We start from the raw sequence: 225846 nt of genomic DNA, 5'->3' as shown, positions 1-225846 counted from the left end.
CGGCCTCCCCGAATACCGGAGCCAGCGCCTGGGCCAGCCGTACCAGGTTCCAGTACGCGACCTGCACCTGGGCGCCGAAGCGGTAGCGGCGGTCCTGGGCATCGGTGGTGTTGGGCGTCCAGTCCGGATCGTAGTCCTCCACCCAGCCGTACGGGCCGTAGTCGAGGGTCAGGCCCAGGATGGACATGTTGTCGGTGTTCATCACCCCGTGCACGAAGCCGACCCGCATCCACTGCGCGACCATCGTCGCGGTGCGCGTGCAGACCTCGGCGAACCAGTCGGCCCGGCGCGATGGGCCCGCCGCCAGGTGCGGGAAGTCGCGGTCGATGCAGACGTCCACCAGGCGCTGCAGCAGGGCCTGCTCGCCACGCGCGGCCGGCAGTTCGAAGCTGCCGAAACGCAGGAACGACGGCGCCACCCGGCACACCACCGCGCCCGGTTCGGCCTGCGGCCGGCCGTCGTAGAACATGTCGCGCACCACGCGCTCGCCGGTCGCGACCAGGCACAGGGCGCGGGTGCTGGGCACGCCCAGATGGTGCATGGCTTCGGAACACAGGAATTCGCGGATCGACGACCGCAGCACCGCCCGGCCGTCGGCGCCACGCGAATAGGGCGTCGGGCCGGCGCCCTTGAGCTGCAGCTCCCAGCGCCGGCCATCGGCCAGCAGCTCGCCCAGCGAGATCGCCCGGCCGTCGCCCAGCTGCCCGGCCCAGTGTCCGAACTGGTGCCCGCCATAGTTGGCCGCCCACGGCTGCATGCCCGGGTACAACGCATTGCCGCCGAACACCTCGGCGAATGCCGGTGCGTGCAGGCGCTGCGCGGAAATGCCCAGCAGCGCCGCCACCTCCGGCGAGTGCGCCAGCAGCCGCGGCGCGGCGACCGGCGTCGGCGTCACCGGCGACCAGGCTGCGCCACGCACCTGGCGCCGTCGCGCTCCCTGCTCCGGGTCGCCGGGCAGCTCGCGCAGGAAACGGTTGTCGAAAACGAGTGCTGTCATCGGCCAAGCATAGGGGCTGGGATGGAAAACGGCCTGCGCCTCCGGGCGCCCTGCCGCGCCACGGGCCGGGGGCAGGCATAAAAAAACGCCGGAAGCAGAAGCTTCCGGCGTTCTGGACAACAGATGGCGGACGGATTAAACCGGCTGCACCTGGTCGGCCTGCATGCCCTTCTGGCCCTGGACGGCCACGAAGGTGACCTTCTGGCCTTCCTGCAGCGACTTGAAGCCGGTGCCCTGGATGGCGCGGAAGTGCACGAAGAGGTCGGGGCCGCTTTCCGGGGTGATGAAACCGAAACCCTTGGCATCGTTGAACCACTTCACCGTACCGGTCTGACGTTCAGACATTACTAACTCCTGGAACTATTGAATAGGAAATCGCAGCCACCGGGATCGGGGCCGAGACTGAGTTGCAGGCGTTGGTAAAACGGAACGATGCGCGGATCAGTCAGATCAGCTGCATCAGGCCACGATTCACGGTGACCCTTGCAAGCACAGTGGGGCGAAAGATACGCGGCTTTCCGCCAAAAAGCGACAAATACCGTACGTATTTTTGAAGCAGGCCTCCGTTGGCGGCAACATTCCCGGTGAATTCATCGACTTGCCGGGATTCGCCGGTCGCGGCGCAGAGCGTTTTCCGGGCCCGTGACGATAGACTGCGCGGCATGGACGCCTCTTCCGCCCCCCCGGCCCCGCGCATCTGGGTCGATGCCGACGCCTGCCCCGCGGTGATCCGCGACATCCTGTACCGCGCCGCCGAGCGCACCGCGACCGAACTGGTCCTGGTCGCCAACCGCTGGCTGCAGACCCCGCCCTCGCGTTTCATCCGGGCGCTCCAGGTCGCCGGCACGCCCGATGCGGCCGATGACGCGATCGCCGAACGGGCCGCCGCCGGCGACCTGGTGATCACCCAGGACATTCCGCTGGCGGCGCGCGTGCTGGACAAGGGCGCGGCGGCCCTGGCCCCCCGCGGCGAGCCGTTCAGCGCCGACAGCATCGCCGAGCGCCTGTCGGTGCGCGACTTCATGGCCGAGCTGCGGGGTGCCGGCGTGGCGACCGGCGGCCCGCCCAGCCTGCATGCCCGGGATCGCCAGGCGTTCGCCGCGCGCCTGGACCAGTGGCTGGCCCGGCGACGCTGAAGCGCGCCGCCCGTGCCCGGCCCCGCACAGTAGAATGGCGGTCTTTGTCCGGGGATCCCGATGGCCCTTACCGCCACCATCCGCAAGGCCGAACTGCAGATCAGCGACATGGACCGCGGTTACTACGCGAACCACCACCTGACCCTGGCCCAGCACCCCTCCGAGACCGACGAGCGCCTGATGGTGCGCCTGCTCGCGTTCGCGCTGAATGCCGACGAGCGCCTGGAGTTCGGCCGCGGCCTGAGCACCGACGACGAACCGGACCTGTGGCAGCACGACTACACCGGCGACATCCTGCAGTGGATCGACCTGGGCCACCCGGATGAATCGCGCGTGCGCAAGGCCAGCAACCGCAGCCGCCGGGTGCAGCTGGTCAACCACGGCGGCAACGCCTCGGACCTCTGGTGGCAGAAGCAGGGCAAGGGCCTGGCCCGCTTCGGCAACCTGTCGGTGCTCGACCTGGACGCCGGTTTCGTCGAGCGCTGGGGCCAGCAGATCCAGCGCGCCATGCGCTGGAGCGTGCTGATCCAGGATGGCGAAGTACAGATCCTCAACGACCAGGTGCAACTGGACGTGGTCCCGGTCTGGCGCAAGCGCGCGGCGGACTAGGCGCATGGCGACTCCCCCGGGCATGGCTCCCCGGCACTGCGACGTGCTGGTGATCGGTGCCGGCGCTGCCGGGCTGATGTGTGCGCTCACCGCCGGCCAACGTGGTCGTGCCGTACAGGTGGTCGACCATGCCAACCGGGCCGGCAAGAAGATCCTGATGTCCGGCGGCGGCCGCTGCAACTTCACCAATACCGGCACCAGCGCCGGCAACTTCCTTTCGGCCAACCCGCATTTCTGCAAGTCGGCGCTGGCGCGCTATACGCCGGCCGACTTCATCGACATGGTCGAGCGGCACCGCATCGCCTGGCACGAGAAGGAGCTGGGCCAGCTGTTCTGCGACGAGTCCTCCAAGCAGATCGTGCGCATGCTGCTGGAGGAGTGCCAGCAGGCCGGCGCCCAGGTCCGCACCGGCTGTACGGTGGAGAGTGTCGAGCGCGGGACCGACGGTTTCCGCGTGCGCACCTCGCAGGGCCTGTTCCAGAGCGCCTCGCTGGTGGTCGCCAGTGGCGGCCTGTCCATTCCCAGCATGGGCGCCAGCGGCTTCGGCTACGAGCTCGCCCGGCAGTTCGGCCATGCGCTGCTGCCCACCCGTGCCGGGCTGGTGCCGTTGACCCTGAGCGGCAAACACCAGGAACGCTTCGCCGACCTCAGCGGCGTGGCACTGCCGGTGGAGGCGCACTGCAACGGCCAGCACTTCCGCAACTTCATGCTGCTCACCCATCGCGGCATCAGCGGCCCGGCGATCCTGCAGATCTCCTCGTACTGGCAGCCCGGCGACGACCTGCGCCTGGACCTGCTGCCGGGGCGGGACGCCGCGGACTGGCTGCAGCGGATGAAGCGCGAGCGCGGCGCCTCGGCGCTGCGCACGGTGCTGGCCGACGTCCTGCCCAAGCGCCTGGCGCAGCGGCTGTGCGAACACTGGCTGCCGGACCGGGCGCTGCGCCAGCTCGACGAGCCGGCACTGGCGCAGGCGGCCGCCCTGCTCTCGCGCTTCCCGCTGGTGGCCAGCGGCACCGAGGGCTACCGCACCGCCGAGGTCACCCTGGGGGGCGTGGATACCGCACAGGTGTCCTCGTCGACCCTGGAGTCGCGCCGGGTGCCGGGGCTGTATTTCGTCGGCGAGGTGCTGGACGTGACCGGTTGGCTGGGCGGCTACAACTTCCAGTGGGCCTGGGCATCCGGGCATGCCGCCGGCGGCGTCGCCTGAGTCCCTCCCGCGCGTTGGCGGACGCCCGCGGCGCAGGTCGGCGAGCACGTCACATCGCCGGGGTCCGATCATGGACGGCACCGTCCCCATGAGGTATTAAACCCCGTCGGAGGGGAGTCACGAATGCAGAAAGGTAAAGAAGCAACGCTGCGCCTGCTGATCGTCGACGACAGCGTCGACAGTGCCGAGGCGATCGTCAGCGCGCTGCGCAACAGCGGCATCGCCATCCGCCCGTTCCGGGCGCAGGGACCGGAGGAGCTGGCCGACATCGTGGCCAGGCAGGCCATCGACCTGGTCCTGTCCTCGCCCTCGCGGGTCATCCCGCAGGCACTGCTCAGCCAGCAGATCGCGGCCAGCGGCAAGGACATTCCGGTGATCCTGCTGGCCGACCGCGTGGACGAGCCGGTGCTGGTGGAATCCCGGGCGATCGGCATCCGCGCCATCGCCCTGCGCCACCGTCCCGAGCATCTGCTGGCGGTGGTGCGCAACGAGTGGACCGACCTGCAGGCGCGCCGTGGCCTGCGCCGGATCGAAGCGCAGATGCGCGAGACCGAGCGCCGCTGCGACGCGCTGATCGCGTCCTCGCGCGACCCCATCGCCTATGTCCACGAAGGCATGCACATCCGCGCCAACGACGCCTACCTGGAGATGTTCGGCTACGAGGCGTTCGAGGACGTGGAGGGCGTGTCGCTGCTGGACATGGTCGCGCCGCAGCACGTGGAGGACTTCAAGCAGCTGCTGCAGTCCCTGAGCAAGGGCGAGGCGCCGCCGCCGCAGTACGAGGTGCATGCCCGCAACCAGGACGGCAACACCTTCCCGGCGACCATGGAGTTCACCGCGGCCACCTACGAGGGCGAGTCCTGCTTTCAGGTGGTGTTTCGCCGCCGCGAGGAGTTCGACCCGGAGATGGCGCGCGAAGTCGAGGAGCTGCGCCAGCGCGACCAGGTCACCGGCCTGCTCAACCGTCCCACCTTCATGGTGCACCTGGAGAACGCGGTCGCCCAGGTCAGCCGCAGCGAAGGCCGTTACGGCTTCCTGCTGGTCGAGCCCGACCACTACGCCCGCCTGCTGCCGGACATCGGCCTGGATTCGGCCGACGCGCTGGTCGCGGCGCTGGGCCAGCACCTGGCCTCCACGCTCGGCGCGGCGCTGCCGGTGGCGCGCTTCGGCGAACACAGTTTCGCGATCCTCGCCGAGGGCGATTATCCGCACACCGCGCGGCTGGCCGAACGCGTCCGCGACGCCTTCGCCTCGCACGTCTTCAGCATCGGCGCACGCTCGGCGACGGTGACCGTCAGCATCGGCGGGGTGCAGGTCGGCGAGAAGATCGCCAGCGTCGGCCAGGTCCTGGCGCGCGCCAGCGACTGCGTGCATGCGGCCACCGAACTGGGCGGCAACACGGTCAAGGTGTTCGACCCCGGCGCCGCCGACCGGGTCGAGGAAGAGCGCATCCAGCGTTGGGTCGAGCGGATGCGCGAGGCGCTGGACAGCGATGGGTTCCAGCTGCGCTTCCGTCCGGTGATCAACCTGGTCGGCGCACCGATCCAGCTGTACGACGCCACGCTGCAGCTGCGCGGCAACGACGAGATGGTCGGGCCGGCCACCTTCCTGCCGATCGCCGAGGACCAGGGCCTGCTGGCGCCGATCAACCGCTGGCTGGTCGGCCAGGCGATCAAGGCGCTGGGCGAGCGCCGCCGTGCCGGCCACCGTACCCACCTGATGGTCCGCATCACGCCCGAATCGTTCTCCGACCCGCAGCTGCTGGCGGTGATCGGCAAGGGCCTGCAGGCCGAGGGCGTCGCCGGCGACCAGCTGTGGCTGCAGATCCCCGAGGCCAAGGTGTTCACCCACCTGCGCAACGCCCAGCAGTTCCTGGCCGACGTTTCCGCACTGGGCTGCAAGGTCGGCCTGGAACAGTTCGGCTCCGGGCTGGATTCCTTCCAGCTGCTGGCGCACTTCCAGCCGAGCTTCCTCAAGCTCGACAGCAGCTTCAGCGCCGACCCCGCACAGGCCCGCGAGCAGTTGCCCAAGACCCAGGAGATCACCGAGCGGGCGCAGTCCGAGGCGATCCTCACCATCGCCGAGTTCGTCTCCGACGCGGCCACCATGAGCCTGCTCTTCAGTGCCGGGGTGGATTACGTCCAGGGCGATTTCGTCAGCCCGGCCGGCCCGGAGATGAACTTCGAGTTCGGCTGAGCCGGGGCAGGCAGGCGGCCGTGCCCGGCGCGATGCCGGTACAGCCCCGAGCGGGGCGTGGCCCCGCTCTACCGGGAGCGGTCCGGGGGGAGCGGTAGCGCCGGGCAATGCCCGGCGGGAGGCGGCCCGGCAATGCTCCAGGCAGGCCATGGCCCGCTCCACGGGGAGCGGGCCGGGTCGGCTGCAAGGGCCGGCTTCCGCCGGCGCTTGCGCAGGTCAGGTCAGGTCGACCAGGTTGGCGATCCTCACGTCGGGGTTCACGTCGGCGTCGTAGTCGACGCCGTCGATGCCGAAGCCGAACAGGCGCAGGAAGTCGGCCTTGTAGCCGGCCAGGTCGCTGATCTCGTACAGGTTCTCGTTGGTCACCTGCGGCCACAGGTCCAGCACCCTGCCCTGCACTTCCGGCGCCATCTCCTTGTAGTCCGCGCGCAGGCGGCCTTCCTCGTCGATCAGCGCGACCGCGCGGCCCTGCCCGTCCTCCAGGCTCGGACGCAGGCGGTCGGCGGCATTGGCGCCCCCCTGCGCACCGTTGTAGAGGATGTCGTACAGGGTATCGAGCTGCTCGATGCAGCCTTCGTGGGTCCCCTGCTGCTTCATCACCTTGAACAGCAGCGACAGGTACAGCGGCATGGTGGGAATGGCCGAGCTGGCCTGGGTCACCACGGCCTTGAGCACCGACACGCGGGCGTCGCCGCCGATGTCCTGGAGCCGGCCGCGGATGGCCTTGACCTTGGTGTCGAGGTCCTTCTTGGCCGCGCCGATGGAGCCGTTCCAGTAGATCGCCTGGGTGATCTCCTCGCCGACGTAGGTGAACGCGGTGGTGGTCGCGCCCGGCGCCAGCACCCCGGCCTCCAGCAGCGCATCGATCCACATCTGCCAGTCCTCGCCGCCCATCACCTGCACGGTGCCGGCGATCTCCTCGGCGGTGGCCGGCTGCAGGGTGGTCTCGGTCAGCACTTCCTTGTCGGTATCCAGGCCGCGCAGGGTGATCGGCGCGCCGATCGGCTTGAGCGTGGAACTGATGACCTCGCCGGTCCTGGGGTGCTTGCGGCGCGGCGACGCCAGGCTGTACACGACCTGGTCGACCTGGCCGAGGTCGGCCTTGATGATCTCGATGACCTTGGCCTTGGCCTCGTCGGAGAACGCGTCGCCGTTGACGCTGCGCGCGTACAGCCCGGCTTCGTGCGCGTACTTCTCGAACGCCGCCGCGTTGTACCAGCCCGCGGTGCCCGGCTTGCTCTCGCTGCCCGGCCGCTCGAAGAACACGCCCAGGGTGGCGGCGTCGCTGCCGAAGGCGGCGGTGATCCGCGCCGCGAGGCCGTAGCCGGTGGAAGCGCCGATCACCAGGACCTTCTTCGGGCCATGGGCGAGCCGCGGCCGCGAGCGGATGTAGTCGATCTGTTCCTTGACCGCCGCATCGCAGCCGGTCGGATGGGTGGTGACGCAGATGAAGCCGCGCACACGCGGTTTGATGACCATGGAAACCTCGAATGGATGCGGAAAAACGGCGCCGCGATGCTCCGCACGCGGCGCCGAACCGGAAGGATCGTAAGGTGCGGCCGCGGTGAACACAACCGACGCCAGCGGATGGATCGCAGGTTCCGGAAGCCGCCGCGGGGGCCCCCGGCAGCGGCCGTGGCACGGGCCGCCGGGCAAAAGAAAAGCCGCGCGGTGCGCGGCTTTTCCGGGGCGCGGGAAGCCCGGCTCAGGGCCGGCGCGCCAGTTCCTCGACGTCCTTGGCCTTGGGCAGCAGGTCCTGCTTGGTGACCCGCAGCGGCCCGATGGTCAGCAGCGGGCAGGCGATGAAGATCGAGGACATCGTCGCCACCACCGCGCCGATCATCTGCGACAGGGCCAGCCCTTCCAGCGAACCGCCGCCGTAGATGTACAGCGCCAGCACCGACAGGAAGAACACCAGCGAGGTGATGATGGTGCGCGACAGGGTCTGGTTGATGGAGCGGTTCATCACTTCCAGCGGCTCCACCCGCAGGCCGCGGAAGTTCTCGCGCACGCGGTCGAACACCACGATGGTGTCGTTGATCGAGAAGCCCATCACCGACAGCAGGCCGGCGAGCACCGTCAGGTCGAACTCGCGTCCGCTCAGCGAGAAGTAGGCGGCCACGACCAGCACGTCGAACAGCGTGGTGATGGTGGCGCTGATGGCGAACTTGAGCTCGAAGCGCACGCCGATGTAGATCAGGAAGCCGATCATCACGAACAGCGCCGCATACACGCCGTTCATCGCCAGTTCCTTGCCCACCTGCGGGCCGACGAACTCGGTGCTCATCACCGTGGCGGCATTGCCGGGTACCGATATCGCCGCCAGCACCGCCTGCGCGGTGCGGTTGTTGGCCTCGCCGGCGCTGACGCCCTCGGGCACTTCCTGCGGCTGCAGGCGGATCAGCAGGTCGCTGCCGCTGCCGAAGTTCTGCACCTGGGCGCCGCTGTAGCCGGCCGTCTCCAGGTGCTCGCGCACCGCGTCGACGTCGGCCGGCTTCTCGAAGCGGACCTCCACCACGGTGCCGCCGGTGAAGTCCAGGGCGTAGTTGTAGCCCTTGAAGACGATCAGGCCGATCGAACCGAGCAGCAGCGCCGCGGCGATGAACAGCGACACCCAGCGGGTGCGCATGAAGTCGAACTGGGTGTCGTTCGGAATCAGATGCAACGGGAACAGTTTCATGATTTCGCTCGTCTTCCCGTCAGATGGCCAGGGTCTTGAGTTTCTTGCGGCGGCTGTAGACCAGCACCGCCAGGGCGCGCGACACGGTGATGGCCGTGAACATCGAGGCGATGATGCCGACGATCATGGTCACCGCGAAGCCCTTCAGCGGGCCGGTGCCGAACGCATAGAGCGCCACGCCGGCCAGGATGCCGGTGAGGTTGGCGTCGAGGATGGTGCCCGAGGCCTTTTCGTAGCCGGCGGTGATCGCCGCCTTGGCCGGAACGCCCAGCCGCAGCTCCTCGCGGATGCGCTCGTTGATCAGCACGTTGGCGTCCACCGACAGGCCGATCGACAACGCCAGGCCGGCGAAGCCCGGCAGGGTCATGGTCGCGCCGAACAGCGACATCACCGCGACCACGATCAACAGGTTGAACATCAGCGCCAGCGAGGTGATCACGCCGAACATGCGGTAGTAGATGGTGAAGAACACCAGGGTGAACAGGAACGCGTACAGCACCGCGGTGACGCCGCGCTCGACGTTCTCCGCACCGAGGCTGGGGCCGACGATCTTCTCTTCGACGAAGTCCATCGGCGCGGCCAGCGAACCGGCGCGCAGCAGCTTGGCGAGGTTGTCGGCCTCGGTCTTCTCCAGGCCGGTGGTGATGAAGTTCTTGCCCAGCGGGCTGTTGATGTTGGCCACGGAGATGACCTCCTCCTTGACCCGGAAGCTGCGCTGCTCCTTGCCGTCGACCACCGTCACCTGCGGGATGCGCTCGGTGTAGACCACCGCCATCGGCTTGTTCACGTTGACGCTGGTGACGTCGAACATGCGCTGGCCGCCGACGCTGTTGAGCGTGACCGCGACCGCGGGCAGGCCGTTCTGGTCGGTGGAGACCTCGGCCTTGACCATCTGGTCGCCGGTGACGATGGTGCGCTTGCTCAGCAGCACCGGGCGCCCGCCGCGGTCGCGGTACAGGCGCGCCTCCGGCGGGATGCGGCCGCTGGTCGCCGCGTCCTGGGCATCGCCGTCGATCACCAGGCGGTATTCCAGGGTCGCGGTCGCGCCGATCATGCGCTTGGCCTCGGCGGTGTCCTGCACGCCGGGCAGCTGCACCACCACGCGGCTGTCGCCCTGGCGCTGGATGATCGGGTCGGCCACGCCGAGCTGGTTCACGCGGTTGCGCAGCGTGGTGATGTTCTGCTCGATGGCGCCGCTGGCGATCTGGGCCAGCTCGCTGGCCGGGATGGTCACCGTGATGCGGTTGCCCGACAGGGCGTACTCCAGCGTCGGCTGCGCCTTGAACAGCACGTCGCGCGCGGCCGGGGCGCCGCCCGCGGCCGACTCCGACAGGCTCACCACGATGCTGTTGTCGCCGCGGCGTTCGACCGCCTGGTAGCCGACGCGGGCATCGCGCAGGCTGCTGCGGATGTCTTCCGCATAGGCTTCCACGCGCTTCTCCAGCGCCGCCTTCTGGTCCACCTCCAGCACGAAGTGCACGCCGCCCTGCAGGTCCAGGCCCAGCACCAGCGGCTTTCCGCCGAGGTTGTTGAGCCAGTCCGGCACGGTCGAGGCCAGGCTCAGGGCGACGACGTAGTCCTCGCCCAGGCTGTCGCGCAGCGTGTCGTTGGCCGTGGTCTGCGCCTGCAGGCTGGCCAGGCGCACCATCATGCTCTCGCCCTCGCGGGCGACCGAGGTCGCCGTCACGCCGGCGCTGGAAAGCTCGCTCTGGACCTTGTCGCGCAAGGCATCGTCGATCTGCGCGCCACGGTTGGCGGTGATCTGTACGGACGGATCCTTCTGGTAGATGTTGGGCAGCGCATACAGCGCGCTGAGCACCAGGATGGCGAGGATCAGGAAGTACTTCCAGCGTGGGAATTCAAGCATTGCGGATTCCTGCGTGAGGCCGGCGCGGCGTCACGACATGTCGGAGGGGCGGTCTCAGGCGGCGGACTTCAGCGTGCCCCGGGGCAGGATGTTGCCGATGGCACCCTTCTGCACGCGGATGCGGACATTGTCGGCCACCTCGACGGTGACGAAGTTGTCGCCGATGTCGGTGACCACGCCGGCGATGCCGCCGTTGGTCAGGACTTCGTCGCCCCTGGAGATCTTCTCCAGCATCGCCTTGTGTTCCTTCTGGCGCTTCATCTGCGGGCGGATCATCAGGAAATACATGACCGCGATCAGCGCGATCGGCAGCAGGAACGTGCCCATGCCCGGGGCGGCCGGGGCGGCCTGGGCGACGGGGAGCAGGATAGCCATCGGGTTCATCGTGTGTCCTTAACTGTCGGGCGGCGCCTGCCGGGGCCGGCGCCGCGAAACGGATTCAAGCGGGGAAGTATGCCATAGGGGCGGCCCCGGCCAATTGCAAGCCGCGGCGGCGCGGCGGGCGGTCCGCGCGTGCCCCGCGCCGACGCTCCCCGCCTCGCGGCCCTACAGGGCCGGCGGCCGGGCCCCGCGCGCTTCGTAGAAACCCTCGCGGAACGCCAGGAAGGTCCCCGCCTCGATGGCCTGGCGCATCTCGGCCATCAGCTTCTGGTAGTAGTACAGGTTGTGCAGGGTGCCCAGCATCGGCGCCAGCATTTCGTTGCAGCGGTCCAGGTGGCGCAGGTAGGCGCGGGTATAGCCGCCGCTGCAGGCCTGGCAACCGCAGCCGGGCTCGATCGGGTCCATGTCGCGCTCGTAGCGGGCATTGCGGATGCGCACCGTGCCGAACGAGGTGAAATAGTGGCCGTTGCGGGCGTTGCGGGTCGGCATCACGCAGTCGAACATGTCCACGCCACGGGCCACGCCCTCGACCAGGTCCTCCGGGCGCCCCACGCCCATCAGGTAGCGCGGGCGGTCGGCCGGCAGGACCGGGTGCAGGTGGTCCAGCATGGCGTTGCGCTCGTGCTCGGGCTCGCCCACCGCCAGCCCGCCGATGGCGTAGCCGTCGAAGCCGATCTGCTGCAGGCCGTCGGCCGAGCGGCTGCGCAGATCGACATGCACCCCGCCCTGGACGATGCCGAACAGCGCCGCGTCGTTGCCCAGTGCGTCGTGCGCGTCGCGCGAACGGCGGGCCCAGCGCAGGCTCAGCTCCATCGACCGGCGCGCCACGTCCTCGGTGGCCGGGTACGGCGTGCATTCGTCGAAGATCATCACGATGTCCGAATCCAGCACGCGCTGGATCTTCATGCTCTCTTCGGGGCCCAGGAACACCCGCGCGCCGTCGGTGGGCGAGGCGAAGGTCACGCCCTGCTCGCTGATCTTGCGGCGGTGGGCCAGCGAGAACACCTGGAATCCGCCGGAGTCGGTCAGGATCGGCCCGTTCCAGCGGCAGAAGCCGTGCAGCCCGCCGTGGTCGCCGATCACGTCCAGGCCGGGGCGCAGGTACAGGTGGAAGGTGTTGCCGAGGATGATCTCGGCACCGAGCGCCCGGACCTGGTCGGGCAGCACGCCCTTCACCGAACCATAGGTGCCCACCGGCATGAACGCCGGGGTCTGCACGGTGCCGCGCGGGAAGGACAGCTGGCCGCGGCGCGCGTTGCCGTCGGTGGTGTGGAGCGTGAACTGCAGTCTGGACATGGGTGTGTTTCGAGCGGGCTGCCGCCATTGTCGCGGATCGGCGGCGGCGGTGCAGGGAAAGCGGGCTCAGGCGCCGGGCTGCGGGAACAGCAGCATCGCATCGCCGTAGCTGAAGAAGCGGTAGCGCGCGGCGATGGCGTGGGCGTAGGCCTGGAAGACCCGCTCCTTGCCGGCGAAGGCCGAGATCATCATCAGCAGGGTGCTTTCCGGCAGGTGGAAGTTGGTGACCATCGCATCCACGCTGCGGATGCGGTAGCCCGGGGTGATGAAGATCTGGGTCTCGCCGGCGAACGGATGCAGTTCGCCCCCGGGCACCGCATCGCTCGTGCGCCAGGCGCTTTCCAGGGCGCGCACCACGGTGGTGCCGATCCCGATCACGCGGCCGCCGGCCGCCCGGGTGCGGCGCACCTGCTGCACCAGCTCGGCGCCGACATTGAGCCATTCGCGGTGCATCACGTGCCGGGACAGGTCGTCCACCCGCACCGGCTGGAAGGTGCCCGCCCCCACGTGCAGGGTGATGTGGCCGAACTGCACGCCACGCGCGCGCAGCCGCGCCAGCAGCGGGTCGTCGAAATGCAGGCCGGCGGTCGGAGCCGCGACCGCCCCGACCTCGCGGGCGAACACCGTCTGGTAGCGCTCGTGGTCGTCCAGGCCGGGCTCGCGGTGGATGTACGGCGGCAACGGCAGCCGGCCCTCATGGACCAGCCACGACTCCAGCGGCTCGGGGAGGTCGAAGCGCAGCACGTAGAACTCGCCGTCGCGGCCGAGCACCTCGGCCTCGCCGCCGGCGTCGAGCCGGATGCGGCTGCCGGGCCGGGGCGACTTGCTGGCACCGACCTGGGCGCGGGCCTGCTGGCCGCCGAGCAGGCGCTCGATCAGGATCTCGACCCGCCCGCCGGTGGCCTTCTGCCCGAACAGCCGCGCCGGGATCACCCGGGTGTCGTTGAACACCAGCAGGTCGCCGGGCTGCAGGAGTTCGGGCAGGTCGCGGACATGGTGGTCCGCGCAGGCCGCCGGCGCCGGCGGCACCACCAGCAGCCGGCTGGCCGAGCGCTCGGCCAGGGGCGCCTGGGCGATCAGCTCCTCGGGCAGGTCATAGTGGAAATCGGACTTCTTCAACGTCGCTGCATCCAACGGGCGAGCCGCCCATTGTAGGGCCGTGCACGCGCCGGCTGCGGGCGGCCGGCCGACAGGCCGGGGATACCCCGGCAGCGGTCATCCGCCGGTGCCGTGCAGGGCGCTGCCACGCCGCGCAGCGGCCGCCCTGCCTGCTCAGCGCTCGAACTTGGTCGACAGGATGATCGCGCTGGTGGTGCGCTCGACCCCGTCGATGGTGCCGATGGCGTCGGTGACCACGTCCATCTCCCCCACCCCGCCGACCACCACCATCGCGATCAGGTCGTGCGCGCCACTGACCGAATGCAGGGTGCGCACCTCCGGGAGGTCGCGCAGGGCCTTAACCACCACCGGCATCTTGCGCGGCAGCACGGTGATCGAGACATGCGCGCGCACCTGCCCCTGCTCGTAGTCCTCATGGGTGCGCACCGTGTAGCCGGCGATAACGCCCTGCTGCTCCAGCCGGTCGATGCGGCTCTGCACGGTGGTGCGCGACAGGCCCAGCCGGCGCGCGATCTGCGCGGTGGAAGCGCGCGCATCCTCGCGCAGCACGGAGAGCAGCCGCTCATCGGCCGGGGAAATCTTCACATCGGGCTCCGGTGTCGTCGATTCGACGAAATTACCCTGAATTTCGCCTGATTGGCAGCTGCAATATGCCAATAATCTCCAGATAATGTCAGGACGCTACTTTTTCCTGGAGATGAGCATGACTGTACTCGGCCCTCTTGCCGCGCTTCGCGCGCACGCCGGCACCCGCCTCACCACGGGGCTGGACGATGCCGTCGTCGAACGCCTGGCCGCCGCCCATCCCGACCTGTCCGCGGCCATCGCCGCCGCGGCCGGCGAATACGCCCGCATCAAGGACGAGGCCGCCGACCTGCTGGACCTGGACGAGAAGGACCAGATCGACGCGATGCAGGCCGGCTTCGTCAACTTCTATGCCGACGACGCGGTCGTTCCCTACATCGCCCTGGCCGCCAGCGGCCCGTGGGTGGTCTCGCTCAAGGGCGCGGTGCTGTACGACGCCGGCGGCTACGGCATGCTCGGCTTCGGCCACACCCCCGCCGACGTGCTGGCCGCGGCCGGCAAGCCGCAGGTGATGGCCAACATCATGACCCCGAGCCTGTCCCAGCGCCGCTTCGTGCGGGCGCTGCGCCAGGAGATCGGCCACACCCGCGGCGGCTGCCCGTTCTCGCACTTCATGTGCCTGAACTCCGGCTCGGAAGCGGTCGGCCTGGCCGCCCGCATCGCCGACATCAACGCCCGCCTGCAGACCGACCCGGGCGCACCGCATGCCGGAGCCACCGTCAAGCGCGTGGTCATCAAGGGCAGCTTCCACGGCCGCACCGACCGCCCGGCGCTGTATTCCGACTCCACCCGCAAGGCCTATGACCGCTACCTGGCCAGCTACCGCGGCGAGGACAGCGTCATCGCGATCCCGCCGTACGACGAGGATGCGCTGCGCAAGGTGTTCGACGACGCCAAGGCCAACAACTGGTTCATCGAGGCGGTGTTCCTGGAGCCGGTCATGGGCGAAGGCGACCCCGGCCGTGCGGTCCCGGCCAGCTTCTACAAGCTGGCGCGCGAGCTCACCCGCGCCCACGGCAGTCTGCTGCTGATCGACTCCATCCAGGCCGCGCTGCGTGCCCACGGCACCGTGTCGTTCGTCGACTACCCGGGTTACGAGACCCTGGACGCCCCGGACATGGAGACCTACTCCAAGGCCCTGAACGGCGCGCAGTTCCCGCTGTCGGTCCTGGCGGTCACCGAACACGCCGCCCAGCTCTACCGCAAGGGCGTGTACGGCAACACCATGACCACCAACCCGCGTGCCCTGGACGTGGCCAGCGCCACCCTCGCCCGGCTGACGCCGGCCGTGCGCGAGAACATCCGCGTGCGCGGCGAGCAGGCGGTGCAGAAGCTCGAAGCGCTCAAGGACAAGCTCGGCGGCCTGATCACCAAGGTCCAGGGAACCGGCCTGCTGTTCTCCTGCGAGCTTGCCCCGCAGTTCAAGTGCTACGGCAGCGACTCCACCGAGGAATGGCTGCGCATGCACGGCGTCAACGTCATCCATGGCGGCGAGAACTCGCTGCGCTTCACCCCGCACTTCGGCATGGACGAGGCCGAGCTGGACTTGCTGGTGGAGATGGTCGGCCGCGCCCTGCTCGAAGGCCCGCGCCGCACCCAGGCCGCTGCCAGCTGATCCCGCGCGTCCTGCGGGAACGGTGAATCGAAGAGGCGGCCGGATGGCCGCCTCTTCTCGTATCGGGCCCGTGCCAGCGGGGCACGGCCCCGCTCTACGGTGGTGCAGACCGTGACGGGGGTTGTAGCGCCGGGCCCCGCCCGGCGGGCCTTCCCGGACAGGTGCCAGCGGGGCGTGGCCCCGCTCTACCGTGGTGCCGGCCGCAGCGGGGGCGTAGCGCCGGGCCCTGCCCGGCGGGGCCTTCCCGGGCAGGTGGCAGCGGGGCGTGGCCCCGCTCTACCGTGGTGCAGGCCGCAGCAGGGGCGTAGCGCCGGGCCCCGCCCGGCGGGCCTTCCCGGGCAGGCGCCAGCGGGGCGTGGCCCCGCTCTACCGTGGTGCAGGCCGCGGCGGGGGGGGGGCGTAGCGCCGGGCCTCGCCCGGCGAGGCCTTGCCGGGCAGGTGCCAGCGGGACGTGGCCCCGCTCTACCGTGGTGCAGGCCGCGGTGGGGGCGTAGCGCCGGGCCCTGCCCGGCGGGCCTTCCCGGGCAGGCGCCAGCGGGGCGTGGCCCCGCTCTACCGTGGCACAGGCCGCGGCGGGGACGGTGTAGCGCCGGGCCCCGCCCGGCAGGGCCTTGCCGGGATGACGCCAGCGCGGTGCTCTACGGTTCAGGGGCATCGGCTGCCGCGACCGAGGGGGCCGCCGGCGCCTGTCCCCAGCCGCCCAGGGCCTTGTAGACGGCCACCACCGCGACATTGAGTTCGGCCTCGCCCAGCGCCAGTGCATCGTCGGCGGCCAGTTGGGTGCGCTGTGCGTCCAGCAGCGCCAGGAAATCCGATGCGCCTTCCCGATAGCGGATACCCGCGAGCGTTTCGGCGCGCTGCGCGGCCTGTGCCTGTCCGGCCAGTGCCAGCAGCCGAGCCTGCTGCCGGGCATAGCGCGCCAGGGCGTTCTCGGCGTCCTCCAGCGCCAGCAGCACGGTCTTTTCGTACTCGGCCGCCACGCCGTCGGCCTGTGCATGGCGGGCGCGTAGGCGCGCACGCACGCTGCCGTAATCGAATGCCGCCCAGCTCAGCGAGGGTGTCAACGCCCAGGCCTTGTTGCCGCCGTTGACCAGGCCGTTGGCGTCGCCGCCGAGAAAACCGACGAAGCCGGTCAAGGTCAGCCGCGGGAACAGTTCGGCCGTGGCCACGCCGACCCGCGCGGTGGCCGCGGCCAGGCGCCGCTCGGCCGCGCGCACGTCGGCACGGCGGCGCAGCAGGTCGCGGGTATCGCCGATCGGCAAGGCCTTGGCGAACGCGGCCAGCGGGCGCGGCTGCAGCAGTTCGTCCAGCGTGCCCGGGCGCTGTCCGAGCAGCACCGCCAGGCGGTGCCGGCTGGAGACCTGGGCCATGTCCAGCTGCGGGAGGTCGGCCTCGATCGCCTTCAGGCGCGCGCGGCTGCTCTGCACGTCCTGCTCGCTGCCGGCACCCAGCGTCCAGCGGGTCTCGGTCAGGCGCTGGGTGTCGCGCAGGTTGTGGAGGGTGCGCTCGGCGACCGCCAGGCGCTTCTGCGCGCCGCGCAGTTCGAAGTAGTTGCGCGCCACTTCGGCGGCCACCAGCACCTGCGCGTCGATCAGGCTGGCCCATTCGGCCTCCAGGTCGGCGTGTGCCGCTTCCGCGGCACGCCGCTGGCGGCCGAACAGGTCCAGCTCCCAGGCGGCGTCGAAGCCGAGCTGGTAGGTCTGGCGGGAGATGCGGGTGCCGTCCGGTACGGGCTCCGGGCCGGTGCGCCGTTCCCGGCTGCCGGCCGCGGTGACATGCGGGGCCTGGTCCAGGCGGCGCTCGACGAACACCGCCCGCGCCTCCCGCACGCGCGCCAGTGCGCTTTTCAGGTCGAGGTTGTCCGACAGCGCCGCGTGCACCAGTTGTTCGAGCACCGGATCATCGAACTGCGCCCACCAGCTGGCCACCGGCGATTGCGGGCTGTACACCGGAGCGGCCGCAGCCTGCAGCACCACCGGTGCCGGTGCCGGGGCCTGGTAGTCCGGCCCCACGGTGATGCAACCGGCCAGCAGCAGGCTGGCCGCGGCCGCGGCCAGCCCGCGCGCCGCCAGGGCGCGCTTGTCGTCAGTACGGGAATTCATGCGGCATGCCTCGCAGGTCAAGGATGAAGGGTCGGCTCGCCGTGTCGTACCAGCCGGCCGCCGCCGTTGCGGGCGACGAGGGTGCGCAGCGCGACATAGAACACCGGGGTCAGGAACAGCCCGAACAGGGTGACGCCCAGCATGCCGGCGAACACCGTGATGCCGGTGACCGAGCGCACTTCGGCGCCGGCGCCGTGCGACAGCACCAGCGGCACGGTGCCGGCGATGAAGGCGATGGAGGTCATCACGATCGGGCGCAGGCGCAGGCGGCAGGCTTCCAGGGCGGCATCGACGATGCCCATGCCGCCGATCTCCAGCTCGCGGGCGAACTCCACGATCAGGATCGCGTTCTTGCAGGCCAGGCCCATCAGCACCACCAGGCCGACCTGCACGAACACGTTGTTGTCGCCACCGGTCACCCACACCCCGAACAGCGCGGACAACAGGGTCATCGGCACGATCAGGATCACCGCCAGCGGCAGCGTCCAGCTTTCATACAGCGCCGCCAGCACCAGGAAGGCCAGCAGGATCGCCACCGGGAACACCACCAGGGCGGCCTTGCCCTGGGTGGCCTGCTGGTAGCTCAGGTCGGTCCATTCGGTGGCCATGCCCACCGGCAGCACCTTGTCCGCGATCTCGGTCAGCCGGGTCATCGCCTCGGCCGAGGACAGCACGCGCGGATCGGCCTCGCCGGCCAGGTCGGCCGCCGGATAGCCGTTGAAGCGCAGCACCGGGTCGGGGCCGTAGCTCTCCTTGAGGGTCACCATCGAGCCGATCGGCACCATCTCGCCGCGGTCGTTGCGGGTGCGCAGCCGGGCGATGTCCTCGACGTTGTCGCGGAACGGGCCGTCGGCCTGGGCGATCACCTGCCAGGTGCGCCCGAACTGGTTGAAGTCGTTGACGTAGGCCGAGCCCAGGTAGGTCTGCAGGGTGTCGAACAGCTCGGTCAGCTGCACGCCCTGCGCCTTGGCCTTGACCCGGTCCACCTCCGCGTCCAGCTGCGGCACGTTGGCCTGGTAGCTGCTGATCGGGAAGGCCATGCCCGGGGTCTGCGCGACCGTGCCCTGCATCGCCTGCACGGCCTCCTGCAGGGCGCCGTAGCCGAGGTTGCCGCGGTCCTCGATGAACAGCTGGTAGCCGTTGCCGTTGCCCAGCCCGAGGATCGGCGGCGGCATCATCGCGAACGCGAAACCTTCCTGCAGGCCGGCGATCTTCTGGTTGATCTCGGCATTGATCTGCGCCGCGCTGCGGCCATGGCGCTCGTTGAACGGCTTGAGCGGGATGAAGGCCACGCCGGTGTTGGGGGTGTTGGTGAACTGCAGGGCGTTCAATCCGGGGAACGAGATCGTATGCGCCACGCCGTCGGTCTCCCGGGCGATCTCGGCGACCTTGCGCAGCAGCGCGTCGGTACGGGCGATCGAGGCGCCTTCGGGCAGCTTCACGCCGGCGATCAGGTACAGCTTGTCCTGGGTCGGGATGAAGCCCGGCGGCACCAGCCGGAAGACCACGCCGGTCGCGACCAGCAGGACCGCGTACACCACGAACACCGCGCCGCGCCGGCCGAGGATGCGCGCCACGCTGCGTTCGTACGTCTCCGAACTGGACTTGAAGAAACGGTTGAACGGCCGGAACACCCAGCCGAACAGGCGCTCGATCAGGCGGCTCGGGGCGTCCTTCGGCGCGCCGTGGGCCTTGAGCAGGCGTGCGGCCAGGGCCGGCGACAGGGTCAGCGAATTGATCGCCGAGATCACCGTGGAAATGGCGATGGTGACCGCGAACTGCTTGTAGAACTGGCCGGTGACGCCGGACAGGAACGCCATCGGCACGAACACCGCGCACAGCACCAGCGCGATCGCCACGATCGGGCCGGACACCTCGCGCATGGCCTGGTGGGCCGCGGCGGTGGGCGACAGCCCGTCCTCGATGTTGCGCTCGACGTTTTCCACGACCACGATCGCATCGTCGACCACGATGCCGATCGACAGCACCAGGCCGAACAGGCTCAGCGTGTTGATCGAGAACCCGAGCAGGTACAGGGCGGCGAACGTGCCCACCACCGATACCGGCACCGCGATCAGCGGGATGATCGAGGCCCGCCAGGTCTGCAGGAACAGGATCACCACCAGCACCACCAGCGCGATGGCTTCCAGCAGGGTGGACACCACCGCCTTGATCGAGTCGCGCACGAAGATCGTGGTGTCGTACACCGCCTCGTATTTCACGTCCGGCGGGAACCCGGCCTGCATCCCGTCCAGGGTGCCGATCACGGCATCGCGGATCTCCAGCGCGTTCGCGCCCGGCGCCTGGAAGATGCCGATGCCGACCGCGTTCTTGCCGTCCAGCTGCGAACGCAGGGTGTAGTCGCCCGCGCCCAGCTCCAGGCGGGCGACGTCGGCCAGGCGCACGATCTCGCCGTCATCGCCGCTCTTGAGCACGATGTCGCCGAACTCCTGCTCGGTCTGCAGGCGTCCGCGGGCGTTGATCAGGGTCAGGAAGCGGCTGTCCGGGAGCGGCTCGGCACCGAGCTGGCCGGCCGACACCTGCACGTTCTGCTCGCGCATGGCGCGCACCACGTCACCGGCGGTCAGGCCGCGCGAAGCGACCTTGTCCGGGTCCAGCCAGGCGCGCATGGCGTAGTCGCCGCCACCGAAGACCTGCGCCTCGCCCACTCCGGGGATGCGCGCCAGCGCGTCCTTGACGTGCAGGCGGGCGTAGTTGCGCAGGTACAGGGTGTCGTAGCTGCCCTGCGGCGACGTCAGGTGCACCACCATCAGGAAGGTCGGCGACTGCTTCTGGGTGGTCACGCCCTGGCGGCGCACGTCCTCGGGCAGGCGCGCCTGCGCCTGCGCCACGCGGTTCTGCACCTTGACCGCGGCCGCATCCGGGTCGGTGCCGGGGCGGAAGGTCACGGTCATCTGCAGCACGCCGTCGGAACCGGCCACCGACTTGAGGTACATCATGCCCTCGACGCCGTTGATCGCCTCTTCCAGCGGCGTGGCGACGGTCTCGGCGATGACCTTGGGGTTGGCGCCCGGGTACACCGTGCGCACCACCACCGAGGGCGGCACGACGTCCGGGTATTCGCCGATCGGCAGGATCGGGATCGCGATCAGGCCGGCGGCGAAGATCACGATCGACAGCACCGCGGCGAAGATCGGCCGGTCGATGAAGAAACGGGAAAAATCCATGGAGGCATTCCTGGAAAAGGCGTCCGGCAGGCAACAGCCGGCCCGGCCCTCGCCGGACGGGCGAAGACGGGAGCGGCCGCCGGGACCGCCGGCAGCGGAAGGGAAACCTGGGTCGCCGGATCAGCGGGCCAGCGCGGCGGTCGCGGTGCGGCGCGGTGCCGGCGCGGCCGGCGGCTGCATCGCCACCGCCCTGGCCTGTACCGGCATGCCGGGCATGAACACCTTCTGCACCCCGTCGACGATCACCCGCTCGCCCGGGGCCAGCCCGGCCTCGACGATGCGCAGGCCCTCGGCGCTGCGGCCCAGCACGACATCCCGGCGCTGCGCGTTGCCATCCTTGTCGACCACGTACACGTACTTGCGGTCCTGGTCGGTCAGCACGGCCCGGTCGTCGATCAGCAGGGCCTGGAACTCCCCGCTGCCGAGCAGCCGCACGCGCGCGAACAGGCCCGGCGTGAACCGGCGGTCGCTGTTGTCCAGCAGGGCGCGCACGCGGATGGTGCCGGTACTGGAGGCCACCTGGTTGTCGAGGAAGTCGACCACGCCTTCGTGCGGAAAGTCCTCCTCGCCGCTCAGCGCCACCTTCACCGGCAGGGCCTGCTCGCGCTCGCTGGGGCGCTCGCCGCTGCGCGCCATCCGCGCATAGCGCAGGAAGGTGCCCTCGTCGGCATCGAAGTAGACGTGCACGGTGTCCAGCGAGACCAGCCGGGTCAGCACGCTGGCGCTGTCGCCGGCGGTGACCAGGTTGCCGGCGGTGACCATCGCATGGCCGGCGCGGCCGGCGATCGGGGCCCGCACCCGGGTGAACTCCAGCTCCAGCCGGGCCGCGTCCACCGCCGCCTGTGCCGCCAGCACCGCGGCCTCGGCCTGCTCGGCGGCGGCGCGGCGCTGTTCGGCGGTCTCGGCGGCGATGGCCTGCTGCTCGGCCAGGCGGAGCGCGCGCCCGGACTCATTGCGGGCCAGGGCGGCCTGGGTGCGGGCGCGCGCCAGCTCGGCCCGGGCGCGGTCGTACTCGGCCTGGTAGCGGCGGGCATCGATGGTGAACAGGACGTCGCCCTTCTTCACCTCCTGGCCCTCGATATAGTCCACCCGCTCGATGTAGCCGGACACGCGGGGCCGCAGCTCCACGCTCTGCACCGCCTCGACGCGGCCGCTGAATTCATCCCATTGGCTGACCGGCCGCACCAGCACCGGCGCCGCGCCGACATCCGGTGCCGGCGGCGCGCCCGCCTCCTGTGCCCGGCCGCCGCTGCAGGCGGTCAGGACGGCCAGGGCGAGCAGCGATGCGCCCGCCGGGAAAAGGCGCCGCAGCAGCGCAGGGAGGGGACCGGAGATACCGTTCATGTCATGCATCCTTGGGAGAGATCGGAGAGCGGAAAGCGGAGCGGGTCGTGGGTACGGCCGCGGGGCGGGCGAAGCAGTGTCGGCCCGGGCTGCTGACAGCCGCTGTCAGCAGGCGCACCCGGCCATCGGGCGGCGCACCGTGGCGGCCATCGCCCCCGGCGGCGGCCCGCGCGGCGCCGGGCACTGTCCCGTGCGTGGAAATTTTTCTCCCGCAGGCGGGACAAATCGGGCGGCCCGGCAGGCACCGGCACGGCGGACGCCCGCAGCGCATCGGCCGCGGGCAGCGAGTGGCCCCGTCCGCGCGGAGCCTTCCAGCACAGGCGCTTGCCCGCGCCGGGCCGGCGCACAGGCAGGCCCGGGAAGGCGGAGGACGCGGGGGTGGCAGCGGGCGGCAACGGCATGGCGACGATGGACGGGAAACGAGGGCCGTCACGTTACGCGCCGAATCCATACTTGATTAGTACGGATTGAAGGGAATAATCGTCCCGTCGCCGACACAATCCCGCCACCGAACGAGTCCCGCGCATGGCCAACGATCTCAATGACACCCTGATCTTCGTGAAAGTCGTCGAACAGGGCAGTTTCACCGCCGCGGCGCGGCTGCTCGGCCAGCCCAAGACCACGGTCAGCCGCAAGGTGCAGGAACTGGAAGCACGCCTGGGCGCGCGCCTGCTGCACCGGACCACCCGCCGCCTGGGGCTGACCGAGGCCGGCACGGTCTACTACGAGCATTGCAAGCGCATCGCCCGCGAGCTGGAGCAGGCCGAGAGCGCGGTCAACCAGTTGCAGTCCGGCCCCCGCGGCTGGCTGCGTTTCAGCGTGCCCTACTCCGTGGGCACGACCTGGATCGCACCGCTGCTGGGACGCTTCCAGGCGCAGTACCCGGACATCCGCGTGGACATGCACCTGGGCGATGAGACGCTGGACCTGATCTCCGGCGAGATCGACATGGCGCTGCGCATCGGCCCGCTGCCCGATTCCAACCTGATCGCGCGCAAGCTCGGGCGCCTGCGTACCCAGGTGTTCGCCAGCCCCGGCTACATACGCTGCTATGGCGAGCCCGCGCACCCGGACGAGCTGCGCCACCATCGCACGCTGGCGGTGCGCAACGCGCAGCAGAGCCAGGGCAACCGTTTCGCCTGGCCGCTGGCACAGGACGGCGGCGCGATGCAGGAATTCCCGGTCGAGCCGCTGCTGGTGGCCAACGATGCGTCGGCCCTGAACGCCATGCTGGTCGCCGGTGAAGGGCTGATGCTCAGCAGCGACGTGATGGCCAAGCCCTTCATCGAATCGGGCATGCTGCGCCGGGTGCTGGCCGGCTGGACCGGCCCGGACTACGACTTCAGCGCGGTGTTCGCCGGCGGCGGCATGGTCTCGCCCAAGGTCCGGGCGTTCGTCGACTTCCTGGTCGACAAACTCAACCTGGACGCCAACTACATGCTGCTGCAGTGCCCCAACGCCAAGCGCCCGCCGGGCGCGCAGCACAACTGCCAGCGCGGACTGGAGATCCCGGTGCTGCCGGTGCGCGAAGCGCTCAGCGCCTGACGCCGGCGGCGCCGCGGTCCTGCGCCGGCAACGGTGCCGGCGTCAGTAACCGCGCCCGTAGGGCCACAGCGGCACCACCTGCACTTCCTTGCAGCCGTCGTAGCGGCTGCAGCTGCCGAAGTAGCCGGGGCCGGAATAGCGCTGGCGGGCATCGCGGTTGTACGGGCTGTTGTAGAAGTCCGGGCGGTAGAGGTGGCCGGCACCGTGGTAGCGCATCGGCGTCTGCGGCGCCGAGAACGGCCGGGGAGCGAGCGCGGCCACCGGCGAGCCGGCGTCGGCCGCGGTGGTCACGTAGCCCTCCTGCGGGTCGTAGCGGACCATGCGGTAATAGACGGTCTGGCCGTCCTGTTGCCGGGTGCGCAGCGCCTGCATGCCGCCATCGGCATGGACGTAGGGCCGCCCCTCCTCGAAGACCACCTCGGACGGATGGACCTGCTCTTCCTCCAGCGGGGGCTGCGCCAGCGCGCTCCCTGCCAGCACGGCCAGCAACAGCGCCGCTCCTGCCGCGATCCGGTTCCTGCCTGCCTGCATGAGGTGTGTCTCCCTGGTGGTGGCCGCCCGCCGCATGGCGCGTGCGCCTGGAGCCCGCCGATGCCGCCGCGGTCTTCCCCCGGCGTGGCGGAGCCCCACGATTATAGGCGCCGCGGTTCCCGGCCGCATCCGCGGCGAGGTGCCTGCCCGCGTGCCGGAATGCCGCTTGCCGACGCCCAGGGACAGGCATGCCCTGCCCGCCGTGGGCCACGGCGCCGCGAGGCATTGCGGTCCCGGGGCGCTGCCGCGACCCGGGACAGGACGGCGCGGGCACGCTGCGGTACGGCCCGCGGCCGGGACCGGTCGCGGGCGTTCCCCTTTCGGCCGGGCGTTCGAGCGGCCGGCCGGTCAGGCCCGGCAACGGCGGTCGTCGCGCAATCCGACGTGCTCCCCCGGCACATGCCTGCCTCCCATCGCGGCCGTTGTCCGCGGGCGGGAGCCGCACCGGCACGTTCCCGCCGCGGCCATGGCTTTAGACTATCGGCCGTTTCCCTCTCCGAGCCGCGCCATGCCCGTCGTCGAAGTCCGCCATCCCCTCGTCCAGCACAAGATCGGCCTGATGCGGCAGGCCGCGCTCAGCACCAAGGACTTCCGCGAGCTGACCGACGAGCTGGGCACCCTGCTCGCCTACGAGGCCACCGCCGACCTGGAGACCGAATCCAGCACGGTGGCCGGCTGGGCCGGGCCGGTGGCGGTGCGGCGCATCGCCGGCGCCAAGATCACCGTGGTGCCGATCCTGCGCGCCGGCCTGGGCATGCTCAACGGCGTGCTGTCGCTGATCCCGGCCGCGCGGGTGAGCGTGGTCGGCCTGCAGCGCGACGAACAGACCCTGCAGCCGGTGCCCTACTTCGAGCGCCTGACCGGCCGCCTGGAAGAGCGCGATGCCCTGATCCTGGATCCGATGCTGGCCACCGGCGGCACCCTGATCGCGACCATCGACATGCTCAAGCGCGCCGGCGCACGGCGCATCAAGGGCATCTTCCTGGTGGCCGCGCCGGAGGGCCTGCGCGCGCTCGAGGCCGCGCATCCGGACGTACAGCTGTACACCGCGGCCATCGACGAGCGCCTCGACGACAAGGCCTACATCCTGCCGGGCCTGGGCGATGCCGGCGACCGCATCTTCGGGACCCGGATGCCGTAAGCCGCGGCAGGGACTCAACCGACCAGACGGCTGGCCTTGAGTTCGGGCAGTTCGCCGGCGGTGGCGAAGCGGCCCCTGGGGTCGCGCACCACCCGCGCCATCGCGCAGTCCGGGTCGTGGGTGAAGAACAGCTGCACGTCGCGTGCCAGCTTGTCCTCCAGGAAGGCGAGCTTCTCGTCGATCAGCAGTTCCGCGTTGCGGTCGTAGCCCATGGTGATCGGCACGTGCACCCACGAACGGCCGGGGATCAGGTCGGCGCAGAACACCACGCCGCCCCGCCGCGGGCCCTCGTCGCACTCGGGGCCGAGGATCTCGGCCAGCATCAGTCCCGGGGTATGCCCGTCGCTGAAGCTGAAGCGCACCGACTCCCCCAACACCTGCGAGTACGCCCCGGACACGACCTCCAGCCGGCCGCTGTCCTCCAGCAGGCCCGGCAGTTCGGCGATGAAGCTGGCCCGGTCGCGCGGGTGCGGATGGCGCGCGCGCTCCCAGTGCGTGGCGCCCACCACGAAGGTCGCGTTCGGGAACAGCAGCTCCGGCGGCCGGCCCTCCGAGAACGGCGCCAGCAGGCCGCCGGCATGGTCGAAGTGCAGGTGGCTGAGCACCACCACGTCGATGTCCTCGTGCTCGAAGCCGGCCTCGCGCAGGGAATCGATCAGCACATGCCGCGGTTCCTGCACGCCGTAGCGCTCGCGCAGCCGCGGCTCGAAGAAGGCGCCGATGCCGGTCTCGAACAGCACCGTCTTGCCGCCGAGCGGGCTGGCCAGCAGCGCCCGGCAGGCCAGTTCGATGCGGTTGGCCTCGTCGGCCGGCGCCCAGCGTTCCCATACGGCCTTGGGCGCATTGCCGAACATCGCGCCCCCGTCCAGCTTCTGGCTGTTGCCACGGATCGACCAAAGTTTCATGTGAAAAATTCTACCGCCGCCGCGTTAAATATTCGAAAGCCGGCACGGCATGCGGGGGCGCCGGCGGCCGCACGCACGCGGCGTTCCGGCCGCGGCGCCGACCGGGATCAGCGGTAGACCGGATGCCGCCGGCACAGCGCCACCACCTGCTCGCGGACCCGGGCTGCGACCGGCGCGTGGCGGCCCTCGCCCAGCGCGTCGAGCACGTCGCATACCCACCCGGCCAACTGCCCGCACTCGACCACGCCGAAACCGCGCGTAGTCACCGCCGGCGTGCCCAGGCGCACGCCCGAGGTCACGAACGGCGAACGCGGATCGCCGGGAACGCTGTTCTTGTTGGTGGTGATGCCGGCATCGCTCAAGGCGGCATCGGCGTCCTTGCCGGTATAGGCGCGGTCGGACAGGTCGATGAGCATGAGGTGGTTGTCGGTGCCGCCGGAGACGATCCGGTAGCCGCGCCGCTGGATCAGCGTGGCCATCGCCCGGGCATTGGCCAGCACCTGCCGCTGGTAGCTGCGGAAGTCCGGCTGCAGGGCCTCCTTGAAGGCCACCGCCTTGGCCGCGATCACGTGCATCAGCGGACCGCCCTGGACACCGGGGAACACCGCGGCATCGAGCCTGCGGCAGAACTCCGCACTCTGTCCCTTGGCCAGGATCAGGCCGCCGCGCGGGCCGCGCAGGGTCTTGTGGGTGGTGCTGGTGACCACATGCGCATGCGGCAGCGGATCGGGGTACTCGCCGGCGGCGACCAGCCCGGCCACGTGCGCCATGTCCACCCAGAACAGCGCGCCGGCCTTGTCGGCGATGGCGCGCATGCGTGCCCAGTCCTTGTGCCGCGAATAGGCCGAGAAGCCGCCGATCAGCAGCTTCGGGCGCGTCTCCAGCGCGATGCGCTCCATCGCCTCGTAGTCGATCAGGCCGGTCGCCGGATCCAGCCCGTAGGGCACGATGCGATAGTGGCGGCCGGAGAAGTTGGCCGGGTTGCCATGGGTGAGATGGCCGCCCTGGGCCAGGTTCATGCCCATCACCGTATCGCCGGGCTCGGCCAGGGCCAGGAACACCGCGGCGTTGGCCTGGGCGCCCGCATGCGGCTGGACATTGGCGTAGTCGCAACCGAACAGCTGCCGGGCGCGTTCGATCGCCAGCCGCTCGGCGACATCGACGTTGTCGCAGCCGCTGTAGTAGCGGCGGCCGGGATAGCCCTCGGCGTACTTGTTGGTGAACACCGACTCCTGCACCGCGCGCACCTGGCGGCTGGCGTAGTTCTCGGAGGCGATCAGTTCGACATGGTCTTCCTGGCGGTCTTCTTCGGCACGGATCGCAGCGGCCAGTTCGGGATCGAAGCCGGCAAGGGGCGGTGGGGCGTCATGCATGGAGAACAGTCCTGGTACGAGAGGGGAAACGGGGCGCCGCATGGCGCGTGGCGGGCGGCACGGCGCGCTCAGGGCGCGCCCATGCCGGGCCAGTAGTGGCTGTCGGGAAGGTCGCGGGCGCCGAAGATGGCCTGGCCGACGCGGACCACCGTGGCGCCCTCCTCGATGGCGATCTCGAAGTCGCCGGACATGCCCATCGACAGGTCCTCCAGGCCGATGCCGTCCGGCGCCTCCTGGCGTAGCCGGTCGCGCAGCCCGCGCAGGCGCACGAAGCAGGCGCGCACCCGCTCGGCGTCCTCGGAGAACAGCGCCAGCGTCATCAGCCCGCGCACGCGCAGCGCGCCGAAGCGCGGCAGCTCGCGCACGAAGGCCGGCACGTCGGCCGGCGCCAGGCCGTACTTGCTGTCTTCTTCGGAGGTGTTGACCTGCACGAACACGTCCAGGCTGCGCCCTTCCAGCTGCAGGCGGCGGTCCAGGGTCTCGGCCAGGCGCAGGCTGTCCAGCGCCTGGAACTCGCTGGCGAAGCGCGCCACCAGCTTGGCCTTGTTGGTCTGCAGGTGGCCGATCACCGACCACTGCAGGTCGTCCAGGTCCTGCATCGCTTCCCACTTGTGGTGCGCTTCCTGCACCTTGTTCTCGCCGAGCAGCCGGCAACCGGCGGCGTGCGCGAGGCGCAGGCTGGCCTCGGGCTTGGTCTTGCTCACCGGCAGCAGGCGCACGCCGGCCGGGTCGCGGCCGGCACGCCGGCAGGCGGCGGCGATGCGCGCGTGCACCGTGGCCAGGTTGTGGCGGAAATCCTCCACGCTGGCGGCCTGCGGATAACGGCCGTGGCGGTCGTGGGCGGTACGGGTGGTCGTGGTCATGGTGCCTCCGCCGGGGTCGCCGGCTTGCGTGCGGTGGGGGCCCGCCGTTTCACCCGGCCCGGCAGGCGGCCATTGAGCAGCGCATGCGCCAGCAGCCCGATCAGCAGCCCCCAGAAGGCGCCGCCGATACCGAGCAGGGTGATGTTGGCGGCAGCGGCCAGGAAGGTGATCAGCGCCACCTCGCGGCCCGCCGCGTCGGCGGTCGCCGCGGCCAGGCTGGCGCCGAGGGTGCCCAGCAGCGCCAGGCCGGCCAGGGTCGCGATGAAGCCCGCCGGCAAGGCCATGAACAGCGCGGCCAGGGTCACGCCGAACACACCGACGAGCAGATAGGCCACGCCGGCGGCGATGCCCGCGATCCAGCGCTTGCCGGGGTCCTCGTGCGCCTCGCGCCCGGTGCAGATCGCCGCGGTGATCGCGGCGAGGTTGAAGCCGTGCGCCCCGAACGGTGCCATCAGCAGCGAGCCGAGCCCGGTGGTGGCGACGATCGGATTGGCGCTGGTGCGGAAGCCGTCATTGCGCAGGACCAGCATGCCGGGCATGTACTGCCCGGTCAGGGTGATCAGGAACAGCGGCAGCGCCACGCCCAGCATCGCGTTCAGGCTGAATGCCGGCGCGGTGAACACCGGCGTGGCCAGGCGCGGCTCCAGCACGGACAGGTCCACCCGCCCCTGCAGCAACAGCAGCCCCAGGCCCACCGCCAGCAGGCCGACCACCGCGTAGCGCGCGGTGTAGCGCTTGAACACCAGGTAGCTCAGGATCAGCGTGGCCGCCAGCAGCGGGTCCAGCGCCAGCCCGGCGAAGGCCCGGATCCCGAACGGCAGCAGGATCCCGGCCAGCAGGCCGGCAGCCACCCCCGGCGGCACCCGCCGGACCAGCCGCTCGAAGCCGCCCGAAAGGCCGAGCAGCGCGAACCCGGCGGCCGACAGCAGGAATGCGCCCACCGCTTCGGGCCACGGCGTGGTCGCCAGCGCGGTGACGAGGAAGGCCGCGGCCGGCGTGGACCAGGCGGTGATGATCGGCTCGCGGAACCGCCAGCTCAGCAGCAGCCCGGTGATGCCCACCCCGACGGAGATCGACCACACCCACGACGCGGTCAGCTCCGGCCCCAGCCCGGCCACCTTCGCGGCCTGGAAGACCAGGATGAAGGTCCCGCCGTAGTTGACGAGGACCGAGACCAGCCCGGCGACGATCGGCGGCGGCAGGTCGCGCAGGCGGAGTGCGGCGGCGGGGGGCGGGGACAACATGGACGGACGCAGGCTCCTGGCGATTGACGGGGGCGATCGGAAGGCTGTTTTATAGCCGGCAAATGGACTGATTTACCCCTCCACTTGACGCAGGAAGACCCCTCCATTTGTTCCGTCATGCCCAACTCGAATCGGTAAAGGCCTGGATCGGCGACCCTGCGCGCGCCGCGCTGCCGCTGCACGCCCGCATCCAGCGCGCCCTCCGCCAGCTGATCCTCGACGGCGCGATCGCGGCCGGCCAGCCGCTGCCGGCCTCGCGTGCCCTCGCCCGCTCGCTGGCGGTGTCCCGCGACACCGTGGAGATGGCCTACGGCCAGCTGCATGCGGAAGGCTTCATCGAACGCCGCGTGGGCAGCGGCAGCTTCGTGTCCGGGCAGGTGCAGCCGCGCCGCGGAACGCGCCGGGCGGCGCCACGGAACGCGCCGGCCCTGAGCCGGCGTGGCAATGCCCTGTTCAACGCCGGCGGCGTGCGCGACTTCATCGCGCCGCGCGCCTTCGCTCCGGGGCTGCCGGAGACCCGCAACTTCCCGCTGCAGACCTGGGAACGGCTGCAGCGCCAGGTGCTCAAGGAGCATGGCAGCCGCGCCCTGCTGCACAGCCCGGCACAGGGCATGGCCGCCCTGCGCCAGGCCATCGCCGACTACGTCAACCTGGAACGCGGCGCCCACGCCACGCCCGAGCGCGTGCTGGTGCTCACCAGTTCACAACAGGCGCTGGCGCTGTGCGCCACCGTGCTGCTCGACCCGGGCGAACGGATCTTCATCGAAGACCCCGCCTACCACGGCGCACGCCGCGCCTTCGATGCCGCCGGACTGGAGAGCGTGCCCATCGCGGTGGACGCCGACGGCCTGCGCGTGGACCGGTTGCAGGCGGCCACGCCGGCGGCACGCGCGGTGTTCCTGACCCCCTCGCACCAGTTCCCGACCGGCGCGACGCTGTCGCTGGAACGCCGCCTGGCCATCGTCGAGTGGGCACGGCGCCACGACGCCTGGATCATCGAGGACGACTACGACAGCGAGTTCCATTACGCCGGCAAGCCCACCGCCTGCGTGCAGGGCCTGGACCCGCACGAGCGCACGATCTACATCGGCACCTTCACCAAGTCGCTGTTTCCCGGCCTGCGGATCGGCTACATGGTGCTGCCCCCGGCGCTGGTGGCGCCGATGACGATGGCCCGCACGCTGCTGGACGGGCACAGCGCGCCGATCCCGCAGCTGACGCTGGCGCGCTTCATCGAGGGCGGCCATTTCGGCGCCCATGTCCGCGCCATGCGCACGCTCTACGGCGAACGCCGCGACCTGCTGGCACGGCTCGTCGACGACCATCTCGGCGACTGCCTGCGCCCGCAGGTGCCCGCAGGGGGCATGCAGATGCCCTGCCTGCTGGTGGCCGACCTTCCCGAGGCGCGGGCCGTGGACGCGGCCCGGCGCGCCGGCATCGACCTGCTGGGCCTGGGCGACCTGCATGCCGGGCCCGCGCAGGCCCCCGGCTTCCTGATGGGGTTCGCGGCGCATGCCCCGGACGAGCTGGAACGTGCGGTCCACGGGCTGGCCGGGGTCCTGCGGGCACTGCGGCGCTGAACGCGTCGGGGCCCGGAACGACAGACCCCCGCCATGCCGGCGGGGGTCTGGAAGGTGCGGCCGTGGAAGGCGGGAGGTGCGCGCTCAGTCGCCCTTGCCCACCTTGCGCACCTCGGCACTGCCCTCCGGGTTGCGCGGGTCGGTACCGCCGCTGAGGGTGTTGCTGCGGCGGTTCCATTCCACCGTCTGCAGGTTGCCCCAGACGTGGCTGGAACCGCGCCCGCCCTCGGCACTGTCGCCGGGCAGGTCGACCTTGTGGCCCATCGCCTGCAGCTGACGCGCGACCTCCGGGGTGAACGCGCCGCTTTCGGCGGAGATCTCGTCCGGGAGCCACTGGTGGTGGTAGCGCGGCAGGGCCGCGACCTGCTGCGCGTCCAGGCCGGCGTCGTAGCCGAGGATGCCCAGCAGCACCATGGTGATGATGCGGCTGCCCCCCGGGGTACCGATCACCACGACCTGGTCGTCCTTCTCCATGAAGGTCGGGGTCATCGAGCTGAGCATGCGCTTGCCCGGCTTGGGCGCGTTGGCCTCGTAGCCCATCACGCCGAAGGCGTTCGGGGTGCCGGGCTTGAGCGCGAAGTCATCCATCTCGTTGTTGAGCAGCACGCCGGTGCCGGCCGGGATGAAGCCCGAGCCGTACAGCAGGTTCACCGTCTGCGTGCCACCGACGCGGTTGCCTTCGTTGTCGATGATCGAGAAGTGCGTGGTCTCGTCGTCCTCCAGCGGCGTCGGGTTGCCCGACAGCAGGTCGCTCGGGGTGGCCTTCTCCGGATGGATGGTCGAACGCAGGCCCTGGGCGTAGTCGCGGCTGGTCAGCACCCGCTGCGGGATCTGCACGAAGTCCGGATCGCCGAGGAAGAAGGTGCGGTCGCGGTAGGCGCGGCGCATCGCCTCGACCACCACGTGGGTGCGGTGGGCGTCGTCCAGCTCGGCCAGGTCCCAGCCTTCCAGCACCTGCAGCATCGCCGCCAGGGCGATGCCGCCGGAGGACGGCGGCGGCGCGGTGGTGATCTTCCAGCCCCGGTAGTCGAACACGATCGGCTCGCGGCTCTTGACGGTGTAGCCGGCCAGCTCGTCGGCGGTCCACCGGCCGCCCTCGCGCTTCACGCCGGCCAGCAGCTTCTTGGCGGTCTCGCCGCGGTAGAAGCCGTCGAAGCCCTTGTCGGCCAGCAGCTGCAGGGTGTGCGCCAGCTCGGGCTGCTTGAAGATGTCGCCTTCGGCGATCGGGCGGCCATTGCGCATGTACACCTCGCGGGTGCCGGGATAGCGCTCCATCACCTCGCGCCGCGAGGCGTAGCCGCGGGCCATGCGCGGATAGACCGGGAAACCGTCGGTGGCGATGCGGATCGCCGGTGCCAGCGATTCGGACAGCGGCAGGCGGCCGTGCTCGCCGGCGACCTGCACCAGCATCGCCGGCAGCCCCGGGATGCCCGCCGACCACGGGCCGTTGACCGAGCGGTCGCGGTCCAGTTCGCCGTCCTTGTCCAGGAAGCGCTCGGGCGTGGCCGAGGCCGGCGAGGTCTCGCGCGCGTCCAGCATCACGTCCTTGCCGGTCCGGGCGTCGTGCAGCAGGAACAGCCCGCCGCCGCCCAGGCCGGAGCTGATCGGCTCGACCACGGCCAGCGTGGAGGACACCGCCACCGCGGCATCGAACGCGTTGCCGCCCTTGTCCAGGATCTCCATGCCCGCCTTGGTCGCCAGATCATGGCCGCTGGCGATCGCCGCGCCGTCGGGGTGCGCGGCCAGCGCCTGCGGCGGATCGGCCGCCCACGCGGCCGGTGCCAGCACCAGCGCATACAGAAGGAGGGAACGCGCGAATTGTTTCATGCCGTGGGGGTCTCCGGTTCGTACAGTTCGGGGTGGTCGCGCTGCAGCGCGTGAAGCTTGGCCAGCAACTGGTCGTGGCTCTCGGGGATGTCCGGGTCCGGGTCGATGCATTCGACCGGGCACACCACCACGCATTGCGGCTCGTCGAAATGGCCGACGCATTCGGTACAGCGCGCCGGGTCGATCACGTAGATCGTCTCACCCATCGCGATCGCCTGGTTCGGGCAGGCCGGTTCGCAGACGTCGCAGTTGACGCAAAGTTCGTTGATCTTGAGGGACATGGGACGGCTCCATGCCCGCACCTGCCGGTGCGGGGCCGCGGGCGCGCTGCGCCGTTGGCCCCGGGCGGGCCCCTCAGCGGGGCCGGCAGTGCCGGAGCGCGCGTCCTGCGCGCTGCCCCGGCCAGGCACGGGTCACTTGGCTTCGACGAAGACGTAGTCCGCGCCGGTGGGCTGCACGATGCTCTGCACGCGCGCGTTGTCCCCGGCATCGCCGATGTAGACCACGCGCACGCCCTTCATCGAGTCGGCCTCCACGTTCTTGAAGGCGCCCTCGATCAGGTCGGCCATCCGGCCCGAGGCCGACGAGCCGAAGGCCAGCATGTTGCCCGGCGACACGCCGCGGCCGATGGCGCCGGTGGCGGCTTCGGCCTGGCGCTCGTACTTGGCGTCGAACTCTTCGTCCGACTCCGGCGGCAGGTAGTACAGGAACGGGTTGTTGCTGATGTTGCCCATGTTCTGCACGGCCACCGCCTGCAGGTACTTGCGCCAGCCGGCGTCGTCGTCCTTGGCCGGGGCGACCAGCGCCTGCTGCGCTTCGGCGACCGGAGCGGCCTCCTGCTTGTTGCAGGCGGTGAAGCCCAGCACCATCGAAGCGGCCAGCATCACGCGCATCGTGTTCTTCATGGATCGTCTCCCTCTATGGGTTCGTTGCAGCTGTTGGGATGGGTCAGGCGCCCGCGCGGGACTGGCGGGCCTTGCGCAGCGCTTCCAGCACCGTGGCCGGTACGAAACCGGACACGTCGCCCCCGAGCCGGGCGATTTCGCGCACCAGCGAGGAGGAAATGAAGCTGTGCTGTTCGGACGGGGTCAGGAACAGGGTCTCGACCTCCGGGATCAGGTGGCGGTTCATGCTCGCCATCTGGAATTCGTATTCGAAATCGGACACCGCGCGCAGGCCACGCAGCAGCACCCCGCCATGCACCGAGCGCACGAAGTGCGCCAGCAGCGTGTCGAAGCCGACGACCTCGACGTTGGCATGCCGGGCCAATGCCTCGCGCGCCAGTTCCACGCGCAGTTCCAGCGGCAGGGTCGGCCCCTTGGAGGGGCTCTGCGCCACGCCCACCACGATCTTCTCGAACAGCGGCGCGGCCCGGTGCACCAGGTCGATGTGACCGTTGGTGATCGGGTCGAACGTGCCCGGATAGACGGCGATGCGGGGGCTGGAGGAAGTCATGCGGACGGAGTCGCGTTCAGGTCGTTGCCGAGTGTAGCAGCGGCACGCCGGTACAGGGCATAGCCGACCTCGCGGGTGGTGCCCTGGCGGTGCGGGCTCCAGCCCGGGAGCGCGAACGGCAATCCGCCGGCCGCCACCTCCAGGTACAGCCAGGCGTCGTCGGCCAGGTGCCGCGGCAGGCGCTGCAGCGCCTGGGTCCACAGCCCCGCGGCGAACGGCGGGTCGATGAACACGATGTCGGCGCCGAACGCCGGCGCGCGTTCCAGCCAGTGCAGCGCGTCGTCCGCCGCGACCTGCACCTGCGCGCCGGCCTGGAGCCGCGCCACCACCTCGCCCAGCGCCGCGGCCCGTGCCGGATCGCGCTCGACCAGTTGGGCCGTGGACGCGCCGCGCGATACCGCCTCCAGCCCCAGCGCGCCGCTGCCGGCGAACAGGTCCAGCACCCGCGCGCCGGGCAGCACCGGCATCAGCCAGTTGAACAGGGTTTCGCGTACCCGGTCGCCGGTCGGGCGCAGGCCGTCCAGCCGCGGCACCGGCAGCCGGGTGTTGCGCCAGCGCCCGCCGATGATGCGCACCTGCCCGTCCCCGCCGGCGGTGGGACGGGTCGACGGCATGGGCGGTCGCGGGGGACGGGACATGGGGGAAACCGGGGACGAGGACCCCGCATGATAAGCCGCGCCCTCCGCCGCCGGGACCGCCATGGCCTTGAAATCCGCGTCCGGGCCCATACCCGTTGGGCCATCGGCCGCTTTGCGCGGCGCCGGCAACCACGGAGCGAACCAGACGATGACCGCCGACAGCCACAAGGAAACCCGCGGTTTCCAGACCGAGGTGAAGCAGCTGCTGCACCTGATGATCCACTCGCTGTACTCGAACAAGGAGATCTTCCTGCGCGAGCTGGTCTCCAATGCCGCCGACGCCGCCGACAAGCTGCGCTTCGAGGCCCTGACCCGCCCGGACCTGCTGGAAGGCGACGGCGCCCTGCGGATCCGCATCGAGGCCGACCCGGCCGCGCGCACGCTGACCATCGACGACAACGGCATCGGCCTGAGCCGCGACGAAGCCGTCGCCCACCTGGGCACCATCGCCAAGTCCGGCACCGCCGACTTCCTGAAGAACCTGTCCGGGGACCAGAAGAAGGACGCCAACCTGATCGGCCAGTTCGGCGTGGGGTTCTATTCGGCCTTCATCGTCGCCGACCAGGTCGACGTGTACAGCCGCCGCGCCGGCCTGCCGGCCAGCGAGGGCGTGCACTGGTCCTCGCGCGGCGAAGGCGAGTTCGAGGTCGCAACCCTCGACAAGCCCGAGCGAGGTACCCGCATCGTGCTGCACCTCAAGGAAGGCGAGGAAGGCTTCACCGACGGCTGGACCCTGCGCGGCCTGGTGAAGAAGTATTCCGACCACATCGGCCTGCCGATCGAGCTGAAGAAGCAAGAACAGGGCGAGGAGCAGCCCGGGGCGCCCGAGTGGGAGGCGGTCAACAAGGCCAGCGCGCTGTGGACCCGCGCCAAGTCGGAGGTCGGCGATGAGGAGTACCGCGAGTTCTACAAGCACATCGCCCACGACGTCGCCGACCCGCTGGCCTGGAGCCACAACCGGGTCGAAGGCAAGCTGGACTACACCTCGCTGCTGTACACCCCCGGCCGCGCGCCGTTCGACCTGTACCACCGCGACGCCGCCAAGGGCCTGAAGCTGTATGTGCAGCGCGTCTTCATCATGGACCAGGCCGAACAGTTCCTGCCGCTGTACCTGCGCTTCATCAAGGGCGTGGTCGATTCCAGCGACCTGCCGCTGAACGTCTCGCGCGAGATCCTGCAGTCCGGCCCGGTGATCGACTCGATGAAGTCGGCGCTGACCAAGCGGTCGCTGGACATGCTGGAAAAGCTGGCCAGGGACACGCCGGAGGACTACCAGCGCTTCTGGCAGGCGTTCGGCCAGGTGCTCAAGGAAGGCCCGGCCGAAGACTTCAACAACCGCGAGAAGATCGCCGGCCTGCTGCGCTTCGCCTCCACCCACGGCGGCGGCGGCGAGCAGGACGTGGCGCTGGCCGACTATGTCGGCCGCATGGTCGAGGGCCAGGACAAGATCTACTACCTCACCGGCGAGAGCCACCTGCAGGTCAAGGACAGCCCGCACCTGGAGGTGTTCCGCAAGAAGGGCATCGAAGTGCTGCTGATGACCGACCGCATCGACGAGTGGCTGATGAACTACCTGCACGAGTTCGACGGCAAGTCGTTCGTGGACGTGGCCCGTGGCGACCTGGACCTGGGCACGCTGGACTCGGAGGAAGAGAAGCAGGCGCAGGAAGAGACCGCCAAGGCCAAGGAAGGACTGGCCGCGCGCATCAAGACCGCGCTGGGCGAGGACGTCGACGAGGTGCGGGTCTCGCACCGCCTGACCGACTCGCCGGCGATCCTGGCCATCGGCGAGCAGGACCTGGGCCTGCAGATGCGCCAGATCCTGGAGGCCAGCGGCCAGAAGGTGCCCGAGGCCAAGCCGGTGTTCGAGTTCAACCCCGGCCACCCGCTGATCGAGAAGCTCGATGCCGAGCCCGACATGGACCGTTTCAACGACCTGGCCCGCGTGCTGTTCGACCAGGCCGCACTGGCGGCCGGCGACGGCCTGAAGGACCCGGCGGCCTACGTGCGGCGGCTCAACAAGCTGCTGCTGGAACTGTCCGCCTGAGCCGCGCCCGGACCCCGGGCGTGGTGGACCGCGTCCGGGGCCCCGGGGCCCGCCTTCCCTCGCAGGCCGCCCCCGGGCGCGCCGCGCGCCGGCCCGCCCTTGCACGGCGGGCGGCGACGGTGCCGGTGGTAGCATGTGCACCTGCCCCTGTTCACTGTCTCCATGCTCAGTTTTTTCCGCCGCAAGAAAGCCCCGGACACCGCAACGCCGGCCAAGCCGCCGCAGTTCAGCGCCGAAGAACTGACCTCGGCCGTGCCCCCGCCCGAGGTGCAGGCCCCGGAATACCCGACGCCGTCCGGCGACCTCGACGACGCCGCAGCGGCGGCAGCGACCGCCGCCGATGACGCGACGGCCGGCACCGTGGCACTCCCCGCCGAACCGGCGGACGCCGGCGCCGTGCCTGCGGCCGCCGACAGCGACGCCGTGCTGATTCCCGCCAATGCCGCACCGGCCGCCGCGGCCGGCAAGTCCGGCTGGCGCGACCGCCTGCGCAACAGCGCCTTCGCACGCAGTTTCGGCGGTCTGTTCTCGCGCAACCCGCGCCTGGACGACGACCTGCTCGACGAGATCGAGACCGCGCTGCTCACCGCCGACGTCGGCGTGCCCGCCACCACCGCCCTGGTCGAGGACCTGCGCAAGCGCATGAAGGCGCGCGAGTTCGCCGACGCCCGGGCACTGCTGGCGGCGCTGCGCGCCGACCTGGTCGCGCTGCTGCAGCCGGTCGCCCGGCCGCTGCTCATCGATGGCGACGCCAAGCCCTTCGTGATCCTCACCGTCGGCGTCAACGGCGTCGGCAAGACCACCACCATCGGCAAGCTGGCCAAGCGCTTCAAGGAACAGGGCCACAGCCTGATGCTGGCTGCCGGCGACACGTTCCGCGCCGCCGCGGTGGCGCAGCTGCAGGTCTGGGGCGAACGCAACGGCGTGACCGTGGTCGCCCAGGGGCAGAATGCCGATGCCGCCTCGGTCGCCTTCGACGCACTGCAGGCCGGCAAGGCCCGCGGCACCTCGGTCCTGATCGCCGACACCGCCGGGCGCCTGCATACCCAGGCCGGCCTGATGAACGAGCTCGGCAAGATCCGCCGCGTGCTCGGCAAGCTCGATCCGGCCGCACCGCACGAGGTGCTGATGGTGATCGACGGCACCACTGGACAGAACGCGCTGAGCCAGCTGCGCCAGTTCCACGCCACCGCCGGCGTCACCGGCCTAGTGGTGACCAAGCTCGACGGCACCGCCAAGGGCGGGGTCGTGTTCGCGCTGGCCCGCGAGTTCGGCATTCCGATCCGCTTCGCCGGGATCGGCGAACGCCCGGAGGACCTGCGCGTGTTCGATCCGGAGGCCTTCGTCGATGCCCTGCTGCCCGAAGCACTGGGCGGCTGACCGATGGGCGGCGCCACCGCCGTCCGCGAACGCACCGCCGACTGGCCGCGCGCCCCGCTGCGCGCCGTCGCCCGTCCGGCTCCTCCCCTGCTCCGGCGCACCGCGGAGGAGCGGCCTGCCGACGTCACCACAGCGCTCTCCCGGGCCCCGGGGTGACGCCCCCGCCCCACCGGGGCGCCCTCACCCCCGGTGAGAAGAGACCGCCAGCCGCCGCGCGCCATGTCCGACTTTCCCACCCAGCTGCTCGCCTGGTTCGACCGCCACGGCCGCCACGACTTGCCCTGGCAGCACCCGCGCTCGCCCTACCGGGTGTGGCTGTCGGAGATCATGCTGCAGCAGACCCAGGTCGCCACGGTCATTCCCTATTTCCAGCGGTTCACGCAGGCCTTCCCGACCCTGCCCGACCTGGCGGCGGCCGACAATGACACCCTGATGGCGCACTGGGCCGGCCTGGGTTACTACGCCCGCGCGCGCAACCTGCATGCCGCGGCCCGCCAGTGCGTCCAGCAGCATGGCGGCGAGCTGCCGTGCGACTTCGACGCACTGCTGGCGCTGCCGGGCATCGGCCGCAGCACCGCCGGCGCGATCCTCAGCCAGGCCTGGAACGCGTCCTTCCCGATCCTCGACGGCAACGTCAAGCGCGTGCTTGCGCGCTTCCACGGCATCGCCGGCTTCCCCGGCCTGCCGGTGGCCGAGAAGCGCATGTGGGCGCTGGCGGCCGCGCATGTCGCCGGAGTACCGCCCGCGCGCATGGCCGACTGGACCCAGGCGCAGATGGACTTCGGCGCCACCCTGTGCACCCGCGCCCGTCCCGCCTGCGACCAGTGCCCGGTACACGGGGACTGCGTCGCGCACGCGCAGGCGCGGGTCGACCAGCTGCCCACGCCCAAGCCGCGCAGGACGCTGCCGGAACGCGAAGCCAGTGCCCTGCTGCTGCAGGACCACGACGGCCGCATCCTGCTGCAGAAGCGCCCCCCGCGCGGCATCTGGGCATCGCTGTGGACCCTGCCGCAGGCCGACACCGATGCCGGCCTGCGCGCCTGGTTCGCCGACACCATCGAGGGCGACTACGAACGCGCCGAGGAACGGGCGGTGATCGTGCACACCTTCAGCCATTACCGCCTGCACCTGCGCCCGCTGCACCTGCGCAAGGTCGCCCTGCGGGCGGCGGTGGGCGACAATGGCGACCTGCGCTGGGTGGCTGCCGACGAACTGCCGGCCCTTGGCCTCCCCGCGCCCATCCGCAAATTTCTCGAGCGCCTCCCGGCGCCCTGATTGGACAGGATCCTGCCATGCCCCGCTCCGTCTTCTGCCAGTACGAACAACGCGACACCGAAGGCCTGGACTTCGTGCCCTACCCCGGCGACCTCGGCCAGCGCATCTTCGCCAACGTCGGCAAGCAGGCCTGGGCCGCATGGCTGGCGCACCAGACCATGCTGATCAACGAGAACCGGCTGTCACCGCGCGATCCGCAACACCGCGCGTTCCTCGAAGAGCAACTGGTCAAGTTCCTGTTCTCCGGCGATGCCGAGAAGCCGGCCGGCTACGTCGCCCCCGAGGCCTGAAACCCGGCCGCAGGCCCGCCAGCGCCGGGCCATGCCCGGCCCCGGGGTCTAGCCGAACGCGGCTCCGCGCTGCCCCCTGTAGAGCCGGGCCGTGCCCGGCCGGGCCTTGCCGGTACCGCCCAGCGGAGCATGGCTCCGCTCTACAACCGGTCGCGCTGGCCTTGCCCGGCTGGGCCTCCCCGATACCGCCCAGCGGAGCATGGCTCCGCTCTGCAAGCGGTCGTGCCGGACCATGCCCGGCCGGGTACCGCCCAGCGGCGCGCGGCTCCGCCCTGCCCCTCCTGTAGAGCCGGGCCGTGCCCGGCTGGGCCTTGCCGGTACCGTGCAGCGGAGCATGGCTCCGCTCTACAACCGGGCGTGCCGGGCCGGGCACGGCCTGGTACGCGGCTCCGGGGTACGTCTGCGGCGCCCGTTACGGTTCGTCGCCGGCCTGGTCGGCGGCACGCTCGGCAATCTTGGCCTCGCGCAGCTCCTTCTCCGATGCCCGCAGCGCCTTCACGTCAAGCGGCTGGATGCTGTCGATCCGGCAGGGTACCTGGCCGACGGGGCCGCCGCCGAGCACGATCACCCGGTCGAACCGGGCCGACACCCGGCCCATCATGTTGGTCACGCTGATCGCCGGTGCATAGGACAGGTCCATGCAGGGGCCGCTCAGGTTCAGCAGCCAGGCTTCGCTGGGCCGGGTCCAGACCGCCAGGGCGCTGTCGCCCAGTTCGGTCCAGCCATGCAGCGAACCGAAATACTGGAAGTCCTTGACCGGTTCGCCCGCATGCGCGCGGTACAGGGTCAAGCGTTCCCCGCTGCTCAGCTTGCCGGCGGTGGCGCAGCCTCCCAGCAACGCGGCGGCCATCAGTGCGAACAGTGTCTTCTTCATGGCACCCATCCTTTCCAGGGGAAAACCTCGGCGCCGCGGCGCCCCGGGGCCATCATCCGCCGGCCGCGCATGCCAGGGAAGCCGGGGGACGACGCCGTTCAGCCACGGTGCCGGAATCAGACGTCGGCGTGCGCCAGCGGGTGCAGGCGCGCTTCGCGCAGCTCCAGCACACGGTCCAGCCTGCGGGCCAGGCTGCGGTCGTGGGTCACCAGCACCAGGCTGGTCCGGTGCGCGCGGTTCAACTCCAGCATCAGCTCGAACACCGTCGCCGCGGTCTTGTCGTCCAGGTTGCCGGTGGGTTCGTCCCCGAGCACGCAGCCCGGCTGGTTCACCAGCGCCCGCGCCACCGCCGCACGCTGGCGCTCGCCACCGGACAGTTCGCTCGGCTTGTGTTCCAGCCGGTGCCCCAGCCCGACCGACTCGAGCAGGGCCCGGGCGCGTTCGGCCGCGGCGTCCACGCTGGCGCCGCCGAGCACCACCGGCATCAGCACGTTCTCCAGCGCGGTGAACTCCGGCAGCAGGTGATGGAACTGGTAGACGAAGCCCAGCGCCCGGTTGCGCAGGCGGCCGCGCTCGCCGTCGGACAGCGCCGACATGCGCCGGCCGGCCACGTAGACCTCTCCGGCGGTGGGCACGTCCAGCCCGCCCAGCAGGTGCAGCAGCGTGCTCTTGCCGGCACCGGAGGCACCGACGATGGCGACCGTCTCGCCCGCGGCCACGTCCAGTTCAAGGCCATCGAACACCGGCGTGCGCATGCGCCCTTCGGCATAGGTCTTGGCCAGGCCTTCGGCGCGGATCACCGAGTCCATGCGTGCGTCCTCACTCATAGCGCAGTGCCTCCGCCGGCTGCGTGCGCGCCGCGCGCCAGGCCGGGTACAGCGTTGCCAGGAAACTCATCAACAACGCCACCAGCACGGTCGCGGTCACGTCGCTGGCCTGCATGTCGGTGGGCAGCCCGGTGATGTAGTAGACGTCCGGCGGCAGCAGGGTGACGTTGAACAGCCGTTCGATGCCGTCCAGGATCCGCTCCAGGTTCCAGGTCAGGGTGACGCCGCTGACGAAGCCGAGCAGCGTGCCGATGATCCCGATCAGGGTGCCCTGCACCATGAACACCTGCATCACCCCGCCGGGCGTCAGCCCCAGGGTGCGCAGGATGGCGATGTCGGCCTGCTTGTCGGTGACCAGCATCACCTGCGAGTTCACCAGGGTGAAGGCGCCCATCAGGATGATCAGCGACAGCAGGATGCCCATCACCGTCTTCTCCATGCGCAGGGAGTGGTAGAGGTTGGCGTTGTCCTGGGTCCAGTCGCTGACCCGGTAGTAGCCGCCGTCCAGGTTCAGGGCCAGGTCGCGCGCCACGCCGTAGGCCTGGTCCATGTCGTGCAGCTTGAGCCGTACCCCGGTCACGCCGTCGACCCGCAGCACCCGTTCCAGGTCGCGCATGTTGACGAAGGCCACGCCGCGGTCGACCTCGTTGGAGCCCGCTTCGAAGATGCCGCTGACCTTGAAGCGCTTGGTGCGCGCCATCGCGCCGACCGGGGTGCCCTGGATCTCGGCCAGCGTGGCCACCACGCTGTCACCCACGTCCACGCCCAGCCACAGCGCCAGCTCCTTGCCGAGCAGGATGTTGAACTCCCCCGGTTGCAGGCTGTCCAGCGTACCCCGCTGCATCTTCTCGCCGAGCACCGACACCTTCGGCTCCAGCGCCGGATCGACGCCCTGCACGATCGCGCCCTGCACCCGCGGCCCGGCGAGCATGCCCTGGATCTCGATGTAGGGCGCGGCGCCTGCCACCCGCGGGTCGCGCATCGCCACGTCCACGGCATGCTGCCAGTCGGTCATCGGCGCGCCTTCGGCGCTGACCGTGGCATGCGCCGACATCTGCAGCAGCCGGTCGCGGATCTCCTTTTGGAAGCCGCTCATCACCGCCAGCGTGGTGATCAGCACCGTGACCCCGAGCGCGATGCCCAGGATCGAGGCCATGGAGATGAAGGAGATGAAGCCGTTGCGGCGCTTGGCCCGCAGGTAACGCAATCCGATGGCGACAGGTAAGGGTCTGAACATGCGCGTGTGCCGGTGAAGTCGCGCCATGGTGCCATCCCCGCGCGTCATGGGGAAACATGCCGGGCGCGCAGGGCCAGTCGCAGTTCACGTCGCCGGGCGCGCGGCAGCGTATCCGGCCAGAACAGCAGTTGCCCGCGGCGGCCGTCGCGGCGCCACCGCAGGACCACCAGCGGGCCGCGTTCCAGCAGCTGCAGCGCCCCCACCGCCATGCCGTCGACCTCGACCGGCGCCGGTGGCGCCGGCAGCAGCAGCGTGCGCGGCCGCCGCCGCCCCTCGCGCCGCGCCTGCACCAGGCCCCAGGCGGCCGCCAACGTGGCCGCGCCCCAAGCGCCGCGGCGATCCTCCAGCCCGCAGTTCAGCAGCGCCAGCGCGGCGAACGCACCCAGCAGCAGCAAGGCGGCGGCCAGCCAGCGCGAAGGACGCCACTCACAGCGGAAGGGTGCGGATGTACTCCAGCAGTGCGGCCTGCGGTGCATCCGGACAGGTCTCGTAGCCCATGGACCAGCGCCACAGCTTGTCGTCTTCGGTTTCAATCAGCTGCAGGAAAACCGCGCGCTCCGCCGTCGGCGCCTGCCGCCAGCGCTGGTCAAGGTAACGACCGAACAGCTGGTCCAGTTCGCGCATGCCGCGCCGGCAGCGCCAGCGCAGCTTCTTCAGCTCGATCTCGTCTTCAGGAGTCATCGCTCACCTGCCGGTGCCGCGGCCGATGCGCGGCGGAAACGGAGACGGCACCGACCCGAAGGACCGGTGCCGCCCTGACCGCGATGCCGGGGCATCGCGGGAAACCCGCGCCTCAGGCGCGGCGCGCCATCATCAGCTTCTTGATCTCGGCGATCGCCAGCGCCGGGTTCAGCCCCTTCGGGCAGGTCCGGGCGCAGTTCATGATGGTGTGGCAACGGTACAGCTTGAACGGATCTTCCAGGTCGTCCAGGCGCGCACCGGTGTCCTCGTCGCGCGAATCGATGATCCAGCGATAGGCCTGCAACAGGATCGCCGGGCCCAAGTAGCGCTCGCCGTTCCACCAGTAGCTCGGGCACGAGGTCGAGCAGCAGGCGCACAGGATGCACTCGTAGAGGCCGTCGAGCTTCTTGCGGTCTTCCGGCGACTGCAGGCGTTCGCGGTCCGACGGCGCCGGGGTCTGGGTGCGGATCCACGGCTTGATCGACGCGTACTGCGCGTAGAAGTGGGTCAGGTCCGGCACCAGGTCCTTGACCACCTCCATGTGCGGCAACGGGTAGATCGGCACCTCGGCCTTGGCGCAATCGCTGATCGCGCGGGTACAGGCCAGGGTGTTGGTGCCGTCGATGTTCATCGCGCACGAACCGCAGATGCCCTCGCGGCAGGAGCGGCGGAAGGTCAGCGTCGGGTCGACCTCGTTCTTGATCTTGATCAGCGCGTCCAGGACCATCGGGCCGCACGCGTCGAGGTCGACCTCGTAGGTGTCGGTCCGCGGGTTCTGGTCGTCGTCCGGACTCCAGCGGTAGATCTTGAACGTGCGCACGTTCTTGCCGCCGCCCTGGACGGGGAAGTGCTTGCCCTGGGTGATCCGGGAGTTCTTAGGAAGTGCAAATTCAGCCATGTTCGTAGGTTCCCCGGATCAGTAGACGCGCGGCTTGGGCGGCACGACGGCGACGTCGTCGGTGAGCGTGTACATGTGCACCGGACGGTAGTCGAAGCTGCACTTGCCCTTCTCGTCGACGGTGACCAGCGTGTGCTTCATCCAGTTCTCGTCGTCGCGGTCCGGATAGTCCTCGTGGGCGTGGGCGCCCCGGCTTTCCTTGCGCTGCTCGGCCGAGTTGATGGTGGCCACGGCGTTGAGCAGCAGGTTGTTCAGTTCGTAGGTTTCGATCAGGTCCGAGTTCCAGACCAGCGAACGGTCGGAGACCTTCACGTCCTGGAAAGAATCGAACACATCGGCCATCTTCTTGCAGCCCTCGGCCAGCGTCTGGCTGGTGCGGAACACCGCGGCGTCGGCCTGCATGGTGCGCTGCATGCGGTCGCGGATGACGGCGGTCGGCGTATCGCCATCGGCGTGGCGCAGCTTGTCCAGCAGGCCCAGCGCCTTGTCGCAGGCGTCCGACGGCAGCGCCTTGTGCGGCGCACCCGGCTTGATCGTCTCGGCACAGCGGTTGGCCACGGCGCGACCGAACACCACCAGGTCGAGCAGCGAGTTGGAGCCCAGGCGGTTGCCGCCGTGCACCGACACGCAACCGGCCTCGCCGATGGCGTACAGCCCCGGCACCACCGCATCGGGGTCGTCGCCGACCTTGCGCACCACTTCGCCGTGGTAGTTGGTCGGTACGCCGCCCATGTTGTAGTGCACGGTCGGGATCACCGGGATCGGCTGCTTGTGCACGTCGACGCCGGCGAAGATGCGGGCGCTCTCGGCAATGCCCGGCAGCTTGTCGTCGATCACGCCCGGGCCCAGGTGGGTCAGGTCGAGCAGGATGTGGTCCTTGTGCTCGCCGACGCCGCGGCCTTCGCGGATCTCGATGGTCATCGAGCGCGACACCACGTCGCGCGAGGCCAGGTCCTTGTAGTGCGGTGCGTAGCGCTCCATGAAGCGCTCGCCGCTGCTGTTGCGCAGGATGCCGCCTTCGCCGCGGACACCCTCGGTGATCAGGCAGCCGGCGCCGTAGATGCCGGTCGGGTGGAACTGCACGAACTCCATGTCCTGCAGCGGCAGGCCGGCACGGGCCACGAGGCCGCCGCCGTCGCCGGTGCAGGTGTGCGCCGAGGTGGCGCTGAAGTAGGCGCGGCCGTAGCCGCCGGTGGCCAGCACCACGCCGTGGGCGCGGAACAGGTGCAGGGTGCCCTCGGCCATGTCCAGCGCCAGCACGCCGCGGCAGACGCCCTCCTCGTCGAAGATCAGGTCCAGCGCGAAGTACTCGATCATGAACCGCGCGTCGTGCGCCAGCGACTGCTGGTACAGCGTGTGCAGCATGGCATGGCCGGTACGGTCGGCGGCGGCGCAGGTACGCTGCGCGGACGGGCCTTCACCGTACTTGGTGGTCATGCCGCCGAACGGGCGCTGGTAGATCTTGCCGTCCTCGGTGCGGCTGAACGGAACACCGTAGTGCTCCAGTTCGATCACCGCCGGGATGGCCTCGCGGCACATGTATTCGATGGCGTCCTGGTCGCCCAGCCAGTCGCCGCCCTTGATGGTGTCGTAGAAGTGGTAGCGCCAGTCGTCCTCGCCCATGTTGGCCAGCGCGGCGGCGATGCCGCCCTGTGCGGCCACGGTGTGCGAGCGGGTCGGGAACACCTTGGTGATGCAGACGGTCTGCAGGCCCTTCTGGGCCAGGCCGAAGGTCGCGCGCAGGCCCGCGCCACCGGCGCCGACGACCACCATGTCGACCTTGTGTTCAATGATGTTGTAAGCAGACATGTATCAGTTCCCAAGCGCGATGCGGGCGACCGCGAAGATGCTGACCAGCGCGCCGAGCACGGCGACGAACTTGACCGTGGTCTGCAGCGCCAGCGCCAGCAGCGAGTTGTGGATGTAGTCCTCCAGCACGACCTGCAGGCCGAGCTGCGCATGCCAGAACATGGCGACCAGGAAGCCGACCAGGGCGATCGCGTTCCAGGGCTTGGCCACGGCACCGACGGCGGTGACGTAGTCGGCGCCGAGCAGGCTGACCACGAAGCACAGGAACCAGAGCGTCAGCGCGACCAGCGCGGTGGCGGTCAGGCGCTGGTGGATGAAGTGCACGGTGCCGGACTTGGCGCTGCCGAGGCCGCGGACGTTCTTCAGGGGAGTGCGGAAGTTGCTCATGCGGCGCCTCCGACGCAGACGTAGATCCAGACCAGCGCGGTGATGACCAGCGAACCGATCACCGACATCCAGCTGCTGCGGATGAAGGCGGCCTTGCTGTAGCCGACGGCGAAGTCCTGCACGATGTGGCGGATGCCGTTGCACAGGTGGTAGGCGAAGCACCAGGTCCAGCCGAACAGGATCACCTTGCCGTACCAGGCGCCGGCGTGGTCGGTGAAGCAGTTCCAGGACTCGGGGCCCATCATCAGGGCGAGCAAACCGCCGGCGATGATCAAGGCTCCAACGGACAGAACGATGCCACTGGCCCGATGCAGGATCGAGGTGGCCATCTGAATCTGCCAGCGATACACCTGAAGGTGTGGAGAAAGGGGGCGGGGTCTGTTCGCCATTCGCTGACTCGTTATCTCGGCTGGGCGGCGGCTGCCGCGTTGGCTGACGCTGCTCAGAAATCGATGCAGCGACCGTTTTTCTCCCAATCGCCGTAACGCACCGGATCGAGTCCGCCGCGTCCGCCGATTTCCTGCGGCACTGTTCCGGTATCGGCAAGCGGCTGCTTTTCCGGTACCGGCACCGCTTCGGTTCCTTCCTGGGGAGTGGGGGTTGTTTGGCCTATCATGTTCGGTCTCGCAACGCACAAATTTTAGTCCCCGTTCACGTGTCTGACAACCTCACCCCTCTTTTCAAGGGCTTGCGCGCCCTCCAGCGGCCCCAAGTGCTGACCCTTTCCGGGCCGGACGCGGTGGCCTTCGCCCAGGCCCAGTTCGCCAACGATGTGCCGTCCCTGGCCGATGGCCACTGGCAATGGAGCGCCTGGCTGACCGCCAAGGGCCGGGTGCTCTCGGTCTTCCAGTTGCTGCGCGTGGATCCCCAGACTCTGCTGCTGGTCTGCCATGACGGCGGCGTGGAGGCCATGGCTGAACAGCTGCGGCGCTTCGTGTTCCGCCGCAAGGTGGTCATCGCCCCGGCCGCGGACCTGGAGGTCCAGGCCGCGTTCGCCGCCCCGGACCGGGCCCGCGGTGCGGCCCTGGCACGGTTGGAGGACGGAACGCTCGAACTGGATGCCGGCACGCCGGCGTTGCCGCGCACGCTGCGCCTGGCCGTCGCCGGGACCGTTCCGCACGAGGACGCCGCGGAGCTGGCTTGGCGCCAGTCGGACCTGCGCTATGGACTGCCGCGCCTGGAGGACTCCCAGCGCGAGCACTGGACGCCGCAGCAGCTGGGACTGGACCGCCTGTCCGCCTACAGTGTGAAGAAGGGCTGCTATCCGGGCCAGGAAATCGTCGCCCGCACGCACTTCCTGGGCAAGGCCAAGCGCTCGCTGGTCCTGCTGCGGACCGCGGCCCCCGGCTCGCCCGGCGAGGCCGTCACCGCGTCCGGCAGCAGCCTCGGCACCCTGGTCAGCTGCGCCGGCGACCTGGCACTGGCGGTGCTGCCGCTGGATCGGGACGGAACCGGGCTGGAAGTGGCCGGCGCACCCGCCGGCCTCGAACCCCTGCTCGACGGCCTGGCCCGCTGATTCAGGCCGGCGCCGGCTCCAGGCGCTGGCCGCTGGCGCTGTCGAAGAAGTGCAGCGCGGCGCCGTCCACCGCCACCGGCAGTGTGGCCCCGGGCGCCGGCAGGTCCCGCGGCGGCAACCGCATCACCAGGGGCCGGCTGCCCAGACGCAGGTTCACGAAGACTTCGTTGCCGACCGGCTCGACGCTTTCCAGCGTCGCGGCGAACGCCGCCTCGCCGGTGCCGGGCTGCAGGTGCTCCGGACGGACCCCCACCACCACGGCGCGTCCAGCGCTGCCTTCCGGCAGCCGCGGACGGCCCAGCGGCAGCCGCTCCGCGCCCATGTCCAGCACGGCCTGGCCATCGTCGCGCCGCTCCAGGCGCCCTTCGAGCATGTTCATGGCCGGGCTGCCGAGGAAGCCGGCGACGAAGCGGTTGGCCGGGCGCCGGTAGAGCGCCATCGGCGTATCGATCTGCTGCACCCGGCCCTCGTTCAGCACCACGATGCGCTGGCCGAGCGTCATCGCTTCGACCTGGTCGTGGGTGACGTAGATCATGGTCGTCCCCAGGGTTCGGTGCAGCTGTGCGATCTCGGTCCGCACCGAATGGCGCAGCTTGGCATCCAGGTTGGACAGCGGCTCGTCGAGCAGGAACACCGCCGGCTCGCGCACCAGCGCCCGGCCCAGCGCCACCCGCTGCCGCTGCCCGCCGGACATCGCCCGCGGCAGCGTGTCCAGCACGCCGGCCAGGCCCAGCATGTCGGCCGCCGTCCGCACCCGCCGCTGCACCTCGTCCCGGCCGTGGCCGCGCAGCTTCAGGCCGAAGGCCAGGTTCTCGGCCACGGTCATGTGCGGGTACAGCGCGTAGTTCTGGAACACCATCGCGATGTCGCGGTCCTTGGGCGCCACGTCGTTGACCACGCGCCCTCCGATGGACAGGGTGCCCGCGCTGATCGCCTCCAGGCCCGCGACCATGCGCAGCAGCGTGGACTTGCCACAGCCCGACGGCCCCACCAGCACCATCAGTTCGCCATCGGCGATGTCGAAACTGGCCCCGTGCACGGCCACCTGGCCGTTGTCGTAGACCTTGCGCACCGCCTCGAACCGAACGTCCGCCATCGCCTTCTCCCACTCACCTGGACCCTGCCGCCGCACGGACCGGGGTCGCGGATCCGCCCATCGGGCGGAAACATTCTGCCACGCGACGGTTTTCCCATGGCACCATCGGTACTGCGCCGGCCATGAGCGCGGGCGCACACCGCCCCCTGCCGCCAGGCCCGCCTCCGGCGGCGCTGTCCCCGCCCGCAGGCACGCCGCGGGACCGCTGCCGGAACGGCAGGCAGAATATAGAAAAAGGGTGATTGACAACGATGTCATCGGCAAACCACACTCGGGTCATGCACGACACTCTCCTCCTGTTCGGTGCCACAGGCGATCTGGCACAACGCTACCTGTTCCCGTCCCTGCTGCGGCTGCTCGGCGACGGCCTGCTGCCCGAGGATTTCCGCGTACGTGCAATGGCGCTGTCGCCGCACGACACCGGGAAGTTCCACGACCTCCTGCGCCCGCGCCTGGAGCAGGCCCTGCCCCAGGCCAGCCAGGACGACGTCAACAACCTGCTGCGGCGCATCGACTACCGCTCGGTGGACCTGCGCGCGCCGGACTCGATCGCCGACGCGGTGCGCGAGTTCAACGACCGCCGCTGCGTGAGCTACCTCTCCATTCCTCCCGGGCTGTACATCTCCACCTGCCAGGGGCTGGCCCTGGGCGGCGCGCTGGCGGCACCGCACCGGCTGATGCTGGAGAAGCCGATCGGCTCGGACAGCCGCAGCGCGGAGGAGATCCTGCAGTCGATCGGCGGGCTGATCGACGAAGACCGGGTCTTCCGCATCGACCACTACCTGGGCAAGGCCGCCGTGCAGAACCTCATGGCGCTGCGCTTCGGCAACACCCTGCTGGAAGCGGTGTGGAACCGCGACCATATCGAGTCGGTGCACATCATGGTGGCCGAGAGCGGCGGCGTGGACGGCCGCGACTCCTACTACTCGCGCGCCGGTGCCATGCGCGACATGGTGCAGAGCCATATCCTGCAGCTGCTGTGCCTGGTGGCGATGGAGCCGCCGGCGTCGCTGGAGGCCGACCGCATCCGCGACGAGAAGGTCAAGGTGCTGCGCGCACTGAGGCCGCTCGATGCCCGCCACGCGGCCCAGGACAGCGTGCGCGGCCGCTACACCGCCGGCAGCATCGACGGCCAGCCGGCGCAGGCCTACCAGCCCCCGGAGGGCAGCGAGGCCGAGACCTTCGTCGGCGTCACCGCGCACATCGACAACTGGCGCTGGGCCGGCGTGCCGTTCCACCTGGTCACCGGCAAGCGCCTGCCCGAGCGCACCACCCGTATCGAGGTCAACCTCAAGCCGGTCACGCACTGGCTGTTCGAACGCCCGGACCGGCACCACGCCCAGCCCAATCGGCTGACCTTCCAGTTGCAGCCGCAGGAGAACATCCAGCTGGGGCTGATGAGCTCGCTGGCCGGTCCGGAATGGGGCGCGCTGGAACTGCAGCCGCTGGAACTGGAGCTGTCGGTGCCGACCGGCCTGCACCGCCGCATCGCCTACGAGCGCCTGTTCCTGGATGCCTTCAACGGCAACCATGCGCTGTTCGTCCGCGACGACGAGGTGCGCGCGGCCTGGGCCTGGATCGACAGCGTCAGCGATGCCTGGAAAGTCGCCGACCTGCCGATGGAACCCTACCCGGCCGGCAGCTGGGGGCCGCCGCAGGCGCATGCGTTCCTGCCCGCGGCGATCGTCGCCGAACCGCACCCGGAAAGCGGACCGTGAGCGGAGCCGCCGAACCGGTGCTGGTCGCCGACATCGGCGGCACCACCGCGCGTTTCGCCCTGGCCCGCGCCGCCGCACCGGCGGCCCTGGACCTGGACCTGGACAGCATCGGCGAGTACCCGGTCGCGCGCTTCGCCTCGCTGGCCGAGGCCGCCGCCCACTACCTGGCCGAGCGTCGCGCCCGCGCCAGCCATGCGGTGTTCGCCGTGGCCGGGCGCGTGGCGGATGGGCGGGCGCACATCACCAACCATCCCTGGGTGATCGAGCATTCGCACACTGCCGCGCAGCTCGGCCTGGAGCGGCTGGAGCTGATCAACGACTTCGTCGCCCAGGCGATGTCCATCGCGCTGCTGCGCGGCGACGACGTGGTCGCGGTCGGTCCCGCCGGCTGGCAGCCGGCACCGGCCGCCGTCCCCCGCAACTACTGCGTGATCGGCCCTGGCACCGGACTCGGCGTGGCCGGCCTGGTGGTGCGCGACGGCCGCTACCACCCGCTGGCCACCGAAGGCGGCCATGCCAGCTTCGCGCCGACCACCTCCGAACAGGTCCGGCTGCTTGACGTCCTCGCCGCGCAGTTCGGCCGGGTCTCCAACGAACGGCTGGTCTGCGGCCCCGGCCTGGTCAACGTCTACCGGGCGCTGGGCACGCTCGCCGGGCACGACCCGGGACCCCTGCAACCGGCACAGGTGAGCGAACGCGCCGCCGCCGGCGAGGCCCTCGCCGTCCGTGCGCTCGCGGTATTCATGGAAGTCTTCGGCGCCGTCGCCGGGGACGCCGTGCTGGTCCAGGGCGCCTGGGACGGCGTATTCCTGACCGGCGGCCTGGTGCCGCGGCTGCTCGGGCCGCTGCAGCGCTCCGCCTTCCGCCGCTGTTTCGAGAACAAGGGCCGCTTCAGCGCGGCCCTGTCCACGGTGCCCTCGCTGGCCATCGTCCACCCCTGCCCCGGCCTGCTGGGTGCCGCCGCCCATGCGCTGCACCCGGCACCGCGGCCTACAGGAGCAACCGCATGAACGCCGCCGTTTCCGACCGCCTGACGCTGATCCGCCATTCCGACGAGGAGGCATGGACCGAGTCCGCGGCGCGCGAGATGGCCGCCGCGCTCGAGCATGAGATCGCCCAGCGCGGCCGCGCGCGCATGCTGCTGTCCGGCGGCACCACGCCGGCGCCGGTCTACGAGATGCTCGCCGAGCAGGCGCTGGAGTGGGTCCGCGTGGAAGTGGGCCTGGCCGACGAGCGCTGGCTGTCGCCACAGGACCGCGACAGCAATGCCTGGCTGGTGCGCCACAGCTTCCTCAACCAGGCCGAAGGCGCGCACTTCGATCCGCTGGTACGGGTGGGCAAGCCGCTGGCCGAGTGCGTGCACGACGCCAACCTCCAGGCCGAACACTCGCAGCCGCCGTGCCTGGTGGTGCTGGGCATGGGCAACGACGGCCACACCGCCTCGCTGTTCCCCGGCTCGCGCGATCTCGAACGCGCCCTGCAGTGCGACCGCCCCTATGCCGCGCTGGATGCCAGCGGCTGCCCGGTCGCCCGCGACTGGCACCTGCGCATCACCCTGACGCCACAGGGGCTGGCCCCCATCGGCACGCGCCTGCTGCTGCTGCGCGGCCAGCAGAAGCTCGACGTGCTCGAGGCCGCACTGGCTTCCGGCGACGTCCACCGCTATCCGGTGCTGGCCGCCATCGATGCCCCGGGGAGCGCACTGCGCGTGCACTGGTGCGCGTGAGCCGCACTGCGCCGACAACCGCACCCGCCCCGTTCCCGCCGCCGGTCCACCGGCGCGGCACTCCCGACACCGACGGCCCCGTCCGTCCCCTCATAGCCGGTAGCCAATGAGCCTGCACCCGAAAATCCACGCCATCACCGAACGCATCGTCCAGCGCAGCGCACCGTCGCGCGCGGCCTACCTGGCCGGCATCGAGGCCGCGCTGCGCGAGGGCCCGTTCCGCTCGCGCCTGAGCTGCGGCAACCTCGCCCACGCCTTCGCCGCCTGCGGTCCCACCGACAAGGGCCGCCTGCGCGGCGACGTGACCCCCAACCTGGGCATCGTCACCGCCTACAACGACATGCTCTCCGCGCACCAGCCGTTCGAGCACTACCCGCAGCTGATCCGCGACGCCGCCCGCGAGCTGGGCGCCACCGCCCAGGTGGCCGGCGGCGTGCCGGCGATGTGCGACGGCGTCACCCAGGGGCGCGGCGGCATGGAACTGTCGCTGTTCTCGCGCGACATCATCGCCCAGGCCACCGCCATCGGCCTGAGCCACGACATGTTCGACGCCACCCTGTATCTCGGGGTGTGCGACAAGATCGTGCCGGGGCTGCTGATCGGCGCGCTGGCCTTCGGCCACCTGCCGGCGGTGTTCGTGCCGGCCGGGCCGATGACCCCCGGCATTCCCAACAAGAAGAAGGCCGAGGTCCGCGAGCGCTATGCCGCCGGTGAGGCCAGCCGCGAGGAACTGCTGCAGGCCGAGGCCGATTCCTACCATGCGCCGGGCACCTGCACCTTCTACGGCACCGCCAACTCCAACCAGGTGTTGCTGGAGGCCATGGGCGTACAGCTGCCGGGCGCTTCGTTCGTCAACCCGGAGCTGCCGCTGCGCGACGTGCTGACCCGCGCCGCCACCGCGCGGGCGCTGGACATCTGCGCGCTCGGCGACGATTTCCGCCCGCTCGGCCGGCTGATCGACGAACGCGCCATCGTCAACGCCATCGTCGCGCTGATGGCCACCGGCGGTTCCACCAACCACACCATCCACTGGATCGCGGTGGCGCGCGCCGCCGGCATCGTGCTGACCTGGGACGACATGGACCAGATCTCCCAGACCGTGCCGCTGCTCACCCGGGTCTACCCCAACGGCGAAGCCGACGTGAACCGCTTCGCGGCCGCGGGCGGCCCCGGGTTCGTCTTCCGCGAGCTGATGGACGCCGGCCTGATGCACGACGACCTGGCGACCATCGCCGAGGGCGGCATGCGCGCCTTCGCCCAGGAACCGCGGCTGATCGACGGTGCCCTGCACTATGCGCCGGCGGCCACGCTGAGCGCCGACACCAGCGTGGTGCGCCCGGCAAGCGAGCCGTTCGAATCCCAGGGAGGGCTGCGCCTGCTCAAGGGCAACATCGGCAGCGCGCTGATCAAGCTGTCGGCGGTGAAGCCGCAGTACCGCAGCATCGAAGCGCCGGCGGTGGTGGTCGATGCACCGCAGGTGCTCAACAAGCTGCATGCCGCCGGTGCCCTGCCGCACGACTTCATCGCCGTGGTCCGCTACCAGGGCCCCCGCGCCAACGGCATGCCGGAGCTGCATTCGCTGGCACCGCTGCTGGGCCTGTTGCAGAACCAGGGGCGACGCGTGGCCCTGGTCACCGACGGCCGCCTGTCCGGCGCCTCCGGCAAGATTCCCGCCGCCATCCACGTCACCCCGGAAGCCGCGCGCGGGGGGCCGATCGCGCGCATCCGCGAGGGCGACATCCTCCGCCTGGACGGCGAGACCGGCACCCTGGAGGCGCTGGTGGACGCCCGCGAATGGGCGGCGCGCGGGGTCGCCGCGAATACCGCCCCGGCCGGCAACGACCTGGGCCGCAACCTGTTCGCGATGAACCGGCGGATCGTCGGCCCCGCCGACCAGGGCGCGGTCTCGATCGCCTGCGGCCCGGCCCGTGCCGACGGCGGTGTATGGGAATACGACGCCGAATACGAACTTGGCCACGATGCCGCGGCCGCCGCCGCGCCGCACGAAGCCAAGGACGCCTGACCCGCCGGCCCGACGCCGGCCCTGCCCTTTTCCGGAACCCCGACATGACCCTCGCCCAGCACCAGGACCGCGCCGAACAGCTGCTCACCGCCGCCGGCATCCTGCCCGTCGTCACCGTCCACACCCTCGACCAGGCCCGCGCGGTGAGCGCGGCGCTGCTGGAGGGCGGCCTGCCGGCCATCGAACTGACCCTGCGCACGCCGGTGGCGATGGAGGCCCTGGCCCTGCTCAAGCGCGAACTGCCCGACGTGGTGGTCGGCGCCGGCACCGTGCTGAGCGTGGAGCAGATGCAGCGGGCGATCGATGCCGGTGCCGACTTCCTGGTCACCCCGGGCACGCCCGCGCACATGGCCGACGCCCTGGTCGCCGCCCCGCTGCCGGTGGTGCCCGGCGCCGCGTCGCCGACCGAGCTGCTGGCCCTGCTCGCCCGCGGCTTCCGGATCTGCAAGCTGTTCCCGGCCACCGCCGTGGGGGGGCTGGCGATGATCAAGGGCGTGGCCGGCCCGATCCCCGAACTCAAGCTGTGCCCCACCGGCGGCATCACCGAAGCGACCGCCGCCGACTACCTCGGCCAGAAGAACGTGGTCTGCATCGGCGGCTCATGGATGGTGGCCGACGCCTGGATCCGCGCCGGGCAGTGGGACCGGGTACGCGACTCCGCCGCCGCCGCCGCCGCCATCGTGCGCACGGTGCGCGCCGCCTGATCCGATCGCGGCCGGCCGCACCCGCCCATGGCGCCGGGCGGCCACTGCGCTCAAGACCCGACACGGGGACCGCCCGCGGGCCGTGGCCATCCGCTCGGCCGCCGAGGCCTGGCGGCAGCGGGCCCTACCATCGGCAGCGCCCACCACGGGGCGCCCGCCCCCTCCCGCACCACGCATCCCGACCCGGCTGCCGGCTCGCTCCGGGGCTGCCTGCCGGAGGCCGTGCAGGGCCGCCACCGGCGCGCTGCCCGTGAGGCATCGGGCATGCCGGCGCACGGCGGTGCCTGTCCGTCGCCCCGGCAACCGGTCCAGGCCCTCATCGTCCGGTCGTTTCCGTCCCCACGGCCTCTCCGGCCTGCGGCGCCGTACGGCGGGTGGCCGCAGCCCACCGGCTACCCGCCGCCGGTCATTTCCGCCGACCCGGCTCAGCGCTTTGCGCGCTCGCCCCGCCGCACCGCGGCCGGAACCTCGATCTCCACCCTGGCGGGCACGGTCATGATCCGCAGCTCGCCGCCCGACCATGCCACCGGCTCGCCGTTGACCCGGGCGTCGCCCGGTGTCCCGGGATAGGGCCAGGGCAGCACCAGTCCGCCCTCGGGCACGACCAGGCCCTCGGCGATCTCCAGGGTCAGCTGCCGGTCGCTGCGCGCCAAGGCATAGCGCAGCCGGCCGTGCGGGGTGCGCAGCCCCTCCAGGGCGATGCCCTTGCCCGGCAACCATGCCACCGGCACGCCGGCGGCCAGCACCAGGGCGGCGTCGGCCTCGCGCTCGTAGGCGAACATGTCCAGCGCCGCGCGCACGAAGTCCGAGGCCACCCAGGCATGCGGCAGGTCGCCGAGGAAGAACGGCGTGCGCGGCGTCGAGGACACCACCTCGGCCCACTGGTTCCAGGCCCGCGGCGCGCGGTCGCCAAGGAAGAACGCACTCGCCTCCCAGGCGCGTTCGCGCCAGCCCAGGCGCACGAACGCGCCGACGTTGCGCCACTCGTACGGGGTGTAGTCCTTCCACTGCCGCTTGCCGTCGCGGCGTTCGACGAACTGCTGCCAGTAGCGCTCGAACGTGCTGTCCAGCGCCGGTTGCGGCAGGCGGCCCTGCTCGCCGCCCGGCGCCAGCGCGATGGTGGTCGAGGTCGGATCGAAATCGCCCAGCTCCACCGAGCCCGGCAGGTAGTCGATGCGGTGCGCGTCCATGGCCGCGCGCAGCGAGGCGTACAGGTCCTGGCGGAACTGGTCGCGCGATTCGGCCATCGCCTCGGCTTCGGTCTCCAGGCCGAGGGCCGTGGCCAGGTCGGCGGCGTCCTTGTAGCCGCGCAGTGCCCAGAACCCGTCCCAGTACGAATGCACCGGCTTGGCCGAATATCCTTCGTGGCTGATCGAGGCCGGCATCATGCCGTAGAACCCGGGGTGGCGCGCACGGTTGGCGTCGCTGCGCTCGCTCAACCGCAGGTCCTCCATGTAGCCCCAGGCCGCCAGCACGTGCGGCCACATGCGCTGCAGGAAATCCAGGTCGCCGGTATGCCGCCAGTACTCGGCGATCGCATGGATCAACTCGCCGTGGCTGTCGTTCTCGGGCACCGGATCGCTGCCGCGCGCATCCACGCAGCACGGCACCATGCCGCTGTCGAACTGGTACGGCGCGTACCAGTCCAGATACTGCCGTACCGCATCCCCGCGCCCGAGCCGCAGCAGCCCCTCGGAGATCATCGCGCCGTCGCGGATCCAGCTGCGCGCGTAGGACCGCGTGCCCGGCTGCAGGCGCGGGCCGTCGCGCGACATCAGCATGTGCGCCAGCGCGGTGCGCAGCGTGTCCGCCAACGGCTGGCCGGCCTCGGGAAGCCGCAGCCGTACCTGGTCCAGCTTGCCGCGCCACGAGGCGGCGACCTGCTGCTGCGCCGCCTCGGCGTCGAAGTCGGCCGGCATCGTCCAGCGGCCGGTCTGCGGGAGCACCAGCGCCACCTCGCGGCTCTGCCCCGGCGCCAGCGTCCAGGTGTAGAGCAGCGCGCCCGAGGCGAGCCCAGTCGGATCGCGGACCTCGTGCGTGCCCGGCAGGGTCTTGTCGGCCAGGTGGGTGACGGCGAGCTTGCTGTCGAACGCGCTGGCGAAGCCGGCATCGGGCACCGCCGAAGCGAACACCCGCGGCTGCCCGTCGATCGTCACCTGCCCGCCCTGCACCGCCAGCCGCTCGATCCGGCTCACCCCGCCGACGGTGTTGAGGAACTGCCCCGGCGAGTTGACCTGGAACGGCCGCACCGCCAGCGCCAGCCGGTAGTCGTGGGCCACCTTGTCCGGGTTGTGCAGGCGGTAGCGCGCCACCAGCTGCGCCTGGTCCGGGCGGCCCTGCACGAAACCGGTCACCTGCAGGCCGAATGCCGGGTGCGTCCATTCGACCGAGGGCACCGGCAGGTAGCCCTCCAGCAGTTGCTGGCTCGCGGCCACGTCGGCCCAGCCCAGCACCTTGCCGTCCAGCACCACGAACGGCTCGATGCTGAAGCCGGCGCGGGTCGCCTCCAGGCTGCCGTCCTCGCCCATCAGCGCCTGCTCACGGCCGCCGTCCAGGCCCATCAGCGTCCAGTACGGCTGCTCGCCGGAAAAGCCGCGCGGCAACGCACCGCGTGGCAGGTCGGCGCCCACCGAGCGCACGAACGCGTTCGGGGTCTCGGCGAACGCCAGCGGCTTGAGGCTGATGTCGCGGATGCCGTAGCGCCAGCTGGGGCCATCGATCAGGTCGAAGCGCAGGTAGCGGGCCTCGGTTTCCGGCAAGGCCAGCCAGTCGCGCCCTCCGCCCCCGGCGGTGACCTCGCGCAGGCTGTGCCAGTCGCGGCCATCGCTGGAGGCCTGCACCCGGTAGCGCGAGGCCTCCAGGCCCGGCACCCACTGGATCACCGCGCCACCGAATTCGCGGACCTTGCCCAGGTCCAGGCTGACCGTCTGCTGCTTGACCCCGCCGCTGATCCACACGGTGTTCGGCTTGCCGTCGGCGATGCGCTGCTGCAGCGCCGTGGCGGTGTCGGCGATGACCGTGGCGGTCAGCGCCGAATCGTCCTCCTTCGGCAGCGGCTGCAGGGTGAGCTGGTCGAAACACACCGTGCCCTTGCCGCCGACCTTGCTGTAGACGGTGAACTCCACCGCCGCGCTGCGGCGCAGGACCTTGTCCGGGTCCGGACCCCAGGCCTTCTCGACGTGGCGCCTGCGGTAGTCCACCCGGGTCCAGGCCTTCGGGAACACGTACGCGCTGCGGTTGACCCACCACACGTTGTCGCCGCTGGCGTCGATCAGCTTGAACTGCAGGTCGTTGGCCGGCGAGTCGCCGCGCAGCCGGAAGGACACCCGGTAGTTGTCCGGCCAGGTCACGTCCAGCGGCCGGCGGATGCCCACATGGCCGGAGACGTCGTGGAAATCGTAGTCCAGGCACAGGGCACGGCTGCCGTTGGCGTTCACCCGCCGCAGCGAGCCGCTCACCTGCGGCGAGGTCACCAGCTGCCAGGCGCCGAGGTCGTCGAACGTGGCCAGCACCCGCGCCGGCTCTTCCGCCGCCCGGCCGGGGCCGGCCAGGAGGGCGGTGGACATCAGCAACAGGACAAGGAGGCTTCTCATCGCGGACGGTCTCGGAACGGGGGACGGCGGCCAGGGGGGGATTTTCGCAGAACCGGAGCCCGCTGCGGATCGCCGCCGCCCAGCCGGGGGCGCCGGGGCCTGTTCCGGCCACGCACCGCGCGCCGGGTTGCACGGTTCACTCCTTCACGCTGCCCAGCAGCAGCCCCTGGATGTAGTAGCGCTGCAGCAGCAGGAACAGCAGCAGCACCGGCACCACGGTGACCACCGCGCCGGCCATCATCAATTCCACGTCCATGATGTGCTCGCGCGACAGCGACGCCAACGCCACCGGCAGGGTGTAGCGCTCCTGGTCGGCCAGCACGATCAACGGCCACATGAAGTCGTTCCAGGCCCCCATGAAGGTGAAGATCGCCAGGGTCACCAGCACCGGCTTGAGCATGGGCAGCACGATCTGGAAGAAGATGCGTGCCTCGCTGGCGCCGTCGATGCGCGCCGCCTCCAGCAGTTCGTCGGGGATCGAGCGCGCGTACTGGCGCACCAGGAAGATGCCGAACACGCTGGCCAGGCCCGGCACCACCACCCCGCCCCAGGTGTTGACCAGCCCCAGCTGCTTCATCAACAGGAACAGCGGCAGCATCGCCACCTGCGCCGGGACCACCAGCGCCGCCAGCAGCGCCTGGAACACCCGCTCGCGCCCGGCGAAGCGCAGCTTGGCGAAGGCATGCCCGGCCAGGGTGTTGAACAGCAGCGAGCCCACGGTGATGGCCAGGGCGATTCCCAGGCTGTTGGCGAAGTTGCCGGCCATGCCGGTGCGCGCGAACAGCGCGTGGTAGTTGCCGGTGGTGAAGCCGGTGGGCAGCAAGGGCGGCGGGAACTGCGAGGCCTGCCCGCCCGGCATGAACGAGACCGACACCATCCAGGCCAGCGGCGCCAGGCTGGCGAACGCCAGCACCAGCAGCGCACCGTTGATCCACCATCCCCAGGCCCGTGACTGGCCGATCTCGCGCCGCTCCGTGGCCGGGCGCCGGCGGACGCGCGCCATCACAGCAGCCCCCGCCGGCGGCCGACCCGCAGCATCAACGTGGTCGCGCCGAGGATGATCAGGAACAGCAGGAACGCCACGGCCGAGGCGCGGCCCAGGTTCCACCACTTGAAGCCTTCCTCGAACATGAAATACAGCACGCTCACCGTGCTCTGCAGGGGGTCGCCGCGGGTCATCACGTAGGGCTCGGCGAACAGCTGGAAGTAGCCGGACACGGTGATCACCCCCACCACCAGCAGCACCGGCCCGAGCATCGGCAGGGTGATGTGCAGGAACTGCTGCCAGCGCGAGGCGCCGTCGATGCGCGCGGCCTCGTACAGGTCGCGCGGGATCGCCTGCAGCCCGGCCAGGAAGATCACCATGTTGTAGCCGAAGTTCTTCCAGACCGCGAACAGGATCAGGGTCGGCATCGCCCAGTGCGGATCGCCCAGCCAGTCCACCGGATCGACGCCGATCCGCCCCAGCCCCCAGTTCACCAGCCCGTAGCGGGTATGGAACAGGTAGCGCCAGATCACCGCCACCGCCACCAGGGTGGTCACCACCGGCGCGAACAGCGCGGTGCGGAACAGCGCCCTGAAGCGCGCCGCCGGCGCGTTGAGCAGCAGCGCCGCGCCCAGCGACAGCGCGATGGACAGCGGCACGCCCAGCACCACGAAATACCCGGTGTTGCCCAGCGCCTTCCAGAACATCGGCGTGCGCAGCAGCTCCAGGTAGTTGTGCAGGCCGATGAAGCGCAGGTTGCGCGGATCGGCCAGCGCATACAGGTCGAAGTCGGTGAGGCTCAGCGCCAGCGCGGCCAGCACCGGCAGCACGAAGAACACCCCGATGACCGCCAGGGCCGGCGCGGCGAACACCCAGCCGGCGAGCGCGCGCCGCCTCATCGCGAGGCCTCCGCTGCGGGCGCGCCTTCCGGCGAGGGCGCGGCGAGCGCGCGCCGTTTGGCGAGGATCCCGTCCACGCGCGCGTCCAGGCGCTTCACCGCGGTGTCCTGGTCCAGCCCGCCACGCACCACCTGCTCGCTGACGAGGCGCATCTCCTGGGCGATGCGCTCCCACTCCAGCACCTTGGGCGTCGGCCTGACCCGCTCCAGCTGATCGCCGAACGCCGCGGCCAGGGGGTCCTCGGCGAGCGCCGCGCGGGCCCACACGCTGCGCCGCGGCGGCAGGTCGCCGATCAGCGCATGGAAGCGCTGCTGCACCGCCGGCCGCGACAGGAATTCGATCAGCGCCCAGGCCGCCTGCTTGTGCCGCGAGGACTGGAAGACCACCAGGCTGGTGCCGCCGGCGATGCCGGCGCCCGGCCCGTGCGGCCCCGGCAGCGGCGCGGTGCCCCACTCGCCCTCCAGCGAGGCCGGTTGGCGCTGGCGGAACTCGCGGATGTTCCAGGGCCCGGACAGGTAGAACACGGTGAAGCCGCGGAAGAACTCGTCCCAGACGTTGGAGATCTGGGTTTCGGACATCTTCGGCGCCCAGCCCTGCGCGAACAGGTTGGCGTAGAAGCCCAGGGCGCGGCGGAACCCCGGGCTCTGGAAATTGCCGCGGGTATCACCGTCGCGCAGCAGCGGGTCGTCCTGCTGCAGGGCCAGCGACAGCTGCGGTTCGAACTCGTTGAGCGGCATCAGCACCGGGTAGCGGTCCGGGCCCAGCGTGCGCTTCAGTGCCGCGTTCATCCGCTCCCACTCGGCCCAGTCGCGCGGAGGATGCGCGAAGCCGGCCTGGCGCAGCAGGTCCTTGCGGTAGAACAGCAGCCGGGTGTCCACGTACCAGGGGATGCCGACCAGCTGCCCCTGGACCACGTTGGTGTCCCAGATGCCCGGGAAGTAATCCTCCGGCACGACCGTGCGTGACCCGTCCACGTAGGGCTGCAGCGGCGTCAGCGCTCCCAGGGTGGCGAATTCGGGCACCCAGGTGTTGCCGAGCTGGCAGAGGTCCGGCAGGGCGTCGGCCGCATAGGCGGTCAGCAGCTTCTCGTGCGCGGCCGTCCAGGGGATGTTCTGCACCTGGACGCGGATGCCCGGGTGCTCGGCCTCGAACTCGCGCACCAGCTCGCCGACCACCTCGGCCTCGCGCCCCATCGCCCAGAAGGTCAGGGTGACGCCCGGCTGCGGGCGCAGGCAGCCGGCCAGCAGCACCAGCACGGCGAACAGCAGCGGCAGGCGCGCCGGCATGTCCCGTCCCTACCGCGGCCGCGCGCCGGGCTTGTCCGGCGCCTTCTGCTCCTGGGCCGCGGCCGCGCGCGACTCGGCGATGCCCACCGCGCGTGCGGCGGCCGCCTTTTCGTCCTTGCGCAGCGGCTGCCACTCCTCGCCCTCGGGCAGCAGCCAGCCGCCGCTGAAGCCGGCCCGCTCCAGGCCCTTGCGGATGTAGGGGTTCTTCTTCATCACGGTCCAGACGAACTCATCGCGGTAGTTGGCGATGCCGGCCAGGATCGGGCCCTGGTCGATGGCGATGTAGTCGCTGGCCACCCAGCCGCGCCCGGGGATCAGGCGCCCGGTCTTGAGCGGGATGTCGTACTCGAAACTCGGGTTGAACGAATCCAGGAAGCCGTAGCTGGAGTACAGGTAGTCGCCGTAGCGCTTGTGCATCTCCTGGGTCGCCGGGATCACCACTTCCGGCGCGAACGGCAGCGAGGAGATCGCCGCCGAGGGCACGATGGTGCCGTCGTCGAAATTCTCCCGCAGCCCGGCGCCGCGCGCGGAGTAGTGGCGGAACTGGCGCTGCTCGCCCTTGTACTCCTGGGTGGTGTTCTGCGGGCCGTCGCCGGCGGTCAGCCCCCACACGTTCGCGCCGTAGCCCTTCCACTGCATGGGATTGGCGATGGCGTACTCGCGCTGCGCCAGGGTCGCGCGGCGGCTGTTGAGGAAGTAGTCGATGCCGCGCTCGCGCATGTAGGCGTCCTGGAGGTCGCGGAAATCGATCCAGACATGGCTGTACTGGTGCCCGAACAACGGCCCGAACGACAGGTATTCCTGGCCCTGGAACACGCCCCAGTCGTTGTCGTAGGTGCGCGTCCACACCGTCCATGCGTCCGGCTGCACGGGATGGGTCGGCGACCCCAGCGCCAGCACGTAGAGCATCATCGCCTCGTTGTAGCCCATCCAGTCATGCTGGATGAAGCCGCTCTCCGGGAACCAGCCCATCGACACCAGCGGCGCGTTGCGCTGCAGCCAGGTCCAGTCCACGCGCCGGTACAGGGTGTCGGCGATCCTGCGGATCTCCTTCTCGCGCGGGTCCTCACCGTCGTAGTAGGACTGCGCGAACAGCACCCCCATCAGCATCAGCGCGGTATCCACGCTGGACAGCTCCACCCAGCTGTCGTAGCGGCGGCCATCACGCATGTCCAGGAAGTGGTAGAAGAACCCCTTGTAGCCGGCCTTGCCGGTGCGCTGCGGCCCGCTCGGCACGTCGCGCAGGAAACGCAGCGTCACCAGGGTCCGGTCCACCGCCTGGGTGCGGCTGACCCAGCCCTTCTCGATGCCGATCGGATAGGCGGTCAGGGCGAACCCGACCGAGGCGATGCTGGCGAACGGCCGCGACGGGTAGCGGTCCGGGGTCAGCCCGTTCTGCTCGTTGGTCGTGTCCCAGAAGAACTGGAAGGTGCGCCGCTCGATGTCGTCGAACAACGGCGGCAACTCGGGCTTCATCGGCCGCGGCGGCAGGTCCGCCTCGATCAGGATCACCTGGGGCGGCACCCGCGGCTCGGGCTCGGGTGCCTTGCCGCAGGCCGCCAGCAGCGCCAGCCCGAGGCCGGCGGTGGCAGCGTACAGCAGGGGTCTGAGGGTGCGAGGGAGCTTCAAGGCACGTTCTCTTGCAGGGCGGCGGCGCCCGCCGGCGCGCGGGCGCCGCCGTGGGCACCCGCGGCCAGCGTCTTACCAGTCCAGTCCGAAGGAAAGCTTGAACGTCCGCGTCGCATACTGGTCCCAACTGTTGATCGCACCGTCGGCCCAGTTGATGCCATACCCGCCCCAGTTGGTCCAGTCGAACACGTTGAGCACGTCCGCGCGCATCTTCAGTTTCAGGTCGCTGCCGGTGTCCCAGGTCTTGGTCAGCGACAGGTCGAACTGCTTGAAGCCCAGGGTGCCGTCCGGCTTCCAGGCGTGCGGCCGCTCGTACCCGCCGTAGGCCGCGGTGCCGTCGATGTCCCAGCGCTTGATCGTGCTGGCCAGGGTCAGCTTGCCGGCGACGCTCATGCCCCATGGCAGGTCGGTGAAGCCGCTGGCCACCAGCCGGTGCCGCGGTGCCCAGGCGCCGCCGTACCAGGTGCCCTGCTGGAAGTACCAGCCGTAGACCGGGTCCTTCTCGTGGATGTTCTGCTTGGCGTCGGTCAGCGTGTAGGCCAGGTTGAGGTTCCAGCGGCTGGACGCCGTATAGGGCTTGTCCAGGCTCAGCAGCAGCGCGGTGTTCCGGGATTCGAACCCGTTGCTGGCCACGATCAGCGCACCCAGCCCGGGCAGCCCCGGCGCGCTCCACGGACTGCCGTTGGGCGCGTAGGCGCCGCCGTCGCCGTAGCGGTTGCCGCGCGCGATCAGCAGGCCGTCCTTGTAGCGGGTGTGCTGGACCGTGGCCGAACCGTTCCAGTCCACCCCGCCCATGGCGAAGCTGTTGCGCAGGCCGAGGCTGAACTGGTCCGAATACGGCGTCTTCAGCCGGTTGTCGAACATCCACACTTCGCGTCCGGCCTCGCCCGAATCGATCAGCGACATCAGGTACGCGCGGTCGAGCAGGCGCGGATCCCAGTCCAGGCAGTCGCCACCGACCGCACAAGCATGGCCCGGGGCGTTGATGTGGAAGCGGCGGGTCGGGAACGAGGCCTTGCTGCGCTCCAGCTGCAGGTAGTCGAACAGGTTGCGGTCGTAGGAACGTCCGGCGCCGCCGAACAGCACCAGGCGCTCGTCGCCGCTCAGGTCGTAGGAGAAGCCCAGCCGGGGCTGGATCGCATCCTTGAACGGCTTGCGGTTGTGGCCGGTGCTGATGTAGCGCTCGATGTCGATGCCGCCGCGCGCCAGCGTCTGCGCGTAGGTCTGGCCCGGCGCGGCACCGGCATCCGTGTCCACGCTGGCCAATGCCGCGAGCACGTCCGGCGCAGTACGGTAATCGAGGTAGGACGGGGTCTTCTCGTAGTCCCAGCGCAGGCCGAGGTTGAGGGTCAGGCGCTCGTTCACCTCCCAGTCGTCCTGGAGGTAGAGGCCCAGCTGCCGGTTCCTGGAGGTGACCGCACCGCCATCGGTGCCGGCCGCGGCGCTGCCGAAGCGCACGAAGTACGGCACCGTGCCGCCCTGGTGGATGTCGTAGTAGAACTGCGGGTTGTAGGGCTGCTGCTCGATGGTGTCCAGGTCGACCTGCTTGTATTTCACCCCGAACTTGAGGGTGTGCCCTTCCCAGCCGAAGAAGGTGGTGTCGTTCTGGAACGACCAGCCTTTCTGGCCCTTGTCCTGCAGGCCGCCCTCGCCGGCGCCGATGCGGTAGATCTGCTTGCCTTCGTCGCCGCTGCCGTCGGTCAGTACCCGGCCGTTGCCGTAGTTGACCGGCGCCTTGGTCCAGAAGGCCTTCTCGTAGGTCAGGTGCGCGTCGTTGAGCCAGTTGCTGCTCGAGTACTGCCAGCGCAGGTCGTAGCGGTCCTCGGTCACCCCGGTGTCGGTGCCGTAGCTGCGCGCGCTCTGCCCGCCGACGTTGCCGATCTCGCTTTCCTCGCGGCGCTTGTAGGTCAGCTCCAGCAGGTTGGCCTCGTCCAGCGACCAGTCCAGCTTGCCGAAGTACAGGTCTTCCTTGAACGGCGTGGCGGTGGCGCCGAGCTGGTCGCGCCAGGGCGCCGGCAGGTCCTCGCCGTCGCGGCCTTCGCCGGGTTTCAGGTCCTGCGGCGCGTTGTACTCCTTGGCCTCGTAGGTGACGAAGAAGTGCGCCTTGTCCTTGACGATGGGGCCGCCGAACGCGGCACCGTACTGCTTCTCGCCGGAACGGGTCTTGCCGACCCCGTTCTTCTCGCTCTCGCGCGCCGTGCGCCAGTCCTGGTTGGTGTAGTCCCAGAAGAACGAGCCGGAGAAGTCGTTGCCGCCGGAGCGGGTGACCGCGGTCACCGCGGCCGAGCTGATCTGGTCGTATTCGGCCTTGTAGTTGGAGGTGATGACCTTGTACTCGCCGATGGCCAGCTGCGGGAACGGGTTGCCGCGGCTGGCGTCCTGGCCGGTGATGCCTCCCTGGGTGACATAGTTCTTCTGGCCCACGCCGTCGATGTAGACGTTGACGTTGTTGGCGCTCTGCACGCCACCGCGCAGCTTGGTGGACCCGTTGGCCGGGTTCTGCTCGAACACCATGCCCGGCACGGTGTCGGCGAAGGCCAGGAAGTTGCGGGTTCCCTGCGGCAGCGCCTGGATCTGCCGCGGCGTGATGTAGGTGGCGATCTCGGAGGTCTTGGTCTCGATCGGCGCCTGCGCGGTCACCTGCACCGTGTCCAGGGTGGTGTCGGCGGCCGTGGCGCTCCCGCCCACGCCGTCGACCCCCAGGTCGACGGTGGCCGCCTGGCCGACCTGCACGGTGATGTCGCGGCTGCTGCGCTGGCCGGCCGCGACCACGTCCACCCGGTAGGTGCCCGGTGGCAGCCCGGCCAGCGCGTAGGTGCCGCTGTCGCTGCTCTGCACGCTGCGGACCAGGCCGGTGGCCAGGTTGGTCGCGGTGATCCGGGCCTGTGCGGCCGGCGCCGAATCGGCCGTGACCTGGCCGCGGATGGTCGCGCCGGTGCTCTGGGCCAGGACCGGGACGCCGGCCACTGCCAGGCAACTGGCCAGCGCGCAGCTGAGCAGCCTGCGGGCCGGTGGCGACATGCGGATGACGGATGGGTTCATGGGACGGCTCTCCGGGTGCGGCAGCGCGGCTGCCATTCGGTTCGTTGCCGGGCGCGGTGGCCACGGGCGGGCAGCGCGCCGCGCCGGCTGCGTCGGCTCAAGGGCCTGCGGACCTCCGCGGCGGTGGCGGTGGCCGCCGTCCCGCGGCGTCGGCGCGGGCAGGCATGCACCGGGCACGGCCAGGCCATCCCGGATCGTGGGCAATGGCGGGTGAACGGCAGGTGGTCATGGCCCCCCGTCCGCGCCGCGCCGGGACACCGCCCGGCGCCCTGCCCTCGCGCTTTGCGAACGCGGGGCCGCAGGAGCGCGGGCGCCCGGCACGGAACCGGCGCGGTGTCATGTACTGGAGGGGAATTGCCGCGTTGGCCACGCGTATGCCTTCACCGACCGCAACGCCGCGAAGGTACGCGTTTCCGCGCCGGCCTGTAAACCGGTCGGCGGCGGACAGGACCGCCGGCCGCAGGCCGCCGCGGCTCAGCCCGCGCTGTCCTCGGCGGGCGTGCGCGCGTCGATCGACAGTGCGTGGATGTCGCTCTCCATCATGCCGCCCATCGCCGCATACACCGCCCGGTGCCGGGCCAGCTGGCCCTTGCCGACGAACGCCTCGCTGACGATCAGCACATTGAAGTGCCCGCGCCCGTCGCGGGCGCCCGGGTGGCCAGCATGGCGATGGCCGTCGTCCTCGACGTCCAACCGCTGCGGAGCCAGCGCCGCCTGCAGCGCCGCGCGGATGCGCTCCACCCGGCTCATGGCAGCACCTTGCGGAACGGCCGCACGTCCACCCGCGCATAGACCCCGGCGGCCACATAGGGGTCGGCGTCGGCCCACGCCCGCGCCGCCTCCAGGTCCGGGAAGTTGGCGATCACGACGCTGCCGCTGAAGCCCGCGGCCCCCGGATCCTCGGCGTCGATCGCCGGGCAGGGCCCGGCCAGCAGCAGCCGCCCCTGCTCAAGCAGGGCCTGCAGCCGTTCCAGGTGTGCCGCGCGCGCGGCCTGGCGGGCCGCCAGCACGCCCGCGCCATCGTAGCCTTCGATCACGTACCACACCGTTCCGTCTCTCCTCTGTGCATGCCGGATATCGTCCGCCCAGTGTAGGACCTGGACGGCGCTCCGGGGACGATCGCCACCGGCAACGCTGGACACCACGGCCCCCGGGCGATTACCCTTGGCGTCATTGCACGCAGCCGGCCCCTAACGGCGCGGTGCGGCGGCAGGCCAGGCCACCGCCGTCCGACCGATCCGCGATGCTCTTCCGGACTGTGTAGACGACCTCTTCGTGAACGACGTTGCCGCATGACAGCGCGGCCCGTCGCGTTGTTGATGTGTATGCACGCCGTACAGGCACGCATGGCTGGCCCCGGGAAGGCCCAGCGGCGCGTCCTGCCGCGGGCGCACTCCGGAACCCTTGTTAGGCTTGCAACACCCGATGTCGCCCTGATGACTTCAGACCCCGCGCTCGCCGCGCACCCGCCAGCGCCGCCGACCGTTCCGCAGCAGCAGGAGATGCCGCTGGCGGTGGTGCATGGCCAACCGGTGCTGCAGATCCCCCAGGATCTGTACATCCCGCCGGATGCCCTGGAAGTCATCCTCGATGCCTTCGAGGGTCCGCTGGACCTGCTGCTGTACCTGATCCGCCGGCAGAACCTGGACATCCTGGACATCCCGGTCGCCGAGATCACCCGCCAGTACGTCGAGTACATCAACGTCATGCAGGAGCTGCGCTTCGAGCTGGCGGCGGAGTACCTGGTGATGGCCGCGATGCTGGCCGAGATCAAGTCGCGGATGCTGCTGCCGCGGCCGCCCAGCGAGGAGGGCGAGGAAGCCGACCCGCGCGCCGAGCTGGTCCGCCGGCTGCAGGAGTACGAAAGGTTCAAGCAGGCCGCCGAGGACATCGACGCCCTGCCCCGCCAGGACCGCGACACCACCCCGGCGCATGCGTACGTCCCCGACCGGGTCGCGGTGAAGCTGCCGCCGCCGGTGGACCTGAAGGAGATGCTGCTGGCCCTGCACGACGTGCTCAAGCGCGCCGAGCTGTTCAGCGGACATGCCATCAAGCGCGAAGCCCTCAGCGTGCGCCAGCGCATGGGCGACGTGCTGGAACAGCTCGAGGACGGCCGCTTCCACCGCTTCGAGGCGCTGTTCACCGCCGAGGAAGGCAAGCTCGGCGTGCTGGTGACCTTCCTGGCGCTGCTGGAGCTGGCCAAGGAGCAGCTGCTGGACATCGTCCAGGAGCCCGCCCATGACCAGCCCCAGGGCGAACGTCCGTCGCTGGCGCCGATCTACGTCAAGTCGCTGGCCGCCGGCAACACCAATGCGCCGTTGCAGTTCTCGAGCGAATTCGACGACGCCGACACCCCCGATTCCGCCTGAGCCGTACCCAGAACCCATGGATCAACCGCTGATCAACCGCATCGTCGAAGGCGCGCTGCTGGCCGCCAGCCAGCCGCTGACCCTGGCGCAGCTGCAGGAACTGTTCCCCGAGGAACAGCCGGCGCCGCCCGGCAGCGTCGAGCGGGCGCTGGAGCTGCTGCGCGATGCCTGCCGGGACCGGGGCGTGGAACTGGTCGAGGTCGCCTCCGGCTTCCGCTACCAGATCACCGGCGAGGTCCACGCCTGGGTGTCGCGGCTGTGGACCGAACGCAAGACCCGCTATACCCGCGCCACCCTGGAGACCCTGGCGCTGATCGCCTACCGCCAGCCGATCACCCGGGGCGAGATCGAACAGGTGCGCGGCGTTTCGGTCAGCAGCAACATCATCCAGGCGCTGGAAGAACGCGAATGGATCCGCGTGGTGGGACACCGCGACGTACCCGGCAGGCCGGCGCTGTTCGGTACCACGCGCACGTTCCTGGACTACTTCGGCCTCAAGCGGCTGGACGAACTGCCGCCCTTGTCCGAACTGCGCGACATCGGCGAGCTGGAACCGCAGCTGCCGCTGGGCGGGGACGGCCAGCCCGCCGCCGCGCTGACCGCCACCGCGGCCACGCCCGACCCCGATGCCGCCGGCACCGCGACCTCCCCGGACGACCGGGCGGCCGCACCCGATACCGCCCTCATGGGCCAACCCGACGCCGCGCCGGGAGAGCGCGCGGCGGAAGTGGAAGACACCGGCAACAACGCCGTCGCGACAACGACCGCGGCTGTTGACGAAGCCGATCCCGAACAAGAGGCCGATGCGGAAGACGCCGGCCGGAGCCAAACACAATGAGTGACACCCCCCGCAAGCCGTCGTTGAACAAGCTCTCGCTCAAGCGCGAGGCGCCTGTCGACCAGCAACGGCTGGAAGAACGCCTGCACAAGGTCCTGGCCCAGGCCGGACTCGGTTCGCGCCGCGCGCTGGAACAGCGCATCGCCGACGGCCTGGTCAAGGTCAACGGCGAGACCGCGCAGACCGGCATGTCGGTCAGGAGCGGCGACAGGATCGACCTGGACGGCCGCAGCTTCGTGGCCAGCGCCCTGACCGACCCCTCGCGCGTGCTGGTCTACAACAAGCCCGAAGGTGAAGTGACCACCCGCGAGGATCCCGAAGGCCGCCCGACCGTGTTCGAGTCGCTGCCCGCGCTCAAGGGCGCGCGCTGGATCGCCATCGGCCGCCTGGACATCAACACCACCGGCCTGCTGCTGCTGACCACCGACGGCGAATTGGCCAACGCCATGATGCACCCGTCCTTCGAGGTCGAACGCGAGTACGTGGTGCGCGTGCGCGCCCCGGAAGGCCAGGAGCGGGTCCCCGACGCCATCGTCGACCGCCTCGCCCGCGGCGTCGCGCTGGAGGACGGCCCGGCCAAGTTCGACGAGATCGAACGCATCGGCGGCACCGATTCGCACGACTGGTTCCGCGTGGTGGTCAAGGAAGGCCGCAACCGCGAGGTGCGCCGCCTGTGGGAATCCCAGGGCTGCCAGGTCAGCCGCCTCAAGCGCAGCCGCTACGGCCGCATCGAGCTGCCGCGCGAACTGCTGCGCGGGCATTCGGTGGAGCTGCCGGACGGCCAGGTCGAGGCGCTGCGCGCCGAACTGAAGCTGGAAGCGGGCGCGCCCTCGGCGCTCACCCTGCAGCCGGTGATCGGCCAGCGCAAGGCGGCCAAGACCACCGTGCGCCTCGGCCATGAAGGCGGCCGCGGCAACGCCTACGTCAATGGCCACAACACCGCCGACGAAGGCCGCGAACTGCGCCGTTTCGACACCCTGCGCGAGGACCGCGGCCGCGGCCGCGGCGGCAAGGGCGGCTTCAAGGGCGGCCTGACGGTCAGCGGCGAAGCCGCGGCCAAGCAGTCGCAGAAGCCGTTCAAGCAGCGCAAGCCGAAGGGCGACCGCAGCCTGCCGGAAGGCAACCCGGCCGCGTTCCGCACCTGGTATGTCCCCGAGGGCGTGAGCACCGGCCCCAGCGGCCACCGCAACGCCGGCCCCGGCCCGCGCGGTCCCGGCCGCCCGGCCGGCGGCAAGGGCAAGCCCGCCGGTCCGGCCCGTGCCGGCGGTGCCGGTGCCCAGGGACAGCGCAAGCACCCGTATGGACACCCGGGCAATGCGCCGAGCTTCCCCTCCGACCACGCGACTCCGGGCGCCAGCCCCTACGGAGCCCGTCCCGGCGGCAACCGCCCCGGTGGCGGCAAGCGGGGTCCGGGCGGTCCGGGCGGCCGGCCCGGCAACCGCCCGGGGGGCAACCGCCCCGGCGGCGGTGGCAACCGTGGCCCGCGCAACGGCTGAAGACTGCCCGCACCCGCCTGCACGACGCCCCGGCCAGCCCGGGGCGTCGTCGTTTCCAGCCTCCGCGGTCACCCCGGTGGGCGGCGCCGGAACGCGGCCGGCGTCGTGCCGGTCATCCCCCTGAAGAAAGCGATGAACGGACTTTCCGCCGAGAACCCCAGTTCCTGCGCGACATGCCCCACCGCGTGTCCCAGCAACAGCAGCTCCATCGCGCGCATCAACCGCCACTGCTGCCGCCACGCCTGGTAGCCCATGCCGACGTCACGCTGCATGGCGCGGGCGATCGTGCGCGTGCTCAGGCCGCATCGGCGTGACAGTTCGTCCAGCGCCGGCGGCAGGCACTCCGCCGGCGGCAACTGTCCGGCGATGCGCGGATCCCGCGGCAGCGGCAGGTCCATCGGCTGTACCGGGGCGGCAGCGATCTCCAGCACGCACAGCGCCAGTTGATGGTGCGCCCGCGGCTGCGACCAGTCCTGCGTGAACGGCGCCTGCGCGATCGGCTCCAGCAGCGCCTCCAGCAACGGGCTGACAGCGATGACCACCGGGCGTGCCGGCAGCTGCCGGCATACGTCCGGGGTGAAGTACAGGGAGCGGTAATCGACCGCCTGGCGCATCTGCGCGCGGTGCACCAGTCCGCCGGGGATCCACGCCGCCCGCGAAGGCGGCAGCAGGCAGAGGCGGTCGCCGAAGGTCAGGCGGGTGCACCCCTGGCGGGCGTACAAAAGCTGTCCGCGGCGGTGGCCATGCCAGCCCGAGTCGTGATCGGCCAGGGTCGAGGCGATGCCGATCACCGGCGCCGCCCACGCATCGGCATCGAAACCCGCCTCCGGGGCCAGCCAGGCCATGTCCGATTTCCTCTATCCAGTGACTGGACATGCATGGTGCGACAGGCGGAGCGGCAGGACAATGCGCCCCCCTTTCCGCCGGAGCGCTCCCGTGTCCCGCCGTGCCCTCGCCCTCTGCATCGCCCTGCTGATGTTCCCGCAGCTGGCGCAGACCCTGTACAGCCCCGCCCTCGCCGACCTTTCGCTGCGCTTCGCGATCCCCGCGGCCGCGGCCAGCCAGGCGATGAGCGTCTACCTCGCCGGCTTCGCCGCGGGGGTGCTGCTCTGGGGCCGGGCGGCCGACCGGATCGGCCGGCGGCCGGCGCTGCTCGGCGGGCTGCTGCTGTTCTGCCTCGCCGCCGCGCTCGGCCTGGGGGCGCGCTCGTTCACGGTGGTGCTGGCGGCGCAGGCGCTGGCCGCCACCGGTGCCGCCGCCGGCTCGGTGGTGACCCAGACCCTGCTGCGCGACCACTACCAGGGGCCGGCGCTGGCGCGGGTGTTTTCCTGGATCGGCATGGCCCTGGCGTTCAGTCCGGCGCTCGGCCTGGCCAGCGGCAGCCTGCTGGTCGCCGCGGCGGGCTATGCCGGCGTGCAGGGCGCCCTGTTGCTGCTGGCGGCGCTGCTGGCCCTGGGCTGCCGGTGCTGGTTGCCGGCGGCCCCCGGCGCCCGCGGCGGTCCCGCGGCGGCGTCCTGGCCGCTGCTGCGGCGGCTGCTCGCGGACCGCTGGATCTGGTCGCAGGCGCTGCTGGTCACCGCCTTCAACGTGGCGATGTACGGCTACTACGCACTCGGCCCGTTCCTGTTCCAGCAGCTGCGGTTGCCTGCCGCGCTGTTCGCGGCCAGTGGTGCGCTGCTGGCCATCGGCACCGGCGTGGGCGCCTGGGCCAATGCGGGGTTTTTGGCGCGCGGCCTCGACGCCGGCGCCCGAATCCGCCGCGCCGCCTGGCTGCTGCTGGCCGGTGCCGGCCTGGCCCTGCTGCTGGGTCGGCGGCCGGCGGTGGTCCTGGCGATGCTGCCGGTGGTCGCCGGCTTCGGCCTGGCGATTCCCAACCTCCTCGGCCAGGCGCTGCGCGACTACCGGGACTGCCTGGGCACCGCCGGCGCCCTGTTCGGACTGCTGTACTACCTGCTCATCGGCGCGGCCATGGCGCTGGTCGGCGCCGGCCAGGCGCTGGCCCCGGCGCTGCTGGCGTGCGCGCTGCTCGCGCTGGGGCTGTCGGGGCGCGGCGGCGGCCGGCTCAGCGCCGGGTGATCACGAACTTGCCGAACCCCACACCCAGGCTCCAGCCCTGGCCGGTGCCGGCCAGGGCCAGGGAGACATCGCCCTTGGTCATGACCTGGGCACCGGAGGCCCTGGACGCACTCGCGTGCACTTCCGCCGCGGCATAGGTGCCCACCAGGTCGTCCAGTGAATAGGCGCCGGTGAAGCGTCCATGGCCGTCGTTGATGGTGGTGCGGCCGACCGTGAGCCCGCCCCCCTTGGCCCGGATGCTGACCGGGAACCGGGCCCCGTTGTCGCAGCTGACGGTACCGCTGCCGCTGGCGGTCTTGTAGAACGCCGACCAGCCCGAGAGGGTGTAGCGCAGCTCGCAGTCGATGTTGCCGGCCGCGCGCGCGCCCGGCGCCAAGCCGAGGGCCGCGAGCCCCAGCACAACCATCATCGTCCTCTTCATCGCACCCTCTCCTGTCGGGTTGGAACGCTGCGAGCCTAGCAGCCCGCCGGGCACCGGCCACCGCCGCCGGACGCCACGGACCGGGCGCCGTTCAGCACGGAGCGCCGGGCTCGTCCAGCACGAACCCATCGGCATCGAGCATGGCCGGGAAGCGCTCGCGGTGGGCCGCCAGCGCCGCGCCCGAAATCACCGTGGTGACCACCTGCTCGCGTTCGCGGATCTCCACCTGCGGCTGGCCCAGGAAGTCGTGGACCGCGCTGTCGCCCGCATAGTGCAGGCCATTGCCGTCGACCCCGATGCGGTTGACCACCGCCACGTAGCAGAGGTTCTCGATCGCCCGTGCCCGCGCCAGCGTCCGCCACGCATGGGCGCGCGAGGAGGGCCAGTTGGCGACGAAGATCTGCAGGTCGAAGTCCGGCTGTCCCGGCCGCTCGACGTCGTGGCGGTTGCGGCAGAACACCGGGAAGCGCAGGTCGTAGCAGACCTGCGGATTGATCCGCCAGCCTCGCCATTCCACGCACAGGCGCGCGCTGCCGGCGGCATAGCGCTCGTGTTCGCCGCCATAGCGGAACAGGTGGCGCTTGTCGTAGTGCTGCAGGCCGCCGTCGGGCGTGGCCCACAACAGGCGGTTGTAGACCCGGCCCGCGACCCGCAGCTGGACGCTACCGGTGACCGCCGCATCCAGCCTGCGCGCCTGCTCGAGCATCCAGGCGACGGTCGGCCCCTGCATGTCCTCGGCCTGGTCGATCGCCTCGTTGGAGAAGCCGCTGGTGAATGTCTCCGGCAGGATCACCAGGTCGGTCTGCCCAGCCAGCGGCGCCAGCAGCGCGGCGTAGTAGTCGCGGTTGCCGGCCGGATCGTGCCAGCGGGTGTCACCCTGGATCAGGGAGATGCGAAGGTCCTGCATGGTCGTCATTGTCCTGTAAACGAAGAAGCCAGAAGCGCACTGAGCGCCGCGCCCGCGCCCAGCAGCGGTACCAGCCACTGCAGGCGCGCCACCCAGCGGTTGCCGGGACGCCGCCGTTCACCGGCGTCCAGCAGCGCCAGGTAGGTACGGGTGTAGCGGCCGAACGTGCCGCGCAGCGCCAGCAGACCCTCGTCCACCATCACGCCACGCCTGCGCAACCCCTCCTGCACGACCGCCAGGAACAGCCAACCCTTGGCCACCACCGCGACCGCGAAGGCGGAGAACAGCGCGCCGAAGCAGAGCCCGCCCGCGTCCATCCCCCCTCCGTCAGAGCGCCTTAAGGCGCTCGATCGCCGCGTCCAGGGTCGCGTCGTTCTTGGCGAAGCACAGCCGCACCAGGCGCTGCCCGGCCGGCGGGGTTTCGTAGAACGGCGACAGCGGGATCGCGGTGACGCCCTTCTCGATGGTCAGCCACTTCACGAACTCGTGGTCCGGCAGGTCACTGACGGCCGAGTAGTCGACCAGCTGGAAGTAGCCGCCCGGCACCGGCAACGGCTCCAGGCGCGTGGCCAGCAGCTGCTCGCGGAAGCGGTCGCGCTTGGCCTGGTAGAACGCTCCCAGCTCCAGGTGGTGCTCGGGCTCGTCGCGGATCATCGCGGCAAAGCCGTACTGCGCGGGGCTGTAGGTGGTGAAGGTGTTGTACTGGTGCACCTTGCGGAACTCGGCGCTCAGCGCCGGCGGGGCGATCGCGTAGCCGATCTTCCAGCCGGTGCAGTGGTAGGTCTTGCCGAAGCTGGAAACGACGAAGGCGCGCTCGCGCAGTTCCGGGTAGCGCAGCGCCGATTCGTGGCGGGCGCCGTCATAGACGATGTGCTCGTAGACCTCGTCGGAGAGCAGGTAGATGCCGGTGCCGCGCAGCACCGCGATCAGCGCCTGCATGTCCTGCGCCGACAGCATCGCCCCGGACGGGTTGTGCGGGGTGTTGACCATCAGCATGCGGGTCCTGGGGGTGATCGCCGCGCGCACCTTGTCCCAGTCCACCGCGAAGGTCTGCGGATCCAGCGCAACGTGCACGGCACGCGCGCCGGCCAGGTCGATGGCCGGCTCGTAGCAGTCGTAGGCCGGGTCCAGCACGATCACCTCGTCGCCCGCCCGCACCACCGCATGGATGGCGTTGAAGATCGCCTCGGTGCCGCCGGAGGTGACGGTGATCTCGCTGTCCGGATCGACCTTCGCGCCATAGCAGTCCAGCGCCTTCTGCGCGATCGCCTGGCGCAGCGGCGCCACGCCGGTCATCGGCGCGTACTGGTTCAGCCCCTCGCGCATGGCCCGGGCGGTCTCATCGATCAACCGCTGCGGCGCGGAAAAATCCGGAAACCCCTGCCCCAGGTTGACCGCGCCGTGCTCGGCGGCCAGCTGCGACATCACGGTGAAAATGGTGGTGCCCACCTTGGGCAGCTTGGTCTGCGGTTGCATCGGCACATCGGCATCGCGGAAGGGAAGCGCGAGTGTACGCAAAGCGCGCCGACGGCGCCGGCCGCGTGCCTATAATGGCGCGCCCCGATGCGCTGGCCCGGCCCGCGCGCCCCACCAGGACGGAAGCGCCCGATCCGATGACCGACCCGCTGAACACCGTGCCGCTGCTCGATGCGCGCGGACTGCGCTTCACCCGCGACGACGACCCGGTGTTCGGACCGCTCGACCTGCACGTGGAGGCCGGCGAGGCGCTCCTGGTCCAGGGCGGCAACGGCGCCGGCAAGACCACCCTGCTGCGCGTGCTCGCCGGCCTGCTGCGTGCCGACGACGGCCGCATCGCGCTGGACGGACATCCGGCCACCGCCGCCCGCCGCGCCCGCAGCATCGCCTACCTGGGCCATCTGCCCGCACTCAAGCAGGATCTCGGAACGCTGGAGAACCTGCGCCTGCTGTGCGGCCTGCAGGGCCGGCGCCCACGCCAGATGCCGGGCAATGCACTGGCGGTCGTCGGCCTGGCCGGCCATGAGGACAGCCTGGTGCGGCAGCTCTCGGCCGGGCAGAAGAAACGCCTTTCGCTGGCCCGGATGTGGCTGTCGCCGGCGCCGGTCTGGCTGCTCGACGAGCCCTACGCCAACCTCGACCTGGAAGGCATCACCCTGGTCGACCGCATGGTCTCCGCGCACCTGCGCAGCGGTGGCGGCGCGCTGATCACCACCCATGGCGCGTATGCCGCGCCTCCGGTGCGCCACCGCACCTTCACCCTGGCTCCCGCCGCCGAGGCCGTGGCATGAGGCTGCCGGGCGCGCAACCGAGCCTGTGGGACGCGGCCCGGGCACTGCTGGTGCGCGACCTGAAGCTGCTGTGGCGGCGTCGCAGCGATGCCGCACAGCCGGCCTTGTTCGCACTGCTGGTGGTGGCGCTGTTCGCGCTGGCGCTGGGCGGCAACCCCCAGCTGCTGGCGCGCGTGGCCGGTGCGGTGCTGTGGCTGGCGGTGCTGCTGGCCGGGCTGCTGTCGCTGGACGGCCTGTTCCGCGGCGACGCCGAGGATGGCTCGCTGGAACAGTGGCTGCTGTCGCCGGTGCCGCTGGCCTGGCTGGTCGCGGTCAGGGTGTTTTCGCACTGGCTGACCACGGCATTCCCGCTGGTGCTGCTCAGTCCGCTGCTGGCCGAGCTGATGCAGCTGCCGCATGCGCAGCTGCCGGTGCTGGTCGCTTCGCTGGCCCTGGGCACGCCGCTGCTCAGCCTGCTGGGCGCGGTGGTCGCGGCGCTGACCGTGGGCATGCGCCGTGCCGGCATCCTGCTGGCCCTGCTGGTCCTGCCGTTGTACGTGCCGGTGCTGGTGTTCGGCGCCGGCGCCGTCGCCGCGGCGGCGCAGGGCCTGGACCCGCTCGGCGGCCTGCTGCTGCTCGGCGCCGGGCTGCTGGCCGGCCTGGTGCTGGCGCCGCTGACCGCGGCCGCGGCGATCCGCATCGCCAACGCCTGAGCGCACGCGGCGCTATCCTTGCCGTCCCTTCCCGCTCCTGCCCCCGCATGCGCAACCGGCAACCGCCCGCTCCTCCCGGCCCCCCGACGTTGCCACCGCGCCCCGCGGTGGAACTGCAGCGGCGCGGCGAACGGCGGGTGGAGCGGTTCCTGGACGTGGCCATCGAAGTCTTCAACGAGAAGGGCTACCAGGGCGCACGCCTGTCGGACATCGTCAAGCGCGCCGGTGGCTCGCTGTCCACCCTGTACCGGGCGTTCGGCGACAAGGAAGGGTTGGTGCACGCCCTCATGGAGCGCAGCATCCGCGACTTCGGCCAGGGGCTGGAGGAGCTGCTGCAGTCGCCCCTGCCCCCGGCCCAGGCACTGGAAGACGCGGCCTGCCGGATGGTCGAGGAGATCCTCACCCCGGCGCGCATCGTCAGCCATCGCATCTTCACCGCCGAAGGCATGAGCCAGCCGGCGCTGCGCGACTGGTTCCACGCCCACGGCATCCGCCCGGTGGAAATCCTGCTCAGCGACTACTTCGCCCGCGAGACCCGGGCCGGGCGCCTGGCCATCGACGATCCCGATGCCGCCGCCGACCAGTTCTACATGCTGGTGTTCGGCGGCCTGGTCATCCGCTCGATCAGCGGCCGGGTCGGCGGCGAGCACCTGCCGCAGGCCCAGGCACGGGCCCGTTCGGCCGTGCAGCTGTTCCTCAAGGGCGCGCTCCCCGGCCGCTGAACCGCGACCTGCTGCGTCGCAACTTGACATGAACGGAGGCTGTCGCAGAATCGCACCGTAATCACCATTACGCTGCTGTCGCCCACCCACCGGCAGGGACCGCAGCTGAGGAGAAGAACGTGCGGTTCTATCTCGCATCCGTGATGCTGCTCGCCGCCGCCGTGCTGGTCTATGCCGCCTGGCTGGCGCCGACCCCCGCCGACGCATCGGCGCAGGCGGTCAAGCTCCCCGAGACCCGTTTCGCCTCCTCCCTGTCCGGGCACGGCTTCGACGCGCCGCCGGGGTTCGCCGACGCACTGCCCGCGCGCAACCCCGCACACCCCGAGGCCAAGGCCGTCAGCGAACAGGTCTGCAGCGCCTGCCACACCCAGGAAAGCGACAACTTCGCGCATACCGTGCATGCGCTGGGCATGCAGGTGGCACTGGCCGCCAACCCCGCCACCGCGACCTGCGAGGCCTGCCACGGGCCGGGATCGGCGCATGCCGCCAACCCGACCGCGAAGGGATCGATCATCGCCTTCACCCATGACGGCGGCACGCCGGTCGCGGCCCAGACCGAGGGCTGCCTGGGCTGCCACTCCGGCGGACCGCGCGATGCCTGGCTCGGCTCGATCCACCAGCGCAACGACCTGTCGTGCAGCGACTGCCACAACCCGATGCAGGCCTTCTCGGCCGAGGGGTTGACCACCAAGCAGTCGGTCAGCGAAACCTGTGCCACCTGCCACAAGGACATCCGCCAGCAGTTCAACCGCCGCTCGCACATGCCGCTGCCGGAAGGCCAGATCAGCTGCGTGGACTGCCACAACCCGCACGGCACGCTCAACGCCACCCTGCTCAAGACCGATACGGTCAACGAGACCTGCTACCAGTGCCATGCGGAGAAGCGCGGCCCGTTCCTGTTCGAGCACGCCCCCGTGCGCGAAAGCTGCCTGAACTGCCACCAGGTGCACGGCTCCAACCAGCACGCGCTGCTGGTCGCGCCGATCCCGATGCTCTGCCAACAGTGCCACTCCCACACCCGCCATCCCAACGACCTGATGACCGAGCTGTCGCTCGGCACCGGCGGCGCGCCCGACGAGCGCCTGATGGGACGGGGCTGCGTCACCTGCCATGCCCAGGTCCACGGTTCCAACCACCCCTCCGGCCCACGCCTGCACAAGTAACGGGAGGACGCCATGCCCACATGGAAACGCCCGCACGCCTGCCGCTGTTCGGTGCTGTCGCTCGCGCTGCTGGCCGCCGCCGCCCACGCCCAGGACAGCGGTGCCGGCACCGACCTGCAGTTCGGCAACTGGCTGGACCCGTCCGGGCGCATCGGCTGGCGCGGCTGCGACCCGGACGGCGGCAGCTGGCTGACCGCCGAGCCCAAGCGCACGCCCACCGGCTTCCTGTATGGCTGCAGCCCCGAACGGCCGGCCTTGGCAGCGCTCGGCAGCCGCGGCTGGACGTGGTCCGGCGACGTCGGGCTGGGCTACCTGCATGTCGGCGGCGACACCGCCAACAGTGCCTGGCGACGCTTCCGCGCCCCCGGCAACGGCGCGGTCCTGCAGGCCGACTTCAGCCTGCGCCACGCCGCCGACGGCCGCTATGCCGACGTGCGCCTGAGCCGGCTGGACCGCGACAACCAGTACTACCGCGCCGTGTTCGGCCAGGCCGGACGCTACAAGGTGCAGGCATTCGCACGCAGCACGCCGAACGTGCTCAGCGGCAACGCACGCGCCATCTGGGACGGCGTCGGCAGCCGCCACCTGACCCTCAAGCCGGGCCTGTCCGCCGCCGCCAGCACCCCGGCGCAGGTCGCCGCCCTCTCCGCCGCGCAACCGCTGACCACGCTGTCGGTGGTGCGCGACAAGCAAGGCGTGAGCATCAACTACCTGCTCAACCCGCGCTGGACCACCTACGCCAGCCTCAGCCATGAGCAGCGCAAGGGCGCGCGGCCGTTCGGCGGCCCGTTCTTCTTCAACTACCCGTTCGCCGACAATGGCGGCATCTACGAGATCCCGCGGCCGATCGACGACAGCACGCTCAACTTCACCGGCGGCGCGCGTTTCGCCGGCAACCTGTGGCGCAGCGACGTCAGCTACACCGGCTCGTTCTTCCGCCACGCCAACCGCAGCTACCGCTATGACGTCCCGTTCGCGGTGAGCTCCGTGGCCGGCGCCCATTCGCCGCCGCTGTACCAGGGCTCGTTCGCCTACGAGCCGGACAACGACTACCACCGGGTCGGCGCCACCTTCAGCCGCAGGCTGCCGGGCTGGAAGGGCGACCTCACCCTGGCCGCGGCGCTGACCACCATGCGCCAGAACGATCGCCTGCTGCCGCCGATGGACTGCCAGGGGGCGTTCGGGCAGGACCTGGCGCCCCCGTTCATGGCCGACTGCGGCCACTGGAACACCACCGCCGCCCTGTCGCGCGACCGCGCCGACCTGGCGATCAACAACCAGAAGGTCGATGCCCGCCTGGTGCTGCAGCCGATGGACGGCGTGACCTGGCGCAGCACCGCACGCTACCTGCGCGAGGACTATGCCGGCACCTACTGGTCCCACAACCCGCTGACCGACCAGTGGGGCTACATCGCCGAGAACGGCGCGCAGGGCGCGGTGGTGCCCGGCGAGATGGGGCTGTGGGACCGCGGCGCCAACAGCTCGGTGCTCACCCGCATCCGCAACCTGCCGCTGGACAAGGAAACCCGCGAGGTCGCCACCGGCCTGGACTGGCGCCCGTCCACCCGCAACACCCTGGGCGCCACCTACAGCTTCACCTGGATCGAACGTGCCCACCGCGAAGTCGCCACCACCCGCGACAACACGCTGAAGCTGACCTGGAACAACCGCAGCACCGGCTGGCTCAACCTGCGCGCCAACTACACCTGGCTGGACCGCAGCGGCAGCCGCTACTACTACGACCCCTACGCGTTCACGTTCTCCAGCGCACTGCCGGACTTCGTCACCCCGGCCGGCGGCCTCGCGCCGCACACCGTCTCGGCGCTGCGCAAGTACGACATCGCCTCGCGCACCCAGCACAAGCTGGACCTGATGGCGACCTTCGTCCTGCCCCGCGACATGACCCTGTACGCCTCGTTCCGCGGCGACCGCAACCACTACGACGCGCAGATCGGCAGGCAGCGGCTGGACAGCTACGCCAGCAGCGTGCAGTGGGAGTGGCAGCCGCGCCCGGACACCACCGCCGGCGCCTGGTATGGCCACGACCGCTCCAAGCTGGTGTTCGCCAACGTCAACGACGCCGCCGGCAGCGACCCCGCGCTGGGCGGCACGGTATATCCCCTGGCCAACCGCTGGTGGATGGACGACGAGCAGCGCAACCACTATGCCGGACTCAGCCTCAACCAGCGCATGGGCCGGGCGACCCTGGACCTGGCCTGGAACTGGACCTACTCCCGGGGCCGCACCGGCTACCGCATGAGCTCGCCCGATGCCTTGACCACGCCGGCCGACGCGGCCCTGGCCAGCGGCCGCTATCCACTGATGGTCTATCGGATAAACTCGTTCACCGCAGGCCTGACCCTGCCACTGGGCACGCGCACGCGGCTGCGCCTGTTCGACACCTGGGAGCGCGGCGATCTTTCCGACTGGCATTACTTCGGCTTTGCCGACACCCTGGTCTACGACCACCGCGTCTACACCGACAGTGGACCGTCGCGCTACAACGCCAACCTGGTCGGCATGATGGTCGAGGTCGCGCTATGAAGACGATGCTGCTGCTGGCTCCGCTGCTGCTGGCCGGGACGCCCGCCGCCGACGCCGGCCCCGCGGCCGATCCACCCGGTGAGGTCGCCACCGCCACCCCGCCCGTCCGCTACGACCTGCGCCGCGCGCAGGCCGTGCCCGGCGATGCGCAGGCCGGGAAAGCCAAGGCCGAGGTCTGCGGCGCCTGCCACGGGGAGAACGGCATCGCGCCGGCGCCACTGTTCCCGAACCTGGCCGGGCAACCGGCCGCCTACCTCTACTGGAGCCTGCAGGCCTACCGCAGCGGACGCCTGCCCGAATCGCCGATGACCGCGCTGGCGGCCACGCTGCAGGAACAGGACATCCGCGACCTGGCCAGCTACTACGCCAGCCTGCCGGTCCCCCCGCCGGCACCGGAGACGGAGACCGCGACGGCCGGGACCGATGCGGCGCTGGCCGGACGCGGCCGCGCCCTCTACCTGGACGGCGACCCCTCCAGAGGGATCCCGCCCTGCCAGGGCTGCCACGGCGACGACGCGCGCGGCAACCCGCTGGCCGGATATCGCGACCGCAGCGGCCGCCTGCCCTATGCCGCCTACCCCGCCCTGCGCGGCCAGCAGCCGGACTACCTGCGTACCCGCCTGCAGCAGTTCCACGGCCAGGCGATCGACGCGTCCAGCAACAGCCGCATCATGGAAGGCGTCGGCCAGCGGCTGGATGCCGACAGCATCGAGGCCCTGTCCACCTGGCTGTCATCGCTGAACGAGTAATACCCGCTCCACGCGCCCCGTACCGGCGCCCCCATCCACGTGTTCGAGGAGTTGCACCATGAACCACCGTATCTTCCTGGCCCTGTTCGCCCTTGCCGGCGTGTCCTCCGCGCATGCCGCGGACACCTGTTCGGTGGACCTGGAGGGCAACGACGCCATGCGCTACAACCTGGCCAACATCGACGTGCCGAAGAGCTGCGGCAACTTCACCATCAACCTCAAGCACACCGGCAGGATGGCCGCCAACCTGATGGGACACAACGTGGTGGTGGCCAAGACCGCCGACATGGCCGGCATCGATGCCGACGGCATCCGCGCCGGGCTGGCCGCCGACTACATCAAGGCCGGCGATGCCCGTGTCATCGCCCACAGCAAGGTGGTGGGCGGCGGCGAGAGCACCACGCTCAGCGTCCCGGTGGCCCGCCTCACCGCCGCCGGGGCCCCGCTTTCGTTCTTCTGCAGCTTCCCGGGCCACTCCGCGCTGATGAAGGGCAGCCTCACCCTGAAGTGATCCGCCCCCGGCGCGTCCGCTGTGCCAAGCACAGCGTCTTGGGCTAATCTTTCCTGGCCGCGGGGCCACGGCCAGCGCTCCGCGGCCAGGGAATGACCCACCATCGTTTCTATCGACGAGCGAGCGGATGTTCAAAGGTTTTCCAGGTTGGTTCCATCGGCTGGGCTCCCCTGCCTATTTCGACGCATTCGCCGCCCGCTGGTCGCCCTGGTGCTATGCCGCCTCGCTGCCGCTGTTCGCCCTGGGCCTGTGGCAGGCGCTGGCGGTGGTGCCGGCGGACTACCAGCAGGGCGACAGTTTCCGCATCCTCTACATCCACGTGCCCTCGGCCTGGATGAGCCTGTTCGTGTTCGGCCTGATGGCGCTGTACGGCGCCATCGCCCTGGTCTGGCGCATCAAGCTGTGCGAGATCCTGGCCATGGCCTGCGCGCCGATCGGCGCCGCATTCACCCTGATCACCCTGCTCACCGGCAGCATCTGGGGCAAGCCGATGTGGGGCACCTGGTGGGACTGGGACCCGCGCCTGACCACCGAGCTGATCCTGCTGTTCCTGTACCTGGGCGTGATGGGCCTGTACGGCGCCATCGACGACCGCCGCGCCGCCGCCCGCGCCGCCGCGCTGCTGTCCATCGTCGGCGTGGTGCTGCTGCCGGTCATCCGCTATTCGGTGGTGTGGTGGAACTCCCTGCACCAGGGCCAGACCATCCGCATGTTCGGGGAGTCCAGCATGGACCCGAGCATGATCCTGCCGCTGTGGCTGATGGTGCTGGCCACCAAGTTCTGGTTCGCCGGGTCGCTGCTGGCCCGTGCCCGCGCCGATAACCTGCGCCGCGATGCCGGCAAGGCCTGGGTACGCGAGCGCCTGGAGGCACGGCCATGAGCTACGCCGGCTATGTCGCCCTGGCCTACGCGGTGTTCGTGCTGGTGCTGGCCTGGGATTTCCTCGCGCCGCGCGTACAGCTGCGCCGGCACCAGCGCGAGGCCCGCAACCGCCTGGCCCGCGCCCAGCGCACGCAGGCGCCGGCCGACGGCGAGGAGCTGAGCCGATGAGCCCCACCCAGCGACGGCGCCTGCTGTTCGTGCTGCTCGCGGTGGCCGCGGCGACCGCGGCCGCGGTGCTGGTGGCCGCGGCGCTGCAGCGCAATATCGCCTACCTGTACACGCCGCTCGAGGTGAAGGCCGGCAAGGTCGCCGACGATGCCCGCTTCCGCCTCGGCGGCATGGTCGCGCAGGGCTCGTTCCAGCGCGCCCCCGGCGCCCTGCAGGCGCGCTTCGAGGTCAGCGACGGCGATGCCCGCCTGCCGGTCAGCTACGACAAGATCCTGCCCGACCTGTTCCGCGAGGGGCAGGCGGTGGTCGCCACCGGGCGCATGGTCGACGGCGTGTTCGTCGCCGAGGAGGTCCTGGCCAAGCACGACGAGACCTACATGCCCAAGGAGCTGGCCGACAAGATGGGCCTGGCCCACGACAAGCACCAGGTCCCGGCGGCGACGGCGGCGACGGCGGAGCGGCGCTGAGTGCTCGCCGAGATCGGACAGGTCCTGCTGATCCTCGCACTGCTGGCGGCCCTGCTGCAGAGCGTGCTGCCGCTGGTCGGCGCGCAGCGCGGCGTGCCCGCGCTGGTGGCCACCGCCCGCCCGGCCGCACTGCTGCAGCTGACCATGGTGCTGGGCGCGTTCGTGGTGCTCACCCTGGCCTTCGTGCGCCAGGACTTCTCGCTGCGCTACGTGGCCGAGAACTCCAACACGCTGCTGCCCATGATCTACCGCTATTCCGCGGTCTGGGGCGCGCATGAAGGCTCGCTGCTGCTGTGGGCGCTGGTGCTGGCGCTGTGGACGGCGGCGGTGGCCGAATGCTCGCGGCGGCTGCCGCCGGTGGTGGTGGCCCGGGTGCTGGCGGTGATGGGCCTGATCAGCGTCGGCTTCCTCGCCTTCCTGCTGTTCACCTCCAACCCGTTCGCGCGCCTCCTGCCCGCCCCGGCCGAAGGCCACGACCTCAATCCGCTGCTGCAGGATCCCGGGCTGATCATCCACCCGCCGATGCTGTACCTGGGCTACGTCGGCTTCGCGGTACCGTTCGCCTTCGCCATCGCCGCGCTGCTCGAAGGGCGCATCGACGTGCGCTGGCTGCGCTGGACCCGCCCCTGGACGAATGTCGCCTGGGCCTTCCTCACCCTCGGCATCGCCCTGGGCAGCTGGTGGGCCTATTACGAGCTGGGCTGGGGCGGCTGGTGGTTCTGGGACCCGGTGGAGAACGCCAGCTTCATGCCCTGGCTGGCCGGCGCCGCGCTGCTGCATTCGCAGGCGGCCACCGAGAAGCGCGGCGTGTTCATCGGCTGGACCCTGCTGCTGGCGATCACCGCGTTCGCACTGTCGCTGCTGGGCACCTTCCTGGTGCGTTCCGGCGTGCTGACCAGCGTGCACTCGTTCGCCGCCGATCCCGCGCGCGGCATGTTCATCCTGGTCTTCCTGGCGCTGATGGTCGGCGGTTCGCTGCTGCTGTACGCGCTGCGCGCGCCGGGGCTGGCCGGCCCGCCCGACCCCCGCCGCGCCTATGCGCTCAATTCGCGCGAGGGCCTGCTGCTGGCCAACAACCTGCTGCTCAGCTGCGCCTGCGCGATGGTCCTGCTGGGAACGCTCTATCCGCTGCTCGCCGACGCCCTGGACCTGGGCAAGGTCTCGGTCGGTCCGCCCTACTTCGGCACCCTGTTCCTGGTGCTGATGGCGCCGCTGGTGGTGCTGCTGCCCTTCGGCCCGCTGACCCGCTGGCAGCGCGGCCAGGGCCTGCGGCCGCTGGCCCTGCTGGCGCCCTGGGCGGTGCTGGCCGTGGTGCTGGGCATCCTCGGCGGGCTGCTGGCCCCGCAGGGCCGCTTCAAGACCGTGGCCGGCATCACGGCGGCGGCCTGGGTCGCGGCCGGCACGCTGTACGTGCTGTGGCAGCGGCTGCGCGCAGGCGGCCGGCCCAATGCCGAGACCTGGGGCATGCTGCTGGCGCACGCGGGCATCGCCGTGTTCCTGGTCGGCGCGCTGCTGGTGGAGGCGCTCAGCGTCCAGCACGAGGTGGCGCTGGCGCCGGGCGGCTCGGTGGAGGCCTCCGGCTACCGGCTCACCTTCGAGGGAGTGGACGCCACCGACGGCCCCAACTACCACTCCGACCGCGGCCACGTGCGGGTCTTCCACGGCGGCCGCGAGATCGCCCTGCTGCATCCGGAAAAACGCATGTACGCCAGCGGCGGGATGCCGATGACCGAGGCCGGCATCCACCCGGCGCTGGGCGGCGACGTGTATGTTGCGCTTGGCGAGTCGCTGGGCGATGGTGCCTGGGCGGTCCGCGTGCAGATCAAGCCCTTCGTGCGCTGGATCTGGCTCGGCGCCCTGCTCATGGCCCTGGGCGGCTTCGTCACCGCCGTCGACCGCCGCTTCCGCCGGTTCCCCGAGAAATCCTGATGTCCGATACCCCGCCCCCCGCCACGCCGCCGCACCGTCTGCCACCGGTCGCGATCCTCCTCGGCGCCCTGTTCTTCGTCGGCCTGATCGGCCTGATGCTCTACGGCGTCGGCCGTTCCGGCCAGCCCGACCGCGACACGCTGCCCTCGGCGCTGATCGGCAAGCCCGCACCGGACTTCTCGCTGCCGGTGCTGCACGATCCCAGCGTCACGGTCAGTGGCCGGGACCTGCGCGGCGCGCCCTACCTGCTCAATGTCTGGGGCAGCTGGTGCCCGAGCTGCCGCGACGAGCACCCCATCCTCACCCGCTTCGCCGAGACCAAGCGGGTGCGCGTGATCGGCTACAACTGGAAGGACCCGCGCGAGGACGCCCTGCGCTGGCTGGAGCAGCTGGGCAACCCGTACATGGTCGTGGTCGCCGACGAGGACGGGCGCACCGCGCTGGACTGGGGCATCGCCGCCGCGCCGGAGACCTTCCTGGTGGACGGCAGCGGCGTCGTGCGCTGGAAGTACAGCGGCGCCCTCACCCAGGAAGTGCTGGACCAGCAGCTGCTGCCGGCGCTGGAAAAGGTCGAGGCCGCGGCCGCGGGGACCGCGCGCCGATGAGCCGGGCGGCCGCCCTGCTGCTGGCGCTGTGCCTGCCGCTGCTGGCGCGGGCGCAGCCCATGGGCGACCCGGCCCCGCTGCAGTACCGCGACCGCGCCGAGGAAGCGCGCTTCCACGCGCTGGCCGCCGAACTGCGCTGCGTGCAGTGCCAGAACCAGTCGCTGGCCGACTCCAACGCGCAGATCGCCCACGACCTGCGCCGCGAGGTCCTGAACCTCATGCGCGACGGCCGCAGCGATGCGCAGATCAAGCAGTTCCTGGTGGAACGCTACGGCGAGTTCGTGCTCTACCGCCCGCGCATGGGCGGCAGCAACCTGCTGCTGTGGCTGGGGCCGGGAGTCCTGCTGCTGGCCGGCGCGGTGGTGCTGGTCGCGCATGTGCGCCGGCGTGGACTCGCCCTGCCCGCGCCGGCGGCCGAGGACGCCAGCCAGGACGAACGCGAATGGTGAACGCGCTGTTCCTGTCGCTGGCCGGGCTGCTGGCCGCGGTCGCCACCGGCACCGCCCTGTGGCCGCTGCTGCGCGCCGGCAAGCGCTCGCTGTGGGGCTCCCTGGTGGCGACGATGGTGGCGGCCACCCTGGGCCTGTACCTGTGGCTGGGCACGCCGATGGCGCTGCAGCCGGCCGCCGCCGGGGCTCCACAGACCCTGGAACAGGCCGTCGAGCAGCTGCAGGCCGCGCTGGACGAACGCCCCGGGCGCACCGACGGCTGGGTGCTGCTGGCGCGCTCGCAGCTGGAGCTCGGCCGCACCGCCGAGGCTGCCGCCGCCTTCGAGCGCGCCGTGCAGCTGGAGCCGGACGAGCCCGAGCTGCTGCTCGAGGCCGCCCAGGCGCGTGCCCGCGCGCATCCGCAGATGCACTTCGACGACACCGCCCTGCAATGGCTGCAGCACGCCCGTACGCTGGCCCCGGACAGCGAGCGCGCGGCCTGGCTGATCGGCATCGTGCAGCGCCAGCGCGGCCAACCCGCCGACGCCGCACGCACCTGGGAGGCCCTGCTGCCGCGCCTGGAGGCCGGCGCCGCCACGGCGCTGCGCGAACAGATCGCCGCCGCCCGCGCCGATGCCGGCCTGCCGCCCATGGCCGGCGCGACGCCGCCGCCAACGGCGGATGCCGCCCGCACCCTCACCGTGCAGGTGACCCTGGCACCGGCGCTGCAGGCCCGGGTCGTCGCCGGCAAGGACACGTTGTTCGTCCTCGCCCGCATTCCCGGCGGCCCGCCGATGCCGGTCGCGGTGCAGCGGCACCCGGCCACGCCCGCGCCCCTCACCGTCACCCTCGGCGATGGCGACAGCCCGATGCCGACGCAGAAGCTCTCCGCACTGGACCAGGTGGAGGTGGTCGCGCGCCTGTCCGCCAGCGGCACCGCGATGCGCCAGGCCGGCGATGTCGAATCGGTCCCGGTGACCGTCGCCCTTCCCGCCGGCAAGCCGCTGCACATCACCCTCGGCCAGCCATGACGCCACGACCGGGGCGGATGCCATGAATCCGGATGAACTCACGTCGCTGTTCGACCGCCAGGCGGCCGGCTACGACGCGCAGTGGGCCAGGACCCGCCCGATCCGCGACTGCCTGCACCTGCTGCTGGATGCGGCTTTCGCCACGCTTCCGGAAAACGCGCACATCCTCTGCGTCGGCCTGGGCACCGGCGCGGAACTGCGCCACCTTGCCCGGAACCATCCCGGCTGGCGGTTCACCGCGGTGGAACCGTCCGGCGCGATGCTCGCCGTCTGCCGGCAGGCGGCCGAGGACGAGGGCATTGCGGCGCGCTGCCATTTCCATGAAGGCTACCTCGACACGCTCGCCGGCGACGACCGGTTCGACGCCGCCACCTGCTTCCTCGTCTCCCAGTTCATCCTCGAGCCGGTGGCCCGTTCCGGATTCTTCCGCGGGATCGCGCGCCGGCTCGTACCGGGCGGAATCCTCGCCAGCTCCGACCTGGCATCGGACGTGGCATCGCCCGGCTACGAAGCACTCCTGCGCGCCTGGATGGCCCTGATGGCGGCCGCGGACGTCCCGGCCGATGCACTGCAGCGCATGCGCGACGCCTACGCCCGGGACGTCGCGATGCTTCCGCCGGAGCAGATCGCCTCGATCATCGCCGCCGGCGGCTTCCAGCCGCCGGTGCCGTTCTTCCAGGCCGGCCTGATCCATGGCTGGCTGTCCCGGCGCGGCGACCCGGCCCGCTGAGCTCAATGCAGTACACGGCCGCGCCAGCGCCACCGGATGGCCCGCCGGCACGCTAACCCCGCCGCATGCCGTGATAACGCCGCGGCATGAAGCGGGGTCCACGTGCCGGCGCGTGGCCGGTAGAATCGGCCGATGACCGAGTTCATCCCTGAAGGCAGCCGTTTCCACGCACTTGCCTCACCGTTCCCGATGAAGCGCGGCGGCCACCTGCATGGCGCCCGCGTCGCCTATGAAACCTGGGGCACCCTGGCCGCCGACGCCGGCAATGCCATCCTGATCGTCACCGGCCTGTCGCCCGATGCCCATGCCGCCGGCCATGCCGGCAATCCCGCCACCGGCTGGTGGGAGCCCATGCTCGGCCCCGGCAAGCCGATCGACACCGACCGCTGGTTCGTGGTCTGCGTCAATTCACTGGGCAGCTGCAAGGGCTCCACCGGCCCGGCCTCCATCGATCCGGCCACCGGGCAGCCCTACCGGCTGTCGTTCCCCGAGCTGTCGGTGGAGGACATCGCCAACGCCGCCGCCGAGGTGGTGCGTGCGCTGGGCATCGGGCAGCTGGCCTGCCTGATCGGCAACTCGATGGGCGGCATGACCGCACTGGCGTTGCTGCTGCAGCACCCCGGCATCGCCCGGACCCACATCAACGTTTCCGGCAGCGCCCAGGCACTGCCGTTCTCCATCGCCATCCGTTCGCTGCAGCGCGAAGCCATCCGCCTGGACCCGGCCTGGAACGGCGGCGACTACGATGAAGCGCACTACCCCGAGTCGGGCATGCGCATGGCGCGCAAGCTGGGCGTCATCACCTACCGCTCGGCACTGGAATGGGATGGCCGCTTCGGTCGCGTGCGCCTGGATTCCGAACACGCCGACGAAGACCCCTTCAGCCTGGAGTTCCAGGTCGAGAGCTACCTGGAGGGCCATGCCCGCCGCTTCGTGCGCCGCTTCGACCCGAACTGCTACCTGTACCTGGGCCGCGCCATGGACTGGTTCGACCTCGCCGAGTACGGCAACGGCGACGTGATGGCCGGCCTGGCCCGGATCCGCGTGCAGCGTGCCCTGGCCATCGGTGCCAACACCGACATCCTGTTTCCGGTCGAGCAGCAGCAGCAGATCGCCGACGGCCTGGCCGCGGGCGGCGCCGACACGCGCTTCATCGGCATGGACTCGCCGCAGGGCCACGACGCCTTCCTGGTGGACTACGACCGCTACGGCCCGGCGATCGGTGGCTTCCTCGAGCGCCTGCCGCCAGCCTGAGCGGCCCCGCCCCGGGCCCGGCCCGAGGCACGAACACCGCGCGCGGGCTACGGCCCGGCACGGAGCGGACAGGTACGCGGCGACGCCCGGCCATGCCCGCGGGGGCGAGTCCCCGCCCCCCTGGTTCCGTCACGGTGCCCCGGTGGCGGCCGTTGGAACGGAGCGCCCGCCCGCGGCCCGCCTAGGCCCCGGCGTACAGCAGCGACCGCCCTCCACCGGCGGACCGGGCGCAGCGCCCCGTGCCGTCGACGATCCCGGCGGCGAGATCATTTCGCTGGCAGGTCGTCCGCGTCCCCGGCCAGCGGGCGCGCATAGCGCACCAGCGACAGCAGGGTCTTGCCCGGCTCTTCGTTCATGACCTCGTGCGCGGAATCCTCGAACCAGACCAGGCGTTTGGAAGGCGCCTGCAGCTGCTCGAACCACTCCGCGGCCAGGCTCGAAGAGACGTTGTAGTCGTGGCGCCCGAGGAACAGCAGCAGCGGGCAGTCCAGGCGCCGCACGCGTCCCATGTCCAGGGTCAGGACCTCGGACAGCAGGTGCTGGGTCGAGAAGTCGTTGCCGGCCCATATCCCGGCCACATCCGCATCGCTGTACTCCGGCGACAGCTGGACCGCGGCCGCCTCGGCGTCGCCGCCCCGCCGGTTGTGGACCATGCCGCCATAGTGGTTGAGCCAGCGGCGCTGCTTCATCAGGTCGGCCAGCGGCACCCGGCGGCTGCCCTCGGCATAGGGAGCCAGGGCTTCGAGCTGGGCCACCGCGGCGGCATTGCCATCGCGGCGCGCCTGTTCCAGGGTCCATGCCCAGCCCCGGCGCTCGCTTTCCGGGGCATTGGTGATCTGGCCGATGCCGATGTAGGCATGCAGCCACTGCGGCCGGCGCCGGGCCAGCTCCAGGCCGAGGTAGCTGCCCCAGGAATGGCCGAGGACGAAGATCCGCTCCTGGCCGAATTCCCGGCGCAGCCAGGCGACCATCTCTTCGGCGTCCTCCACCATGCGCTCGCGCGTCATGGTCGGCGCCAGCGCCTCCGGGCCGTTCTCGACGTAGGTCTTGCCGGCGCCGCGCTGGTCCCACTGCACGACGGTGAAGTACTCCTCCCAGCCACGCTGGAAGTACCAGCTGCTGGGCATCGCCACCCAGCCCGGCCCGCCATGCAGCATCAGCAGCACCGGGTTGCGGCGGTCGTTGCCGCGGATCGAGACCCATTGCTCGATGCCGCCGATGCGGACCTTCTCCAGCCGTTCGACGCCGTCGTCGCTGACGATGCGGCGCATGTCCGCCACGATCCGGGTGGCCTCGGCGCGGCTCGCCGGCGCCGCGACGGCGCTGCCGGCCGCGGCCAGGCACAGCACGACCGGCAGGCAGCGGTGCAGGATGGACAGCAGGCTCATGCGCGGCTCCAGGGTGATCGGGCGCGCATCATAACAACCTCCGCGGCACGCTCACCCCGGCCGCGGCGCGTCGGTTTCCAGCACCAGCCGTCCCTGCTGCAGCCGGTATTGGCGGTGGACCACCCCGGCCGGCAACTGCCCATGGGTGATCATCAGCAGGCTGCGCGGGCCCAGTGCGGCGGCCAGGTCGGCCAGCATGGCATCGGCGGTGTCCACGTCCAGGCCTTCGGTCGGCTCGTCGAGCACCATCAGCGGCGCATCGCGCAGCAGGGCCCGGGCCAGCGCCAGGCGACGCGCCTGCCCTGCGGACATGGTGGCGCCGTTCTCGCCGACCCATGCCTGCAATCCGCCCTGCTGCCGCGCCCAGCCGTCCAGGCGGACCTGCCCGAGCACCGCCCACAGGCGGGTCTCGTCGGCCTGCGGATCGCCGAGGCGGAGGTTGTCGGCGATGCTGCCGGCGAACACCGGCGCGCCCTGCGGCAACCAGGCCAGCTGCCGGTGCCAGGCCGCCTGGGCCATTCCGCGCAGGTCCACCCCGCCATAGCGCACCGCTCCGTGCTGCGGATCCCACAGGCGCAGCAGCAGCGCCGAGAGCGTGGTCTTGCCGCACCCGCTGTCGCCGCGGATGGCGATGCGCTCGCCCGGCTGCAGGCACAGGTCGACGCCATCCAGCAGGCGCCGCGTTTCGCCCGGCCAGCCGAACACCACCTGCTCGAACACCACCGCCGCGGGCACCGCCGGCACCGCTTGCGGCCGTGGCGGGTCGTCCACCGCCGGCGGCGGCTGCACGATGGCCTGCAGGCGCGCGGCCGAGACGCGCGCCGACTGCAGTGCCTGCCAGGCCGGGCCGCAACCTGCCGCCACCTCCAGCAGCGCCACCGTCAGGAAGACCAGCGCCGCGGCCATCGGCGCACTCAGCACGCCGTCCTGGAACGCCGACAGCGCCAGCCACAGCATCGCCAGCAGGCCCAGTCCCGCGCACAGCGCATGCAGCGTGTTGCCGGCGATCAGCCGGCCGCGGCGCCGCGCATCTTCCCCGGCCAGCCGGCGTGCGGCGGCATCCACCCCGGCGCGCCAGCGGTCGCCGGCCTCCAGTGCCCGCAGGTCCGCGGCTCCCTCCAGGCCTTCATAGGCCAGGGTCCGCAGTTCAGTGCGGCACCCCGCACGGCGCGCCTCGTCGCCCGCACGCCGGCGTACCGCCAGCACCGGCACGCCGATGCCCACCAGCAGGGCCAGCAGCAGCAACAGCAGCGCGGCCGGCCAATAGATCGCCGCCGCGGCGGCGATCGCCGCCAGCGCGAGGCCGGCCAGCGCCAGCAGCGGCCCCAGCGCCCGCACCATCAACCCGTCGACCTCGCCGATGTCCGACATCAGCCGTGCCAGCAGCTCGCCGGTGCGGTGGCTGCCCAGGCGCGCCGGCGCCAATGGCAGGGCGCGGCGGAAGAACCACACCCGCAGGTCGCGGGCGATGCGCAGGGTGACATCGTGGCCGACCAGCTTCTCGAAGTAGCGCGACACGATCCGCGCCATGGTCAACGCACGGATGCCGGCCGACGGCGAGAAGAAATTGAAGGTACCGCCGGCACCGAACGCGCCGGCCAGCGCCGCCGCGGTCAGGAAGCCGCCGGACAGCCCCAGCAGGCCGACCCCGGCCAGCATCGTGGTGAGCAACAGCAGCACCGCCAGCAGCAACCGCCAACGGTGGCGGCGGACGACGGCGCGCAGCGTATCGGCAGTGCTCATGCCCGCCCCTCCGTCGCCGGGGCCGCGGGCGCGCCGGGCAGCGTCGCCACCCGGTCGGCCCAGCGCAGCGCCGCCGGGCTGTGGGTGGCCATCACGATCGCGCGGCCCCCGGCGAAGCCGGCCAGTGCATGCAGCAGGTCGGCTTCGGTCTGGGGGTCGAGGAACGCGGTCGGCTCGTCCAGCAGCAGCAGGTCCGGATCGCGCAGCAGCAGCCGGGCCAGGCCGATGCGGCGTGCCTCGCCGCCGGAAAGCCCGAACCCGCGCTCGCCGATCACGGTATCCAGGCCGCGCGGCAGCGGTGCGGCGAAACGCATCACCTGCGCGGCCTCGGCCACGGCCTGCAAGCGTGCCGTGCTGGCACCGGGGTCGGCCAACCGCAGGTTGTCGGCGATCGAACCATGGAACAGGTACGGGCGCTGGCCGGCATACCCCACCCGCACTCCGTCGCGCAGCACGATGCGCCCGCCGCGCGGCGGCAACCAGCCGGCCAGCGCCTCCAGCAGGGTGCTCTTGCCACTGCCGCTGGGGCCGGCCAATGCGACCCGCTCGCCGGCGGCGACGGTCAGCGAGAAGCCGCTCAGTACGTCATGGCCGGCGCCCTGCGGCCGCAGTACCAGCGCCTCCACCCGCGCCAGCGGCGCGCTCCGTGGCGGCTCCGGCGCGGCCACCGCCGCGGCCGGCGCCTCTTCCGGCGGCGATGGCGCGGCGTCCGCGTCCTGCAGCAGGCGCTCCACCTCGGCCGCGGCCGCCAGCGCATTGGCACGGTCGTGGTAGTGGGCCGCCAACCGCCGCATCGGCGCGTAGAACTCCGGCGCCAGCAACAGGCAGAACATGCCCGTGGCCAGCGTCGGCACCGACGCATGCAGCGACATCAGCCCCAGGTAGCTCAGGCCGAGGTACAGGGCCACCATCGCCACGCTCACCGAGGCGAAGAATTCCAGCACGGTGGACGACAGGAACGCGATCCGCAGCACCTTCATGCTGCGTACGCGCACGCCCTCGGCGGCGGCGGCGATGCCCGCCAGCTCGGTCTCCCCGCGGCCGTATAGGCGCAGCAGGCCCAGGCCCTTGATGCGGTCGGCGAAATGCCCGCCCATGCGCGCCAGCTCCTGCAGCTGCTCGCGCCCGGCGGCCTCCGCGCCCCACCCCACCAGCATCATGAACACCGGCGCCAGCGGCGCGGTGAACAGCAGCAGCAGCGCCACCACCCAGTCGACCCAGGCCACCGCCAGCACGATCAGCACGGGCACCACGGCCACTTCGATGCGCACCGGCTGGAAACCGGCGTAGTACCCCTCGATCGCATCGCCATGGGCCAGCACCAGCTCGCCCAGTTCCCCGGTCCGCTGCCGGCGCAGCCACAGCGGTCCCTTGTCCAGCAGCCGGCGGTAGACCTGCTCGCGCAGCGCCAGCCGGGCGGCATCGGCCACCTCGCCGGCGGCCTTCTGCGCCAGGGCACCCAGGCCGCTGCGGGCCACCAGCACCAGCGCCAGCAGGAGGAAGACCGGCGCCAGTTCCGGCAGCCCCCGGCGCGCCACCAGCACCGCATGGATCAGCCAGGCGATCGCGCCGGCCTGCACGACCAGCAACGCACCGGACAGGCATACCGCCACTGCCGCCGTCCGCTGCGCGTTGCGGGCACCACCGGCCAGTTCCGCCAGCCATTGCTGCTGCCGGCGGCGCTGCCGGCGCGGGTCGGGTGCCGGTTGTGGGATATCGGTCAACGCTGCGGACCTGCTGAGATGGAACTATGCGATTGTAGGCATGCCGGGATGCCCCTGCCTGCCACCCTCATCGCTGCGACCCTTTGTCGCATTGATCCGGATCAATGCCAGGAGCCCCCGGAGGAGCCACCATCCGTTTCAACATGATCCCCCCTTTCCATCTGATTTACGGACCCTACGAGGTAGGCAGGCCATGATTGATTCGACAGTCGTAGAGCTGTCGCGGCTGCAGTTCGCGGCGACCGCGATGTACCACTTCCTTTTCGTCCCGCTCACGCTGGGGCTGTCCTTCATGATCGCCATCATGGAGAGCGTCTATGTGATGACCGGCAAGGACGTCTGGCGCCGCATGACGCTGTTCTGGGGCGTGCTGTTCGGCATCAACTTCGCCATGGGCGTGGGCACCGGCATCGTCATGGAGTTCCAGTTCGGCATGAACTGGTCCTACTACAGCCACTACGTCGGCGACATCTTCGGTGCGCCGCTGGCCATCGAGGGCCTGATGGCGTTCTTCCTGGAAGCGACCTTCATCGGCCTGTTCTTCTTCGGCTGGAACCGCCTGTCGCGGGTGCAGCACCTGACCGTGACCTGGCTGATGGCGCTGGGCACCAACCTGTCGGCGCTATGGATCCTGATCGCCAACGGCTGGATGCAGAACCCGGTCGGCGCGGTGTTCAACCCGGAAACCATGCGCATGGAAGTCGTGGACTTCATGGCCGTGCTGTTCAACCCGGTGGCGCAGGCCAAGTTCGTGCACACGGTCTCGGCCGGCTACGTGACCGGCGCGGTGTTCGTGATGTCCATCAGCGCGTTCTTCCTGCTGCGCAACCGCCACCATGACGTGGCCCGGCGCTCGTTCGCGGTGGCCGCGGCCTTCGGCCTGCTGTCCTCGCTGTCGGTGGTCGTGCTCGGCGACGAAAGCGGCTATGCCGCCAACGAGCACCAGAAGATGAAGCTGGCGGCGATCGAGGCGATGTGGGAGACCGAGCGTGCGCCGGCCGACTTCACCGCCTTCGGCATCCCCAACCAGAAGACCCACCAGAACGACTACGCGGTCAAGATCCCGTACCTGATGGGCCTGATCGCCACCCGTTCGCTGGACCAGCCCATCCCGGGCATCCTGGAACTGGTCGAGCGCGCCGAGCACCGCGTGCGTGGCGGCCAGCTCGCCTATGGCGCGCTGGAACGCATCCGCCAGGACAAGGGCGACACCGAGGCGCGCGAGATGTTCGACCGCCACTGGCAGGACCTGGGCCACGGCCTGCTGCTCAAGCGCTACCGCGACGACATCCTCAACGCCACGCCCGAGGAGATCGCGCAGGCGGCGGTGGACACAGTACCCACGGTGGCCCCGCTGTTCTGGACCTTCCGCATCATGGCCGGCCTGGGCTTCTACCTGATCGCCTTCTTCGCGGTCGCCTTCTACTACTCGTGCCGGCACAACTTCCAGGACAAGCGCGGCTTCCTGAAGGTCGCGCTGTGGACGCTGCCGGCGCCGTGGATCGCGATCGAGTGTGGCTGGTTCATCGCCGAGTACGGCCGCCAGCCGTGGGCGGTGGACGGCGTCCTGCCGACCTTCTACGCGGCCTCCGGGCTGGCGCTGCACGAGATCGTGCTGACCCTGTCCGGCTTCACCGCGCTGTACACGGTGCTGATGATCATCGAGATCAAGCTGATGCTGAAGGCCATCCGCAAGGGACCGGACGACATCCTGCCCTCGCTGCAGCCGTCCGCTCACCCCCACGCCGCCCCGGCCCCCGGCCAGGCCTAAGGCAGGAGAACCCTCATGGATTTCGTACTTCTGGACTACACGACGCTGCGCGTGATCTGGTGGCTGCTGCTGGGCGTGCTGCTGATCGGCTTCGCGGTGATGGATGGATTCGACCTCGGCGTCGGCGCACTGCTGCCGTTCGTGGCCAGGACCGATGAAGAACGCCGGCTGGTGATCAACACCGTCGGCCCGGTGTGGGAAGGCAACCAGGTGTGGCTGGTGCTGGGCGGCGGCGCGATCTTCGCCGCCTGGCCGCCGCTGTACGCGGTGAGCTTCTCCGGCTTCTACCTGGCCATGTTCGTCATCCTGTTCGCCCTGATCCTGCGCCCGGTGGGCTTCAAGTACCGCGGCAAGATGCCCAGCCAGCGCTGGCGCGACAGCTGGGACTGGGCGCTGTTCATCGGCGGCTTCGTGCCGGCGCTGATCATGGGCGTGGCGGTGGGCAACGTGCTGCTGGGCGTGCCGTTCCACTTCGACGACAGCCAGCGCGTGTTCTACACCGGCGGCTTCTTCGGCCTGCTGACCCCGTTCGCCCTGCTGGCCGGCCTGCTCAGCGTGGCGATGCTGGTCGCCCACGGTGCCTCCATGCTGGTGCTGAAGACCGACGGACCGGTCGCCGAGCGCGCCGCGCGCATGGGCAGCATCGCCGCCGTGCTCAGCTTCGTGCTGTTCGCCGTCGGCGGCCTGTGGGTCGCCCTGGGCCTGCCCGGCTACGCGATCACCTCGCAGGTCGTCAGCGACGGCGCCAGCAACCCGCTGCTGAAGACCGTGGAAACCACCGCTGCCGGTGGCTGGATGCACAACTACAGCACCATGCCGGCCACGATCCTGGCACCGGTGGTGGGCCTGCTCGGCGCGTTGGTCGCGGCCGTGCTGCTGCGCCGGAAGCGCGGCGGCCTGGCCTTCATCGCGACCGGGGCCTCGATCGCCGGCATCATCTTCACCGTCGGCTTCGCGATCTTCCCGTTCCTGCTGCCGTCCTCGAGCCAGCCCGGCTCCAGCCTGGTTGCCTGGGACGCTTCGTCCAGCCACCTGACGCTGTGGATCATGCTGCTGGCCACGGTGCTGCTGCTGCCCATCGTCATCGCCTACACCATCTGGGTATACCGCGTGCTCAAGGGCAAGACCACGCTGGCGGAGATGGGCGAGAACCCCAACGCCTACTGACCCCCTTCACGATCGTTCAAGGAGTATCGCCATGTGGTATTTCGCCTGGATCCTCGGCGTCGGACTCGCCTCCACCGCCGCCATCCTCAACGGCATGTGGTTCGAAGCGCGCGAACAGCGCAAGGCCGACTGACGTGACCACCCTCCGGCTATTGCAAGAGCAAGGGCCGGAGGGTATCTTTCCCGCCTCCTTCGCGGGGTGTAGCTCAGTCTGGTAGAGCGCTACGTTCGGGACGTAGAGGTCGCAGGTTCGAATCCTGTCTCCCCGACCAAGGTCGGAACACGCGAAACCCGGCAGACACCGTCTGCCGGGTTTTTCCGTTCCCAGGCGCCGGCTTCCGCAGGCCGCCGCCGGCGCAGCGCGGAAGCCCTCCGCGCCGGCACGTTTCCAGCGTCCCGGCTATTGCGCCCTTCACATGCGGCCGCTACAATAGGCGGCTCCTTCGGGGTGTAGCTCAGTCTGGTAGAGCGCTACGTTCGGGACGTAGAGGTCGCAGGTTCGAATCCTGTCTCCCCGACCAGTTTCGACAACAGCCGGCCTTGTGCCGGCTTTTGTCTTTGGCGGACCGCGCGGTTCCAGCGTAGCGCCCGCGCCGGAACCCACGCCATGTCCAGCCCCTCACCACACGCCGCACCGCTCCCCCTGCTCAAGGGGCGCGTGCTGGCGTTCGCCGCCATCCTCCTGGTCTCGGCCAACCTGCGCAGCGCGGTCACCTCGCTGACGCCGCTGCTGGACCGGCTCGGCCACGTCTTCGATTTCGGCAGCGGCATGACCGGCGTGCTCGGGATGATGCCCACCGCCGCCTTCGCGCTGTTCGGCCTGGCCACGCCCCGGCTGATCCGCCGCATCGGGCTGGAACGCGCCGCCGCCCTGACCATGCTGCTGGCCACGGTCGGCCTGCTGCTGCGCGCCAGTGCCGGCGGTGTCGGCATGCTGCTGTTCGGCTCGGCGGTCGCACTGGCCGGCATGGGCATCGGCAACGTGGTGGTACCGCCGCTGGTCAAGCGCTATTTCGCCGACCGTGTCGGCACCCTGAGCACGCTCTACATCACCGTGCTGCAGGCCGGCACCATGATCCCGGCGCTGCTCGCGGTGCCCATGGCCGACCGCTACGACTGGCGCATCTCGCTGGGCATGTGGTCCTTGCTGTCGCTGGCGGCGCTGCTGCCGTGGGTGCTGCTGGCCGCCCGCGCGCCGCGCGCCTCCAGCCCCGATGCGCCGGCCGCGGCGCAGGCGCCGGGGCGGGTGTGGATGACCCCGCTCGGCTGGGGCATGGCACTGATGTTCGGCATGACCTCGCTGTGCACCTATTCGATGTTCACCTGGCTGCCCAAGGTGATGGTCGAAGCCGGCGCCAGCGAGACCACCGGCGGCATCATGGTCGCCCTGTACTCCGCGGTCGGCCTGCTGCCCTCGCTGCTGGTGCCGGCGCTGGCGGTACGCATGCGCAACCCGTTCCCGATCGCGCTGCTGGCGTTCGTCCTCAATGCGGCGGCCTTCGCCGGCCTGCTGTGGGCGCCGATGCAGGCCCCTTGGCTGTGGGCGGTGATCGCCGGCCTGGGCCCGTCGACCTTCCCGCTGGGCCTGACCCTGATCAACCTGCGCACGCGCACCCCGGCCGGTTCGGCGGCGCTGTCCGGCTTCATGCAGGGCGTCGGCTACAGCCTGGCCAGCCTCGGCCCGCTGCTGTTCGGCGCGCTGCATGCGCACAGCGGCGGCTGGGGCGCCTCGTTCGGTTTCCTGATGACGTGCACCCTGGTCCTGCTGACCGCGGCCTGGTTCGCGTGCAAGCCGCAGCAGCTGGAAGACCACTGGCGCTGAGCACGCGTGGCCGGGAACCCCGGCCGCGGCGGCTTCAGCCGCGGACCTGGCCTTCGCCGCGGACCACGAAGCGCTCCACCGTGAGCGCCTCCAGGCCCATCGGGCCATAGGAATGCAGGCGGGTGGTGGAGATGCCGATCTCCGCGCCCAGCCCCAGCTCGCCGCCGTCGGAAAAACGCGAAGACGCATTGACCATCACCACCGCCGAACGCAGCGCCTGCACGAAAGCCTCGGCATGCGCGGGGTCGCCGGTGGCGATCACTTCGGTGTGGTCCGACGTGTGGCGCTGGACATGGGCGATGGCCGTTTCCAGCGAATCCACCACCCGCACCGCCAGGACCAGGTCCAGGTATTCGGCCGCGTAGTCGGCCTCCTCGGCCACGTCCACGCCCTCCACCAGTGCCCGGGTGGCCTCGTCGCCGCGCAGCGCCACGCCACGCGCGCGCAGCGCCGCCGCGGCCAGCGGCAGGAACCGCGGCGCGATGTCCGCATGCACCAGCAGGGTCTCCAGGGCGTTGCAGGCCGCCGGCCGCGAGACCTTGCCGTCGACCACCAGGTCCACTGCCCGCTGCAGCTCGGCGCTGTCGTCCACGTACAGGTGGCAGACGCCCTTGTAGTGCTTGATCACCGGCACCCGCGCATGCTCGGCGACGAACCGGATCAGGCCCTCGCCACCGCGCGGGATCGCCAGGTCGACGATGTCATTGAGCTGCAGCAGCTCCAGCATGGTCTCGCGGCGCAGGTCCTCGACCAGGGTCAATGCGGCGTCGCCGATTCCGGCCGCGCGCAGGGCGCGCTTGAGCGCGGCGGCGATCGCGGTGTTGGACTGCAGGGCTTCCGAACCGCCGCGCAGGATCACCCCGTTGCCAGCCTTGATGCACAGCGCCGCGGCGTCCGCGGTGACGTTCGGCCGCGCCTCGTAGATCATCGCGATCACTCCCAGTGGCACGCGGACCTTCTGCACCCGGATGCCGTTGGGGCGGACATAGTCGCGGGTGACCTCGCCGACCGGATCGGGCAGCGCGGCGACGTCGCGCAGTGCCGCGGCGACGCCCGCCAGGCGCCCGGGATCCAGTGCCAGACGGTCAAGCATCGCCGTGCCCACGCCCTTGTCGGCGGCGGCCCGCAGGTCGCGCGCGTTCGCGGCGAGGATGCCCTCGGCGTCCGCCTCCAGGGCGTCGGCCATCGACCGCAGCAGGTCACGGCGCTCGGCCGCGGAAAGCCGCGCCAATGCCTGCGAGGCGTCGCGGCACTGCAGGGCAAGGGTCTTGATGTCGCTCATGGTCTCTGCTCGCATGCAGGGCCCTGCCCTGCTCTGTCGGAAGCGCAGCCTGCTGCGCGTTGGAGTCTCCCTGCCGCTAGGGCAGCAGGACAAGGTCGTCGCGGTGCACCACGCTGCCGCCATAGTTGTAGCCGAGGGTCGCCTCGATCACCCGCGAATGGCAGCCGGCGATGCGCCGCACATCGACCGCCGAATACTGGCTGATGCCGCGCGCGATGCACTGCATGCCATCCCCGCCATGCATCCGCACCTCGACCATGTCGCCGCGGCGGAAATCGCCTTCGGCCGCGGTCACCCCGCCCGGCAGCAGCGACGCGCCGTTCTCGCGCAGCGCACGCGCCGCGCCGGCATCGACCACGATCGCGCCCGGCTCGACCGGGGCATGCCGCAGCCAGTACTTGCGCGCGGCGATCCGCGAGCGGCCGGCATGGACGCGGGTACCGTACAGCCGCCCCTGGGCCAGGGCGCGCACCACCTCGCCGCTGCGGCCGTTGAACAGGTAGGTGTCGATGCCCGCGGCGCCGGCCTTGGCGGCCGCCTGCAGCTTGGTGTGCATGCCGCCGGTGCCGACCGCGCTGCCGCTGCCGCCGGCCATGGCCATCACCGCCTCGCTCAGTTCCCGCACGTCCTCCACCGGCCGCGCCCGCGGGTCGCGGCGCGGATCGGCGGTATACAGGCCGTCGATGTCGGTGGCGATGAACAGCGCGTCGGCGTCGACCAGCGCGGCGACAATGGCCGCGAGGTTGTCGTTGTCGCCCAGCTTGAGCTCGTCCACCGACACGGTGTCGTTCTCGTTGACTACCGGCAAGGCGCCCAGCGCCAGCAGCTCCTTCAGCGTGGCCCGTGCATTGAGGTAGCGGCGGCGGTTGCGGAGATCGTCGTGGGTCAGCAGCACCTGCGCGACCGGACGCTCGAAGAAGCGCTGCCACAGCGTCGCAAGCTGGGCCTGGCCGAGCGCGGCCAGCGCCTGCCGCGCGGCGATCGCGGCGCCGGCCTCGGCCGCCCGCGGCACGATGGCGCGGCCGGCCGCGACCGCGCCGGAGGACACGATCACCACCTCCCGCCCGGCCAGCAGGTTGGCCGAGACGAACTGCGCCAGGCCCAGCGCGAAGCGCGGGGTCAGGCCGCCGCCATCGGCGGCCAGCAGGCTGCTGCCGACCTTCAGCACGGCACGTCGCCAGGGCGGCAGGATCTGTTCGGCGAAAGGCGAAGGCGCGGCGTCGTTCATGGGCTCAGCGGGTGTTCCATTCGTGGACGCTCAGTTCCGAGCAGTCCTGCAGGGCCAGCGGATCGGCGGCGACGATGGCGCGCGCCTGCTCCAGATCATCGACATCGCGCAGCACGTAGGCGCCGCCGCTGCCGTCGCTGAAGCCGCCGGTCAGGTGCAGCCGTCCCTGCGCGCGCAGCGCATCGAGGAACGCCTTGTGCGGCGCGATCACGCTCGCGTCGAACGCCGGCTTGCGCATCGCCATCACCAGGTACAGCTTCACGTTGTTCTCCATGGCACCGAATGCCGTTGTTGATGGTGCACTGCCGCGAGGCGGATGTGGGGGATGCTTTCGTTTCCAACTGTCCGTCGTGGCGCGCATCGCGCCAAGGCCCCGCCGGGCCCTGCCCGGCTCTGCAGGGCTAGGGATCGCCGCGCCGCTGCAGCGCCGGGCAATGCCCGGCGGGGCCTTGGCGGTGAAGCCCCAGCGGGGCCTTGCCCCGCTCTACAGAACCACGGATCACCGCGTCCCTGTAGCGCCGGGCAACGCCCGGCGGGGACTTGCCGGCGGTGCCCCAACGGGGCCTTGCCCCGCTCTACAGAACCACGGATCACCGCGTCCCTGTAGCGCCGGGCAACGCCCGGCGGGGCCTTGCCGGTGAAGCCCCGGCGGGGCCTTGCCCCGCTCTACAGAACCACGGATCGCCGCGCCGCTGCAGCGCCGGGCTTCGCCCGGCGGGGACTTGCCGGCGAAGGCGTCACAATGCCGCCCAGCGCGCCTGCAGTTCGTCCAGCCGCAGGTCGGCCGCCGCACCCGGCGACACGCGCGCGGCCAGGCTGCCTTCCGGCGTGCGTCCCTGCCCCGCGGTGTCCGCCGCCGCCGCGGCGGCCTTGTAGGCGTCACGGAACGGCACGCCGGACACCGCCGCTTCCACCGCCACGTCGGTGGCGTACATGCCCGAGTCGATCGCGGCATGGATGCGGTCCTGGCGCCAGTCGAGGTTCGACAGCAGCGCCGGCAGCAGCTCCAGCGCCGCCAGGCCGCGGCCGAAGCCGTGGAAGATCGCGCCCTTGGAGGCCTGCAGGTCGCGGTGGTAGCCGGACGGCAGCGACAGCAGCTGCTCGATCTCGGTGCGTGCGGCGGCCACGCTGGCATGGGTCGCGCGCATCAGTTCGATCACGTCCGGGTTGCGCTTGTTCGGCATGATCGAGCTGCCGGTGGTGTACTGCGCGGGCAGTGCGACGAACGCGAACTCGCCGGTGGTGAACAGCGACAGGTCCCAGGCGATGCGGCGCAGGTCCAGGGTCGCGCCGCCCAGCGCTTCCAGCGCGGCCAGCTCGAACTTGCCGCGCGACAACTGGGCGTAGATCGGGCTGACCTGCATGCGCGCGAAGCCCAGCGCCCGCGTGGTGTGGTCGCGGTCCAGCGGCAGGTTGACGCCGTAGCCGGCGGCGGTGCCGAGCGGGTTGCAGTCAAGCAGCCGACGGGTATCGAGTGCACGCGCGGCGTTGTCGATGAAGGCCTCGCCCCACCCCGCCCACCACATGCCGGCCGAGGACACCACCGCGCGCTGGATGTGGGTATAGCCCGGCAGCGGCTGCTGGTGCTCGGCGGCGGCGCGGTCCAGCGCCACCTTCGCCACCTCGCGGCTGATCTCCGCCACGCGTGCCAGCTTCTCCTTCAGCCACAGCCGCGTGGCCACCAGGATCTGGTCGTTGCGGCTGCGCCCGGTATGGATCTTGCGCCCGGCATCGCCGAGGCGTTCGGTCAGGCGCGCCTCGATGGCCGAGTGGCAATCCTCGTAGCGCTCGTCGAGCACGAAGGCGCCGCTGCGGAAGTCCTCGGCCAGCAGCGCCAGTTCGCGCTTGAGCGCGGCCAGTTCGTCGGCCGACAGGATGCCGATGTGCTGCAGGCCCTCGGCGTGCGCGATGCTGGCCTGGAGGTCGTGCAGGAAGAACTCGCGGTCCAGGATCACGTCGTCGCCGGCGAGGAACGCCTGGATCTTCGCGTCCACCGCGACCCCCGGTTTCTGCCACAACAGATCAGCCATTGTCGTTCTCCTCCAGCGGTACGGCGGTCAGCTCGGGCAGCCCGAGCGCGAGGTTGAGGTTCTGCAGCGCCTGCGTCGCCGCGCCCTTGAGCAGGTTGTCGATGGTCGCCACCACCACCACCCGCTTGTTGCCCGGCGCGGGGGTGAAGCCGCCGATCTGGACGCCATGGCGGCCGGCGATGCGGCTGACCCACGGCGCCTCGTCCACCACCTCCACCAGCGGCTCGCCGGCATAGCGCTGCCGGTACAGCGTCATCAGCTCCTCACGCGTGAGCGGCTGCTGCAGCCACAGGTTCACGGTCAGGGTGATGCCGCGGAAATGCGGCGCCACGTGCGGCATGAACTCCACCGGCACGCCGAGCCGCGTGGACACCTCGCGCTCGTGCACGTGGTTGGTCAGCGCGTACGGCATCAGGTTGTCGCGCAGCAGCTCGGTGTTGTTCTTGTCCGACGGGGTGGTGCCCGCGCCGGAATAGCCGGACACGCCGAAACAGGCCGGCGGCCCGGCCAGCTGCGACAGCAGCGGCGTGATCGCCAGCTGCATGCCGGTGGCATAGCAGCCCGGGTTGCTGATGCGCGTCTGCCCGGCATAGTCGCCGCGGGTCAGCTCGGGCAGGCCGTAATACCAGCCGGTGTCGAAACGGTAATCGGCCGAGAGGTCCACGATCACCGTGTCGGGCCTGGCCGCATCCAGCGCGGCGACGAAGGCCCCCGCCTTGCCGTTGGGCAGCGCCAGGATCACCGCGTCGGCCCCCTTGGCGGCCACCGCCTGCGGATCGAGGCTCTCGTAGCGCAGCTCGCCCTCGTAGGCGCGGTTGTGCTCGGCCACGCGCTGGCCGTCCAGTTCCCGCGAGGATACGAAGAGCAGTTCGATCCGCGGGTGCGCGGCGATCAGCCGGATCAGCTCGGCGCCGGTGTGGCCGCGGGCACCGACGATGCCCAGCGAGAATTTCCTGTCGGTCATGAATGCGAATCCAGTAGGGACTGCAGATGGCTGCGTACCGCCGGCCATTCGTTGTCGAGGAGGGAGAACACCACGGTGTCGCGGAGCGTGCCGTCGGCGTGCCGCTTGTGGTTGCGCAGCACGCCGTCCTGCTTCGCTCCGAGCCGGGCGATGGCGGCGCGCGAGGCATGGTTGAACCAGCTGGTCTCGAAGCCGACGGCACTACAGCCCATCGCCTCGAAGGCATGGCGCAGCAACAGCCACTTGGCCTCGGTATTCAGGCCCGTGCGCTGCACGCGGCGGTGGTACCAGGTGTAGCCGATGTTCAGGCGCGGAACGCCGGCGTCCAGTGCATAGAAACGGGTGCTGCCGACCACCTCCCCGGCCACGTCGCGGACCACGAACGGCAACGCGGTTCCCTGCGCGCGGGCATCCAGGGCGGCGGCGACATAGCCCTCGACCGCGTCCGGCGCGGGGACGTTGGCGTACCACAGCCGCGACAGCTCGCCCTCGCCCAGCGCCTGCCGCAGCGCCGCGGCGTGGCCGCTCTCCAGGGGCTCCAGCGCGACATGGCGGCCACGCAGCGCCGGCACCCGGGTCCAGGCCGCGTCGGGCGGCGATCCGTTCATGCGCTCAGCCCTCCAGGCTTGCCGCGCGCTGGCCGCAATGGGCGACGTAGGCGCGGATGTCGTCGAAACCGGTGGCGCCGTACCAGAACACCTTCCAGTGGTCCAGCTTGTGGCAGCCATCGGACTCGGCATAGTAGAAATGGTTGACCGGATTGCCGTTGCGCGAGCGCCAGAACAGCTGCGGCGTCTCCTCGCGCATGACGTTCCATACCGCGCGCCCCAGGCCTTCGCCCTGGGCATCGTCCAGCACCGCGAACTTGTCCAGGTACACGCCCTCGGCCTCCTCGGTGAGGATCACCGCGGTGCGGTAGTTCTCGCTGACGTAGGCGCGCAGCAGGCGGGTCTTCCGGAAGTAGTCCGGCACCAGGGTGCGGCCGAAGCTGGATTCGATCAGCGCCTGCAGCCGCCGGGTATCCAGCTGCTCCCACGAGGTGGCCCTGAGCACCTTCTCGCCGCGCCGGACCAGGGTGCCCGACCCCTTGTGGGTGAACAGTTCCTTGGCCAGGTCGGCCGGACGCGTGATCGACACCGAGGATTCGCCCGGCAGCTTGTCCAGCAGGTCCTTGATCTGCTCGATCTTGACCTTCATGCCGCCGTGCAGCCACGGCTGCTCGATCAGGTGCGCGTATTCGGTGGACAGGTTGATGGAGTCGATCACCCGACCCTCGGCATCGAGCAGGCCGCCGGTACCGGTGAGGAAGATGATCTTGTACGGCTGCAGCTCCTGCACCAGCTCGTTGGCGGCGAAGTCGGCGTTGATGTTGAGGATCTGCCCGCTGGGCGTCTCGCCCAGCGAGGTGATGACCGGGATCGAACCGGCGCGGAGGCTGGCCTCGATCGGCGCCAGGTTGACCCGCTTCACCTCGCCGACCAGCCCGTAGGTGGCCTGGTCCAGGTAGGCGGCCTCGAATACCCCGCCGGTGATCGAAGTCGCGCGCGCGCCGTTCTGCTGCAGCGCCTCGACCAGCTGCAGGTTGGACTGCTGGAACACCCGGCGCACGATCGCCAGCGATTCGGGCGTGGTCACGCGCAGGCCATCGACCACCTGCTTCTCGATGCCGGCCGCGGACAGCTGCGCGTCCAGCTGCGGGCCGGCGCCGTGCAGCACGATCGGGGTCAGCCCGACCTCCTGCAGGAACGACAGCGAGGAGGTCAGCGCGTCCAGGTCGTCGCGCAGCACCGCACCGCCGACCTTGACCACGGCGAAGCGCTTGGCGTCCAGCTGCGAGAAACGCTTGAGGTACTGGCTGATCTCCTTCGCGCTGGCCATGCTCGAAAGCAGGCGCACGATGGTCTGGCGGGTCTGGCGGTGGGGTTGCATGGCTGGGGACATTGCTTGCGTCTACGTGGCGACCCTCGGGTCGCGGGGAGAGAACCCGGCGGGACCGCCGGGGCGACTGCGGCTCAGGCGCCGCGCTGCAGGATGCCGTGCACCGAGGTCGCGTAGCGCCGCAGCTGCTCCAGCGTCACGAACTCGTCGGCGGTATGGGCCTGGGCGATGTCGCCGGGGCCGTAGACCATCGTGGTGTAGCCGGCGGCCGAGAACAGCGAGGCCTCGGTCCAGAAGTCGACCGCGTTGCCGATCGGCAGGCCCAGTTCGTCGGCGACGTCGCGCGCGGCCAGGCGCCGCTCCTCGGCGCGGGCGATGTCGCCGGCAGGCAGGCTCGGGCCACGGAAGGTCTCCTCGAAGTGCGCCGCCGCCGGGTCGGCGAATCCGGCGAAGGTCGCCAGCAGCTGGTCGATGTCCATCGACGGCAGCGGGCGGAAACCGAAGCGCAGCTCGGCCTCCGGCGCGATCATGTTGGCCTTGATGCCGCCGTCGACGCGGCCGATGTTGAAGCGCAGGCCGGTCAGGCCCCCGAACCGCGCATGCGCCAGCGAGGCGACATGGTCCAGCGCCCGCCCGCCCCAGCGCATCGCCTGGTGAAGGGCGCTGGCCGCCGCATCCTGCGGCCCGGAGGCATGCCCGGCACGGCCCTGGAAGCGCATCAGCACCGAGCTGATGCCACGGTGCGCCAGCACCGCTTCACCCAGGGTCGGCTCGGCAACCAGCACGGCCTCGTAGGGAAGCCCGCGCGCCAGGAACGCGGCGATGCAGCGGGGATCGTTGGCCTCCTCGTCGGAGGAGAACAGGAACGCGGCATCGCCATCGCAGGCATTGGCGGCCGCCACCAGCGCCGCCGCCGCGCCCTTGATGTCGCAGACGCCGAGCCCGACCACGCGGTCGTCCAGGCGCCGCATCGCGTGCGGGTCGGCGCTCCAGTGCGGCGAATCCGGCACCGTGTCCAGGTGCACGTTGAACAGGTACTTCGGCGTGCCGCGCACCGCGTACAGGCTGACCGCGCCGGCGCCGTGGTCGGTCACCTCGATGCTGAAGCCCGGCAGATGGGCGCGCAGGTAGTCGAAGATGCCGCCGGGGGTGATCGCGCGCGGCGGATTGCGGGTGTCGAAGGACACCAGCTTTTCCAGGTGCGCCAGGGTGGGTTCGAGCAGATCGGTCATGGTGTGCGGCAGCGGGGGTCGTCGTAACGGTGGGCGGTGGCGTCGCGGCCGCCGCACCGGGGCATGCGCCCGGATGCGGCCGGTCCGCGGCAGGGACCGGGAGGCGGCGCGGCGCTCCCTGCGGAGCGCGGCGCCGGCCGGTTCAGCGGTTGACCTGTGCGTACAGCGTGGAGCTCATGCCGAACAGCTTGATGAAGCCTTCGGCCTCCTCCACGCCCCAGTCGGCCGACTGCGCGTAGGTCGCGCCCTTGGCGTTGAGGATGTGCGCCGAACGCACCGCCACGGCATCGACGCGGCCGCCGCGGGTTTCCAGCACCACCTCGCCGTCCACCTGTGCCTGCGAGGAACGCAGGAACGCCTCAAGGTCGGTCTTCAGCGGGTCGTGGTAGAAGCCTTCATAGACCAGCTCCACCCACTTGCGCGCCACGTCGGGCTTGAAGCGGTTCTGCTGCTTGGTCAGCACCGCGTCCTCGAGCGCGCGGTGCGCGGCCAGCAGCGCGGTCAGCCCCGGCGCCTCGAACACGATGCGGCCCTTGAGGCCGATCACGGTGTCGCCGGTGTACACCCCGCGGCCGACCCCGTAGGACGCGAACAGCTTGTTGAGCCGGGCCAGGATCTGCTCGCCCGGCAGCGCCTTGCCGTCCAGCTCCACGGCTTCGCCGCCGGCGAACTTGAGGGTCACGGTCAGCGGCTCGATCGGCCAGGCGCTGCGCGGCGCGCACCAGCCGCGCGCGCCCTCGCCCGGGGTTTCCCAGCGGTCGATCTCGCCGCCGGACATGGTCACGCCCAGCAGGTTCTCGTTGATGGTGTAGGCCTTCTGCTTGGCGCGCACGCCGAACCCGCGCTCTTCCAGGTAGGCCTGCTCATAGGCGCGGGTCTGGGTGTGCTCCTTCTGGATCTCGCGGATCGGCGCCAGGATCCGGTAGTCGCCCTGCGCCTTGACCGCCAGGTCGAAGCGGACCTGGTCGTTGCCCATGCCGGTGCAGCCATGGGCGACAGCGTTGGTGCCGAGCTCGGCGGCGCGCTTGAGCGCGGCATCGACGATCAGGTAGCGGTCGGACACCAGCAGCGGGTACTGCCCCTGGTAACCCTCGCCCGCCCAGACGAACGGCTTCACGAAACCGTCCCAGATCGCCGGACCGCCATCGACGGTCAGGTGGCTGGCCACGCCGAGCTCGGCGGCGCGCTTCTCGATGAAGGCGCGCTCGTCGGCATCCACGCCGCCGGTATCGGCGAACACGGTGTGCACGGTCCAGCCGCGCTCCTGCAGGTAGGGCACGCAGAAACTGGTGTCCAGGCCGCCGGAAAAGGCCAGGACGATGTCGCGGGATTCGTTGGGGCTGCTCATGTGGGGGCTCTCGTTGGGCGGCGCGGACGGCGCCGCGGCGCTGCGGATGGGAAAGGGAGGAGGAACGGCGGGAGGGTCAGCGGACCAGGGCGGCCATGATCGCCTTCTGCACGTGCAGGCGGTTCTCGGCCTCGTCGATGGCGATGCACTGCGGCGAATCCATCACCCCGTCGGTGGCCTTGACGTTACGGCGCAGCGGCAGGCAGTGCGAGAACACGCCATTGTTGGTGAGCGCCATCTTGGCTTCGTCGACGATGAAGTGCCGGTACTGGTCGCGGATCGGCTTTTCCGGTGCCCAGTTGCCGAAATACGGTAGCGCTCCCCAGCTCTTGGCGTAGACCACGTCGGCACCGCGGTAGGCGCTCTCGATGTCGTGGCTGACGGCCAGCGAACCGCCGCTCTCGGCCACGTTCTGCTCGGCCCAGCCCATGTAGCGCTCATCGAGGAGGTACTGCTCGTTCGGGCACAGCAGGGTCACGTCCATGCCCAGCCGGGTGGCGATGGTCAACGCCGAGTTGGCCACCGCGGTGTTCAGCGGCTTGGGATGGTAGGTCCAGGTCAGCACGTACTTCTTGCCGCGCAGGTCGCGGGTACCGAAATGCTCCTGCAGCGCCAGCGCATGCGCCAGCTCCTGGCAGGGATGGGTGATGGTCTCCATGTTGATGACCGGCACCGGCGAGTACTTCGCGAACGCCTTGAGCACGGTGTCCTGGCGGTCGTGCTGCCAGTCCACGAACTTCGGGAAGGCGCGCACGCCGATCAGGTCCACGTAGCGGCCCAGCACCTTCGCCACCTCGGCGATGTGCTCCTCGGTGTCACCGTCCATCACCGTGCCCAGGTCGAACTCGATCGGCCACGCGTCCTTGCCCGGCTGCAGCACGATGGCATGGCCGCCGAGCTGGAACGCGCCGAGCTCGAAGCTGGTGCGGGTCCGCATGGACGGGTTGAAGAACACCAGCGCGATCGACCTGCCCTTGAGGTCGTCGCCCAGCTTGTTGCGCTTGAACTGCGCGGCCTGGGCCAGCAGCGCGTCGAGCTCGGCACGGCTCCAGTCCTGGGTGTTCAAGAAGTGCTTCACAGACATCGGTCCATCCTTTGCTGCAGGGAACCACCGTGGAGGGCGGCGGGATGCGCACATGCGCGACTCATTGCGGTTGAAACTTTCCAGGGAACGGAAACGAAAAAACCCAGCCTTGGCTGGGTTTTCCGAACAGACAGCACGACGCTCCGGTTTACCCAGCAACTATGTGGGGTTCCGGTCGACGGGCACGCGACGTCATGCCGGTCGCCATCCGGGCGGCGCTGGTTTCGTGCTGGAAGTCGTTCGCGTTCATCGGCGCGCATGGTCGCATGCGTCCCGGCGGCACGCAAGTGGCGCAACGCAGCATGCTCACTGGCCCGCCGGCTCGGGCTCACGGCCCAGCTCCGGGGTGATCGACACCCGCAGCTTCAGCCGGTTGCCGGGGTCCTCGGGCAGCCGCGAGCGGAACTTGACGCCCTTGTAGACGTAATCCACGTCGTAGGCGATGGGACGCCGGAATTCACGGCCGACCTCAACGATGCGGCACTCCGGGGTCAACAGCGCGGTATTGCCGCCGGCACCGGACGGACGCAGCGCCATGCCGCCCATGTCGTCGCCGTCGGCGCGGTCGAACAGGCCCTTGACCGAGTCCCAGAAACGGCGGAAGCCGCCCTTCTCCTGTTCGACCTTGACCTCCACCGGCGCCAGGGTGAGCGTGGAGACCGGCTCGCAGTGTTCCTCGGTGCGCGTCGCGCGCAGCGTCTGGAACACCGGCTCGACATTGAGCACCTGGGCATAGTCGTAGCGCACGTTCTCGACGATCGCCACGCGGTTGCGCAGCTCGTCGCCCTCCTGGGCGCCGGCCGGCATCGCGCTGGCCGCCAGCAGGCACGCCATGGCCAGGGCAGCGGGAGCTGGCGTCATCGACACGGAAGCGGAGAGGGGCGACGGATAAGCACCGATACAGTGTAGACAGCGCGAAGGGCGAAGGGCTGAACCTTACCCGTCCATCGGCCCGCTGCCCAGCCCGGGTGTGCCCGCGCCGCCGGGGGCCGCTAGAATTGCCGGTCCTCGCCCGTCCCCTGTCACGACACCTTCATGGCCCTGCACCTGTACAACACGCTGACGCGGCGGCTGGAGCCGTTCGTCCCGCTCGATCCCTTCGCCCCGACCCTGTATGTCTGCGGGCCGACCGTCTACAACTATGTCCATATCGGCAACGCCCGCGGGCCGGTGGTGTTCGGCGTGCTTGCCGACCTGCTGCGCAGGCGCCATGGCAACCTGCGTTACGCGCGCAACATCACCGACGTTGACGACAAGATCAACGCGGCAGCCAAGGAGCAGGGTGTGCCGATCTCGGCCATCACCGACCGCTTCGCGGCCGCCTACCGCGACGATATGGCCGCGCTGGGCGTGCAGCCGCCGGACATCGAGCCGGAGGCCACCGCGCATATCCCGCAGATCATCGCCATGATCGAGCGCCTGATCGAGGGCGGCCATGCCTATGCCGCCGAGGGCCACGTGCTGTTTGCGGTCGCCACCTTCGAACGCTACGGCCACCTGTCGCGGCGCGATCCGGAGGAACTGCTGGCCGGCGCCCGCGTCGACGTCGCGCCGTACAAGCGCGACGCCGGCGACTTCGTGCTCTGGAAGCCCTCCAGCAACGACCTGCCCGGTTGGGAGTCGCCCTGGGGCCGCGGCCGTCCGGGCTGGCACATCGAATGCTCGGCGATGGCCGCCGCCCACCTGGGCGACACCATCGACATCCATGCCGGCGGCGTGGACCTGCAGTTCCCGCACCACGAAAACGAGATCGCGCAGAGCGAATGCGCCCACGGCGGGCGTACCTTCGCCCGCGTCTGGCTGCACAACGGCATGCTCAACTTCGGCGGCGCCAAGATGAGCAAGTCGCTGGGCAACATCGAGCGCGTGCACGACCTGGTGCGCCAACACCCGCCGGAAGCACTGCGCTACGCGCTGATGTCCGCCCATTACCGGCAGCCGCTGGACTGGTCCGACGCCCTGATCGAACAGTCGGTGCGCACCCTGGACCGGCTCTACGCCACCCTGCGCGACCTGGGCGATGCCACCGCCGCGGCCGACATCCCGGCCGCGGTGGAAGCGGCGCTGGAGGACGACCTCAACACGCCGCTGGCGCTGGCCGAACTGGCGCGCATCGCCGGCGAGGCCCGCAAGGCACTCGACCCGCGGGACAAGGCCCGCCTGAAAGGCGAGCTGCTCGGTGCCGGTCGGGCCCTGGGGCTGCTGCAGCAGGCGCCGCAGGCCTGGTTCGGGCGCGGCGCCGATGCCGGCGACGACGCCCGCATCCAGGCCCTGGTGGACGAACGCATCGCCGCCAAGCAGGCCCGCGACTTCGCCCGCGCCGATGCCATCCGCGACCAGCTGGCCGCCGAGAACATCGTCCTGGAAGACACCCCGCAAGGCGTACGCTGGGTGCGCAGGCACAGCTGAGCCCCTGAGCCCCGTGGCGCCGGCCCTGCCGGCGCCCGATGCCGTTCCCGTTCCCGGGAACCCGGATGCGCCCCCCCACGGAACCCGACATGACCGATACCCCCTTCCCGCTCGAACCGACACCCGCCGACGCCCAGGCCGCGATCGCCGACGAATTCTCCTTCTTCGGCGACTGGTCCGAGCGCTACCAGTACCTGATCGACCTGGGGCGCAAGCTGCCGGACTTCCCGGACGCGTGGAAGACCGACACCCACCGCCTGCTCGGCTGCCAGTCGATGGTGTGGATCGTCGCCGAAGGCGATGCCGAGCGCCTGGACTTCCGCGCCGCCAGCGACTCGGCCATCGTGTCCGGGCTGATCTACCTGGCCCTGCGCGTGTATTCCGGGCGGCCGGCCCGCGAGATCCTGGCCACCGAACCGGACTACGTGGCCGCCATCGGCCTGTCCCGGCACCTGTCGCCGACCCGCAGCAACGGCCTGGCGGCGCTGCTGGCGTTCATCCGCGAGACCGCCCACGCCCACTGCCCGTGAGCGCGGCCCGGTGAACGCGCCCTCCGACCATCCCGGCACCGGCACGCTGCTGCGCCAGCCCGGCTTCGTGCAGCTGCTGCTGTACCGGGTGGCGTCGATGCTCTCCTACCAGATCGTCGCGGTGACGGTCGGCTGGCACATCTACGAGATCACTCGCAATCCCTTCTCGCTCGGGCTGATCGGCCTGGCCGAGGTGCTGCCGTTCTTCTGCACGGCGCCGTTCGCCGGCTACCTGGTCGACCACCTGCCACGGCGCCGGCTGGGCATGACCGCCAGCCTGGGGCTGATCGCCACCGCGGTGGTGCTGGCCCTGGTGGCGACCGGCGGACTGCCGGCCAGGGGCGTATGGCCCATCTACCTGGCCATCGCCCTGACCGGCATGGTCCGCGCGTTCCTGTCGCCGGTCTACAACGCGCTGTTCGCCCGGGTGCTGGCACGCGAACAATTCGCGCGCGGCGCCGGCGTCGGCAGCGTGGTGTTCCAGACCGGCATGGTGGTCGGCCCGGCGCTGGGCGGCGCCCTGGTCGCCTGGGGCGGCAAGGGCCTGTCCTACACCGTGGCCGCGGTCATGGCGATCCTGGCGCTGCTGGCGCTGGCCACCCTGCGGGTCAGCGAGCCGGCCCCGCCGCAGGTGCGGGCGCCGATCTTCGCCAGCATCGCCGAAGGGGCGCGCTTCGTACTGTCCAACCAGATCATGCTCGGCGCCATGGCGCTGGACATGTTCTCGGTGCTGCTCGGCGGCGTGGTGGCGATGCTGCCGGCATTCATCCACGACATCCTGCAGCACGGTCCCGAGGGACTGGGCATCCTGCGCGCGGCGCCGGCGCTGGGCTCGATCGCGGTCGGCCTGTGGCTGGCACGGCGCCCGCTGCAGCGCAATGCCGGACGCGTGCTGCTGTGCGCGGTGGCCGGCTTCGGGCTGTGCGTGATCGCCTTCGGCCTGTCGCGGAACTTCTGGCTGTCGGGCGCCATCCTGGTCTTCTACGGCGCCTGCGACGGCGTCTCGGTGGTGGTGCGCTCGACCATCCTGCAGCTGGCGACGCCGGACGCGATGCGCGGCCGGGTGGCGTCCATCAATGGCATCTTCATCAGCTCCTCCAACGAGCTCGGCGCGTTCTATGCCGGCAGCGCGGCCCGCCTGCTGGGCCTGGTGCCGGCGGTGGTGGTCGGCGGCTGCGCGGTGCTCGGCGTGGCCGCCACCATCGCCTGGAAGGCGCCGCGGCTGCGCCGGCTGGACCTGCGCGACCTGCAGTGACCCCGAGCCGGGCTCAGCCCGGTTCGACGCCGCCCCGCGCGCGCAGCGCCGCGCGGTAACGGCGACTGCACGGCAGCACGGTGGCATCGCGCAGGTGGACGCGGGCATCGCCGCTGTCCAGCGGCTCGATCGAGGCCACCTGCAGCAGGTTGACCAGGTAGCTGCGGTGGATGCGTACGAAGCGCTCCGGGTCCAGCTTCGCCTCGATCGCCGCCAGGGTGCTGCGCAGCGGATAGTCGTGGCCCCGTACCCGCAGGTTCACGTAGTTGCCGGACGCCTGGAGCCACTCGATGTCGGCCGCGGCGACCAGGAACTCGCGGCCGAGCTTGCGCACCAGGAAGCGCTCGGGGCGCTCCACCGGCTCCAGCGCCGGGCCCTCGTCCGGCTCGGACAGCAGGCTGGCCTCGCCCTGCCAGCGCCGCAGCAGCGCCCGGTAGGCCTCCATCGTCAGCACGATGTAGGCGAAGCTGCGCACGTCCTTCAGGTATTCGTAGAACAGCTCCCGCGGCCACGGGCCGAAGTCGTAGTCCATGCCCAGCCGGGCGTAGACCAGGGCACGCAGCGCGACCATCCCCGCCACGTGCACCAGGCATACCGCCACGCTGGCGCCCAGATAGCGCAGCAGCTGCCGGCCCCCGCGCCCCCACTGGAACGGATACCGGGCGGTGAACCAGGCCAGGCCCGGCAGGATCAGCAACAGCCACATCAGTGCACTGCTCGCCTCCCACAGCACCGGCTCCCACGCCGGGATGGCCGAGCCGCGGCGGCGCAGGTCCATCAGCGTGACGAGGCTGTTGGCAATGCAGTTGCCGCCGATCATCGCCAGCCAGAAGCCGTTCTCCACCCAGCGCTTCCACGGCAGGTAACGGTCGTAGGGCATCGGTTCGACATCGCGCATCCGGCGCATTCTAGCGGGCCGGCGGGGCCGTGGCCGTCCCGTCCTGCCCGCGCTTCGTCCCTGCCGGCGCCCCGCCCGTCCCTTCGCTCTGGCCCGCAACCGCCCGCACGGCAAGGCTTTCCGCCTTCCAACACAACCGGACGGAATCGCCATGCAACGCCGCCACGACCTGGACCGGGTCCGCCTGTTCGCCTTCGCACTGCTGGTGCTCTACCACGTGGGCATGTACTACGTGACCTGGGACTGGCACGTGAAAAGCCCGGTGGCGAGCCTGGCGCCCGAGCCGTTCATGCTGCTGGCCAGCCCCTGGCGGATGTCGCTGCTGTTCCTTATTTCCGGCGTCGCCACCGCCTACATGCTGGAGGGAACCGGCGCCGGCGTCCTCCGCCGCCGGTCGCGCCAGCTGCTGTTGCCGCTGCTGTTCGGCATGCTGGTGATCGTGCCGCCACAGGCCTACCTGCAGGTGGTCGAACAGCTGCCGGGCGGCTACGCCGGCGGCGGCCTCGACTTCTATGCCAAGTACCTGCGCGGCTACCACGGATTCTGCGACGCCGCGGGCGACTGCCTGGCCCTGCCGACCTGGAACCACCTGTGGTTCCTGCCCTACCTGTGGTGCTACACGCTGATGGCCTGGCTGCTGTGGCACGGCCTGCCGGCGCCGGCACTGGCCCGGCTGCGCGCCTGGAGCGGCCGCGCCCTGCAGGGCTGGGGAGCGCTGCTGGTACCGTTCCTGCTGCTGACGCTGGCCCGGCTGCTGCTGGTCGCGCGGTTCGAGCAGAGCCATGCACTGCTCGACGACTGGTACAACCATGCCCAGTACGCGAGCGTCTTCCTGATCGGCTTCCTGGCCGCCTTCAACGAGGGCTTCTGGCGCTCCCTGCAGCGCCTGCGCTGGCCGGCGCTGCTGCTGGCCGCCGCCAGCTACGCACTGCTGATCCATGCCTGGTACTTCTCCGGCCATGACGATGCGCACCCGGTGCCGGAGACCCTGCGCCTGTGGCTGCGCGGCGCCTGGGCGCTGGACCAGTGGTGCGCGATCGCCGCCCTGCTCGGCTTCGCCTACCGCTGGCGCGACGCCGACAGCCCGCTGCTGCGCTACCTGAGCCTGGCCGTGTTTCCGCTCTACATCCTCCACCAGACGGTGATCGTGGTACTGGCCCATGCCCTGAAGCCGCTGCACATCCCCGCCCCGGCCGAAGCCCTGCTGCTGGTGGCGGCGACGTTCGCCCTGTGCCTGGCGGCCCATGCGGTGATCCGCCGCATCGGCTGGCTGCGGCCGTTGTTCGGCCTCACGCGGCATGCGCCGGCATCCGCATCCCCGCCAGGCGGCACCGTCGACGCACCGCGCCGAGCGCCGCCATCGGGTACCGGCAAGGCGGCACGATCACCGGCCACGGCGGACAGCGCAGCCGACTAGGCCGGCCGGCAATGCTCCACGATCAGCTGGATCGCGCCGCCGCCCCGGTAGTCGTCGCTGACCAAGCGATAGGCCAGGTGCACCCGCTCGCCCGGCGCGTTGCCGGTCCAGCCGCCGAAATGGATGGCGTTCAGCGGCGCGGCCAGGCCCGGCAGGCGCAGCTCCAGCTTCAGGTGGCGCTCCTTCAGCACCCGCCACTTCAACACCTCGAAGTGGCCGTCGAACAGGGGCTCGGGAAAGCCCTGTCCCCAGGGCCCGGCCAGCCGCAGCGCCTCGGCATGCGGGAAGTCGAATTCGGCGGCGGACAGCTCGCCGTCGCTGAGCAGCTGTTGCTGCAGCAGCGCCGGGTCCAGTGAGGCCAGCACCTGCTGCTCGAACACGCCGCGGAACGCATCCAGCCGCTCCAGCGGAAGGCTCAGGCCCGCGGCCATGGCATGGCCGCCAAAGCGTTCGATCAGGCCCGGATGCCGCGCATCGACGGCCGCCAGCGCATCGCGGATGTGGAAGCCGGGAATCGAGCGCGCCGAACCGCGCAGCACCTGCGCGCCCGGCTCGGACGGGGCGAAGGCGATCACCGGACGGTGCAGGCGGTCCTTCATCTTCGAGGCCACCAGCCCGACCACGCCCGGATGCCACTGCGCATCGAACAGGCAGGCCGCGACCGGACGCTCGCCGCTGCCTTCCAGGAGCACCCGCGCCACCGCCTGCTCGGCGTCGTCGGTCATCGACTGCTGCACCGCGCGGCGCTCGGCATTGATCTCTTCCAGCAGCGCGGCGATCTCGCGTGCCTGCGCGGCATCCTCGGTGAGCAGCAGCTCGATGCCCAGCGCCATGTCCTCCAGCCGCCCGGCCGCGTTCAGCCGCGGCCCCAGCGCAAAACCGATATCGCTGGCGCTCAGCCGGCGCGGGTCGCGGCCGCTGGCGGCGATCAGCGCCTGCAGCCCGGTACAGCCCTTGCCGGCGCGCAGCCGGCGCAGCCCGGCCGCCACCAGCGCCCGGTTGTTGTCGTCCAGCGCCACCAGGTCGGCCACCGTGCCCACCGCCACCAGGTCCAGCAACGTCCCCAGGTCCGGCCCCTTGCCGTCGGCGAAGGCACCAACCTCGCGCAGGTGCCGCCGCAGGGCCATCAGCACGTAGAAGATTACCCCCACGCCGGCCAGCGCCTTGCTCGGGAAGGCATCGCCCTCCAGGTTCGGATCGACGATGGCATCGGCGGGCGGCAGGCGTTCACCGGGCAGATGGTGGTCGGTGACCAGCACCTGCCAGCCCAGTGCCTTGGCCGCCTCGACGCCGGCATGGCAGGCGATGCCGTGGTCCACGGTCACCAGCAGGTCCGGCTGCAGCGGCGCCAGCTCGGCCACCAGCGACGGCGACAGCCCGTAGCCGTGCAGCATGCGGTTGGGCACCGCATGGCGGACGTCGCGGGCACCGAGCAGGCGCAGGCCGCGCACGCCCACCGCGCAGGCGGTGGCGCCGTCGCAGTCGAAATCGCCCACGACCAGGATGCGCTTGCCGGCATCGATCGCCGCGGCCAGCAGGGCCACCGCCGCCGGCATGCCGCCCAGCAGCTCCGGTGCGTGCAGCTGGGCCAGCTTCGGCTGCGCCTGCTGCGTCGAATGCACGCCACGCGCGGCATAGAGGCGGCGCAGCAGCGGCAGGGTGTCCGGATCCCACTGCCCGCCCTCGACGGTCGCCCGGCGGACGATGCTCAGGGCCTCAGTCATCACGCAACGCCGCCACCGGCTTCTTCCAGAAACGCCAGCGCTGGCCACGCCGCAGGCGGTAGTCGCTGCCATCCTCGAAATCCAGCACCAGCTCGTGCAGCTCGCCCCGCGCCAGCGCATCGAGCAGCGGCGCGATGGCCTCGCCGGTGAGCTGCTCCAGCGAGCGCAGCTGGCGCAGGTCCACCAGTGCATCCACGGCCTGGTCGCCCTCGACCCGCACCCCGGCCATCATCGCCAACCCCTGCAGCAGCGCGTCGCGGCTGCGGACCTGCGCATGCGCGGTCCGTACCGTGCCGGGCAGCCGCCCCGCACCCCAGAACCACAGCGAGTTGACCGCGCGCAGGCCCTGCGCCGCGCGTTGCTGGTTCCAGGGGTGCTGGTGCAGCACCACCTGCGCCTCGGTCAGCAGCGCCCGCCAGCGGCGGCCGTGGTCGCCCTCGGGCAGGTGCGAGAACAGGTCGTCGCCCAGCGCCGCTTCGGGCGCGGCGAAGGCCGGCAACGGAGTATCGCCGGGCAGGCGCAGGTACCAGCGCGCCGCGACCGGCGCGTCCAGCTGGAACCCGAAGCCGGCGAACAGCGGCTGCAGCGCGGGCAGCAGCGCCGCGCTGTCGGCCGGCTCCAGCTGCAGGGCCTCGGCCGAGGCCATCAACCGTGCGCCGTGCATGTCCGGCACCACGTTGGCCGGGTCGGCACGCAGCCACAGGCCGTCGCCGGCATCGCCGGCATCGACCTGGCGGGTCAGTGCGGCCACCGCCAGCGCATCCGTCGGCAGGTCGAAGTGGCGGCGCAGCTGCGCCGCCTCCCCGGCCGCGCCGGTCCTGCGCTCGGCGCGGCCCAGGGCCGCCGCCACCCGTGCCGGCAGCGCGCCGGCCGGAAAGCGGTCGCGCGCCGGCAGCAGCAGCGTGGCCCTGGCCATCGTCAATCCAGGTATTCGACGCTGACGATCTCGTACTCGCGCTGGCCGGCGGGCGCGTCGATGGCGACCGCGTCGCCTTCGTTCTTGCCGATCAGCGCCCGCGCCACCGGCGAGGAGATGGCGATCAGGCCCAGCTTGATGTCCGCTTCCAGGTCGCCGACGATCTGGTAGCGCTTCTCCTCGTCGGTCTCCACGTCGGCCAGCACCACGGTGGCGCCGAACACCACCCGGCTGCCGACGTTGAGCTTGGCGATGTCGATGATCTCGGCATGCGACAGCTCGCCTTCCAGCTGCTTGATGCGGCCTTCGATGAACCCCTGCTCCTCGCGCGCGGCGTGGTACTCGGCGTTCTCCTTGAGGTCGCCGTGCTCGCGCGCCTCGGCGATCGCGGCGATCACCTTCGGACGCTTCTCGGTCTTCAGCTGGTCCAGTTCTTCGCGCAGGCGCTGCGCGCCCTTCAGGGTGATGGGGGCTCTCATGCGTTCAACTCCTCATGCAGTTCCTGCAGTGCCCAGACCGGGCCGGTGCCGCGGAACTCCAGCGAGTGCACCAGCGCCTTGGCGCCGGCCACCGTGGTCGAATAGGTCAGGCGCTGCTGCAGGGCTTCGCGGCGGATCGAGAACGAGTCGTTGATCGCCGCACGGCCTTCGGTCGTGTTGACGATGTAGACGATCTCGCCGTTCTTGATGCTGTCGACGATGTGCGGACGGCCTTCGACCACCTTGTTGACCACCTCGCAGGCCAGTCCCTGCTGCTGCAGCCAGGCGGCGGTGCCGCGCGTGGCCACCAGCGAGTAGCCGCGCTCGACCAGGCCCTGGACCGCCGACAGCACGCGCGGCTTGTCGGCATCGCGCACCGAGATGAAGGCCTTGCCCGGGGGCGGCGCCTTGATGCCGGCGGCCTCCTGGGCGCGCGCGAACGCGGCGCCGAAGCTGCGGCCCACGCCCATCACCTCGCCGGTGGAGCGCATTTCCGGCCCCAGGATCGGGTCCACGCCCTGGAACTTGGCGAACGGGAAGATGGCTTCCTTCACCGAGTAGTAGTCCGGCACGACCTCGCCGGTCGCGCCCTGCTCGGCCAGGGTCATGCCGGCCATGCAGCGCGCGGCGATCTTGGCCAGCGCCACGCCGGTGGCCTTGGACACGAACGGCACCGTGCGCGAGGCGCGCGGGTTGACTTCCAGCAGGTAGATCACGTCGTTGCCGTCGGCGTCGGTCTGGATCGCGAACTGGGTGTTCATCAACCCGACCACGTTCAGGGCCTTGGCCAGCTCGCCCACCTGGCGGCGCAGTTCGTCCTGGGTCGCCGGCGACAGTGAGTACGGCGGCAGCGAACACGAGGAATCGCCCGAGTGCACGCCGGCCTCCTCGATATGCTCCATCACCCCGCCGATCAGGACCTTGCCGTCCTTGTCGCAGATGATGTCGACGTCGGCCTCGACGGCGGCGTCGAGGAAGCGGTCCAGCAGTACCGGCGAATCGTTGGAGACCTTCACCGCGTCGCGCACGTAGCGGGCCAGGTCGGCCTCGCCGTAGACGATCTCCATGGCGCGGCCGCCGAGCACGTAGCTCGGGCGCACCACCAGCGGGTAGCCGATCTCGCGCGCCAGCAGCAGGGCTTCCTGGTCGTTGCGGGCGATGCGGTTCGGCGGCTGCTTCAGGCCCAGCGCGTCGACCAGCTGCTGGAAGCGCTCGCGGTCCTCGGCCAGGTCGATGGAGTCGGGCGAGGTGCCGATCACCGGCACGCCGTTGGCCTCCAGCGCACGGGCCAGCTTGAGCGGGGTCTGCCCGCCATACTGCACGATCACGCCCTTGGGCTGCTCCAGCTCGACGATCTCCAGCACGTCCTCCAGCGTCAGCGGCTCGAAGTACAGGCGGTCGGAGGTGTCGTAGTCGGTGGAGACGGTTTCCGGGTTGCAGTTGACCATGATGGTTTCATAGCCGTCCTCGCGCAGGGCGAGCGCGGCATGCACGCAGCAGTAGTCGAACTCGATGCCCTGGCCGATGCGGTTCGGCCCGCCGCCCAGGATCATGATCTTGTCGCGGTTGCTCGGCGCCGCCTCGCACTCGTCCTCGTAGGTCGAGTACAGGTAGGCGGTGCCGGTGGCGAACTCGGCCGCGCAGGAATCCACGCGCTTGTACACCGGACGCACCTTGTGCGCGCGGCGCAGGGCGCGCACGGCGCCTTCGTTGGTGCCGGTCAGCGATGCCAGGCGGGCATCGGAGAAGCCCGCACGCTTGAGCGCGCGCAGGCGCTCGCCGTCCAGCGCATCCAGGCCGGCGGCCTGCAGCTGCTGCTCGTCGGCGACGATCTCCTCGATCTGGTCCAGGAACCACGGGTCGATGTACGACAGGCCGTAGACCTCCTCCACGCCCATGCCGGCGCGGAAGGCGTCGCCGACGTAGAACAGGCGCTCCGCCCCCGGCGCCTGCAGTTCGCGCCTGAGGGTGGCCAGATCGTCCTCGTCGGCCAGGTCCAGGCCGGTGGGGTCGAGGCCGACCTTGCCGGTCTCCAGGCCGCGCAGGGCCTTCTGCAGCGACTCCTTGAAGGTGCGGCCCATGGCCATCACCTCGCCCACCGACTTCATCTGGGTGGTCAGGCGCGCGTCGGCCTGCGGGAACTTCTCGAAGGCGAAACGCGGGATCTTGGTGACGACGTAGTCGATGCTCGGCTCGAACGAGGCCGGGGTCAGGCCGCCGGTGATCTCGTTCTTCAACTCGTCCAGGGTGTAGCCGACCGCCAGCTTGGCGGCGATCTTGGCGATCGGGAAGCCGGTGGCCTTGGACGCCAGCGCCGACGAGCGCGACACCCGCGGGTTCATCTCGATGACCACCACCCGGCCGGTGTCCGGGTTGATGCCGAACTGCACGTTGGAGCCGCCGGTATCCACGCCGATCTTGCGCAGCACGGCGATGGAGGCATCGCGCAGGCGCTGGTATTCCTTGTCGGTCAGGGTCTGCGCCGGGGCCACGGTGATCGAGTCGCCGGTATGCACGCCCATCGGGTCGAGGTTCTCGATCGAGCAGACGATGATGCAGTTGTCCGCGGTATCGCGGACCACCTCCATCTCGAACTCCTTCCAGCCCAGCACCGACTCCTCGACCAGCACTTCGCTGGTCGGCGACAGCTCCAGGCCGCGGTTGACGATCTCCACCAGCTCTTCGCGGTTGTAGGCGATGCCGCCGCCGCTGCCGCCCAAGGTGAAGGACGGCCGGATGATGGTCGGGTAGCCGACCTGGGCCTGGATCTCCAGCGCCTCGTCCAGGGTATGGGCGACGGCGGCCTTCGGGCATTCCAGGCCGATCTCCTGCATCGCCACGCGGAACAGCTCGCGGTCCTCGGCCATGCGGATCGCGTCGCGCTTGGCGCCGATCAGTTCGACGCCGTACTTCTCCAACACGCCGTTGTCGGCCAGGTCCAGCGCGCAGTTCAGCGCGGTCTGCCCGCCCATGGTCGGCAGCAGCGCGTCCGGGCGCTCCTTGGCGATGATCTTCTCGACCGTCTGCCAGTTGATCGGCTCGATGTAGACCGCATCGGCCATCTCCGGGTCGGTCATGATCGTGGCCGGGTTCGAGTTGACCAGCACCACGCGGTAGCCCTCGTCGCGCAGCGCCTTGCAGGCCTGCGCGCCGGAATAGTCGAACTCGCAGGCCTGGCCGATGACGATCGGGCCGGCGCCGATGATGAGGATGGTCTTGAGGTCGGAGCGCTTGGGCATGTTCTTCTCTAAGTCTGTACAGCGTGACAAGTGGGGAGTGATCGCACGCTGTCGATCAGGCAGTCGGTCGGGCGCGGCGCCCGCGGCGCATCAGGCCTTGGCCTCGGCCATCGACGCGATGAAGCGGTCGAACAGCGACGCCACGTCGTGCGGGCCGGAAGAAGCCTCCGGATGGCCCTGGAAGGAAAAGGCCGGCGCATCGGCCAGCGCGATGCCCTGGATGGTCTGGTCGAACAGCGAGCGGTGGGTGACCCGCAGGTTGTCCGGCAGCCCGGCATCGTCGATCGCGAACCCGTGGTTCTGCGAGGTGATCATCACCCGCCCGCCGTCCAGCTCCTGCACCGGATGGTTGGCGCCGTGGTGGCCGTGGCCCATCTTCATCGTGCGCGCGCCCGCGGCCAGGCCGAGCAGCTGGTGGCCCAGGCAGATGCCGAAGGTCGGCACCTTCTTCGCCACGAATTCCCTGATCGCCGCGATGGCGTAGTCGCACGGCTCCGGGTCGCCGGGGCCGTTGGACAGGAACACGCCATCGGGTTGCATCGCCAGCACCTCGGCCGCCGGGGTCTGCGCCGGCACCACGGTCAGCGCGCAGCCGCGCTCGGCCAGCATGCGCAGGATGTTGACCTTCACCCCGAAGTCGTAGGCCACCACCTTGAAGCGCGGCTCGGCCCGGGCGAACTGCCCCTTGTCCAGGTCCAGCTGGCCTTCGTCCCAGGCATAGGCCTTGTCGGTGCTGACCACCTTGGCCAGGTCCATGCCCTTCAACCCGGGGAACTTCCGCGCCGCTTCCAGGGCCTTCTCGACATCGATGTCGCCGGCCATCAGCGCGCCGCTCTGGGCGCCGCGCTCGCGCAGGATGCGGGTCAGCTTGCGGGTGTCGATGCCGGCGATGGCCACCACCCCGCGCTGCTGCAGCCAGTCCGGCAGCGCGTGCTGGTTGCGCCAGCTGCTGGGACGGCGCGGCACGTCGCGCACGATCAGGCCCGCGGCCCACACCTGCGAGGCTTCGTCGTCCTGCGCGTTGGTGCCGGTGTTGCCGATGTGCGGATACGTCAGGGTGAGCATCTGCCGTGCGTAGGACGGATCGGTCAGCATTTCCTGGTAACCGGTCATGGCGGTGTTGAACACCACCTCACCCACGGACAGGCCGGGCGCGCCTACGGATTCGCCCTCGAATACGGTGCCGTCTTCGAGCACGAGGATTGCGGCTTGGGTCACAGGAATCTCACTTTGGCTACCGAGGGGGCTCCGAAGCCACGCCTGCGCCTACCGCAAAAACCGGTTGCAAAAAAGCGCGGACGGCGGTGTTAAACCGGTCCGGCTGACGTGATTCGGCGAGCGGGAATTGTACCGGCATGGATGCCGCCGACGCCAGCGCCACGTGCGCCGGCGGCGACGGCGGCCGGTGCGGGCTCAGCGGCCGGGTGTCCCCACCAGGTCGCGCACCCGGTAGTGCCCCGGCGGCCGGCCCGGCAGCTGCCGGGCCACGTGCAGCGCGCCGCGGGCGAAGATGTCGCGGTTGCCGGCGCGGTGGACCAGCTCCAGGCGCTCGCCCAGGCCGCTGAACTGGACCAGGTGCTCGCCGACGATGTCGCCGGCGCGGAGGCTGGCGTAGCGGGCCTCGGCACCGCCCTGGCGGGCCGCCTCGCCCAGGGTCAGCGCGGTCCCGGACGGCGCATCCTGCTTGTGCACGTGGTGCGACTCGACGATGTCGCAGTCCCAGCCCGGCAGGCTGGCCGCGGCGCGCTCGACCAGCTCGGCCAGCACCGCCACGCCGAGGCTGAAGTTGGTCGCCCAGGTCAGCGGGATCCGCTGCGCCGCAGCCGCCAGCGCCGCCTGCTGCGCGGCATCCAGGCCGGTGGTGCCGGAAACCAGGGCCGCGCCCCGTGCCAGGCACAGCGCCAGCACCGGGTCGAAGCCGTCGGGCAGGCTGAAGTCGATCGCGGCATCGAACGCCGGCACCCCGGACAGCTCGCTGGCGGCGAAGTGCGGCACGCCGTCGATCACCCGCTGCGCCGGCGCCCGGCGCACCACCGCGGCGACCACCTGCAGCGCCGGATCGTCCGCCGCCAGCCGCAGCAGGGCCTGGCCCATGCGGCCGGACGCACCATGGATCACTACTCGAACGGGGGCGGTATTCATGGCTGCACGCTACCGCGCCGGCGACCCGCGTTACAAGCGCCCGGCCGTCCCGCCCGCGCCGCGCCTGCGCCGGGCCCTTCCAGCGCAGGCCGGCTGCTACCCTGCCGGGCCCCTCCGCACTGACCCACGGCCCTGCCTCCATGAAGATTTCCGAACAGCTCGTCCTCGTCACCGGCGCCGGCCGCGGCCTTGGCGCCGCCCTGGCCCGTGCGTTCGCCCGCGAGGGCGCGCGCGTCCTCGTCAACTACCACCGCAGCCGCGACGCCGCCGAGGCCCTGGCCGGCGAGCTCGGCCAGGGGGCGCTGGCGCTGCAGGCCGACGTGCGCGACCGCGGCGCCGTCGCGGCGATGCTGGAGCAGGCGCAGCGGCATTTCGGCGCGCCGGTGGCCACCGTGGTCAACAACGCGCTGATGGACTTCTCCTTCAACGGCGACGCCCGCGCCAAGGCCGACAGCATCGACTGGCAGGACTTCAGCCGCCAGTTCGAGGGCAGCGTGCAGGGCGCCCTGAACACCGTGCAGGCCGCCCTGCCCGGCATGCGCACCCAAGGCTTCGGCCGGATCATCAACATCGGGACCAACCTGTTCCAGAACCCGGTGGTGCCCTACCACGACTACACCGCGGCCAAGGCGGCCCTGCTGTCGCTGACCCGGACCCTGGCCGGCGACCTCGGCCCGGACGGGATCACCGTCAACATGCTCTCCGGCGGCCTGCTGCGCACCACCGACGCCAGCGCCGCCACGCCCGAGGCGGTGTTCGACTACATCGCCGCCAACACGCCGCTGCGGCAGGTGACCACGCCGGCCGAGTTCGCCGACGCGGCACTGTTCTTCGCTTCGCCCTGGGCGCGCTCGGTCACCGGCCAGAACCTGGTGGTGGACGGCGGCCTGGTGCGCGACTGACCCCCGTACAGCACGACGCCGGGACAGGCCCGGCGTCGTGTTCCGACAACTCAGTGCTGGCGGGGCGGCGGCGGCCCGCAGCTGTCGCAGCCGCCGCAGGCGCCCCCGGTGGCCGCCGGCGGGGCCAGGCGGCGCCCCCAGGCCTGCAGCCGCGGCGGGTGCTGCGGGCGCAGCAGCCACAGCGCCAGCGCCCCGCGCACCCGGCGCACCGTGCCCGGGAACTGCTTCTTCAGCACCACCCAGGCACTGGCCAGCACCGCCAGGGCGATGAGCAGGTACTGCAGCAGCAGGCCGCGCTGCATCAGCCGCCCCCCAGCGCCACGGCCACCTGGTAGGTCACCAGCGCGGCCAGGTAGGCGGCCACGAACAGGTACACCGTCGCGAACGCCATCTGCTTCCAGGAGTTGGTCTCGCGCTTGATCGTGGCCAGCGTGGAGATGCACATCGGCGCATAGATGAACCACACCATCAGCGACAGCCCCGTGGCCAGGGTCCAGCCATCGCTGATCACCGGCGTCAGCGCCTGGATGGCGGCGTCGTCGTCGGCCGCGGACAGCGCGTAGATCGTCGCCAGCGACGAGACCGCCACTTCCCGGGCGCCCATGCCCGGGATCAGCGCGATGCAGATCTGCCAGTTGAAGCCCAGCGGCGCGAAGAACACCGCCATCGCGTGGCCCATGCGCCCGGCGAAGCTGTAGTCGATGGCCGGCAGGGCGGCGTCGGCCGGGGCCCCCGGGAACGACAGCAGGAACCACAGCAGGATGGTCAGGGCCAGGATGATGCCGCCGACCCGCTTGAGGAAGATCATGCCGCGCTCATACAGGCCCACGGCCAGGTCGCGCGGGTGCGGCAGGCGGTAGGACGGCAGCTCCAGCAGCAGCGGGTGCTCGCTCTTGTCGCGGCGGAAGCGCTTCATCGTCCAGGACATGACCAGCGCGCTGAGGATGCCCGCGGCATACAGCGCGAACAGCACCAGCCCCTGCTGGTTGAAGATCCCCCACACGGTCCTGGCCGGAATGAATGCCCCGATCAGCAGCGCATACACCGGCAGCCGCGCCGAGCAGGTCATCAACGGCGCGACCAGGATGGTCGCCAGGCGGTCGCGCGGGTCCTGGATGCTGCGGGTGGACATGATCCCCGGCACCGCGCAGGCGAAGCTGGACAGCAGCGGGATGAACGAACGCCCCGACAGCCCCGCCGCGGCCATCATCCGGTCCAGCAGGAACGCCGCGCGCGGCAGGTAGCCGGATTCCTCCAGCGCCAGGATGAAGAAGAACAGGATCAGGATCTGCGGCAGGAACACCACCACGCTGCCGATGCCGACGATGACGCCGTCCACCAGCAGGCTGCTCAACGGCCCCTCCGGCAGCAGCGCGGACGCGTTCTCGGCCAGCCAGGCAAAGCCCGCCTCGATGCCGTCCATCAGCGGCGTGGCCCAGGCGTAGACGGCCTGGAAGATCAGGAACATCACCACCGCCAGGGTCAGCAGGCCGAACAGCGGGTGCAGCAGCCAGCGGTCCAGCACATCGTCCACCCGCGCGGTGCGCGTCGGCATCCGCACCGCCGCGTCCAGGATCTGGCGGACATGGGCATGGTGGTCGGCTTCCACCACCGGCTCGGGCAGCGGCAGCGACGCCAGCTGCGGCACCAGCGCATCGATGCGCTCGACCAGTGCCCTGGCGCCGTTGCGCCTGACCGCCACCGTTTCCACCACCGGCACGCCCAGCGCCTGCTCCAGCGCCGGCACATCGATCTCGATGCCGCGCCGGCGCGCGGCGTCGACCATGTTCAGGGCGATGATCATCGGCTTGCCCAGCTCGCGCACTTCCAGCGCGAAGCGCAGGTGCAGCCGCAGGTTGGTCGCATCGACCACGCACACCAGCGCGTCCGGCGCGGCCTCGCCCGGGTAGAACCCCCGGCACAGGTCGCGGGTGATCGCCTCGTCCAGGCTGGCCGGCTGCAGGCTGTAGGCGCCGGGCAGGTCCAGCACCGCATACTCGCGGCCGGACGGGCCGCGCATGCGCCCTTCCTTGCGCTCCACCGTGACCCCGGTGTAGTTCGCCACCTTCTGGCGGCTGCCGGTGAGCTGGTTGAACAGCGCGGTCTTGCCGCAGTTCGGGTTGCCCACCAGGGCCAGCCGCGAGACGTCGCCGGGCGCGCTCATGCCGCCACCGCCCGTGCGATGCGCACGCGCGCGGCTTCGCTGCGGCGCAGCGCGAACCGGGTGAAACCGACCTGCACCAGCAGCGGCTCGCCTCCCAGCGGCCCCTGCGCCACGACGCACACGTCCTCGCCACTGACGAAGCCCAGCTCGCGCAGGCGGCGGGCGATCGCGTCGTTGGCATGCAGGTCCTGCACCCCCTCGACCTGGGCGGATGCGTGCAAGGGCAACTCTGACAATGTCACGGGACGGGCGCCTTCGGGTTATCGATAAGAATGGTTATCAATTCTAGCATCGGCATTCCGTGCCGGGACACGCCGGCGGCTGCCGTTATGATCTGCCGCACCCGCCTGCATGGAACTCCGATGAACGCTGCCCTGCTCGTGAACCGCCGTGGCGCCGTGGCGACGCTCCAGCTGAACCGCCCCGGGCTGCACAACGCCTTCGACGCGGCCCTGATCGACACGCTGACGCGGGCGCTGGAGGCCCTCGCCACCGATCCGGACGTGCGTGCCGTGGTCCTGGCCGGCGCCGGGCCGTCCTTCTCGGCCGGCGCCGACCTGCAGTGGATGCGTGCCATGGCCGGCGCCTCGCAGGAGGAGAACCGCCAGGATGCGCTGGCCCTGGCCCGGCTGATGCGCACCCTGGACGAGCTGCCCAAGCCCACCCTTGCCCGTGTGCACGGTGCCAGCTTCGGCGGCGGCGTCGGCCTGGTGGCCTGCTGCGACATCGCCATCGCCGCCGAGGGCGCGCGTTTCGGCCTGACCGAGAGCCGCTTGGGCCTGCTGCCGGCGGTGATCTCGCCCTATGTCGTCGCCGCCATCGGCCCGCGCCAGGCGCGGCGCTGGTTCGCCACCGGCGAGCATTTCGACGCCGCCACCGCGCTGCGCATCGGCCTGGTGCACCAGGTGGTCGCCGCCGACGCGCTCGACGCCGCGGTGCAGGCGCAGCTGGACCTGCTCGGCAAGGCCGGCCCGGTCGCCGCGGCCTCGGCCAAGGCGCTGGTGCGCGAGGTCCATGCCGGCGCCGGCGACCGCGACGCGCTCGACCGCGCCAATGCAGGGCTGATCGCCGCGCTGCGCGCCTCGGACGAGGGCCGCGAGGGCCTGTCCGCCTTCCTCGACAAGCGCCCGCCGCGCTGGACCAGCGGGGAAGCGCGATGAGCGACGTCGTCCGCATCGTCGAGGTCGGCCCGCGCGACGGCCTGCAGAACGAGAAGCGGCAGGTCGCCACCGCCGACAAGATCGCGTTGGTCGACCGGCTGTCGGCCACCGGCCTGCGCACCATCGAGGCCACCAGCTTCGTCAGCCCGAAGTGGGTGCCGCAGCTGGCCGACGCCGCCGAGGTCATGGCCGGCATCCAGCGCCGCCCCGGCATCGCCTACCCGGTGCTGGTGCCCAACGAACAGGGCTACGAACGCGCGCTGGCGGCCGGCGCCCGGGAAGTGGCGGTGTTCACCGCCGCCTCCGAGCAGTTCAACCGCACCAACACCAATGCCGGCATCGACGAATCGCTGCAGCGCTTCGCGCCGGTCCTGGCCCGGGCGGAAGCCGATGGCATCCCCGTGCGCGGCTACGTGTCCACCGTGCTCGGCTGCCCCTACCAGGGCGAGGTGCCGCTGGCCGACGTGGTACGCGTGGCCCGCGCACTGCACGGCATGGGCTGCCACGAGATCTCGCTGGGCGACACCATCGGCGTGGGCACGCCACGGAAGGCGCGCGCGATGCTGCGCGCGGTGGCCGCGGAGGTGCCGATGGCCGCGCTGGCGGTGCATTTCCACGACACCTATGGACAGGCGCTGGCCAACATCGCCGCCTGCCTGGAGGACGGCGTGCGCGTGGTCGATTCGGCCGTGGCCGGCACCGGCGGCTGCCCGTACGCGCGGGGCGCCAGCGGCAACGTCGCCAGCGAGGACGTGGTCTACCTGCTGCATGGCATGGGCCTGGACACCGGCATCGACCTGCCGGCCCTGGCCGACACCGGGCGCTGGCTGGCCGGCGTACTGGGCCGCGATACCGGCAGCAGGGTCGGCAAGGCGATGGCCCATGACTGAGATCCGGACAGCGGCCGCCCCATGATCCGCACCGTCCTTCTCGCCGCCGCCCTGCTCCCGGCCGGCGGGGCCCTCGCCGCCTCGGCGGTGGCCTTCTCCGCCGACGGCGCCTACGGGTTCGCCTACGACCATCCCTCCACCAGCCTTGCCCTGCAGACCGCCGTGGCCCATTGCGCGCGCCGTTCCGCCCACTGCAGCACCGTGGCCAGCACCTCGGCCGGCACCGGCTACTCGGCCATCGCCAGTGGCAGCGGCGCTTTCGGCCATGCGCTGGGCGAAGGCGACGAACGCACCGCCATCGACAAGGCCCTGGCCCGCTGCCGGCGCGCGGCGGACGACTGCCGGCTGGAATTCCTGTGGCGCGAGAAACCGGCGGCCGCGCCGGCGCACGGGCTTCCGCCGCTCCCGGCACCACCGCCCCCGACCTCGGCCGGTGCGGCCGCCCCCGCCTGTGCGGGCGACCGCATCGGCTAGAATCAGCGGCCAACTCCTTGCAGGTAGGGTCCCGATGCAGCTGTCCTCTGTCCGCGCCGTCGTTACCGGCGGTGTCTCCGGCCTCGGCCTGGCCGTGGCCGGGCACCTGGTCGCCAACGGCGGCAAGGTCGCCCTGTTCGACCTCAACGAGGAGAAAGGCGCCGCCGCGGTCGCCGGGCTGGGCACGGACAACGCCCGCTACTTCACCACCAACGTCACCGACGAGGCCGGCGTGGCCGCCAACCTGGCCGCCGCGCGCGAGTTCTTGGGCGGGCTGAACGTGGTGATGAACTGCGCCGGCATCCTCGGCGCCGGCCGCGTGCTCGGCCGCGAGGCGCCGATGCCGCTGGCCAACTTCCAGGCCACGGTGATGGTCAACCTGGTCGGCAGCTTCAACGTCGCCAAGGCCGCCGCCGACCTGATGCAGCACAACGAGGCCGGCAGCGACGGCGAGCGCGGGGTGATCATCAACACCGCCTCGGTCGCCGCCTACGAAGGCCAGATCGGCCAGGCCGCCTACTCCGCCTCCAAGGGCGGCGTGGTCGGCATGACCCTGCCGATGGCGCGCGAGCTGTCGCGCTTCGGCATCCGCGTGATGACCATCGCCCCCGGCGTGTTCTGGACGCCGATGGTGGACGGCATGCCGGCCAACGTACAGGAATCGCTGGCCGCCTCGATCCCGTTCCCTTCGCGCCTGGGCCAGCCGGACGACTTCGCCGCCCTGGTCGGCCACATCATCGGCAACCCCTACCTCAACGGCGAGACCATCCGCCTGGACGGCGCCGTGCGCCTGGCGCCCAAGTGATCCGCCCCGCGGGCGCCCGCCGGGCGCCCGTTTCGCATCCCCCCTTACCCCAACCGACTTTCCACGCATGAAAGCCAGCGATATCAAGAAAGGCAACGTCGTCGAGTACAACAACGGCGTCTATCAGGTCCGCGACATCGAGCGCAGCTCCCCGCAGGGCCGCGGCGGCAACGTCCGCTTCCGTTTCATCATGTACAGCGTGCCCGGCGGCAACAAGCTCGACGCCAGCTTCGACGCCGACGACAGCCTGTCCGAGGTGGAGCTGCTGCGCCGCCAGGCCAGCTACTCGTACATGGACGGCGACGCCTTCGTGTTCCTGGACGACGAGGACTACACCCCCTACACCCTGGACGCGGACGTGGTCGGCGACGACGCCGGCTACATCACCGAAGGCCTGGGCGGCATCTACGTGCAGGTGATCGACGAACAGCCGGTCGGCCTGCAGCTGCCGCAGCACGTGGCCCTGGAAGTGATCGAGACCCCGCCGGAGCTGAAGGGCGGCACCGCCACCAAGCGCCCGAAGCCGGCCAAGCTCTCCACCGGCCTGGAGATCATGGTCCCGGAGTACATCGCCAACGGCGAGCGCATCCTGGTCAACACCACCACCGGCGAATTCGGCGGCCGCGCCGACTGAGCGCGGCCAGCATGGCACTCAACCGGCGGCGGTACGCGCCGCCGGGAAGTACATCGATACGTCCGCACCGCCCAGCGCGGACGTGCCGATCTCGGCCATGCCGCCGGACTGCGCCGCGAACCCGTACACCTGGCTCAACCCGAGGCCGCTGCCCTCGCCCTCGGGCTTGGTGGTGAAGAACGGCTCGAACACGGTGTCGCGGATGTCCTGCCCGATCCCCGGGCCACTGTCGCCGACCGTGACCCGGACGAAGCGCGCATCCGCACCGCCCGGCGCCGGCGTGCGGGTTTCGGCACGGGTCCGCAGCACCACGGTGCCGGCCCCGCGCATCGCATCGCGGCTGTTGCCCAGCAGGTTCAGCAGCGCCGCCTCCAGCTGCCCCGCGTCCAGCTCCACCTCGGGCAGCTCCGCCCCGAGATCGAGCACCACCTCCACGGCATCGCCGCAGACCTGCCGGTACAGCCCCAGCGAGGCCTCCAGCAGGGTGTTGATCTGGCTCCGCTGCGGCACCAGCGCATGGCCGCGGCCGAACAGCAGCATCTGCCGGTTCAGCCGCGCGCCGCGTTCGACCGCGCTGTGCGCCAGCTCCAGGATGCGCCGCGTGCCCTCGTCGCCGGCGCGGCGGGCGGCCAGCATGTCCAGGCTGTTGACGATCACCGACAGCAGGTTGTTGAAGTCGTGCGCGAGATCGAAGGACAGCTTGCCGAACGCATCCATCCGCTGCGCGCGCATCGCGCTTTCCTGCGCCTGGCGCATGCGCTTCTGGTTCTGGAAGGTCTCGGTGGCATCGCGCACCACCATCAGCACGCGTTCACCGCCGGCCTCCGGCATCACCCGCTCCAGGGTCAGCGCCGCGCGGAAACGGGTGCCGTCCTTGCGCACCAGCGGACAGGCGGACTGCTCGACCCCCTGCTCGCGCACCCGCGCCAACAGCATCCCCGGCATGTTCCGCTCCTGGTCGGCGCGGCTGAACAGGCAGGAAAAGCTGCGTCCGCGCAGCTCCTCTCCGCTGTAGCCGTAGAGCGCGTCCACCCCGGCGATGCTGCCGTGGATCATCCCCTCGCCATCCATCTCCAGGATCGCGCAGGAGCGCAGCCGCCTCAGTCCTTCCAGCAGTGCGCTGTCGTCGTCGCGGTGCGGTTGGCAGTACGTCATGTAGTTCAAACCCGGTCTCCGCTGGCGGTCACGGCCGCGCCGGCACCTCCGTGCCCGCCGCGTCCGCGCCGCTACCGTACCGCAATCGCAGTTGCCGGCGCAGGCGCGCGATGTTCACTTCCACGTCCTGAAGCTCCAGGCGCCGTGCCTGCGGCAGCCTGTTCAGCAACTCCCCGCGCAGTGCCTGTCCGTCATCGCCGGCAGCCTGCGCGCGCGCGGCCACCTCGTCGCGCAGCCGCGCCCGCTCGGCCTCCGAAGGCAGGCCGTAGCCCTCGCCGGCCAGCATGCCCGGCGCCAGCAGCATCCCGGTCTGCTCCAGCAGGGCACGGACGCGCGCGCGTCCGCCGGCATCGCCCCGCGGCGACACCAGGCCGCGCTTCAGCCATTCGCGCACCTGGCGCTCCTCGCGCCGTGCCGCCGCCTGTTCAAGCACCAGCAACGCCGCCAGGACGCGCTCGTCGTCCACGTCCATCCAGCGCCGGCGCGCAGCGGCCGGCAGCGCCCACCACTGCGCCACCGTGGTCTGCGGCAGGCCCAGCGCCGTGCGCAGGTCGCCGAACAGCTGCCGGTAGTGCGGCGCGGCGGACTCGAAGTAGTAGCCCTCGCGGATCGCGGTGGCACGGTCGCCCGGATGCGCTCCTGTCGCGCCATCGCGCGCCAGCCGGCGCAGCAGGCCGAGCGGCGTGATCGACGGCCGCTGCCGGGCGTCCAGCCGTGGCACCGCCGCGTGCAGCAGTTTCCAGGTCTCCACCGCGCAGTTGTTGTTGATGAAGTAGTAGCGCCCGTCGTAGGTCCAGTGCACCCGCGCGGCCTGTTCCAGCAGTGCCGCGATCTCCCCGCGCTGCAGCTGCAAGGGCGTGGAGGCCAGGCTGCGCAACTCCACCCGGGTGTAGTCCTCCACCACCCGCTCCAGGGGCAGTACGAACAGGCGCGACGGGTAGTCCCCGGTCAGCCCGCGCCAGCTGGACAGCTGCACGTCGTCGACGAAGGCGCGGAAGGACAGCACCCGGTGGTGCTGCAGGTCCATCCGGCAGTCCGGGCCCGGTGCGCGCCCCGGCGCGCACACCACCAGCCGCAACATGCCGTGGCCCCAGCGGCTCATCGGCTGCGCATTGCCCTCGGCCAGCAGGTAGTCCACCGCGTAGACGCGCGCCGGGTCCAGCTCCAGCAGCGCCGCGCCTCCCTCGTGCTCGCCGGCGTCGACGAACGGCAGCGCCGGGCTGCATGCCGGCGCCGGCGCCGGTGCCGGGAGCGGCCCCAGCGTCGCGGCGAACCAGCGGTGCAGCGCCGGGCGCCGGCAGGCGTTGTCGGCGTCGAGCAGGTAGTGCTCCAGGTTGACGGCGAAGAACTCGGCCGGGCTGCGCAGCTCGTAGGCATCCGGACTGCGCAGCAGGAACCGGTTGCGGCCACGGCCGGGCAGCAACGGCCGCGCCTGCCAGCCGGCCAGGTCCAGGAACCGCGGCTGCCGCGACCAGCCGCCCGCCGCGGAGCGGTCCAGCGCGTGGGCCAGCTCATGGATCAAGGCCGCCTGCGCCGGCCGCCATGCGGATGGGTCGGGCTTGCCGCGCGTCCCGTCCAGCGCCGCCAGCAGCCTGCGGTCCAGGCCGAGGCCGGTGCCGCGCGCGCGGCCGACGACCTGCGCCGGCAGGTCGTCGCGCCAGCGCAGTTGCAGGACCCGCCCATCGCCATCGCCATCGCGCAGAGGCGCCGGCAGCCGCGCCAGCACCTGCGCGACCAGCGCGGCGCTGGCCTGCCGCTCCCCCGTGGACAGGCCTTCGGTGGCGACCTCGATCCGCAGTGCGGCCTGCGCGGGTGCGGCGACCAGCGCGCACAGCAGCGCCAGCCCGCCACGCCGGCGCCGGCCGGCGGTGGTCACAAGACCAGGATCTTCCGTGCCAGCGCCATGTCGCTGGCATCGCGCGCGGCGGCATCGCGTTCGCGCAGGTGCCGCAGGGCCGCTTCCAGCCAGGCACCGCGGATCGCGCCGGCGCTGGCGATGAAGGTGGCGGCATCCTCGCGCGCCTCCAGCACCACCTTGTCGTCGCCGGACGAACTGCTGCTGGCGTTCGACGATGCGCCCGCCGAGGTGCCCGCCGAGCTTCCGGCGAAACTCGAGCACAGGGCCGGGAGCGGGAGGAACGCCAGGGCGAGCAGCAGGAACGGGCGGATCATCGGCGGGCACGCATCAGGGACGGGCCGCCAGCATACCGGGACGGGCCCGCTCAGGGATCGAACAGCTTGCCCGGGTTCATCAGTCCGTGCGGATCGAAAGCGCGCTTGACGCCCCGCATCAGCGCGATCTCGGCCGCATCGCGGGTGCTCTCCAGGTAGGGCTTCTTGACCAGGCCGATGCCGTGCTCGGCGGAAATGCTGCCGTCGAAACGGTGCAGCACCTCGGCCAGCAGCGTGGTCACATGCTCGCACTGGGAGAGGAACTCGGCATCGCCGGTGTCGTCGGGCTTGAGCACGTTGATGTGCAGGTTGCCGTCGCCGATATGCCCGAACCAGACCACGTCGAACTGCGGGTAGGCGCCGTTGATCAGCGCCTGCGACTCGGCCAGGAACGCCGGCATCGCCGAGATCCGCACCGACACGTCGTTCTTGTACGGCTTGTAGCGCGCGACCGACTCGGTGATGCCCTCGCGCAGGCGCCACAACTGCTGGGCCTGGGTGTCGCTGGCACTGATGACGCCGTCCAGCACCCAGCCCTGCTCCATGCAGTGCTCGAAGGCGGCCATCGCCGCCGCTTCGCCGGCCTCATCGGCCGAGGCGTACTCGGTGACCACGTAGTACGGGTGGATCTCCGTGAACGGGTACGGTGCCCCGTGCGCGGTGACGTGCTGCACCGCGCGGTCGGTGAAGAACTCGAAGGCCTCCAGCTGCATGCGCTCGCGGAACGCCGAGAACACCTGCATCAGCACCTCGAACGACGGCAGCGCCAGCAGCATGACATTGGTCGCCGGCGGCGGATCGGCCAGCTTCACCGTGGCCTCGACCACGATGCCCAGGGTGCCCTCCGAGCCGACCAGCAACTGGCGGAAGTCGTAGCCGCTGGAGTTCTTGATCAGGCCCTTGTTGAATGCCAGCAACTCGCCGTTGCCGGCCACGACCTTCAGCCCGGCGATCCACTCGCGGGTGTTGCCGTAGCGGATCACCCGGATGCCGCCGGCATTGGTGGCGATGTTGCCGCCGATCGAGCAGGAGCCGCGCGCGGCGAAATCCACCGGGTACAGCAGGCCCTGCTCGCGGGCCAGGTTCTGCAGGACCTCCAGCGGCATGCCCGCCTGCACCGTCAGGGTGCGGTCCACCGCATTGAAATCCAGCGCCTTGTTCAGCCGTTCCAGGCTCAGCACCAGTTCGCCGTCGGCCGCCACCGCGCCGCCGGACAGGCCGGTACGGCCGCCGGACGGCACCACCGCGACCTTGTGCGCGTTGGCCCAGCGCACCACCGCCTGCACCTCCTCGACGCTGCCCGGCAGCGCGATGGCCAGCGGCGCCGGGGTCCAGCGCCGGGTCCAGTCGCGCCCGTAATGCTCCAGGTCGGCCGGGTCGGTCTTCAGGCGCAGCCCCGGGCAGGCATGCAGGAGAGAGTCCAGGCGCGGATCGGTCATGGCGTAACTTTCGGCGTGTGAAAACCGGGAAGCCTGCCAGCCCGGCGACGGCACGTCCAGTCGCGCCGGCAATCGCGTGCAATGGCGCGATGCATTCAATTGAAACCGTTGCCCGGCAAGGCGTTTCCCCATGGCGCAGCGCACCAAAACGCCCCCTGGTTCTGGCATAGTGAACGGCCATCCACCGCAGGCCAGCGCTCCTCCCATGTCGCCCAAGAAGACCTCGTTCCCGAAGCAGGACATCCGCGTTTTGTTGCTGGAGGGGGTCAGTCCGACCGCCGTGGAGACGTTCAAGGCGGCAGGCTATTCGCAGATCGAATACCACACCAAGTCGCTGCCCGAGGACGAGCTGAAGGCGCGCATCGCCGAAGCCCACATCGTCGGCATCCGCTCGCGCACCCACCTGGACGCGGACGTGCTCGCGCACGCCAAGCGGCTGATGGCGGTGGGCTGCTTCTGCATCGGCACCAACCAGGTGGACCTGGAGGCGGCCGAGCTGGCCGGCATCCCGGTGTTCAACGCGCCCTATTCCAACACCCGCTCGGTGGCCGAGCTGGTGATCGCCGAGGCGATCATGCTCACCCGCGGCGTGCCGCAGAAGAATGCCGAGTGCCACCGCGGCGGCTGGTCCAAGTCGGCCGAGGGCAGTCATGAAGTGCGCGGCAAGACCCTGGGCATCATCGGCTACGGCCACATCGGCACCCAGGTCGGGGTGCTCGCCGAAGCGCTGGGCATGCAGGTGATCTTCCACGACATCGAGACCAAGCTGTCGCTGGGCAACGCGCAGCCGGCGGCCGGCCTGGACGACCTGCTCGCCCGCGCCGACATCGTCACCCTGCACGTGCCCGAGACCGCGGCCACGCAATGGATGATCGGCGCCGCGCAGCTGGCGGCGATGAAGCCCGGCGCGCACCTGATCAATGCCGCGCGCGGCACCGTGGTGGACATCGCCGCACTCGATGCGGCGCTGCGCTCGGGCCATGTCGGCGGCGCGGCGGTGGACGTGTTCCCGGTCGAACCCAAGGGCAACGGCGACCGCTTCGAATCGCCGCTGACCGCACACGACAACGTGATCCTGACCCCGCACGTCGGCGGCAGCACCCTGGAAGCACAGGACAACATCGGCGTCGAAGTGGCGGCCAAGCTGGTGCGCTACAGCGACAACGGCAGCACCCTGTCGGCGGTCAACTTCCCCGAGGTGACCCTGCCCGAGCACGAGCACAGCCTGCGCCTGCTGCACATCCACCGCAACGTGCCCGGCGTGCTGTCGCGGCTCAACGAGGTGTTCTCGCGGCACAACCTCAACATCGACGGCCAGTTCCTGCGCACCAACCCGAAGCTGGGCTACGTGGTGATCGACATCGGCGCCACCGAGGAACAGGCCAATGCGATCCGCGGCGAACTGGCCGCGATCGACGGCACCCTGCGCACCCGCATCCTGTACTGAACCCCGCGGCACCACCCGGCCGACGGCGGCAGCCGTCGCCGGGCAGCGTCCCGGCCGGCTACAGCGCGTCCGGTAGCGGCGCCGTGGCCGGCGCCCGTGAGCGGCCCGGGCAGCGGGGCACCGCCGCAACAGGCGGCCGCGGCCGCCGCCGGTATCAGCCTGCCCCGGCCAGCCAGCGCCGCGCCATGCGCTGCAACGAGGCGTCCGCCTGCGGATCGGCGGCGATGGTGTCGACCGCGCGCCAGGCCAGGTCGAGCGATTCTTCGCTCACCACGAAGCCCTCCTCCGTGCCAGCGGCCACCACGTAGCGGACGTCGTAATGCCAATGCCCCGGCACCGTCCCGCGCGCCGGGATCCAATGCCGGTCCAGGTCGAAGATGCCGCCCGCCTGCAGCCGCAGTCCGGCCAGGCCCGACTCCTCCTCCGCCTCGCGCAGCGCCACCCGCGGCAGGTCGCGGTCGCCATCGGCATGGCCGCCCAGCTGCAGCCAGCGGCCGAGCTTGCGGTGGTGGGTCAGCAGCACCCGGGCGCCGTCCGCACTCACCAGCCAGGCGCTGGCGGTGAAGTGGCCGTCCAGCCGCGCGCGCGAGAACGGATCCTCGCCCGGCGCGTCCAGCAGCGCCAGGAACTCGTCGGCCAGCGGTGCGTGCGCCGGCATGCGCCGCGCGTAGTCCTCCAGCGCGGTGCGCAGGTCCCGATGCTCTCGCCCCATGACTGCCGGCACCTCCGCCACATTCGATCCGGTGTCCATTATCGCCTTCCCATGCTGCACATGCGCTTGTCGGTTTCCGCCACGTTTGGCAAGGTAGGCCGTTGCCAGCAGTTCAGCCAGCATCGTCCGTCCGCGCCCCCGCGGATGCGTGCAACATCCCCCCGGCCTGGAAAAAAACGCATGCTCAAAACACTGTTGAGGGTCAAACCGGTCGCTCCGGCCGCCCACGTGGACGCCGGCGAACCGGTGGAAGGCCGCCTGCAGGGCGAAGCCACGCTCAAGCGCACCCTCACAGCCAGGCACCTCATCCTGCTCGGCATCGGCGCGGTGATCGGCGCCGGCATCTTCGTGCTCACCGGCCAGGCCGCGGCCAATCATGCCGGCCCGGCGGTGATGCTGTCGTTCGTGTTCGCCGGCCTCGCCTGTGCGCTGGCCGGGCTGTGCTACGCCGAGTTCGCGGCGATGATGCCGGTCTCCGGCAGCGCCTATTCGTATTCCTACGCCACCCTCGGCGAGGGCATGGCCTGGTTCATCGGCTGGTGCCTGGTGCTGGAGTACCTGTTCGCCTCGGCATCGGTGGCGGTGGGCTGGTCGGCCTACCTGATCAGCTTCCTCACCACGACCCTGAACGTCCCGTTCCCGGATGCGCTGAGTGCCGCGCCGCTGGCCTGGACCGGCAGCGAGTTCGTCGCCTCCGGCAAGTTGTTCAACCTGCCCGCGGTACTGATCGTGGCGGCCATCAGCGGCCTGCTCTACATCGGCGTGACCCAGTCCACCTTCGTCAACGCGGTGATCGTCGCGATCAAGATCACCGTGATCTGCCTGTTCGTCGGCTTCGGCATCCACTACATCGACCCGGGCAACTGGCAACCGTTCATCCCGGAGAACACCGGCACCTTCGGCCAGTTCGGCTGGAGCGGGGTGTTCCGCGCCGCCACCATCGTGTTCTTCGCCTACATCGGCTTCGACGCGGTCTCCACCGCCGCCGGCGAAACCAAGGACCCGCAGAAGAACATGCCGATCGGCCTGCTCGGCTCGCTGGCGATCTGCACCCTCGTGTACATCGTGGTGTGCGCGGTGCTGACCGGGCTGATGCCCTACAACCTGCTGGGTACCGACAAGCCGGTCGCCACCGCCCTGGAACCGTATGCCAGCCTGTCCTGGCTGAAGACCGCGGTCGAGATCGGCGCCATCGCCGGCCTGTCCTCGGTGATCCTGGTGATGATGATGGGCCAGTCGCGCATCGCCTACACCATCTCCCGCGACGGGCTGCTGCCGAAGGTGTTCGGCAAGGTCCACCCGCGTTTCCGCACGCCCTACGTCAGCACCGTGATGGTCGGCGTGCTCGCCGCGGCGCTGGCCGGGCTGATCCCGCTCAACGTGCTGGGCGAGCTGGTGTCGATGGGCACCCTGCTGGCCTTCGCCACCGTCTGCATCGGCGTGCTGGTGCTGCGCCATACCCGGCCGCAGATGCCGCGCCCGTTCAAGGTCCCGCTGCCGTGGCTGCTCTGCCCGCTGGGCGCGCTGGCCTGCCTGGCGCTGTTCCTGCAGGCCTTCGTGGTGCACTGGCACCTGTTCGTCGGCTGGACCGTGCTCGGCCTGCTGATCTACCTGGGCTACGGCATCCGCCACAGCCACCTGAACCAGAACGTCTGATTCCCTCCGGCCGGCGCCCGCGCCGGCCGTTCCCCCCTGCACGTCCGACGAGCGAAAACGCAACATGTTCAAGCAACTGTGGGCCACCAAACATCCGCATGCCGCCCATGAAGAGGCCGACGGCCTGAGCCTGCGCCGCACCCTGGGGCCCTGGGGCCTGACCGCGCTGGGCATCGGCGCGGTCATCGGCGGCGGCATCTTCGTCATCACCGGCCAGGCCGCGGCGCACCACGCCGGCCCGGCGATCATCCTGTCCTTCGTCCTGGCCGCGGTGTGCTGCGCGTTCTGCGCCATGGCCTACGCCGAGTTCGCGGCGATGGTGCCGGTCTCCGGCAGCGCCTACACCTATACCTATGCCACCTTCGGCGAGCTGTCGGCCTGGTTCATCGGCTGGATGCTGGTGCTGGAGTACGGCGTCTCGGCCTCGGCGGTGGCGGTGAGCTGGACCGGCTACTTCCTGAGCCTGCTCAGCCATTTCGACATCCACCTGCCGGCCGCGCTGGTCAACGCGCCGCTGGACGAGAAGCTGCGCCCGACCGGCGCCATCGCCAACCTGCCGGCGGCCGGCCTGGTCCTGCTGCTGACCTGGCTGTGCTACGTGGGCATCCGCAAGTCCTCGGCGATGAACATGGCCATGGTCATCCTCAAGACCGGGCTGATCCTGCTGGTGATCTTCGCCGGCTGGAAGTACGTGGACCCGGCCAACTGGACCCCCTTCATCCCCGCCAACGAAGGCCCCGGCAAGTACGGCTTCGAGGGCGTGCTGCGCGGTGCGGCGATGGTGTTCTTCGCCTACATCGGCTTCGAGGCGGTCTCGGTGGCCGCGCAGGAGTCGCACAAGCCGCAGCGCGACATGCCCATCGGCATGCTGCTTTCGCTGGTGGTGTGCACCGTGCTGTACATCGCCATGGCGGCGGTGATGACCGGCCTGATTCCCTACCAGCTGCTGGGCACCGCCGAGCCGGTGGTGACCGCCGTGGCCGCGCACCCGCAGCTGGGCTGGCTGCGGGTGATCGTCGAGATCGGCGCGCTGATCGGCCTGTCCTCGGTGGTGCTGGTGATGATCATCGGCCAGCCGCGCATCTTCATGATCATGGGCCGCGACGGCCTGCTGCCGCCGGTGTTCACGCGCATTCATCCCAAGTACCGCACGCCGCACATCAACACCGTGATCACCGGCATCGGCATCGCCCTGCTGGCGGCGCTGTTCCCGCTGGACATCCTCGGCGAGCTGACCTCGATGGGCACGCTGATCGCCTTCGCCGCGGTCTGTGCCGGCGTGCTGGTGCTGCGCCGCACCCACCCGGAGCTGCCGCGGCCGTTCCGCATGCCGGCGGCCTGGCTGCTGTGCAGCCTCGGCGTGCTCAGCTGCGCCGCCCTGCTCACCGCGATGACCCTGCACAACTGGATGCTGATGGGCCTGTGGACGGTGACCGGCTTCATCATCTACTTCTGCTACGGCCACCGCCACAGCAAGCTGCGGTCGTCCAACAAGCAGGGCTGAGAACGTAGAATGGGGGCATGAACGCCCCCACTGCCCCCTACGATGCCCAGCAGCTGAGCGAACTGGCCCGGCTGCTGATCGAGAACGTCCGCGAACTGGCCCAGGCCGGCTGGACCCCGGCCACCAGCAGCAACTTCTCGCACCGCCTCGGCCGCGACCTGGCGGCGATCACCGTGTCCGGCAAGGACAAGGGGCGGCTGGTCGAGGACGACATCATGGTCGTGGACTTCCACGGCCAGGCCGTCGGACGGCCGCTGCGCCCCTCCGCCGAGACCCGGCTGCACACCCAGATCTACGCCCGCTTTCCCGAGATCGGCTGCGTCCTGCACACGCATTCGCCGGTGCAGACCATCGCCTCGCGCCTGTACGCCGGCGACGGCCGCATCCGCCTGGAAGGCTACGAGCTGCTCAAAGCCCTGCACGGCAACACCACCCACGACACCGCCGTGGACCTGGAGGTGTTCCCCAACACCCAGGACATGGGCGTGCTGTCCGCCCAGGTCGAGGCCGCGCTGGACAAGGCGCCGATGTGGGGCTACCTGATCGACGGCCATGGCCTGTATGCCTGGGGCCGCGACATGGCCGAAGCCCGCCGCCACCTGGAAGCCTTCGAGTTCCTGCTGCACTGCGAACTGGAGCTTCGGCGCCTGCGCGCCTGACCCCTCCGGCGCCGCCGGACGACGGCCGCCGCCCCCCTTCCCCAACGACACGTTCAAGCCGACGCCATGAGCCGACTGCGCATCTTCAACGACACCGATCCCGCCACGCCGCTGCTGGACAGCCGCGACGGCGGGGTCATCGCCGCCGAGCTGGAGAAGATCGGCGTCACCTTCGAACGCTGGCAGGCCCGCCACCCGGTCGCCCCCGGTGCCAGCCAGGAAGAAGTCTTCGCCGCCTACCGCGAGGACATCGACCGCCTGGTCGCCGCCCACGGCTTCAAGAGCGTGGACGTGGCCTCGATCGCCCCGGACAACCCGAACCGCGCCGAGATCCGCACCAAGTTCCTCGACGAGCACTACCACAAGGAAGACGAAGTGCGCTTCTTCGTCGCCGGGTCCGGCCTGTTCACGCTGCACGTGGACGGCAGGGTCTATGAGGTGGAGTGCGTGAAGGACGACCTGATCGCGGTGCCCGACGGCACCACCCACTGGTTCGACATGGGCGCCGAACCGAGCTTCGTCGCGATCCGCTTCTTCACCGAGCCGGACGGCTGGGTCGGCCATTTCACCGGCACCGACATCGCGCAGAAGTTTCCCCGCTACGACCCGGACGCACGCTGAGCCGCGGCCCGGAGCCGGGCCGCCGCCGGCCGGCGGCCCTGCAGCCGCAGCCGGCCCCCGCCCGCCTGACGGCGGAACGCAATGACCAAGGTACCGCCATGACCATCCGCGCCATCCTCACCGATATCGAGGGCACCACTTCCAGCATCTCCTTCGTCAAGCAGGTGCTGTTCCCCTACGCCCGCGCGGCGCTGCCCGCCTTCGTGCGTACGCAGGGCCAGGCACCGGAGGTACGCCGCTGGCTGGATGCGGTGGCCACCGAGATCGCGGCGGGCGCCTGCCAGGACGAGGTCATCGTCGAGACGCTGCAGGGCTGGATCGACCAGGACCGCAAGCACACCGCGCTCAAGGCGCTGCAGGGCATGCTCTGGGATGCCGGCTACCGCAACGGCGACTACACCGCGCACCTGTACCCGGAGGTGGCCGGCGTGCTGCAGGCCTGGCATGCCGCGGGCATCCCGCTGTACGTGTATTCCTCCGGCTCAGTAGCTGCGCAGAAGCTGTTCTTCGGTTTCAGCGACGCCGGCGACCTGAACGGACTGTTCGCCGGAAACTTCGATACCGAGATCGGCGGCAAGCGCGAGGCCGCCAGCTACGCGCGCATCGCCACGGCCATCGGCACCGCCGCGGAGGGCATCCTGTTCCTGTCCGACGTGGTCGAGGAACTGGATGCCGCGCGCGAGGCCGGCCTGCGCACCGTGCTGCTCGACCGCCGCGACGACTACCCCGTTCCGCGCACCGGCGAAGCCACGCACGATCATGCCCGCGTGGAGGATTTCACCCAGATCGTGCTCTGAAGGCCGCGCGCCGGTGCCGTGGACCGGGCTCCGGCATCGATGTGCAGGCCGAGACGGTGGTCCCGGCGGGCGGCCGCTCAGCGTCGCTGGCGCCGCGAGGGTGGCTGCGCGGACGGCCGCGCGCGGTCGTCGCGACGGAGCACCAGGACATCGATGCTCGCCGGAACGCCCAGGCGGGCGCTGAACCCGTCCCATTGCCCGGCCCCCGGGCTGACATACAGGGTCATCGCGCCGACCCGGTAGTCGCCGCGCACATAGCCGTCGTTGAACGGCGCCACCAGCCAGCGGTCCATGCCGAGGATGTGCCCGCCATGGGTATGCCCGGACACCTGCAGCGTGACCGCGCCGCTGGCCGCCGCCTCCCCGGCCAGCTTCGGCTGATGCGCCAGCAGCAGGTGGAAATCGCTGCCCCGTGCCTGCCGCGCCACCGCCGGGATGTCCGGCGCGATGCCGCCCCGGGCCAGGCCGCCGCGATGGAACGCCGGGTCGCCGACCCCGGACACCGCCAGCGTGCGGCCCTTGATGTCCAGCGTCGCCGTCTGGTTCTCCAGCACACCGAGCCCCATCTGCCGGAAGTGCGCCATCCACGCCGCGTAGTCGCTGTAGTACTCGTGGTTGCCCGGCGCGAGCCACACGCCGTGCGGCGCCTGCAGTGCGGCCAGGGCGGCGACATTGACGGCGTTGCCCGCCACCGGCCCATCCACCATGTCGCCCGGCAGCACGATCAGGTCGGGCTTCGCCGCAAGCACGTCATCGACGATGCGCTGCGTGCGCCATGCCCCCTTGACCGGGCTGGCATGGATATCGGCCAGCACCGCCACGCGCAGGCCGTCCAGTTCCGGCGGCAGGGTCTGCAGCGCCAATTCGCGCTCCCGCACCTGCGGCGGCTTCAGGCCGTTGGCCACGCCCACCGTGGCCAGCAGCACGCTCGCCATGGCAATGGCCCGCGCCAGCCCCATGCCATGCAGGAACGCGCGCCAACGCGCCCCGCTCCCCAGCAGGCGCAACGGCAGCCACAGTGCGTCGCGCAGCAGCACCATCGGCAGCATCAGCACGAACACCGCCAGCAGCCAGCCGAACAGCAGCTGCACCCAGGCGCCGGCCACATCGCCGAAGACATCCAGCCGCCACACCCCCCCCCAACAACGGCAGCACCAGGCCCGAGGCCAGGGTGATGCCGGCATGCCAGCGGCGCTGGCCGCGCGCGGAAGCGGTCGCCGGCCACCACAGCCAGAACGCGAGCAGCAGGGGAATCAGCAGTACCAGTACGATCATCGACATGCACCACGGCAGCGGCGAGCGCCCCGCCGGAAGAGAACGAACAGAGGGCCGCTACTCTCGCATGCCGCCCGTGTAGCGCCGGGCAACGCCTGGCCGAGAATGCCGATATGCGCCAGCGGGGCATGGCCCCGCACAGAGGCGGCGTTGTCTCCCTGCCGCCAGGCCGTGCCCGGCGGGCCTGACCGGTGACGCGCCAGCGGGGCGTGGCCCCGCTCTACAGAAGGAGCGTTGCCTCCTTGTAGCGCCGGGCCATGCCCGGCGGGGTCTGCCCGGCCGGCCCGGGAGGGGCAATGCTCGGCGTTACGGGGCCTTGCCGGTGATCCAGCCGTCGATCTTCCCGTCCAGCACGTCCAGCGGCACCGAGCCGTCCTTCAACACTTCGGCGTGGAACTCGCGGATGTCGAACCGGTCGCCCAGTTTCTGCTCGGCACGCCGGCGCAGTTCCTGGATCTTCAGTTCGCCGGTCTTGTACGCCAGTGCCTGGCCGGGCCAGGCGATGTAGCGCTCGGCCTCGGCGATGGCGTCCGGTTCGCTGACCGAGGAATTGGCGAACATGTAGTCCAGCACCTGCTGGCGGGTCCAGCCCTTGGCGTGCAGGCCGGTGTCCACCACCAGCCGCACCGCGCGCCACAGCTCGCCCTGCAGCCGGCCGAAGTAGCTGTAGGGGTCGGTATAGACGCCCAGCTCCTTGCCCAGGCTCTCCGCGTACAGGCCCCAGCCCTCGATGAAGGCGGTCTGCCCACCGAAACGGCGGAACGCCGGTACGCCCTGCAGTTCCTGCTGCAGCGCGATCTGGAAGTGGTGGCCCGGGATCGCCTCGTGCAGGAACAGGTCCTCGGCGTCCCAGGTCTTGCGGGTCGGCAGGTCGTAGGTGTTGACGTAGAAGATGCCCGGCCGGCTGCCGTCCTCGCTGGGCGACATGTATTCGCCGCCGGCCGCCGCCTGCGCGCGGAACGCCTCGATCGGGCGGATCTCGAATCCGGCCTTCGGGGTCAGCGAGAACAACTTCGGCACGTTGGCCTCGATCGTCGCTTCCAGCCCGCGGTAGTGCTCCAGCAGCGCCGGCTCGGAGGGGAACTCGAACTGCTTGTCGTCCTGCATGAAGGTGAAGAACGCCTGCAGCGAGCCCTTGAAGCCGACCTGCTCCATCACCGTGCGCATCTCGCCCTGGATGCGCGCCACTTCCTCCAGGCCGATCGCGTGGATCTGCTCGGGGGTCTGCGCGGTGGTGGTGCTCTCCCTGGCATTGAAGGCATACCAGGCCTTGCCGTCGGGCAGCGCATCCAGGCCGACGGTGTCGCGGGTCGCCGGCAGGTATTCGTTGGCGATGAAGTCACGCTGCTTGCGGATCGCCGGCAGCAGCTGGTCGACGATCAGCGTGCGGTAGGCCGCGGTCAGGCGCTGCCTGTCGGCCTGCGGGAAGTCCTCGGGCATCGCCTTGATCGGCCCCCAGAACGGGCTGTCTTCGGTCTGCTTGGCCGCCAGGATCTCGTCGAACTGCGGGACCACCTTCTCCATCAGCACGCGCGGCTGCACCACGCCGGCCTTGATGCCCTCGCGCATGTTGCCGATCTCGGTATCCAGCAGCACCGGAATGCGCGAGGCGCGCGCCAGCCAGTTGTCGTAGTCGGCCACGGTCTTGAACGGCTGCGCCACCTGGCCCGAGCCCAGCATCACCGCATAGCTCACGGTCGAGCCCATCTGGTTGACCGGCAGCATCCAGTCGGGGAACTTCTCGCCCTCCAGCGCCTGTTTCTGCTCCTCGACGAAGATGCGGTAGCTGAGCAGGCCCTGGCCGCTCAGGCCGGCGTCGCCGAGCGCTTCCACCTTGTCGAGCCACTCGCGGGTGAAGGCCCGGCGCTGCGCGCGGAACTTGGCCGAGCCGACGTCGGGCAACTGGTCGTTGTAGCGGTTGTCGCCCTGGAAGGTGGCCTGCAGCGGATTTAGCTTGAGCACGCCCTCCCAGTAGTCGGCATAGAGCCGGTCAAGCTGCGCGGCCTTGTCGGCCTGCGGCGCCTGCCCGGCATGCGCGCCGTCTGCCGGCGGCGACGACGGCGAGCAGGCGGCCAGCGCGGCGGCCAGGGAAAGGGAAACGGACAGGGCCAGGGGGCGGAGCGTCATCGGGGATCCATCGCATGCAATGAGGCCGCCAGCGTCCGCGCAGCGCTGGGGCCGGCGAAAGGGCCAAAGGTCATTGCCGTGCCGGCATCGCGGCCTGGCCGGCAAACCGGCATAATCCGCGCCCACCCGGCGCCCGCCCCCGGCAGGCCCGCCGTCCCCTTTCCCCGCCCGCCCGGCGGCACCTCCCGGTGCCCGCGAGCGCGCCTTCCAGCTCCACTCCGAATGACGACGTCCCGCCGCCCCCTGGGGTTCTGGTCCGCCACCGCCCTGGTGGTGGGCAGCATGATCGGCTCCGGCACCTTCCTGTTGCCGGCCACACTTGCCCCCTATGGCGCGGCCAGCCTGATCGGTTGGGGGGTGACCCTGTGCGGTGCACTGCTGCTGGCGCTCACGTTCGCGCGGCTGGCGCGGCGCTGGCCGCAGACCGGCGGCCCCTATGTCTTCGCGCGCAACGCGTTTGGCGAGCTGCCGGGCTTCATGGTGGCGTGGAGCTACTGGATCTCCATGTGGTGCGCCATCGCCGCGATCGCGGTGGCGTTCGCCGGCAGCGTCGGCGCCATTTTCCCGGCACTGACCGCCACGCCGCTGCGCGCGGCCGGCTGCAGCCTGGCCGCGCTGTGGCTGTGCGCCGCGGTGAACCTGGCCGGCCTGCGCGAGGCCGGCCGCATGCAGTTGCTGACCACGGTGCTCAAGGTGGTGCCATTGCTGCTGTTCGGCCTGGTCGCGCTGTGGTTCGTGGATGCCGGGCACTACCGGCCGTTCAATCCCAGCGGGCAACCCTTGGGCGGTGTCGCCGCCGCCACCGTGGCACTGACGCTGTGGGCCATGATCGGGCTCGAGGCGGCCACGGTGCCGGCCGAGTCGGTGCAGGATGCACCGCGGACCGTGGCCCGGGCCACGGTCGCCGGCACCGCCATCGCCGGCATCGCCACCGTGCTGGCCTGCACGGTCGTGCTCGGCCTGCTGCCGGCCGAGACCCTGGCGCGCTCCAGCGCCCCCATGGCCGATGCCGCGGCCGCGCTGTGGGGCCCGGCCGCCGGGGTGCTGCTGGCGCTGGTGATGGCGGTGTCCTGCGTGGGCGCGCTCAACGGCTGGACCCTGCTGGCCGCACAGCTGCCGCTGGCCGCGGCCCGCGACGGGGTACTGCCGCGCGCCTTCGCGCGCGAGAACCGGCGCGGCGCGCCGGCCTTCGGCATCCTTGTCAGCGGCGTGCTGGCATCGGTCCTGGTGATCAGCAACTACCACCGTTCGCTGGTGGACCTGTTCACCTTCTCGGTGCTGCTGTCCACCGCCGCCACCCTGCTGCCCTACCTTGCCGGAGCGGCCGCCTGGCTGTGGCGCGGCAGCGGCGGTGCTTCGCGGCTGGCCGCCGCCGGCGCGCTGGCCTTCAGCCTGTATGCGCTGGGCGGCATCGGTGCCGAAGCGTTGCTGTGGGGCGCCGGCCTGGTGGTGGCGGGCCTGCCGGTCTACTTCCGGCAGCGGCGGAAATGAGGCCGCCGGGCCGTCCCGCGGCTCCGTTTCCGGTCATGGCAGGCCATGCCGGCGATGCACGGCATGGACCGCGATAGGATCGTCATGTCCGCTTCTTCCCTGCATCGATGATGCCCGTCACCCGCACGGCCACCCGTCTCGCCCGCCACGCACGAGCCATCGCGCTCGCCGGCGCGCTGGTCTGCGGCATCTGGCCGGCACTGGCCCGGACCCCGGACCTCCCGCCGTGGGAACCGACCACGCCGACGCTGGAAGGCGCGCAGCTGGCCCTGCTCGACGCGGCACTGGACCGGCTGCCGCCGCAGCGCCCGGGGGTGACCGATGTCTATGTGTTGGGCGTGGCCGGCGATGCCGACGAGGACGTGTTCCGCAACGAGGTCGCCTACCTGCGGCAGCTGTCGGCACAGCGCTGGGGGGCGGACGGGCGCATGCTGGCCCTGGCCAACCAGCCGGACACGCTCGACGCAGAGGGAGCGCTGCCGCTGGCCACCTATGACAGCCTCGGTTACGCGCTGGATGCCCTGGGGCGCACCCTGGACCCGCGCGAGGACGTGCTGTTCCTGTACCTGAGCAGCCATGGCCTGGAGGACAGCAGCGTCTACCTGCATACCGGTCCGGACGAGGAGGACTACCTCGCGCCGGAGGACCTCGCGCAGTTGCTGGACGACGCCGGGATCGGCAACGCGGTGATCGTGGTGTCGGCCTGCTATTCGGGGGGATTCGTGCCGGTGTTGAAGGCCCCCGACCGCATGGTCATCACCGCCGCGCGCAGGGACCGTCCGTCCTTCGGCTGCGGCAACACCGACAGCGCCACCTGGTTCGGCCGCGCCTTCCTGGTCGAGGCGCTGAATGCCACCAACGACTTCGCCGCCGCCTTCGCCATGGCCCGCGCCAGCGTGCGGCAGCGGGAAAGGCAGGAGGGCGAGCAGCCGTCGCACCCGCAGTTCTTCGCCGGCCGGGCGATCCTCCCGGTACTGGCACGCTGGCGCGCCGGGGTTCCCCCCGGCGCGCCCGTTCCCTACCCGTTCGCCTCCCCGCCGGACGCGCCGCCCTAGCCGGACCCGGCGTCGGGCTCAGGGCCGGGCATCCGCCAGGCGGTAGCGGGTGCTGGCCTGGTATACGCGGCCGTTGAGGGTGGTCCGCACCTCGACGGTGTGCTCGCCCACCGCCAGGCCCGTCGGCAGCGGTGCACGCCACAGGTGGGTGGAAGGCCGCGCCTCCGGCGAACGGTCGTAGCCGCGCAGGCTGTCGGCCTGGTCGTCGGCCATGTTCTCCGCCAGCAGCCGCGGATCGGGCTGTGCCACCCGCGTCATCGGCCGCCAGTCGCCCGCGTCCACGCGGAATTCCACCGGCAGGCCCTCGTAGCCCATGAACACGTTGGCGTACACGCCCCAGGCCGGGTAGGCGCCGCGGCGCAGCACCCGTGGCGCGTGCAGCGCCATCTGCAGGTCCTCGGAGGCGCGGGCGACGCGGTACTCGACGCTGTAACGCCCCTGCGGCCCGACATTGAGCAGGCCGTGGCCGTTGGGCGTGCCGTCGGACATGGTGGCGTCGGGAATCCCCTGCGCGTCCTTGACCCCGGACCAGAACGCACCACAGGCCGCGCCGACGTTGTACTCGTGCAGCGGCCGCGGGCCCTTCCAGCCCTGCGCCGCCTCCCAGAACACTTGGCTCTGGTTGTGGGTATGCCCGCTCAGGACCAGCGGATGCCGGACCCGCTCCAGCAGCGCGAACAGGCGCGCGCGGTCCTCGGCACGGAACCCCGGATCGAACAGGGGAATGTGCAGCCCCAGCACCACCAGCCGGTCGTCGGCGAGCGTGTCCAGGTAGGCCTCCAGGAAGTGGAACTGGTCCTCGCGCAGGCCACCGACATAGGCTGGCCTGCGCCCCGGGCGGGCGACCACATCGTCCAGGCCGATGAACACCATCGACGGTTCTTCCCAGGCATAGGTGTCCGGGCCGAGCTGGCGGTGGTAGCTGTCCAGCGAATCGGCATCGCTGGTCGCGCCCAGGTCCATGTCGTGGTTGCCCGGCACGTGCAGCCAGGGCACGCCGAGCGAGGTCACCACCTGCACCAGCTGCGGGTACAGCCCGGGATCGTCGCTGGTGATGTCGCCCAGGGTCATGCCCAGCCGCGCCGTGTGCCGGCCGCGCAGCGGTGCGACCAGGTCGCGCTCGAAGTAGTCCACGTCGACGGCGCTGGCGGTCTGGCTGTCGGCCATCACCAGCACCTGGAAATCGGCCGGTGCGTCGGGCTGCGGCGCCAGCGCGAACGGCCGGCAGTGCGCCTGTCCGGCCTCGCCCGCGCGCGGGCGCCAGATGTCCGGCAGGCCGTCGGCACGCGGCGGCGCACGGTACCGCGCCGGCTTGATGACGAAGACCGTGGACTGCGCCGACGCCGGCAGCCGGTAGCGGCCGTCGCGGCCGGTGAGGACGATGTGCTCGCCATCGGATACCTGGATGCCGGCCAGCGGGCCTTCGCCGGGATCCTGGCGGCCGTTGCCGTTGCGGTCCTCGAACACCGTGCCCTCCACGCAGGAGGCCGCGGCCGCGAACGGCAGGCCGGCCAGCAGCAGGCCGGCGGAAAGGAAAAAGCGCATGGAAGCCTCGTCGGGTGAACGGACAGGCCGGCATTATCGCGCCGGCCCGCGACAGCCGCATGGCAGCCGCCGTCCCGCTCAGTCCGCGGCGTTCTCCGCGGCATTCGCGTGGCGCTGCGCGAGCACCGCCACCGCATCGTCCAGCGACAGCCCGCGGGCGCGCAGCAGGACCAGCAGGTGGAACAGCAGGTCGGCGGCCTCGCCGAGCAGCTCGGCATCGCCCTGCACCGCGCCGGCCAGTGCCACCTCGACGCCCTCCTCGCCCACCTTCTGCGCGATGTGGCGGATGCCCTTCTCGAACAGTGCCGTGGTGTAGCTGTTGAGCGGGCGTTCGTGCTCGCGCCGCTTCACCAGCGCGTCCAGGCTGCCGAGGAACTGCGCCGGCGCGTCGCCGAAGCAGCTGGCGCTGCCGGTATGGCAGGTCGGCCCGTGCGGCCGGGCGGTCACCAGCAGGGTGTCGGCATCGCAGTCGCGGCGGACCGCGACCAGCTCCAGGTGATGGCCGGACGTCTCGCCCTTGGTCCACAGCCGCTGCTTGCTGCGGCTGAAGAAGGTGACCCGTCCCTGCGCCAGGGTGGCGTCCAGCGCGGCCCGGTCCATGTAGCCGAGCATCAGCACCCGCAGGCTGGCGGCGTCCTGCACCACGACCGGCATCAACCCGCCGACCTTGTCCCAGTCCAGCGTCGCCGGATCGCAGAGGGGTTCAATGGACATCGCGTACCTCGATCTGTCGTTCGCGCAGGAAGCGCTTGAGTTCCGGAATGGCGATGGCGCCGGAATGGAACACGCTGGCCGCCAATGCCCCGTCGACGTCGGCGTGATCGAACACGTCGGCGAAGTGCCGCGGCTCGCCGGCGCCGCCGGAGGCGATCAACGGCACGCTGCACAGCGCCCGCGCCTGCTGCAGCTGGGCGATGTCGTACCCCTTGCGCACGCCGTCGCTGTCCATGCAGTTGAGCACGATCTCGCCGGCACCGCGCTGCTGCGCCTCGCGCACCCAGTCCAGGGTGAGCCGGGCTTCGGCACGGGTACGCGACGGGTCACCGGTGTAGGAGCGCACCCGCCACTGCCCGTCCGGCTCGCGGATGGAGTCGATGCCCACCACCACACACTGCTGGCCGAACGCGTCGGCCAGCTCACCGATCAGCGCCGGGCGTTCCAGCGCGGGCGTGTTGATGGAGATCTTGTCGGCGCCGGCGTTGAGGATGCCGCGCGCGGTCTCCACGTCGCCGATGCCGCCGGCCACGCAGAACGGAATGTCGATCAGCCGCGCCACGCGTTCGATCCAGGCACGGTCCACCGAGCGTCCTTCGGGGCTGGCGGAGATGTCGTAGAACACCAGCTCGTCGGCCCCCTGGTCGCGGTAGCGCAGCGCCAGCTCGCAGATGTCGCCCATGTCGACGTGGTCGCGGAAACGCACGCCCTTCACCACGCGGCCCTCGCGCACGTCCAGGCAGGGGATGATCCTCCGGCTCAGCATGCCAGCGCCTCCTCCAGCCGCAGCCGGCCTTCCAGCAGCGCCTTGCCCAGCACCGCGCCGGCGCAGCCGGCGGCCTTGGCGGCCGCCACGTCGGCCACTCCGCGCACTCCGCCGGACGCCTGCACGGCCACGCCCGGCAAGGTCGCCACCAGGTGCGCGTACAAGTCGATGTTGGGTCCGGAGAGCATGCCGTCGCGAGCGATGTCGGTGCACAGCAGGTGCTTCATGCCCGCCCGCGCATAGCGGGCCGCCAGTTCGTCCAGGGTGGCGTCGGCGGTCTCGGTCCAGCCGTGCACCGGCAACCGCCAGACCCCGTCCTCGCCCTGGCGGGTATCCAGCGCGATGGTCAGCCGGTCGGCGCCGAACTCTTCCAGCCACGCCAGCACCTGTTCCGGCGCGCGCACCGCCAGCGAACCGACCACCACCCGGCCGGCGCCGGCATCGAGCAACCGCGCGACGTCGTCGCGGCTGCGCACGCCGCCGCCGGTCTGCACCTTCAGCGGCGTGTCCGAGGCGATCCGCGCCAGCAGCGGCGCCAGCGTATAGCCGCCGGCCTTGGCCGCGTCCAGGTCGACCAGGTGCATCCAGTCCGCGCCGGCCTCGGCGAAGGCCCGGGCCCGCGGCAGCGGGTCGTCGCCATAGACGGTCTGCTGGGCATAGTCGCCCTGCAGCAGGCGGACGACCTGGCCGTCGCGGATGTCCAGGGCGGGATAGACGATGAAGCTCATGGGTGTTCGATCTCGAGGAAGTTGCGCAGGAGGCGGTCGCCCGCGGTGGCCGAGCGTTCCGGATGGAACTGCGCCCCGCAGAGCGGGCCGCGCTGTACCATCGCGGCGAACAGGCCGCCGTGGTGGCAGGCGGCCACGGTGTCGGAGGTGACCGGCGCGGCATAGCTGTGGACGAAGTAGGCGCTGGCGCCGGCCGGGATCCCCTCCAGCAGCGGCGAGGGACGCAGGGCCAGGAGGCGGTTCCAGCCCATGTGCGGCACCCGTACGCCCAGCGCCGGGGTCAGCCGCCGCACCACCCCCGGCAGCAGCCCGAGGCACTCCACGCCGCCCTCTTCGGAACGTTCGAACAGCAGCTGCATGCCCAGGCAGATGCCCATCAGCGGCACCTGCAGCGCACGCAGCGGCTCCACCAGCGCCTGCGCGTGCAGCCGTCGCATGCCTTCGGCGGCGGCGCCGACCCCCGGCAGGATCACCCGCGCCACGCCCTCCAGGTCCGCGGGCGCGCGCACCATGCGCACCTGCGCGCCGCGGCGTTCCAGCGCATAGCGCACCGAGCCCAGGTTGGCGCCGCCGGCATCGACCAGGCCGACGCTGCTCACAGCGCGCCCTTGGTGGAGGGCAGTTCGCTGCCCTGGCGGGCGATCGCCTGGCGCAGGGTCCGCGCCAGCGCCTTGAAGCAGGCCTCGATCTTGTGGTGGTCGTTGTCGCCCTCGACCTTCAGGTTGAGGTTCAGGCCGCCGGCGTCGCACAGCGAGCGGAAGAAGTGCGGCACCAGCTCGGTCGGCATGTCGCCGACCCGCTCGCGCGCGAAACCGCCCTCGAAAACGAAGTACGGGCGGCCGCTGAAGTCCAGCGCGGCACTGGCCAGGGTCTCGTCCATCGGCAGGGTGAAGCCGTAGCGGCCGATGCCGCGCTTGTCGCCCAGCGCCTCGCGCAGCGCCTGGCCCAGTGCCAGGCCGGTGTCCTCGATGGTGTGGTGTTCGTCGATGTGCAGGTCGCCGCGGGCGTGGATCTCCAGTGCGAAGCCGCCGTGGCGGCCGATCTGGTCGAGCATGTGGTCGAAGAACGGCAGCCCGGTATCGATCCGGGCCGTGGCCACCCGGTCCAGGTCCACCGACACGCGGATCTGGGTCTCCTTGGTGTCGCGCTGCACGGTGGCGCGGCGGGGAGCGTCGGCCAGCTCGTGGGCGATGCCGTCCCAGTCCCATTCGCCGCCGAACTGCTCGCTGTGCAGCTGGAATCCGCGGATCTTCATGTTGTCGGCGAACTGGATGTCGGTAGGCCGGTCGCCGACCATCGCCGAGCGCGCCCAGTCGATGGAGCGGTCCTGCAGGTAGGACAGCATCATGCCGATGCCGGGCTTGCGGTTGGGGCTGTTGTCGGCCGGCCAGCTGGGATCGACCAGCACCTCGCGGAACACGATGCCCTGGCTGGCGAAGATCTGCAGCATCAGGTCGTTGGGGCCGTCGAAACTCGCCTGCGGGTAGCCCGGGCTGCCCAGCCCGTCCTGGTTGGAGACGATGACGAACTGGTAGCCGGCATCGCGCAGCTTGAGCATCGCCGGGATCACGTTGCGGACGAAGCGGATCTTCTCGTAGGCGTCGATCTGGAAGTCGGCCGGTTCCTCGATGAGGGTACCGTCGCGGTCGACGAACAGGATGGGGGTCATGCAGCAGGCTCCAGCGTGGCGAGCGCGTCCAGGACGCGCGCATTCTGTTCAGGGGTTCCCAGGGTGATGCGCAGCGCATCGTGCAGCAGCACCGCGGCGCGCTGGTCGCGCACCACCACGCCGGCCGCCAGCAGCCGGCCGAAGGCGGCCTCGGCATCGGCGAAGCGCACCAGCAGGAAGTTGGCGTCGGAGGCATACACCCGGCGCACGCCGGGCAGCGCCGCCAGCGCCGCGTGCAGGCGGGCGCGCTCGTGGCGCACCCATGCGATGCGTTCGCGTGTCCGGGCCAGCGCGGCCTCGCCCAGTCCCTCCAGGGCCAGCGCCGAGCACGGGGCCGGGATCGGGTACGGCGCCTGGCAACGGCGCAGCGCCGCGATCAGGCCGGCATCGGCGATCACGCAGCCGATGCGGGCGGCCGCCAGCGCATGCGCCTTGGACAGCGTGCGCAGCACGGCCAGGTTCTCGTGCTGCGCCAGCAGGCCCACCGCCGAGGGCACGTCGGCGAACTCGGCATAGGCCTCGTCCACCACCACCAGCGCCTGCCCGCGCAGCGCCGAAGCGACCTGGGCGACCTGGGCCAGTGGAAGGCTCAAGCCGCCGGGATTGGAGGGCGAACACAGGAACACCAGGCGGGCCCTGTGCTGCAGCGCGGTGGCGATGATGGCGTCGATGTCCGGCACCAGCCCGGCCTCGGTGTCGCGCAAGGGCACTTCCAGCGCCGGCGCGTTCTGCAGCCGCGCACTGACCGCATACATGCCGAACACCGGCGGGGTGTACAGCACGCCGTCGCGGCCGGGCACGCACAGGGCCCGCACCAGCAGGTCGATGGCCTCGTCGCTGCCGCGGCCGAGCAGCACCTGTTCCGGCGTACAGCCGTACAGCGCCGCCAGCCGCGCGCGCAGCGCCTGCGGCTGGGGGTCGGGATAGCGGCGGCAAGCCGCGTCGGCATCGGCCGGATTGGCCCAGGCCGATTCGTTGGCGTTGAGCCAGACCTCACCGGCCAGCGCCGTGCTGCGCGCCGACGAATAGCCGGCGAAGTCCCGCAGGTCCTCGCGCAGCAACTGCAGCACCCCGCTCATGGAGCAGCCTCCAGCCGCAGGGCGACCGCATTGGCATGCGCGTCCAGGCCTTCGGCCCGGGCCAGCACGATGGCGCACGGCCCGATCCCGGCGATGCCCTCGGCACTGGCCGACTGCACGCTGATCTGGCTCTGGAAACTGGCGACACTGACGCCGCTGTAGGCGCGCGCGGCACCGGCGGTCGGCAGCACGTGGTTGGTGCCCGAGCAGTAGTCCCCCAGGGCCTCCGGGGTATGGTCGCCAAGGAATACCGAGCCGGCCGCCTCGACCTGCTCCAGCCAGCGCTGCGGCTCGCGCAGTGCCAGGATCAGGTGCTCCGGCGCATAGCGGTTGGAGATGGCGAAGGCCTGCTCGATCGACGCCACCTTGAGCAGCAGCGACGCCTCCAGCGCCTGCCGCGCGATGGCCTGCCGCGGCAACCGCGCCAGCTGCGCCTCCACCTCGGCCTGCACCGCGGCGATCAGCGCGGCATCGTCGCTGAGCAGCAGCACCTGCGAATCCGGCCCGTGTTCGGCCTGGGACAGCAGGTCGGCGGCGACAAAGGCCGGCGTGGCACCGGCATCGGCGATCACCAGCACCTCCGAGGGCCCGGCGGGCATGTCGATCGCCGCCGCGCCGGCCTGCGCCACCTGCTGCTTGGCTTCGGTGACATAGCTGTTGCCCGGCCCGAACAGCTTGTCGCAGGACGGAACGCTGCCGGTGCCATGGGCCATGGCGGCGATCGCCTGCGCCCCGCCCAGCTTGAACACCCGGTGCACCCCGGTCAGGCGCGCGGCCACCAGCACCGCCGGATCGGCGCTGCCGTCACGGCGCGGCGGCGTGCACAGCACCACTTCGCGACAGCCGGCAAGCCGCGCCGGGACGCCCAGCATCAGCGCGGTCGACGGCAGCGGCGCACTGCCTGCCGGGACGTACAGCCCGACCCGGCCGATGCCGCGCACGATCTTGCCGCAGGTGACGCCGGGGGCGGTCTCCAGGGTGTACGGCTGCAGCATGCCGGCACGGTGGAAGGCGTCGATGCGCGTGACCGCCTGCTGCAGGGCGATGCGCAGTTCGGCGGGCACGGCACGCTCGGCGGCGGCGAACTCGGCCTCGCCCACCTCGAAGTGCTCCAGCACCACGCCGTCCAGGCGTCCGGTGATCTCGCGCAGGGCGGCATCGCCATCGCGGCGCACCTGCTCGATCAGCGCCGCCACGGAAGCGCGGGTCTGCGCGGCGACCGCCTGCACCGGTCGCGCCAGCGCGCGCGTGCGCGCGTCGGCATCGAGCGTGTTCCAGTCCAGGATGTTCATGCCAGCGACTTCTCCACCGCCAGCACCATCAGCTCCTGGGCGCCGGCACGTTCCAGTTCCTCCAGCCGCTGCCAGCTGAGCGCTCCGTTGCACATGGTCTGCAGGCGGACCGCGCCGCCTTCGGCCGGCAGCCGCAGCAGCGGCTCGGCGTCGGGCAGCAGCCGGGCCAGCGCGTCCACCCGCTCCTCGGCCGCCGAGAACATCAACAGCTTGCGGTCCTGCACCTTGCTCAGGCCGTCCAGGCGGCGCAGCAGCATCGCCATCAATCCGGCGCGCGCATCGTCCAGTGCGTGCACCGGCCCGGCCAGTACCGCCTCGCTGTCCAGCAGGGTCTGCACCGGCTTGAGCTGGTTGGCCGCCAGCGTGGCGCCGCTGGAGACCAGGTCGCAGATCAGGTCGGCGGTGCCCAGCTTCGGGGCGATCTCCACCGAGCCGGACAGCTCCACCACCTGCGCCTCCACGCCCTGCTCCTGCAGCCAGGCGGCCAGGATCGCCGGGTAGCTGGTGGCGATGCGCTTGCCCGCCAACTGCGCGGGGCCCTGCCAATCCCACTCGTCCGGGACCGCGAGCATCAGCCGGCACTGGCCGAAGCCCAGGCCGCGCAGCGGCTGGTAGGCATCGGCCAGGCCGGCGCGGCGGCGCGCCTTGGCCTGTTCGTCCAGCTCGTTGAGGCCGACCACGCCCAGGTCGCAGACCCCGTCGGCGATCAACCCCGGAATATCGTCGTCACGCACCAGCAGCAGGTCGACGGGGAGCGATTCGCCGAAGCAGAACAGCTTGTCGCGGCTTTGCCGCCAGCTCAGCCCGCAGGCGGCCAGCAGGCTGCGGGCGGGGTCGGCCAGGCGTCCGCTTTTCTGGATGGCGATGCGCAGCCGGTCACGGGCCGGCGCGGAGGAGGAAGCGCTCATGGTCGGGTCTCAGTTGGATTCGATGTCGCGCGCGGCCAGCTGTTCAAGGGCGGTGGCATAGCCACCGTCGCCATGCTCCAGCGTGCGTGCGACCCGGCCGATGGTGGTCACGCTCACCCCGGTCAGGTCATGGATTTCGCGGTATGGCACGCCCTGCCGCAGCAGGGGCACCACCCGCCAGCGGTCGGCCATCGCCTCGAGCTCGGCCGGCGTGCACAGGTCACGCAGGAACGCCTGTACGTCGTCGGGGTGCTGCAGGGCGGCGAAGGCCCGCGCCAGCACCGCCAGCGGGGCGTCGGTCGTCTTGTCGGGGTCGGTGCCGGGGCGCGGTTTCATATGTATCAATGTAATAGCGTGCTATTACATTAATCCAAGGGCCGGCACCGGTCAAACCCCCGGATGGCACCGCTCCTCGTCCGCCGGCCGGGGGCACCGCGGCCGCGGGCCGCCACTGCCCGCGCCACCGGCAGCAGCCGGTGGCGGGAAAGGCCCGCAACGGCCACGCCCTGCCCTCAGGGGAGTCACGCACTGCAGACGGCCTACCCGCGGGAGCAGCCCGTCTTCCGGACGCCAGACGGCACAGGGGCCGCCTTTCGGCAGCCCCTGTCCCCGGTTCCCGCAGCGGCCGCCCCGGTCCGGAGCCGCGGAAATCAGCGCACGCCGCTCTCGTTGCGGGCGATCACCATGCGCTGGATCTCGCTGGTGCCCTCGTAGATCTCGGTGATCTTGGCATCGCGGAAATAGCGCTCCAGCGGCATTTCCTTGGAGTAGCCCATGCCGCCATGGATCTGCACCGCCTGGTGGGCGATCCACATCGCCGCTTCCGAGGCGCTCAACTTGGCCACCGCCGCCTCCGTGGAGAAGCGCCGGCCCTGGGCCTTGGTCCAGGCCGCGCGCAGGGTCAGCAGCTGCGCCGCGTCCAGCCGGCACTTCATGTCGGCGATCTTGGCCTGGATCATCTGGAAACTGCCGATCGGCGCGCCGAAGGACTTGCGCTCGCGGACATAGGCCAGCGACGCCTCGTAGGCCGCGCGGGCGATGCCCACCGCCTGGGCGGCGATGCCGATGCGGCCGGAGTCGAGCAGGTTCATCGCGATCTTGAAGCCCTGCCCCTCGTGGCCGATCAACTCGTCGGCCTGCGCCACGTAGTCGCGGAATTCGATCTCGCAGGTGGCCGATGCGCGGACGCCCAGCTTGGGCTCGGTCTTGCCGCGGCCGAAGCCCGGGCGCCCGGTATCGACCATGAAGGCGCTGATCCCGCGTGCGCCCAGCGCCGGGTCGGTCACCGCGAACAGCACGATGTAGCGCGCCACCGGCCCGGACGTGATCCAGCTCTTCTGGCCGTTGATCACGTAGGAACCGTCCTCCTGCCTGACCGCGCGGCAACGCATGGCGGTGGCATCCGAGCCGGACTGCGATTCGGTCAGCGCGAACGCGCCGATCTCCCGGCCCTCGGCGATGGCGCGCACGTACAGCTGCTTCTGCGCTTCGCTGCCATGGCTGAGCACCGCGTTGCAGAACAGCGAGTTGTTGACCGACATGATGGTGGCGTGCGCGGCGTCGGCGGCGGCGACCTCGATGATCGCCAGCACGCTGGACACCGGATCCATGCCGGCGCCGCCGTATTCGGCCGGCACCTCGATGCCCATCAGGCCGTTCTCGCCCAGCAGGCGGATGTTCTCCAGCGGGTACTCGCCGGTCTCGTCATGATGCGCGGCACTGGGGCCGATCCGTTCCTGGGCGATGCGCCGGGCAACCTGCTGGAGCATCGATTGTTCGTCGGAAAAACTCAGATCCACTGCACCCCTCCCAGGGCGTTGAGAAGTTGCGATTGTAACCACCTGGTCACACCCGCCCGGACGCGCCTTGACCGCCCGCCACCGCCGGGACAAAAATATCTCTATATCGCGATAGGTAGATGTGTATGGATCTGGAAGACTGGTCGGCCCGCCTCAAAGTATTCGCCGACGCGACCCGCGTGCGCCTGCTGACGCTGCTGGAACAGGAGGAACTGACCGTGGCCGAACTCTCGGCCATCACCACCCTCGCCCAGCCCCGGGTATCCACCCACCTGGCGCGCCTGAAGGAGGCCGCGCTGGTGCGCGACCGCCGCGCCGGCGTGTCCGCCTACTACCGGTTCGATGAAACCGCCCTGGACCCGGCGCAGCGCGCATTGTGGCACGCGCTGAGTACCGGCAGCGACGACCCGCTGCTGCGCCAGGACGCCGAGCGCGTGCCGGCGGTGCTGGCGATGCGCGCCGCCGACCAGAACTGGGCCGACAGCGTGGCCGGCGACATGGAGCGCCACTACTCGCCCGGCCGTACCTGGGAGGCGCTGGCACGCAGCGCGCTGCCGCTGCTGGAGACCGGCGACGTGCTCGACATCGCCTCCGGCGACGGCGTGCTCGCCGAACTGCTGGCCCCGCATGCACAGCGGTATGTCTGCATCGACACCAGCGCGCGTGTGGTGGCCGCGGCCAGCGAGCGCCTGCGCAGGCTGCCCAACGTCGAGGTCCGCGAAGGCGACATGCACCGGCTGCCGTTCGACGACGGCAGTTTCGACCTGGTGGTGCTGATGCACGCCCTCACCTACGCCAGCCACCCGGCCAAGGCCGTCGCCGAGGGCGCCCGCGTGCTGCGTCCCGGCGGACGGCTGATGCTGTGCAGCCTGGCCGGCCACGAGCACAAGGCGGCGGTCGAAGCGTACGGCCACGTCAACCTGGGCTTCACCGGCAAGGAGCTGCGCCGGTTCGTGGAGAAGGCCGGTCTGGTGGTCTCCAGCCTGGAAACCGTGACCCGCGAAAAGCGCCCGCCGCATTTCGAGGTGATCTCGCTGATCGCCCACCGCCCCTGAAGCTCTCCCTGTCCAGGCCCGCGCCAACCATCGGCCAGTGCCGGCACGAATGGGCCCCATCGCGATACTTCATTTCCGGTGGACGGGCGCCCGGCCTATCGTGGCAGCCCGTCCCTCCCCACGAAACCGCCATGGACGAGCAACTCTTCATCAACGCCGTCGGTGCCGACGGCCAACCCTTGGAACTGGCCGTCGCCGGCGGGCGCTTCACCGCCATCGGCCAGGACCTGCCGCGTACCGAAGGCGCGACGCGGGTCGACCTGGGCGGGCAACTGGTGCTGCCCGGTTTCGTCGACGGCCATATCCACCTGGACAAGAGTTTCGTCGGCGACCGCTGGCACCCGCACCGTCCGGCGCAGACCCTGCGCGAGCGCCTGACCATCGAGAAACAGGAGCTGGCCGCCTCGCCTTCCATCGACGAACGCGCCGACGCGCTGGTCGCGCAGGCCGCCGCGTTCGGCACCGTGGCGATGCGCAGCCATGTCGATGTCGATGCCACCACCGGCCTGGAGCACCTGCATGCGCTCGGCGCGGTGCGCGAGCGCTGGCGCGGCATCGTCGCGATCGAACTGGTCGCCTTCCCGCAGGCCGGGGTGATGTCCTGCCCGGGCACTGCACGGCTGCTGGAGGCGGCGGTGCGCGAAGGCGCGCAGGTGGTCGGCGGCATCGACCCCGACACGCTCGATGGCGACAGCCAGGGCCAGCTCGACGTGGTGTTCGGTATCGCCGAGCGCCAGGGCGTCAAGGTCGACATCCACCTGCACGAACCCGGCCTGGGCGGCATCGAGCAGCTGCGGCGCATCGCCGAGCGTACCCGCGCGCTCGGCATGAAGGGGCGCGTGGCGGTCAGCCATGCCTATTCGCTGGGTGAAGTGGACGATGCGCGGGTGGACCGCATCGCCGCCGTGCTGGCCGACGCCGGCGTGGCGATCATGACCAACGCCCCGGGCGACCGTCCGTTCCCGCCGGTGCGCCGCCTGCGCGCGGCCGGCGTGGAGGTGTTCATGGGCAACGACAACATCCGCGACGCGTGGTGGCCATACGGCAACGGCGACATGCTGCAGCGGGCGATGCTGCTCGGCTACCGCTCCGGCTTCCACGCCGACGAGGAGCTGCAGGTGGCGCTGGAGATGGCCACCCACGCTCCCGCGCGCGTCCTCGGCCTGCAGGGCTACGGCCTGGCCGTGGGCAACGAGGCCAGCTTCCTGGTCCTGGATGCTCCCAATGCGGCGGCCGCGGTCGCCGGCGTGCCCTGCCACCGCCGCCTCGTCCGTCGCGGCCGGTTCGTGCAGGACGCCTGAACGTTCCGGTGCGCCCGGCCATCGTCGAGGGACGCCCGCTGCGCATGCGCTGTGCCGGGCAAGCATCGTGTTGGGGTAGGCCCCGCACGGTGAGGAGGCACCGCGCCTCGCCGGGCGCACGCCCCGGCCCGCCTGCAGCCCGGCCGCGACCGTTCCTGATCGGCGCTCCCGGCATGCGGCAGGCTGCGCCCTACGCCCGCGACTGGTCCAGCATGTCCACCAGCATGTCGGCCAGCACCCGCACGTCTGGGTCGGCCGATGGCCGCAGCAGGATCGCCAGTTCGATGCGGTCCACCTCCGGCAACCCGCTCTCCGCACCCAGCACTACGTGTGCCGGGGTCACCGTGCGCGCCGGCAGCAGGCTGATGCCCAGTCCGTCGGCCACCGCCGCCTGGATGCCGCCGAGGCTGGAGCTGGTGAAGCTGATGCGCCAGCGCCGGCCCAGGGCCTCGATCGCATCGATCATGTCCTCGCGGTACAGCCCGCGCGGCGGGAACGCCACCAGCGGCACCGGATCGAGTGCGAAGGCCGGGCTGGCGGCACTGTCGATCCAGCACACCGGCTCGGGCCAGCAGGCCAGCGCCTCGCGGCTGCCACGGCGCTGCTTGACCAGCACCAGGTCCAGTTCGCCGCGGTCGTAGCCCTCGGCCAGCGCGCGGCTCAGGCCGCTGCTCACCTCCAGCTTCACCCGCGGGTGCAGCCGGTTGAAGCGGGCCAGCAGGTGGGTGGTGCGCCCGGCGGCGAAATCCTCCGGCACGCCGAGCCGCACGGTGGTGGCCACGCCCGCGCCGGACAGCGCCTCGCCCAACTGCTCGTTCAATGCCAGCAGGCGCCGCGCATACCCCAGCACGGTCTCGCCGATGTCGGTGGGACGCACATCGCGCACGCCCCGGTCGAGCAGGCGGTGCCCGGCCTGCGCCTCCAGCCGCCGTACCTTCTGGCTGATCGTCGACTGGGTGGAGTGCAGGCGCGCGGCCGCCGCGGTGAACCCCCCGCAGTCGGCCACCGTCACCAGCGCCCGCAGCAGGTCGGGATCGAACAACTGCCTATTCGATTTATGACTGGCACCCATCATCACATTTCATTTCTTGATGGCGAGCAGGGCTTGTAGCATCGACGGCCACCACGCACAAGCGCGCGGGCACGCCCCCGCCCCTTTCCTACGGAGACCGCCGAATGCCCGCTCCCCCCTGGCTCATCGTGCCGCTGCTGGCCGCCGCTGCCGTACCGGTCGCGGGTGCCGCCGCCGGGGCACCCGACGCGGCCCGGCGGCTGCTCCAGGCGGCCGGATCCAACGATGTGGCGGCGCTGCGCACCCTGCTCGCCGACGGCGCCCTGCCCGAGGTCCGCGACGCACGCGGCCGCACCCCGTTGCTGGTCGCGGTCCAGCAGGGCCACACCGCGGCGGCGCGGGTGCTGATGGAGGCCGGGGCCGACGTGAACGCCAAGGACGCGATCGACGACAGCCCCTACCTGTATGCCGGCGCCAGCGGCCAGCATGCCCTCCTGCGCAGCGTCCTGGCCCATGGCGCGGACCTGCGCAGCACCAACCGCTTCGGGGGCACCGCCCTGATCCCCGCGGCCGAACGCGGCCATGTCGCGACCGTGCGCATGCTGATCGATGCAGGCGTCGACGTGGACCATGTCAACCGCCTGGGATGGACCGCCCTGCTGGAAGCCATCCTTCTCGGCGACGGCGGGCCCCGCCACCAGGCGATCGTGCGCTTGCTGATCGACGCCGGCGCCGACGTGGACCTGGCCGATGGCGAAGGCGTCACCCCCCTGCAGCATGCCCGCGGCCGCCACCAGCCCGCCATCGCGCAGATGCTTCTCGCCGCCGGCGCCCGCTGACCGGCCCCTCTTCACTATGTGCGGACTGCCGCACGCCATTGGTACCCCCCCATGAAAACCCCGCTTCCCCTGGTTCTTTCCGGCCTGCTGGCACTGGCACCGTCGGCGCTGGCCGTGCGTGCCGAGGCCGACCTGCTGATCCGCCATGCCACCGTCGTCGATGTCGCGCATGGCCGCCTGCTGCCGGGCCAGGCGGTGGCGATCCGTGGCGACGACATCGTCGCGGTCGGTGACGACACGCTGCTGGCCCGCCAATGGCGTGCCGGCACCGCCATCGACGCCGGGAACCGCTACCTGATTCCCGGCCTGTGGGACATGCACGTGCATTTCGGCGGCGGCCCGGCGCTGGTGGAGGAAAACAAGGCGCTGCTGCCGCTGTACGTGGCGCACGGCATCACCACCGTCCGCGACGCCTCCGGCGACCTCCCCGAGCAGGTCCTGTCCTGGCGCGGGCAGATCGCCGACGGCCAACTGCTCGGGCCGCAGCTGTTCACCTCCGGTGCCAAGATCGAGGGCATCGCGCCGGTGTGGAAAGGCACCCTCGAAGTCGGCGACGAGGCCGGCGTCGACGCCGCGCTGGACCGCGAACAGCGCGACCGGGTCGATTTCGTCAAGATCACCGACAGCACGCTCAAGCCGGAGCTGTTCCTGTACGCGGTGGCCGAGGCCAGCAGGCGCGGCCTGCGTACTTCCGGGCACATCCCGATGGCGCTGACCGTCGGCCAGGCCGTCGACGCCGGCATCCGTTCCATCGAGCACCTGGACTACGCCTTCCAGGCCGGCATCCCGGACGAGGCCGAGATCGCCGCCGACTTCGCCGCCGGCCGCATCGACCGGGCCGAGGCCGGGCGCCGCCTGCACCAGGGCTTCGACCGGGACACCGCGATGCGCGCCTACCACCGCTTCGCCGAACGCGGCGTGTCCGTCACCCCCACCCTCGACGGCAGCCGCATCCTCAGCTTCCTCGACAGCGAACCGCACGACGACGATGCGTACCTGGCCTACATCGGCCCCGGCCTGCGCAAGACCTATGAATGGCGTGTGGAACGCGCGGCCAAGGCCACGCCGGAGCAGGTCCAGGCGCGCCATGAACGCTATGCGCAGATCGCCGCGGTACTGCCGCTGCTGCAGGAAGCCGGGGTCCCCATCATGGCCGGCACCGATGCCGGCTTCCTCAACGCCTACAACTACCCGGGCATCGGCCTGCACAACGAGCTGTCCCTCTACGTGCGCGAAGGGCTGACCCCGGCCCAGGCGCTGGTCGCGGCCACCCGCACCGGCCCCGCCTGGTTCGGCAGACTCGAACGCTATGGCGCGGTCGAAGCCGGCAAGGCCGCCGACCTGGTACTGCTGGAGCGCAACCCGCTGCAGGACATCGGCGCGACGCGCACGATCGACACCGTGGTGATGCGCGGCAAGGTCTACGACCGTGCCGCACTGGACGCCCTGCTCGCGGAGGTCCGGGCCAAGGTCGCGGCCTGGAACGCCGACGCGGCGCCCTGAGCGCTCCGGCAGACGCCCTCCCGCGGCACCGGGCTTTGCCCGGCGGGCGTTCCCGGTGTAGCCCCAGCGGGGCATGGCCCCGCTCTACAGAGCAGCGTGGGCCTGTAGCGCCGGGCCCTGCCCGGCGGATGCCCGCGGGGCGGACCGTTCTTGAGGGCGTGCAGCGGGCACAATGGGCGCCCGCTTCCGCGCGCGCCGCGCACCGTCATGACCGCTCCCGCCCTCCCCCCGCCACCGGTCCCTGCGGCCCGGTTGTCCAGCTTCTATTTCTTCTACTACGCCGCGCTGGGCGCGTTCACGCCGTACTGGAGCCTGTACCTGCAGTCGCGTGGCATGGGCGTGGCCGCGATCAGCGTGATGATGAGCCTGTGGTACGCCACCCGCGTGGTCGCGCCCAGCACCTGGACCTCCCTGGCCGCCCTGTCGCCACAGCCGATCCGCTGGCTGCGCCTGGGCTGCCTGCTGACCGTGGCCAGCTTCAGCGCGTTCCTGCTGCCGCAACCGCACGGCATGCTGTACGCGACGATGATCGTGTTCTGCTTCTTCTACAACGCGGTGATGCCGCAGTTCGAGTCGATCACCCTGACCCACCTGGGCGACGACAGCCACCGCTACGGCATGATCCGGGTGTGGGGATCGCTGGGCTTCATCGTCGTGGTGACGCTGTTCGGCTGGGTGATCGAGCGCCAGGGCGCGGGCCGGCTGCCCTGGCTGATGCTGCCGCTGTTCCTGCTGATGACCGCGGCGTCCTTCCTCAACCGCTATGCCCGCCACGTCGGCACCCGTGCCGCGCATGCGGAGGGCTTCTGGACGATCGTGCGGCGGCCACCGGTGCTGGCGTTCTTCATCGCCGCCTTCCTCGAACAGCTCTCGTTCGGGCCGTACTACACGTTCTTCTCGCTGTACATGGACCAGCGTGGCTACAGCACCTCGCTGCTCGGCCTGATGTGGACCGTGGGCGTGGTGTTCGAGGTGGCGGTGTTCTTCCTGATCGCCGGTTTCTTCCGGCGCTGGGACGCCAGCTGGCTGCTGATCATCGCCATGGGCAGTGCGGCGCTGCGCTGGTGGACCACCGCGCTGTGGCCGGAGAACCTTCCGGTGATGCTGGTGGCGCAGGCCACCCACTGCCTGGGCTTCGCCGCGTTCTTCGCCTCGGCGATGCAGCTCCTGGCACGCTACTTCCCCGGCAACCTCAACGGCCATGGCCAGGGCCTGTTCTACGGGTTCTCCTCCGGACTCGGCGGGGTGCTCGGCGCCCTCATCGCCGGCCAGCTGTGGCGCTTCGGCGACGGCAAGGTCGCCTTCCTGGTCGCCGGCGGCTTCGCCCTGACCGGCGCGTTGATCGCAGGGTACTGGCTGCCCCCGTCGCGGCAGCTCCAGCGCCCCGCGCGGCCTCCGGCCGGCACCGCCCCCTGAGCCGCGGCGGCCGCTACTCTTCCCGCGCCATCAGGTGGTCACGGAAGGACGGCAGCAGGACACGGTTGCCGTACCCGCTGAGGTGGTCGCCATCGAAATAGAGCGGCTTCCCGTCGTCGTCGGGCAGGCAGGTCGATCCGGGGCAGAGCACCGGCAACGGATCCCACAGGCTGGCACCCGGCAGCGCCGCGGCAATCTCCTGCAGTGCGGACAGGGCCGGCTCGCGCAACGCGTCCATCTCCGCCCGCGGCAGCGTCATGCCGCGCGAGCAGATGGGATTGCCCCGGTTGAAGACATCCGAGCAACGGAAGGGCGGCGCCGGCAGCACCGGCTTGGGCGCTTCCAGCACGATGTGGACGCCGCGCCTGGCCAGGGGCCGCAGGTAGGCGATGGCGCCGGCAACCACCTTGCCGCGCCGGGCCTGCGCGACGGCTCCCTGCTGCGCGGCCCGGACCTCCGCCGGATCGAACTGGCGGTACTGCTCGACCAGCCGCGGCACTCTCAGTCCCGGCAGGAATACGGTGTCTCCCGGGCGTACATGCCGGCCCAGTTCCTTGAACAGCGCGCGGACATGGGCCGTGCAGTCCCGGTCCGCCAGTTGCCACGCCTGCAGCCCGATCGGCGTGCAGCCGCCCCTGCCATCGAGCCGCACCTGGACCCCGTCCTGGAGCGCCAGCCGGCCGAACATCTCCGCATAGGCCAGTGCATGCGAGTCGCCCACCACGAACAGCCGCCGACCACCGCCTGTTCCGGACGGACAGGCCCCGCGCTCGAACTGCTGCACGCCCCCGGGCAACCGCGAAACCACCAGCCTGCATTCCGGATGCGCCTTCGCCACGCCTTCGGCATAGGGATACCAGTCCAGAGGATGGCGGGTGACCACGCTCAAGGAGAGGTGCCGGCTGTTCTTCGAGACCTGTTTCTGGACGCCCATGCCGAGCAGCATGATCGCAAGTCCGCACGCCACCCAGCGCGCGTCGCGCGCGCGCCAGCACGCACCGAAGCGCAGCGGCTGTTCCACCCAGCGCCATGAGAGCCAGGAAAGCAGCACCGTGCAGAGCACCGCCGCCGCGCCGGTGCCGGCGCTGTCCAGGCCGAGTGTCCAGCGGAACAGCACGAATACCGGCCAATGCCAGAGGTAGAGGGAATAGGACATCCGGCCGATCGCGACCATCGGCACGGACGACAGACTGGCCCCCACCCAGCCCCTGGCGGAGCGGTGCAGCGCGGCCAGCAGCCCCAGGGTTCCCGCCACGGGCCAGACCCCCGCTCCCCAGGGAGAATGCCCGGGCCGTGCGGCCCACAGCCCATAGCCCAGCGCCAGCAGGCTGGCCAGCAGCAACAGCGGGCGCAGGTACCGGGCACCGGGCCGCGGCGCGGCGGCGGCCGTCGGTGCGCGCATGTGCAGCACCTGGAACAGCAGCACCCCCGCGCCCAACTGCCAGAACCGGGTCGTGGTCCGGTAGAACGCCTCGGTCTCGTGCCCGCCCTGATGGGCCAGGAAGACCGCATGGGCCAACGAGGCCACGGTCGCCAGCGCGAACAGCAGCAGCGACAACCCGCGCCCCTTGCGTCCTCTGGATCCGGCGAGGAACAGCAGCGGGAACAGCAGGTAGAACTGCTCCTCGACGCCCAGCGACCAGGTATGGGTGTAGGGGTTGAATTCGCTGCGCGGCGAAAAGTAGCTGTTCCCCGTACCTGCAAGTACCCAGTTGCTCAACCCGAGGAACGCCATGCGCCCGGTCTTGCCACTGGTTTCGCTCAGCCAGGACTCCGGAATGAACAACGCACTGGCCACCGCCGTGGCCAACAGGCATACGAACAGGGCCGGCAGGATGCGCCGCGCCCGGCGCGCATAGAACCACAAGGCGCCCCTCGGCCCCTTGAAATCGGGGGAGCGCGCCACCGATGCACTGACCACGAACCCGGACAGGACGAAGAACACGTCCACGCCGGTGAACCCGCCCGGCAGCCAGGCCGGCCGGAGGTGGTAGGCCATCACCGCGAGGACGGCGATGGCCCGCATGCCGTCGATATGCGGGTAATAGCCTTCGCGCATCCGTCGTCCCTGCAATGCCCTTCCTTGTCTCCCGCGCATGGAAAACGGGCAGCGGCGGCTTCCAGCGCGCCGCTACCGCCCCGTCACCAGACCAGGTCGTCGGGCACCTGGTACTGGGGATCGGCGTAGGGATCCTCCGCGGCCGGCGCCGCCGGATCGATCTTCAGGGCCACCGCCGGCGCGAACACCGTCTCCGCCTCGGCCAGCAGCTCGGCGGTGACCAGCAGGTAGCGCCCGTTCTGCTGCAGCACGCCCAGCTGCCCGGCATTGAGCGCCTTCAGCTGCTCGGCGGTGACATAGATGCGCTTGATCTTGCCGCCATAGGGAAAGTGGCGGGCGATGTCCGCTTCCGGATCGTTGAGCACCCGGCCCTCGAGCAGGGTATCCAGGCGCGCCTTGGCTTCGCGGCGCAGGCGTGCTTCTTCCTGCTTGCGGCGCTCGGCCTCGATGCGCTCGTCCTTCTCCCTCTGCGCGCGGATCGCATAGGCCTTGGCCAGGTCGATGTCTTCCTGCGAGCGCGGCTTGCGCGCCTTCTGCGCAGCGTGCACCGGGCGGTTGCCGGACGCCGGCCTGCCGGCACCGGCAGGCGTCTTGCCGGCCGGCGGACGGCCCTGTCCCGGCTTGCCCTGCGGGCGGCCGTCGCGGCGGCCATCGGATTTTCGCTCCGGCTTGGGCGCGGGCTTGAAGCCCAGCCCGAGGAGCTGGTCGCGGAGTGTGTCGCTCATGTCTGCGGTACGTCGGTATCAGTAGTGCGGCGGCGGTGGTTCGGTCGCCGGGTCGGAGGCGTCCAGCGCATTGCGGACCTTGCCCAGGTCCTCGAGCAGCACCCGCAGCACATCGGCGTTGCGACTGCCCTGCATGCGCGCATCGGCCAGCGCCTCGCTGAGCTCGGCCAGGGCCTGCTCCTGGAAGGAGACCCGCATCTCCAGTTCGATCAGGCGGTCTTCCAAGGCCTGTTCGCGTGCGTTGGACAGCAGGTCAGACATGCAGGGAACGGCCCCTGCCGATGCCGTAATACGCCAACCCGGCCGCCTCGATTTCCCGGGGTTCGTAGAGGTTGCGGCCGTCGAACACCACCGCGTCGGTCAACGCTCCGCGGATGCGCGCGAAATCCGGGCTGCGGAACTGCTTCCACTCGGTGACCACGATCAGCGCGTCGGCGCCTTCCAGGGCCTCGAACTCCGATTCGCAGAACACCAGGTCCTCGCGGTCGCCGAAAATCCGCCGCGCCTCCTGCATCGCTTCCGGGTCGTAGGCGCGGACCCGCGCGCCGGCGTCCCACAGCTGCGCCAGCAGCCGGCGGCTGGAGGCCTCGCGCATGTCGTCGGTATTGGGCTTGAAGGCCAGGCCCCAGACCGCGAACGTCCTGCCGCGAACGTCCGCCGTGCCGCCCGCGCCGTAATGGCGCTGGACCAGCTCGAACAGGTGCCCCTTCTGCGAGGCGTTGACCGCTTCCACCGCATCCAGCAGCCGTGGTGCATGCCCGTGCTGCACGGCCGTGCGCGCCAGCGCCTGCACGTCCTTGGGGAAACAGGAGCCGCCATAGCCGGCACCGGGGTAGATGAAGTGCCAGCCGATGCGCGGGTCCGAGCCCATGCCCTGGCGGACCTGCTCGACATCGGCACCGACGCGCTCGGCGATGTTGGCGATCTCGTTCATGAAGCTGATCTTGGTCGCCAGCATCGCATTGGCGGCGTACTTGGTCAGCTCCGCCGACCGCACGTCCATCTCCACCACCCGGTCACGGTTGCGGTTGAACGGCGCGTACAACCGCCGCATCAGCGCCACCGACGCGGGGTCGGCGGCGCCGACGACGATGCGGTCCGGGCGCATGCAGTCGGCCACCGCGTCGCCTTCCTTGAGGAACTCCGGGTTGGAGACCACGTCGAAGGCGATGTCCGCACCGCGCGCCGCAAGTTCCTCGGCGATCGCCGCGCGCACCTTGTCGGCGGTGCCCACCGGCACCGTCGACTTGTTGACCACCACCGCCGGCGCCTGCAGGTGCCGGCCGATGGTGCGGGCCACCGCCAGCACGTACTGCAGGTCGGCGCTGCCGTCCTCGTCCGGTGGCGTGCCGACGGCGATGAACACGACCTGGCCGTGCGCGATCGCGGCGGCCGGATCGGTGGTGAACGCCAGCCGCGAGGCGGCATGGTTGGCCTTCACCATCGGCGCCAGGCCCGGCTCGAAGATCGGGACGACGCCCCGGTTGAGTCCATCGACCTTGGCCTGGTCGATGTCGACGCAGACCACGTCATGTCCCACCTCGGCCAGACAGGTGCCGGTGACGAGGCCCACGTAGCCGGTTCCGAAAATCGCAACGCGCATGGTGCAGTCGCTCCGCGTGTCTTACTGCAGGATGCCGAGCAGCTCGACGTCGAAGGTCAGGGTGGCGTCCGGACCGATCGGACCGCCACCGGTGCCGTTGGCGCCGTAGGCCAGCTCGGACGGCACCCAGAAACGGTACTTGGAACCGACCGGCATCAGCGACACGCCTTCGGTCCAGCCCTTGATCACCTGGTCCAGGCCGAAATCGGCCGGCTGGCCGCGCTCGTAGCTGCTGTCGAACACGGTGCCGTCCAGCAGCTTGCCTTCGTAGTTCACGCGCACGCGGCTGCTCGCCACCGGCCGCTCGCCGCTGCCGGCGCGCAGCACCTGGTACTGCAGCCCCGAGGCGGTGGTCACCACGCCCGGCTGGCCCTTGTTCTGGGCCAGGAAGGCATTGCCTTCCTCGCGGTTCTTGCCCGCGGCGGCAGCCTGCTTGGCGGTGCTGAAGGCCTGCAGCGTGGACTGCGCCTGCTGGTGGTCCATCAGCGGGGTGCCCTTGGCGAACACCGTGGCGATGGCCTGGAACACCGCGTCCAGGTCGATATCGTCGCGGATCGGCGCCAGCGACGGGCCCACCGCGTAGCTGCCCAGCATCAGGCCGACCTTCTCGCGGTCCACCGTCGGCGGTGCGCTGCCCGGTGCCATGCCCGGCACCTGCTGGCCGGAGCGGGCCATCATCGCGGTGCGCAGCGCCTGGTCGGTCTGCTGCGCTTCTTCCTGCGACAGCAGCGGCTGGCCGCCGGCGAACGCGTTCTCCACCGCGCGGCGCAGGGAGGGCACGTCGATGTCCGCCGCGACGGGCTCGAACGAACTGGCGACATCCACGCCAATGGCGTAACCGATCTTTTCACGTTCCGAGGTCAAAACCGACTTCTCCTTGGCGGCCGCCAGTGCGGCCGGTTGTTGCGCGACAACGGCCGCAGGGACCGCCATCGCCAGAATCAGAAGCGACGCCACGGCGCCACGCTTTCCCATCTTCATTCGCTGCATTCCTGGAGTGAACAAACGCCGCCATCGGCGCGAAGGGCGCCATTGTCGCACGCACGCCGATGATGTCGAGACACGCCGGCCAGGCTCAACCGGCCGGCGGCACCGGACGTGCGAGCTCGCGCTCCAGCGCCTCGCGCAGCTCCGGATCCTCCGGCCGCACCTTGCTGGGGAACTGGGCCACCACCCGGCCGTCGCGCGACACCAGGTACTTGTGGAAGTTCCAGGCCGGAGCGACCCCGCTCAGGCGCGCCAGGTCCCGGTACAGCGGCGTGGCCTCCGGGCCGGTCACGTGGACCTTCTGGAACATCGGGAAACGTACGCCATAGGTCAGCGTGCAGAACTCCTGGATTTCCTCCTCGCTGCCCGGTTCCTGGCCCTTGAAGTCGTTGGAAGGGAAGCCGAGCACCGCGAACCCACGCTCGCCCAGCGCCTGGTGGAGCGCTTCCAGGCCCTCGTACTGCGGGGTGTAGCCGCACTTGGAAGCGGTGTTCACCACCAGCAGCACCTTGCCGCCATACTCGCGGTTCAGGTTCACCAGCTCTTTCCCGGCGAGCGGGCGGTATTCGCGGTCCAGCAGCGCGCCGTCGCCGTCCGCGGCAGCGCCGCCGGCGGCGACCGCCAATGCGAGTCCGATCAAGCAGTTGCGAATCAACACAGGCCTCTCCTGTCCGGGCGCTCCCGGGAAGTCGGACACGACTATGCCATTGGTTGGTTTCCAAGGGGTTGCACGCCCCCGCCAAGGTGTTATAGTCAAATACAACACCAGACACCCTATACAGGGAGGCCCCCATGAACCCAAGGCGTCAACGGCATGCGTTCAAGGTCCTGATCGCCGCCGGCAGCCTGCTGCCGATCGGCTACACGCTGCCGTTCCCCTGCGGCCATGGCGCGTTCCAGGAGCCGCCCGGCGGCGTCGACAACGGTGCCGGCGCCCCGAGCGCCGGCTGGCGCCCGGAGCGCCGGATGCGCACCAGCCTGTCCCTGCCCTACTTCTCGTTCGCCCAGTCGCTGACCCCACGGAGCTGACCATGAGCGATATCCAGTGGAGCGACGGCGCTCCCATCTACCGGCAGCTCAAGGAGCGGGTGATCGCGATGATGCTGGACGGCATCATCAAGCCCGGCGACGCGCTGCCCTCGGTGCGCCAGGTCGCCGCCGAGTACCAGCTGAACCCGATCACGGTGTCCCGCGCCTACCAGGAACTGGCCGACGAGAACCTGGTCGAGAAGCGGCGCGGCCTGGGCATGTTCATGACCGAGGAGGCCGCGCGGAAACTGCGCGGCAGCGAGCGCGAACGCTTTCTCAACGATGAGTGGCCCGCCGTGCTGGAGCGCATCCAGCGGCTGGGCCTGAGCCTGGACGACCTGCTGCCCCCGGGGACCACACCATGAACGCCGCTACCGATACCGTCGTTTCCGCCCATGGCCTGCGCAAGACCTACCGGCAACAACCGGCGCTGGACGGCGCCAGCTTCAACATCGCCCCGGGCCGCATCGTCGGCCTGATCGGCCCCAACGGCGCCGGCAAGACCACCGCGCTGAAGGCGATGCTCGGCCTGACCGCCGTCGAGGGCGAACTGCGCGTGCTGGGCATGGACCCGCGCCGCCAGCGCGATGCGTTGATGAACGATGTCTGCTTCATCGCCGACGTGGCGGTGCTGCCGCGCTGGATCCGGGTCAAGGAAGCCATCGACTTCGTCGCCGGCGTCCACCCGCGTTTCGACCGCGCGCGCTGCGAGCACTTCCTGGCCAACACCAAGCTGAAGCCCAGGCAGCGCGTACGCGAGCTGTCCAAGGGCATGGTGGTGCAGCTGCACCTGGCCCTGGTGATGGCCATCGACGCCCGCGTGCTGGTGCTGGACGAGCCGACCCTCGGGCTGGACATCCTGTACCGCAAGGAGTTCTACCAGCGCCTGCTGGAGGACTACTTCGACGAGCACAAGACCATCATCGTCACCACCCACCAGGTCGAGGAGATCGAGCACATCCTCACCGACGTGCTGTTCATCCGCGACGGGAAGATCGTGCTCGCCGCTGACATGGAAAGCATGGCCGACCGCTATACCGAGCTGATGGCCTCGGCCGGCACCGTGCAGGCCGCGCGCGAACTGCGGCCGATCGACGAGCGCGCCCTGCCGTTCGGCAAGACCGTGCTGCTGTACGACGGCGCCGACCGCGCGCAGCTCGATGCCCTCGGCGAAACCCGCACCCCGGGCCTCGCCGACCTGTTCGTCGCCATCATGAAGGGGACCTACGCATGAACACCGTCCACCACATCACCCCGCTGGGCAGGTTCAAGTGGCTGCTCAGGCGCGAATACTGGGAGAACCGGGGCGGTTTCTTCTGGGCGCAGGTCATCACCGGCGGCATCGCCATCCTGTTCTCGGCCATGGGCGCGGGCATCGGCGCGATGGTCGCGCGCAAGGCACAGGCCGCCGGCGCGATCACCCGGATCGACACCCCCGGCGACTATGCCCATGCCATGGGCGCGGCCGGCGACGGCCTGCTGCTCACCGGCATCCTCCTGGCCTCGGTGGTGCTGGCGTTCGTGGTGTTCTTCTATGCCCTGGGCAGCCTCTACGACGACCGCCGGGACCGCAGCATCCTGTTCTGGAAGTCGCTGCCGGTCTCGGACCTCCAGACAGTGCTGTCCAAGGTCGTCTGGGCGCTGCTGCTGGCACCGCTGGTGGCGATCGTCGTGGGTATCGCGGTGGGCCTGTGCCTGTGGCTGGTGGCCATCCTCGGCTCGGTCGCCGCCGGCGTCCCCAGCCCCTGGACGATGGCCACCCACTCCCGCCCCCTGCGCATCGTCGGCCAGGTCCTCAGCGCCGTTCCGGTCACCCTGCTGTGGTCGCTGCCGACCGTGGGCTGGCTGATGCTGTGTTCCGCCTGGGCACGCAGCAAGCCCTTCCTGTGGGCGGTGCTGGTGCCACTGCTGGGCTGCGTGATGGTCTCGATCCTGGGCGCGATGCCGGGCGTCAAGCTGCCCCTGGGCTGGGTCTGGTACGTGGTCGGCTACCGCGGGCTGCTCAGTGTGTTCCCCGGCACCTGGGTCGTGCACGGCCTGAATGGCGCGCAGGGCGACACCGCGGGCTTCAGCAACCCCGGCGAGCTTGTCCAGTCGCTGCTGCAGCACCGGAACCTGGTGAACGTCGTCACCGGCCCGGACATCTGGATCGGCGCCCTGGTCGGTGTGGCCTTCATCGCCGCGGCGATCTGGCTGCGGCGCCGGCGCGAGGATGCCTGAGCCGTCCCGTAACGCCCTGCCCACCCCTGCGAGGAATCCGATGAGCATCAACCCCCTGGTACTGATACTGGCCGCGGCATTTCTGCCGGCCACGGCCCTGGCCGAAGAGCGCTGCCTGGCCAGCCGGCCGGTGACGCTGGACCTGGATCTCGGTGGCGCCAAGGCCGTGGTCTTCGAGGTCAACAGCCACGACCTGAAACTGCAGGCCGCGCCCGGTGCGCCCGGCGCCCTGTCCGGCCGCGCCTGTGCCGCCCGCGAGGAACTGTTGCCGCAGCTTTCGCTCAGCCAGCGGAAGGTCGCGGACAAGCTGGTGGTCACGCTCGAACGCAGGACTCCCGGCCTCAACCTCTCCCTGGGCCGCGACGACTACGCCTACCTGGACCTGAGCGGCACGCTGCCGGACACCCTCCTGGTGCAGCTGAAGGTCGGCTCGGGCGATGCGCGCCTGTCCGGGGCCGCGGCCATGAGCGCCGATGTCGGCTCCGGCGACGTCAGCGCGCAGGCCATCCGCGGCCTGGTCACCGCCGCCGTCAGCTCCGGCGACCTGGACCTGCAGGACATCGGCCCGCTGCACCTGCTGTCGCTCGGCTCGGGCGACGTCAAGGCCGGCAGCGTGCGCGGCCCGGCCCGGGTCGGCACGGTCGGCTCGGGCGACCTGGAGCTGCAGGGCGTACAGGGGCCGGTGAGCGTGGACAGCATCGGCTCCGGCGACGTCGATGTCCGCGACGTGCGCGGCGCGGTCACCCTTGGCCGCCTGGGCTCGGGCGACCTCACCGTCCGCGATGCCGACAGCCTCACCGTGCGGCAGGTCGGCAGCGGCGACATCCGCCACACCGGCATCCGCGGCGCGGTCGCCGTGCCCCGGCACTGACCCGCCGCTTCTCCAGGACCCTGCGATGGACATGAACCGGACCACGCACGCGCTCGCCGCGCTCCTGCTGTGCCTGCCGGCGACCGCACTGGCGGCGCCACCCGGCGATGACGCCGGCACCGCGATCAGCCGCGGGATCGCCGACAGCCGCGCCGAGGTGCGGGCCGAGATGGCCGCGGCCCGTGCCGGACTCGACCGCGAAGACCTGGCCCTGGGCGGCGCCCTGGCCGTCGGCCGGCGCAGCCGCGCCACGCCGGCCGACACGCCGCCACCGGCGCACATCTCCCGCGATGGCGACCTGGTCGTCGACGGCAGCGTCGTGGCGATCACGCCCGGCCAGCGGCGGTTGCTGCTGGACTACCGCCAGCAGGTGCTGGCACTGGCCAGGGCCGGCATCGATGCCGGCGAGCAGGCGGCGATGGTGGCCCTGGACGCCACCGACATCTCGCTGTTCGGACTGGTCATGGGCGGCGTCACCGGGCGCCTGGAGCAGCGCATCGAAAAGAAGGTCGAGCAGGAGATCCGGCCGATGGTGGCCCGGCTGTGCCGCCAGCTTCCGGCCGTGCGTGCGGCGCAGCAGGCGCTTGCCGCACGCCTCCCCGCCTTCCAGCCCTATGCCGACCTGGACCAGGACGACCTGCGACGCTGCGACGACGACGTCCGTCACGGCATCGCGTCGCGCCCCGCCGCCCCCCACCGAGGACTCCCCCGATGAACCTGCGCGCCCCCCTTCTGACCGCCCTGCTCTGCCTGCCCCTGGCCGCCTGCGGCGACCGCCCCCAGAACGACGCTGGTGCCGGCGAGACCCGGCTCGGACAGAAAGTCCGCGAAGCCACCGACAAGGCCCGCCAGAAGATCGCCGAAGGCAACATCAGCGTTTCCAGCAAGGGCGGCACCAAGGTCGAGATCGCACCGAACGGCCAGCTGTACATCGATGGCCGCGCGATCACCCTGGACGACCGCCAGCGCACCCTGTTGACGCAGTACCGCGGCCAGTTGGTCGAAGTGGCCGAAGCCGGCATCGAGATCGGCGTGCAGGGCGCCAACCTTGGCGCCCGTGCCGCCGGCGAAGCGCTCAAGGGGCTGTTCTCCGGCGACACCGACCGGATCGAAGAGCGGGTCGAGGCCGACGCCAAGCGGCTGCAGGAAAGCGCCGCCGGAATCTGCGACCGCCTGCCGGCGATGCTGGCCACCCAGCAACGCCTGGCCGCCGCGATCCCCGAGTTCGCGCCCTACGCGACCCTGGACCAGGACGACATCGACGAGTGCCGCAAAGGCCACCTGTCCCTGCCGTGACCGTCCCGGCCGGCGGGGGGCGGTAGAATCGGCCTTCCCCCGCCGTCCCCCGTCATCCCGCCATGAAGAACCTGCTGCTGCCCGTCCTGCTGGCCTGTGCCACCCTCGCCTCCGGCTGCGGTGACCGCGAGCACTATGCCGCGCACCGTGCCGAACGCAGCCGGCCGAAGATGGAGGTCGACAGCGGCATGGTCTCGATCCGGCGCGCACCGTACCCCAACCTGGACATCCTGCCCGACGGCCGGCTGCGCGTGGACGACATCGAGATCCCGCTCGACGCGGAGCAGCGCGGACTGCTGCAGACCAGCTTCGTCAAGCTGCAGATCCTGCGCCAGAACACGCTCACCGACACCACCGCGGTACCCGATGCCAGCGGGCGCACGGTGCCGCTGCAGGTGCCCGCCGGCACCCGGCCGTTCCCGCCCGACCTGGCCGAACGCATTCCCGAATTCAAGGAATACAGCGAGGCCCTGGCCAACCCGCGCGCGCGCCGCTGACGCCGCGGCCGCCGGCCGGGGTACGCCCCGGCAAGGCCAGCCTCCAGCGCGCGCCTGCCATACCCGGCGACACCCTCGCCAGGCCGCGGACCTCCGTAACGCCGGGCCTTGCCTGTCGGAGCCCCTGGCAGGACCCTCACCCCGGCCGCGCCACGCGTGGCCGGCGATACCCAGCCACCCCGCAGGCCCGGCCACGATCTCCGTAGCGTCGGGCCCTGCCCGGCGGGCCTCCCTGGCGGACGACCCGGCGGGCTCCGGCGACGATCAGCTGTCGTGGATGCCGCCGCGGGTCAGCGCCGCCGGATCCAGCAGGCGCTTCAGTTCCGCTTCGGACAGCCCGCTGTCCTCGCAGGCCACGTCCAGTACCGGCCGCTGTTCGGCATAGGCGCGTTTGGCAATCGCCGCGGCCTTCTCATAGCCGATGATCGGGTTGAGCGCGGTCACCAGGATCGGGTTGCGCGCCAAGGCCTCGCGTACCCGTTCCTGCTTCACCACCAACCCGGCGAACACCTTGTCCGCCAACAGGTTCATCACGCTGGACAGCAGCTGGATGCCGTCGAGCAGGTTGGCCGCGATCAACGGCAGGGCGACATTCAACTGGAAGTTGCCGGTCTGCCCGGCCACGGTGATCGCGGTGTGGTGGCCGATGACCTGCGCTGCGGCCATCACCGTCGCCTCGGGAATCACCGGGTTGACCTTGCCCGGCATGATCGAGCTGCCCGGCTGCAGCGCCGGCAGCTCCACTTCGCCCAGGCCGGCCAGCGGGCCGGCATTCATCCAGCGCAGGTCGTTGGCGATCTTGATCAGCGCCACCGCCAGCGCATTGAGCTGGCCCGACAGCTCCACCGCGTCGTCCTGCGCGGCCAGGCCTTCGAACTTGTTCGCCGCGCTTTCGAACTTCACTCCGGACAGCGCCGACAGGGCCCGCGCCGCCTTGCCACCGAAGCGCGGGTCGGCGTTGATGCCGGTACCGATCGCGGTGCCGCCCAGCGGCAGGCGCCGCAGCCGCTTCAGCGCGTCCTCGATCCGTCCCTGGGCCGATTCCAGCTGCGCCGACCATGCGCCGAACTCCTGGGCGAAGGTCAACGGCATGGCATCCATCAGGTGGGTCCGGCCGGTCTTGACCACCTTGCCCAGGGAGCGTGCACGCTTGTCGATGGTCTTGCGCAGGTGCTTGAGCGCCGGCAGCAGGGTCTGCACGGTCTGCAGCTGCGCCGAAACGCGGATCGCGGTGGGGATCACGTCGTTGGAGCTCTGCCCCAGGTTGACGTGGTCGTTGGGATGCACGCGGGTCTTGCCGGCCTTGCCGCTGCCGTTGGCCAGGCTGGCGATGACCTCGTTGGCGTTCATGTTCGACGACGTGCCCGAACCGGTCTGGTAGACGTCGATCGGGAAGTGCGCGTCATGGTCGCCGGCCGCCACTTCCAGCGCCGCCGCGCGGATCGCCCGCGCCACGCCCTTGGGCAGCAGCCCGAGTTCGGCATTGACCTCCGCGGCACCGGCCTTCACCAGGCCCAGTGCGCGGATGAAGGCGCGCGGCATGCGCTGCCCGGATACCGGAAAGTTCTCCACCGCGCGCTGGGTCTGCGCTCCCCACAGCGCGTCCTCCGGCACCTGCAGTTCGCCCATGCTGTCGTGTTCGATCCTCACGCTCTTGCTCATCGTTCAACTCCACGTCGTGTCTGGTTAAGGGAGGGTCGCAGCTGGCGGTCGGCTGGCGATGCGGGCCACACCATACCGCCGTTGGCGTCACGCCGCGTACACCGCCCCCCTCGGGTAGACTGCCGGTTCCGTTGGCTCTCCAGTCCGCTCCCGCATGGGCGACGACCCCGAAGGCAGTCGCGCCCGGGCAACGCCCGGTCGCTCCCCGGCACGCTGCGCCGCGCCTGCTCCCAGCACGTCCGGGAGGCCGCGGCCATGACCGGCACGCTCACCCTGCTGGCCCTGGCCCTGCTGCTGGTCCTGCTCAACGGCTTCTTCGTCGCCGCCGAGTTCGCGCTGGTCAAGCTGCGCCATACCCAGGCCCTGGGCCTGGCCGAACAGCACGGGTGGCGCGGGCGGCTGCTGCTGAACGTGCACGGCCACCTGGACGCCTACCTGTCGGCCTGCCAGCTCGGCATCACCCTGGCCTCGCTCGGCCTGGGCTGGGTGGGCGAACCGGCGTTCGCGCACCTGCTGCGGCCGCTGTTCGACCGGCTGGGGCTGGGCGCGGAGGCCGCGCAACTCACCAGCGTGGCCCTGGCCTTCAGCGTGATCTCCTTCCTGCACATCGTGCTGGGCGAGCTGGCGCCCAAATCGATGGCGATCCGCCGCCCGGAGCGGATGTCGCTGTGGACCGCCGCACCGCTGTACCTGTTCTACTGGGCCATGTTCCCGGCGATCTGGCTGCTCAACAGCAGTGCCAACCTGCTGCTGCGCGCGCTGGGCTGGGACGCGGGCGAGGCGGCCTCGCACCGCTACTCGCGCGAGGAGCTCAAGCGGATCCTCGACGGCCAGCAGCCGGCGGCCGGCCGCGACCACGGGCTGGCCTTGATGAGCCATGCACTGGAACTGCCGGAACTGGTCGCCGGCGACCTGATGCGCTCCGCCGACCACCTGCAACGCTTCAGCGACGGCCAGGACCTGCCGCAGGTGCTGGCCGGCTTCGCCGCGAGCCGCTACAGCCGCTATCCGTGGTTCTCCGCCGACGGCGAGCAGGTCCGCGGCGTACTGCACATGAAGGACCTGCTGGTCGAACTGGCGCGCGGCATTCCCGCTCCCGACCTGCCGTCGCTGCTGCGTCCGGCCACGCTGATCGCGGTGGAAACCCCGGTGCCGCAGGTGCTGGAACGCTTCCGCGGCGGCGCCACCCACCTGGCGCTGTGCGTGGACGAACACGGCCGCATCCTCGGCTACTTCACCCTGGAGGACCTGCTGGAGGCGATGGTCGGGGAAATCGAGGACGAACACCCGCATGTCGCCGGCGACACGCCCACGCGCGGCGCCGACGGCAATATCCGGGTTGCCGGCTCGACCTCGCTGTTCCGGCTGGAACGCCTGCTCGGCCACGACCTGGACGCACCCGCGCACGTCAACTCGGTGGGCGGGCTGATCCTGCACCGGCTGCAGCGGCTGCCCGAGGAGGGCGAGGTGCTGGACATCGGCGGCTACCGTTTCTGCGTCCGCCGGATGGCCGGCCACCGCATCCGGAACGTGGTGGTGGAAGCGGCCCCGGACCCGGACGGCGCGGCGGCGTAGAATACGCGCCCCTGTCAACGCCCGGACGCTTGCCCCATGACCGATTCCTCCCGTCCAGAAGCCCGCCTGCTCGCCCTGTCCCCGCTCGATGGCCGCTACGCCGGCAAGGTCGACGCCCTGCGCCCGATCTTCTCCGAATACGGCCTGGTCCGCGCCCGGGTGAAGGTCGAGATCGAATGGCTGCTGGCACTGGCCGCCGAGCCGGGCATCGCCGAGCTGGCCGACTTCAGCGCCGCCGGCAAGGCCCGCCTGCGCGCCCTGGCCGACGGTTTCTCGGTGGCCGACGCCGCCCGCGTCAAGGACATCGAGCGCACCACCAACCATGACGTCAAGGCGGTGGAGTACTTCATCAAGGAACAGCTCAAGGACGACGCCGAGCTCGCCCCGGCGCTGGAGTTCGTGCACTTCGCCTGCACCAGCGAGGACATCAACAACCTTTCCTACGGCGTGATGCTGGACGACGCCCGCCGCAGCGTGCTGCTGCCCACCCTGGCCGGCATCGCCGCCCGCCTGCGCAGCCTGGCCCACGAGCAGGCCGCCCAGCCGATGCTGTCGCGCACCCACGGCCAGACCGCTTCACCGACCACGCTGGGCAAGGAAGTCGCCAACGTCGTCGCCCGCCTGGAGCGGCAGGTCCGCCAGATCGAAGCCGTCGAGCTGACCGGCAAGATCAACGGTGCGGTGGGCAACTACAACGCCCACATCGCCGCCTATCCGGACGTGGACTGGCCGGCCTTCGCCGAGCGCTTCGTCACTTCGCTGGGGCTGGTGTTCAACCCCTACACCACCCAGATCGAGCCGCACGACAACATCGCCGAGATCGGCGATGCCACCCGTCGCGCCAACACCATCCTGCTGGACCTCGCGCGCGACATCTGGGGCTATGTCTCGCTAGGCTATTTCAAGCAGAAGCTCAAGGAAGGCGAAGTCGGCTCCTCGACCATGCCGCACAAGGTCAACCCGATCGACTTCGAGAACGCCGAAGGCAACCTCGGCATCGCCAACGCGCTGTTCGAGCACTTCAGCGCCAAGCTGCCGATCAGCCGCTGGCAGCGCGACCTGACCGACTCCACCGTGCTGCGCGCCCTGGGCACCGCCTTCGGCCACACCCAGGTGGCGCTGGACTCGCTGGCCAAGGGCCTGGGCAAGCTGGAAGTGAACCCGCAGCGGCTGGACGCCGACCTGGACGCGGCCTGGGAAGTGCTCGCCGAAGCCGTGCAGACGGTGATGCGCCGCCACGGCCTGCCCAACCCCTACGAGCAGCTCAAGGCGCTCACCCGCGGCCACGGCATCACCGCCGATTCGATGCGGGCGTTCATCGAAACCCTGGCGCTGCCCGCCGAGGCCAAGCAGCAGCTGCGCGAGCTCACCCCCGGCGGCTACACCGGCCTGGCCGAACGGCTGGCCAGCGCGATCTGAGCGATGCGCCGCGCGACCGCCGCTGCGGCCCTGCTGCTCGCGCTGTCCTTCCTGCCCGGCTGCCACGGGCCGCGCGCCGCCGGCCCTCCGGCGGCGGCCGGCCCCACCGGCACTCCGCCGGCGTACCCCGCGACCGCCGGGATCATGGAGGGCTGGGATACTCCCGCGCCGCCCCGGCGGCTCTTCGGCACCACCTGGTATGTGGGCACCTGCGGCATCACCGCGCTGCTGGTGACCTCGCCGCAGGGCCACATCCTGATCGACGGCGGCACCCCGGCCGCCGGGGCGGCGATCGCCGCGAACATCCAGGCCCTGGGGTTCCGCCTCGGCGACATCCGCGTCCTGCTGAACTCGCATGAACACGCCGACCACGCCGGCGGACTGGCCTACCTGCAGCGTGCCAGTGGCGCACCGCTGCTGGCGCGCGCACCGGCGATGGACGCACTGCGCCGCGGCACGAGCGCCCCCGGCGACCCGCAGTCCGGCGTGCTGGAGCGGTTCCCGGCGATCGCCGATGTCCGGCCATTGGCCGATGGCCAGGTCGTCCGGGTCGGCGAAACCGCGGTCACCGCGCATGCCGCACCCGGGCATGCCCCCGGCGGTACCAGTTGGACCTGGACCGCCTGCGAAGCCCGCACCTGCCTGCGGATGGCCTATGTCGACAGCCTCAGCGCCGCCACGGATGCCGACTACCGGTTTTCCGACCATCCCGGGTACCTCGCGGCGTTCCGCCGCAGCCTCGACCGGACCGCGGCACTGCCCTGCGACGTCCTGCTCTCGCCGCACCCGCTGGCGGTCGACCTGCCGGCGCGCCTTGCCGGACAGGCCCCCTTGGCCGAGGCCGGCGCCTGCAGCCGCCATTCCGCCCTGGCGCGGCGCGCGCTCGACCAGCGGCTCCGGGCCGAAACCGGCGGCGCCGGACGATGACCCGCGGCCGGCACTACACCGCCGGCGCTACCCGGCCAGCGCGGCAGCATCCCCCCGTGGCGGCCGGCCAGGCGGCCGACAGCACGAGGGGCGCCCCAAGCCGGCCGTGACATCGCCCCCTCGGGCGGCCGTGCGGTTTTTCCGCAACAAGGGGACAATGGCCGGGATGCGCGGCCCGTCCGTCGCGCCCCCGGATCTACCGAAGGATTTCCCATGGCCGCCGCCAAGAACACCCGCCACCCCATCGAAGTCCAGGCCCGCCCGGGCCTGATGCTGGGCATGTCTCCGCAGCGCTTCCTGCGCGACTACTGGCAGAAGCGCCCGCTGCTCATCCGCGGCGCCTTCGCCGGCTTCCAGACCCCGCTGATGCCCGAGGACCTGGCCGGGCTGGCCTGCGAGGAAGGCGCGCTGGCGCGCATCGTCAGCCACGACCGCGGCAGCGACCGCTGGACCTTGCGCACCGGCCCGTTCCAGGAAGAAGCGTTCCCCGGCATGCCCGACCACGACTGGACCCTGCTGGTCCAGGACGTGGACAAGTGGGACCCGGACGTCCGCGCCCTGGTCGCCCACTTCGGGTTCCTGCCGCGCTGGCGCATGGACGACGTGATGGTCAGCTTCGCCGCCACCGGCGGCGGCGTCGGCGCCCATGTCGACCAGTACGACGTGTTCCTGCTGCAGGCCCACGGCCAGCGCCGCTGGAAGATCGACGCCAGCGAATCGACCCGCGGCAAGCGGCCGCCGCTGGACTTCCGTCCGGACGTGGAGCTGAAGCTGCTGAAGAAGTTCACGCCCAGCCACGACTGGGTGCTGGAGCCCGGCGACATGCTCTACCTGCCGCCGAACGTTCCCCACGACGGGGTCGCGGTCACGCCCTGCCTGACCTTCTCCTTCGGGATGCGCGCGCCGTCCTCGGCCGAGCTGATCAGCGACTGGCTCGACGACCTGGTCGCCGACGCCGATGAGGGCATCCGTTTCCAGGATCCCGACCTGGCGCTGCCGGAGGACCCCAACGAGATCGATGCCGCCGCCATGACGCGGGTGGTCGCCGCGCTCAACGCACTGCGCATGAACGACCCCGACCGCCTCGGCGACTGGTTCGGCCGCTTCATCACCACCTACCGCGCCGCCGGCGACATCCTGCCCTCCCGGGCCGTCCCCGATCCGGACGCGGTGGCCGCCGCCCTGGACGAGGGCGGGCTGCTCGAGCGCCATCCCTGGACGCGGCTGGCCTGGCGCCGCGCCGCCCGCGGCGCGATGCTCTACTGCAGCGGCCAGGCCTTGGCGCTGTCGCTCAAGGATGCCCAGGCGCTGGCCGCCGCCGAGCACATCGACCGCACCCTGTTCCGCCGCCTTTCCGGCAAGGGCCGCAACGCCGTGCTGGAGCTGCTGGCCGGCGGCCACTACCAGCTGCTGGACGTGCAGACCCTGGCCGCCATCCAGGCCGAACAGGAGGCCGAGGACGACGGCCAGGACGAGGACGCCTCCGACGAGGATGCCCCGGAAGTCGAGATCGAGGTCATCGAGTACGCCCGTGCCCGCGCGGGCGAACCCGCCAGCGCCACCATCGACACCGTCCGGACCCATCGCGATGGCGTCGAGGTCCTTGTCATCTGCGACGACGAGGACACCCCGGCGGCATGACCACCGCCTTCCGTGTCGAGCAGGCCGATTACGGCGAGCGGCAGGCGCTGCTGCACGGCGTGCGGCATGCGGTGTTCGTGGCCGAACAGCAGGTGCCGCCGGAACTGGAGGTCGATGCGCTGGACCCGCTCAGCCACCATGTCCTGGCGCTGGACGCCCTCGGGCGCGCCATCGGCGCCGGCCGGCTGACCCCGCAGCGCCGCATCGGCCGGATGGCGGTCCTGCCGGACTGGCGCGGCCGGGGGGTCGGCGAGGCCCTGCTGCTGGCCCTGCTCGCCCGGGCCGACCAGCTCGGCTGGACGGACATCACCCTGCATGCCCAGGTCCATGCCCGTGACTTCTATGTCCGCCATGGCTTCCTGCCCGAGGGCGAGCCGTTCGACGAGGCCGGCATCGCCCACCAGAGCATGCGCCGGCGCTGTGGCGATGCCCTGCCCGTCCATGGCCAGGAGGCGGCGGCCGCCGCCATCGCCGCGGTGCTCTACCGTGCCCGCCGCCTGGTCCTGATCGGCGGCCGTGGCAGCGACCTCGCCGGATTCGCGCAGCCCTCCGTGCTGGCGGCGCTGCGCGCGTTCGCCGGACGCCGCCACCCCAAGCAGGTGCGGTTGCTGCTGCACGATGGCGACCTGGCCGCGCTGCCGGCGGCACTGCTGGCCCTGGTGCAGCGCCTGCCCAGCGTGTTCCAGGTCCGTCAGCCGCTCGAAGGCGCCGAGCCGCCGCCGTCCGTCGCCAGCGTCGCCAACGACAACGACGACGGCTGCTGCGTGCCGGCCGGCGATGCCCTCCAGGGGGAACTGTGGCTGCAGGCGGCCGCGCGCGCCCGGCGGCAGGACGCGCTGTTCCAGCGCGGCTGGGACAATGCACTCGAGTGCGAAGGGCTGCGGACGCTCGGCCTCTGAGGACTGTCGCAGGCCGGACACGAGGTGGCCCGACATTAACCCGGCGGACAGAGTGCGTGCCCCTTCCTGTCCCGGCGGGGGTATAATTCAATGGTTTCAACACGCCCGTGCGGCGTCCTGCAACAAGGCCCCGCCGGTTCCAGAAGCCATACCCCCACAAGCGAATCCGACCCTCCATCGTGGACAATCTCCTGAAGCAGTTTGCGCAGTCATCGCAACTCGCCGGCGGCAACGCCTCCTATATCGAGGATCTGTACGAGCAGTACCTCGTCTCCCCGGACAGTGTGGACTCCAAATGGAAATCCTACTTCGACGGCTTCAAGGGCCGCGAAGCAGGTGATGTCCCGCATTCGGCCGTCATCGCCCACATCACCGAGGCCGCGCGCAACGCGGCGACCGCGACCGCTGCCGGCGGTGGCGACGAGCGTGAGCGCAACGTCGGCCGGCTGATCACCGCCTACCGCTCGCGCGGCCACCTCGGCGCCAACCTCGACCCACTGGGGCTGACCCCGCCGGTCAATCCGCCGGACCTGGGCCTGCCGTTCCACCACCTCGGCGACGCCGACCTCAACGACGAGTTCAGCACCGGCGGCATCGGCGGCCAGCCGCGGATGAAGCTGCGCGACCTGCTCGCGCGCCTGAAGGCGACCTACACCGGTTCGATCGGCGCCGAGTTCATGTACATCGCCGAGGTCGAGCAGCGCCAGTGGCTGTACCAGCGCCTGGAGAATGCCGGCGGCAACTACAACCTGGACGCCGACACCCAGCGCCGCACCCTGGAGCGCCTCACCGCGGCCGAGGGTCTGGAGCGCTACCTGCACACCAAGTACGTCGGCCAGAAGCGCTTCTCGCTGGAAGGCGGCGACTCGCTGATCCCGATGATGGACACCATCATCCGCGACGCCGGCAAGGGCGGCGTCAAGGACGTGGTGATCGGCATGGCCCACCGCGGCCGCCTGAACGTCCTGGTCAACACCCTGGGCAAGAACCCGCGCAAGCTGTTCGACGAGTTCGAGGGCAAGTTCGAGCACGACGACCGTGCCGTGGCCGGCGACGTGAAGTACCACATGGGCTTCTCCGCCGACGTCGCCAGCGAGGGCGGCCCGGTGCACCTGGCACTGGCCTTCAACCCCTCGCACCTGGAGATCGTCGATCCCGTGGTGGCCGGTTCGGTGCGCTCGCGCCAGGAACGCCGCAACGACACCGACCGCAAGCAGGTCATGCCGATCCTGATCCACGGCGACGCCGCGTTCGCCGGCCAGGGCGTGGTCATGGAGCTGTTCCAGATGTCGCAGGCCCGCGGTTTCACCGTCGGCGGCACCGTGCACATCGTCATCAACAACCAGGTCGGCTTCACCACCTCCAACCCGGATGACTCGCGCTCGACCCTGTACTGCACCGACATCGCCAAGATGGTCGGCGCACCGGTCCTGCACGTGAACGGCGACGACCCGGAAGCGGTGGTGTTCGCCGCGCGCCTGGCCCACGACTTCCGCCAGCGCTTCAACAAGGACGTGGTCATCGACCTGGTCTGCTACCGCCGCTGGGGCCACAACGAGGCCGACGAGCCGGCGATCACCCAGCCGCTGATGTACCAGGTGATCCGCAAGCACAAGACCACCCGCGAGCTGTACGCCGAGAAGCTCGAGGCCGCCGGCGTGGTTCCGGCCGGCACCGGCAAGACGCTGGTCGATGCCTACCGCGAAAAGCTGGATTCCGGCGAAGTCACCACCGAGCTGGCCCAGGTCGAGAAGACCCCGCCGACCAGCAAGCTGTACGTGAACTGGCCGAAGCTGCTGGCGGGCAAGCTGTCCGACCCGGTCAGCACCAAGGTCGAAAAGGGCGCGCTGGCACGGCTGGCCACCCTGATCAACACCATCCCCGACGGCGTCGAGCTGCACTCGCGCGTGGCCAAGGTCTACGAGGACCGCCGCAAGATGGCCGCCGGCGAACAGCCGGGCGACTGGGGCTTCGCCGAGAACCTGGCCTACGCCACCCTGCTGGACGAGGGCAACGGCCTGCGCCTGGTCGGCCAGGACGTGGGCCGCGGCACCTTCACCCACCGCCACGCGATCCTGCACGACCAGAAGACCGACAACTACTACCTGCCGCTGCGCCAGCTGGTCGAGTCGCCCGAGCAGGCCACCATCATCGACTCGCTGCTCAGCGAAGAGGCGGTGATGGCCTACGAGTACGGCTTCTCCACCACCGATCCCAACACCCTGTGCATCTGGGAAGGCCAGTTCGGCGACTTCGCCAACGGCGCCCAGGTGGTGATCGACCAGTTCATCGCCTCCGGCGAGGCCAAGTGGGGCCGCATCTCCGGCCTGACCCTGCTGCTGCCGCACGGCTACGAAGGCCAGGGCCCGGAGCACAGCTCCGCACGCCTTGAGCGCTTCCTGCAGCTGTGCGCGCTGGAGAACATGCTGGTGTGCGTGCCGTCGACCCCGGCCCAGGCCTTCCACATGCTGCGCCGCCAGATGCGCATGGACACCCGCAAGCCGCTGGTGGTCATGTCGCCCAAGTCGCTGCTGCGCCACAAGCTGGCGGTGTCGACCCTGGACGAACTGGCCGACGGCGAGTTCCAGCAGCTGATCGGCGACGCCGGCGCGGACCCCAAGAAGGTCAAGCGCGTGGTGCTGTGCTCGGGCAAGGTCTACTACGACCTGCTGGAAGAGCGGAGCAAGCGCGGCCAGGACGATGCTGCCCTGATCCGCGTCGAGCAGCTGTACCCGTTCCCGCGCCCGCTGCTGTCCGCCGAGCTGAAGAAGTACGGCAAGGCCGCCGACGTGGTGTGGTGCCAGGAAGAGCCGATGAACCAGGGCGCGTGGTACCAGATCCGCCACCACCTGCAGGCCTGCCTGGCCGACGGCCAGAACCTGCACTACGCCGGGCGCCCGCGCTCGCCGTCGCCGGCGGTCGGCCACATGGCCGACCACCTGCGCGAACTGCAGCAGCTGCTCGCCGACGCGCTGGTCAACTCCTTCACCGACCAGTTCGCTGAATAAGCCTCCCCCCTTCACTGAAGAACACGAACCAGGAAAAGCCCTGCATGGCCACCGAAGTCAAAGCCCCGGTACTGCCCGAATCCGTCGCCGACGGCACCATCGCCACCTGGCACAAGAAGGTTGGCGACGCGGTCAAGCGCGATGAAAACCTGCTCGATCTGGAAACCGACAAGGTCGTGCTGGAAGTGCCGTCCCCGGTCGATGGCGTGATCAAGGAGATCAAGTTCGCCGAAGGCGCCACCGTGACCAGCAGCCAGGTCGTGGCGATCATCGAGGAAGGCGCTGTCGCCGCCGCCCCGGCCGCCGAAGAGAAGAAGGCCGACGCCGCTCCGGCGGCTCCCGCCGCTGCCGCGGCGCCGGCTCCGGCCGCCAAGTCGCCGGCCGACGCACTGCCGCCGGGTGCCCGCTTCGCGGCGATCACCGAAGGCGTGAACCCGGCCGACGTCGACGGCACCGGCCGTCGCGGTGCGGTGACCAAGGAAGACATCGTCAACTTCGCCCGCAACGGCGGCGCCGGCAAGGCCGGCGGCGCACGTCCGGAAGAGCGCGTGCCGATGACCCGCATCCGCAAGCGCATCGCCGAACGCCTGATGCACTCCAAGGAGTCCATCGCCATGCTGACCTCGTTCAACGAGGTCAACCTGGCCAAGGTCGCGGCCGCGCGCAAGGAACTGCAGGAAGAGTTCCAGAAGGCGCACGGCATCAAGCTCGGCTTCATGAGCTTCTTCGTCAAGGCCGCCGCCAACGCGCTGCAGCGCTTCCCGGTGATCAACGCCTCGGTCGACGGCGACGACATCATCTACCACGGCTACTCCGACGTCTCCATCGCCGTGTCCACCGAAAAGGGCCTCGTGACCCCGGTGCTGCGCAACGTCGAGCGCATGTCCTTCGCCGACATCGAGCAGGGCATCGCCGACTACGCCAAGAAGGCGCGCGACGGCAAGCTGGCGCTGGAGGACCTGCAGGGCGGCACCTTCACCGTGACCAACGGCGGCACCTTCGGCTCGCTGCTGTCCACCCCGATCGTCAATCCGCCGCAGAGCGCGATCCTGGGCATGCACACCATCAAGGAGCGTCCGATCGCCGAGAACGGCCAGGTCGTGGTCGCGCCGATGATGTACATCGCGCTGTCCTACGACCACCGCATCATCGACGGCAAGGAAGCCGTGCAGTTCCTGGTGGACATCAAGAACCAGCTGGAAAATCCCGGCCGCATGCTGTTCGGCCTGTAAGGCAACGGCTCCCCCTCTCCGGAGGGGGAGCACCCCCGCATTCCCGCGCCGGTTCCCTCTCCGTCCCGCGAACCGGCAAGGATCCGCAAGGCCCACCACCGGCTGTTCCCCTGCCCTGGCGACGGCGGCACGTTCCGACTCCGTAACGGATCGCGTACCCGGGACCGCAGGACCGCCGTACATCCTCACCCCGGCGCTTCGCGCCACCTTCTCCCGGCGGGAGGAGAAAAGGCATCAAGGAACCTCAAATGGCTGAACAATTCGACGTCGTCGTCATCGGTGCCGGTCCGGCCGGCTACCACGCCGCCATCCGCGCCGCCCAGCTGGGCCTGAAGACCGCCTGCATCGACGCGGCGCTGGGCAAGGACGGCAAGCCCGCCCTCGGCGGCACCTGCCTGCGCGTGGGCTGCATCCCGTCCAAGGCGCTGCTGGACTCCTCGCGCCAGTACTGGAACATGAGCCACGTCTTCGACCAGCACGGCATCAGCTACAAGGACGCCAAGATCGACGTCGAGAAGATGGTCGGCCGCAAGGACGCCATCGTGAAGCAGTTCACCGGCGGCATCGCCCAGCTGTTCAAGGCCAACAAGGTCACCGCCTACTACGGCTTCGGCCAGCTGCAGGCCGGCAATGTCGTCAAGGTCAAGCAGCATGACGGCACCGAGGTCGAGCTCAAGGGCACCAATGTCATCATCGCCGCCGGCTCGGATTCGATCGAGCTGCCGTTCGCCAAGTTCGACGGCGAGACCATCGTCGACAACGTCGGCGCCCTGGACTTCGCCGAGACGCCCAAGCGCCTGGCGGTGATCGGCGCCGGCGTGATCGGCCTGGAGCTGGGCAGCGTGTGGAAGCGCCTGGGCGCCGAGGTCACCATCCTCGAAGCGATGCCGGACTTCCTGGCCGCCGCCGATGCCGAAGTGGCCAAGCTCGCCGCGCGCGAGTTCAAGAAGCAGGGCCTGGACATCAAGCTCAACGCCAAGGTCTCCAAGACCGAGATCACCGGCAAGGGCAAGAAGAAGGAAGTCGTCGTCACCTACAACGATGCCGAAGGCGAGAAGACCCTGACCGTGGACAAGCTGCTGGTGGCCGTGGGCCGCCGTGCCGCCACCAACGGCCTGCTGGCCGACGGCGCCGGCGTGCAGGTCAACGAGCGCGGCCAGATCGTGGTCGACGAGCACTGCCACACCGGCGTCGACGGCGTGTGGGCGGTCGGCGACTGCGTGCGCGGGCCGATGCTCGCCCACAAGGGCTTCGAGGAAGGCATCGCGGTGGCCGAACTGATCGCCGGCCTGCCGGGCCACGTCAACTTCGACACCATCCCGTGGGTGATCTACACCGAGCCGGAACTGGCCTGGGTCGGCAAGACCGAAGCCCAGCTCAAGGCCGAGGGCATCCCCTACAAGGCCGGCAGCTTCCCGTTCGCCGCCAACGGCCGCGCCGTCGCGATGGTCGAACCGGCCGGCTTCGTCAAGGTGCTGGCGCATGCCGAGACCGACCGCGTGCTGGGCATGCACCTGGTGGGCGCCAACGTCTCCGAGCTGGTCCACGAAGGCGTGCTGACCATGGAGTTCAGCGGCTCGGCCGACGACCTGGCCCGCATCTGCCATGCCCACCCCTCGCTGTCCGAAGTGATCCACGACGCGGCGATGGCGGTCGGCAAGCGCGCCATCCACAAGGCCAACTGAGCCGTACCGGCCTGGAACGAGAAGGCTCCGCCCCGGCGGGGCCTTCTTGCTTTCCCGGCTTCTCCCGCCTGCCGCGCTCCCGTCGCGGACGGCCTCCTTTCCTCCAGGAACGAGCATGAAGTCCCTCTGTGTCTACTGCGGCTCCAACCCCGGCGCCCGGCCGGTCTACGTCGAGCGCGCCGTCGAGCTTGGCCGGCGCATCGCCGACGAAGGCCTGCGGCTGGTGTACGGCGGCGGCCGCACCGGGCTGATGGGCGCGGTGGCCGATGGCGTGCTGGCCGCTGGCGGCGCGGTCACCGGCGTGATCCCGCAGCACCTGGTGGACCTGGAGGTGGCGCACCAGGGCGTCACCAGCCTGGAAGTGGTCGCCACCATGCACGAACGCAAGTCGCGCATGTTCGAGCTGTCCGATGCCTTCGTCGCCCTGCCCGGCGGCTTCGGCACCGCCGAGGAGATCTTCGAGATGCTGACCTGGCGGCAGCTGGGCATCGGCAGGAAGCCCTGTGCGTTCCTCGATGTCGACGGTTTCTACGCGCGCCTGATCGGCATGATCGACCACATGGTGGAAGAGCGCTTCCTGCACCCGGAGCAGCGCCAGGACCTCTGGTACGGCGATGACCCGCAGCAGATGCTGGCCTGGATGCGGGCCTATACGCCGGCACAGGCGGAGAAGTGGTTCGACGAAAAACTACGCGCCGCATTGCGGTAAGACACTGGCGCGTGGCGACGCGGCAGACCCCGCGGCGCCCTGTTGCCAACGGGGCGCGGTTCGACGAAAAACTGCGCGCCGCATTGCGGTAAGACACTGGCGCGTGGCGACGCGGCAGGCCCCGCGGCGCCCTGTTGCCGGCGGGGCGCCCCCCGTACACGGCGCGCCTTCCGCGCTCAGCGCGCCTTGGAGCCGCCCGGGGCCTGCTGCAGCATCGTCTGCCGGGGCACGGGATAGCCCAGCAGATACCCCTGGCCGTAGTCGCAGCCCATTTCCAGCAGGGTGTGCCACTGCCGCTGTTCCTCGATGCCCTCGCCGATGGTCTGGATGCCCAGGGTGCGCGCAAGCGACACCACCCCCTCCACCAGCGCCTGCGTGCTCTTGCCAGCATGCGCGTGCAGGCCGGCAACGAAACTCCGGTCGATCTTCAGCGCGCTGATCGGGAAACGGTGCAGGTAGGACAGCGCCGAATAGCCGGTGCCGAAGTCATCCAGCTGCACCAGCACGCCACGCTCGCGCAGGTGGTGCAGCGCCCGCAGTGTCCTCGGTGCGGCATCCAGCAGCGCTTCCTCGGTGATCTCCACGCGCAGGCGCTCCGCGGGCGCCCCGGCCGCGTCGAGCAGCCCGAACAGCCGCGCCGCGAATTCCGGCGAGCGGAAATGCCGTGGCGATACATTGACCGAGAGGTAGCCCGCGGTGCTGTCGGCGAGGTCGCGGACCACCTGCTCGTACATCAGCCAATCCACCTGCTCTATCAGTCCGCTTTCCTCGCCCAGGCCGATGAACTCGCCCGGCAGCAGCAGCCCGCGACCTTCGTGCTGCCAGCGCAGCAGGGCCTCGTGGCCGATCACCCGGCCATCGACCAACGAGACGATCGGCTGGTAGAACGGCACGAAGTCGTTGTTGTTGATGGCCCGGCGCAGGTCCGCTTCCAGCTCCAGGCTGCGCAGCGACTGCTCGCGCATGGCCGCGTCGAACACCACGCAGCGGTCCTGGCCCATGCCCTTGGCCCGGTACATAGCGGCATCGGCGTCGCGCAGCAGTTCGGCACCGGACGCATAGTGCGGGCTCCACAGCGCGATGCCGATGCTGCCGGACGGAAACAGCTCGCGCCCCTGTACCCACATCGACTGCTCCAGGGCGCGCAGCAGGCGCCGCCCGACCTCCATCGCCGCTTCCACGCCGGCACCCTCGCAGCGCACCAGCAGGGCGAACTCGTCGCCGCCCAGCCGCGCCACCACGTCCTCGCTGCGCAGCATGCCGACCAGGCGCTGCGCCACCTCCACCAGCATCTGGTCACCGGCGGCATGGCCGATGCTGTCGTTGATCCACTTGAAGCGGTCCAGATCCAGGAACAGCAGCGCGAACTCCGGCCCGCTGCCCAGCAGCGCCTGCTCGATCGCCCGCTCCAGCTTTTCCAGCAGGTGCATCCGGTTGGGCAGGCCGGTGAGCACATCGTGGGTCGCCAGGTAGGTCATGCGCTGCTCGACGCGCATGCGTTCGCCGATCTGTGCCAGCAGCTTCTGGTTGACCTGGCCCAGTTCGCGCGTGCGCTCGGCCACCCGGCGCTCCAGCTCCGCATGCGCCTGCAGCAGCCGGTTGCGGTCGCGCTGGCGGTTGAGGCTGTTGCCGATGCTGCGCGCGACGAACGCCAGAAGGCGCTGGTCGTACTGGGTGAAACGGGCGTCGGGGTCGTAGCTCTGCACCGCGATCGCCCCCACCACTTCATGGTCGTCGAACAACGGCACGCCCAGCCAGCACTGCGATTCCGCACCGAACTGCCGCACCTTGCCCTCGGCGACCAGCCGGTTGATCTGGTCGCGGGTGACCAGCAGCGGCTGGCCCGTGCGGATGGTGTACTCGGTCAGCCCGTCGCTGAAGGGCCGCGAGGCCCAGACCCGGTTGAACTCATCGACCGAGTACACGAAGTCCAGTCCGTCGCGCTGCTCGTTGACCAGTGCGATATAGAAGTTCCGTGCATCCAGCAGCCCGCCGATCACCCCGTGCAGCTCGGCATGGAACTGCTCCTGGCTGCCACAGCTCATCGCCAGCTCGGAAATCCGGAACAGCGCCGCATGCAGCATCTCCGCGCGCCGGCGCTCCTGGATCTCCTCCTGCAGGCTGCCGTTGACGCGCTCCAGTTCGCGGGTGCGCCGCTGCACATGCTGGCGGAGCTGCTGGTGCGCACGGCAGCGGTCCATCGCACCGTGCAGCTGCTCCGCCGCCGCCGCCAGTCCGTCGCGCACCGGTGCCAGGCTGACGCCGTCGTCGCGCCGCACCATGACCACGCCGCACACCGCGCCGGCGCGGCGCAGCGGCACGCCGGTCCAGCCGCCGCCCGGCTCCCCGGCACCGTGCAGCACCGCAAGCAGTGCCGGGTCGCCGGCTTCGTCGCAGGCCATCCAGCGCTCCGGATCGGCCGGCTCGCCAGCACCGTCCGGACCGCTGTAGAGCACCCGCAGGCGATCCCCTTCCGCGTCGTAGTCCACCACCCGGCAGGCATCGACCCCCATCAGCGCATGCAGGATGCCGTGGAACCGCCGCAGCAGCCGGCGCACGTCCAGGTCGCCGGCGGCCAGCCCGGCGATCTCCAGCAAGGCCGCCTGCAATCGCCCGGCCTGCTCGAGTCCGGCGAGCCGGCCGTCCTGCCGCAGCCGTGCCAGCGTGGTGCCGGCCAGCATCCGCGCGGCGGCCAGCCAGGCCTGCCGCTGCGGATCGGGCACCGGCATCGGAGGCGCGGCCAGCAGCGCGATGCCGGTGCCCTCCTCGCACCAGTACGCATGCGGCAGGTGGCCCAGCGCCGGCGGCAACGAAGCTCCATCGAGCAGGCCGCGCACGGCCGTGCGCAGCGGGTCGTCCGCGCCCGCGGCGGCCCACTCGCCCCGGCCGAGCAGCGCATCGTCCCAGGCCAGTGCGACCGCTCCGCCGGACGGCAGCAGGCCGCCCAGCGCCGCACCCATGCGCGCCAGCAGGGCCTCTGCTCCGGCGGCCCCGCATCCGGCAAACGCTTGCTGTTGGCTGTCCGCCATGGCCTCGCTCTCAAGGGTCCCGACACCCGCGGCCGGGCCGCGTCACGCTCCGCAGCATAGCGCCGCCGGCAGCCGCCGACGCACGCGCCGGGGCATATGCGCCCGGGCCCGGCTGAACGGTCCCCGCGTCCCCCGTCTGGTCAAGCCATGCCCGCACCGCGTAGGCTGCGGTACGTGGACACCGCCGTTCAAGCCCCTACCGACGAGGCATTGATGCTGGCCTACGCCGGCGGCGACGGCGCGGCCTTCGATGCCCTGTATGCGCGCCATCGCGCCCGCCTGTTTCACTACCTGCTGGGCCAGCTGCGCGACCGCCCGCTGGCCGAGGAACTGTTCCAGGACGTCTGGCAGCGGCTGATCCATGCCCGCGCCGGCTGGACCCCCGAAGCGGCCTTCGCCACCTGGCTGTTCCGCATCGCCCACAACCGCCTCAACGACCATTGGCGTGCCGCCCGCCACCGCCCACCGGCCCCGGCCGACGCCGAGGAGCGCACCGCGCGGCTGGCCGATACCTGCACCCCGGAGCTGCTCGCCACCGAACAGGCCGAGCGGGTACGGCTGCGCGAGGCGATGGCCGAACTGCCGATGGAACAGCAGGAAGTCCTGATCCTGCGGCTGGAGCAGGAACTGAGCCTGGAGGAAATCGGGCAGATCACCGGCGTCGGCCGGGAAACCGTCAAATCGCGGCTGCGCTATGCGATGGACAAGCTGCGCGCGAGGTTGAGCGAATGAACCGGTCCGATGCCCTGACCCCCGAAGAGCGCGCACTGGCCCGCCTGCTGGGACGGCCCGACACGACGGTCGCGCCGACGGCGCGCACCGATGCGGCAATCGCCGCACAGGCGCGCACGACAGGCGCCCCGACCCCCGTGCCCCGGCCGTCGCCCCCGCCGGCGGCCTTCAGCACGCGGCCGGACCGCCGCCGGCCCGTCTGGCTCACCCCGGTGGCCGTGGCAGCCTCGCTGGTGCTGGCGGTCGGCCTGTCCTGGCAGCTGCGGCCGACCCTGCCCCCGGCCCCCGCACCGGCCCCGGACCTTCCGGCGCCCGCACCGGCGGCCATGCCCGCGGCTGCGCCCACCAGCGCCGAGCCCCCCCGCGACACCGTTGCCGCCCCGGCCACGCCTCCGCCGGCGGCCCGCCGCCCTGCACCGGTACCTGCCGCCGCCAAACCGGCCGCGCCCGCAGCCGTCTCCCCGCGCGCTCCGGCCCCGCCGGCCGCCCCCCCGCCACCGGCACCGCCCGCCTCCGCCGAGCGGGCCGCGGCCCGGGCGATCGCCGCACCGGGCACACCGGCAGCCGACGCCGCGGCCAAGTACGCGACGCGCAGCGCCCATGCCCCGCTGGCCGCGCCCGCACCGCCTGCCCGCGCCGACGAACACCCGGCCGCGCTCGCCGTCGACGTCGACGGCGCCTCCCCGGCGGCGGAGGCCGTTGCCGCCCCCCCGCTCCAGCGGCGGCAATGGTTGCAGCACATCCGCGCGCAGCGCGATGCCGGCGACAGCGCATCCGCCCGCGCCAGCCTGCGCCGGTTCGTGCAGGCCCATCCGCACGCACGCATTCCGCGCGACCTGCGGCCACTGCTCGAGGAATGAGCCGCGGCGCGGTGTCCCGGCCGGCCCGCCGGGAGGCGCCCCGGACATGCCCCCAGCGCTGCCAGCGCCTAGAATGGCGGTGATGTCCGATACCCTCGCCGCGACCGCCAGCCATGCGCTGGAAATCAAGCACAGCCGCTTCCTGGCCCAGGCCGCGCCGATCGATGGCGCGGCCGCGGCGCTGGCCTTCATCGGCGAGGTCTCGGTCGCCGATGCCACCCACAACTGCTGGGCCTACCGTCATGGCGACGACTACCGCTCCAGCGACGACGGCGAACCCGCCGGCACCGCCGGCCGGCCGATCCTGGCGGCGATCGACGGCCAGGGCTACGACCGCGTGGTGGTGGTCGTCACCCGCTGGTACGGCGGCATCAAGCTCGGCGCCGGCGGCCTGGTCCGCGCCTATGGCGGTACCGCCGCCGAGTGCCTGCGGCTGGCGCCGCGGCTGCCGCTGGTGGCGATGCGCACGGTGCACCTGGCCTGCCCGTTCGACGAGCTCGGCACCATCTACACGCACCTGGCGGCGCATGCCGCCGAAAAACGCGACGAGGCGTTCGACGAGCACGGCGCGCGGCTGACCCTCGAGCTGCCCCTGGACCGCGTGCAGGCGCTCAAGACGCAGCTGCGCGATGCCACCCGCGGCCGCGTGCGCTGGTGCGGGGACGAACACTGAGGCCCCGGCGCCGCCGCTACAATGCGCCGCAGCCCCGGTACCCTGTGCGGACGTGGCGGCCCATGTCGCCAGCCGTCCTCCGCGCCCGTGGGACCGCCCCGCGCGCCGCTGTGTGCCGGCCGCCCTTTCCTCCGATGCCATGCCCATGACCGATCCCGCTCCCGCCCCCCTTCCTTCCGCCAAGGCGCGGCTGGGCACGCTGCGCGCACTGTGGCCGTTCGTGCGCCGGCACAGGGGGCTGTTCGCCGCCTGGCTGGCGGCCCTGGCGGTGGCCTCGGCGGCCACCCTGAGTTTCCCGGTCGCGTTCCGGCGCATGATCGACGACGGTTTCAGCAGCGGCGGCGACATCGACCAGGTGTTCCTGCTGGTGTTCGCAGTGGTGGTGGTGCTCGCCGCCGCCAGCGCGGCGCGTTTCTTCTTCGTCTCGCTGCTTGGCGAAAAGGTCGTCGCGGACCTGCGCCGCCAGCTCTACGCGCACCTGATCGGGCTCGACGCGCAGTTCCACGACCGCAACCGCAGCGGCGAGCTGGTCTCGCGGCTGTCCGCGGACAGCGAACTGCTGCGCAGCGTGGTCGGCAGCAGCATGTCGGTGGCGCTGCGCAGCAGCGTCACCGTGGTCGGCAGTCTGGCGATGCTGTTCGTCACCAGCCCGCGCCTGGCCGCCTTCACCCTGATCGGCATCCCGCTGGCGGTACTGCCCATCGTCCTTGGTGCACGGCGGCTCGAGAAGGCCTCGCGCGCCAGCCAGGACCGCGTCGCCGACGCCAACAACCTCGCCAGCGAGACCCTCGGCGCGGTGCGCACCGTGCAGGCGCATGCACGCGAACCCTACGAGACCGGCCGTTTCGCCGCGGCGGTGCAGGTCGCGGTGGCAACCGCGCGTGGCCGCATCCGCACCCAGTCGCTGGTCACCGCCATCGTCATCACCCTGGTCTTCGGCGCGGTGGTGCTGGTGCTCTGGTCCGGTGCGCACGATGTGATCGCCGGCCGCATCAGCAAGGGCGAACTGGGCCAGTTCGTGTTCTATGCGCTGATCGGCGGCGGCTCGGTCGGCGCACTCGCCGAGGTCTGGAACGAACTGCAGCGCGCCGCCGGCGGCATGGGCCGCATCGCCGAGCTGCTGCAGGAACAGGCCACCGTGGAAGCGCCGCGCGTGCCGCAAGCGCTGCCGCTGCCGCTGCAGGGCGACATCCGCTTCGACGAGGTGGTCTTCCACTATCCGCAGCGGCCGGGCCAGCCGGCGCTGGACCGCTTCACGCTGCATGTCCGGCCGGGCGAAACCGTCGCCCTGGTGGGGCCCTCCGGCGCCGGCAAGAGCACGGTGCTGTCCCTGCTGCTGCGCTTCCACGATCCGGACACCGGCACCGTCAGCATCGATGGCATCGACCTGCGCCAGGCCGAGCCCGGCGCGCTGCGCGAACAGATCGCGCTGGTGCCGCAGCAACCGGCGCTGTTCGCGTCCAGCGCGGCCGACAACATCCGCTATGGCCGCTTGCAGGCCAGCGACGAGGCGCTGCATGCCGCCGCGCGCGCCGCCGAGGCCGACGACTTCATCCGCGCCCTGCCCGACGGCTATGCCAGCGAACTGGGCGAGCGTGGCGCGCGCCTGTCCGGTGGCCAGCAGCAGCGCATCGCCATCGCCCGCGCCCTGCTCAAGGATGCGCCGGTGCTGCTGCTGGACGAAGCCACCAGCGCGCTGGACGCGCAGAGCGAACGCGCGGTGCAGCAGGCGTTGGAGCGGCTGATGGCCGGCCGTACCACGCTGGTGATCGCGCACCGGCTGGCGACCGTGCTCAAGGCCGACCGCATCGTGGTGATGGACCACGGCCGCATCGTCGCCCAGGGCACGCACGCGCAGTTGCTGCGCGAAGGTGGCCTGTACGCGGAACTGGCACGGCTGCAGTTCATCGAGTGAAGGCGTCGGCAGCGGCGACGCAGGGCTCCGCGCCTCCGGCCTACCTTTCCGCAACGCCACCGTGACCCTGCGCTAACGCCCTCCGTCGCAGGCTGGCCCTGCCCCACCCTGTTGGATACCGCGCAGGAGCTTGCCATGTCGTTCCGCCCGTTTCCCGCCACCGACCAGCACGGCGAAAGCCGCGTCATCATCGCGTTCATTCCCGAGCCGGACAGCCTGCAGGACGGCGAGCCGGCTGCCCCCCGTTACGAACTGGACGACGGCCGCCGCCTGCAGCGCGACGCCGGCGGCTTCAGTACGCTCGATGGTGAGCTGACGCTGCGGACCTGAGGGTTGCCGTGGCCGCGGCATGGCCGCCGGCCGGTGCTGGCGAAGAAATGGCCAGCCCTCTTGACAGCCTTGTCCCACAAGGGACCTGGCCATTCATCCACAGGCTTGTGCGCAGGTCATCCACACCCGCTGTGGATGACTGGGTGGTGTTTCCGCCGCCCGCCCCCGCGCGCCTCGGGCAGCGGCGCGCGCTCACCGCTCCAGTACCCGGCCGATGCCGCTGCGGTCGATCTCCTGGGCGGCGGCGTCCAGCACGTCCGCGGCGTAATGCCGGGCAAAGCCCATGCGGAAGTGGACGTCGCCCGCCGGCGTGCGCGACGAATGGATCGATGCCAGGCTGATGCCGTGGCGCTCGAAGACATGCAGCAGTTCGCGCAGCGAGCCGGCACGGTCCTCCGGCAGGTGCACGCTCATCGCGCGGGCATCGGCCAGGTCCGACAGCAGGTAGCCCAGGCGTTCGAAGTTGTAGTTGCCGTCGCGCAGCGCCTGTTCGCCCATCGCGTCACGGTTGCCCTCGAGGAACTCCCCGCGGAACGCCGAACGGGCCGCGTCGCTGCCATCGGCGAGCAGCGCCCGCAACCGCTGCAGCTGCTCCAGCAGGCGGTCGAGCACCTCCCCGGCGTGCGGGTTGCCGAACTGGATGTCTTCATAGATCGCCGGATTCAGCGACAGGATGCGCGAGATCACCGTCGCATCCAGCTCGAACGCGATGGAACGGTAGGCCATCAGCTCGCGCAGTTCGCCCAGCAGCGGCGCATAGCCCTGCAGCACCCCGGCCTGCGCGAGATGGGTGGCGTGCACCATCGCCTGCACCAGTGCCATCACCCGGTCATGGTGCTCCGGCGAGGCCGGCACGCAGTCGGCCTCCAGCGCGGCGTACAGCCGCTCCAGCCAGGCGCGCCAGTGCGCTTCGACGCGCGCTTCGCAGACGACCATCACCCGGCCCTTCAGGGTGGGGGTCTTCGGCGGCGCGGTCATCGGGTGCAGGCCGGCCACGCTCGCGCCGGAGCGCAGCATCGCGGCCACCGGCGCGCTCTTGATCGATGTCACGTCCAGCCACAGCCGGCCCTGCTCGCGGCCCGCCGACCGCCGCACATAGTCGTCGATCAGCGCCGGCGTATGCCGGATCGGCGCCGAGAACAACAGCACGTCGGCCTGCGCGAGCAGCTGCTCCGGGGTCTGCGAGGCCGGGTCGACCGGATCGTGGCCGATGACCTCCAGGCCCATGCGCGACGCGAAGAACGTCCGCAGCCAGCGCCCATAGGCACCGCCGCTGCCCACGATGCCGATCACCGGCATCGTTTCCCGGCACGCCACTGCGCTCACGCCAGGCGCTCGGGCAGGAAGCGGTAGGGGGTTCCCAGCGCCGCCGGTGCCGCGGCCAGCACGTCGAATTCCTCCACGCCCTGTACCAGGGTCGCTTCCAGCGCCGCATGCACACCGGCGATCGCGCGGCCGACCGCATCCTCGAACGCGTGCCCCTTGAGCAGGAAGGCCACCAGCAGCGACATCAGTACGTCGCCGGTGCCGGCCACGTCCACCGGCAGGTGCGGCGACGTCCAGCGCCAGGTCTGCTCGCGCCCGATCGCCAGGGTGACCAGTTCGCCGGGCACCCCGGACACGGAATGGGCGATCACCCATTCCGGGCCCTGCTCCAGCAGCCGGCGCGAGGCCGCGATGGCATCGTCCTGCTCCAGCGCCGGCATGCCGGCCAGGCGCCCGAGCTCGAACGCATTGGGGGTCACCAGCCATGCGTGCGGCAGCAGGCGCTCGGCGAAGATCCGCTCCAGGCCCGGTTCGACATAGGGACCGGTATGGGTGTCGCCGATTACCGGGTCCAGGCAGTAGCGCAGATCCGGGCAGGACGCGGCGACGCCATCGAGCCAGTCGGCGAACGCGGCGCCGTTGGCGGCGCTGCCGAAATATCCGGAGATGAGCGCACGGGCGCGCTGCGGCAGCCCGCGCTCGCTGGCCCCCTGCAACAGGCCGGCGAACCAGTCCGCCGGCAGCACCCGCCCCTGCAGGGTCGGGTAGAACGGCGCATTGCTCAGCAGGGTGGTCGGCACTTCCGCCACCCGCAGGCCCAGCGCGCGCAGCGGCGGCACCGCGGCGCTGTTGCCGGCGTGGCCGTAGACCAGTTGCGATTGAACGGAAATCACGTCCACCGGCGACGGCCCGTCCGGGCGTTGTCGGCGACCATGCACGAGGTGGCTGTGGTCGACATTGTTCATCGCCGCATTCTACGTCCGCGGGCCCGCCACCTGCATGCAACGCTTACGTGCGCAAGCAACGCTTGCGCGCATGACGCGGAAAGCCGCAGCAGGCTGCGGCTTCCGCATCGGAACCGGGGACGCGGGCGCATGGCCCGCGCGCTGCTGCCGGCGTCAGGACTTCATGCGCTCCCAGAAGCCCTTGACCCCATCGATGAAGGTCGCCGACTTCGGCGAATGCTTGCGTGCCTCCTCGCCGACGAAGGTCGTTTCGAACTGCTCCAGCAGCCGCCGCTGCTCGCTGGTCAGGTTGACCGGCGTCTCCACCACGATGCGGCAGTAGAGGTCGCCCTCGCCACGGCTGCGCACCGAGCGCACGCCCTTGCCGCGCAGGCGGAACAGCTTGCCGGTCTGGGTCTCGGCCGGGATGCGGATCTCGGCCTCGCCGTTCAGGGTCGCCACCCGGATCGCGTCGCCGAGCGCCGCCTGCGAGATGCGCACCGGCACCTCGCAGTGCAGGTCATCGCCGTCACGGGTGAAGATCGCATGCTCGCGTACGCGCACCTCCACGTACAGGTCGCCCGGCGGCGTGCCCGGCGGGCCGGCCTCGCCTTCGCCCTGCAGGCGGATGCGGTCGCCGGTATCGACGCCGGCCGGCACGTTCACCGACAGCACCTTGTCCTCCTCGACACGGCCGTTGCCGTGGCAGGTGCGGCACGGATGGGCGACGATCTGTCCGCGCCCGCCGCAGTTGTGGCAGGCCTGCTGCATGGCGAAGATGCCCCGCTGCATGCGTACCTGGCCGCGGCCGCCGCAGACCGTGCAGGTCTCGACCTTGCCATCCGCCGCACCGCTGCCCTGGCAGTCGCCGCACTCGGCCAGCGAGGGGATCTCGATGCGGCGTTCGACGCCGGCCACCGCTTCTTCCAGGTCCAGCTCCATCACATAGCCGATATCGGCGCCGCGACGTGCCTGGCGGGCACCGCCGCCACCGAAGATGTTGCCGAAGATGTCGCCGAAGATGTCGCCCATGTCGGCGCCGCCCGGGCCACCGCCCATGCCGCCCATGCCGTGCTCGAACGCGGCATGGCCGTGGGCGTCGTACATGCGCCGCTTGCCGCCGTCGGACAGGACCTCGTAGGCCTCCTTGCATTCCTTGAAGGCCGCCTCGGCGGCGGCATCGCCCGGATTGCGGTCCGGATGGTGCTTCATCGCGCAACGGCGATAGGCCTTCTTCAACTCGTCATCGCTGGCGTCCCGGGAGACACCCAGTACTTCGTAGTAATCGCGCTTGCTCATGCTTCTGCTCTCCCTCCCCCTGCGAGGGAGCGACGGGTGGGGGGATCTGCCGATCGAGGATCCGGGGCCGCGTCGCCCCCGGATACCTCACCCCTGTCCTCTCCCGCGCGGGAGAGGGGCGTTGGACGTCAGGCCTTCTTGTCGTCGTCCTTGACCTCGGTGAACTCGGCGTCCACCACGTCGTCGGCCGCACCCGCGGGGCCACCCTCCGGTGCCGCGCCCCCCTGCTCGCCGGCCGCGGCCGCGGCGTACAGCGATTGCCCGGCCTCCTCCAGCGCCTTGGAACGGGCCTCGATCTGCGCCTTGTCGTCACCCTTCATCGCCGACTCCAGCTCGGCCAGGGCCGCTTCGACCTTGCCGATCACCTCGCCACCGACCTTGCTGCCGTGCTCGGTGATGGCGCTGCGGGTGGCATGGATCAGGCCGTCGGCCTGGTTGCGCGCCTGCACCAGTTCCTGGAACTTCTTGTCGTCCTCGCGGTGCGCCTCGGCATCGGCGACCATGCGGTTGATCTCGTCCTCGGACAGGCCCGAACCGGCCTTGATCTCGACCTTCTGTTCCTTGTTGGTCTTCTTGTCCTTGGCCGACACGTGCAGGATGCCGTTGGCGTCGATGTCGAAGGACACCTCCACCTGCGGCAGGCCGCGCGGCGCCGGCTCGATGCCGGTCAGGTCGAACTTGGCCAGCGATTTGTTGTAGCGGGCCTGCTCGCGCTCGCCCTGCAGCACGTGCACGGTCACCGCCGACTGGTTGTCCTCGGCGGTGGAGAACACCTGCGAGGCCTTGGTCGGGATGGTGGTGTTCTTCTCGATGATCTTGGTGAACACGCCGCCCAGGGTCTCGATGCCCAGCGACAGCGGAGTCACGTCCAGCAGCAGCACGTCCTTGACGTCGCCGGCCAGCACGCCGCCCTGGATCGCGGCGCCCAGCGCCACGGCCTCGTCGGGATTGACGTCCTTGCGCGGCTCCTTGCCGAAGAACTCGGCCACCGCCTGCTGCACCTTCGGCATGCGGGTCTGGCCACCGACCAGGATCACCTCGCTGATGTCGCTCGAGCGCAGGCCGGCATCGTTCAGCGCGACGCGGCAGGGTTCGATCGACTTCTTCACCAGGTCCTCGACCAGGGCTTCCAGCTTGGCGCGGGTCAGCTTGATGTTCAGGTGCTTCGGGCCGGAAGCGTCGGCGGTGACGTACGGCAGGTTCACTTCGGTCTGCTGGGCGCTGGACAGCTCGATCTTGGCGCGCTCGGCGGCATCCTTCAGGCGCTGCAGGGCCAGCGGGTCCTTGCGCAGGTCGATGCCCTGGTCCTTGTTGAACTCGTCCACCAGGTACTCGATGACCCGGTTGTCGAAGTCCTCGCCGCCCAGGAAGGTGTCGCCGTTGGTGGCCAGCACCTCGAACTGCTTCTCGCCGTCGACGTTGGCGATCTCGATGATCGACACGTCGAAGGTGCCGCCGCCCAGGTCGTAGACCACGATCTTGCGGTCGCGGCCGTCGCCCTTGTCCAGCCCGTAGGCCAGCGCGGCGGCGGTCGGCTCGTTGATGATGCGCTTGACGTCCAGGCCGGCGATGCGGCCGGCGTCCTTGGTCGCCTGGCGCTGGCTGTCGTTGAAGTAGGCCGGCACGGTGATGACCGCTTCACTGACCTTCTCGCCCAGGAAGTCCTCGGCGGTCTTCTTCATCTTCTCCAGCACCTTGGCCGAGATCTCCTGCGAGGCCATCTTCTTGCCGTCGCTGGTGGCCACCCAGGCATCGCCGTTGTCGTGCGCCAGGATGGCGTACGGCACGTGGGCGATGTCCTTCTGCACTTCGGCATCGGTGAACTTGCGGCCGATCAGGCGCTTCACCGCATAGAAGGTGTTCTTCGGGTTGGTGACCGCCTGGCGCTTGGCCGGCGCACCCATCAGCACTTCGCCGTCCTTGGTGTAGGCGACGATGGAGGGCGTGGTGCGGTCGCCTTCCGAGTTCTCGATGACGCGGGCCTTGCCGCCGTCCATGATCGCCACGCACGAGTTGGTGGTGCCGAGGTCGATACCAATGATCTTGCCCATGGGGGACTCCTGAGGATTCGTATGCCGGCAGCCGCCGGGGATGATCGGGATGTGGGGGACGACCGGACGACATTCAAGCCATCCCCGGAACGCTGTTTGCCGGGCGTCAGTCGACCCGGGCCACCACCACCAGCGCCGGCCGCAGCAGGCGCTCGTTGAGCAGGTAGCCCTTCTGGAACACGGTGACCACCGCGCCCGGCGCCACCCCGGCAGGGGCGTCGACCTGGCTGATGGCCTGGTGGCGCTCCGGATCGAAGGCCTCGCCCACCGGATCCAGCAGTGCCAGCCCGTTGTCGGCGGCGACCTTCAGCAGTTGCCGGTAGGTCAGCTCCAGCCCTTCGCGCAGCGGATTGGGTTCCGCGCCGGCGGCCGCCAGGCCGGCGTCCAGGCTGTCGAACACCGGCAGCAGGTCGCCAAGCAGTTTTTCATTGGCGAACTTGCGCGCCTGCTCGATGTCGCGTGCGACGCGCTTGCGCTGGTTTTCCAGGTCGGCGCGCTCGCGCAGCGACTCGCCCTTGAGCTGCTCGAGCTCGGCACGCAGCGCCTGGAGCTGGAGGTCCGGCGACTCGGCCGTGTCGCCGGCGGGGGTATCGGTCTCGAATTCGGGATGGTCTTGGTTCATTTCCGGGTTCTCGGGCGGTCGTTCTGCCGCCGGCCTGCATCCCGTATGTGGGCGCCCCTTCCGGTTTCAAGGTTCCGGCTCACCCCGTGCGACGCAGGCCCGGTAAGCTGCCCTGCGCGCCCGCGCGCCGCATTGACCTGCGCCGCTCGCATGCTAGCTTTGCCCGGCCCCTTTCCCTACCTGCCATGCTCAGACACCTTTCGATCAAGGATTTCGCCGTCGTCCGCGCCACCGAGCTGGAGTTCGGGCCGGGCATGACCGTGGTTTCCGGCGAAACCGGCGCCGGCAAGTCGCTGATGGTCGATGCCCTGGGCTTCCTGTCCGGGCAGCGGGCCGACAGCGGCGTGGTCCGCCATGGCGCCAGCCGCGCCGAGCTTTCGGCCGAATTCGACCTTGACGAACAGGCCCCGGCCCGCCGCTGGCTGCGCGACAACGAACTGGACGATGGCGACCAGTGCCAGCTGCGCCGGGTCATCCGCGCCGACGGTGGCTCGCGCGCCTTCATCAATGGCCGCCCGGCGCCGGTATCGCAGCTGGCCGAGCTGGCGGCGACGCTGGTGGAGATCCACGGCCAGCACGAACAGCAGGCGCTGCTGTCGCGCCCCAGCCAGCTGCAGCTGCTCGATGCATTCGCGCGCAACGGCGCCGAACGCGATGCCGTGCGCGACGCCGCGGGCCGCTGGCAGCGGCTGAACGAGGAGCGCGAGACCCTGTCGCGCCAGGGCGACGTCTCGGACCGCATCGGCTACCTCGAGCACCAGCTCGGCGAGCTGCAGCGCGAGGACCTGGAACCGGCCTCGCTCGCCGCGCTGACCGCCAGCCACCGGCGCCAGGCGCACTCCACGGCGCTGATCGAAGCCTGCCGGCATGCCGGCCATGCCCTCAACGGCGACCATGACGCCTCCCTGCTCGGCCTGCTCCAGCAGGTCCGCCACCAGCTGTCCCGGGTCAGCGAGCACGACAGCCGGCTGGGCGAGATCGACGGCATGCTGGACAGCGCCGGCATCCAGCTGCATGAGGCGCTGGCGCAACTGGACCGGGTGCAGGACGACCTGGACAGCGACCCGGCCGCCTTCGAGGCGGCCGAGCAGCGCCTCGGCCGCCTGCACGACCTGGCCCGCAAGCACCGCGTGCCGATGGAAGCGCTGGACGAGACCCGCCAGCGCCTGGAGGAGGAACTCGAACAGCTGCGGGGCACCGACGCACGGCTGTCGCGGCTGGCCGGCGAGATCGAGGCCGCGGCCGCACACTGGGTCGCCCAGGCGGCCGCCCTGAGCGCCAGCCGCCACAGCGCGGCCGGCAGGCTGTCGCAGACCACCACGGCGCTGATCGAGGAGCTGGGGATGGGCGGCGGCCAGTTCCTGATCGAGCTGGAGCCCCAGGCGCAGCCGCGACCGGACCCCAACGGCGCCGAGCGGGCCGAGTTCCTGGTCGCCGCCAATGCCGGGCAGCCGCCACGGGCCCTGCGCAAGGTCGCGTCCGGCGGCGAACTGTCGCGCATCTCGCTGGCCATCGAGGTCGCCGCGCTGGGCCTGGACGCGGTACCGACCATGGTCTTCGACGAGGTCGACTCGGGCATCGGTGGCGCGGTCGCCGACATCGTCGGGCGCAAGCTGCGCGCACTGGGCGAGCACCGCCAGGTGCTGTGCGTCACCCACCTGCCCCAGGTGGCCGCCAAGGGCCACGCGCACTACCGCGTGAGCAAGGCGCCGGTGGAGGGCATAACCCAGAGTGCCGTGGAGCGGCTCGACGCCCGGGCCCGCGAAGAGGAGCTCGCGCGGATGCTCGGCGGCGCCGAGGTCAGCCGCGAGGCGCGTGCGGCCGCACGGCGGCTGCTGACCGAACGCTGACCGCGCCCGGATCGCGCTCCGCCCCGGCGCGGCGCCCCCCCCCCGGACCCATGGCGGGAGGCCCGCAGGCCGGATGGCGCGCCCGCGCGATGCAGTCAGCGCCGTTTCTTGCGGACGTAGAGCACCAGCGAGTGCTCTTCCAGATCGTAGCCGTGCTCGGTCGCGATCTTCTTCTGCAGCTCCTCGATCTCGCGGCTCTCGAATTCGATGATCTTACCCGTGTCCACGTCCACCATGTGGTCGTGGTGCCCCCCGCGGTCCAGCTCGTACACCGCCTGGCCGCCCTCGAAATTGTGCTTGAGCACCAGCCCGGCGGCCTCGAACTGGGTCAGGACCCGGTAGACCGTGGCCAGCCCGATCTCGTCGCCGCAATCGAGCAGCTGCCGGTAGATGTCCTCGGCAGTCATGTGGTGGTGCGGCGTGCTGTGTTCGAGCAGCGCCAGGATGCGCATCCGCGGATGCGTGACCTTCAAGCCGGCTTTGCGCAGCTCATTGGATTCCATGGCCATCGTGTTCATTGGCGGTTTAACGCCAGTTCCCTCCGGTCAGATCGCGCTGGGTGCCGGTGAGTGTGTATCATCGCCGTGATTTCCTCAATCGCCAGTCCCAATGCGCAACCTCCTGCTGATCGCCGCCGTCGCCCTGTCCACCGCCGGCTGCGGAATCATCTACAAGCAGCCCATCTACCAGGGCAACCTGCTGCACGAAGAGTCCGTGGCGCAGTTGCAGGCCGGGCAGAGCAAGCAGCAGGTCAACGCGCTGCTGGGCACCCCCTCGATCCCCGACCCGTTCCACGCCCAGCGCTGGGACTACACCTCCAGCCAGCGGGTCAACCGCCTGGGCAAGACCGAGGTGAAGAACTTCACCGTGTTCTTCGAGAACGACCGGGTCACCCGCTGGGAAGGCGAGTACTTCCCCAACCAGGACGCGGAACTGGCCAAGAAGAGCGTGCGCCAGTTCGGCCGCAACCTGGCCAAGGACAAGAACAAGCGCGGCGGGCGCTGAACCGGACCTTCCGTCAATCGCCGGCGCGCGCGCGCCGGCGGCGGTTCTCCTTCGGATCGGCCAGCAGCGGCCTGAGCAGTTCGATGCGGTCGCCTTCCCGGAGGCGCTGCTGCGGCCGGACCAGCTGGCCATGCACGGCCAGCGCCAGCACGCCCCCGCCGGTCTCCAGCGCCGCCTCCGCGACGGCCTCGGCCACGGTGCATCCTTCGGCCACCACCAGCTCGCGGCGCAGGCAGCGCTCCGGCCAGGCCAGTACCACCTCCACGCGCACGGGGCTCAGCCGCCCTGCTCGGCCACGCGCACGAAATCATTGACCATGCGGTCGGCCAGCCCCTGGAAACCCAGCGCCAGCGCCGGCCCCAGCAACCGCGAGGTCGGCTCGAACTCGAGCTCCAGGCTGACCTTGCAGGCACCGTCGGACAGCGGCTGGAACTGCCAGCGCCCGTGCAGGCGCTTGAAGGGACCGTCCTTCAACTGCATGTCGATGCGGTCCGGGCGCTGCAGCGCATTCTCGGTCATGAACCAGGTGCGGAACGACCCCAGGCCCAGGTCCAGGCGCGCCACCAGCCGCTCCGGCCCCTCCTCCAGGATCTGCGCCGCCTCGCACCAGCGGAAACGCCGCGGATAGGCCGCGACATCGTTGACCAGGTCGAACATGTGCTGGGCCGGTCGTTCGACCAGCGCGCTGCGGCGGATGGTAGGCATAGGGAATACGAATGGATGTTCGGAACGCCTCCGAATCGGAGACAATACGGCGATGAGCAAGAAACCCGCTAAGGATAAAGCAAAGAGCGCGCAGGCCAACAAAACCATCGCGCTCAACAAGCGCGCGCGCCACGACTTCCACCTGGAAGAGCGCTACGAGGCCGGGCTGGTGCTGCAGGGCTGGGAGATCAAGGCCATCCGTGCCGGGCGCGGCAACATGACCGATGCCTACGCCTACGTGAAGGACGGCGAGATCTTCCTGATCGGTGCGCAGATCACCCCGCTGATCCAGGCTTCGACCCACACCGTCGCCGAGGACCGCCGCCAGCGCAAGCTGCTGCTGCACCGTCGCGAGATCGACAAGCTGATCGGGCGGGTCGAGCGCGACGGCTACACTCTGGTGCCGACCGCGATGTACTGGAGCAAGAACCGGATCAAGCTGGAGATCGCCCTGGCCAAGGGCAAGCAGGCGCACGACAAGCGCGATGCCGCCAAGGACCGCGACTGGGCCCGCGAGAAACAGCGCGCCCTGCGCGCCCACAACCGCAACGCCTGAACCGTCAGCCGGCGATCGACACCCGTCCACGGCCGGCCCCGCACCGGCCCAGGGCCAGGTGCAGAGCCGCCAGCGGCACCAGCAGGGCAAGGCGGCCGGCAACACGCTGGTCGCCGGCGATCCAGCGCTGGGCATCGGGCACGACGTCCGGCGGCAGCAGCGCCATGAGTTCGGCATCCTCCACCGAATCGACCACGGCCTGGAGCTGGCAGGACAGCTGCATCACCCGCCTCGCATAGCCCAGCATCTGCAGCGTGCCGATCAACAGCGCCGTCCACACCGCCAGGTCCTCGCCCGCCGCCCCCGGTGCCGCGTCCAGCAGCACCGACACCGACAGCAGCAGCATCAACAGCAGGCCCGCACGCCTGACCGGGACCAGTGCGGACCCGCCCGCCACCACGTGGCAGAGCACCGCCAGGGTCAGGATGGCCAGTGCCCGCATGCCGTCCTGCACCGCGAACAGGCCACAGCCGATGGCCACCAGCATCGCCATGCAGGCGGCGCCGGAAGGCATGCGGCGGCGCCGGAACTCCAGGCCGACCGCGGCGGCCAGCTCCTTGAGGCGGTATGACCGGCAGGAATGCATCGGGTATCCATTTCATCCGGGAAGGCAGGCATGGTCGACGACCCCATGTCGTAAAAAGGTAGCAACACTGGCGGGCCGCCGTCGACCATCCGCCCCCACGCACATGCCGGCGGCCGTCGCCGGCGCCCCTGCCCGGGTCCCGGCCGCCTGCGCCCTCCCTTTCCCGCCAATCCGGCCGTCGCCCCGTCAGCGGCAGCCGCCGGCAGGCCGTGGATGCGCAACCACACGCCCCGCCGTCCGGCAGTGCCCCAGGCCCGCGGGGCGGCCTCGCCCGATGGAGGCCGGCCTGCCCGGCCGATACCAGGCCAGGGCATGGACATAAGCAGATCCCCCCCGCCCTGGGGGTCATGCCGGGCACAGGTGACCGGCAGCAGCAGGGAAAGGCTCAACCGCATGGCTTCCAGTGCACCTGTCTCCAGAAGGACTGCCGGACACGGGATGCTCCCCGGCTCAGGGCGCCGCTCGAGGTGGGAAGGCCTTCGTCCACGTCGTGTCGGCCAACCACACCAAGGCGGCCGACAGCGCGAGCAATGGCAGGGCGAGGAACAGGACCAGCGCGGTCAGGCGCAGCCACCACGGCCACGGTGCCCGCGGTTTCGGCGGCATCCCCAAGGCCTGCGCAGGCTTGCGTCGCCACCAGGCGAACACGCCGGTGACGCACAGCCAGGTCAATGCCGCTGCAAACCCGGTGTTGACCCATGGCCCGGACCGGCCGAAGTAATCACCCTGGTGGATCTTCACCCCGGTGGCGACCGCCCTGGCCATCAGCGGGAAGCGCGCGCCATCGGTTTCGTCCAGCAGCGCGGCATCGGCACGGTCGAACAGCAGGAAGCGATCATCCGAGGCACGGGGTTCGATGCTGCGCAGCGACACCGCCGACCCCGGCGGCCCCTCGATCATCAACAGCGAAAGATCACCGTTCAAGCCGCGGGCGCGGGCGGTGTCGAGCATCTGCTGCAGGCTGGCCACCCCTTCGGCGCCACTGCCGGCGAACACCGGCGCGAAGCCGGCGGCCGCCGGCGCCTGCTGTCCGAGCCGCTGCTGTACCGGCCCCAATACCCGACCGCCCCAGAAGCTGGTCCACGGCAACGCGGTGAACAGGAACAGCACGATCAGCAACGCGAACCACACCGCCACGCAGGCATGCAGGTCGCGCCAGAAGACCCAGCCGCCGCTGCGCAGGCGGGGCCACAAGGCGCGCCAGCCGCGGCCATCGCGCGGCCACCACAGGTACAGCCCGGTGAACACCATCACGATCGTCCAGCAGGCGCCGATCTCCAACAGCCAGCTGCCGGCATCGCCCAAGGGCCAGCCCCCGTGCAGGCCGCGGCTCCACCCCACCGGCCAGGCCGCGCCCTGCAGGCGCCCCAGCAGTCCGCCATGCCGCGGATCGACGAACACGGCGACGGGCAGGCCACGCGCGTCGGTGAACATGACCTGGGTACTGCGCCGGGAATCGGCCGGTACCTGCACGTTGTCGACGCGGGCGTCGCCCATGTAGTCGCGGGCGGCCTGCACCTGGACATCGAGCGATACCCGGTGGGGGTCGGGGGCGACGAACCGCAGGTCCGGGTGGCGCTGATCCACCCAGGCCTCCGACCACAGATAGAGCGTGCCGGTGACCGATTGCCACAGCACGAACGGGATCACCAGCAGGGCGGCGAGGAAGTGCCAGCGCCATGCCCGGCGGCGCAGATCGTGGCGGCGTGCCGTTTCAATGGTGCCGGCCATCGGCGTCTCCCGCGTCCATCCGCACCACGCCGGTGAAGGCCGACATCCGTGCCAGGCGTTCGGCCGCGACCTGCGTCTCGGCGTGCGCAAGGCGCGCTGCCAAACGTCCGGCGACGGCGGCGGGCATGCCCGTCGCCGCCAGGCCCTCGGCATCGCGGATGCCGTCGCCGGCGCACAGCACGGTGATCCACTCGCCGTGCCGGCGCTTCAACAGGGCACGTCCGCCCATCGGGCCCTGGGTCCAGTCGACCACGGCATGGTCGCCTTCGACGACGACCGGGCCGGCATCCAGCGGCGCTTCGGGGCGATCCCACGTCGCATGCATCCGCGCCAGGATGGCCTGCTGGTCGGCGTCGCCGGCAGGCGCAGAGCATGCGCCCAGCAGGATCGCGAGCACGCCGGCTATGTAGTGATGCAGTTTCATAGTGTTCTCCGGTTCCGGGTCGGGAGGATCAGAACTTCAGGCGCAAGCCGGCGTAGACCGAACGCGGCGCACCGGCCTGCAGGATCGCGTCGCCTTCGGTGGCGACGTCACGCACGCCCAGGGTGCCCACGTACGTCCTGTCGGTCAGGTTGCGCAGTTCGCCGAACAGCTCCCAGCGCGGGCGCTCGATACCCGCCCGCAGCCCGAGCAGACTGTAGGAACGCACCCGGTAGGTATTGCTGAAGTCGGCGTAGCGCGCGCCCACCAGGTCGAAGGTCGGGCCGGCGAAGAAGCCGTCGTCATTGCGGTACAGCACCTCGCCGCGCACGACGTAGCGCGGCGCGGCCGGCAGGTCGTTGTCGCCATAGACCGCGTCGCCATCGAAGGTGAACGCGTTCCAGGTGGCGCTGACCTGCGGCTCGATGCGGTGCACACCGCCGGCGAACGGGATGCTGGCGCCGACCAGGGCCTCGAGGCCGGCATGGGTGGTGCGGTCGATATTGGTCGACAGGCTGGTGCCCGGAGCCAGCGGATCGTCGATGGACAGGATTTCATCGCGGATCCGGGCGTAATACGCCGCCACGTCCCAATGCCAGGCCGGGTGCGCGGTCGATTCGGGCCGGCTGCCGCGCAGCCCCACCTCGACCACGCCGCCATGCATGGCGTCGAGCGTGGCGTCGCCGCCACGCACGTCGTCCTGCATCTCCAAGGTGGTGGGCGCCTCGTACAGGCGGCTGAGGCTGGCGTAGGCCTCGTTGCCCCGGCCCAGGGCATGGATCACGCCGATGCGGGGATTGAACGAGGAATAGTCGGCCTTGGGATGGCTCAACGCGCCGCTGGCCACGTCGGTGTTGCGCACGTCGCGGCGAGTGACGACCCCCTGGGCGCCGTAGACCAGCGTCCAGTCCGTGGCGAACATCCAGCGGTCCACCAGGAACAGCTCCATACTCCGGGAACGGTTGTCCACGAGTGCGCGCAGGCCGTTGCGGCGACCGCCATCGTTCCGATAGTGGCCGCCCCGCTCCCGGGTATCGGCCAGGTTCACCCCGGCCAGCACGTCGTGGTCGCCCGCGCGCAGGTGGTAGCGGGCCATGCCCGCCCAGGTCTTCTGGCCGGTGTTCATGAGCAGGCTGAACACCTCCACCGGCTCCATCGGCCCGGGGCCATCGATGTCCACCATGATCTTGTCCACGATCGGGTGGTAGAGATCCTGGTCCTCGTAGGACAGGCCGAACTCGAGGCGGCGATCGGCATCGATGTTCCACGTTCCCTTGGCCGCGAGCCGGCTGGTCACGACATTCAACTGGTAGTTGCCGGTGACCGCGGACGGGTCGGCCTGCCGCGGGTCGGCGTCGAACTGGGCGCGGGTCAATGCGCCGGCCAGTTGCTGGTCGTTGTCCACATGCGTGGCGAAGACCCGCAGATCGAGTGCGTCCGACACCCGCCAGCCGCCGTTGGCGTAGACCCCCGTCCGGCTCTCGCGGCCGTGTTCGCGGTAGCCGTCGCGCGCCTTGCTCTCCACCGTCAACTGGCCATCGAGGTCGCCCGCCACAGCACCCGCCGTCAGTCGGCCGCTGACCAGGCCGAAGCTGCCGGCATTGACGAACACCTCCAGCGGGGCGCTGTCGCGGGCGGTCCGGCTGATGAAATCGATTGCGCCGCCGAGGGTGCTTGCGCCATAGGTCAGTGCGTTCGCGCCATGGGCCACGACGACACGCCGCGCCGCCATCGGGTCGGGGAAGCGGTTGTGGTTGTTGCCGTCGGCCGTGGTCACCGGCAACCCGTCCTGGAACACCTTGACGCCGTTGTTGTCGTAGTCGGTCGCATCCAGGTTGGAACCGCGGCTGGAGAGGAAGATGCCGTCGCCGCCGGTGCCGCTTTCGGCCCAGACACCCGGCACGTAGCGCAAGGAGTCGGCCATGTTGTTGACCGAGCGTGCGTAGAAGGTCTCGCCATCGACCACGTTGACGTTGCCGGGCGTCTGGGCGCGCTCGGCCTCGACGGCATCCCGGTGGCCATGCACCTGGACCTTGTCCAGGTCGGTGAACGCCGCCCCGCCCCCCTTGCTCGGGGCGGTCTCGGCGAATGCAGGGAAAGGAAGGACCAACGCGGCGGAAACGGCCACGGACAGGCGCGATGCATGGCGCATCGCGCGCAGGGAAATCAACATGATTGGCTCCAAAGCACAAGGGCGCGGCCGGACGGCCACGCTGAATTCGAGAGGGCTTGTGGTTCAGGCCAGGCGGGGCGGAGCTTGTGCGCCGAGACTGCGCTGGTTGCGGAACAACCGTGGAACGGCCAGGCGGGGCCGGAAGGCCGGCGCTACCGGCGACAGCGCCAGCAAGCCGCACAACAGCAGCAGCAGCAGCGGCAGCGGCATGACCACGCTGCAGTATTCGCACAGGGCATCATCGTCATGATGCTGTGGCATGGAAGCAGCGTCGTGTCCGTGCATGTCGCCGGACAAGCTGCTCACCAGCTGGGTCTGCAAGCCGGCCGCGGTGCACATCTCCACGGCCTGCAGGGCCACCTGGGGCACGTCATGCCGCTTGATCAAGACTTGACTGGCCGCCGGCGCGAACGCGATGAGCAGCATGGCCACGAAGGCCAGCCGCGCCATCATTCGTTCCAAGGCCGTTGAGCGGAGCATGCGCGGATACTAGCGATTTCCGGGCGCGCCTGCCCTGCCAGGGGACCCGCAGGCGGCGTGCTCCTGCCCCGTTCAAGGAGCAAGCCCGCCGCATGCCGCACTGCCTTTACGCCGCTGAACGGACCACGGGCACCTGCGATGGCTGCCTGCGCCGAGCCGATGCGGCCGGCGTTCTCCAACTGCTGGCCTTGACCACCCGTTGCAGGCGACCGGCCGCTAGTGGGCCTCGACCGCTGACCGTGTCCCGGCACAGGAGCAACAGGCATATCCATTCGTGCTCTGCGCTACCGGACCCCAACATGTCCCCCGCCCCGAGGACGGATCGGGGCCAGCGCCTCAGCTTGGAGCCGCCCGGGTTTACCGGCCCCCATCACCGGACAGCTTCGGAGGCCTTTCGGCGCGCGTCCCCCGGCGGATCGCGGCATCGGACAGAGGCATGGCTGGGGGTATCGATTCGGGGCGCACCCCAGAGACCCCACCTTGTACCCTCCCCGTCGCACGGATTGAAACGGACGGCCCTGGACCAGGCGGAACACAAAAAAGGCCGGGAACCCTTGGTACAACGGGGTTCCCGGCCTGATCCGGGCCGATACGGCCCGCTTTATGGTGGAGGTGGGCGGAATTGAACCGCCGTCCGAAGGCACTCCATCCCCGGCACTACATGCTTAGCTCGCCGTTGAATCTCGCCCCGGGACAGCACGGCGTGCAAAGCGCATCCCGGAACCAGCCCGCTTTATCTAGCTTGGAGCTGGCGGGCAGCCACCCCATGCGATTCCGTGATGATGACCCTACGCAGCGAGCACGGACACAAGCTGTTTCGGGGCTTAGGCCTTAAGCGGCCAGAGCGTAGTTGTCGTCGTTGGCAACTATGAGTTTTGCAGCTGGATTTACGAGGAAAGCTACCCCCTCGGCATGCGCCAAGCGACTTCACAACCCCCGTCGAAACCAGTGCACCCCCGGTAGGACGTCGAGCTGCAAGAGTTCCGGCGATCAAGCCGACCGGAACCCCGCTTGCGAGCCAGCATGCTACAGGGAATCACCTGAATGGTCACGGGGGAGCTTGGCAAAGGCCCCACGCCGCCCCTCATAGGGTCGACACACGCGCCTGGGGGGCCGCCTGCCACGCCTCGCCTGTCGCCTCCCCATCACCGCGACCGGCGACGACGCGATACCCCGGCCGCCGCTCTCACCCGCGGCTCCGCCGATAGGGCCTGTCGATCTACGGAGACCTTCCCAGCCCCGACAGCATGCCGCCCTCGCCGCCTCAGCCGGTCACAGCGCACAGCGCGGCGGCTGCGCATTCCGCTGTGCATACACACCTTGGGACGTGCCGATCCGACGGCTTGTCCGGAACCCGCGGCCTTTGCCGCTCCCGCTGGACCCGCGGTTGCCCGCCTCCCGCTCTTCCCGAGGGCCACCGGCCTTCAAGCGCTGTTTGCCGCTTCTTCACCGGCCACGCACCCCCGGATGTCACAACTGCCACACAATCGACACAAATACGAATGATTCGCGATATTATTACCTGCGTTTAATGAAATCCCACACGGAAGTCCCAGCCATCGCCAGCGGACTCACTTTTTTCCTCCGGAGTACTGCTCGATGTCCAACCTGTTCCGTCCCTCTTTCCGTTCCGTTCCCACCTTGACCGCCGCCATCGGCCTGGCCCTGTTCTCGATGCAGGCGCAGGCCGATGCCTCGGCCGATGCCTCAGGCGATGCGCCCGACGCCCGGCAGATGGATACCGTGGTGGTGACCGCCACCGGCGCCCAGCAGTGGATCAAGGACGCACCGGCCAGCATCAGCGTCATCTCCCGTGAGGAGATCGAGCGCAAGCCGGTCACCAGCATCGGCCAGCTGCTCAGCAAGGTGCCGGGCGTGACCGGCGGCTATGCCCTGTCCGGCGCACAGTCCAAGATCCGCCTGCGCGGCCTGCCCGAGCAGTACACCCTGATCCTCATCGATGGCCGCCGCCAGGGCAATTCCTCCGGCGTGAACTACCGCGACGACCTGGGCCCGCAGGACCTCAACTGGCTGTCCCCGGACATGATCGAGCGCATCGAAGTGGTCCGCGGCCCCATGTCTTCGCTGTACGGCTCCGACGCGATGGGCGGCGTGATCAACATCATCACCCGCAAGATCGCTCCGCACTGGGGCGGCTCGGTCACCTACAACTACAGCAAGCCCGACGCCTCCAGCCGTGGCGACACCATGCAGATGGGCGCATTGTTCAGCGGTCCGCTGACCGAGAACCTGGGCGTACGCATCGGCGCCAACGTCACCGATCGCGAATCGGACCGGCTCGCCAAGCAGACCCCGGGCAGCAAGGCCGAGAATGTGAACGCCCTGTTCAATTGGCAGCTCGGCGAGAACCACACCTTGGGCGTGGAGGCCTCGCGCGGCATCCAGCGCAACAGCGGCACCGGTGCGGTCAGCGCCTGGGGGCTGTCCAAGCTGGTGCAGACCGGCTACGTCGTCAGCCATGATGGCCGCTATGGCGATGCGTCGACCTCCAAGACCACCCTCGTCTACAACGACTACGAGGACAAGGACAGCGACGTCGGCAACCACTCCCGCGAGACCGTGTTCGACACCGCCTTCAACACCGGCTTCCACTGGGGCTTCGAGCACCGGCTCAACGTCGGCGGCCAGTGGAAGCGCGAGGAGCTGGAGAACCGCGACACCATCGGCACCGTCCCGGTGACCTGGACCGGCAGCAACCGCATCAGCCCGAAGAACGAAGCCGATTCCTGGGCGCTGTTCGCCGAAGACCACATCGCCCTGCATGACCGTTTCACCCTCACGCTGGGCCTGCGCTGGGACAACACCGAGAACTACGACGACAACCTCAGCCCGCGCATCTACGGTGTCTGGCATCCCTCCGATGCGTGGACGGTGCGTGGCGGCGTGTCCAAGGGCTTCCGTGCCCCCAACCTCAAGCAGGGCACCGCCGGCGCGGCGACGCAGTCGCGCGGCAACGGCTGCTCCAGCCTGACCGTGGAGGGGTGGAGCAGCCGCGAGGTGAATGCCGACGGCACCACCGGCTGCTACATGGCCGGCAACCCCAACCTCGAGCCCGAGACCAGCACCAACTACGAGATCGGCGTGGGCTTCGACCAGAATGACTGGTCGCTGTCGGCGACCTACTTCCTGACCGACTTCGAGGACAAGATCGAGCAGGTGCCGCTGCGCGACATCGCCGGCTACAACTCCAGTTTCGTCAACGGCTTCTGGTGGACGGTGGCGCAGAACATCCAGGAAGCGCGCACCCGTGGCGTCGAGGCCAGCATCACCGTGCCGCTGCACGAGCAGCTGAGCTGGACCACCAACGCCACCCGCATGCTGGAATCCAAGAACCGCACCACCGGTGCCAACCTCCTGGTCGTGCCGAAGCTCACCGCCAACACTTCGCTGGACTGGCGCGTGTCCGACGACTGGTCGCTGAACCTCAGCGCCCAGCACATCGGCAAGCAACTGGTCTCCACCGCGACCTCCACTTTCGCCAAGGCCTACACCACCTGGGACCTGGTCACCCGCTACGACGTCAATGAACACCTGAGCCTGCGCGCCGGCGTGCTCAACCTGGGCGACGTCTCCACGCTGGAGGAAGGCAACAATTTCGATGGCGGCGCGCGCACCTTCTTCCTGGGCGGCACCGCACGCTTCTGAGGACCGGCGACCGCGGCAGGCGGGCATCGCCCCCTGCCCGCGGCAGCCCCCTGCAGCAGGTTCGACGGGCCCCGTGTGTCCCAAGCACACGGGGCCCGCTGCATTCCGCGTGCCGCGCACCCCATCCTGACCAGTCCTTCCTGCCCGCCGCACTGTCGTGGGCATGCCACGGCCCACAGGTGGGCGGAGCAGCCTGCTCCGCCGTCCCCCGCCGCATGCACCAGCAGCGTCCCCTTGTACTCCCGTGCCTCCGCCCGGCTGCCGATACGGCTGCGGGCATCACGACGGCACACGCGGCTGCGGAAAAGCCCGCACCCGATGACACCCCCGCTCCAATGGGCTCGGACAGGGCGCACCTGCTGGACGGGCCAGCCGTGCCGCCTGTTCCCCGCACTGCCGCGCCGCCGAGGCCGCGCTTGCACCCCCGGCGTCCCTCGTCCCCTGCCAGGCCACCGTGCAGGGCCGGCATCACGACGACGCACGCCTTCAGGGAAGGCCGGCTTCCGACACTACGCGTTCCAGCGGGACGCCGATGGCATGGACTGCGACGCCGCGCACGGCGTCCAGGCTTGAACGGCGCCCCATCGCCACAGGCACTGCCGTGGGCATGGCACGGTGGAGGTCTTCCGTGGCCTGAGAGCCCACGCGCCTGATGTCATGCGGAGATGCGGAAGGTATGCATGGAGCCCCACGCACGGCTGATTCACCGCACGCCTACCATCAGCATCGGCATGCTGGCTTGCCGGGCCCATGCCCTGCCAGGGGAACCCACAACGGTGCGGCAAGCAGGTGCGCGGGCGGACGCCACGGACCGCCTGCCGAAGCATTGCGACGCGACCGCCGGCCCGTCTCCCGGAAACGAAAAACCCCTGGAAACCAGGGGTTTTCGTGCACTTGGCGGAGTGAGAGGGATTCGAACCCTCGATAGAGCTTTTGACCCTATACTCCCTTAGCAGGGGAGCCCCTTCGGCCTCTCGGGCATCACTCCAATCTGTTTTTCCTGGCGCCTGTTTTCCAGCCAGGGCGCGAAGAATACCGTTTAACGGGGTAAAAGGTAAACCCTTATTCCGGGGTTCCTTCATCTGCCGGCGCAGCCGGCTCGTCGCCGCGCTGGATGCGTTGGAAAATCTCTTCGCGGTGCACCGCCACATCCTTGGGCGCGGTGATGCCGATGCGTACCTGGTTGCCCTTGACGCCGAGCACGGTCACGCTGACCGAATCACCAATCATCAGGGTTTCGCCGACACGGCGGGTCAAGATCAACATTGTGCGAATCTCCATGGAACCGGCAGGCTTCCCACCGGCAATGGCGCGCTTGAAATCCGCTGCGCCCCACGACTAAGGGAAAAGACTATCGATGATAACGTCAGCGGGTCGGGGCCTTCAAGGCGAAGTGCCGCCCTGAATTCATTTCAGGTGAGACCGTACCCACTCGGGCACGCCCTCCAGCGCGGCGACCAGGCACGGGCCGTCCTCGCCCCCGCCCTGCGCCATGTCCGGGCGCCCGCCGCCCTTGCCGCCGATCTGGCCGGCGACGTGGGACAGCAGCTCACCGGCCTTGACCCGGCCCAGCGCGCTGCCGCTCACACCGGCGACCAGCGCGGCTTTGCCGTCCGCGGTCCCGGCAAGCAGGATCACCGCATCCACCAGCTGCTGCTTCAAGCGGTCCATGGCCTCGCGCAGCGCCTTGCCGTCGAAGCCCTCCAGCCGTGCCGCGAGCACTTTCGCACCCCCGATGTCGAGCGCGGAGCCGGCGAGGTCGGCGGTCGCGCCTGACGCGAGCCGGGCCTTGAGCCCCTCCAGCTCGCGCTCCAGCTTCTTCTGCCGGTCGCCGAGCTGGCGGATCTTGTCGACCACATCGGCGGAGGTCCCGCCCAGCAGGCGCGCGGCCTGGGACAGGCGCGCTTCCTCGGCATCGACGTAGTCCAGCGCGCCCTGCCCGGTCAGCGCCTCGATGCGGCGCACGCCCGAGGAAACGCCGCTTTCAGCGGTGATCTTGAACAGGCCGATGTCACCGGTACGCGACACATGGGTGCCGCCGCACAGCTCGGTGGAGTAGTCGCCCATCTTCAGCACGCGCACGTGTTCGCCGTACTTCTCGCCGAACAGCGCCATCGCCCCGAATTCCAGCGCCTCCTGCATGCCCATGTGGTGCACTTCGGCGGCATTGTTGGCCCGCACCTGGGCGTTGACCTTGCGTTCGATCAGCGCCAGTTCCTCGCCGCTGATCGGCTGGAAATGCGAGAAGTCGAAGCGCAGCCGATCCGGCGCCACCAGCGAGCCCTTCTGCTGGACATGGGTGCCCAGCACCTCGCGAAGCGCGGCATGCAGCAGGTGGGTGGCCGAATGGTTGAGGATGGTGGCGCCGCGGCGCACCGCGTCGACCGTGCCCGACACGCTGTCGCCCAGCTTGACGGTGCCCTGCTTCACGGTACCGACGTGGCCGTGGAACTGGCCCGCGAACTTCTGCGTGTCCGAGACCTCGATCTCCAGCCCGGCCCCGGACACCCTGCCGGTATCGCCGACCTGTCCGCCCGACTCGGCATAGAACGGCGTCCTGTCGGTGAACAGGATCACCTCGTCACCCGCCTGCACCGCCTCCACCGGCCGCCCATCCTTCAGCAGCGCGACCACACCCAGGGCATCGGCCTGCAGCTGGTCGTAGCCCAGGAAGGCGGTCGGCGACAGCGTGGCGACCAGCTCGGCCGGCAACTGCACGCCCCCGCCGAACTTGCCGGCGGCACGCGCGGTTTCACGCTGGTGCTCCATGGCCGCATCGAAACCGGCCATGTCCACCGACAGGCCACGCTCGCGGGCGATATCGGCGGTCAGGTCCACCGGAAAGCCATAGGTGTCGTACAGGCGGAAGGCATCGCCG

202 protein-coding genes, 3 tRNA genes, 1 other RNA gene and 1 pseudogene (2 of these 207 cut by a window edge) are annotated in these 225846 nt (G+C 70.7%); 93 read left to right on the top strand and 114 right to left on the bottom strand.

Annotated elements, in window-relative coordinates:
- Together K5L01_RS03740 and K5L01_RS03735 are read right to left on the bottom strand one after the other, a co-directional pair.
- Positions 1-997 carry the 5' portion of a protein adenylyltransferase SelO gene (locus K5L01_RS03740; protein ID WP_250062056.1) on the bottom strand. 557 nt of this gene lie to the left of the window's left edge, so only the first 997 of its 1554 coding nucleotides appear in the window; its start codon is at positions 995-997; its stop codon lies off the left edge, out of view.
- A 135-nt stretch (positions 998-1132) separates the two neighbouring features.
- Positions 1133-1342, bottom strand: coding sequence for a cold-shock protein (locus K5L01_RS03735; protein ID WP_250062053.1), 210 nt, complete (start codon positions 1340-1342; stop codon positions 1133-1135).
- Between the two features lie 317 nt (positions 1343-1659).
- On the opposite strand from K5L01_RS03735, the gene K5L01_RS03730 reads away from it, so the two are divergent.
- The 4 genes from K5L01_RS03730 (at position 1660) to K5L01_RS03715 (ending at position 6145) form a co-directional block, all read left to right on the top strand.
- Entirely contained in the window at positions 1660-2133 is a 474-nt protein-coding gene (locus tag K5L01_RS03730; protein WP_250062051.1) for a YaiI/YqxD family protein, read from the top strand.
- A 60-nt stretch (positions 2134-2193) separates the two neighbouring features.
- On the top strand, positions 2194-2742 hold the full coding sequence (locus K5L01_RS03725) for a YaeQ family protein (protein ID WP_250062049.1): 549 nt from the start codon (positions 2194-2196) through the stop codon (positions 2740-2742).
- A gap of 22 nt (positions 2743-2764) precedes the next feature.
- On the top strand, positions 2765-3949 hold the full coding sequence (locus K5L01_RS03720) for a BaiN/RdsA family NAD(P)/FAD-dependent oxidoreductase (protein ID WP_250063451.1): 1185 nt from the start codon (positions 2765-2767) through the stop codon (positions 3947-3949).
- A gap of 123 nt (positions 3950-4072) precedes the next feature.
- A complete protein-coding gene (locus tag K5L01_RS03715) occupies positions 4073-6145 on the top strand; it encodes a GGDEF/EAL domain-containing response regulator (protein ID WP_250062047.1) in 2073 nt (690 codons plus the stop codon).
- A gap of 216 nt (positions 6146-6361) precedes the next feature.
- Here the strand turns inward: K5L01_RS03715 and fabV are convergent, their stop codons facing one another.
- The 7 genes from fabV to K5L01_RS03680 form a co-directional block, all read right to left on the bottom strand.
- Entirely contained in the window at positions 6362-7624 is a 1263-nt protein-coding gene (fabV, locus tag K5L01_RS03710; protein ID WP_250062045.1) for an enoyl-ACP reductase FabV, read from the bottom strand.
- 226 nt (positions 7625-7850) lie between these two features.
- Positions 7851-8825, bottom strand: a complete 975-nt coding sequence (gene secF / locus K5L01_RS03705) for a protein translocase subunit SecF (RefSeq protein WP_250062044.1) — start codon at positions 8823-8825, stop codon at positions 7851-7853.
- 19 nt (positions 8826-8844) lie between these two features.
- Positions 8845-10692 carry a protein translocase subunit SecD gene (gene secD / locus K5L01_RS03700; protein WP_250062043.1) on the bottom strand — a complete coding sequence of 616 codons (1848 nt, stop codon included), beginning with the start codon at positions 10690-10692 and terminating at the stop codon, positions 8845-8847.
- Between the two features lie 54 nt (positions 10693-10746).
- A complete protein-coding gene (yajC, locus tag K5L01_RS03695; protein ID WP_250062042.1) occupies positions 10747-11076 on the bottom strand; it encodes a preprotein translocase subunit YajC in 330 nt (109 codons plus the stop codon).
- Between the two features lie 162 nt (positions 11077-11238).
- Positions 11239-12369 (bottom strand): tRNA guanosine(34) transglycosylase Tgt, encoded by a 1131-nt coding sequence (gene tgt, locus K5L01_RS03690; RefSeq protein WP_250062041.1) that lies wholly within the window; start codon positions 12367-12369, stop codon positions 11239-11241.
- Between the two features lie 66 nt (positions 12370-12435).
- A complete protein-coding gene (queA, locus tag K5L01_RS03685; protein WP_250062040.1) occupies positions 12436-13488 on the bottom strand; it encodes a tRNA preQ1(34) S-adenosylmethionine ribosyltransferase-isomerase QueA in 1053 nt (350 codons plus the stop codon).
- Positions 13489-13641: 153 nt separating this feature from the next.
- Positions 13642-14073, bottom strand: a complete 432-nt coding sequence (locus K5L01_RS03680) for an Lrp/AsnC family transcriptional regulator (RefSeq protein WP_250062039.1) — start codon at positions 14071-14073, stop codon at positions 13642-13644.
- A gap of 118 nt (positions 14074-14191) precedes the next feature.
- Here K5L01_RS03680 and K5L01_RS03675 point away from each other — a divergent pair, with 118 nt between their 5' ends.
- Complete coding sequence (locus K5L01_RS03675) at positions 14192-15688, top strand: aminotransferase class III-fold pyridoxal phosphate-dependent enzyme (RefSeq protein ID WP_250062037.1); 1497 nt, start codon at positions 14192-14194, stop codon at positions 15686-15688.
- 638 nt (positions 15689-16326) lie between these two features.
- Here K5L01_RS03675 and K5L01_RS03670 read toward each other — a convergent pair.
- The 3 genes from K5L01_RS03670 to K5L01_RS03660 all read right to left on the bottom strand — a co-directional run bounded on the left by K5L01_RS03670 (position 16327) and on the right by K5L01_RS03660 (position 22322).
- A complete protein-coding gene (locus K5L01_RS03670) occupies positions 16327-17790 on the bottom strand; it encodes an efflux transporter outer membrane subunit (protein ID WP_425603823.1) in 1464 nt (487 codons plus the stop codon).
- 17 nt (positions 17791-17807) lie between these two features.
- On the bottom strand, positions 17808-20978 hold the full coding sequence (locus K5L01_RS03665; RefSeq protein ID WP_250062035.1) for an efflux RND transporter permease subunit: 3171 nt from the start codon (positions 20976-20978) through the stop codon (positions 17808-17810).
- A gap of 120 nt (positions 20979-21098) precedes the next feature.
- Positions 21099-22322, bottom strand: a complete 1224-nt coding sequence (locus K5L01_RS03660; RefSeq protein ID WP_250062033.1) for an efflux RND transporter periplasmic adaptor subunit — start codon at positions 22320-22322, stop codon at positions 21099-21101.
- Between the two features lie 525 nt (positions 22323-22847).
- On the opposite strand from K5L01_RS03660, the gene K5L01_RS03655 reads away from it, so the two are divergent.
- The gene (locus K5L01_RS03655) at positions 22848-23867 is read left to right on the top strand and encodes a LysR family transcriptional regulator (protein ID WP_425603822.1); all 1020 of its coding nucleotides are present in this window, start codon (positions 22848-22850) and stop codon (positions 23865-23867) included.
- 42 nt (positions 23868-23909) lie between these two features.
- Here the strand turns inward: K5L01_RS03655 and K5L01_RS03650 are convergent, their stop codons facing one another.
- Positions 23910-24398 carry a hypothetical protein gene (locus K5L01_RS03650; RefSeq protein ID WP_250062031.1) on the bottom strand — a complete coding sequence of 163 codons (489 nt, stop codon included), beginning with the start codon at positions 24396-24398 and terminating at the stop codon, positions 23910-23912.
- A gap of 508 nt (positions 24399-24906) precedes the next feature.
- Here K5L01_RS03650 and upp point away from each other — a divergent pair.
- A complete protein-coding gene (gene upp / locus K5L01_RS03645; protein WP_250062029.1) occupies positions 24907-25539 on the top strand; it encodes a uracil phosphoribosyltransferase in 633 nt (210 codons plus the stop codon).
- A 14-nt stretch (positions 25540-25553) separates the two neighbouring features.
- Here upp and K5L01_RS03640 read toward each other — a convergent pair whose 3' ends face one another.
- The 4 genes from K5L01_RS03640 to K5L01_RS03625 form a co-directional block, all read right to left on the bottom strand.
- Positions 25554-26444 carry an MBL fold metallo-hydrolase gene (locus K5L01_RS03640; RefSeq protein WP_250062027.1) on the bottom strand — a complete coding sequence of 297 codons (891 nt, stop codon included), beginning with the start codon at positions 26442-26444 and terminating at the stop codon, positions 25554-25556.
- A gap of 107 nt (positions 26445-26551) precedes the next feature.
- The gene (glyA, locus tag K5L01_RS03635; RefSeq protein ID WP_250062025.1) at positions 26552-27817 is read right to left on the bottom strand and encodes a serine hydroxymethyltransferase; all 1266 of its coding nucleotides are present in this window, start codon (positions 27815-27817) and stop codon (positions 26552-26554) included.
- A 68-nt stretch (positions 27818-27885) separates the two neighbouring features.
- On the bottom strand, positions 27886-28680 hold the full coding sequence (locus K5L01_RS03630; RefSeq protein ID WP_250062023.1) for a YggS family pyridoxal phosphate-dependent enzyme: 795 nt from the start codon (positions 28678-28680) through the stop codon (positions 27886-27888).
- Positions 28677-29924 carry a benzoate/H(+) symporter BenE family transporter gene (locus tag K5L01_RS03625; protein ID WP_250062022.1) on the bottom strand — a complete coding sequence of 416 codons (1248 nt, stop codon included), beginning with the start codon at positions 29922-29924 and terminating at the stop codon, positions 28677-28679. The genes K5L01_RS03630 and K5L01_RS03625 overlap by 4 nt, the downstream gene beginning before the upstream one ends.
- Before the next feature lie 107 nt (positions 29925-30031).
- On the opposite strand from K5L01_RS03625, the gene pdxR reads away from it, so the two are divergent.
- Positions 30032-31504, top strand: coding sequence for a MocR-like pyridoxine biosynthesis transcription factor PdxR (pdxR, locus tag K5L01_RS03620; RefSeq protein WP_250062021.1), 1473 nt, complete (start codon positions 30032-30034; stop codon positions 31502-31504).
- An 84-nt stretch (positions 31505-31588) separates the two neighbouring features.
- Here the strand turns inward: pdxR and ggt are convergent, their stop codons facing one another.
- From ggt to rsmD, 5 genes are all read right to left on the bottom strand, one after another.
- Positions 31589-33331, bottom strand: coding sequence for a gamma-glutamyltransferase (gene ggt, locus K5L01_RS03615; protein ID WP_250062020.1), 1743 nt, complete (start codon positions 33329-33331; stop codon positions 31589-31591).
- Complete coding sequence (locus tag K5L01_RS03610) at positions 33328-33612, bottom strand: YfhL family 4Fe-4S dicluster ferredoxin (protein WP_250062019.1); 285 nt, start codon at positions 33610-33612, stop codon at positions 33328-33330. Before K5L01_RS03610 ends, ggt begins: the two co-directional genes overlap by 4 nt.
- 132 nt (positions 33613-33744) lie before the next feature.
- The gene (locus tag K5L01_RS03605; RefSeq protein ID WP_250062018.1) at positions 33745-34236 is read right to left on the bottom strand and encodes a hypothetical protein; all 492 of its coding nucleotides are present in this window, start codon (positions 34234-34236) and stop codon (positions 33745-33747) included.
- A 43-nt stretch (positions 34237-34279) separates the two neighbouring features.
- The gene (gene coaD / locus K5L01_RS03600) at positions 34280-34786 is read right to left on the bottom strand and encodes a pantetheine-phosphate adenylyltransferase (protein ID WP_250062017.1); all 507 of its coding nucleotides are present in this window, start codon (positions 34784-34786) and stop codon (positions 34280-34282) included.
- Positions 34783-35424, bottom strand: coding sequence for a 16S rRNA (guanine(966)-N(2))-methyltransferase RsmD (gene rsmD, locus K5L01_RS03595; protein WP_250062016.1), 642 nt, complete (start codon positions 35422-35424; stop codon positions 34783-34785). Before rsmD ends, coaD begins: the two co-directional genes overlap by 4 nt.
- Positions 35425-35572: 148 nt before the next feature.
- Here rsmD and htpG point away from each other — a divergent pair, with 148 nt between their 5' ends.
- The 4 genes from htpG to K5L01_RS03575 all read left to right on the top strand — a co-directional run bounded on the left by htpG (position 35573) and on the right by K5L01_RS03575 (position 40416).
- The gene (gene htpG / locus K5L01_RS03590) at positions 35573-37471 is read left to right on the top strand and encodes a molecular chaperone HtpG (protein WP_250062014.1); all 1899 of its coding nucleotides are present in this window, start codon (positions 35573-35575) and stop codon (positions 37469-37471) included.
- A gap of 162 nt (positions 37472-37633) precedes the next feature.
- On the top strand, positions 37634-38851 hold the full coding sequence (gene ftsY / locus K5L01_RS03585; RefSeq protein ID WP_250062012.1) for a signal recognition particle-docking protein FtsY: 1218 nt from the start codon (positions 37634-37636) through the stop codon (positions 38849-38851).
- Positions 38852-39070: 219 nt separating this feature from the next.
- Complete coding sequence (mutY, locus tag K5L01_RS03580) at positions 39071-40126, top strand: A/G-specific adenine glycosylase (protein WP_250062009.1); 1056 nt, start codon at positions 39071-39073, stop codon at positions 40124-40126.
- Positions 40127-40143: 17 nt separating this feature from the next.
- Complete coding sequence (locus K5L01_RS03575; protein WP_250062008.1) at positions 40144-40416, top strand: oxidative damage protection protein; 273 nt, start codon at positions 40144-40146, stop codon at positions 40414-40416.
- Between the two features lie 412 nt (positions 40417-40828).
- On the opposite strand, the gene K5L01_RS03570 is transcribed toward K5L01_RS03575, so the two are convergent.
- From K5L01_RS03570 to K5L01_RS03525, 10 genes are all read right to left on the bottom strand, one after another.
- Positions 40829-41290: a DUF6491 family protein gene (locus K5L01_RS03570; protein WP_250062006.1), complete on the bottom strand. Its 462-nt coding sequence runs from the start codon at positions 41288-41290 to the stop codon at positions 40829-40831.
- A gap of 116 nt (positions 41291-41406) precedes the next feature.
- Entirely contained in the window at positions 41407-42117 is a 711-nt protein-coding gene (lolD, locus tag K5L01_RS03565) for a lipoprotein-releasing ABC transporter ATP-binding protein LolD (protein ID WP_250062004.1), read from the bottom strand.
- Positions 42110-43354 carry a lipoprotein-releasing ABC transporter permease subunit gene (locus tag K5L01_RS03560; RefSeq protein WP_250062002.1) on the bottom strand — a complete coding sequence of 415 codons (1245 nt, stop codon included), beginning with the start codon at positions 43352-43354 and terminating at the stop codon, positions 42110-42112. The genes lolD and K5L01_RS03560 overlap by 8 nt, the downstream gene beginning before the upstream one ends.
- 44 nt (positions 43355-43398) lie before the next feature.
- Positions 43399-43749, bottom strand: coding sequence for a hypothetical protein (locus tag K5L01_RS03555; protein ID WP_250062001.1), 351 nt, complete (start codon positions 43747-43749; stop codon positions 43399-43401).
- A gap of 31 nt (positions 43750-43780) precedes the next feature.
- The gene (locus K5L01_RS03550) at positions 43781-44035 is read right to left on the bottom strand and encodes an FAD assembly factor SdhE (protein ID WP_250061999.1); all 255 of its coding nucleotides are present in this window, start codon (positions 44033-44035) and stop codon (positions 43781-43783) included.
- 112 nt (positions 44036-44147) lie between these two features.
- Positions 44148-44933 (bottom strand): succinate dehydrogenase iron-sulfur subunit, encoded by a 786-nt coding sequence (locus K5L01_RS03545; RefSeq protein WP_250061997.1) that lies wholly within the window; start codon positions 44931-44933, stop codon positions 44148-44150.
- A gap of 18 nt (positions 44934-44951) precedes the next feature.
- Positions 44952-46742, bottom strand: coding sequence for a succinate dehydrogenase flavoprotein subunit (gene sdhA / locus K5L01_RS03540; protein WP_250061995.1), 1791 nt, complete (start codon positions 46740-46742; stop codon positions 44952-44954).
- Between the two features lie 3 nt (positions 46743-46745).
- Complete coding sequence (gene sdhD, locus K5L01_RS03535) at positions 46746-47129, bottom strand: succinate dehydrogenase, hydrophobic membrane anchor protein (protein ID WP_250061993.1); 384 nt, start codon at positions 47127-47129, stop codon at positions 46746-46748.
- The gene (gene sdhC / locus K5L01_RS03530) at positions 47126-47518 is read right to left on the bottom strand and encodes a succinate dehydrogenase, cytochrome b556 subunit (protein ID WP_250061991.1); all 393 of its coding nucleotides are present in this window, start codon (positions 47516-47518) and stop codon (positions 47126-47128) included. Before sdhC ends, sdhD begins: the two co-directional genes overlap by 4 nt.
- 53 nt (positions 47519-47571) lie before the next feature.
- A complete protein-coding gene (locus K5L01_RS03525; protein ID WP_250061989.1) occupies positions 47572-47700 on the bottom strand; it encodes a DUF1674 domain-containing protein in 129 nt (42 codons plus the stop codon).
- Between the two features lie 84 nt (positions 47701-47784).
- Between K5L01_RS03525 and ygfZ the strand changes: the two genes are divergently transcribed.
- The gene (ygfZ, locus tag K5L01_RS03520; protein ID WP_425603820.1) at positions 47785-48645 is read left to right on the top strand and encodes a CAF17-like 4Fe-4S cluster assembly/insertion protein YgfZ; all 861 of its coding nucleotides are present in this window, start codon (positions 47785-47787) and stop codon (positions 48643-48645) included.
- Position 48646: 1 nt separating this feature from the next.
- Here ygfZ and K5L01_RS03515 read toward each other — a convergent pair whose 3' ends face one another.
- Entirely contained in the window at positions 48647-49741 is a 1095-nt protein-coding gene (locus tag K5L01_RS03515) for an ABC transporter ATP-binding protein (RefSeq protein ID WP_250061987.1), read from the bottom strand.
- 278 nt (positions 49742-50019) lie between these two features.
- Here K5L01_RS03515 and zwf point away from each other — a divergent pair, with 278 nt between their 5' ends.
- From zwf to eda, 5 genes are all read left to right on the top strand, one after another.
- A complete protein-coding gene (zwf, locus tag K5L01_RS03510) occupies positions 50020-51459 on the top strand; it encodes a glucose-6-phosphate dehydrogenase (protein WP_336254074.1) in 1440 nt (479 codons plus the stop codon).
- Complete coding sequence (glk, locus tag K5L01_RS03505) at positions 51456-52469, top strand: glucokinase (protein WP_250061985.1); 1014 nt, start codon at positions 51456-51458, stop codon at positions 52467-52469. The genes zwf and glk overlap by 4 nt, the downstream gene beginning before the upstream one ends.
- Positions 52466-53185: a 6-phosphogluconolactonase gene (gene pgl / locus K5L01_RS03500; protein WP_250061984.1), complete on the top strand. Its 720-nt coding sequence runs from the start codon at positions 52466-52468 to the stop codon at positions 53183-53185. The genes glk and pgl overlap by 4 nt, the downstream gene beginning before the upstream one ends.
- Before the next feature lie 106 nt (positions 53186-53291).
- The gene (gene edd / locus K5L01_RS03495; RefSeq protein WP_250061983.1) at positions 53292-55208 is read left to right on the top strand and encodes a phosphogluconate dehydratase; all 1917 of its coding nucleotides are present in this window, start codon (positions 53292-53294) and stop codon (positions 55206-55208) included.
- Positions 55209-55252: 44 nt separating this feature from the next.
- Positions 55253-55912, top strand: coding sequence for a bifunctional 4-hydroxy-2-oxoglutarate aldolase/2-dehydro-3-deoxy-phosphogluconate aldolase (gene eda / locus K5L01_RS03490; protein WP_250061981.1), 660 nt, complete (start codon positions 55253-55255; stop codon positions 55910-55912).
- Positions 55913-56337: 425 nt separating this feature from the next.
- Here eda and K5L01_RS03485 read toward each other — a convergent pair whose 3' ends face one another.
- The 8 genes and pseudogenes from K5L01_RS03485 to K5L01_RS03450 all read right to left on the bottom strand — a co-directional run bounded on the left by K5L01_RS03485 (position 56338) and on the right by K5L01_RS03450 (position 68392).
- A complete protein-coding gene (locus K5L01_RS03485) occupies positions 56338-59478 on the bottom strand; it encodes a discoidin domain-containing protein (RefSeq protein ID WP_250063446.1) in 3141 nt (1046 codons plus the stop codon).
- A gap of 163 nt (positions 59479-59641) precedes the next feature.
- On the bottom strand, positions 59642-60508 hold the full coding sequence (locus K5L01_RS03480; protein ID WP_250061979.1) for a carbohydrate ABC transporter permease: 867 nt from the start codon (positions 60506-60508) through the stop codon (positions 59642-59644).
- Positions 60508-61389, bottom strand: coding sequence for a carbohydrate ABC transporter permease (locus K5L01_RS03475; RefSeq protein WP_250061977.1), 882 nt, complete (start codon positions 61387-61389; stop codon positions 60508-60510). The genes K5L01_RS03480 and K5L01_RS03475 overlap by 1 nt, the downstream gene beginning before the upstream one ends.
- Entirely contained in the window at positions 61386-62675 is a 1290-nt protein-coding gene (locus K5L01_RS03470) for a sugar ABC transporter substrate-binding protein (protein ID WP_250061975.1), read from the bottom strand. Before K5L01_RS03470 ends, K5L01_RS03475 begins: the two co-directional genes overlap by 4 nt.
- Positions 62676-62684: 9 nt before the next feature.
- Complete coding sequence (locus tag K5L01_RS03465; RefSeq protein ID WP_425603853.1) at positions 62685-64277, bottom strand: glucoamylase family protein; 1593 nt, start codon at positions 64275-64277, stop codon at positions 62685-62687.
- Positions 64278-64376: 99 nt separating this feature from the next.
- Positions 64377-67338 (bottom strand): annotated as a pseudogene (locus K5L01_RS03460) (TonB-dependent receptor).
- Between the two features lie 482 nt (positions 67339-67820).
- The gene (locus tag K5L01_RS03455; RefSeq protein WP_250061970.1) at positions 67821-68096 is read right to left on the bottom strand and encodes a BolA family protein; all 276 of its coding nucleotides are present in this window, start codon (positions 68094-68096) and stop codon (positions 67821-67823) included.
- Positions 68093-68392, bottom strand: a complete 300-nt coding sequence (locus tag K5L01_RS03450) for a YciI family protein (RefSeq protein ID WP_250061968.1) — start codon at positions 68390-68392, stop codon at positions 68093-68095. The genes K5L01_RS03455 and K5L01_RS03450 overlap by 4 nt, the downstream gene beginning before the upstream one ends.
- Positions 68393-68665: 273 nt before the next feature.
- Between K5L01_RS03450 and K5L01_RS03445 the strand changes: the two genes are divergently transcribed.
- Genes K5L01_RS03445 through K5L01_RS03435 form a run of 3 tightly spaced genes read left to right on the top strand, consistent with a single transcriptional unit; the run spans position 68666 to position 72049 of the window.
- A complete protein-coding gene (locus K5L01_RS03445) occupies positions 68666-69715 on the top strand; it encodes a segregation and condensation protein A (protein WP_425603852.1) in 1050 nt (349 codons plus the stop codon).
- A gap of 16 nt (positions 69716-69731) precedes the next feature.
- Positions 69732-70553: an SMC-Scp complex subunit ScpB gene (scpB, locus tag K5L01_RS03440; RefSeq protein WP_250061966.1), complete on the top strand. Its 822-nt coding sequence runs from the start codon at positions 69732-69734 to the stop codon at positions 70551-70553.
- The gene (locus K5L01_RS03435) at positions 70550-72049 is read left to right on the top strand and encodes a pseudouridine synthase (protein ID WP_250061965.1); all 1500 of its coding nucleotides are present in this window, start codon (positions 70550-70552) and stop codon (positions 72047-72049) included. The genes scpB and K5L01_RS03435 overlap by 4 nt, the downstream gene beginning before the upstream one ends.
- A gap of 68 nt (positions 72050-72117) precedes the next feature.
- Here K5L01_RS03435 and K5L01_RS03430 read toward each other — a convergent pair whose 3' ends face one another.
- On the bottom strand, positions 72118-72894 hold the full coding sequence (locus K5L01_RS03430; RefSeq protein WP_250061964.1) for an AraC family transcriptional regulator: 777 nt from the start codon (positions 72892-72894) through the stop codon (positions 72118-72120).
- 91 nt (positions 72895-72985) lie between these two features.
- On the opposite strand from K5L01_RS03430, the gene K5L01_RS03425 reads away from it, so the two are divergent.
- Positions 72986-74125, top strand: a complete 1140-nt coding sequence (locus K5L01_RS03425; protein ID WP_250061963.1) for an MFS transporter — start codon at positions 72986-72988, stop codon at positions 74123-74125.
- On the opposite strand, the gene K5L01_RS03420 is transcribed toward K5L01_RS03425, so the two are convergent.
- From K5L01_RS03420 to K5L01_RS03405, 4 genes are all read right to left on the bottom strand, one after another.
- Entirely contained in the window at positions 74112-74546 is a 435-nt protein-coding gene (locus tag K5L01_RS03420; RefSeq protein ID WP_250061962.1) for a hypothetical protein, read from the bottom strand. The two genes, K5L01_RS03425 and K5L01_RS03420, sit on opposite strands and share 14 nt — an antisense overlap.
- Before the next feature lie 91 nt (positions 74547-74637).
- The gene (locus K5L01_RS03415; RefSeq protein WP_250061961.1) at positions 74638-75453 is read right to left on the bottom strand and encodes an amidohydrolase; all 816 of its coding nucleotides are present in this window, start codon (positions 75451-75453) and stop codon (positions 74638-74640) included.
- Between the two features lie 5 nt (positions 75454-75458).
- On the bottom strand, positions 75459-75770 hold the full coding sequence (locus K5L01_RS03410; RefSeq protein ID WP_250061960.1) for a hypothetical protein: 312 nt from the start codon (positions 75768-75770) through the stop codon (positions 75459-75461).
- A 10-nt stretch (positions 75771-75780) separates the two neighbouring features.
- Positions 75781-76929, bottom strand: coding sequence for a pyridoxal phosphate-dependent aminotransferase (locus K5L01_RS03405; RefSeq protein WP_250061958.1), 1149 nt, complete (start codon positions 76927-76929; stop codon positions 75781-75783).
- Positions 76930-77066: 137 nt separating this feature from the next.
- On the opposite strand from K5L01_RS03405, the gene ccmA reads away from it, so the two are divergent.
- The 16 genes from ccmA (at position 77067) to metX (ending at position 91595) form a co-directional block, all read left to right on the top strand.
- Positions 77067-77720 carry a heme ABC exporter ATP-binding protein CcmA gene (gene ccmA, locus K5L01_RS03400; RefSeq protein WP_250061956.1) on the top strand — a complete coding sequence of 218 codons (654 nt, stop codon included), beginning with the start codon at positions 77067-77069 and terminating at the stop codon, positions 77718-77720.
- Entirely contained in the window at positions 77717-78412 is a 696-nt protein-coding gene (ccmB, locus tag K5L01_RS03395; RefSeq protein WP_250061955.1) for a heme exporter protein CcmB, read from the top strand. Before ccmA ends, ccmB begins: the two co-directional genes overlap by 4 nt.
- A gap of 89 nt (positions 78413-78501) precedes the next feature.
- Entirely contained in the window at positions 78502-79134 is a 633-nt protein-coding gene (locus K5L01_RS03390; RefSeq protein WP_250061952.1) for a TetR/AcrR family transcriptional regulator, read from the top strand.
- 119 nt (positions 79135-79253) lie between these two features.
- On the top strand, positions 79254-80297 hold the full coding sequence (locus tag K5L01_RS03385) for a DmsE family decaheme c-type cytochrome (RefSeq protein ID WP_250061950.1): 1044 nt from the start codon (positions 79254-79256) through the stop codon (positions 80295-80297).
- 12 nt (positions 80298-80309) lie between these two features.
- The gene (locus K5L01_RS03380; RefSeq protein ID WP_250061948.1) at positions 80310-82841 is read left to right on the top strand and encodes an MtrB/PioB family outer membrane beta-barrel protein; all 2532 of its coding nucleotides are present in this window, start codon (positions 80310-80312) and stop codon (positions 82839-82841) included.
- Entirely contained in the window at positions 82838-83590 is a 753-nt protein-coding gene (locus tag K5L01_RS03375; protein ID WP_250061947.1) for a c-type cytochrome, read from the top strand. Before K5L01_RS03380 ends, K5L01_RS03375 begins: the two co-directional genes overlap by 4 nt.
- Before the next feature lie 58 nt (positions 83591-83648).
- Positions 83649-84101, top strand: coding sequence for an azurin (gene azu, locus K5L01_RS03370; RefSeq protein WP_250061946.1), 453 nt, complete (start codon positions 83649-83651; stop codon positions 84099-84101).
- A 127-nt stretch (positions 84102-84228) separates the two neighbouring features.
- Positions 84229-84981 carry a heme ABC transporter permease CcmC gene (gene ccmC, locus K5L01_RS03365; RefSeq protein ID WP_250061945.1) on the top strand — a complete coding sequence of 251 codons (753 nt, stop codon included), beginning with the start codon at positions 84229-84231 and terminating at the stop codon, positions 84979-84981.
- Positions 84978-85151: a heme exporter protein CcmD gene (gene ccmD, locus K5L01_RS03360; protein ID WP_250061944.1), complete on the top strand. Its 174-nt coding sequence runs from the start codon at positions 84978-84980 to the stop codon at positions 85149-85151. The genes ccmC and ccmD overlap by 4 nt, the downstream gene beginning before the upstream one ends.
- On the top strand, positions 85148-85618 hold the full coding sequence (gene ccmE, locus K5L01_RS03355; protein ID WP_250061943.1) for a cytochrome c maturation protein CcmE: 471 nt from the start codon (positions 85148-85150) through the stop codon (positions 85616-85618). Before ccmD ends, ccmE begins: the two co-directional genes overlap by 4 nt.
- Positions 85619-87547 (top strand): heme lyase CcmF/NrfE family subunit, encoded by a 1929-nt coding sequence (locus tag K5L01_RS03350; RefSeq protein ID WP_250061942.1) that lies wholly within the window; start codon positions 85619-85621, stop codon positions 87545-87547.
- Positions 87547-88152, top strand: a complete 606-nt coding sequence (locus K5L01_RS03345) for a DsbE family thiol:disulfide interchange protein (protein WP_250061940.1) — start codon at positions 87547-87549, stop codon at positions 88150-88152. The genes K5L01_RS03350 and K5L01_RS03345 overlap by 1 nt, the downstream gene beginning before the upstream one ends.
- Complete coding sequence (locus K5L01_RS03340; protein ID WP_250061938.1) at positions 88149-88601, top strand: cytochrome c-type biogenesis protein; 453 nt, start codon at positions 88149-88151, stop codon at positions 88599-88601. Before K5L01_RS03345 ends, K5L01_RS03340 begins: the two co-directional genes overlap by 4 nt.
- A complete protein-coding gene (locus K5L01_RS03335) occupies positions 88595-89611 on the top strand; it encodes a tetratricopeptide repeat protein (protein WP_250061936.1) in 1017 nt (338 codons plus the stop codon). The genes K5L01_RS03340 and K5L01_RS03335 overlap by 7 nt, the downstream gene beginning before the upstream one ends.
- 22 nt (positions 89612-89633) lie before the next feature.
- Positions 89634-90341 (top strand): class I SAM-dependent methyltransferase, encoded by a 708-nt coding sequence (locus K5L01_RS03330; RefSeq protein ID WP_250061934.1) that lies wholly within the window; start codon positions 89634-89636, stop codon positions 90339-90341.
- A 132-nt stretch (positions 90342-90473) separates the two neighbouring features.
- Positions 90474-91595 (top strand): homoserine O-acetyltransferase MetX, encoded by a 1122-nt coding sequence (metX, locus tag K5L01_RS03325; RefSeq protein WP_250061933.1) that lies wholly within the window; start codon positions 90474-90476, stop codon positions 91593-91595.
- Between the two features lie 266 nt (positions 91596-91861).
- On the opposite strand, the gene K5L01_RS03320 is transcribed toward metX, so the two are convergent.
- Genes K5L01_RS03320 through cydD form a run of 3 tightly spaced genes read right to left on the bottom strand, consistent with a single transcriptional unit; the run spans position 91862 to position 96441 of the window.
- A complete protein-coding gene (locus tag K5L01_RS03320; RefSeq protein WP_250061932.1) occupies positions 91862-92983 on the bottom strand; it encodes an alpha/beta fold hydrolase in 1122 nt (373 codons plus the stop codon).
- Between the two features lie 51 nt (positions 92984-93034).
- The gene (cydC, locus tag K5L01_RS03315) at positions 93035-94726 is read right to left on the bottom strand and encodes a thiol reductant ABC exporter subunit CydC (protein WP_250061931.1); all 1692 of its coding nucleotides are present in this window, start codon (positions 94724-94726) and stop codon (positions 93035-93037) included.
- Complete coding sequence (gene cydD, locus K5L01_RS03310) at positions 94723-96441, bottom strand: thiol reductant ABC exporter subunit CydD (protein WP_425603851.1); 1719 nt, start codon at positions 96439-96441, stop codon at positions 94723-94725. The genes cydC and cydD overlap by 4 nt, the downstream gene beginning before the upstream one ends.
- A 202-nt stretch (positions 96442-96643) precedes the next feature.
- Here cydD and K5L01_RS03305 point away from each other — a divergent pair, with 202 nt between their 5' ends.
- From K5L01_RS03305 to K5L01_RS03280, 6 genes are all read left to right on the top strand, one after another.
- On the top strand, positions 96644-98221 hold the full coding sequence (locus K5L01_RS03305) for a cytochrome ubiquinol oxidase subunit I (protein WP_250061929.1): 1578 nt from the start codon (positions 96644-96646) through the stop codon (positions 98219-98221).
- Between the two features lie 15 nt (positions 98222-98236).
- Positions 98237-99388 carry a cytochrome d ubiquinol oxidase subunit II gene (cydB, locus tag K5L01_RS03300; protein WP_250061928.1) on the top strand — a complete coding sequence of 384 codons (1152 nt, stop codon included), beginning with the start codon at positions 98237-98239 and terminating at the stop codon, positions 99386-99388.
- Positions 99389-99419: 31 nt separating this feature from the next.
- The gene (gene cydX, locus K5L01_RS03295) at positions 99420-99521 is read left to right on the top strand and encodes a cytochrome bd-I oxidase subunit CydX (RefSeq protein WP_250061926.1); all 102 of its coding nucleotides are present in this window, start codon (positions 99420-99422) and stop codon (positions 99519-99521) included.
- A 62-nt stretch (positions 99522-99583) separates the two neighbouring features.
- Positions 99584-99660: transfer RNA gene (locus K5L01_RS03290), tRNA-Pro, on the top strand.
- Between the two features lie 172 nt (positions 99661-99832).
- Positions 99833-99909, top strand: a tRNA-Pro gene (locus K5L01_RS03285).
- 86 nt (positions 99910-99995) lie between these two features.
- Positions 99996-101210: a CynX/NimT family MFS transporter gene (locus K5L01_RS03280; protein WP_250061924.1), complete on the top strand. Its 1215-nt coding sequence runs from the start codon at positions 99996-99998 to the stop codon at positions 101208-101210.
- 34 nt (positions 101211-101244) lie between these two features.
- Here K5L01_RS03280 and K5L01_RS03275 read toward each other — a convergent pair whose 3' ends face one another.
- The 11 genes from K5L01_RS03275 to K5L01_RS03225 all read right to left on the bottom strand — a co-directional run bounded on the left by K5L01_RS03275 (position 101245) and on the right by K5L01_RS03225 (position 113117).
- Positions 101245-102492: a glutamate-5-semialdehyde dehydrogenase gene (locus K5L01_RS03275; RefSeq protein WP_250061921.1), complete on the bottom strand. Its 1248-nt coding sequence runs from the start codon at positions 102490-102492 to the stop codon at positions 101245-101247.
- A gap of 76 nt (positions 102493-102568) precedes the next feature.
- Positions 102569-103720, bottom strand: coding sequence for a glutamate 5-kinase (proB, locus tag K5L01_RS03270; RefSeq protein WP_250061919.1), 1152 nt, complete (start codon positions 103718-103720; stop codon positions 102569-102571).
- Positions 103721-103724: 4 nt separating this feature from the next.
- Complete coding sequence (locus K5L01_RS03265; protein WP_250061918.1) at positions 103725-103994, bottom strand: YciI family protein; 270 nt, start codon at positions 103992-103994, stop codon at positions 103725-103727.
- Positions 103995-104457: 463 nt separating this feature from the next.
- Positions 104458-105750 (bottom strand): argininosuccinate lyase, encoded by a 1293-nt coding sequence (argH, locus tag K5L01_RS03260; RefSeq protein ID WP_250061916.1) that lies wholly within the window; start codon positions 105748-105750, stop codon positions 104458-104460.
- A complete protein-coding gene (gene argC / locus K5L01_RS03255; protein WP_250061914.1) occupies positions 105743-106714 on the bottom strand; it encodes an N-acetyl-gamma-glutamyl-phosphate reductase in 972 nt (323 codons plus the stop codon). The genes argH and argC overlap by 8 nt, the downstream gene beginning before the upstream one ends.
- A complete protein-coding gene (locus tag K5L01_RS03250; protein WP_250061911.1) occupies positions 106711-107322 on the bottom strand; it encodes a GNAT family N-acetyltransferase in 612 nt (203 codons plus the stop codon). Before K5L01_RS03250 ends, argC begins: the two co-directional genes overlap by 4 nt.
- Positions 107323-107326: 4 nt before the next feature.
- Positions 107327-108655, bottom strand: a complete 1329-nt coding sequence (locus tag K5L01_RS03245; protein WP_250061909.1) for an acetylglutamate kinase — start codon at positions 108653-108655, stop codon at positions 107327-107329.
- A 71-nt stretch (positions 108656-108726) separates the two neighbouring features.
- Positions 108727-109824, bottom strand: a complete 1098-nt coding sequence (locus K5L01_RS03240) for an acetylornithine deacetylase (RefSeq protein ID WP_250061907.1) — start codon at positions 109822-109824, stop codon at positions 108727-108729.
- 142 nt (positions 109825-109966) lie between these two features.
- Complete coding sequence (locus K5L01_RS03235) at positions 109967-111172, bottom strand: argininosuccinate synthase (RefSeq protein ID WP_250061905.1); 1206 nt, start codon at positions 111170-111172, stop codon at positions 109967-109969.
- Positions 111173-111248: 76 nt separating this feature from the next.
- Positions 111249-112256 carry an N-acetylornithine carbamoyltransferase gene (locus K5L01_RS03230; RefSeq protein WP_250061903.1) on the bottom strand — a complete coding sequence of 336 codons (1008 nt, stop codon included), beginning with the start codon at positions 112254-112256 and terminating at the stop codon, positions 111249-111251.
- Positions 112257-112562: 306 nt separating this feature from the next.
- The gene (locus K5L01_RS03225) at positions 112563-113117 is read right to left on the bottom strand and encodes a hypothetical protein (RefSeq protein WP_250061901.1); all 555 of its coding nucleotides are present in this window, start codon (positions 113115-113117) and stop codon (positions 112563-112565) included.
- Positions 113118-113291: 174 nt separating this feature from the next.
- Between K5L01_RS03225 and cysS the strand changes: the two genes are divergently transcribed.
- The 3 genes from cysS (at position 113292) to K5L01_RS03210 (ending at position 116450) form a co-directional block, all read left to right on the top strand.
- Positions 113292-114665 (top strand): cysteine--tRNA ligase, encoded by a 1374-nt coding sequence (gene cysS / locus K5L01_RS03220; protein WP_250061899.1) that lies wholly within the window; start codon positions 113292-113294, stop codon positions 114663-114665.
- A gap of 89 nt (positions 114666-114754) precedes the next feature.
- Positions 114755-115195, top strand: coding sequence for a SufE family protein (locus K5L01_RS03215; RefSeq protein WP_250061897.1), 441 nt, complete (start codon positions 114755-114757; stop codon positions 115193-115195).
- A 10-nt stretch (positions 115196-115205) separates the two neighbouring features.
- Positions 115206-116450, top strand: a complete 1245-nt coding sequence (locus K5L01_RS03210; RefSeq protein ID WP_250061895.1) for an MFS transporter — start codon at positions 115206-115208, stop codon at positions 116448-116450.
- Between the two features lie 13 nt (positions 116451-116463).
- Here K5L01_RS03210 and K5L01_RS03205 read toward each other — a convergent pair whose 3' ends face one another.
- A complete protein-coding gene (locus tag K5L01_RS03205) occupies positions 116464-117348 on the bottom strand; it encodes a LytTR family DNA-binding domain-containing protein (RefSeq protein WP_250061892.1) in 885 nt (294 codons plus the stop codon).
- A gap of 151 nt (positions 117349-117499) precedes the next feature.
- On the opposite strand from K5L01_RS03205, the gene K5L01_RS03200 reads away from it, so the two are divergent.
- Entirely contained in the window at positions 117500-118765 is a 1266-nt protein-coding gene (locus K5L01_RS03200) for an acyltransferase family protein (RefSeq protein WP_250061890.1), read from the top strand.
- Here the strand turns inward: K5L01_RS03200 and recJ are convergent.
- The 6 genes from recJ to dapB form a co-directional block, all read right to left on the bottom strand.
- A complete protein-coding gene (gene recJ / locus K5L01_RS03195; RefSeq protein WP_250061889.1) occupies positions 118762-120489 on the bottom strand; it encodes a single-stranded-DNA-specific exonuclease RecJ in 1728 nt (575 codons plus the stop codon). The two genes, K5L01_RS03200 and recJ, sit on opposite strands and share 4 nt — an antisense overlap.
- Positions 120482-121405, bottom strand: a complete 924-nt coding sequence (locus tag K5L01_RS03190) for a phosphoglycerate mutase (protein WP_250061887.1) — start codon at positions 121403-121405, stop codon at positions 120482-120484. Before K5L01_RS03190 ends, recJ begins: the two co-directional genes overlap by 8 nt.
- Before the next feature lie 2 nt (positions 121406-121407).
- Positions 121408-121884: a transcription elongation factor GreA gene (gene greA / locus K5L01_RS03185; RefSeq protein WP_250061885.1), complete on the bottom strand. Its 477-nt coding sequence runs from the start codon at positions 121882-121884 to the stop codon at positions 121408-121410.
- Positions 121881-125123, bottom strand: coding sequence for a carbamoyl-phosphate synthase large subunit (gene carB, locus K5L01_RS03180; RefSeq protein WP_250061884.1), 3243 nt, complete (start codon positions 125121-125123; stop codon positions 121881-121883). Before carB ends, greA begins: the two co-directional genes overlap by 4 nt.
- A gap of 90 nt (positions 125124-125213) precedes the next feature.
- The gene (carA, locus tag K5L01_RS03175; RefSeq protein ID WP_250061883.1) at positions 125214-126341 is read right to left on the bottom strand and encodes a glutamine-hydrolyzing carbamoyl-phosphate synthase small subunit; all 1128 of its coding nucleotides are present in this window, start codon (positions 126339-126341) and stop codon (positions 125214-125216) included.
- A 195-nt stretch (positions 126342-126536) separates the two neighbouring features.
- Positions 126537-127265: a 4-hydroxy-tetrahydrodipicolinate reductase gene (dapB, locus tag K5L01_RS03170; protein ID WP_250061882.1), complete on the bottom strand. Its 729-nt coding sequence runs from the start codon at positions 127263-127265 to the stop codon at positions 126537-126539.
- A 140-nt stretch (positions 127266-127405) separates the two neighbouring features.
- Between dapB and K5L01_RS03165 the strand changes: the two genes are divergently transcribed.
- Entirely contained in the window at positions 127406-128167 is a 762-nt protein-coding gene (locus tag K5L01_RS03165; protein ID WP_250061881.1) for a 3-oxoacyl-ACP reductase, read from the top strand.
- A 50-nt stretch (positions 128168-128217) separates the two neighbouring features.
- On the opposite strand, the gene K5L01_RS03160 is transcribed toward K5L01_RS03165, so the two are convergent.
- Genes K5L01_RS03160 through K5L01_RS03150 form a run of 3 tightly spaced genes read right to left on the bottom strand, consistent with a single transcriptional unit; the run spans position 128218 to position 130573 of the window.
- A complete protein-coding gene (locus K5L01_RS03160) occupies positions 128218-128469 on the bottom strand; it encodes a DUF6587 family protein (protein ID WP_250061880.1) in 252 nt (83 codons plus the stop codon).
- Complete coding sequence (gene feoB / locus K5L01_RS03155; protein ID WP_250061879.1) at positions 128469-130331, bottom strand: ferrous iron transport protein B; 1863 nt, start codon at positions 130329-130331, stop codon at positions 128469-128471. The genes K5L01_RS03160 and feoB overlap by 1 nt, the downstream gene beginning before the upstream one ends.
- The gene (locus K5L01_RS03150; RefSeq protein ID WP_250061878.1) at positions 130328-130573 is read right to left on the bottom strand and encodes a FeoA family protein; all 246 of its coding nucleotides are present in this window, start codon (positions 130571-130573) and stop codon (positions 130328-130330) included. Before K5L01_RS03150 ends, feoB begins: the two co-directional genes overlap by 4 nt.
- A 120-nt stretch (positions 130574-130693) precedes the next feature.
- On the opposite strand from K5L01_RS03150, the gene K5L01_RS03145 reads away from it, so the two are divergent.
- The 5 genes from K5L01_RS03145 to yeiP all read left to right on the top strand — a co-directional run bounded on the left by K5L01_RS03145 (position 130694) and on the right by yeiP (position 134294).
- Positions 130694-131491: an enoyl-CoA hydratase-related protein gene (locus tag K5L01_RS03145; RefSeq protein WP_250061876.1), complete on the top strand. Its 798-nt coding sequence runs from the start codon at positions 130694-130696 to the stop codon at positions 131489-131491.
- Entirely contained in the window at positions 131488-132381 is an 894-nt protein-coding gene (locus K5L01_RS03140; RefSeq protein ID WP_250061873.1) for a hydroxymethylglutaryl-CoA lyase, read from the top strand. The genes K5L01_RS03145 and K5L01_RS03140 overlap by 4 nt, the downstream gene beginning before the upstream one ends.
- Before the next feature lie 21 nt (positions 132382-132402).
- The gene (locus tag K5L01_RS03135) at positions 132403-132855 is read left to right on the top strand and encodes a DUF4189 domain-containing protein (protein WP_250061871.1); all 453 of its coding nucleotides are present in this window, start codon (positions 132403-132405) and stop codon (positions 132853-132855) included.
- 34 nt (positions 132856-132889) lie between these two features.
- On the top strand, positions 132890-133660 hold the full coding sequence (locus K5L01_RS03130; protein WP_250061869.1) for an SDR family NAD(P)-dependent oxidoreductase: 771 nt from the start codon (positions 132890-132892) through the stop codon (positions 133658-133660).
- 67 nt (positions 133661-133727) lie between these two features.
- Positions 133728-134294, top strand: coding sequence for an elongation factor P-like protein YeiP (gene yeiP, locus K5L01_RS03125; protein WP_250061868.1), 567 nt, complete (start codon positions 133728-133730; stop codon positions 134292-134294).
- 18 nt (positions 134295-134312) lie between these two features.
- Here the strand turns inward: yeiP and K5L01_RS03120 are convergent, their stop codons facing one another.
- From K5L01_RS03120 to K5L01_RS03105, 4 genes are read right to left on the bottom strand one after another with little or no spacing between them, the layout of a single operon-like run.
- Positions 134313-135449 (bottom strand): two-component system sensor histidine kinase NtrB, encoded by a 1137-nt coding sequence (locus K5L01_RS03120; protein ID WP_250061866.1) that lies wholly within the window; start codon positions 135447-135449, stop codon positions 134313-134315.
- Positions 135450-135477: 28 nt separating this feature from the next.
- On the bottom strand, positions 135478-137325 hold the full coding sequence (locus K5L01_RS03115) for a DUF7844 domain-containing protein (RefSeq protein ID WP_250061864.1): 1848 nt from the start codon (positions 137323-137325) through the stop codon (positions 135478-135480).
- Positions 137322-137621, bottom strand: a complete 300-nt coding sequence (locus tag K5L01_RS03110) for a DUF2388 domain-containing protein (protein ID WP_250061862.1) — start codon at positions 137619-137621, stop codon at positions 137322-137324. Before K5L01_RS03110 ends, K5L01_RS03115 begins: the two co-directional genes overlap by 4 nt.
- A 50-nt stretch (positions 137622-137671) precedes the next feature.
- The gene (locus tag K5L01_RS03105; RefSeq protein WP_250061860.1) at positions 137672-139060 is read right to left on the bottom strand and encodes an FAD-binding oxidoreductase; all 1389 of its coding nucleotides are present in this window, start codon (positions 139058-139060) and stop codon (positions 137672-137674) included.
- A 205-nt stretch (positions 139061-139265) separates the two neighbouring features.
- Between K5L01_RS03105 and serA the strand changes: the two genes are divergently transcribed.
- Positions 139266-140507 (top strand): phosphoglycerate dehydrogenase, encoded by a 1242-nt coding sequence (gene serA, locus K5L01_RS03100; RefSeq protein WP_250061858.1) that lies wholly within the window; start codon positions 139266-139268, stop codon positions 140505-140507.
- A gap of 154 nt (positions 140508-140661) precedes the next feature.
- Here the strand turns inward: serA and K5L01_RS03095 are convergent, their stop codons facing one another.
- Positions 140662-141219 carry an NUDIX hydrolase gene (locus tag K5L01_RS03095; protein ID WP_425603818.1) on the bottom strand — a complete coding sequence of 186 codons (558 nt, stop codon included), beginning with the start codon at positions 141217-141219 and terminating at the stop codon, positions 140662-140664.
- A gap of 180 nt (positions 141220-141399) precedes the next feature.
- Between K5L01_RS03095 and K5L01_RS03090 the strand changes: the two genes are divergently transcribed.
- From K5L01_RS03090 to mtnC, 5 genes are all read left to right on the top strand, one after another.
- Positions 141400-142875, top strand: a complete 1476-nt coding sequence (locus K5L01_RS03090) for an amino acid permease (protein ID WP_250061856.1) — start codon at positions 141400-141402, stop codon at positions 142873-142875.
- A 64-nt stretch (positions 142876-142939) separates the two neighbouring features.
- Positions 142940-144379 (top strand): amino acid permease, encoded by a 1440-nt coding sequence (locus K5L01_RS03085; RefSeq protein WP_250061854.1) that lies wholly within the window; start codon positions 142940-142942, stop codon positions 144377-144379.
- Between the two features lie 17 nt (positions 144380-144396).
- Positions 144397-145038, top strand: coding sequence for a methylthioribulose 1-phosphate dehydratase (locus K5L01_RS03080; protein ID WP_250061852.1), 642 nt, complete (start codon positions 144397-144399; stop codon positions 145036-145038).
- A 66-nt stretch (positions 145039-145104) separates the two neighbouring features.
- A complete protein-coding gene (locus K5L01_RS03075; protein ID WP_250061850.1) occupies positions 145105-145659 on the top strand; it encodes a 1,2-dihydroxy-3-keto-5-methylthiopentene dioxygenase in 555 nt (184 codons plus the stop codon).
- Positions 145660-145757: 98 nt separating this feature from the next.
- Complete coding sequence (gene mtnC, locus K5L01_RS03070; RefSeq protein ID WP_250061848.1) at positions 145758-146456, top strand: acireductone synthase; 699 nt, start codon at positions 145758-145760, stop codon at positions 146454-146456.
- Between the two features lie 77 nt (positions 146457-146533).
- Here mtnC and K5L01_RS03065 read toward each other — a convergent pair whose 3' ends face one another.
- Together K5L01_RS03065 and K5L01_RS03060 are read right to left on the bottom strand one after the other, a co-directional pair.
- Complete coding sequence (locus K5L01_RS03065) at positions 146534-147589, bottom strand: metallophosphoesterase (RefSeq protein ID WP_250061846.1); 1056 nt, start codon at positions 147587-147589, stop codon at positions 146534-146536.
- A gap of 448 nt (positions 147590-148037) precedes the next feature.
- Positions 148038-149858, bottom strand: a complete 1821-nt coding sequence (locus tag K5L01_RS03060) for a DUF885 domain-containing protein (RefSeq protein WP_336254073.1) — start codon at positions 149856-149858, stop codon at positions 148038-148040.
- A 222-nt stretch (positions 149859-150080) separates the two neighbouring features.
- Here K5L01_RS03060 and K5L01_RS03055 point away from each other — a divergent pair, with 222 nt between their 5' ends.
- Positions 150081-151349 carry an amino acid permease gene (locus tag K5L01_RS03055; RefSeq protein WP_250061843.1) on the top strand — a complete coding sequence of 423 codons (1269 nt, stop codon included), beginning with the start codon at positions 150081-150083 and terminating at the stop codon, positions 151347-151349.
- A 110-nt stretch (positions 151350-151459) separates the two neighbouring features.
- On the top strand, positions 151460-152404 hold the full coding sequence (locus K5L01_RS03050) for a C13 family peptidase (RefSeq protein WP_250061841.1): 945 nt from the start codon (positions 151460-151462) through the stop codon (positions 152402-152404).
- A gap of 18 nt (positions 152405-152422) precedes the next feature.
- Here K5L01_RS03050 and K5L01_RS03045 read toward each other — a convergent pair whose 3' ends face one another.
- The 11 genes from K5L01_RS03045 to K5L01_RS02995 all read right to left on the bottom strand — a co-directional run bounded on the left by K5L01_RS03045 (position 152423) and on the right by K5L01_RS02995 (position 162904).
- A complete protein-coding gene (locus K5L01_RS03045) occupies positions 152423-153949 on the bottom strand; it encodes a calcineurin-like phosphoesterase C-terminal domain-containing protein (RefSeq protein ID WP_250061839.1) in 1527 nt (508 codons plus the stop codon).
- 78 nt (positions 153950-154027) lie between these two features.
- The gene (hisIE, locus tag K5L01_RS03040) at positions 154028-154663 is read right to left on the bottom strand and encodes a bifunctional phosphoribosyl-AMP cyclohydrolase/phosphoribosyl-ATP diphosphatase HisIE (protein WP_250061837.1); all 636 of its coding nucleotides are present in this window, start codon (positions 154661-154663) and stop codon (positions 154028-154030) included.
- Positions 154653-155429, bottom strand: coding sequence for an imidazole glycerol phosphate synthase subunit HisF (gene hisF, locus K5L01_RS03035; protein WP_250061835.1), 777 nt, complete (start codon positions 155427-155429; stop codon positions 154653-154655). The genes hisIE and hisF overlap by 11 nt, the downstream gene beginning before the upstream one ends.
- Entirely contained in the window at positions 155423-156157 is a 735-nt protein-coding gene (gene hisA / locus K5L01_RS03030; RefSeq protein ID WP_250061833.1) for a 1-(5-phosphoribosyl)-5-[(5-phosphoribosylamino)methylideneamino]imidazole-4-carboxamide isomerase, read from the bottom strand. The genes hisF and hisA overlap by 7 nt, the downstream gene beginning before the upstream one ends.
- Positions 156154-156756, bottom strand: coding sequence for an imidazole glycerol phosphate synthase subunit HisH (gene hisH / locus K5L01_RS03025; RefSeq protein WP_250061830.1), 603 nt, complete (start codon positions 156754-156756; stop codon positions 156154-156156). Before hisH ends, hisA begins: the two co-directional genes overlap by 4 nt.
- Entirely contained in the window at positions 156753-157826 is a 1074-nt protein-coding gene (gene hisB / locus K5L01_RS03020) for a bifunctional histidinol-phosphatase/imidazoleglycerol-phosphate dehydratase HisB (RefSeq protein WP_250061828.1), read from the bottom strand. Before hisB ends, hisH begins: the two co-directional genes overlap by 4 nt.
- On the bottom strand, positions 157823-158905 hold the full coding sequence (hisC, locus tag K5L01_RS03015) for a histidinol-phosphate transaminase (protein WP_250061826.1): 1083 nt from the start codon (positions 158903-158905) through the stop codon (positions 157823-157825). Before hisC ends, hisB begins: the two co-directional genes overlap by 4 nt.
- A complete protein-coding gene (gene hisD / locus K5L01_RS03010; RefSeq protein WP_250061824.1) occupies positions 158902-160197 on the bottom strand; it encodes a histidinol dehydrogenase in 1296 nt (431 codons plus the stop codon). The genes hisC and hisD overlap by 4 nt, the downstream gene beginning before the upstream one ends.
- The gene (hisG, locus tag K5L01_RS03005) at positions 160194-161105 is read right to left on the bottom strand and encodes an ATP phosphoribosyltransferase (RefSeq protein ID WP_250061822.1); all 912 of its coding nucleotides are present in this window, start codon (positions 161103-161105) and stop codon (positions 160194-160196) included. The genes hisD and hisG overlap by 4 nt, the downstream gene beginning before the upstream one ends.
- Before the next feature lie 9 nt (positions 161106-161114).
- Positions 161115-161441 (bottom strand): YerC/YecD family TrpR-related protein, encoded by a 327-nt coding sequence (locus tag K5L01_RS03000; RefSeq protein WP_250061820.1) that lies wholly within the window; start codon positions 161439-161441, stop codon positions 161115-161117.
- Between the two features lie 314 nt (positions 161442-161755).
- The gene (locus tag K5L01_RS02995; protein WP_250061818.1) at positions 161756-162904 is read right to left on the bottom strand and encodes an acyl-CoA dehydrogenase family protein; all 1149 of its coding nucleotides are present in this window, start codon (positions 162902-162904) and stop codon (positions 161756-161758) included.
- A gap of 125 nt (positions 162905-163029) precedes the next feature.
- Here K5L01_RS02995 and K5L01_RS02990 point away from each other — a divergent pair, with 125 nt between their 5' ends.
- Together K5L01_RS02990 and K5L01_RS02985 are read left to right on the top strand one after the other, a co-directional pair.
- Complete coding sequence (locus K5L01_RS02990) at positions 163030-163959, top strand: ArsR/SmtB family transcription factor (RefSeq protein ID WP_250063439.1); 930 nt, start codon at positions 163030-163032, stop codon at positions 163957-163959.
- Positions 163960-164090: 131 nt separating this feature from the next.
- Positions 164091-165260, top strand: coding sequence for an amidohydrolase family protein (locus K5L01_RS02985; protein ID WP_250061815.1), 1170 nt, complete (start codon positions 164091-164093; stop codon positions 165258-165260).
- Positions 165261-165450: 190 nt separating this feature from the next.
- Here K5L01_RS02985 and K5L01_RS02980 read toward each other — a convergent pair whose 3' ends face one another.
- Positions 165451-166302 carry a LysR substrate-binding domain-containing protein gene (locus tag K5L01_RS02980; RefSeq protein WP_250061813.1) on the bottom strand — a complete coding sequence of 284 codons (852 nt, stop codon included), beginning with the start codon at positions 166300-166302 and terminating at the stop codon, positions 165451-165453.
- A 134-nt stretch (positions 166303-166436) separates the two neighbouring features.
- On the opposite strand from K5L01_RS02980, the gene K5L01_RS02975 reads away from it, so the two are divergent.
- The 3 genes from K5L01_RS02975 (at position 166437) to K5L01_RS02965 (ending at position 170030) form a co-directional block, all read left to right on the top strand.
- On the top strand, positions 166437-167111 hold the full coding sequence (locus tag K5L01_RS02975) for an ankyrin repeat domain-containing protein (RefSeq protein ID WP_250061811.1): 675 nt from the start codon (positions 166437-166439) through the stop codon (positions 167109-167111).
- 51 nt (positions 167112-167162) lie between these two features.
- Positions 167163-168614, top strand: a complete 1452-nt coding sequence (locus tag K5L01_RS02970) for an amidohydrolase family protein (RefSeq protein WP_250061809.1) — start codon at positions 167163-167165, stop codon at positions 168612-168614.
- A 207-nt stretch (positions 168615-168821) separates the two neighbouring features.
- Positions 168822-170030 carry an MFS transporter gene (locus K5L01_RS02965; protein WP_250061807.1) on the top strand — a complete coding sequence of 403 codons (1209 nt, stop codon included), beginning with the start codon at positions 168822-168824 and terminating at the stop codon, positions 170028-170030.
- Between the two features lie 13 nt (positions 170031-170043).
- Here K5L01_RS02965 and K5L01_RS02960 read toward each other — a convergent pair whose 3' ends face one another.
- From K5L01_RS02960 to K5L01_RS02935, 6 genes are all read right to left on the bottom strand, one after another.
- Positions 170044-172089 (bottom strand): acyltransferase family protein, encoded by a 2046-nt coding sequence (locus tag K5L01_RS02960; protein WP_250061804.1) that lies wholly within the window; start codon positions 172087-172089, stop codon positions 170044-170046.
- Between the two features lie 83 nt (positions 172090-172172).
- Positions 172173-172814, bottom strand: coding sequence for a DUF2058 domain-containing protein (locus tag K5L01_RS02955; protein ID WP_250061802.1), 642 nt, complete (start codon positions 172812-172814; stop codon positions 172173-172175).
- Positions 172815-172832: 18 nt separating this feature from the next.
- A complete protein-coding gene (locus K5L01_RS02950; protein WP_250061800.1) occupies positions 172833-173075 on the bottom strand; it encodes a SlyX family protein in 243 nt (80 codons plus the stop codon).
- A complete protein-coding gene (locus K5L01_RS02945; RefSeq protein ID WP_250061798.1) occupies positions 173068-174417 on the bottom strand; it encodes a UDP-glucose dehydrogenase family protein in 1350 nt (449 codons plus the stop codon). The genes K5L01_RS02950 and K5L01_RS02945 overlap by 8 nt, the downstream gene beginning before the upstream one ends.
- A gap of 21 nt (positions 174418-174438) precedes the next feature.
- Complete coding sequence (locus K5L01_RS02940) at positions 174439-175398, bottom strand: FKBP-type peptidyl-prolyl cis-trans isomerase (protein ID WP_250061796.1); 960 nt, start codon at positions 175396-175398, stop codon at positions 174439-174441.
- Between the two features lie 94 nt (positions 175399-175492).
- Positions 175493-176041, bottom strand: coding sequence for a glutathione peroxidase (locus K5L01_RS02935; protein WP_425603850.1), 549 nt, complete (start codon positions 176039-176041; stop codon positions 175493-175495).
- Between the two features lie 155 nt (positions 176042-176196).
- Here K5L01_RS02935 and K5L01_RS02930 point away from each other — a divergent pair, with 155 nt between their 5' ends.
- The 8 genes from K5L01_RS02930 (at position 176197) to K5L01_RS02895 (ending at position 181317) form a co-directional block, all read left to right on the top strand.
- Positions 176197-176433, top strand: a complete 237-nt coding sequence (locus tag K5L01_RS02930; RefSeq protein ID WP_250061794.1) for a hypothetical protein — start codon at positions 176197-176199, stop codon at positions 176431-176433.
- Between the two features lie 2 nt (positions 176434-176435).
- On the top strand, positions 176436-176798 hold the full coding sequence (locus K5L01_RS02925; RefSeq protein WP_250061792.1) for a GntR family transcriptional regulator: 363 nt from the start codon (positions 176436-176438) through the stop codon (positions 176796-176798).
- Positions 176795-177667, top strand: coding sequence for an ABC transporter ATP-binding protein (locus tag K5L01_RS02920; RefSeq protein WP_250061789.1), 873 nt, complete (start codon positions 176795-176797; stop codon positions 177665-177667). Before K5L01_RS02925 ends, K5L01_RS02920 begins: the two co-directional genes overlap by 4 nt.
- Entirely contained in the window at positions 177664-178653 is a 990-nt protein-coding gene (locus tag K5L01_RS02915) for an ABC transporter permease (RefSeq protein ID WP_250061787.1), read from the top strand. Before K5L01_RS02920 ends, K5L01_RS02915 begins: the two co-directional genes overlap by 4 nt.
- Before the next feature lie 40 nt (positions 178654-178693).
- Positions 178694-179524, top strand: coding sequence for a GIN domain-containing protein (locus tag K5L01_RS02910; protein ID WP_250061785.1), 831 nt, complete (start codon positions 178694-178696; stop codon positions 179522-179524).
- A 31-nt stretch (positions 179525-179555) separates the two neighbouring features.
- A complete protein-coding gene (locus tag K5L01_RS02905) occupies positions 179556-180239 on the top strand; it encodes a YggN family protein (RefSeq protein ID WP_250061783.1) in 684 nt (227 codons plus the stop codon).
- The gene (locus K5L01_RS02900; protein ID WP_250061781.1) at positions 180236-180820 is read left to right on the top strand and encodes a DUF2884 family protein; all 585 of its coding nucleotides are present in this window, start codon (positions 180236-180238) and stop codon (positions 180818-180820) included. Before K5L01_RS02905 ends, K5L01_RS02900 begins: the two co-directional genes overlap by 4 nt.
- A gap of 62 nt (positions 180821-180882) precedes the next feature.
- Entirely contained in the window at positions 180883-181317 is a 435-nt protein-coding gene (locus K5L01_RS02895; protein WP_250061779.1) for a hypothetical protein, read from the top strand.
- A 264-nt stretch (positions 181318-181581) separates the two neighbouring features.
- On the opposite strand, the gene K5L01_RS02890 is transcribed toward K5L01_RS02895, so the two are convergent.
- Positions 181582-182979: a class II fumarate hydratase gene (locus tag K5L01_RS02890; RefSeq protein ID WP_250061777.1), complete on the bottom strand. Its 1398-nt coding sequence runs from the start codon at positions 182977-182979 to the stop codon at positions 181582-181584.
- Between the two features lie 255 nt (positions 182980-183234).
- Between K5L01_RS02890 and K5L01_RS02885 the strand changes: the two genes are divergently transcribed.
- The 9 genes from K5L01_RS02885 to K5L01_RS02845 all read left to right on the top strand — a co-directional run bounded on the left by K5L01_RS02885 (position 183235) and on the right by K5L01_RS02845 (position 196074).
- The gene (locus tag K5L01_RS02885) at positions 183235-184554 is read left to right on the top strand and encodes a hemolysin family protein (protein WP_250061775.1); all 1320 of its coding nucleotides are present in this window, start codon (positions 183235-183237) and stop codon (positions 184552-184554) included.
- A gap of 36 nt (positions 184555-184590) precedes the next feature.
- Positions 184591-185973 (top strand): adenylosuccinate lyase, encoded by a 1383-nt coding sequence (gene purB / locus K5L01_RS02880; RefSeq protein ID WP_250061773.1) that lies wholly within the window; start codon positions 184591-184593, stop codon positions 185971-185973.
- A gap of 3 nt (positions 185974-185976) precedes the next feature.
- Entirely contained in the window at positions 185977-186900 is a 924-nt protein-coding gene (bla, locus tag K5L01_RS02875) for a subclass B3 metallo-beta-lactamase (protein WP_250061771.1), read from the top strand.
- A gap of 213 nt (positions 186901-187113) precedes the next feature.
- The gene (locus tag K5L01_RS02870) at positions 187114-188541 is read left to right on the top strand and encodes a ribosomal protein uL16 3-hydroxylase (protein ID WP_250061769.1); all 1428 of its coding nucleotides are present in this window, start codon (positions 187114-187116) and stop codon (positions 188539-188541) included.
- The gene (locus K5L01_RS02865) at positions 188538-189440 is read left to right on the top strand and encodes a GNAT family N-acetyltransferase (RefSeq protein WP_250061767.1); all 903 of its coding nucleotides are present in this window, start codon (positions 188538-188540) and stop codon (positions 189438-189440) included. The genes K5L01_RS02870 and K5L01_RS02865 overlap by 4 nt, the downstream gene beginning before the upstream one ends.
- Positions 189441-189619: 179 nt before the next feature.
- Positions 189620-192448 (top strand): 2-oxoglutarate dehydrogenase E1 component, encoded by a 2829-nt coding sequence (locus tag K5L01_RS02860; protein WP_250061765.1) that lies wholly within the window; start codon positions 189620-189622, stop codon positions 192446-192448.
- 44 nt (positions 192449-192492) lie between these two features.
- Entirely contained in the window at positions 192493-193680 is a 1188-nt protein-coding gene (gene sucB, locus K5L01_RS02855; RefSeq protein ID WP_250061763.1) for a dihydrolipoyllysine-residue succinyltransferase, read from the top strand.
- A gap of 248 nt (positions 193681-193928) precedes the next feature.
- A complete protein-coding gene (gene lpdA, locus K5L01_RS02850; protein ID WP_250061761.1) occupies positions 193929-195365 on the top strand; it encodes a dihydrolipoyl dehydrogenase in 1437 nt (478 codons plus the stop codon).
- A 115-nt stretch (positions 195366-195480) separates the two neighbouring features.
- Positions 195481-196074 carry an LOG family protein gene (locus K5L01_RS02845; RefSeq protein ID WP_250061759.1) on the top strand — a complete coding sequence of 198 codons (594 nt, stop codon included), beginning with the start codon at positions 195481-195483 and terminating at the stop codon, positions 196072-196074.
- A gap of 176 nt (positions 196075-196250) precedes the next feature.
- On the opposite strand, the gene K5L01_RS02840 is transcribed toward K5L01_RS02845, so the two are convergent.
- Complete coding sequence (locus K5L01_RS02840) at positions 196251-199103, bottom strand: putative bifunctional diguanylate cyclase/phosphodiesterase (protein WP_336254071.1); 2853 nt, start codon at positions 199101-199103, stop codon at positions 196251-196253.
- Between the two features lie 174 nt (positions 199104-199277).
- Between K5L01_RS02840 and K5L01_RS02835 the strand changes: the two genes are divergently transcribed.
- From K5L01_RS02835 to K5L01_RS02815, 5 genes are all read left to right on the top strand, one after another.
- Complete coding sequence (locus K5L01_RS02835) at positions 199278-199835, top strand: RNA polymerase sigma factor (RefSeq protein ID WP_250061757.1); 558 nt, start codon at positions 199278-199280, stop codon at positions 199833-199835.
- Positions 199832-200695 carry a hypothetical protein gene (locus tag K5L01_RS02830; RefSeq protein ID WP_250061755.1) on the top strand — a complete coding sequence of 288 codons (864 nt, stop codon included), beginning with the start codon at positions 199832-199834 and terminating at the stop codon, positions 200693-200695. Before K5L01_RS02835 ends, K5L01_RS02830 begins: the two co-directional genes overlap by 4 nt.
- Positions 200696-200777: 82 nt before the next feature.
- A complete protein-coding gene (locus K5L01_RS02825) occupies positions 200778-201368 on the top strand; it encodes an IMPACT family protein (protein WP_250061753.1) in 591 nt (196 codons plus the stop codon).
- A gap of 145 nt (positions 201369-201513) precedes the next feature.
- Positions 201514-203283 (top strand): ABC transporter transmembrane domain-containing protein, encoded by a 1770-nt coding sequence (locus K5L01_RS02820; RefSeq protein ID WP_250061751.1) that lies wholly within the window; start codon positions 201514-201516, stop codon positions 203281-203283.
- A gap of 135 nt (positions 203284-203418) precedes the next feature.
- Positions 203419-203613: a hypothetical protein gene (locus K5L01_RS02815; RefSeq protein ID WP_250061749.1), complete on the top strand. Its 195-nt coding sequence runs from the start codon at positions 203419-203421 to the stop codon at positions 203611-203613.
- Positions 203614-203805: 192 nt separating this feature from the next.
- On the opposite strand, the gene K5L01_RS02810 is transcribed toward K5L01_RS02815, so the two are convergent.
- The 5 genes from K5L01_RS02810 to grpE form a co-directional block, all read right to left on the bottom strand.
- On the bottom strand, positions 203806-204912 hold the full coding sequence (locus K5L01_RS02810) for a prephenate dehydrogenase (RefSeq protein WP_250063433.1): 1107 nt from the start codon (positions 204910-204912) through the stop codon (positions 203806-203808).
- A gap of 23 nt (positions 204913-204935) precedes the next feature.
- On the bottom strand, positions 204936-205844 hold the full coding sequence (pdxY, locus tag K5L01_RS02805; protein WP_250061747.1) for a pyridoxal kinase: 909 nt from the start codon (positions 205842-205844) through the stop codon (positions 204936-204938).
- A gap of 153 nt (positions 205845-205997) precedes the next feature.
- Positions 205998-207122: a molecular chaperone DnaJ gene (dnaJ, locus tag K5L01_RS02800; protein WP_250061745.1), complete on the bottom strand. Its 1125-nt coding sequence runs from the start codon at positions 207120-207122 to the stop codon at positions 205998-206000.
- Between the two features lie 128 nt (positions 207123-207250).
- Positions 207251-209173, bottom strand: a complete 1923-nt coding sequence (gene dnaK, locus K5L01_RS02795; RefSeq protein ID WP_250061743.1) for a molecular chaperone DnaK — start codon at positions 209171-209173, stop codon at positions 207251-207253.
- A 106-nt stretch (positions 209174-209279) separates the two neighbouring features.
- Entirely contained in the window at positions 209280-209795 is a 516-nt protein-coding gene (grpE, locus tag K5L01_RS02790; RefSeq protein WP_250061741.1) for a nucleotide exchange factor GrpE, read from the bottom strand.
- A 185-nt stretch (positions 209796-209980) separates the two neighbouring features.
- Between grpE and recN the strand changes: the two genes are divergently transcribed.
- A complete protein-coding gene (gene recN / locus K5L01_RS02785; protein ID WP_250061739.1) occupies positions 209981-211645 on the top strand; it encodes a DNA repair protein RecN in 1665 nt (554 codons plus the stop codon).
- A 95-nt stretch (positions 211646-211740) separates the two neighbouring features.
- Here the strand turns inward: recN and fur are convergent, their stop codons facing one another.
- Entirely contained in the window at positions 211741-212148 is a 408-nt protein-coding gene (gene fur, locus K5L01_RS02780) for a ferric iron uptake transcriptional regulator (protein WP_250061736.1), read from the bottom strand.
- Between the two features lie 106 nt (positions 212149-212254).
- On the opposite strand from fur, the gene K5L01_RS02775 reads away from it, so the two are divergent.
- Positions 212255-212650, top strand: coding sequence for an outer membrane protein assembly factor BamE (locus K5L01_RS02775; protein ID WP_250061734.1), 396 nt, complete (start codon positions 212255-212257; stop codon positions 212648-212650).
- Between the two features lie 13 nt (positions 212651-212663).
- Here K5L01_RS02775 and K5L01_RS02770 read toward each other — a convergent pair whose 3' ends face one another.
- Together K5L01_RS02770 and K5L01_RS02765 are read right to left on the bottom strand one after the other, a co-directional pair.
- On the bottom strand, positions 212664-212921 hold the full coding sequence (locus tag K5L01_RS02770; RefSeq protein WP_250061732.1) for an RnfH family protein: 258 nt from the start codon (positions 212919-212921) through the stop codon (positions 212664-212666).
- A gap of 5 nt (positions 212922-212926) precedes the next feature.
- On the bottom strand, positions 212927-213355 hold the full coding sequence (locus K5L01_RS02765; protein ID WP_250061730.1) for a type II toxin-antitoxin system RatA family toxin: 429 nt from the start codon (positions 213353-213355) through the stop codon (positions 212927-212929).
- A 52-nt stretch (positions 213356-213407) separates the two neighbouring features.
- Here K5L01_RS02765 and smpB point away from each other — a divergent pair, with 52 nt between their 5' ends.
- Complete coding sequence (smpB, locus tag K5L01_RS02760; RefSeq protein ID WP_250061727.1) at positions 213408-213911, top strand: SsrA-binding protein SmpB; 504 nt, start codon at positions 213408-213410, stop codon at positions 213909-213911.
- Between the two features lie 4 nt (positions 213912-213915).
- Here the strand turns inward: smpB and K5L01_RS02755 are convergent, their stop codons facing one another.
- From K5L01_RS02755 to ssrA, 6 genes are all read right to left on the bottom strand, one after another.
- Positions 213916-214497, bottom strand: coding sequence for a hypothetical protein (locus K5L01_RS02755; protein WP_250061725.1), 582 nt, complete (start codon positions 214495-214497; stop codon positions 213916-213918).
- A 450-nt stretch (positions 214498-214947) separates the two neighbouring features.
- Positions 214948-216228 carry a PepSY-associated TM helix domain-containing protein gene (locus K5L01_RS02750; RefSeq protein WP_250061722.1) on the bottom strand — a complete coding sequence of 427 codons (1281 nt, stop codon included), beginning with the start codon at positions 216226-216228 and terminating at the stop codon, positions 214948-214950.
- Positions 216212-216625: a copper uptake system-associated protein gene (locus K5L01_RS02745; RefSeq protein WP_250061720.1), complete on the bottom strand. Its 414-nt coding sequence runs from the start codon at positions 216623-216625 to the stop codon at positions 216212-216214. The genes K5L01_RS02750 and K5L01_RS02745 overlap by 17 nt, the downstream gene beginning before the upstream one ends.
- A gap of 55 nt (positions 216626-216680) precedes the next feature.
- Positions 216681-218822 carry a TonB-dependent receptor family protein gene (locus K5L01_RS02740; RefSeq protein ID WP_250061718.1) on the bottom strand — a complete coding sequence of 714 codons (2142 nt, stop codon included), beginning with the start codon at positions 218820-218822 and terminating at the stop codon, positions 216681-216683.
- A 63-nt stretch (positions 218823-218885) separates the two neighbouring features.
- Entirely contained in the window at positions 218886-219272 is a 387-nt protein-coding gene (locus K5L01_RS02735; protein WP_250061716.1) for a DUF2946 family protein, read from the bottom strand.
- A 634-nt stretch (positions 219273-219906) separates the two neighbouring features.
- Positions 219907-220260, bottom strand: a transfer-messenger RNA (tmRNA) gene (ssrA, locus tag K5L01_RS02730).
- A gap of 641 nt (positions 220261-220901) precedes the next feature.
- On the opposite strand from ssrA, the gene K5L01_RS02725 reads away from it, so the two are divergent.
- On the top strand, positions 220902-222968 hold the full coding sequence (locus K5L01_RS02725) for a TonB-dependent receptor domain-containing protein (protein WP_250061713.1): 2067 nt from the start codon (positions 220902-220904) through the stop codon (positions 222966-222968).
- Between the two features lie 895 nt (positions 222969-223863).
- On the opposite strand, the gene K5L01_RS02720 is transcribed toward K5L01_RS02725, so the two are convergent.
- From K5L01_RS02720 to alaS, 3 genes are all read right to left on the bottom strand, one after another.
- A tRNA-Ser gene (locus K5L01_RS02720) sits at positions 223864-223956 on the bottom strand.
- A gap of 74 nt (positions 223957-224030) precedes the next feature.
- Positions 224031-224234 carry a carbon storage regulator CsrA gene (csrA, locus tag K5L01_RS02715; RefSeq protein ID WP_250061711.1) on the bottom strand — a complete coding sequence of 68 codons (204 nt, stop codon included), beginning with the start codon at positions 224232-224234 and terminating at the stop codon, positions 224031-224033.
- 141 nt (positions 224235-224375) lie between these two features.
- Positions 224376-225846, bottom strand: partial view of an alanine--tRNA ligase gene (gene alaS / locus K5L01_RS02710; protein WP_250061709.1) — the 3' portion only. It continues 1181 nt past the right edge of the window; 1471 of the gene's 2652 nt are visible here — the last part of the coding sequence; the start codon falls outside the window, past its right edge; its stop codon occupies positions 224376-224378.

It is taken from the genome of Stenotrophomonas mori (assembly GCF_023556335.1).
Taxonomy (GTDB): Bacteria; Pseudomonadota; Gammaproteobacteria; order Xanthomonadales; family Xanthomonadaceae; genus Stenotrophomonas; species Stenotrophomonas mori.
Note: the sequence above shows the minus strand (reverse complement) of the source record. Positions and strands in the feature narration are given on the sequence as shown.

Bases quoted from the DNA above. Each gene is read 5' to 3' on its own strand.
- argC (WP_250061914.1), bottom strand. From the start codon at position 106,714: ATGACCGACAGGAAATTCTCGCTGGGCATCGTCGGTGCCCGCGGCCAC.
- K5L01_RS03470 (WP_250061975.1), bottom strand. From the start codon at position 62,675: ATGCCGGCGCGCCTGCCGCTGCTGTTCGCCGTGCTGGTGCTGCTGGCC.
- sdhA (WP_250061995.1), bottom strand. From the start codon at position 46,742: ATGTCTGCTTACAACATCATTGAACACAAGGTCGACATGGTGGTCGTC.
- sdhC (WP_250061991.1), bottom strand. From the start codon at position 47,518: ATGGCGAACAGACCCCGCCCCCTTTCTCCACACCTTCAGGTGTATCGC.
- K5L01_RS02725 (WP_250061713.1), top strand. From the start codon at position 220,902: ATGTCCAACCTGTTCCGTCCCTCTTTCCGTTCCGTTCCCACCTTGACC.
- K5L01_RS03625 (WP_250062022.1), bottom strand. From the start codon at position 29,924: ATGTTGTCCCCGCCCCCCGCCGCCGCACTCCGCCTGCGCGACCTGCCG.
- mtnC (WP_250061848.1), top strand. From the start codon at position 145,758: ATGACCATCCGCGCCATCCTCACCGATATCGAGGGCACCACTTCCAGC.
- K5L01_RS02740 (WP_250061718.1), bottom strand. From the start codon at position 218,822: ATGTTGATTTCCCTGCGCGCGATGCGCCATGCATCGCGCCTGTCCGTG.
- K5L01_RS03605 (WP_250062018.1), bottom strand. From the start codon at position 34,236: ATGAAGAACACGATGCGCGTGATGCTGGCCGCTTCGATGGTGCTGGGC.
- K5L01_RS03215 (WP_250061897.1), top strand. From the start codon at position 114,755: ATGACCGATACCCCCTTCCCGCTCGAACCGACACCCGCCGACGCCCAG.
- azu (WP_250061946.1), top strand. From the start codon at position 83,649: ATGAACCACCGTATCTTCCTGGCCCTGTTCGCCCTTGCCGGCGTGTCC.
- K5L01_RS03265 (WP_250061918.1), bottom strand. From the start codon at position 103,994: ATGGAGAACAACGTGAAGCTGTACCTGGTGATGGCGATGCGCAAGCCG.
- recN (WP_250061739.1), top strand. From the start codon at position 209,981: ATGCTCAGACACCTTTCGATCAAGGATTTCGCCGTCGTCCGCGCCACC.
- serA (WP_250061858.1), top strand. From the start codon at position 139,266: ATGTCGCCCAAGAAGACCTCGTTCCCGAAGCAGGACATCCGCGTTTTG.
- K5L01_RS02775 (WP_250061734.1), top strand. From the start codon at position 212,255: ATGCGCAACCTCCTGCTGATCGCCGCCGTCGCCCTGTCCACCGCCGGC.
- K5L01_RS02960 (WP_250061804.1), bottom strand. From the start codon at position 172,089: ATGCGCGAAGGCTATTACCCGCATATCGACGGCATGCGGGCCATCGCC.
- smpB (WP_250061727.1), top strand. From the start codon at position 213,408: ATGAGCAAGAAACCCGCTAAGGATAAAGCAAAGAGCGCGCAGGCCAAC.
- hisG (WP_250061822.1), bottom strand. From the start codon at position 161,105: ATGAGCGCTTCCTCCTCCGCGCCGGCCCGTGACCGGCTGCGCATCGCC.
- coaD (WP_250062017.1), bottom strand. From the start codon at position 34,786: ATGACTTCCTCCAGCCCCCGCATCGCCGTCTATCCGGGCACGTTCGAC.
- dnaJ (WP_250061745.1), bottom strand. From the start codon at position 207,122: ATGAGCAAGCGCGATTACTACGAAGTACTGGGTGTCTCCCGGGACGCC.
- K5L01_RS03145 (WP_250061876.1), top strand. From the start codon at position 130,694: ATGAACGCTGCCCTGCTCGTGAACCGCCGTGGCGCCGTGGCGACGCTC.
- yeiP (WP_250061868.1), top strand. From the start codon at position 133,728: ATGAAAGCCAGCGATATCAAGAAAGGCAACGTCGTCGAGTACAACAAC.
- tgt (WP_250062041.1), bottom strand. From the start codon at position 12,369: ATGTCCAGACTGCAGTTCACGCTCCACACCACCGACGGCAACGCGCGC.
- carB (WP_250061884.1), bottom strand. From the start codon at position 125,123: ATGCCCAAGCGCTCCGACCTCAAGACCATCCTCATCATCGGCGCCGGC.
- mutY (WP_250062009.1), top strand. From the start codon at position 39,071: ATGTCCGACTTTCCCACCCAGCTGCTCGCCTGGTTCGACCGCCACGGC.
- K5L01_RS03610 (WP_250062019.1), bottom strand. From the start codon at position 33,612: ATGTCCCTCAAGATCAACGAACTTTGCGTCAACTGCGACGTCTGCGAA.
- K5L01_RS02840 (WP_336254071.1), bottom strand. From the start codon at position 199,103: ATGGCGGACAGCCAACAGCAAGCGTTTGCCGGATGCGGGGCCGCCGGA.
- K5L01_RS03110 (WP_250061862.1), bottom strand. From the start codon at position 137,621: ATGATCCGCCCGTTCCTGCTGCTCGCCCTGGCGTTCCTCCCGCTCCCG.
- K5L01_RS02825 (WP_250061753.1), top strand. From the start codon at position 200,778: ATGTCCGATACCCTCGCCGCGACCGCCAGCCATGCGCTGGAAATCAAG.
- dapB (WP_250061882.1), bottom strand. From the start codon at position 127,265: ATGAATACCGCCCCCGTTCGAGTAGTGATCCATGGTGCGTCCGGCCGC.
- K5L01_RS02925 (WP_250061792.1), top strand. From the start codon at position 176,436: ATGAGCGATATCCAGTGGAGCGACGGCGCTCCCATCTACCGGCAGCTC.
- K5L01_RS03140 (WP_250061873.1), top strand. From the start codon at position 131,488: ATGAGCGACGTCGTCCGCATCGTCGAGGTCGGCCCGCGCGACGGCCTG.
- ccmB (WP_250061955.1), top strand. From the start codon at position 77,717: ATGAGGCTGCCGGGCGCGCAACCGAGCCTGTGGGACGCGGCCCGGGCA.
- K5L01_RS03630 (WP_250062023.1), bottom strand. From the start codon at position 28,680: ATGACCACGACCACCCGTACCGCCCACGACCGCCACGGCCGTTATCCG.
- K5L01_RS02750 (WP_250061722.1), bottom strand. From the start codon at position 216,228: ATGGCCGGCACCATTGAAACGGCACGCCGCCACGATCTGCGCCGCCGG.
- K5L01_RS03445 (WP_425603852.1), top strand. From the start codon at position 68,666: ATGTGTATGCACGCCGTACAGGCACGCATGGCTGGCCCCGGGAAGGCC.
- K5L01_RS03160 (WP_250061880.1), bottom strand. From the start codon at position 128,469: ATGCAGCGCGGCCTGCTGCTGCAGTACCTGCTCATCGCCCTGGCGGTG.
- K5L01_RS02870 (WP_250061769.1), top strand. From the start codon at position 187,114: ATGGCCGCCGCCAAGAACACCCGCCACCCCATCGAAGTCCAGGCCCGC.
- K5L01_RS02815 (WP_250061749.1), top strand. From the start codon at position 203,419: ATGTCGTTCCGCCCGTTTCCCGCCACCGACCAGCACGGCGAAAGCCGC.
- K5L01_RS02810 (WP_250063433.1), bottom strand. From the start codon at position 204,912: ATGCCGGTGATCGGCATCGTGGGCAGCGGCGGTGCCTATGGGCGCTGG.
- K5L01_RS03455 (WP_250061970.1), bottom strand. From the start codon at position 68,096: ATGAGCCGGGTGGAGCGCATCCGCGCGGCGCTGCAGGCGGCGCTGGCT.
- K5L01_RS03275 (WP_250061921.1), bottom strand. From the start codon at position 102,492: ATGAGCGACATCAAGACCCTTGCCCTGCAGTGCCGCGACGCCTCGCAG.
- K5L01_RS03075 (WP_250061850.1), top strand. From the start codon at position 145,105: ATGAGCCGACTGCGCATCTTCAACGACACCGATCCCGCCACGCCGCTG.
- K5L01_RS03655 (WP_425603822.1), top strand. From the start codon at position 22,848: ATGGCCAACGATCTCAATGACACCCTGATCTTCGTGAAAGTCGTCGAA.
- K5L01_RS03240 (WP_250061907.1), bottom strand. From the start codon at position 109,824: ATGACCGATCTGCTCGAACCCACCCTGGCGCACCTGGAAAAGCTGGTG.
- K5L01_RS03420 (WP_250061962.1), bottom strand. From the start codon at position 74,546: ATGAAGAGGACGATGATGGTTGTGCTGGGGCTCGCGGCCCTCGGCTTG.
- fur (WP_250061736.1), bottom strand. From the start codon at position 212,148: ATGGAATCCAATGAGCTGCGCAAAGCCGGCTTGAAGGTCACGCATCCG.
- K5L01_RS02890 (WP_250061777.1), bottom strand. From the start codon at position 182,979: ATGAGCAAGAGCGTGAGGATCGAACACGACAGCATGGGCGAACTGCAG.
- K5L01_RS03430 (WP_250061964.1), bottom strand. From the start codon at position 72,894: ATGGCCTGGCTGGCCCCGGAGGCGGGTTTCGATGCCGATGCGTGGGCG.
- K5L01_RS03095 (WP_425603818.1), bottom strand. From the start codon at position 141,219: ATGGGGCGAGAGCATCGGGACCTGCGCACCGCGCTGGAGGACTACGCG.
- K5L01_RS02895 (WP_250061779.1), top strand. From the start codon at position 180,883: ATGAAGAACCTGCTGCTGCCCGTCCTGCTGGCCTGTGCCACCCTCGCC.
- K5L01_RS03575 (WP_250062008.1), top strand. From the start codon at position 40,144: ATGCCCCGCTCCGTCTTCTGCCAGTACGAACAACGCGACACCGAAGGC.
- bla (WP_250061771.1), top strand. From the start codon at position 185,977: ATGCGCCGCGCGACCGCCGCTGCGGCCCTGCTGCTCGCGCTGTCCTTC.
- secF (WP_250062044.1), bottom strand. From the start codon at position 8,825: ATGAAACTGTTCCCGTTGCATCTGATTCCGAACGACACCCAGTTCGAC.
- K5L01_RS02930 (WP_250061794.1), top strand. From the start codon at position 176,197: ATGAACCCAAGGCGTCAACGGCATGCGTTCAAGGTCCTGATCGCCGCC.
- K5L01_RS03410 (WP_250061960.1), bottom strand. From the start codon at position 75,770: ATGGACGCGGGCGGGCTCTGCTTCGGCGCGCTGTTCTCCGCCTTCGCG.
- K5L01_RS02765 (WP_250061730.1), bottom strand. From the start codon at position 213,355: ATGCCTACCATCCGCCGCAGCGCGCTGGTCGAACGACCGGCCCAGCAC.
- cydX (WP_250061926.1), top strand. From the start codon at position 99,420: ATGTGGTATTTCGCCTGGATCCTCGGCGTCGGACTCGCCTCCACCGCC.
- sucB (WP_250061763.1), top strand. From the start codon at position 192,493: ATGGCCACCGAAGTCAAAGCCCCGGTACTGCCCGAATCCGTCGCCGAC.
- K5L01_RS03230 (WP_250061903.1), bottom strand. From the start codon at position 112,256: ATGTCTGTGAAGCACTTCTTGAACACCCAGGACTGGAGCCGTGCCGAG.
- lolD (WP_250062004.1), bottom strand. From the start codon at position 42,117: ATGAGTGAGGACGCACGCATGGACTCGGTGATCCGCGCCGAAGGCCTG.
- argH (WP_250061916.1), bottom strand. From the start codon at position 105,750: ATGGCTGATCTGTTGTGGCAGAAACCGGGGGTCGCGGTGGACGCGAAG.
- cysS (WP_250061899.1), top strand. From the start codon at position 113,292: ATGGCCCTGCACCTGTACAACACGCTGACGCGGCGGCTGGAGCCGTTC.
- K5L01_RS03335 (WP_250061936.1), top strand. From the start codon at position 88,595: ATGGTGAACGCGCTGTTCCTGTCGCTGGCCGGGCTGCTGGCCGCGGTC.
- zwf (WP_336254074.1), top strand. From the start codon at position 50,020: ATGCACGACACTCTCCTCCTGTTCGGTGCCACAGGCGATCTGGCACAA.
- cydB (WP_250061928.1), top strand. From the start codon at position 98,237: ATGGATTTCGTACTTCTGGACTACACGACGCTGCGCGTGATCTGGTGG.
- K5L01_RS03190 (WP_250061887.1), bottom strand. From the start codon at position 121,405: ATGGCCAGGGCCACGCTGCTGCTGCCGGCGCGCGACCGCTTTCCGGCC.
- K5L01_RS03280 (WP_250061924.1), top strand. From the start codon at position 99,996: ATGTCCAGCCCCTCACCACACGCCGCACCGCTCCCCCTGCTCAAGGGG.
- K5L01_RS03435 (WP_250061965.1), top strand. From the start codon at position 70,550: ATGAGTGACACCCCCCGCAAGCCGTCGTTGAACAAGCTCTCGCTCAAG.
- htpG (WP_250062014.1), top strand. From the start codon at position 35,573: ATGACCGCCGACAGCCACAAGGAAACCCGCGGTTTCCAGACCGAGGTG.
- pdxY (WP_250061747.1), bottom strand. From the start codon at position 205,844: ATGAACAATGTCGACCACAGCCACCTCGTGCATGGTCGCCGACAACGC.
- K5L01_RS02955 (WP_250061802.1), bottom strand. From the start codon at position 172,814: ATGAGCGACACACTCCGCGACCAGCTCCTCGGGCTGGGCTTCAAGCCC.
- dnaK (WP_250061743.1), bottom strand. From the start codon at position 209,173: ATGGGCAAGATCATTGGTATCGACCTCGGCACCACCAACTCGTGCGTG.
- cydC (WP_250061931.1), bottom strand. From the start codon at position 94,726: ATGAGCACTGCCGATACGCTGCGCGCCGTCGTCCGCCGCCACCGTTGG.
- K5L01_RS03545 (WP_250061997.1), bottom strand. From the start codon at position 44,933: ATGGCTGAATTTGCACTTCCTAAGAACTCCCGGATCACCCAGGGCAAG.
- ccmA (WP_250061956.1), top strand. From the start codon at position 77,067: ATGACCGACCCGCTGAACACCGTGCCGCTGCTCGATGCGCGCGGACTG.
- csrA (WP_250061711.1), bottom strand. From the start codon at position 224,234: ATGTTGATCTTGACCCGCCGTGTCGGCGAAACCCTGATGATTGGTGAT.
- hisA (WP_250061833.1), bottom strand. From the start codon at position 156,157: ATGAGCTTCATCGTCTATCCCGCCCTGGACATCCGCGACGGCCAGGTC.
- secD (WP_250062043.1), bottom strand. From the start codon at position 10,692: ATGCTTGAATTCCCACGCTGGAAGTACTTCCTGATCCTCGCCATCCTG.
- K5L01_RS02970 (WP_250061809.1), top strand. From the start codon at position 167,163: ATGAAAACCCCGCTTCCCCTGGTTCTTTCCGGCCTGCTGGCACTGGCA.
- hisC (WP_250061826.1), bottom strand. From the start codon at position 158,905: ATGAGCGGGGTGCTGCAGTTGCTGCGCGAGGACCTGCGGGACTTCGCC.
- K5L01_RS03080 (WP_250061852.1), top strand. From the start codon at position 144,397: ATGAACGCCCCCACTGCCCCCTACGATGCCCAGCAGCTGAGCGAACTG.
- scpB (WP_250061966.1), top strand. From the start codon at position 69,732: ATGGATCAACCGCTGATCAACCGCATCGTCGAAGGCGCGCTGCTGGCC.
- K5L01_RS02820 (WP_250061751.1), top strand. From the start codon at position 201,514: ATGACCGATCCCGCTCCCGCCCCCCTTCCTTCCGCCAAGGCGCGGCTG.
- K5L01_RS03735 (WP_250062053.1), bottom strand. From the start codon at position 1,342: ATGTCTGAACGTCAGACCGGTACGGTGAAGTGGTTCAACGATGCCAAG.
- K5L01_RS02900 (WP_250061781.1), top strand. From the start codon at position 180,236: ATGAACCTGCGCGCCCCCCTTCTGACCGCCCTGCTCTGCCTGCCCCTG.
- hisB (WP_250061828.1), bottom strand. From the start codon at position 157,826: ATGACCCCCATCCTGTTCGTCGACCGCGACGGTACCCTCATCGAGGAA.
- K5L01_RS02945 (WP_250061798.1), bottom strand. From the start codon at position 174,417: ATGCGCGTTGCGATTTTCGGAACCGGCTACGTGGGCCTCGTCACCGGC.
- ccmE (WP_250061943.1), top strand. From the start codon at position 85,148: ATGAGCCCCACCCAGCGACGGCGCCTGCTGTTCGTGCTGCTCGCGGTG.
- upp (WP_250062029.1), top strand. From the start codon at position 24,907: ATGCCCGTCGTCGAAGTCCGCCATCCCCTCGTCCAGCACAAGATCGGC.
- K5L01_RS02990 (WP_250063439.1), top strand. From the start codon at position 163,030: ATGGATCTGGAAGACTGGTCGGCCCGCCTCAAAGTATTCGCCGACGCG.
- K5L01_RS03715 (WP_250062047.1), top strand. From the start codon at position 4,073: ATGCAGAAAGGTAAAGAAGCAACGCTGCGCCTGCTGATCGTCGACGAC.
- K5L01_RS03515 (WP_250061987.1), bottom strand. From the start codon at position 49,741: ATGGCGGACGTTCGGTTCGAGGCGGTGCGCAAGGTCTACGACAACGGC.
- fabV (WP_250062045.1), bottom strand. From the start codon at position 7,624: ATGGTCATCAAACCGCGTGTGCGCGGCTTCATCTGCGTCACCACCCAT.
- rsmD (WP_250062016.1), bottom strand. From the start codon at position 35,424: ATGTCCCGTCCCCCGCGACCGCCCATGCCGTCGACCCGTCCCACCGCC.
- K5L01_RS03225 (WP_250061901.1), bottom strand. From the start codon at position 113,117: ATGACGCCAGCTCCCGCTGCCCTGGCCATGGCGTGCCTGCTGGCGGCC.
- K5L01_RS03235 (WP_250061905.1), bottom strand. From the start codon at position 111,172: ATGAGCAGCCCCAACGAATCCCGCGACATCGTCCTGGCCTTTTCCGGC.
- K5L01_RS03320 (WP_250061932.1), bottom strand. From the start codon at position 92,983: ATGAGCCTGCTGTCCATCCTGCACCGCTGCCTGCCGGTCGTGCTGTGC.
- K5L01_RS02915 (WP_250061787.1), top strand. From the start codon at position 177,664: ATGAACACCGTCCACCACATCACCCCGCTGGGCAGGTTCAAGTGGCTG.
- K5L01_RS02885 (WP_250061775.1), top strand. From the start codon at position 183,235: ATGACCGGCACGCTCACCCTGCTGGCCCTGGCCCTGCTGCTGGTCCTG.
- K5L01_RS02755 (WP_250061725.1), bottom strand. From the start codon at position 214,497: ATGCATTCCTGCCGGTCATACCGCCTCAAGGAGCTGGCCGCCGCGGTC.
- K5L01_RS03485 (WP_250063446.1), bottom strand. From the start codon at position 59,478: ATGTCCACCGCCCTCCTGGCCGGCCCCGGCCGGGCGGCGGAAGAGCCG.
- K5L01_RS03665 (WP_250062035.1), bottom strand. From the start codon at position 20,978: ATGGATTTTTCCCGTTTCTTCATCGACCGGCCGATCTTCGCCGCGGTG.
- proB (WP_250061919.1), bottom strand. From the start codon at position 103,720: ATGAACGACGCCGCGCCTTCGCCTTTCGCCGAACAGATCCTGCCGCCC.
- K5L01_RS03415 (WP_250061961.1), bottom strand. From the start codon at position 75,453: ATGCAGGACCTTCGCATCTCCCTGATCCAGGGTGACACCCGCTGGCAC.
- K5L01_RS02865 (WP_250061767.1), top strand. From the start codon at position 188,538: ATGACCACCGCCTTCCGTGTCGAGCAGGCCGATTACGGCGAGCGGCAG.
- K5L01_RS03135 (WP_250061871.1), top strand. From the start codon at position 132,403: ATGATCCGCACCGTCCTTCTCGCCGCCGCCCTGCTCCCGGCCGGCGGG.
- K5L01_RS03130 (WP_250061869.1), top strand. From the start codon at position 132,890: ATGCAGCTGTCCTCTGTCCGCGCCGTCGTTACCGGCGGTGTCTCCGGC.
- K5L01_RS03675 (WP_250062037.1), top strand. From the start codon at position 14,192: ATGACTGTACTCGGCCCTCTTGCCGCGCTTCGCGCGCACGCCGGCACC.
- K5L01_RS03405 (WP_250061958.1), bottom strand. From the start codon at position 76,929: ATGCAACCGCAGACCAAGCTGCCCAAGGTGGGCACCACCATTTTCACC.
- sdhD (WP_250061993.1), bottom strand. From the start codon at position 47,129: ATGAGCAACTTCCGCACTCCCCTGAAGAACGTCCGCGGCCTCGGCAGC.
- K5L01_RS03165 (WP_250061881.1), top strand. From the start codon at position 127,406: ATGAAGATTTCCGAACAGCTCGTCCTCGTCACCGGCGCCGGCCGCGGC.
- K5L01_RS03475 (WP_250061977.1), bottom strand. From the start codon at position 61,389: ATGAGGCGGCGCGCGCTCGCCGGCTGGGTGTTCGCCGCGCCGGCCCTG.
- K5L01_RS03085 (WP_250061854.1), top strand. From the start codon at position 142,940: ATGTTCAAGCAACTGTGGGCCACCAAACATCCGCATGCCGCCCATGAA.
- K5L01_RS03050 (WP_250061841.1), top strand. From the start codon at position 151,460: ATGCCCGTCACCCGCACGGCCACCCGTCTCGCCCGCCACGCACGAGCC.
- ccmD (WP_250061944.1), top strand. From the start codon at position 84,978: ATGAGCTACGCCGGCTATGTCGCCCTGGCCTACGCGGTGTTCGTGCTG.
- K5L01_RS02920 (WP_250061789.1), top strand. From the start codon at position 176,795: ATGAACGCCGCTACCGATACCGTCGTTTCCGCCCATGGCCTGCGCAAG.
- K5L01_RS03120 (WP_250061866.1), bottom strand. From the start codon at position 135,449: ATGACGTACTGCCAACCGCACCGCGACGACGACAGCGCACTGCTGGAA.
- K5L01_RS02985 (WP_250061815.1), top strand. From the start codon at position 164,091: ATGGACGAGCAACTCTTCATCAACGCCGTCGGTGCCGACGGCCAACCC.
- K5L01_RS03330 (WP_250061934.1), top strand. From the start codon at position 89,634: ATGAATCCGGATGAACTCACGTCGCTGTTCGACCGCCAGGCGGCCGGC.
- K5L01_RS03730 (WP_250062051.1), top strand. From the start codon at position 1,660: ATGGACGCCTCTTCCGCCCCCCCGGCCCCGCGCATCTGGGTCGATGCC.
- K5L01_RS02910 (WP_250061785.1), top strand. From the start codon at position 178,694: ATGAGCATCAACCCCCTGGTACTGATACTGGCCGCGGCATTTCTGCCG.
- K5L01_RS03550 (WP_250061999.1), bottom strand. From the start codon at position 44,035: ATGACTCCTGAAGACGAGATCGAGCTGAAGAAGCTGCGCTGGCGCTGC.
- greA (WP_250061885.1), bottom strand. From the start codon at position 121,884: ATGAGAGCCCCCATCACCCTGAAGGGCGCGCAGCGCCTGCGCGAAGAA.
- K5L01_RS03105 (WP_250061860.1), bottom strand. From the start codon at position 139,060: ATGACCGATCCGCGCCTGGACTCTCTCCTGCATGCCTGCCCGGGGCTG.
- K5L01_RS03045 (WP_250061839.1), bottom strand. From the start codon at position 153,949: ATGCGCTTTTTCCTTTCCGCCGGCCTGCTGCTGGCCGGCCTGCCGTTC.
- K5L01_RS02735 (WP_250061716.1), bottom strand. From the start codon at position 219,272: ATGGCGCGGCTGGCCTTCGTGGCCATGCTGCTCATCGCGTTCGCGCCG.
- grpE (WP_250061741.1), bottom strand. From the start codon at position 209,795: ATGAACCAAGACCATCCCGAATTCGAGACCGATACCCCCGCCGGCGAC.
- K5L01_RS03640 (WP_250062027.1), bottom strand. From the start codon at position 26,444: ATGAAACTTTGGTCGATCCGTGGCAACAGCCAGAAGCTGGACGGGGGC.
- K5L01_RS03660 (WP_250062033.1), bottom strand. From the start codon at position 22,322: ATGAACGGTATCTCCGGTCCCCTCCCTGCGCTGCTGCGGCGCCTTTTC.
- K5L01_RS02950 (WP_250061800.1), bottom strand. From the start codon at position 173,075: ATGTCTGACCTGCTGTCCAACGCACGCGAACAGGCCTTGGAAGACCGC.
- K5L01_RS03245 (WP_250061909.1), bottom strand. From the start codon at position 108,655: ATGTCCCCAGCCATGCAACCCCACCGCCAGACCCGCCAGACCATCGTG.
- K5L01_RS02905 (WP_250061783.1), top strand. From the start codon at position 179,556: ATGAACCGGACCACGCACGCGCTCGCCGCGCTCCTGCTGTGCCTGCCG.
- eda (WP_250061981.1), top strand. From the start codon at position 55,253: ATGACCCTCGCCCAGCACCAGGACCGCGCCGAACAGCTGCTCACCGCC.
- K5L01_RS02975 (WP_250061811.1), top strand. From the start codon at position 166,437: ATGCCCGCTCCCCCCTGGCTCATCGTGCCGCTGCTGGCCGCCGCTGCC.
- glyA (WP_250062025.1), bottom strand. From the start codon at position 27,817: ATGCATGACGCCCCACCGCCCCTTGCCGGCTTCGATCCCGAACTGGCC.
- purB (WP_250061773.1), top strand. From the start codon at position 184,591: ATGACCGATTCCTCCCGTCCAGAAGCCCGCCTGCTCGCCCTGTCCCCG.
- hisD (WP_250061824.1), bottom strand. From the start codon at position 160,197: ATGAACATCCTGGACTGGAACACGCTCGATGCCGACGCGCGCACGCGC.
- K5L01_RS02830 (WP_250061755.1), top strand. From the start codon at position 199,832: ATGAACCGGTCCGATGCCCTGACCCCCGAAGAGCGCGCACTGGCCCGC.
- K5L01_RS03720 (WP_250063451.1), top strand. From the start codon at position 2,765: ATGGCTCCCCGGCACTGCGACGTGCTGGTGATCGGTGCCGGCGCTGCC.
- K5L01_RS03375 (WP_250061947.1), top strand. From the start codon at position 82,838: ATGAAGACGATGCTGCTGCTGGCTCCGCTGCTGCTGGCCGGGACGCCC.
- feoB (WP_250061879.1), bottom strand. From the start codon at position 130,331: ATGAGCGCGCCCGGCGACGTCTCGCGGCTGGCCCTGGTGGGCAACCCG.
- K5L01_RS03205 (WP_250061892.1), bottom strand. From the start codon at position 117,348: ATGCGCGATGTCGAACCGATGCCCTACGACCGTTACCTGCCGTGGAAG.
- K5L01_RS03345 (WP_250061940.1), top strand. From the start codon at position 87,547: ATGTCCGATACCCCGCCCCCCGCCACGCCGCCGCACCGTCTGCCACCG.
- K5L01_RS02965 (WP_250061807.1), top strand. From the start codon at position 168,822: ATGACCGCTCCCGCCCTCCCCCCGCCACCGGTCCCTGCGGCCCGGTTG.
- K5L01_RS03340 (WP_250061938.1), top strand. From the start codon at position 88,149: ATGAGCCGGGCGGCCGCCCTGCTGCTGGCGCTGTGCCTGCCGCTGCTG.
- hisF (WP_250061835.1), bottom strand. From the start codon at position 155,429: ATGCTGAGCCGGAGGATCATCCCCTGCCTGGACGTGCGCGAGGGCCGC.
- K5L01_RS03090 (WP_250061856.1), top strand. From the start codon at position 141,400: ATGCTCAAAACACTGTTGAGGGTCAAACCGGTCGCTCCGGCCGCCCAC.
- K5L01_RS03200 (WP_250061890.1), top strand. From the start codon at position 117,500: ATGCAACGCCGCCACGACCTGGACCGGGTCCGCCTGTTCGCCTTCGCA.
- K5L01_RS03725 (WP_250062049.1), top strand. From the start codon at position 2,194: ATGGCCCTTACCGCCACCATCCGCAAGGCCGAACTGCAGATCAGCGAC.
- pgl (WP_250061984.1), top strand. From the start codon at position 52,466: ATGAACGCCGCCGTTTCCGACCGCCTGACGCTGATCCGCCATTCCGAC.
- edd (WP_250061983.1), top strand. From the start codon at position 53,292: ATGAGCCTGCACCCGAAAATCCACGCCATCACCGAACGCATCGTCCAG.
- ccmC (WP_250061945.1), top strand. From the start codon at position 84,229: ATGTTCAAAGGTTTTCCAGGTTGGTTCCATCGGCTGGGCTCCCCTGCC.
- K5L01_RS03560 (WP_250062002.1), bottom strand. From the start codon at position 43,354: ATGTTCAGACCCTTACCTGTCGCCATCGGATTGCGTTACCTGCGGGCC.
- hisIE (WP_250061837.1), bottom strand. From the start codon at position 154,663: ATGTCCATTGAACCCCTCTGCGATCCGGCGACGCTGGACTGGGACAAG.
- K5L01_RS03380 (WP_250061948.1), top strand. From the start codon at position 80,310: ATGCCCACATGGAAACGCCCGCACGCCTGCCGCTGTTCGGTGCTGTCG.
- K5L01_RS03670 (WP_425603823.1), bottom strand. From the start codon at position 17,790: ATGAATTCCCGTACTGACGACAAGCGCGCCCTGGCGGCGCGCGGGCTG.
- K5L01_RS03250 (WP_250061911.1), bottom strand. From the start codon at position 107,322: ATGAACGGATCGCCGCCCGACGCGGCCTGGACCCGGGTGCCGGCGCTG.
- K5L01_RS03570 (WP_250062006.1), bottom strand. From the start codon at position 41,290: ATGAAGAAGACACTGTTCGCACTGATGGCCGCCGCGTTGCTGGGAGGC.
- K5L01_RS03000 (WP_250061820.1), bottom strand. From the start codon at position 161,441: ATGAAACCGCGCCCCGGCACCGACCCCGACAAGACGACCGACGCCCCG.
- K5L01_RS03305 (WP_250061929.1), top strand. From the start codon at position 96,644: ATGATTGATTCGACAGTCGTAGAGCTGTCGCGGCTGCAGTTCGCGGCG.
- K5L01_RS03650 (WP_250062031.1), bottom strand. From the start codon at position 24,398: ATGCAGGCAGGCAGGAACCGGATCGCGGCAGGAGCGGCGCTGTTGCTG.
- ftsY (WP_250062012.1), top strand. From the start codon at position 37,634: ATGCTCAGTTTTTTCCGCCGCAAGAAAGCCCCGGACACCGCAACGCCG.
- K5L01_RS02845 (WP_250061759.1), top strand. From the start codon at position 195,481: ATGAAGTCCCTCTGTGTCTACTGCGGCTCCAACCCCGGCGCCCGGCCG.
- K5L01_RS03060 (WP_336254073.1), bottom strand. From the start codon at position 149,858: ATGACGCTCCGCCCCCTGGCCCTGTCCGTTTCCCTTTCCCTGGCCGCC.
- K5L01_RS02940 (WP_250061796.1), bottom strand. From the start codon at position 175,398: ATGAAGATGGGAAAGCGTGGCGCCGTGGCGTCGCTTCTGATTCTGGCG.
- yajC (WP_250062042.1), bottom strand. From the start codon at position 11,076: ATGAACCCGATGGCTATCCTGCTCCCCGTCGCCCAGGCCGCCCCGGCC.
- recJ (WP_250061889.1), bottom strand. From the start codon at position 120,489: ATGACTGAGGCCCTGAGCATCGTCCGCCGGGCGACCGTCGAGGGCGGG.
- lpdA (WP_250061761.1), top strand. From the start codon at position 193,929: ATGGCTGAACAATTCGACGTCGTCGTCATCGGTGCCGGTCCGGCCGGC.
- ggt (WP_250062020.1), bottom strand. From the start codon at position 33,331: ATGAAACAATTCGCGCGTTCCCTCCTTCTGTATGCGCTGGTGCTGGCA.
- metX (WP_250061933.1), top strand. From the start codon at position 90,474: ATGACCGAGTTCATCCCTGAAGGCAGCCGTTTCCACGCACTTGCCTCA.
- K5L01_RS03055 (WP_250061843.1), top strand. From the start codon at position 150,081: ATGACGACGTCCCGCCGCCCCCTGGGGTTCTGGTCCGCCACCGCCCTG.
- K5L01_RS03480 (WP_250061979.1), bottom strand. From the start codon at position 60,508: ATGGCGCGCGTCCGCCGGCGCCCGGCCACGGAGCGGCGCGAGATCGGC.